The 230,686-nt window shown below is 61.4% G+C and carries 195 protein-coding genes and 9 pseudogenes (2 of these 204 only partly in view); 90 read left to right on the plus strand and 114 right to left on the minus strand.

Translation table 11 applies throughout. The features are described 5' to 3' along the window. Together QMO82_RS05595 and QMO82_RS05600 are read right to left on the minus strand one after the other, a co-directional pair. Positions 1-245 carry the 5' portion of an acyl CoA:acetate/3-ketoacid CoA transferase gene (locus QMO82_RS05595; RefSeq protein WP_183609177.1) on the minus strand. Its footprint begins 1,306 nt before the window's first position, so 245 of the gene's 1,551 nt are visible here — the first part of the coding sequence; the start codon lies at positions 243-245; the stop codon falls past the left edge of the window. A 99-nt stretch (positions 246-344) separates the two neighbouring features. After that, positions 345-1,370: a YeiH family protein gene (locus QMO82_RS05600; RefSeq protein WP_183609178.1), complete on the minus strand. Its 1,026-nt coding sequence runs from the start codon at positions 1,368-1,370 to the stop codon at positions 345-347. Positions 1,371-1,470: 100 nt separating this feature from the next. Between QMO82_RS05600 and QMO82_RS05605 the strand changes: the two genes are divergently transcribed. The 3 genes from QMO82_RS05605 (at position 1,471) to QMO82_RS05615 (ending at position 3,360) form a co-directional block, all read left to right on the plus strand. Continuing rightward, positions 1,471-2,394: a LysR family transcriptional regulator gene (locus tag QMO82_RS05605; protein ID WP_183609179.1), complete on the plus strand. Its 924-nt coding sequence runs from the start codon at positions 1,471-1,473 to the stop codon at positions 2,392-2,394. 110 nt (positions 2,395-2,504) lie between these two features. Then, entirely contained in the window at positions 2,505-3,047 is a 543-nt protein-coding gene (locus QMO82_RS05610) for a hypothetical protein (RefSeq protein ID WP_246718363.1), read from the plus strand. Between the two features lie 109 nt (positions 3,048-3,156). Beyond that, complete coding sequence (locus QMO82_RS05615; RefSeq protein ID WP_097618628.1) at positions 3,157-3,360, plus strand: cold-shock protein; 204 nt, start codon at positions 3,157-3,159, stop codon at positions 3,358-3,360. Positions 3,361-3,678: 318 nt separating this feature from the next. On the opposite strand, the gene QMO82_RS05620 is transcribed toward QMO82_RS05615, so the two are convergent. From QMO82_RS05620 to QMO82_RS05635, 4 genes are all read right to left on the minus strand, one after another. Continuing rightward, positions 3,679-3,921, minus strand: a complete 243-nt coding sequence (locus tag QMO82_RS05620) for a DUF982 domain-containing protein (RefSeq protein ID WP_183609180.1) — start codon at positions 3,919-3,921, stop codon at positions 3,679-3,681. 188 nt (positions 3,922-4,109) lie between these two features. Further along, complete coding sequence (locus QMO82_RS05625; protein ID WP_183609181.1) at positions 4,110-5,456, minus strand: SLC13 family permease; 1,347 nt, start codon at positions 5,454-5,456, stop codon at positions 4,110-4,112. Positions 5,457-5,652: 196 nt separating this feature from the next. Beyond that, a complete protein-coding gene (locus QMO82_RS05630) occupies positions 5,653-7,167 on the minus strand; it encodes a malonyl-CoA synthase (protein ID WP_183609182.1) in 1,515 nt (504 codons plus the stop codon). Continuing rightward, positions 7,164-8,588: a malonyl-CoA decarboxylase gene (locus QMO82_RS05635; protein WP_183609183.1), complete on the minus strand. Its 1,425-nt coding sequence runs from the start codon at positions 8,586-8,588 to the stop codon at positions 7,164-7,166. Before QMO82_RS05635 ends, QMO82_RS05630 begins: the two co-directional genes overlap by 4 nt. Positions 8,589-8,765: 177 nt before the next feature. Here QMO82_RS05635 and QMO82_RS05640 point away from each other — a divergent pair, with 177 nt between their 5' ends. Next, a complete protein-coding gene (locus tag QMO82_RS05640; protein WP_183609184.1) occupies positions 8,766-9,416 on the plus strand; it encodes a GntR family transcriptional regulator in 651 nt (216 codons plus the stop codon). A gap of 164 nt (positions 9,417-9,580) precedes the next feature. Continuing rightward, entirely contained in the window at positions 9,581-10,498 is a 918-nt protein-coding gene (locus QMO82_RS05645) for a DMT family transporter (protein WP_183609185.1), read from the plus strand. A 74-nt stretch (positions 10,499-10,572) separates the two neighbouring features. On the opposite strand, the gene QMO82_RS05650 is transcribed toward QMO82_RS05645, so the two are convergent. Beyond that, entirely contained in the window at positions 10,573-11,823 is a 1,251-nt protein-coding gene (locus tag QMO82_RS05650) for a DUF763 domain-containing protein (RefSeq protein WP_183609186.1), read from the minus strand. Positions 11,824-11,940: 117 nt separating this feature from the next. Between QMO82_RS05650 and QMO82_RS05655 the strand changes: the two genes are divergently transcribed. Further along, positions 11,941-13,467 (plus strand): phospholipase D-like domain-containing protein, encoded by a 1,527-nt coding sequence (locus QMO82_RS05655; protein ID WP_183609187.1) that lies wholly within the window; start codon positions 11,941-11,943, stop codon positions 13,465-13,467. Here the strand turns inward: QMO82_RS05655 and QMO82_RS05660 are convergent. Continuing rightward, positions 13,414-14,376, minus strand: a complete 963-nt coding sequence (locus tag QMO82_RS05660) for a lysylphosphatidylglycerol synthase domain-containing protein (RefSeq protein ID WP_183609188.1) — start codon at positions 14,374-14,376, stop codon at positions 13,414-13,416. The genes QMO82_RS05655 and QMO82_RS05660 overlap by 54 nt on opposite strands. Before the next feature lie 140 nt (positions 14,377-14,516). Between QMO82_RS05660 and QMO82_RS05665 the strand changes: the two genes are divergently transcribed. Next, the gene (locus tag QMO82_RS05665; protein WP_183609189.1) at positions 14,517-15,245 is read left to right on the plus strand and encodes an endonuclease/exonuclease/phosphatase family protein; all 729 of its coding nucleotides are present in this window, start codon (positions 14,517-14,519) and stop codon (positions 15,243-15,245) included. A 218-nt stretch (positions 15,246-15,463) separates the two neighbouring features. Then, positions 15,464-17,965 carry a methyl-accepting chemotaxis protein gene (locus QMO82_RS05670; RefSeq protein ID WP_183609190.1) on the plus strand — a complete coding sequence of 834 codons (2,502 nt, stop codon included), beginning with the start codon at positions 15,464-15,466 and terminating at the stop codon, positions 17,963-17,965. 53 nt (positions 17,966-18,018) lie between these two features. On the opposite strand, the gene QMO82_RS05675 is transcribed toward QMO82_RS05670, so the two are convergent. The 13 genes from QMO82_RS05675 to araD form a co-directional block, all read right to left on the minus strand. Further along, a complete protein-coding gene (locus QMO82_RS05675) occupies positions 18,019-18,270 on the minus strand; it encodes a hypothetical protein (RefSeq protein ID WP_183609191.1) in 252 nt (83 codons plus the stop codon). Positions 18,271-18,425: 155 nt separating this feature from the next. Continuing rightward, positions 18,426-18,935 (minus strand): hypothetical protein, encoded by a 510-nt coding sequence (locus QMO82_RS05680; protein ID WP_183609192.1) that lies wholly within the window; start codon positions 18,933-18,935, stop codon positions 18,426-18,428. Between the two features lie 95 nt (positions 18,936-19,030). Next, on the minus strand, positions 19,031-19,294 hold the full coding sequence (locus tag QMO82_RS05685; RefSeq protein ID WP_183609193.1) for a hypothetical protein: 264 nt from the start codon (positions 19,292-19,294) through the stop codon (positions 19,031-19,033). Between the two features lie 134 nt (positions 19,295-19,428). Further along, entirely contained in the window at positions 19,429-19,659 is a 231-nt protein-coding gene (locus QMO82_RS05690; protein ID WP_183609194.1) for a hypothetical protein, read from the minus strand. Positions 19,660-20,059: 400 nt separating this feature from the next. Beyond that, positions 20,060-20,308 (minus strand): hypothetical protein, encoded by a 249-nt coding sequence (locus QMO82_RS05695; protein ID WP_183609195.1) that lies wholly within the window; start codon positions 20,306-20,308, stop codon positions 20,060-20,062. Between the two features lie 67 nt (positions 20,309-20,375). Beyond that, the gene (locus QMO82_RS05700; protein ID WP_183609196.1) at positions 20,376-20,780 is read right to left on the minus strand and encodes a hypothetical protein; all 405 of its coding nucleotides are present in this window, start codon (positions 20,778-20,780) and stop codon (positions 20,376-20,378) included. A gap of 89 nt (positions 20,781-20,869) precedes the next feature. Then, on the minus strand, positions 20,870-21,160 hold the full coding sequence (locus QMO82_RS05705) for a hypothetical protein (RefSeq protein WP_183609197.1): 291 nt from the start codon (positions 21,158-21,160) through the stop codon (positions 20,870-20,872). A gap of 181 nt (positions 21,161-21,341) precedes the next feature. Beyond that, positions 21,342-22,403, minus strand: coding sequence for an Ldh family oxidoreductase (locus tag QMO82_RS05710; protein ID WP_183609198.1), 1,062 nt, complete (start codon positions 22,401-22,403; stop codon positions 21,342-21,344). A gap of 67 nt (positions 22,404-22,470) precedes the next feature. Beyond that, the gene (locus QMO82_RS05715) at positions 22,471-23,991 is read right to left on the minus strand and encodes an ABC transporter substrate-binding protein (protein WP_183609199.1); all 1,521 of its coding nucleotides are present in this window, start codon (positions 23,989-23,991) and stop codon (positions 22,471-22,473) included. Positions 23,992-24,119: 128 nt separating this feature from the next. Further along, complete coding sequence (locus QMO82_RS05720) at positions 24,120-25,637, minus strand: aldehyde dehydrogenase (NADP(+)) (protein WP_183609200.1); 1,518 nt, start codon at positions 25,635-25,637, stop codon at positions 24,120-24,122. A 66-nt stretch (positions 25,638-25,703) separates the two neighbouring features. After that, positions 25,704-26,414 carry a ribonuclease activity regulator RraA gene (locus tag QMO82_RS05725; RefSeq protein ID WP_183609201.1) on the minus strand — a complete coding sequence of 237 codons (711 nt, stop codon included), beginning with the start codon at positions 26,412-26,414 and terminating at the stop codon, positions 25,704-25,706. Between the two features lie 22 nt (positions 26,415-26,436). Further along, entirely contained in the window at positions 26,437-27,627 is a 1,191-nt protein-coding gene (locus QMO82_RS05730) for a mandelate racemase/muconate lactonizing enzyme family protein (RefSeq protein ID WP_183609202.1), read from the minus strand. Positions 27,628-27,636: 9 nt separating this feature from the next. After that, complete coding sequence (gene araD / locus QMO82_RS05735; protein ID WP_183609203.1) at positions 27,637-29,373, minus strand: L-arabinonate dehydratase; 1,737 nt, start codon at positions 29,371-29,373, stop codon at positions 27,637-27,639. A gap of 141 nt (positions 29,374-29,514) precedes the next feature. Between araD and QMO82_RS05740 the strand changes: the two genes are divergently transcribed. Further along, on the plus strand, positions 29,515-30,234 hold the full coding sequence (locus QMO82_RS05740) for a GntR family transcriptional regulator (protein WP_183609204.1): 720 nt from the start codon (positions 29,515-29,517) through the stop codon (positions 30,232-30,234). Between the two features lie 26 nt (positions 30,235-30,260). Here the strand turns inward: QMO82_RS05740 and QMO82_RS05745 are convergent, their stop codons facing one another. From QMO82_RS05745 to QMO82_RS05765, 5 genes are all read right to left on the minus strand, one after another. Continuing rightward, positions 30,261-31,208: a 2-hydroxyacid dehydrogenase gene (locus QMO82_RS05745; protein ID WP_183609205.1), complete on the minus strand. Its 948-nt coding sequence runs from the start codon at positions 31,206-31,208 to the stop codon at positions 30,261-30,263. Continuing rightward, complete coding sequence (locus tag QMO82_RS05750; RefSeq protein ID WP_183609206.1) at positions 31,205-32,839, minus strand: ABC transporter ATP-binding protein; 1,635 nt, start codon at positions 32,837-32,839, stop codon at positions 31,205-31,207. The genes QMO82_RS05745 and QMO82_RS05750 overlap by 4 nt, the downstream gene beginning before the upstream one ends. Continuing rightward, positions 32,832-33,758, minus strand: coding sequence for an ABC transporter permease (locus tag QMO82_RS05755; RefSeq protein ID WP_183609207.1), 927 nt, complete (start codon positions 33,756-33,758; stop codon positions 32,832-32,834). The genes QMO82_RS05750 and QMO82_RS05755 overlap by 8 nt, the downstream gene beginning before the upstream one ends. 3 nt (positions 33,759-33,761) lie before the next feature. After that, a complete protein-coding gene (locus tag QMO82_RS05760) occupies positions 33,762-34,676 on the minus strand; it encodes an ABC transporter permease (RefSeq protein WP_183609208.1) in 915 nt (304 codons plus the stop codon). Positions 34,677-34,819: 143 nt separating this feature from the next. Beyond that, positions 34,820-35,695 carry a DMT family transporter gene (locus QMO82_RS05765; protein WP_183609209.1) on the minus strand — a complete coding sequence of 292 codons (876 nt, stop codon included), beginning with the start codon at positions 35,693-35,695 and terminating at the stop codon, positions 34,820-34,822. Between the two features lie 485 nt (positions 35,696-36,180). Between QMO82_RS05765 and QMO82_RS05770 the strand changes: the two genes are divergently transcribed. Beyond that, the gene (locus QMO82_RS05770) at positions 36,181-37,368 is read left to right on the plus strand and encodes a hypothetical protein (RefSeq protein ID WP_183609210.1); all 1,188 of its coding nucleotides are present in this window, start codon (positions 36,181-36,183) and stop codon (positions 37,366-37,368) included. 132 nt (positions 37,369-37,500) lie between these two features. Here QMO82_RS05770 and QMO82_RS05775 read toward each other — a convergent pair whose 3' ends face one another. From QMO82_RS05775 to treZ, 3 genes are all read right to left on the minus strand, one after another. Then, a complete protein-coding gene (locus QMO82_RS05775) occupies positions 37,501-37,662 on the minus strand; it encodes a hypothetical protein (RefSeq protein WP_183609211.1) in 162 nt (53 codons plus the stop codon). Between the two features lie 187 nt (positions 37,663-37,849). Continuing rightward, positions 37,850-39,718 (minus strand): 4-alpha-glucanotransferase, encoded by a 1,869-nt coding sequence (gene malQ / locus QMO82_RS05780; RefSeq protein ID WP_183609383.1) that lies wholly within the window; start codon positions 39,716-39,718, stop codon positions 37,850-37,852. Positions 39,719-39,725: 7 nt separating this feature from the next. Then, the gene (gene treZ / locus QMO82_RS05785) at positions 39,726-41,495 is read right to left on the minus strand and encodes a malto-oligosyltrehalose trehalohydrolase (RefSeq protein ID WP_246718364.1); all 1,770 of its coding nucleotides are present in this window, start codon (positions 41,493-41,495) and stop codon (positions 39,726-39,728) included. Positions 41,496-41,667: 172 nt separating this feature from the next. On the opposite strand from treZ, the gene QMO82_RS05790 reads away from it, so the two are divergent. Both QMO82_RS05790 and QMO82_RS05795 read left to right on the plus strand, forming a co-directional pair. Beyond that, positions 41,668-41,949, plus strand: coding sequence for a type II toxin-antitoxin system ParD family antitoxin (locus tag QMO82_RS05790; RefSeq protein ID WP_183609212.1), 282 nt, complete (start codon positions 41,668-41,670; stop codon positions 41,947-41,949). Further along, positions 41,949-42,266 carry a type II toxin-antitoxin system RelE/ParE family toxin gene (locus QMO82_RS05795; RefSeq protein ID WP_183609213.1) on the plus strand — a complete coding sequence of 106 codons (318 nt, stop codon included), beginning with the start codon at positions 41,949-41,951 and terminating at the stop codon, positions 42,264-42,266. Before QMO82_RS05790 ends, QMO82_RS05795 begins: the two co-directional genes overlap by 1 nt. Before the next feature lie 34 nt (positions 42,267-42,300). Here the strand turns inward: QMO82_RS05795 and QMO82_RS05800 are convergent, their stop codons facing one another. Both QMO82_RS05800 and QMO82_RS05805 read right to left on the minus strand, forming a co-directional pair. Then, complete coding sequence (locus QMO82_RS05800; RefSeq protein ID WP_183609214.1) at positions 42,301-43,974, minus strand: response regulator; 1,674 nt, start codon at positions 43,972-43,974, stop codon at positions 42,301-42,303. A 10-nt stretch (positions 43,975-43,984) separates the two neighbouring features. After that, positions 43,985-50,284: a HAMP domain-containing protein gene (locus tag QMO82_RS05805; protein ID WP_183609215.1), complete on the minus strand. Its 6,300-nt coding sequence runs from the start codon at positions 50,282-50,284 to the stop codon at positions 43,985-43,987. 168 nt (positions 50,285-50,452) lie between these two features. On the opposite strand from QMO82_RS05805, the gene QMO82_RS05810 reads away from it, so the two are divergent. The 6 genes from QMO82_RS05810 to QMO82_RS05835 all read left to right on the plus strand — a co-directional run bounded on the left by QMO82_RS05810 (position 50,453) and on the right by QMO82_RS05835 (position 55,050). Then, positions 50,453-50,905: a hypothetical protein gene (locus QMO82_RS05810; RefSeq protein WP_183609216.1), complete on the plus strand. Its 453-nt coding sequence runs from the start codon at positions 50,453-50,455 to the stop codon at positions 50,903-50,905. Between the two features lie 25 nt (positions 50,906-50,930). After that, positions 50,931-51,212 carry a hypothetical protein gene (locus QMO82_RS05815; protein WP_183609217.1) on the plus strand — a complete coding sequence of 94 codons (282 nt, stop codon included), beginning with the start codon at positions 50,931-50,933 and terminating at the stop codon, positions 51,210-51,212. 2 nt (positions 51,213-51,214) lie between these two features. After that, positions 51,215-52,078, plus strand: coding sequence for an alpha/beta fold hydrolase (locus QMO82_RS05820; RefSeq protein ID WP_183609218.1), 864 nt, complete (start codon positions 51,215-51,217; stop codon positions 52,076-52,078). A gap of 154 nt (positions 52,079-52,232) precedes the next feature. Then, positions 52,233-53,258: an ABC transporter substrate-binding protein gene (locus QMO82_RS05825; RefSeq protein ID WP_183609219.1), complete on the plus strand. Its 1,026-nt coding sequence runs from the start codon at positions 52,233-52,235 to the stop codon at positions 53,256-53,258. After that, the gene (locus QMO82_RS05830; protein WP_183609220.1) at positions 53,255-54,295 is read left to right on the plus strand and encodes an iron ABC transporter permease; all 1,041 of its coding nucleotides are present in this window, start codon (positions 53,255-53,257) and stop codon (positions 54,293-54,295) included. The genes QMO82_RS05825 and QMO82_RS05830 overlap by 4 nt, the downstream gene beginning before the upstream one ends. Then, positions 54,292-55,050, plus strand: coding sequence for an ABC transporter ATP-binding protein (locus QMO82_RS05835; protein ID WP_183609221.1), 759 nt, complete (start codon positions 54,292-54,294; stop codon positions 55,048-55,050). The genes QMO82_RS05830 and QMO82_RS05835 overlap by 4 nt, the downstream gene beginning before the upstream one ends. Before the next feature lie 15 nt (positions 55,051-55,065). Here QMO82_RS05835 and QMO82_RS05840 read toward each other — a convergent pair whose 3' ends face one another. Next, positions 55,066-55,533: an Lrp/AsnC family transcriptional regulator gene (locus QMO82_RS05840; RefSeq protein WP_183609222.1), complete on the minus strand. Its 468-nt coding sequence runs from the start codon at positions 55,531-55,533 to the stop codon at positions 55,066-55,068. A 149-nt stretch (positions 55,534-55,682) separates the two neighbouring features. Here QMO82_RS05840 and QMO82_RS05845 point away from each other — a divergent pair, with 149 nt between their 5' ends. Continuing rightward, entirely contained in the window at positions 55,683-56,861 is a 1,179-nt protein-coding gene (locus QMO82_RS05845; protein WP_183609223.1) for an amino acid aminotransferase, read from the plus strand. A gap of 39 nt (positions 56,862-56,900) precedes the next feature. Continuing rightward, positions 56,901-58,529 (plus strand): thiamine pyrophosphate-dependent enzyme, encoded by a 1,629-nt coding sequence (locus QMO82_RS05850; protein ID WP_183609224.1) that lies wholly within the window; start codon positions 56,901-56,903, stop codon positions 58,527-58,529. Positions 58,530-58,550: 21 nt separating this feature from the next. On the opposite strand, the gene glgB is transcribed toward QMO82_RS05850, so the two are convergent. The 3 genes from glgB to QMO82_RS05865 are packed head-to-tail and all read right to left on the minus strand — an operon-like array spanning position 58,551 to position 67,264. Further along, entirely contained in the window at positions 58,551-60,761 is a 2,211-nt protein-coding gene (gene glgB, locus QMO82_RS05855; RefSeq protein ID WP_183609225.1) for a 1,4-alpha-glucan branching protein GlgB, read from the minus strand. Then, the gene (gene treS, locus QMO82_RS05860; RefSeq protein WP_183609226.1) at positions 60,758-64,039 is read right to left on the minus strand and encodes a maltose alpha-D-glucosyltransferase; all 3,282 of its coding nucleotides are present in this window, start codon (positions 64,037-64,039) and stop codon (positions 60,758-60,760) included. The genes glgB and treS overlap by 4 nt, the downstream gene beginning before the upstream one ends. Beyond that, positions 64,040-67,264 carry an alpha-1,4-glucan--maltose-1-phosphate maltosyltransferase gene (locus QMO82_RS05865; protein WP_183609227.1) on the minus strand — a complete coding sequence of 1,075 codons (3,225 nt, stop codon included), beginning with the start codon at positions 67,262-67,264 and terminating at the stop codon, positions 64,040-64,042. A 229-nt stretch (positions 67,265-67,493) separates the two neighbouring features. On the opposite strand from QMO82_RS05865, the gene QMO82_RS05870 reads away from it, so the two are divergent. The 3 genes from QMO82_RS05870 to QMO82_RS05880 all read left to right on the plus strand — a co-directional run bounded on the left by QMO82_RS05870 (position 67,494) and on the right by QMO82_RS05880 (position 69,627). Next, complete coding sequence (locus tag QMO82_RS05870) at positions 67,494-67,874, plus strand: hypothetical protein (RefSeq protein ID WP_183609385.1); 381 nt, start codon at positions 67,494-67,496, stop codon at positions 67,872-67,874. 68 nt (positions 67,875-67,942) lie between these two features. Further along, positions 67,943-68,827, plus strand: coding sequence for an MBL fold metallo-hydrolase (locus QMO82_RS05875; RefSeq protein WP_183609228.1), 885 nt, complete (start codon positions 67,943-67,945; stop codon positions 68,825-68,827). Positions 68,828-68,853: 26 nt separating this feature from the next. Then, positions 68,854-69,627: a phosphotransferase enzyme family protein gene (locus QMO82_RS05880; RefSeq protein ID WP_183609229.1), complete on the plus strand. Its 774-nt coding sequence runs from the start codon at positions 68,854-68,856 to the stop codon at positions 69,625-69,627. Here QMO82_RS05880 and QMO82_RS05885 read toward each other — a convergent pair whose 3' ends face one another. Further along, on the minus strand, positions 69,628-70,671 hold the full coding sequence (locus tag QMO82_RS05885; RefSeq protein ID WP_183609230.1) for a magnesium and cobalt transport protein CorA: 1,044 nt from the start codon (positions 70,669-70,671) through the stop codon (positions 69,628-69,630). A 159-nt stretch (positions 70,672-70,830) separates the two neighbouring features. Further along, a pseudogene (locus QMO82_RS05890) lies at positions 70,831-71,542 on the minus strand (DUF4272 domain-containing protein). A 200-nt stretch (positions 71,543-71,742) separates the two neighbouring features. Here QMO82_RS05890 and QMO82_RS05895 point away from each other — a divergent pair. Then, positions 71,743-73,626: a HAMP domain-containing methyl-accepting chemotaxis protein gene (locus tag QMO82_RS05895; protein WP_183609231.1), complete on the plus strand. Its 1,884-nt coding sequence runs from the start codon at positions 71,743-71,745 to the stop codon at positions 73,624-73,626. Positions 73,627-73,693: 67 nt separating this feature from the next. Here the strand turns inward: QMO82_RS05895 and QMO82_RS05900 are convergent, their stop codons facing one another. The 5 genes from QMO82_RS05900 to QMO82_RS05920 form a co-directional block, all read right to left on the minus strand. Next, positions 73,694-75,145 (minus strand): NCS1 family nucleobase:cation symporter-1, encoded by a 1,452-nt coding sequence (locus QMO82_RS05900; RefSeq protein WP_097618678.1) that lies wholly within the window; start codon positions 75,143-75,145, stop codon positions 73,694-73,696. A 138-nt stretch (positions 75,146-75,283) separates the two neighbouring features. Continuing rightward, positions 75,284-76,369 carry an alpha/beta hydrolase gene (locus QMO82_RS05905; RefSeq protein WP_246718379.1) on the minus strand — a complete coding sequence of 362 codons (1,086 nt, stop codon included), beginning with the start codon at positions 76,367-76,369 and terminating at the stop codon, positions 75,284-75,286. Positions 76,370-76,642: 273 nt separating this feature from the next. Further along, the gene (locus tag QMO82_RS05910) at positions 76,643-79,714 is read right to left on the minus strand and encodes an efflux RND transporter permease subunit (RefSeq protein ID WP_183609233.1); all 3,072 of its coding nucleotides are present in this window, start codon (positions 79,712-79,714) and stop codon (positions 76,643-76,645) included. Continuing rightward, complete coding sequence (locus QMO82_RS05915) at positions 79,711-80,796, minus strand: efflux RND transporter periplasmic adaptor subunit (RefSeq protein ID WP_183609234.1); 1,086 nt, start codon at positions 80,794-80,796, stop codon at positions 79,711-79,713. Before QMO82_RS05915 ends, QMO82_RS05910 begins: the two co-directional genes overlap by 4 nt. Then, a complete protein-coding gene (locus QMO82_RS05920) occupies positions 80,793-81,866 on the minus strand; it encodes an efflux RND transporter periplasmic adaptor subunit (protein WP_183609235.1) in 1,074 nt (357 codons plus the stop codon). The genes QMO82_RS05915 and QMO82_RS05920 overlap by 4 nt, the downstream gene beginning before the upstream one ends. Positions 81,867-81,976: 110 nt before the next feature. Here QMO82_RS05920 and QMO82_RS05925 point away from each other — a divergent pair, with 110 nt between their 5' ends. Both QMO82_RS05925 and QMO82_RS05930 read left to right on the plus strand, forming a co-directional pair. Then, positions 81,977-82,606: a TetR/AcrR family transcriptional regulator gene (locus QMO82_RS05925; protein ID WP_183609236.1), complete on the plus strand. Its 630-nt coding sequence runs from the start codon at positions 81,977-81,979 to the stop codon at positions 82,604-82,606. 74 nt (positions 82,607-82,680) lie between these two features. Then, a complete protein-coding gene (locus QMO82_RS05930; RefSeq protein WP_183609237.1) occupies positions 82,681-83,760 on the plus strand; it encodes a LacI family DNA-binding transcriptional regulator in 1,080 nt (359 codons plus the stop codon). A 15-nt stretch (positions 83,761-83,775) separates the two neighbouring features. Here the strand turns inward: QMO82_RS05930 and QMO82_RS05935 are convergent, their stop codons facing one another. After that, on the minus strand, positions 83,776-84,807 hold the full coding sequence (locus tag QMO82_RS05935) for an AraC family transcriptional regulator (RefSeq protein ID WP_183609238.1): 1,032 nt from the start codon (positions 84,805-84,807) through the stop codon (positions 83,776-83,778). 209 nt (positions 84,808-85,016) lie between these two features. Here QMO82_RS05935 and QMO82_RS05940 point away from each other — a divergent pair, with 209 nt between their 5' ends. Beyond that, on the plus strand, positions 85,017-86,168 hold the full coding sequence (locus QMO82_RS05940; RefSeq protein WP_183609239.1) for an ROK family transcriptional regulator: 1,152 nt from the start codon (positions 85,017-85,019) through the stop codon (positions 86,166-86,168). A gap of 159 nt (positions 86,169-86,327) precedes the next feature. Here QMO82_RS05940 and QMO82_RS05945 read toward each other — a convergent pair whose 3' ends face one another. The 6 genes from QMO82_RS05945 to QMO82_RS05970 are packed head-to-tail and all read right to left on the minus strand — an operon-like array spanning position 86,328 to position 94,465. Beyond that, a complete protein-coding gene (locus QMO82_RS05945) occupies positions 86,328-87,374 on the minus strand; it encodes a carbohydrate ABC transporter permease (protein WP_183609386.1) in 1,047 nt (348 codons plus the stop codon). Positions 87,375-87,387: 13 nt separating this feature from the next. Beyond that, positions 87,388-88,374 carry a carbohydrate ABC transporter permease gene (locus QMO82_RS05950; RefSeq protein WP_183609240.1) on the minus strand — a complete coding sequence of 329 codons (987 nt, stop codon included), beginning with the start codon at positions 88,372-88,374 and terminating at the stop codon, positions 87,388-87,390. Between the two features lie 2 nt (positions 88,375-88,376). Continuing rightward, entirely contained in the window at positions 88,377-89,483 is a 1,107-nt protein-coding gene (locus QMO82_RS05955; protein ID WP_183609241.1) for an ABC transporter ATP-binding protein, read from the minus strand. Continuing rightward, positions 89,471-90,835 (minus strand): glycoside hydrolase family 28 protein, encoded by a 1,365-nt coding sequence (locus QMO82_RS05960; protein WP_183609242.1) that lies wholly within the window; start codon positions 90,833-90,835, stop codon positions 89,471-89,473. The genes QMO82_RS05955 and QMO82_RS05960 overlap by 13 nt, the downstream gene beginning before the upstream one ends. Further along, positions 90,832-91,926 (minus strand): glycoside hydrolase family 105 protein, encoded by a 1,095-nt coding sequence (locus QMO82_RS05965; RefSeq protein ID WP_183609243.1) that lies wholly within the window; start codon positions 91,924-91,926, stop codon positions 90,832-90,834. The genes QMO82_RS05960 and QMO82_RS05965 overlap by 4 nt, the downstream gene beginning before the upstream one ends. 16 nt (positions 91,927-91,942) lie before the next feature. Continuing rightward, positions 91,943-94,465 (minus strand): hypothetical protein, encoded by a 2,523-nt coding sequence (locus QMO82_RS05970; RefSeq protein ID WP_183609244.1) that lies wholly within the window; start codon positions 94,463-94,465, stop codon positions 91,943-91,945. Between the two features lie 190 nt (positions 94,466-94,655). On the opposite strand from QMO82_RS05970, the gene QMO82_RS05975 reads away from it, so the two are divergent. Both QMO82_RS05975 and QMO82_RS05980 read left to right on the plus strand, forming a co-directional pair. Beyond that, entirely contained in the window at positions 94,656-95,942 is a 1,287-nt protein-coding gene (locus QMO82_RS05975) for an ABC transporter substrate-binding protein (RefSeq protein WP_183609245.1), read from the plus strand. A gap of 455 nt (positions 95,943-96,397) precedes the next feature. Further along, a complete protein-coding gene (locus tag QMO82_RS05980) occupies positions 96,398-97,660 on the plus strand; it encodes a DUF3422 domain-containing protein (protein WP_183609246.1) in 1,263 nt (420 codons plus the stop codon). 47 nt (positions 97,661-97,707) lie between these two features. On the opposite strand, the gene QMO82_RS05985 is transcribed toward QMO82_RS05980, so the two are convergent. The 6 genes from QMO82_RS05985 to QMO82_RS06010 form a co-directional block, all read right to left on the minus strand. Further along, the gene (locus tag QMO82_RS05985; protein ID WP_183609247.1) at positions 97,708-99,852 is read right to left on the minus strand and encodes a methyl-accepting chemotaxis protein; all 2,145 of its coding nucleotides are present in this window, start codon (positions 99,850-99,852) and stop codon (positions 97,708-97,710) included. Between the two features lie 16 nt (positions 99,853-99,868). Then, positions 99,869-100,798 (minus strand): substrate-binding domain-containing protein, encoded by a 930-nt coding sequence (locus QMO82_RS05990; protein ID WP_183609248.1) that lies wholly within the window; start codon positions 100,796-100,798, stop codon positions 99,869-99,871. Between the two features lie 201 nt (positions 100,799-100,999). After that, positions 101,000-101,884 carry a carbohydrate ABC transporter permease gene (locus tag QMO82_RS05995; RefSeq protein WP_183609249.1) on the minus strand — a complete coding sequence of 295 codons (885 nt, stop codon included), beginning with the start codon at positions 101,882-101,884 and terminating at the stop codon, positions 101,000-101,002. After that, entirely contained in the window at positions 101,874-102,800 is a 927-nt protein-coding gene (locus tag QMO82_RS06000) for a carbohydrate ABC transporter permease (RefSeq protein WP_183609250.1), read from the minus strand. The genes QMO82_RS05995 and QMO82_RS06000 overlap by 11 nt, the downstream gene beginning before the upstream one ends. A gap of 88 nt (positions 102,801-102,888) precedes the next feature. Continuing rightward, positions 102,889-104,112 carry a sugar ABC transporter substrate-binding protein gene (locus tag QMO82_RS06005; protein ID WP_183609251.1) on the minus strand — a complete coding sequence of 408 codons (1,224 nt, stop codon included), beginning with the start codon at positions 104,110-104,112 and terminating at the stop codon, positions 102,889-102,891. A 50-nt stretch (positions 104,113-104,162) separates the two neighbouring features. Then, the gene (locus tag QMO82_RS06010) at positions 104,163-105,485 is read right to left on the minus strand and encodes an alpha-L-fucosidase (protein ID WP_183609252.1); all 1,323 of its coding nucleotides are present in this window, start codon (positions 105,483-105,485) and stop codon (positions 104,163-104,165) included. Positions 105,486-105,691: 206 nt separating this feature from the next. Here QMO82_RS06010 and QMO82_RS06015 point away from each other — a divergent pair, with 206 nt between their 5' ends. After that, the gene (locus QMO82_RS06015) at positions 105,692-106,699 is read left to right on the plus strand and encodes a LacI family DNA-binding transcriptional regulator (RefSeq protein ID WP_183609253.1); all 1,008 of its coding nucleotides are present in this window, start codon (positions 105,692-105,694) and stop codon (positions 106,697-106,699) included. Positions 106,700-106,721: 22 nt separating this feature from the next. Here the strand turns inward: QMO82_RS06015 and QMO82_RS06020 are convergent. Next, positions 106,722-106,841 (minus strand): annotated as a pseudogene (locus tag QMO82_RS06020) (CopG family transcriptional regulator); the annotation flags it as partial. A gap of 189 nt (positions 106,842-107,030) precedes the next feature. Here QMO82_RS06020 and QMO82_RS06025 point away from each other — a divergent pair. The 6 genes from QMO82_RS06025 to QMO82_RS06050 all read left to right on the plus strand — a co-directional run bounded on the left by QMO82_RS06025 (position 107,031) and on the right by QMO82_RS06050 (position 112,398). Next, a complete protein-coding gene (locus QMO82_RS06025; protein WP_183609254.1) occupies positions 107,031-107,780 on the plus strand; it encodes a FadR/GntR family transcriptional regulator in 750 nt (249 codons plus the stop codon). Between the two features lie 123 nt (positions 107,781-107,903). Further along, positions 107,904-108,482 (plus strand): isochorismatase family protein, encoded by a 579-nt coding sequence (locus tag QMO82_RS06030; protein WP_183609255.1) that lies wholly within the window; start codon positions 107,904-107,906, stop codon positions 108,480-108,482. After that, positions 108,479-109,468: a GlxA family transcriptional regulator gene (locus QMO82_RS06035; RefSeq protein ID WP_183609256.1), complete on the plus strand. Its 990-nt coding sequence runs from the start codon at positions 108,479-108,481 to the stop codon at positions 109,466-109,468. The genes QMO82_RS06030 and QMO82_RS06035 overlap by 4 nt, the downstream gene beginning before the upstream one ends. A gap of 109 nt (positions 109,469-109,577) precedes the next feature. After that, complete coding sequence (locus QMO82_RS06040) at positions 109,578-110,591, plus strand: ABC transporter substrate-binding protein (protein WP_183609257.1); 1,014 nt, start codon at positions 109,578-109,580, stop codon at positions 110,589-110,591. A gap of 95 nt (positions 110,592-110,686) precedes the next feature. Continuing rightward, entirely contained in the window at positions 110,687-111,505 is an 819-nt protein-coding gene (locus QMO82_RS06045) for an ABC transporter ATP-binding protein (RefSeq protein ID WP_183609258.1), read from the plus strand. A gap of 11 nt (positions 111,506-111,516) precedes the next feature. Next, complete coding sequence (locus QMO82_RS06050; protein ID WP_183609259.1) at positions 111,517-112,398, plus strand: ABC transporter permease; 882 nt, start codon at positions 111,517-111,519, stop codon at positions 112,396-112,398. Between the two features lie 272 nt (positions 112,399-112,670). Here QMO82_RS06050 and QMO82_RS06055 read toward each other — a convergent pair whose 3' ends face one another. From QMO82_RS06055 to QMO82_RS06065, 3 genes are all read right to left on the minus strand, one after another. Then, on the minus strand, positions 112,671-114,128 hold the full coding sequence (locus QMO82_RS06055) for a methyl-accepting chemotaxis protein (RefSeq protein WP_183609260.1): 1,458 nt from the start codon (positions 114,126-114,128) through the stop codon (positions 112,671-112,673). 650 nt (positions 114,129-114,778) lie between these two features. Further along, a complete protein-coding gene (locus tag QMO82_RS06060) occupies positions 114,779-115,807 on the minus strand; it encodes a PHB depolymerase family esterase (protein ID WP_183609261.1) in 1,029 nt (342 codons plus the stop codon). Beyond that, on the minus strand, positions 115,804-116,259 hold the full coding sequence (locus QMO82_RS06065) for an NUDIX hydrolase (protein ID WP_183609262.1): 456 nt from the start codon (positions 116,257-116,259) through the stop codon (positions 115,804-115,806). Before QMO82_RS06065 ends, QMO82_RS06060 begins: the two co-directional genes overlap by 4 nt. Before the next feature lie 97 nt (positions 116,260-116,356). Between QMO82_RS06065 and QMO82_RS06070 the strand changes: the two genes are divergently transcribed. Continuing rightward, entirely contained in the window at positions 116,357-116,626 is a 270-nt protein-coding gene (locus QMO82_RS06070; protein ID WP_246718366.1) for a CHAD domain-containing protein, read from the plus strand. Between the two features lie 50 nt (positions 116,627-116,676). On the opposite strand, the gene QMO82_RS06075 is transcribed toward QMO82_RS06070, so the two are convergent. The 4 genes from QMO82_RS06075 to QMO82_RS06090 are packed head-to-tail and all read right to left on the minus strand — an operon-like array spanning position 116,677 to position 121,448. Further along, positions 116,677-118,077, minus strand: coding sequence for a sensor histidine kinase (locus tag QMO82_RS06075; RefSeq protein ID WP_183609263.1), 1,401 nt, complete (start codon positions 118,075-118,077; stop codon positions 116,677-116,679). Continuing rightward, entirely contained in the window at positions 118,067-118,735 is a 669-nt protein-coding gene (locus tag QMO82_RS06080; RefSeq protein WP_183609264.1) for a response regulator, read from the minus strand. Before QMO82_RS06080 ends, QMO82_RS06075 begins: the two co-directional genes overlap by 11 nt. A gap of 50 nt (positions 118,736-118,785) precedes the next feature. Next, positions 118,786-119,646, minus strand: coding sequence for a carbohydrate-binding protein (locus tag QMO82_RS06085; protein ID WP_183609265.1), 861 nt, complete (start codon positions 119,644-119,646; stop codon positions 118,786-118,788). 11 nt (positions 119,647-119,657) lie between these two features. Further along, entirely contained in the window at positions 119,658-121,448 is a 1,791-nt protein-coding gene (locus QMO82_RS06090) for a heparinase II/III family protein (RefSeq protein ID WP_183609266.1), read from the minus strand. 222 nt (positions 121,449-121,670) lie between these two features. Here QMO82_RS06090 and QMO82_RS06095 point away from each other — a divergent pair, with 222 nt between their 5' ends. From QMO82_RS06095 to QMO82_RS06135, 9 genes are all read left to right on the plus strand, one after another. Beyond that, entirely contained in the window at positions 121,671-122,651 is a 981-nt protein-coding gene (locus QMO82_RS06095; protein WP_183609267.1) for a carbohydrate ABC transporter permease, read from the plus strand. Further along, on the plus strand, positions 122,648-123,484 hold the full coding sequence (locus tag QMO82_RS06100; RefSeq protein ID WP_097618714.1) for a carbohydrate ABC transporter permease: 837 nt from the start codon (positions 122,648-122,650) through the stop codon (positions 123,482-123,484). Before QMO82_RS06095 ends, QMO82_RS06100 begins: the two co-directional genes overlap by 4 nt. A 5-nt stretch (positions 123,485-123,489) precedes the next feature. Next, the gene (locus QMO82_RS06105; RefSeq protein WP_183609268.1) at positions 123,490-124,662 is read left to right on the plus strand and encodes a glycoside hydrolase family 88 protein; all 1,173 of its coding nucleotides are present in this window, start codon (positions 123,490-123,492) and stop codon (positions 124,660-124,662) included. A 15-nt stretch (positions 124,663-124,677) separates the two neighbouring features. Continuing rightward, positions 124,678-125,787 carry an ABC transporter ATP-binding protein gene (locus tag QMO82_RS06110; protein WP_183609269.1) on the plus strand — a complete coding sequence of 370 codons (1,110 nt, stop codon included), beginning with the start codon at positions 124,678-124,680 and terminating at the stop codon, positions 125,785-125,787. An 18-nt stretch (positions 125,788-125,805) separates the two neighbouring features. Continuing rightward, the gene (locus tag QMO82_RS06115) at positions 125,806-126,519 is read left to right on the plus strand and encodes a YesL family protein (RefSeq protein ID WP_183609270.1); all 714 of its coding nucleotides are present in this window, start codon (positions 125,806-125,808) and stop codon (positions 126,517-126,519) included. 35 nt (positions 126,520-126,554) lie between these two features. Then, on the plus strand, positions 126,555-127,829 hold the full coding sequence (locus QMO82_RS06120; protein ID WP_183609271.1) for a sugar ABC transporter substrate-binding protein: 1,275 nt from the start codon (positions 126,555-126,557) through the stop codon (positions 127,827-127,829). A 77-nt stretch (positions 127,830-127,906) separates the two neighbouring features. Beyond that, on the plus strand, positions 127,907-129,775 hold the full coding sequence (locus QMO82_RS06125) for a DUF2264 domain-containing protein (RefSeq protein ID WP_183609272.1): 1,869 nt from the start codon (positions 127,907-127,909) through the stop codon (positions 129,773-129,775). 320 nt (positions 129,776-130,095) lie between these two features. Further along, a complete protein-coding gene (locus QMO82_RS06130; RefSeq protein WP_183609273.1) occupies positions 130,096-130,359 on the plus strand; it encodes a hypothetical protein in 264 nt (87 codons plus the stop codon). A gap of 34 nt (positions 130,360-130,393) precedes the next feature. Next, the gene (locus QMO82_RS06135; RefSeq protein ID WP_183609274.1) at positions 130,394-130,663 is read left to right on the plus strand and encodes a cyclase; all 270 of its coding nucleotides are present in this window, start codon (positions 130,394-130,396) and stop codon (positions 130,661-130,663) included. A 134-nt stretch (positions 130,664-130,797) separates the two neighbouring features. Here the strand turns inward: QMO82_RS06135 and QMO82_RS06140 are convergent, their stop codons facing one another. The 7 genes from QMO82_RS06140 to QMO82_RS06170 all read right to left on the minus strand — a co-directional run bounded on the left by QMO82_RS06140 (position 130,798) and on the right by QMO82_RS06170 (position 135,036). Then, on the minus strand, positions 130,798-131,217 hold the full coding sequence (locus QMO82_RS06140) for a metal-dependent phosphohydrolase (RefSeq protein WP_183609275.1): 420 nt from the start codon (positions 131,215-131,217) through the stop codon (positions 130,798-130,800). Between the two features lie 5 nt (positions 131,218-131,222). Continuing rightward, positions 131,223-131,549 (minus strand): DUF2934 domain-containing protein, encoded by a 327-nt coding sequence (locus tag QMO82_RS06145; protein ID WP_183609276.1) that lies wholly within the window; start codon positions 131,547-131,549, stop codon positions 131,223-131,225. A 28-nt stretch (positions 131,550-131,577) separates the two neighbouring features. Next, on the minus strand, positions 131,578-131,934 hold the full coding sequence (locus tag QMO82_RS06150) for a hypothetical protein (RefSeq protein WP_183609277.1): 357 nt from the start codon (positions 131,932-131,934) through the stop codon (positions 131,578-131,580). A gap of 106 nt (positions 131,935-132,040) precedes the next feature. After that, complete coding sequence (locus QMO82_RS06155; RefSeq protein WP_183609278.1) at positions 132,041-132,331, minus strand: hypothetical protein; 291 nt, start codon at positions 132,329-132,331, stop codon at positions 132,041-132,043. Between the two features lie 293 nt (positions 132,332-132,624). Then, positions 132,625-132,903 carry a DUF6522 family protein gene (locus QMO82_RS06160; protein WP_183609279.1) on the minus strand — a complete coding sequence of 93 codons (279 nt, stop codon included), beginning with the start codon at positions 132,901-132,903 and terminating at the stop codon, positions 132,625-132,627. A gap of 41 nt (positions 132,904-132,944) precedes the next feature. Then, the gene (locus tag QMO82_RS06165) at positions 132,945-134,075 is read right to left on the minus strand and encodes an HPP family protein (RefSeq protein WP_183609280.1); all 1,131 of its coding nucleotides are present in this window, start codon (positions 134,073-134,075) and stop codon (positions 132,945-132,947) included. A gap of 55 nt (positions 134,076-134,130) precedes the next feature. Continuing rightward, complete coding sequence (locus tag QMO82_RS06170; RefSeq protein WP_183609281.1) at positions 134,131-135,036, minus strand: LysR family transcriptional regulator; 906 nt, start codon at positions 135,034-135,036, stop codon at positions 134,131-134,133. Positions 135,037-135,320: 284 nt separating this feature from the next. Here QMO82_RS06170 and QMO82_RS06175 point away from each other — a divergent pair, with 284 nt between their 5' ends. Together QMO82_RS06175 and QMO82_RS06180 are read left to right on the plus strand one after the other, a co-directional pair. Next, positions 135,321-135,632, plus strand: a complete 312-nt coding sequence (locus QMO82_RS06175) for a hypothetical protein (protein ID WP_183609282.1) — start codon at positions 135,321-135,323, stop codon at positions 135,630-135,632. A gap of 400 nt (positions 135,633-136,032) precedes the next feature. Further along, entirely contained in the window at positions 136,033-137,076 is a 1,044-nt protein-coding gene (locus tag QMO82_RS06180; protein ID WP_183609283.1) for a tartrate dehydrogenase, read from the plus strand. Between the two features lie 63 nt (positions 137,077-137,139). On the opposite strand, the gene QMO82_RS06185 is transcribed toward QMO82_RS06180, so the two are convergent. Continuing rightward, complete coding sequence (locus QMO82_RS06185; RefSeq protein ID WP_183609284.1) at positions 137,140-137,808, minus strand: aldolase; 669 nt, start codon at positions 137,806-137,808, stop codon at positions 137,140-137,142. A 16-nt stretch (positions 137,809-137,824) separates the two neighbouring features. Continuing rightward, positions 137,825-138,823: a LacI family DNA-binding transcriptional regulator gene (locus tag QMO82_RS06190; RefSeq protein WP_183609285.1), complete on the minus strand. Its 999-nt coding sequence runs from the start codon at positions 138,821-138,823 to the stop codon at positions 137,825-137,827. A gap of 383 nt (positions 138,824-139,206) precedes the next feature. Here QMO82_RS06190 and ltnD point away from each other — a divergent pair, with 383 nt between their 5' ends. The 13 genes from ltnD to QMO82_RS06255 all read left to right on the plus strand — a co-directional run bounded on the left by ltnD (position 139,207) and on the right by QMO82_RS06255 (position 153,754). Next, complete coding sequence (gene ltnD / locus QMO82_RS06195; protein ID WP_183609286.1) at positions 139,207-140,151, plus strand: L-threonate dehydrogenase; 945 nt, start codon at positions 139,207-139,209, stop codon at positions 140,149-140,151. A gap of 14 nt (positions 140,152-140,165) precedes the next feature. Continuing rightward, on the plus strand, positions 140,166-140,942 hold the full coding sequence (gene otnI, locus QMO82_RS06200; RefSeq protein WP_183609287.1) for a 2-oxo-tetronate isomerase: 777 nt from the start codon (positions 140,166-140,168) through the stop codon (positions 140,940-140,942). 3 nt (positions 140,943-140,945) lie between these two features. Next, positions 140,946-142,226, plus strand: a complete 1,281-nt coding sequence (gene otnK, locus QMO82_RS06205; protein WP_183609288.1) for a 3-oxo-tetronate kinase — start codon at positions 140,946-140,948, stop codon at positions 142,224-142,226. A gap of 653 nt (positions 142,227-142,879) precedes the next feature. After that, positions 142,880-143,593 carry an HAD-IA family hydrolase gene (locus QMO82_RS06210; RefSeq protein ID WP_183609289.1) on the plus strand — a complete coding sequence of 238 codons (714 nt, stop codon included), beginning with the start codon at positions 142,880-142,882 and terminating at the stop codon, positions 143,591-143,593. Between the two features lie 63 nt (positions 143,594-143,656). After that, the gene (locus QMO82_RS06215; RefSeq protein WP_183609290.1) at positions 143,657-145,267 is read left to right on the plus strand and encodes an ABC transporter substrate-binding protein; all 1,611 of its coding nucleotides are present in this window, start codon (positions 143,657-143,659) and stop codon (positions 145,265-145,267) included. A gap of 80 nt (positions 145,268-145,347) precedes the next feature. Continuing rightward, positions 145,348-146,298, plus strand: a complete 951-nt coding sequence (locus tag QMO82_RS06220) for an ABC transporter permease (RefSeq protein WP_183609291.1) — start codon at positions 145,348-145,350, stop codon at positions 146,296-146,298. Then, positions 146,295-147,161: an ABC transporter permease gene (locus tag QMO82_RS06225; RefSeq protein ID WP_183609292.1), complete on the plus strand. Its 867-nt coding sequence runs from the start codon at positions 146,295-146,297 to the stop codon at positions 147,159-147,161. Before QMO82_RS06220 ends, QMO82_RS06225 begins: the two co-directional genes overlap by 4 nt. After that, positions 147,158-148,813, plus strand: coding sequence for an ABC transporter ATP-binding protein (locus tag QMO82_RS06230; RefSeq protein ID WP_183609293.1), 1,656 nt, complete (start codon positions 147,158-147,160; stop codon positions 148,811-148,813). Before QMO82_RS06225 ends, QMO82_RS06230 begins: the two co-directional genes overlap by 4 nt. A gap of 234 nt (positions 148,814-149,047) precedes the next feature. Next, on the plus strand, positions 149,048-150,373 hold the full coding sequence (locus QMO82_RS06235; protein WP_183609294.1) for an FAD-binding oxidoreductase: 1,326 nt from the start codon (positions 149,048-149,050) through the stop codon (positions 150,371-150,373). A 142-nt stretch (positions 150,374-150,515) separates the two neighbouring features. After that, entirely contained in the window at positions 150,516-150,803 is a 288-nt protein-coding gene (locus QMO82_RS06240; RefSeq protein WP_183609295.1) for a DUF971 domain-containing protein, read from the plus strand. Between the two features lie 10 nt (positions 150,804-150,813). Beyond that, on the plus strand, positions 150,814-152,550 hold the full coding sequence (locus QMO82_RS06245; protein ID WP_183609296.1) for a fumarate reductase/succinate dehydrogenase flavoprotein subunit: 1,737 nt from the start codon (positions 150,814-150,816) through the stop codon (positions 152,548-152,550). 12 nt (positions 152,551-152,562) lie between these two features. Beyond that, the gene (locus QMO82_RS06250) at positions 152,563-152,796 is read left to right on the plus strand and encodes a ferredoxin family protein (protein ID WP_097618744.1); all 234 of its coding nucleotides are present in this window, start codon (positions 152,563-152,565) and stop codon (positions 152,794-152,796) included. Between the two features lies 1 nt (position 152,797). Continuing rightward, positions 152,798-153,754, plus strand: a complete 957-nt coding sequence (locus QMO82_RS06255; protein WP_183609297.1) for a HEAT repeat domain-containing protein — start codon at positions 152,798-152,800, stop codon at positions 153,752-153,754. Between the two features lie 76 nt (positions 153,755-153,830). On the opposite strand, the gene QMO82_RS06260 is transcribed toward QMO82_RS06255, so the two are convergent. Beyond that, entirely contained in the window at positions 153,831-154,637 is an 807-nt protein-coding gene (locus QMO82_RS06260; RefSeq protein ID WP_183609298.1) for a Crp/Fnr family transcriptional regulator, read from the minus strand. A 370-nt stretch (positions 154,638-155,007) separates the two neighbouring features. On the opposite strand from QMO82_RS06260, the gene QMO82_RS06265 reads away from it, so the two are divergent. The 3 genes from QMO82_RS06265 to QMO82_RS06275 are packed head-to-tail and all read left to right on the plus strand — an operon-like array spanning position 155,008 to position 158,062. Then, entirely contained in the window at positions 155,008-156,420 is a 1,413-nt protein-coding gene (locus QMO82_RS06265; protein WP_183609299.1) for an ABC transporter substrate-binding protein, read from the plus strand. 8 nt (positions 156,421-156,428) lie between these two features. Next, on the plus strand, positions 156,429-157,223 hold the full coding sequence (locus QMO82_RS06270) for an ABC transporter permease (RefSeq protein ID WP_183609300.1): 795 nt from the start codon (positions 156,429-156,431) through the stop codon (positions 157,221-157,223). Continuing rightward, positions 157,220-158,062: an ABC transporter ATP-binding protein gene (locus tag QMO82_RS06275; protein WP_183609301.1), complete on the plus strand. Its 843-nt coding sequence runs from the start codon at positions 157,220-157,222 to the stop codon at positions 158,060-158,062. Before QMO82_RS06270 ends, QMO82_RS06275 begins: the two co-directional genes overlap by 4 nt. A 133-nt stretch (positions 158,063-158,195) precedes the next feature. Here QMO82_RS06275 and QMO82_RS06280 read toward each other — a convergent pair. The 3 genes and pseudogenes from QMO82_RS06280 to QMO82_RS06290 all read right to left on the minus strand — a co-directional run. Continuing rightward, positions 158,196-158,733 (minus strand): annotated as a pseudogene (locus QMO82_RS06280) (HAMP domain-containing protein); the annotation flags it as partial. A gap of 19 nt (positions 158,734-158,752) precedes the next feature. Continuing rightward, on the minus strand, positions 158,753-162,460 hold the full coding sequence (putA, locus tag QMO82_RS06285) for a trifunctional transcriptional regulator/proline dehydrogenase/L-glutamate gamma-semialdehyde dehydrogenase (protein ID WP_183609302.1): 3,708 nt from the start codon (positions 162,458-162,460) through the stop codon (positions 158,753-158,755). 26 nt (positions 162,461-162,486) lie between these two features. Further along, a complete protein-coding gene (locus tag QMO82_RS06290; RefSeq protein ID WP_183609303.1) occupies positions 162,487-162,687 on the minus strand; it encodes a hypothetical protein in 201 nt (66 codons plus the stop codon). Between the two features lie 172 nt (positions 162,688-162,859). On the opposite strand from QMO82_RS06290, the gene QMO82_RS06295 reads away from it, so the two are divergent. After that, complete coding sequence (locus QMO82_RS06295) at positions 162,860-163,354, plus strand: Lrp/AsnC family transcriptional regulator (protein ID WP_183609304.1); 495 nt, start codon at positions 162,860-162,862, stop codon at positions 163,352-163,354. A gap of 30 nt (positions 163,355-163,384) precedes the next feature. On the opposite strand, the pseudogene QMO82_RS06300 reads toward QMO82_RS06295, so the two are convergent. Further along, positions 163,385-163,760 (minus strand): annotated as a pseudogene (locus QMO82_RS06300) (winged helix-turn-helix transcriptional regulator). Positions 163,761-163,975: 215 nt separating this feature from the next. Beyond that, positions 163,976-164,872 (minus strand): LysR family transcriptional regulator, encoded by an 897-nt coding sequence (locus QMO82_RS06305; RefSeq protein ID WP_183609305.1) that lies wholly within the window; start codon positions 164,870-164,872, stop codon positions 163,976-163,978. Between the two features lie 129 nt (positions 164,873-165,001). On the opposite strand from QMO82_RS06305, the gene QMO82_RS06310 reads away from it, so the two are divergent. Beyond that, positions 165,002-165,859 carry an NmrA family NAD(P)-binding protein gene (locus tag QMO82_RS06310; protein ID WP_183609306.1) on the plus strand — a complete coding sequence of 286 codons (858 nt, stop codon included), beginning with the start codon at positions 165,002-165,004 and terminating at the stop codon, positions 165,857-165,859. 421 nt (positions 165,860-166,280) lie between these two features. Here QMO82_RS06310 and QMO82_RS06315 read toward each other — a convergent pair whose 3' ends face one another. Further along, positions 166,281-167,318: a class I SAM-dependent methyltransferase gene (locus QMO82_RS06315; RefSeq protein ID WP_183609307.1), complete on the minus strand. Its 1,038-nt coding sequence runs from the start codon at positions 167,316-167,318 to the stop codon at positions 166,281-166,283. A gap of 180 nt (positions 167,319-167,498) precedes the next feature. On the opposite strand from QMO82_RS06315, the gene QMO82_RS06320 reads away from it, so the two are divergent. Genes QMO82_RS06320 through QMO82_RS06330 form a run of 3 tightly spaced genes read left to right on the plus strand, consistent with a single transcriptional unit; the run spans position 167,499 to position 171,327 of the window. Then, the gene (locus QMO82_RS06320) at positions 167,499-169,493 is read left to right on the plus strand and encodes a bifunctional diguanylate cyclase/phosphodiesterase (RefSeq protein WP_183609308.1); all 1,995 of its coding nucleotides are present in this window, start codon (positions 167,499-167,501) and stop codon (positions 169,491-169,493) included. A gap of 20 nt (positions 169,494-169,513) precedes the next feature. Then, entirely contained in the window at positions 169,514-169,666 is a 153-nt protein-coding gene (locus tag QMO82_RS06325) for a hypothetical protein (protein WP_183609309.1), read from the plus strand. Positions 169,667-169,674: 8 nt separating this feature from the next. After that, positions 169,675-171,327: a DapH/DapD/GlmU-related protein gene (locus QMO82_RS06330; protein ID WP_183609310.1), complete on the plus strand. Its 1,653-nt coding sequence runs from the start codon at positions 169,675-169,677 to the stop codon at positions 171,325-171,327. A gap of 22 nt (positions 171,328-171,349) precedes the next feature. Here the strand turns inward: QMO82_RS06330 and QMO82_RS06335 are convergent, their stop codons facing one another. Further along, positions 171,350-172,237 carry a LysR substrate-binding domain-containing protein gene (locus tag QMO82_RS06335; protein ID WP_183609311.1) on the minus strand — a complete coding sequence of 296 codons (888 nt, stop codon included), beginning with the start codon at positions 172,235-172,237 and terminating at the stop codon, positions 171,350-171,352. Positions 172,238-172,347: 110 nt separating this feature from the next. Here QMO82_RS06335 and QMO82_RS06340 point away from each other — a divergent pair, with 110 nt between their 5' ends. The 3 genes and pseudogenes from QMO82_RS06340 to QMO82_RS06350 all read left to right on the plus strand — a co-directional run. After that, complete coding sequence (locus QMO82_RS06340) at positions 172,348-173,601, plus strand: SRPBCC family protein (protein WP_183609312.1); 1,254 nt, start codon at positions 172,348-172,350, stop codon at positions 173,599-173,601. Further along, entirely contained in the window at positions 173,591-174,682 is a 1,092-nt protein-coding gene (locus tag QMO82_RS06345; protein ID WP_183609313.1) for a hybrid-cluster NAD(P)-dependent oxidoreductase, read from the plus strand. The genes QMO82_RS06340 and QMO82_RS06345 overlap by 11 nt, the downstream gene beginning before the upstream one ends. Positions 174,683-174,722: 40 nt before the next feature. Beyond that, a pseudogene (locus QMO82_RS06350) lies at positions 174,723-175,030 on the plus strand (aminopeptidase P family protein); the annotation flags it as partial. Between the two features lie 169 nt (positions 175,031-175,199). On the opposite strand, the gene QMO82_RS06355 reads toward QMO82_RS06350, so the two are convergent. The 18 genes from QMO82_RS06355 to QMO82_RS06440 form a co-directional block, all read right to left on the minus strand. Beyond that, the gene (locus tag QMO82_RS06355; protein WP_183609314.1) at positions 175,200-176,207 is read right to left on the minus strand and encodes a GlxA family transcriptional regulator; all 1,008 of its coding nucleotides are present in this window, start codon (positions 176,205-176,207) and stop codon (positions 175,200-175,202) included. A gap of 40 nt (positions 176,208-176,247) precedes the next feature. Further along, positions 176,248-177,246, minus strand: a complete 999-nt coding sequence (locus QMO82_RS06360) for a 4-hydroxyproline epimerase (RefSeq protein WP_183609315.1) — start codon at positions 177,244-177,246, stop codon at positions 176,248-176,250. Between the two features lie 16 nt (positions 177,247-177,262). Further along, positions 177,263-178,114, minus strand: coding sequence for a proline/glycine betaine ABC transporter permease (locus tag QMO82_RS06365; protein WP_183609316.1), 852 nt, complete (start codon positions 178,112-178,114; stop codon positions 177,263-177,265). Beyond that, positions 178,111-178,959: a proline/glycine betaine ABC transporter permease gene (locus QMO82_RS06370; RefSeq protein WP_183609317.1), complete on the minus strand. Its 849-nt coding sequence runs from the start codon at positions 178,957-178,959 to the stop codon at positions 178,111-178,113. Before QMO82_RS06370 ends, QMO82_RS06365 begins: the two co-directional genes overlap by 4 nt. A 21-nt stretch (positions 178,960-178,980) precedes the next feature. Further along, the gene (locus QMO82_RS06375; protein WP_183609318.1) at positions 178,981-180,072 is read right to left on the minus strand and encodes a glycine betaine/L-proline ABC transporter ATP-binding protein; all 1,092 of its coding nucleotides are present in this window, start codon (positions 180,070-180,072) and stop codon (positions 178,981-178,983) included. Positions 180,073-180,193: 121 nt separating this feature from the next. Further along, complete coding sequence (locus QMO82_RS06380; RefSeq protein ID WP_183609319.1) at positions 180,194-181,045, minus strand: glycine betaine ABC transporter substrate-binding protein; 852 nt, start codon at positions 181,043-181,045, stop codon at positions 180,194-180,196. A gap of 77 nt (positions 181,046-181,122) precedes the next feature. Beyond that, the gene (locus QMO82_RS06385) at positions 181,123-182,469 is read right to left on the minus strand and encodes an FAD-binding oxidoreductase (protein WP_183609320.1); all 1,347 of its coding nucleotides are present in this window, start codon (positions 182,467-182,469) and stop codon (positions 181,123-181,125) included. Further along, positions 182,466-183,983 (minus strand): aldehyde dehydrogenase, encoded by a 1,518-nt coding sequence (locus QMO82_RS06390; protein ID WP_183609321.1) that lies wholly within the window; start codon positions 183,981-183,983, stop codon positions 182,466-182,468. Before QMO82_RS06390 ends, QMO82_RS06385 begins: the two co-directional genes overlap by 4 nt. Continuing rightward, positions 183,976-184,887, minus strand: coding sequence for a dihydrodipicolinate synthase family protein (locus QMO82_RS06395; RefSeq protein ID WP_097618776.1), 912 nt, complete (start codon positions 184,885-184,887; stop codon positions 183,976-183,978). Before QMO82_RS06395 ends, QMO82_RS06390 begins: the two co-directional genes overlap by 8 nt. Then, on the minus strand, positions 184,884-185,600 hold the full coding sequence (locus QMO82_RS06400) for a GntR family transcriptional regulator (protein WP_183609322.1): 717 nt from the start codon (positions 185,598-185,600) through the stop codon (positions 184,884-184,886). The genes QMO82_RS06395 and QMO82_RS06400 overlap by 4 nt, the downstream gene beginning before the upstream one ends. Positions 185,601-185,944: 344 nt before the next feature. Next, positions 185,945-186,517 (minus strand): S-(hydroxymethyl)glutathione synthase, encoded by a 573-nt coding sequence (gene gfa, locus QMO82_RS06405; RefSeq protein WP_097618778.1) that lies wholly within the window; start codon positions 186,515-186,517, stop codon positions 185,945-185,947. A gap of 55 nt (positions 186,518-186,572) precedes the next feature. Then, the gene (gene fghA, locus QMO82_RS06410; protein ID WP_183609323.1) at positions 186,573-187,415 is read right to left on the minus strand and encodes an S-formylglutathione hydrolase; all 843 of its coding nucleotides are present in this window, start codon (positions 187,413-187,415) and stop codon (positions 186,573-186,575) included. 3 nt (positions 187,416-187,418) lie between these two features. After that, positions 187,419-188,546: an S-(hydroxymethyl)glutathione dehydrogenase/class III alcohol dehydrogenase gene (locus QMO82_RS06415; RefSeq protein WP_183609324.1), complete on the minus strand. Its 1,128-nt coding sequence runs from the start codon at positions 188,544-188,546 to the stop codon at positions 187,419-187,421. Positions 188,547-188,681: 135 nt separating this feature from the next. Next, entirely contained in the window at positions 188,682-189,377 is a 696-nt protein-coding gene (locus QMO82_RS06420; RefSeq protein WP_183609325.1) for a dimethylsulfonioproprionate lyase family protein, read from the minus strand. A 15-nt stretch (positions 189,378-189,392) separates the two neighbouring features. Continuing rightward, a complete protein-coding gene (locus QMO82_RS06425; protein WP_183609326.1) occupies positions 189,393-190,322 on the minus strand; it encodes an electron transfer flavoprotein subunit alpha/FixB family protein in 930 nt (309 codons plus the stop codon). A 26-nt stretch (positions 190,323-190,348) separates the two neighbouring features. Then, the gene (locus tag QMO82_RS06430) at positions 190,349-191,098 is read right to left on the minus strand and encodes an electron transfer flavoprotein subunit beta/FixA family protein (RefSeq protein WP_183609327.1); all 750 of its coding nucleotides are present in this window, start codon (positions 191,096-191,098) and stop codon (positions 190,349-190,351) included. Positions 191,099-191,132: 34 nt separating this feature from the next. Continuing rightward, positions 191,133-191,735, minus strand: a complete 603-nt coding sequence (locus tag QMO82_RS06435; protein ID WP_183609387.1) for a dimethylsulfoniopropionate lyase — start codon at positions 191,733-191,735, stop codon at positions 191,133-191,135. 62 nt (positions 191,736-191,797) lie between these two features. Beyond that, positions 191,798-193,834, minus strand: coding sequence for an NADH:flavin oxidoreductase (locus QMO82_RS06440; protein WP_183609328.1), 2,037 nt, complete (start codon positions 193,832-193,834; stop codon positions 191,798-191,800). Between the two features lie 147 nt (positions 193,835-193,981). Here QMO82_RS06440 and QMO82_RS06445 point away from each other — a divergent pair, with 147 nt between their 5' ends. From QMO82_RS06445 to QMO82_RS06480, 8 genes and pseudogenes are all read left to right on the plus strand, one after another. Further along, entirely contained in the window at positions 193,982-194,611 is a 630-nt protein-coding gene (locus QMO82_RS06445; RefSeq protein WP_183609329.1) for a TetR/AcrR family transcriptional regulator, read from the plus strand. Positions 194,612-194,622: 11 nt separating this feature from the next. After that, a complete protein-coding gene (locus QMO82_RS06450) occupies positions 194,623-195,417 on the plus strand; it encodes a pyrroline-5-carboxylate reductase (protein WP_183609330.1) in 795 nt (264 codons plus the stop codon). 67 nt (positions 195,418-195,484) lie between these two features. Next, complete coding sequence (locus QMO82_RS06455) at positions 195,485-196,486, plus strand: ABC transporter substrate-binding protein (protein ID WP_183609331.1); 1,002 nt, start codon at positions 195,485-195,487, stop codon at positions 196,484-196,486. A 94-nt stretch (positions 196,487-196,580) separates the two neighbouring features. Then, the gene (locus QMO82_RS06460) at positions 196,581-197,468 is read left to right on the plus strand and encodes a proline/glycine betaine ABC transporter permease (protein ID WP_183609332.1); all 888 of its coding nucleotides are present in this window, start codon (positions 196,581-196,583) and stop codon (positions 197,466-197,468) included. After that, positions 197,461-198,540, plus strand: a complete 1,080-nt coding sequence (locus QMO82_RS06465; protein WP_183609333.1) for a glycine betaine/L-proline ABC transporter ATP-binding protein — start codon at positions 197,461-197,463, stop codon at positions 198,538-198,540. Before QMO82_RS06460 ends, QMO82_RS06465 begins: the two co-directional genes overlap by 8 nt. A 103-nt stretch (positions 198,541-198,643) precedes the next feature. Then, positions 198,644-198,889 carry a hypothetical protein gene (locus QMO82_RS06470; protein WP_183609393.1) on the plus strand — a complete coding sequence of 82 codons (246 nt, stop codon included), beginning with the start codon at positions 198,644-198,646 and terminating at the stop codon, positions 198,887-198,889. Then, positions 198,802-199,170: pseudogene (locus tag QMO82_RS06475) on the plus strand (oxidoreductase); the annotation flags it as partial. The gene QMO82_RS06470 and the pseudogene QMO82_RS06475, both read left to right, overlap by 88 nt. Before the next feature lie 891 nt (positions 199,171-200,061). Further along, entirely contained in the window at positions 200,062-201,060 is a 999-nt protein-coding gene (locus QMO82_RS06480) for an AraC family transcriptional regulator (RefSeq protein WP_183609334.1), read from the plus strand. A 36-nt stretch (positions 201,061-201,096) separates the two neighbouring features. Here the strand turns inward: QMO82_RS06480 and QMO82_RS06485 are convergent, their stop codons facing one another. The 9 genes from QMO82_RS06485 to QMO82_RS06525 form a co-directional block, all read right to left on the minus strand. Then, positions 201,097-201,381 (minus strand): hypothetical protein, encoded by a 285-nt coding sequence (locus QMO82_RS06485; RefSeq protein ID WP_183609335.1) that lies wholly within the window; start codon positions 201,379-201,381, stop codon positions 201,097-201,099. After that, positions 201,378-203,675: an FdhF/YdeP family oxidoreductase gene (locus tag QMO82_RS06490; RefSeq protein WP_183609336.1), complete on the minus strand. Its 2,298-nt coding sequence runs from the start codon at positions 203,673-203,675 to the stop codon at positions 201,378-201,380. Before QMO82_RS06490 ends, QMO82_RS06485 begins: the two co-directional genes overlap by 4 nt. Positions 203,676-203,782: 107 nt before the next feature. Beyond that, positions 203,783-205,714: a diguanylate cyclase gene (locus QMO82_RS06495; protein WP_183609337.1), complete on the minus strand. Its 1,932-nt coding sequence runs from the start codon at positions 205,712-205,714 to the stop codon at positions 203,783-203,785. 322 nt (positions 205,715-206,036) lie between these two features. Further along, entirely contained in the window at positions 206,037-206,960 is a 924-nt protein-coding gene (gene rbsK / locus QMO82_RS06500; protein ID WP_183609338.1) for a ribokinase, read from the minus strand. Continuing rightward, the gene (locus QMO82_RS06505; protein ID WP_097621117.1) at positions 206,957-207,418 is read right to left on the minus strand and encodes an RbsD/FucU family protein; all 462 of its coding nucleotides are present in this window, start codon (positions 207,416-207,418) and stop codon (positions 206,957-206,959) included. The genes rbsK and QMO82_RS06505 overlap by 4 nt, the downstream gene beginning before the upstream one ends. A 45-nt stretch (positions 207,419-207,463) precedes the next feature. Then, entirely contained in the window at positions 207,464-208,489 is a 1,026-nt protein-coding gene (locus tag QMO82_RS06510) for a LacI family DNA-binding transcriptional regulator (RefSeq protein ID WP_183609339.1), read from the minus strand. A gap of 17 nt (positions 208,490-208,506) precedes the next feature. Continuing rightward, on the minus strand, positions 208,507-209,418 hold the full coding sequence (locus tag QMO82_RS06515; RefSeq protein WP_183609340.1) for a carbohydrate ABC transporter permease: 912 nt from the start codon (positions 209,416-209,418) through the stop codon (positions 208,507-208,509). Next, positions 209,418-210,536, minus strand: a complete 1,119-nt coding sequence (locus QMO82_RS06520; RefSeq protein ID WP_183609341.1) for a carbohydrate ABC transporter permease — start codon at positions 210,534-210,536, stop codon at positions 209,418-209,420. The genes QMO82_RS06515 and QMO82_RS06520 overlap by 1 nt, the downstream gene beginning before the upstream one ends. A 71-nt stretch (positions 210,537-210,607) precedes the next feature. Continuing rightward, positions 210,608-212,248, minus strand: a complete 1,641-nt coding sequence (locus QMO82_RS06525; RefSeq protein WP_183609342.1) for an extracellular solute-binding protein — start codon at positions 212,246-212,248, stop codon at positions 210,608-210,610. A 337-nt stretch (positions 212,249-212,585) separates the two neighbouring features. On the opposite strand from QMO82_RS06525, the gene QMO82_RS06530 reads away from it, so the two are divergent. Further along, positions 212,586-213,653: an ABC transporter ATP-binding protein gene (locus tag QMO82_RS06530; RefSeq protein WP_183609343.1), complete on the plus strand. Its 1,068-nt coding sequence runs from the start codon at positions 212,586-212,588 to the stop codon at positions 213,651-213,653. 55 nt (positions 213,654-213,708) lie between these two features. Here QMO82_RS06530 and QMO82_RS06535 read toward each other — a convergent pair whose 3' ends face one another. From QMO82_RS06535 to QMO82_RS06550, 4 genes are read right to left on the minus strand one after another with little or no spacing between them, the layout of a single operon-like run. Next, positions 213,709-215,148 (minus strand): coniferyl aldehyde dehydrogenase, encoded by a 1,440-nt coding sequence (locus QMO82_RS06535; RefSeq protein WP_183609344.1) that lies wholly within the window; start codon positions 215,146-215,148, stop codon positions 213,709-213,711. 21 nt (positions 215,149-215,169) lie between these two features. Continuing rightward, positions 215,170-216,276: an NAD(P)-dependent alcohol dehydrogenase gene (locus tag QMO82_RS06540; RefSeq protein WP_183609345.1), complete on the minus strand. Its 1,107-nt coding sequence runs from the start codon at positions 216,274-216,276 to the stop codon at positions 215,170-215,172. A gap of 37 nt (positions 216,277-216,313) precedes the next feature. Then, entirely contained in the window at positions 216,314-217,138 is an 825-nt protein-coding gene (locus tag QMO82_RS06545; RefSeq protein ID WP_183609346.1) for a p-hydroxycinnamoyl CoA hydratase/lyase, read from the minus strand. Between the two features lie 42 nt (positions 217,139-217,180). After that, complete coding sequence (locus tag QMO82_RS06550) at positions 217,181-218,767, minus strand: AMP-binding protein (protein ID WP_183609347.1); 1,587 nt, start codon at positions 218,765-218,767, stop codon at positions 217,181-217,183. A 198-nt stretch (positions 218,768-218,965) separates the two neighbouring features. On the opposite strand from QMO82_RS06550, the gene QMO82_RS06555 reads away from it, so the two are divergent. From QMO82_RS06555 to QMO82_RS06585, 8 genes and pseudogenes are all read left to right on the plus strand, one after another. After that, positions 218,966-219,451: a MarR family winged helix-turn-helix transcriptional regulator gene (locus QMO82_RS06555; protein WP_183609348.1), complete on the plus strand. Its 486-nt coding sequence runs from the start codon at positions 218,966-218,968 to the stop codon at positions 219,449-219,451. Positions 219,452-219,855: 404 nt separating this feature from the next. Then, positions 219,856-220,656, plus strand: a complete 801-nt coding sequence (locus QMO82_RS06560; protein ID WP_183609349.1) for an SMP-30/gluconolactonase/LRE family protein — start codon at positions 219,856-219,858, stop codon at positions 220,654-220,656. A gap of 20 nt (positions 220,657-220,676) precedes the next feature. Then, positions 220,677-220,745, plus strand: a pseudogene (locus QMO82_RS33775) (ArsR family transcriptional regulator); the annotation flags it as partial. A gap of 18 nt (positions 220,746-220,763) precedes the next feature. Beyond that, positions 220,764-221,267 carry an SRPBCC family protein gene (locus QMO82_RS06565; RefSeq protein ID WP_183609350.1) on the plus strand — a complete coding sequence of 168 codons (504 nt, stop codon included), beginning with the start codon at positions 220,764-220,766 and terminating at the stop codon, positions 221,265-221,267. Positions 221,268-221,601: 334 nt separating this feature from the next. Next, a pseudogene (locus QMO82_RS06570) lies at positions 221,602-222,273 on the plus strand (DUF938 domain-containing protein). A 210-nt stretch (positions 222,274-222,483) separates the two neighbouring features. Then, on the plus strand, positions 222,484-223,593 hold the full coding sequence (locus QMO82_RS06575; RefSeq protein ID WP_210305835.1) for a sulfite oxidase: 1,110 nt from the start codon (positions 222,484-222,486) through the stop codon (positions 223,591-223,593). 288 nt (positions 223,594-223,881) lie between these two features. Then, positions 223,882-224,508, plus strand: coding sequence for a bifunctional 2-polyprenyl-6-hydroxyphenol methylase/3-demethylubiquinol 3-O-methyltransferase UbiG (locus tag QMO82_RS06580; protein ID WP_183609352.1), 627 nt, complete (start codon positions 223,882-223,884; stop codon positions 224,506-224,508). 350 nt (positions 224,509-224,858) lie between these two features. Then, complete coding sequence (locus tag QMO82_RS06585) at positions 224,859-226,265, plus strand: adenylate/guanylate cyclase domain-containing protein (protein ID WP_183609353.1); 1,407 nt, start codon at positions 224,859-224,861, stop codon at positions 226,263-226,265. A gap of 192 nt (positions 226,266-226,457) precedes the next feature. Here QMO82_RS06585 and QMO82_RS06590 read toward each other — a convergent pair whose 3' ends face one another. Then, a complete protein-coding gene (locus QMO82_RS06590) occupies positions 226,458-228,575 on the minus strand; it encodes a carboxy terminal-processing peptidase (RefSeq protein ID WP_183609354.1) in 2,118 nt (705 codons plus the stop codon). 113 nt (positions 228,576-228,688) lie between these two features. Here QMO82_RS06590 and QMO82_RS06595 point away from each other — a divergent pair. Continuing rightward, positions 228,689-228,990 (plus strand): annotated as a pseudogene (locus QMO82_RS06595) (adenylate/guanylate cyclase domain-containing protein); the annotation flags it as partial. Positions 228,991-229,249: 259 nt separating this feature from the next. Here the strand turns inward: QMO82_RS06595 and QMO82_RS06600 are convergent. Next, on the minus strand, positions 229,250-229,960 hold the full coding sequence (locus tag QMO82_RS06600; protein ID WP_183609388.1) for a molybdopterin-dependent oxidoreductase: 711 nt from the start codon (positions 229,958-229,960) through the stop codon (positions 229,250-229,252). 88 nt (positions 229,961-230,048) lie between these two features. After that, positions 230,049-230,686, minus strand: partial view of a cytochrome b/b6 domain-containing protein gene (locus QMO82_RS06605; protein WP_183609355.1) — the 3' portion only. Its footprint extends 13 nt past the window's final position; 638 of the gene's 651 nt are visible here — the last part of the coding sequence; its start codon lies beyond the right edge, outside the window; it ends in the stop codon at positions 230,049-230,051.

Genomic DNA, 230,686 nt, shown 5'->3' on the forward strand with positions numbered 1-230,686 from the left:
CCCCCGGCGATCACGCAGGCGACAAGACCTTCATAACCAAAATGTCCCATGCCGCGTGTCTGACGATCGCCGGTGCTGGCGGCAAACAGAAGAGTCAGGTTGCGAGGTTTTCCGGAGGCGAGGAAGCGCTTCTCGACGGCCGCCGTGATGGCCTCGGGATGGCAGCATCCTCCAAAACCCGAAGCGGCGACCGTCATCCCGTCTTCGAGGAGATCCGCAGCTTGTTGTGAAGAGATGACCTGCATGACAATCTGTGCTTCCGGCTGACCTGTATATACAGCTATCCGCCGATCCTTTGGAAGGCAACCGGAATCTTTGCAAGTATTTTGGGCAGATTACCTTGATCAGGCAATATTCAGCAGCCCGATCAGGCAAAGCCCAAGGGCCGCCAGCGCCAGCAGCGACAGCGCCGCCGCGGCGAGGACCCGGCCACCTGTATGGCTGACGGACCCGATATCGACGGAGAGGCCCAAAGCGGCCATCGCGGTGACGGTGAAGGTGGCGGAGACGGCCGACATTGCCGGCAGCAGCGGCGCCGGGATCGCGCCGAGCGACCGAAGCGCTGCCATGGCCGCAAAACCGAGAATGAACCACGGCAGAACATGGCGGAGATGGATTGCGGAGCCACCACCACGGCGGCCATGCAGCGTGCCAAGCATCAGGATGACCGGTCCGAGCATCATCACCCGGATCAGCTTGACGAGTGTGCCCACCTGGGTGCTGACGGCGCCGGCAGAAGCCGTGGCCGCCAACACCTGCGGGACGGCATAGGCTGTCACTCCTGCAAAAACGCCATATTGAACGGCGCTGAGACCAAAGAACAGGTGAAGAAGCGGCAGCGTCAGCACTGCACCGATGCCGAGCAGCGCGGTAAAAGCGATCGAGGCGGCGACCTCGTCCGGCTTGGCGCCGATCACCGGCGCCGCAGCGGCAATCGCAGAATTGCCGCAGATCGAGTTGCCGCAAGCAACCAACATCGCAAGGCTGGTCGACAGCCCCAAGAGCCGCCCGATCAGAAAGCTGCCGGCCAAAGACAGAGCAACCAGAACGGCAATTCCACCGACGAGCGGCAGTCCGGCCTGCCTGACGGCAGCCGTGCTGAGCGAAGCGCCGAGCAACACGACGGCAATTTCGAGAAGCGTCTTGGCGGCGAACTGGATGCCGGGAATGAAAGTCCGCGGCAGCCGGATCGAAGAGCGCACGACGATGCCGATCAGAATAGCAAGCACGAGGCTCTCGATCCAATGCGAGCCGAAAATCATGATCTGCAGCCGCTCAACCAGGTGTGCAATGAGCGTGACTGCCGCACAAAGGACAAGGCCCGGCAGGACAGAAGGAAGCGACAGGGGACGTGAGGCAGAGATGAGCATCGGCAAGACCTTGCGGAATGCTGCACTGTCCCACACTCAATTGTCGACTTCTATTGAATAGTTTGATAGAGTTTATTCGGTAAAATCGAACGATTGAATCATGACCTTCGAACAGCTCTCTATTTTCGTCGCGGTGGCCGAGCGCGAGCACCTGACCAACGCCGCCTCCGCCATCGGGTTGACGCCATCGGCCGTCAGCTCGGCTATCCGCAATCTCGAGACCTCCTATGGCGTCGAGCTTTTCCATCGCGTCGGACGCCGCATAGAGTTGACATCTGAAGGACGGGTGTTTCTGGGGGAGGCAAGAGCGACGCTCGCACGCGCAAAAGCCGCAGCGCTCGTCTTGTCCGATCTCGGCGGCCTGCAAAAGGGTGAACTGGTCGTTTTTGCGAGCCAGACGATCGCAAGCTATTGGCTGCCGGCGATGTTGATGCGTTTCAAGATCCGCTACCCGGGCATCGATCTGAAGCTGATGATCGGCAACACGACCACGGCGGCAAAAGCGGTACTCGATGGATTGGCCGAAGCCGGCTTCGTCGAAGGCAGCGTCGATGAGCCGGCGCTGAATGTGCAGCCCCTTGCCGAGGATGAACTCCTTGTCGTCGTCGGCCCGCGCCATCCCTGGGCGCGCGGCAAATCAATTGCACCGGCGGACCTTGTTTCGGGCACAAAATGGGTCATGCGCGAAAAGGGCTCCGGAACCCGGTCGGCTTTCGAGGCGGCGATTTCCAATCTCGGCATCGGCCCCGAAGATCTGGCCGTCGCGCTTGAACTGCCATCGAACGAGGCGGTCATATCGGCAGCAAGAGAGGGCCTCTGCGCGACGGTCGTGTCGGGGGCCGTGGCCGCGCCGCTCTTGACGCAAGGCCTGCTGGTAAAGGCGCGTTTCCCTCTGCCGTCCCGCCAATTTGCAATCCTGCGGCATAAACAAAGGCACCCTAGTCGCGCCTCGTTGGCGCTGGAAACGATTTGCCGCGAGGATAAAGCCACCGAAATTAAAAATTGGGATGATTGGGCGCTCTAAGGAATCGATCTACTGCACGGACGACGTATGCGCCAAACGATGCTTCCCATATGGAACGAAATCAACGTGCGGCGGTTATATGATCGCTTCCTCCTCAACAGCCGAGAGTGATGGTCCTGATGTTGCGCGGTCCGAATATTGATCAGATGTTCAAGGTCCTTGCTTGCGCTGTTGCGACGGCATCAATGGCCATGGCCGGCGTCGCCAATGCCGACGAATCGGCTTTTTTAAAAACACTTGCGGGAAGTTGGAACGGCAAGGGGACGGTGAAAGTGCGGACAAACGCACCCGTCATGAAAGTCACTTGCCAGTTTAAGTCGGATACGAATGCGAGGTCCCTTTCGCTCAACGGGCGCTGCACCAGCCTCATGGTTTTTTCCCGAGTCATCAGCGCCAACCTCAAGGCCAGCGGCGACAGATACACGGGCTCCTATGTCGGCGCAGGGAGCGGCACCGCGGGACTTGGCGGGAGGCGTAACGGTGATGCCATAAACCTCGCAATAAAATGGGCGAAAGAGGTAAATGGCGATCGACGAGCGCAGATGACGATCGAAAAGGTTGGGGCGTCCGGCATGCGCCTCACGACAGTCGACACCGACCCAGCGACGGGTCGATCGGTCGTTACGAGCCGCATTGAGCTTCGTCGAAGCTGATGCGTCTCTACGTTTAAATTTGCGCTGGCTAATGCAGGTTGATAGACGAGCGGCGGTGCTATAGTTTCGCCTTCGCAAATCGACGCACGATACAAGGAATGGTTATCTTATGCCGACAGGTACGGTTAAATTCTTCAATGACGACAAGGGCTTCGGCTTTATTACCCCGGAAGACGGCGGACAGGACGTGTTCGTGCACGTGTCTGCGTTGCAACGCGGCGGTTCGCTCCGCGAAGGTGACAAGGTCAGCTTCGAGGTCGGACAGGATCGCAAGACCGGAAAATCGAAGGCTGAGAACGTCTCGACCATCTGATCGAAAATCGAAGATCGCCCAGCCCGCCTTGAGCGGGTTGGGCTCCTCGTCACGATTCACAGGCGCGAATGCCTGGTTGCCATAAGCCGTCACGACGGCGATCGAGGTTATGCCTGTCGTTTGGGGTACCCAGGACGGCAAGAACGTTTCATGCATTCACCTCTGACAAATGCGAGGCGCTATTTACGCCTCTGATAGAATGCTCTCGGCCGCCTTCTCGGCAATCATGATCACCGGCGAGTTGATGTGCTCGAGACGGTCGTCGACATGATCGCGGCATCGACTATCCGCAGCTTCGCCAGCCCGTGACAACATTCGTTAACGGAGGACGCCGGCTTCTTCCGCCGCGACTTTGAATGCCAATGCGGCCGCAGATGAATCGGCTCGCCCGTCGACGGCATCCGTGCAGATCCTCTTCGCGACGGCAAAGGATGCTGCTTTCTTGCCCGGCCAACAGGTCATGAGATAGGCGAGCGCGTCCCTGCTGTTGCGGATACTCTTAAGGTGGTCGCCATCCCCAATGATGACCTCAACGGGCTCGTCCCAAAAATCATGGCGCATCGACAGCTCCTCAGCTCTTTCGGCTATCGGCTGAACGTCATCTGCGCCGGCTCGTTCCGGCATAGGGCTTTGGTCTTATATGGCCCGGGGTCACAGCGGCACGAGTGGAGCGATCTCTCATCGCATTCGCAGCGACCGTGCGCCGAACGGGGCTCGGCACACGATTGCCAGGGGGCAGCAGCCCGCCGTCAGACCAGACCCGGCACAACGAACACCAGCCAGGCGACGATCGGGCCGATGATCGCGATCAGCGCGCTGTAGATCAGCAACTGTCGCAGCACCTGCTCTCGCCTGTCATCCGGCGCATTGGCGACGACAAGCGCGCCGTTGGTGGAAAATGGGCTGGTATCGACGATCGTCGTCGAGATGGCGATTGCCGCAACCACCCCGATGGCGCTGACGTGCCCCTGCAGGAGGAATGGAACGGCGAGCGGGATGATCGCGCCGAGCAGCGCGGTCGAGGAGGCAAAGGCCGAGACGATGGCGCCTGTAAAGCAAAGGAGGAGCGCCACCAGCAGCGGCATGCCGAGACTCGATATGCCGTTCGCCACGTAATCGACCGTCCCGGCCTTCTCCATGACGCCGACATAGGTGATGATGCCGGCAATCAGCAGCACCGTCGACCAGCTGACCTTGTCGATTGCCGCCTTCTGGGTCTTCGGTGACAAGAGCGCGAGGGCGACAGCCACCGTCATCGCCACGAGGCCGACGTTGAACTTGAAAACCAGGGCGCCGATGCCGAGCGCCGTCAGGCCGATCAAGGTGGTAATTCTCTCATTGTTGAGACGCAACGTCGACGCGGTATCGGCCGCCGTTCCATAGGCATGTTCCCTGATCGGTTTTGCCGGCGTGCCGCCGTGACCTCTGATCGACGCCGATACGCCCTCGGGATGGAGTTCGGGCAAGGGGCCAAGCGATGCCGGATCTTGCTTCATCACCTTTGCGCCGCCGAAAATGAAGAAAACCAGCACGGCGATCGCCAGATTGAAAAAGAAGCTGGAGAGAAACAGTGAGGTCGGCGCAAAAGGCAGGCCGGCCTTCGCAACGATCTGGTTGGTGATACCGCCATAGATGCTGATCGGCGAGAAGCCGCCCGCCTGCGCGCCGTGGATCACCATCAGGCCCATCATGACCGGGTGAATGCGGTACTGCACGGCAAAGCTCAAGGCGACGGGTGCGAGAATGGCGACCGCGGCGGGACCGAGAGCACCGAACCCGGTAATGACGGCGGCGACCAGGAACATCACCCAGGGAATCAAACCGATACGCCCGCGCACCAGGCGGACGGCACATTCGACGAGCCAGTCGATCGTGCCGTTGATCTGCGCTATGGCGAAGAGGTAGGTGACGGCGACGAGCGTCAGGAACAGATCACTCGGAAAGCCGGCAAATATATCGTTGGTTTTCATGCCGATGATCAGAGAGCCGAGCACGAAGGCGCCGGCAAAGGCGAGCGCACCCATGTTGATCGGCTGGATCGTCGCAATGACGAACATAGCGACCAGCAGGCCTATGGCCAGTAATTCAATACCCATGATTCCCCTCCCTCCGACGCCTCCAGCGCCGTAGCTGTTGTGTTCAAGATCGATGCGGGACGTCGCTACACCCTCCTCCCAGAGGGCGTGGCCGCCTCAGAGGGGTTCAGTTTTTCATGGAAACGCAGAACCGCTCTAAGTTTTTGTTATTACACAATTCCCGGCAAAAGCGCTTCGCGCTTTGCCTGGAATTGCTCTAGGTCCTTGTGTAAAGATCGGCGTATTGCTGCCGCAGGATGTTTTTCTGAACCTTGCCCATCGTGTTGCGCGGCAAGTCCTCGGCGAAGATGATGCGTTTAGGTTGTTTATAGCGCGCGAGACGGCCCTGGAGGGCGTTGACGATGGTCTTTTCATCGAGGACGGAGCCGGGCTTGCAGACGACGACGGCCGTTACGCCTTCTCCGAAATCGGGATGTGGCACGCCGATGACGGCGCTCTCGACCACACCCTGGATCTGGTCGATCTCGCCCTCGACCTCCTTCGGATAGATGTTGTATCCACCCGAAATCACCAGATCCTTGCCGCGACCGACGATGTGGATATAGCCGTCCCGGTCGATCTTGCCGAGATCGCCGCTGATGAAGAAACCGTCGGCGGTGAATTCGGCCGCGGTCTTTTCCGGCATGCGCCAATAACCTTTGAAGACGTTCGGCCCCTTGATCTCGATCATGCCCGTTTCCTCAGGCGGCAGCTCGAGCCCGGTGGCGGGATCGGTGACGCGCACCGTCACATCAGGCAGCGGGAAGCCGACCGTTCCGGCAATGCGTTTCCCCTCATAAGGGTTTGACGTGTTCATATTGGTTTCCGTCATGCCGTAACGCTCGAGAATGGCGTGACCGGTGCGGGCCTGGAACTCGGTATGGGTTTCGGCAAGCAGGGGCGCCGAACCGGAAATGAACAGGCGGATGTTGGCAACGACCTCTCTGTCGAGGTGCGGGCTTTGCAGGAGGCGCACGTAGAAGGTCGGCACGCCCATCAGCATCGTTGCCTCAGGCATCAGCGCAACGACCTCGTCGGCGTCGAATTTCGACAGCAGGAACATCGAGGCGCCGGCGAGCAGCGTGACATTCGTGGCGACGAACAGCCCATGCGTGTGGAAGATGGGCAAGGCATGGATCAGCCGATCACCGGCGGTAACGCGCCAATAGTCTCGCAAGGTCAGGGCGTTCGAGAGCAGGTTCCCATGGGTGAGCATCGCCCCCTTGGAACGTCCCGTCGTTCCCGAGGTGTAGAGGATCGCAGCCAGATCATCGGCAGCGCGCGAGGCGTCGACAAAGTCGGCCGGCTCATCACGGGCGAGATCCAGCAACGAGCCGCTGCCATCGGCATCGAGCGTTTCGACGATCGCGCCGTGAGGCTTGGCGATCGTCTCCACGCCTTCCCGAGCAGCCGACGCGACAACCACCAAACGCGGCTCCGCATCGCCGATGAAGTAATCGAGTTCAGCCAGCGTATAGGCGGTGTTGAGCGGCAGGTAGACCGCGCCGGTCCGAAGACAGGCGAGATAGAGGATCAATGCCTCGGCACTTTTCTCGACTTGCACCGCCACCCGATCGCCGGGGCGAATGCCGAGCGTATCCATCGCGCCGGCAAGGCGGCCGGAAAGAGCGAAGGCGTCGTCATAGGTCCATGTGCGGGTGCTATTGATGCGGATGAACGGTGCGTCACCGGGCGCAGCCGCCCGCATGGCGTCAAAAAGATGGTTGCTCACTTTCGCCCTCCTCCAAGCGTTGAGTTCACTATCTGTGCGAATGGCCGGGAGCCTTGCTGGCCATTGCCGCTGCGGCGGCTTTCGTCATTCTGGTTGAGCAGGCTTTTGACCGCAGGCGAGGCAATCACTTCACCGCGCTGCGCGAGAGCCTCGTGGTTGGCCACGATATCGTCGAGCTTGTAGAGGTAGTTGACCATCAGGCCGTGGGCCTGCTGCATCGCCTTGGCCGAGCGGTCGCCGAGAAAATTCAGTCTTTCCAGTCGAGCGCCGTTGCCGAGATGGAAGCGGGCGACGGGGTCGACGGGGCGGCCCTCCGGCGTCCGCTCGGTCAGGAAATAGCGCGCCGCCAGCGGCAGCAATACGCGCTCCACTTCGGCCGCGCTGCTCTCATTGTTTGGCCAGTTCGGATCGTCCAGCAAGATCAGCGTCTGGCGGGCCGCTTCGGGCAAGAAGCTTTCGGCGGTCGAGGCGCGCGCCTTGGCAAGCCAACGGGCAAAGCCCGGCACCGGCGACAGCGTCACGAAATTCTTCAGGCCGGGCAGGTCCCTGCGCAGGTCGTCGACGACCTGCTTGATTAGGAAGTTGCCGAACGAGATTCCGCGCAGGCCATCCTGGCAGTTGGAGATCGAATAGAAAACGGCCGTCGTCGCCTCGTCGGCATTGATCTGCTCCCTCCCCTCGACGAGCACGTCTCCGATCGCGCTCGGCACCGATCGTGTCAGCGCCACCTCGACGAACACCAGCGGCTCGTCGGCCAGCCGGGGATGGAAGAAGGCAAAGCATCGGCGGTCGGCCGGCGCCAAACGACGGCGCAACTCCTCCCAGCCGGCGATCTCGTGCACGGCCTCGTATTTGATGATCTTTTCAAGGATATAAGCCGGCGTCGACCAGTCGATCGGGCGCAGCGTCAGGAAGCCCCGATTGAACCAGGAGCCGAACAGATGGGTAAAGTCGGCATCAAGCGCGTGATAACCTTCGGATTGGTCTTTGGAAGCAAGCAGTTGCTGGCGCATCCGGACGAGTTTGGCGGTGCCGTTCGGCGCGTGGTTCAATCGGCGCAGGAGTTCCTGTCGCCGCGGCTCGGCTGCCTGGTGAAGGGCAATGACCGCGGCAGAGCTTTTATCGGTGCGGTAGTTATCGATCGCCTGGTCGAGCCTGGCCGTGTCGGGTCCGAACTTTTCATGCAGCATATCGAGGAATGTTTGCGCGCCTTCGCTTTCGAGCGCCTCCCAGCGATCGAGGATTTCGGCCGCAAGCGCCATGCCCGAGGCTTCGCCCCGGCTCGACAGCAGCATTTCACAGAGTGTCTGGAGATCGGCCTTGGCTGCTACCTGGGTGGCGCGCGCGCCGGAAAACAGCAGCTGGCGTCCGCGATCGGTGATGCTCTGCAGCATGTCGGTGAAGAAGGAAGCCTCAGACATGCCATTCTCCTCTCTTCTGCCGGTCTCTTCGGTTGGGCCGGCTCGGTGCGGACCGTTTTTGACGGCGGCTTCCCATCGTCGGGTTTCACCGGTAGTATGTAGAATGCCACTCTTCGTACACGGGGTCAACCATCGTGTATACAAGAGTTGTGTTTATGTATGAAGGAAGAGAGACGAATGTCCGAAAATGCAGGCCGATGGCTTCGGGATGAGATTGAAAATTCAATCCTTTCCAACGAGTTCTCCCCCGGTGAGCGGCTCGACGAAATGGTGCTTGCGACGCGTTTCGGGGTCTCCCGCACACCGGTGCGCGAGGCACTGATGCAGCTCGATGCGATCGGCCTTATCGAAATTCGGCCGCGCAGAGGCGCTGTCGTTATCGATCCGGGGCCGCACCGCGTCTATGAGATGTTCGAGGTGATGGCCGAGCTGGAGGGCCTGGCCGGATCGCTCGCCGCACGACGGCTGGACAAGACCTCCCGGGAAGCGATCACGGCCACCCACAGCCGCTGCGAGCAATCGGCCGCTGCCGGCGACAGCGACGCCTATTATTACGACAATGAGGAGTTCCATAAGGCCATCTACGCAGCCGGCCGCAGCGAATTCCTCGAGGAGCAATGTGTGCAATTGCACCGGCGCCTACGGCCTTACCGCCGCCTCCAGCTGCGCGTGCGCAACCGCCTGTCGACCTCCTTCTCGGAACATTGCGCCATCGTCGACGCGATCTTTGCCGGAGACGGCGATGAAGCCCGTCGCCTGCTGCGGACGCATGTCGGCATTCAGGGAGAGAGGTTCAGCGATCTGGTCGCCAGCATGGCAACCAGATGAATTTCGGTAGGCGACAATACCGCGCATTCGACAGCTGGTGCTGACGATCGGTCTCCGCGCGATTTGAGGGCAAGCGCTTCCAACTGACCATTGACATTGGAAGCGTTAAGGCCGAAGCCGCACTCGGCCGCGCATGCGCGGCCGCTTCGCGAGGATACTCAGAGATGAAGACCAAGGCGGCGATAGCCAATGCCGGAAACCTGATCATAACAGGTGTCGTGCTGATGCTGCTCGGCGATCTGCTCTTTGCGCTGAACGATGCGATGGGCAAGTGGCTGGTCGCAAGCTTTGCCGTCGGCCAGGTGCTGGTGATCCGCTCGGTCGGCGCTTTCATTGTGCTAGGCCCCATGATCGTGCGGCAAGGGCCGATGGCCTTGTTCCACGTCGAGCAGAAAGGCCTGCAGTTCATACGTGTTTTCATGGCGACTGGCGATGTCGCGCTGTTTTACGCCGCCGTCGCCTATCTGCCGCTCGCAGACGTCATGACCTTCTATATGGCCGGGCCGATCTACATTGCGGCGCTCTCACATTTCTTTCTCGGAGAAAAAATCGGCTGGCGGCGTTGGCTGGCTGTTCTGATCGGCTTCGCAGGCGTCGTCATCGCGCTGCGTCCGTCTACCGCAATGCTGTCGCTTCCATCGCTCTTCGGCCTTGCGGGCAGCCTTTCCTTTGGGCTGTCGCTGGTCATGAGCCGCTATCTGCGCTCGACCAGCGATACGACGCTCGTGACATGGCAGACGGTTGCCGCCCTCCTCACCGGCATCGTCTTGAGCGTCGGCCACTGGCAGCCGGCAAAGCTCGTCGACTGGTCCGGCATGCTGCTGCTCGGCATCATCGCCACCTGCGCACATCTGCTCATCACGCGCTCGCTGAAGCTCGCACCGGCATCGCTGCTCGCGCCGCTGCAATATACGCTGCTGCTCTGGGCAATCATCCTCGGCTATATCTTCTTCAATGATGTTCCCGATGCGCAGATCATTGTCGGTGCGGCAATTATCGTCGTCGCCGGGCTCTTCATCTTCCACCGGAAGAACCTGAAAGAGACGGTCCCGGCTGAGGCCGTCCCGCCCGACGGCCATTGAAGCCACGGCGCTGGCACGCGGCTGGCGGGCATTTCGGCGGCAGATTACGTCAATGATCGCTCAAGCGTTGAATCCTAGCCCTCATTACCCGGCGGCGGCTCCCAGCCGAAGACGCTGCGCCCGCCGAAATCGGCGGATTGGCGGAATTCGCCGGCGACGATTTCCTTGAGGTCGGGGCCGGTCACGTAGCGTTCCATCTGCCTGGATTGGTCGTCCAGGCGCCGCAGCGCCTGCAACTCCTCTTCCCGTCCGAGCTTGCCCTTCTGCACCGCCGATTTCATCACGGCGATGGTCTCGTCATAGACCTTGAGCGGCACCGGAAAGGGATGGCGGTCCTTGCCGCCATGGGCGATCGAGAAGCGTGCCGGATCGGAAAAGCGGCAAGGTGCGCCGTGGACGACTTCCGCCACCATCGCCAGCGCCTTCACCGTGCGGGCGCCGACGCCTGGAACGAGCAGCAGCTCTTGGAAATCCGCCGGTCCGCGATCGGCTGCCGCGGCCAGATTTCCATGTAGGCGGCGCATATTGACGTCGCTCTCACGGACGTCGTGATGGGCCGGCATGATCAGGTGCGGCAGCATCGGCTGCTCGGCGGGTTCCGGCGCCGGCTCTTCCGCACGCAGCAGTGCGGCGGCCTCGCGGATGATCCGGTCGGGACCGAGCGTCGCCAGCAGATCGAGTTGGCCGCGCCGCGAGCGCTCGGCCCGCTTGTCGGCAAGGTTGACGATCTCGCCCTGGCTCCTGCCCTCGATTGCCGCATGCGGTGAATCGACGAAACTCTCCAGCCCTTCCGACAGCCAGTGATAGCGCCGGGCCTGCCGCTTGTCGCCGTTCATACCCTGCTGCACCACCACCCAATGGCCGTCGTCGGCGACGATGAAGCCGTGGAGATAAAGGTCGAATCCGTCCTGGAGTGCGGCGCTGTCGACTTTGGCGATAAGACGGCTCGTCGTCGCCAGCCCATCCCCGTCGAGACCGACACGCTCGCCGATCGACAGCAGTTCCTGCGGGGTCTTACGTGAATGCGCGCCGCGGCCGCCGCAGACATGCAGGCCGAGTTCGCCGGCGCGCGGCTTCAGCCCGCGCTTCAGGGCACCGAGAACGCTGGTCGTGATGCCGGAGGAATGCCAGTCCATGCCCATGACCGCACCAAAGGACTGGAACCAGAAGGGATGCGCGAGCCTGCGCAGGAATTCGTCGCGGCCATAGTGATGGACGATCGCCTCGGTGATCAACGTGCCGAGCCGCGTCATCCGGTCGCCGAGCCAATGCGGCACACGTCCCCCGTGAAGGGGAAGATCGGCGCTGCCTGCTCGTTGTGACATCTCGCTCCTTGCACTTTGTATCGCCCATCGTTGCTAGCATGCTCGCCTTGTCCGGCGCGACAGGGAACCCAAAAATATTCCAGACGTTTGCTCTCCCAGTGAGAGGCCGAGGCAATCATGACGACATTCGAAACCATCTTCAATGACCCGAACTTACCCCAGACAAAATCACAACGACCAGGCGATCGCCAAAAACCGGAGAGCGGCGCGTTGCGCCTGAAAGGGAGCGCTGCCAAGGCAGCCTTCCTAATCAACGGCAACAGCTATTTCGCCGAACTGGCGCGCACGCTGCGGCAGGCGCGGCGCACCGTCTGGATCGTCGGGTGGGATTTCAATCCCGACATCCGGATGGAGCCGGAAAAATCCGACGAAACATTGGCCGACATCCTGCACGCCTTGGCAGCGGCAAATCCCGAGCTCGAAATACGCATCCTCATCTGGACGCTCGGGCCGATCTATTCGGAAAAGTCCCTGCAGGTGCTGCGAAAAAAGACCTTTCCCAGGAATGCGCGGATCGATCTGCGCTTCGAGCTTCAACCGACCTTACGCGGCTGCCACCATCAGAAACTCGTCTGCATCGACGATGCCGTCGCCTTTATCGGCGGCATTGACCTGACGTCGCGGCGATGGGATACAAGACGCCATCGCGCCGTGGAGAAACTGCGGCGCGATCCCGAGGGCGTTTCCTACGATCCGCTGCATGACGTCCAGGCAATGGTCACCGGCGACGCCGCCAGGCTGATCGGCGATATCGCAAGGCAGCGCTGGGAAAACGCCACCGGCGAAAGCCACCTGCCGCTTGCAGACAAGATCGCCTTTGCCTGGCCCGACGATCTCGCCATTTCCATGAGGGAGATCCCGGTCAGCTTCGCGCTGACGGAGCCCTCGACCGCTTTTCGCCCCGGCATCAGCGACGGCATCGCCATGACATTGGACGTCATCGCCCGGGCGCGGCGGCTGCTTTACATCGAGGCGCAATATCTCGCCTCCTTCCGCGTCGCGAACGCCATTGCCGCGCGGCTGCAGGAGGAAGACGGTCCCGAGGTCGTCATCATCTGTACGCGCAGCTCTCACGGATTGATCGAAAAGCTGGTCATGGGCGGCAATCGCGACCGCGTCATCCGCCGTCTCAAGCGAGCGGATCGCGCCGACCGTCTGCGCGTCTATTATGCCGTCGTGCCTAGGCCAACCGTGCCCGGGCCAGTCGCGCCTGGAGAGGGCGCCGAGGTGGAAGTGCTCGTCCATTCCAAACTGTTGATCGCCGATGACGAACTGGTGCGCATCGGCTCCTCCAACCTCAACAATCGCTCGGAAGGGCTGGATTGCGAATGCGACATGCTGTTCGAAGCCGGCAACGACGAACACCGCAGGGCGATCGCTGATCTGCGCAATCGCCTGCTGTCGGAATATCTCGGAACCACCTCCGAACGCTTTGCCGCAGCCTTTGCGCAAAGCGCCTCGGTCATCGAAGCGGTCGGCGCGCTTAATGACGGGCCTCGGGGCTTGCGGGAATTCGCCGTCGAACTGTCGGGCAGCATCTCGCCGATTTCAGGCACCGCGCTCTTCGACCCGGTTCGACCCTTCGCGCCCTTAGACCGACTGGGCCTCGGCGCGCTCGTCCGCCTCCTCATCCGCCCCGCGTGATCTCCGCCGAAAGATCACCTCGCTGATGACGAGAAGCGTAGAGCCGAGCGCCAGCGGAATGAAGAAATAAGCGCACCGGAACGCAATCAGCGCGCCGATCGACGCTTCCTTCGGCACGGCATAGGAGACGGTCGCCTCGAGCACGCCGAGACCGCCCGGCACGTGGGTTGCGAGGATTGCCGAATTGGCGAGCACGTAAGCCGTCACCGACCGGAAGAAGGCGACGTCGCCGAAGGCCGAAAGCATCTGGTGCAGGCAGGCGGACACAAGCGTGAAGTTGACTGTCCCCACCCCGATCTGCCCGACCGCGATCGAAAATCGCGGCAGCTGAAACGACCAGCGCCACAGCCGCAACGTGCCGCGGATGAAAAACGCCAGGCCCGCATAGACAACCGGCACGATCAGCGCTACCGCGCCGAAGATGCGCACACTTCCCGGATCGATGCGCAGCAGGCGGCCGGCATCGCCGGGATTGACGATCATGGCGAGACCGCCAAGCGTCATCAGCCCCAACCCTACCGTGACGCCGCAAAACAGGATGATCTTCGCCACGTCCTCCGCCGCCAGCCCCCAGCGCGAATAGAAACGATAGCGGAAGGCGCCGCTGCTCAGGCCGGCAAAGCCGATATTGTGGCCGAGCGAAAGACTGATGAACGAAGCCAGCGCGATCTTTCGATAAGGCAAGGACTTGCCGAGTGAACGGATCGCCAGGAGATCGAAGCAGCCGAGGCAGAGATAGGATGCCGCGGCAAAGAGAAGCGCCATGCAGAAAGTCGAAAAAGGGATGCTCCGAACCGACTGGACGATCTGCTCCAGGCTGTACTGTTGAAATATGCGATAGAGAAGAAAGATCGCAAGACAAAGGGCGGCTACCAGCAGTCCATTCCAGATTATGCTTTTCAAGTTCATCGATCATCCATTCCGAGGTGCGAGCGCCATGCGCGATTATCCGGAACGATCAAACGAGTTCTGTGTTCCCCCGGGGAGGAACAGTTCGCTGCCCCCGGAAACGCGTTCTAAGTTGGAGCGAACGAGCTTTCAGCAGGTCTATGCCGGATAAATCGATCAAACTCCTGACCTATAACGTGCACAGCTGCATCGGCAGCGACCGGAAGCTCGATCCCGGCCGCATCGCTTCCGTCATTGCCGAAGCTGGGGCCGATATCGTGGCACTTCAGGAGGTCGATGTCTCGAGGCGCAGGACCGGCGGCGTCGATCAGGCGCATGCGATCGCATCGCTTTTGAGGATGCAGGCGCATTTCCATCCGGCCTTGTCGATCGCCGAAGAGCAGTATGGCGATGCGATCATCACCGCACTGCCGACAGGCGCGGTGAAGGCCGGCCCACTGCCGTCGATCGGGGAACAGCGCGGCGCCCTTTCCGTCGAAATCATGCTCGGCGACAGGAAGTTGCTTGTCGTCAACACCCATCTCGGTCTTCGCGGGCGTGAGCGCATCCGGCAGATGACGACGCTGTTGAATACGGGCTGGCTGCGCGGGACGACGGACGAGCCGCTTCCAAGCATTCTCTGCGGCGATTTCAACGCCATTCCGTCATCGGCGACCTACCGGCTTGCCGCGCGGTCTTTGAAGGACGCCCAGCTCACAGGCACCACCGCGCCGAGAGCGACCTTTCCCGCCCGTTATCCCCTGATGCGCCTCGACCACATCTTCGTCACCGACGATCTCATCGTCAAAAGAGCGGACGTCCTGGAAAACCGACTGACGAGGGTCGCCTCGGACCACCTCCCTCTGCTTGCGGAAATCGACTTCGCCTGATCACCGATGTCGTGCTCGCTCTGACATCCGCTTGAAAAACGGCATTCGCCAGCCCCCGCACGACATCGAAACGAATATTTCACGAATAATGTGATATGGAATGTTCATTCCGCAGATGCATCATGTGTCCGAGCGGGGGATGGATGTGTAGTCGGTTCGAGCGGATCAGGACTTTCACTCGAAATCGAGCGTTCTCCCTGTGGGGAGAGGAGGGGTTGATGTTGGGTAGGCTGTTGTCACGTGTGCGCATCCAGACGCAGGTGATGGTATTCATCGTTCCATTCATCTTGAGCATCATGGCCGTCGGTGCGACGGGCCTTTATGCATCGAGCCTGCTTCAAGGGCGGATGGATATCTCCAACTCCGTCCTGCAGTCCCTGAGCGGCTTTCGCAACCTGTCTGCCGCGATGGCCGAATTCCTTGCCAATGCCACGCAGGAAAACCGGGACCTTGTCACCGCAAAGCTTGCCGATCAGCGCAGCCTTTTGAGGTCCAGCCTCGACCGGCTTGCGGCGGATCGCAGCGGCCAGCAGGAGCTGGAACAGACGCTGTCTTCCATCGACGGAATTTCCGCGCGCATGGACTCGCTGTGGCAGCTTCAGGAGAGCCGGGCCGCACTCCTCGCCGATCTCCAGAAGGCGCAGAGCGCCGTTGTCTCCTCCCAGACCGATATCGTCGAAGGCGCCAAGGTTCTCCAGCGTGCTGCCGACATGAAGGAAGATGAGGCCCGCAATACGCTTGGCGATGCACAGCGCATATCGGACTTCGCGTCCTTCGCCCAATCGTTGAACGACAAGGCGCAAGCCGCAGGCCCGATCGGCAGCCCCGACATGGAGGAGCTTGTCCGGCAGCAGCGCATCGTCGGAATGGCGCTTGGCGGCGAGGCACCGGAGGCCAAAAAGACGATCGACGACGCCATTGCTTCCCTGAAGCCGCTTGTCGAAGCCGGCCAGACCGAGGAGCGCGCCGCCGGCCTCAAGGATGCGACGAGCCGCATCATCGGCAGGCTGCCCGAATTGCAGGCGGTCGCCGCACGGCGGCTGAAGGCGGTAACGGACAAGGCGGCCGAGACCGCCAAAACGGTCGAGCGCGCCAAGACCAGCCAGAGAGACGGCCAGAAACTGACAACCTCGGCATATGTGATTCAGATCGTGATGGCGAAGCTGACGCTGGCGCCGACCGATGCCAATCTCCAGCGGCTTTCGCAGGAAATCACCGCGGTCAGGAAGGGGCTGGACACCTTGATCTCCAATGCCGGCGGCGTTGCGCAATTCGACAACCTCAAGCCGAAGCTGCTGCCGGCAATAGATAAGATGCAGAAAGCGGCCACCGACCTCGTCCACGTCAGCGGGCAGCGCCAGGACGAATTCCGTGCCGCCGCCGCCGATGTCGACCGGATGTGGTCTCAGCTGACGGCTTTCGCCGAGATGCAGCGGCAGAATGCGGCCGCGGAACGCACCGACGCCAATTCCATGTCGCTCGGCACGACGATCCTCGGCGTGATGATCGCAATCCTCGCCGGGATCGGGCTGACCGTCACGCTCAAGGGCCCGATCAACCAGATCACCTCGGCCATGCGGCGGCTCGCCGACGGCAAGCTCGAAACGTCGATCGTCGGTGATAACAGGGCCGACGAAATCGGCGACATGGCGCGTGCGCTCGGGGTCTTCAAGAACAATGCCATCGCCAAAGTCGAAATCGAGGAGCGCAGCGAGATCGAGCGGACAAAGGCCGAGGAGGAACGGCATCGCAATGACGCGGAAAAACGCGCGGTCGAACACCAGATAGACTTTGCCGTAACGGCGCTGGCCGAGGGCCTCGGGCGCCTGGCGCGAGGCGATATTTCGCAGACGATCGCAACGCCCTTCTTCGGCCGGCTTGAGCAGCTTCGCAACGATTTCAATTCGTCGCTGCTTCGCCTGCAGGAAACAATCGACCAGATCCGTACCAATACCCGCATGATCGAAGGAAATGCCGGTCAGATGGATCTATCCGCAAGCAACCTTGCAAAACGCACCGAACAGCAGGCCGTCGCACTGGAAGAGATCGCCGCGGCCATCGAGGAGATCACCACCACGGTTCGTTCGTCAGCGCTCTGTGCCGACGATGCCCGCCAGATCATCACCGATACCAAACAGACGGCCGATTCCTCATCCGAGGTCGTTGCCAGCGCTATCGACGCGATGGGCAAGATCGAAGCGGCTTCCGACGAGATCGTGCAGATCATCGATGTCATCGATGAGATCGCCTTCCAGACGAACCTGCTCGCGCTCAACGCCGGCATCGAAGCGGCCCGCGCCGGCGAGGCCGGAAAGGGCTTTGCGGTCGTGGCCCAGGAGGTTCGCGACCTCGCCCAGCGCTCCGCCGTGGCCGGCCAGCGGATCAAACAGCTCATCGGTCGCTCGCGGGCCGAGATTACCAATGGGGCGCGTGTCGTGCGCGAAACGAGCGAAGTCCTTGAAAGCATTTCCGCAAAAGTGGTCACCGCATCCGAGCAGATGGACGTCATCGCCCGCTCGAGCAGGGAGCAGTACAACGCGCTGCACGAAGTCAATTCCTCGGTGAACCGGATGGACCAGATGACGCAGCAGAACGCGGCCATGGTCGAGGAAACGAGCGCGGCGACGAAGGAACTTGCCGACGAGACGAGGACGCTCCTGCAACTCATCGACCAATTCCAGCTGGATGGAACGGACGCGCAACGCGTCGCCGCTGCTTAAAAGCGTCGGCCGCTCCGTATCGCAGCGCCCGGGCTGACGATGCGCGGCGCGCGTCAGTGGCGGCTGTAGAGCGGCGGCATCACCTCTTCGTCCGCAAGCTCCGGGTAGAGATGCCTGCGCACCCGGTCGAGTGCCTCCGCCTCCCTGCGGTTCCGTTCCAGGAGAACGGCGGTGACGTCCTTATAGGGCGCACCGTCCGACAAGGCGACGCGGACGGTTCCACCCTGCGAGAGGAAGTCGCAGAACGACCGTACCGAGCGAAGACGCGTCGTAATCTCGACGTAGCGGTCGTCATGTCCAGCCATGTTCGTCTCCCTTCCGGATGTAAGATGTCACTAATATTTCGGCGAGAAGATGGCGCCCGCTTCATGGCGATTCCGGACCGCATCGGTCGAATAGGGATGCGGATGCAATCAACAATTAAAGCATCTCGTCCGAGAATCCCCCAGGTCGTCCGGCATCATCCTCTGGCCAATTTCCGATTCATCACAGCAACGACCAAGGGCATTGCGGTCGTCGCTACGGTCCCCAGAGGTAGCCGCCGGACACCCCTCGTGACGAGGAATGTTGCCGCCATTGCGCCTGCCAGCTTGAGCCAGGGCTGGGCGCCAAGCTGCGCATGAGCGCTTGCATCGGCCCACCGGACATTCTCCGCAACAACGGTCGCCGCCTGACGTTGGATCACGTGAAGGCGAGCACGGAGGTTTTCGAGCTCTTCTCTCAGATCTCGCAGACGGCTTTCCAGCGCATGATCGTTGGAGACCAGGCGGGCGGCATCGACGAGACCTTCAACTGGGACATGCCCCCCGAGCGTCGCAATATATGCCCGATATTCGGCCTCGCTCGCGAAACCCTCACGCCTGATCAGATCGGGATTGGCGTTCGCTTCTTCGAAAACAGCCTGTGCCGTGCCGGCATTTTCGCGCATATCCTTGTTCGTGTCGATGTTCCCGAGTTCATCCTTGAACATGATGCATCTCCAGTTGTTCCTGGCGATAGAACGTTCGACGGCTCAGAAGGATGCATCCGGGAACGAAACCGCGTCGTCCGTTTCCTGGAATTGCTCTAATCATAGAGCTCGCCGTGACCAATCTGCTCCTGCCTGGCAGACACGTCGCTGATGACAGGATCGTCGGCCGGATCGGGATCTTTGTTGTTGGCATCACTCAGAAACTGCGCAGCCTTCAGCAGCGCCGCGGCTATCTCTCCGGTTGCCCATCCGGCTTCATTGGCGGCTGCAATCAGCCTTTCCAAAGCGTCGCGCGCGGCATCGGTCGCCTCTTCAAAGCGCTGCGCGGGAGCTTCGGTTGTCGGCGGTGGAAAGGTCATCGGCGTTCCTCCATGGCTCTGGCTATTGGAGATGAACGCAGCCCGCGGGAAATGGATGCACACTCACGCCGATTTAACGAACGGATGCCTTGTCCGCGCGACACAGACAGGGGTTCGTCGACGACCTTCCCGGGTCAGATGACCGTCTGCAACAGAAACGGGGAGCGCTCCAGAGGACGCTGCGCGAGAATCCTCAGCATCGCGGGGCCTTGTATGCCGCTCGTCGTTGTTGAGCGGCCGTCGTGATAGACCACCGTCATGACCCGGCTGAGGCTATCGTACCTGATCTGTGCGATCGTGCGTGTGTGAACCGGAAAGATGAATTCGTGGGGCTGAGATTTTGGCCCGGAGGTCTTCGAGGTCATCGTGATGCCCCGGCGAAACAATAGCAGGATTGACCGGGCCGTCCCCAACTCCGGACAAGCATGATAGTCAGCAGCACATCCCTCATCGCGTGTCTCCAATACGCTTGAAAATCGATCAAACAATAGGGCGGCCAGTTCCGGCAATCGCACCGGCGGCCCAGAGACCTCGGCCTCACCCCAACGACGCCGATCAAGCACATATTGTTTCCATGGTCGCGTGACATCGGCGTGACACGCAGATCGCGGCTCGAAACCCCGACCGACGGACGGTCTTCGTGCAGTGTCAGCTCCCTGGAACGGGATGATTTAGGCAGGTTCGGCCTAAAATCTGTTTCCTGTTTCAACCGAAGAGTCTGAACAGGATGTCGCTCTAAAACTGCTTAGAGGCGACGGCAGTCCATCAATGCAATGTTCCTCGCATCTCGTAGGCCCGGGCGGCCTCCGGCCAGCAATCAACGGCGCGTGCGAGCGACCGAATGGCTTCGTCCACGACGAAAACCGCATCGCCGAGCCGTTCGATCTCGTGGTCGAGCTCGTATACCTCGATCTCGTCAAGGCCTTCACTGTCCTGCAGCCGCCTGCTTGCCTCGAGCAGGCGCTCCGTGCGCCCAACAATATCAAGAGCGTTTCGTATGATGGTGTCGAGCATGCAGTTGCCCTCCCTTTGATGATCAAGTGTCGGGCATAAACGGGATGCTGACAATCCTGAAATCTTGTCAGATGCGCGCGCGGATCTTGTCGTAGAGATCCGTCAACCCCCGCAGCACTGATTGATGGCGATGGCGCGACGAGGCGCGGCGTGCAGCGAAGGCGAGCGCACCCGCAGCAGCCGCAACGAGGAGGATCGTCGAGGCCGCATAGAGCTTCACCGCCGCTTCTGTCTGCCGCATTGCCTCCCCGGCACCTCCCTTTACCGATCGGGCGGCAGTGAGGACTTGCTTCTGGAGTGCGTCGATTTGCTGTCGCAGCGTGTTCAACTCCTCATGCAAACCGTGATGAGGCTGCCGGGGAATGCCGACGGAGGCCGTGACGATATCGATGACGGCTTTCGGCACCGGCTCGCCAATCTTGGCGCCTTTGGTGTCGAGTGTCGTCGTCCCAGTGCTCTTGCGTCGCGGCATGATCAATTCTCCTTCCCAGGGCATGTCCGTTTTTCTCGGAGTTTTACGCAATTCGGCGCGCAAAACCGCTCCCGCACTTTTTGCTGGCTCTAGTCGTCGTCGAGCGAGAAGATCGGCCGGTAATGGCGCTCGGCGATCAGCAAGCTCCGGTCGGGCCGAATGATGTAAATCTCCTCGACCTCGCGTCCCCATTGATCTGTGAAAGTGTGCGGGAAGGACGAGCCCACGGGCGATTTCGTCAGCTTCGTGCGAGGCTGACCATTATACGTGATGCTGCCGGGAATCGGGGCCAGTCCCGCCGATGAGTAATTGCCTGCGCCGGTCGTGCAGGCCGTCAGCGCAACGGCGAAAACCAGCCCAAATCCCATGCTCCGCCTCATCGAACCCTCCAGCTGCTCCGTCCTTCACGCGTCACTGATTTTATCGCCAGATTAACAGAGGACGACAGACATTGTTCCAGAATTCGGCTGGAGGCCGGCACAGAACGCCCGGAAGGCCATCGCGTAGTTCAACCGGCAAAGGAGAGGCCATCACTCTGTCAGGCCAGCCGCAGCGCGTGTCTCACGCGACGACATCTGGAATAGGCAAGCCCAGGATCTCGGCATGGTGACGGAGCTTCGCCCAAGCCATGTCACCGACCGGAACTCCCTCTTCCAACGCCGCGCGGCGCCTTCGTGCCGCGCTGTCACCCGGCATGCGGACCGGGCCATTGTTCCAGGGCGCGGGAGGGTTGCTGCGGCATGCAGTGGCGAGAAAATCGGACTGCGCCGTAAAGGCATCCAGCCCGGCGAAAAAGCCAGGGTCGATAACCTGGATAAAGGCGCTTTGCGAAAAGACGCCAGGCGGCGCGTTCGCCCGTCCCTTGCCGGAAAGCCCCTGCCCCAGCAATTCGACGATCAGCCCGAGCCCAAAGCCCTTGTGTCCCTTCAGCCGGCCACCGAGAGGCATCATCGTGCCGGCACGTTCGGTCACCTCGCGCGGATCATCAGTCGGCTCGCCCGCGGCAGTGAAAGCCCAGGCCTCCGGAAATCTCTTGCCGGCTTTCGCCAGGTTTTGCGTCATCGTCGTCGTGGTGATCGAGGCCGAGACGTCGATCAGGATCGGATCCTTAGACGTCGGGAAGCCGGCCGCCATCGGGTTCGGCGTCAGGAGCGGCTTCGTGCCGCCATAGGGCGCGACACGGCTTGCAGCGGGATGCGAGACCGATAGCTGCACGATCAGGCCCCGTTCGGTCACCTGCCGCATGAAGGCCGAAAGAGCGCAGGTATGGTGGCAGTTGCGGATCGCGCCGGTGACGACGCCATGATCGCCTACGCGTTCGCAGGCCTGCTCGATCGCCTTGGTCAGCAGCCATGCGCCGGGTAAGGATTTGCCGTCCCACACAAAGGCTGCGCCGCGATCATTGACGACCTCATAGCTACCCGACTTCGCCAGAGAACCGTCTTCCAACGCCTCGACATACCAGTTCAAGAGGCCGACGCCATGGGTGTCATGGCCGATCATGTCGCCCTCCACCAGCACGGCGGCAGTGGTTTCCGCCTTGTCGGGCTCCATGCCGGCGCGGGTCAATATCTGCTTGGCGAATTGGGTCAGGGCAACGCGGTCAATCAGGGGCATAGGCATCCATCCGTCCTGTCGTGGAAAGCGCGGGCCATCGACGGGCGGTCCGCGCTTAAATCCGCAAACCAGCTTACTTGAAGCGGATCTGCGACAGCTGCAGTTCGGAATTCGTCGCGATCGTCGGCTTGAAGTCGAGACGCGGGGAAACGCGGGTGAAACCGACCATGTGAAACATCGGAATATCAGCGATGATCTCAGTGTTCACCTTGGCGAAAAGCTCCTTCCAGAGTTTTGTGCGCTCGTCGCCGGTGGCAGACGTCGCCTTGGCGATCAGGGCGTCGACAGCGGGATCCCGGACCATGGAGTGGGAGCCTTCGGTCGCATATTTCACGAATGCGGTGAAGACGGGATCGCCGGTCGCATTATCGTGCTGCGACTGGGTCAGCGTCGGACCGGAATCGGTGACGAAAGGTGCAACGAAATAGCCGTTCCACACGGAAACATCATACATGTCGAGTTTCACGTTCAAGCCGGCTTCCTGAAGCATTGCCATCATCGCTTCCATCGCTTCGGTGGCGTTGGGATATTGCCCGTTGCGGCCGATGATGCGGATCTCCTGATCGACCGCGACACCGTCAGCTTTCGCCGCCTTGACCAATTCCTTCGCTTTTTCGGGATCATAGGGCCAGGCGGGGATATCGGCATTGTAGCCGATCGTTGTGGGCACGACGAGCTGTGTCGCGATCTTTGCCTGTTCTGGGAACAGCGTTCCAAGCATTGCCTGACGATCGATGGCGAGGTTCATCGCTTCGCGGATGCGCCGGTCGTTAAGCGGTGCTGCCCGCGTATCGATGCGCAGCGATGTCGTCTCCGAATTCGGATAGGCGAAATCGGTTTGCTTGCTGGTGGCATCCTGTACGGATACGGCCGGAACGATATCGGCTTCTCCGGCATGGACCATGGCGGCAGCGACCGCGCTGTCGGAGCGGAACAGATAGGTCGCCTGTTCCACCTGCGGCTTCTCGCCCCAATAATCCGGATTGCGCTTCAGCACGATCGACTGGCCGATCTCCCATTTGTCGAACGTATAGGGGCCGGTGCCAATCGGCTTGCGGGTGAATTCGTCGGCCGGTGTCGCCTCGGCCGATTCCACAGCCATCACCGTCATCAGAAGCGGAAGAATCGGCTGCGCCGGTTTTGTCGTAATCCGGATCGTGTTGGCATCCGGCGTTTCGAAGCTGAACTCCGTGCCACCGAAATATTTACCGCCGGTCTCACAGCTGAGCTTCTTGTTCTTGTTACGCTCGATCGTGAACTGGACATCCCTCGCGGTGAACGGCTTGCCATCGTGCCATTTAACATTCGGGCGCAGCTTGAACTCCCAGGTGTCGTCATCGATTTTCGACCATTCCGTCGCCAGGCGGGGTTTGAGGCCGCCATTGACGTAGTCGAATTCCACCAGCATCTCGTTGACGTTTTCAGAAATAACCCGGCCGACGTCCTGGCGTGCCGCCATGCAGGGCTCGACGACATCGACGGTTTCGGCAAGCACGACGGTGACGTTGCTCTTGGCATCCTCAGCGTGAACCGAGCCGGCGCTCAGCGCGAGGACCGTGGTTGAAAAGCAGGCAGCTAGCAAATGCAGTTTCATTTCGTTCTCCTCCCATGCGCCGTTGGCGCTCCTCAAGCAAGTCTTCCTCTTATTTCAGCTGGTCCGGCACTCGCCTCCTCTTTGCGAGGGCCGATCCGTCGGGGCAATCAATTTGGCACTCCTCGGTTTCAGTTGCGCAGGTCTTCGGGCAACAGGCCGGCGGGGAAATTCTGGTAGGCAACCGGGCGCAGAAACCTGCGGATCGACATGGTCCCGACGCTGGTCGCGCCGAAATTGGTCGAGGCCGGATGGGGTCCGCCATGCACCATGGAATCGACAACCTCGACGCCGGTCGGGAAGCCGTTGACCAGCAATCTGCCCGCCTTCCTTTCGAGGATCGGCAGCAGATCGTGGGCAAGGCCAAGATCGGCGTCGTCCATATGGATCGTCGCCGTCAGCTGTCCTTGGAAGCTCTCGGCAAGCGCAACCATCTCTTCAGGCGAGCCAACGCGCACGACGAGGCCAAGAGGGCCGAACACCTCTTCGCTGAGCGAGTGATCGGCAAGCCAGGCCGAGCCATTGGTTTCGAACAGGTTGGGGGCTGCGTCGCGACCTGCGCTCTCTACAGCAAGAACCGGCGCAACTGCATTGCTTGCCCGCATCCGGTCGACACCCTCGTGATAGGCGGCGGCAATGCCTTTGGTCAGCATCGTCTGTGGCGCCACCTTTTCCAGCGCCGATTTGGCGGCACTGGTGAACCTGTCCGCCTCCGGCCCATCGACGACGACGGCAATACCGGGTTTGGTGCAAAACTGGCCGGCGCCAAGCGTCAGTGAGCCGGCCCAGCCTGAACCGATCGTCTCCGCCCGAGCAGCGGCCGCGGCCGGCAGCAGAAACATCGGATTGACGCTGCCGAGTTCACCGAAAAAGGGAATCGGCTCCGGGCGCTGGGCGCAAAGGTCGAAGAGCGCACGGCCGCCGACAAGCGATCCGGTAAAGCCGACGGCCTTGATGGCGGGATGCGTCACCAGAGCCGTTCCGACGTCGCGGCGCCCACCCTGGATCAGGCTGAAGACGCCGGCCGGCATTCCAGCGCGTTCGATCGCAGCTGCAATCGCTTCGGCAATGATCTCACCTGTGCCGGGATGGGCGGAATGTCCCTTCACCACGACCGGGCAGCCCGCCGCAAGCGCGGCCGCCGTATCGCCGCCGGCCGTCGAGAATGCGAGCGGAAAATTCGAGGCTCCGAAGACTGCGACAGGGCCGATCGGCCGTTGCACCAGACGGATCTCGGGCCGCGGCGCCGGTTGCCGATCGGGTTGGGCCGCATCGATGCGGGCGTCAAGATGCGCGCCCTTGCGGATATGATCGGCAAACAGCCTGAGCTGGCCGGTGGTGCGCCCGCGTTCACCGTTGAGACGGCCTTCCGGAAGCCCGGTTTCCTCAGTTCCGATAAGAGTGACGGCCTCGCCGCGCTTGTCGATCTCCTCGGCGATTACCTCAAGGAAAATGGCGCGCTCCTCGCGTGTCGTTGCCGAAAATGCTGCAAAAGCAGCTTCGGCAGCGCGGCAGGCGCGGTCGACCAGTTCCGTTGTGCCGACAGCAAAGTCATGTGCCGGCCCACGCGCCGGCTCGGACTGAAAGGTCGTCGTCCCCGCAATCCACTCGCCGGCGATGAAATGCTTGCCTGAAGGGGTCCAGCTCATTGTTATTCTCCTCGGCGGAGCCTCGCTCCGTCCTGATGCGTGAAGTGTTGTTCGAGATGCACCGCCTTAGCGGCCATTCACCTTCCGCCATTCGGCAAAGAGCGTCAGATTGCTTTCGTCGGTGGCCGGGTAGAGGCCAATGATCGTGTGACCTTGCTTGACGCGCTCGGTGACGAAATCCTCGTAGGCGGTCATCTCGACCGCTTCGTCAGCGATCTCGTCGGCGATCTCAGCCGGGATGACGATCACGCTGTCGTCGTCGCCAACCATGATGTCGCCCGGGAAGACTGCCACATCCCCGCAACCGATTGGCACGTTGATGTCGATTGCCTCGTGGAGCGTGAGATTGGTCGGGCTGGAGGGACGATTATGATAGGCGGGAATCTCCAGACCGCCGATCGTCATGGCGTCCCGGAAGCCGCCATCGGTGACGACGCCGGCCCCGCCGCGCATCATCAGACGGGTAATCAGGATGTCGCCGGCGGAGGCGGCGCGCGGATCCTTGCGGCTGTCCATCACCAGAACATGGCCTTCGGGGCACGTCTCGATGGCAAGCCGTTGCGGATGTTTCGGGTTGCGAAAGACATTCATCGCATTGCGGTCCTCGCGCGCCGGCATGTAACGCAGCGTGAAGGCCGGCCCGACCATATTGCGGCCCTTCGGCTGCACCGGCCGGACATCCTGGACCGTCTGGTTTCTAAGACCGCGCTTGAACAGTGCCGAACAGAGCGTCGCGACAGAGACACCCATCAGCTTTTCTCGGGTTGCGGGGTTCATATTTCCTTCTCCTCGTTCAAATTCAGGCGCCGAAGCTGCGCGTTTCCACGGTCCAGTCACGGGCTTTACCCGTCAGGCTGCAGCCAAGCCCCGGACGCGCCGGCACGATCATCCGGCCGTCCTTGATGTCGAGTTGCTCGTTGAACAGCGGCGCCAGCCAATCGAAATGCTCCACCCACGGCTCATGCGCATAGGCGGCCGCCAGATGCAGATGGATTTCCATGGCGAAATGCGGCGCCAGGCGCATGCGTTTCGCCTCGGCGTGTGTGCAGATGCGCAGAAAGGGGGTGATGCCGCCGACCCTCGGCGCATCCGGCTGAATGAAGTCGACCGCATCGGCCCGGATCAGCGCCATGTGCTCGTCGGCGCTTGCCAGCATTTCGCCGGTGGCGATCGGCGTGGCGAGTTCGCGTGCCAGTGCCGCATGGCCCTCGGCATCATAGGCATCGAGCGGCTCTTCGATCCATTCGAGATTGAGCGGCTCGACCAGCCGGCCGAAGCGCAACGCCGTCGTGCGGTCCCATTGCTGGTTTGCATCGACCATCAGCGGGACACGGCCATCGATATGGCTGGTCACGGCATCAAGCCGGCGAAGGTCGATCATCGGGTCCGGCTGTCCGACCTTGATCTTGATACCGCCGATACCCGCGGCGATCGAGTGATCGATGGCAGCGCGGATTTCCTCGACGCTCGATGACAGGAAGCCACCGGAGGTATTGTAGCAGGCGACACTGTCGCGATGGGCGCCCAGCAGTTTGGCAAGCGGCAGGCCGGCGCGTTTCGCCTTCAGATCCCAGAGACAGATGTCGATGGCGGCGATTGCCTGCGTCGCAATGCCGGAGCGGCCGACCGAGGCCCCGGCCCAGCAGAGCTTGTCCCAGATGCGTGCGGTATCGTTGGGATCTTCGCCGATCAGGTTGTCGGCAAGCTCGCAGGCATGTGCATAAAGCGCAGGTCCACCTGCCCGCTTCGAGTAACTGAAGCCGAGACCGCTGTGGCCAGCCTCGGAGACGATCTCGCAAAATAGAAAGGCCACCTGCGTCAGCGGCTTTTGCCGGCCTGTCAACACCTTGGCATCGCTGATCGGCCGCGCCAAAGGCAGGTAGACGAGCGACAGGGTGACCGATCGGATGGCGTCCAGCTTGGACGGACCGGCAACGAAGCCAGCCTTGGGAGGCTGTGCGGGAATCGTACGTCGATCGGGATCAAACATCGTCGTGCCTCAGTTGATGGCCGGTTCCGGCGTCTTGCCACCGAATTCCGTCGTCAGGAAATCAAAGTCGCAGCCCTTGTCGGCCTGCTCGATATGGCGGGAGAACATGAAACCATAACCGCGCTCGTAATGCCGCGTGGGCGCCACCCAGGCGGCCCGCCGCGCCGCGATCTCCTCTTCGGAAACCTGCATGTTGAGGCTGCGTGCCGGAATATCGAGCTCTACCATGTCCCCCGTTCGCAGCAGAGCCAGGGGGCCGCCGACATAAGATTCCGGTGCGACATGCAGCACGCAGGCGCCGAAACTGGTTCCGGACATGCGGGCGTCCGAGATGCGCACCATGTCGCGCAGGCCGAGCTTCAACAGCGCCTTCGGCATCGGGATCATGCCCCATTCCGGCATGCCGGGGCCGCCCTGGGGGCCGGCATTGCGCAGCACGAGCACAGTGTCCGGCGTCAGCGGATAATCGGGATCATCGATGATCTTCTTCATCTCCGCATAGCTGTCGGCGACCAATGCCGGACCACGATGGCGATGGAATTTCGGATCGCAGGCCGCTGGTTTGATCACCGCGCCATCGGGACACAGGTTCCCCTTGAGCACGGCCAGCGAACCTTCGTGATAGACCGGGTTCGACAATGGCCGGATAACGTCGTCATTGTAGATCTTCACGTGGTCGAGACCGTCCACCAGGGGTTTTCCGGTGACGGTCATCGCGGTGGGATCCAGTCTGTCGCCGAGCTGCTTCATCAGTGCACGCAAGCCGCCCGCGTAAAAGAAGTCCTCCATCAGGTAGATCGAACCGGAGGGCCGGATGTTGGCAAGAACCGGCGTTGTGCGACCAATGCGATCGAGATCATCAAGCTCCAACGGGACGCCGGCGCGGCGCGCCATGGCGATCAGGTGAATGATCGCATTGGTGGAACAGCCGGTCGCCATGGCGACCGTGACGGCATTGTCGACGGCGGCCGGTGTGATGATCCGGTCCGGCGTCAGGTCCTCCCACACCATGTCGACGATGCGGCGGCCACAGGCCGCCGACATGCGCTGGTGATTGGCGTCGGCTGCCGGAATCGAGGATGCGCCGGGCAGCGTCAATCCCATAGCCTCTGCGATCGCCGTCATCGTCGAGGCCGTGCCCATGGTCATGCAATGGCCGTAGCTGCGGGCAATCCCGCCTTCGATGCCCTGCCACTCCTCCTTGGTGATCGTGCCGGCACGCCGCTCGTCCCAGTATTTGAAACCGTCGGTCCCCGACCCCAAAGTCTTGCCGGCATAATTGCCGCGAAGCATCGGGCCGGCGGGAAGATAGATGAAGGGAATGCCCATGCTGACGGCCCCCATGACGAGGCCCGGCGTGGTCTTGTCGCAACCGCCCATCAGAACGGCGCCATCGACAGGATGGCTCCGCAACAGTTCCTCGGTCTCCATCGCCAGCATATTACGATAGAGCATAGTGGTCGGCTTGACGAAGTTTTCGGAAAGGGAAAGCGCCGGCAGCTCCATAGGGAAGCCGCCCGATTGAAGAATTCCCCGCTTCACCCATTCGGCGCGTTCGCGGAAATGCATGTGGCACGGCTGGGCATCGGACCAGGTGTTGATCACGGCAATGATCGGCTTTCCCTGCCAATCCTCCGGCGCATAGCCCATCTGCATGGTCCGCGACCGGTGACCGAACGAGCGCTGATCATCCGGCAGCATCCATCGGGCCGACCGCAGTTGCTCGTAGGTTTTCTCAGCGGCCACGGCTCTCTCCTAGTTTTTTACCTGTTCACCTGCTTATTGCCGTAACTGATATTTTAGTTTCTCATATATATCAACGGCAAGTTTGCATTCTTGTGCATTAGGTCACGCAAGGCTATGAATGGAGCAAAAGGATTGCCCCATATGAATTCCCAGTTCGCCTCCACATTCGGCCTGACGGCACCCGGTTTTCCGGTCGCGGCCGGCAGCACGGTCCAGCGGGTCTATGATGATCTCCGAAAGCGCATCATCACCATTCAGCTGCCCCCCGACACCACGCTGTCGCGCACCGAGCTGACGGAGACCTATGAAGTCAGCCAGACTCCCATTCGCGACGCGCTTCAGCTTCTCAAACAGGAGGGCCTGGTTCGCATCTACCCGCAGTCCCGCACTGTCGTGACCAGGATAGATGTGCTGCAAATTTACGAGGCGCATTTCCTTCGCGTCGCGCTGGAATCGGAAGTCTGCCGCCGCCTCGCGACCGATCCGGATCCGGATCCAAGCGTCATCACCCGCGCCCGCTCGATCATCAAAATGCAGTCGGCAGTCGCCGACGACGTCGATCAGATTGCCATCTTCCAGGAGCTCGACGAACTCTTTCACCAGACATTGTTCGCAGGCGCCAAGCGCAGCAGCCTGCATCAGCTGGTTCGCGAGCGGTCCGGCCATCTCGAGCGCATTCGTCGTCTGCATCTGCCCGAAAAGGGCAAGATCATGAGCATCCTCGATGGTCACCACGCCATCATCGACGCAATTGCCGCCCGCGACGAACAGGGTGCCGTCGACGCGATCCGTGAGCATCTCAGCCAGACCGTCGCCAAAGTCGAAGAACTCAGGAAGGAGTTCCCGAATTACTTCGTCTGAACCGGCCGCGCGGGTCTCAGCCGGGGTCAATTGACCGGCGTCAGCAGCGGCCTGCCTGCGAAGAAGGCGGCAAGGTTGTCGACCGTCAATTGCGCCATCCTGTCGCGCGTTTCCTCGGTCCCGCTGGCGTGATGAGGATAGAGCACGACGTTGTCGAGTGCTGCGAAGCGCGGATCGGGATTGGGTTCGTTAAGGTAGACATCGATGCCGGCCGAAGCGATCCGCCCTTCCTGCAGGGCCGCGATCAAGGCCGGCTCATCGACTACGGTGCCGCGGGCAATGTTGATGAAGCTGCCCGAGGGCCCGAGCGCATTCAGTACGTCCGCCGAAATCAGCCCTTCGGTCGAGGGCCCGCCCGGCGTCGCCACTATCAGGATATCGGCCCAGCCGGCCAGTTTTACCGGGTCGGCGAAATAGGCAAAATCATTGTCGGCTTTTTTCGTCCGCCCATAGTAGCCGACCGTCAGCCCGACAGCCTCGCATCGCCTGGCAATCGCCATACCGATGCGGCCGAGGCCTGCGATGCCGGCCCTCTTGCCCGAGGTCGACGTCGTCAGCGGCATCATGCCCTTCTGCCCCCAATCGCCGGAGCGCACGTAGCGATCGCCTTCCGGCAGGCGCCGGCGCGCCGCCAGCATCAGAAGCAGCGCCATGTCGGCAACGTCGTCGCACAGCACCTCGGATGTGTTGGTGAGCTTGATGCCGCGCCGTGTCATCGCCTCGACATCCATCTGGTCGTAGCCAGCCGAGGAACAGGCGGCGAGTTTTAATGCCGGCAATTTCGCAAGCAGGGCTTCGTCGATCGTCACATGGCCGTTGCATACCAGCGCGGAAGAGATCGGGCCGGCTTCCCGCAAGAGAGCATCCCGCTCTTCGCCTTTGACAAGATCCAGCCGGTGCAGCGTATAGGCCGCCTCCAGCATTGCCATCTGACGGGGCCGGAGCGGATAGGCAACGATGACATCGGGCTTCATGCGGAAACGAGTCCTTCCTGTTTATGACGTGCGGCGCGGCGCGTGGCCTGAACCTCGGGATCGGGATCGAGGCTGGCGGCAAGAAGCGCCTGCGTGTAGGGGTGGGAGGGCGCGTTGAAGATCTGTTCCACCGGACCCTCCTCGACAATCTCGCCGGCCTTCATGACGATGACACGATCGGCGAAATCGCGAACCACCGGCAGGTCGTGCGCAATGAAGAGATAGGACAGGCCGAATTCGCGACGCAGGCCCTCAAGCAAGGCAATCACCTGTGCCTGGATCGACACGTCTAGTGCCGAAACCGCCTCGTCGCAGATGATCAGTTTCGGCTCCATTGCCAGCGCACGGGCAATCGCGATGCGCTGGCGCTGGCCGCCGGAAAACTGATGTGGATACCGGTCGGCCATCTCAGGCTTCAGGCCAACCTTGACCAGCAGCTCGGCCACCCTCTCCCTCCAGCTCGCTTTCGGCAGGATATCGGGGTGAATGACCCAGGCCTCGGAGATCAACCGGAACACGCTCATGCGCGGGTTCAGTGACTGCGTCGGGTCCTGAAAGACCATCTGCAGATCGCGACGCAGCCCGAATATTTCCCGCGGCGTCATCGCCAGCAGATCGTTGCCGCGGTAGAGGACCTGACCCGCCTGCGGATCATCGAGCCGAACGATCAGCCGGGCCAGGGTCGATTTGCCGGAACCGCTCTCGCCGACGACGGCAACCGTCTCGCCGGGCATGATGACGAGGTCGACGCCCTTCAGCGCCTGGAATGCGCCAAAACTCTTCTTCAGGCCGATGGCGCGCAGCAGCGGTTCGCCCTGCCGGTCACGCTCTTGCGCCATCGCACCCTTCCCCGGTGCGGCGGCAATCAGCTTCTTCGTATAGGCGTTCTGCGGGTTGCGATAGACTTCAGCCGCATTGCCGGTTTCGACGACGCAGCCGGAATTCATCACCACGACCCGGTCGGCGATCTCGGCAACGACGCCCAAATCGTGGGTGATCAGCAGCAGGCCCATGCCGGTTTCCTGCTGCAACTCCTGCAGAAGCTCGAGCACTTGCGCCTGCACCGTCACATCAAGCGCGGTGGTGGGTTCATCCGCGATCAGGATATCGGGCTTGCAGGCGATTGCCATGGCGATCATCAGGCGCTGCCGTTGTCCGCCAGAGAACTGGAATGGATATTTTCGCATCGCCGCCTGCGGATCGCTTATGCCGACGCGCCCGATCAATTCGAGCGCCCTCGCGCCAGCGCGTTCCGCCGACTGACCATGCGTCGTCATCATTTCGGTGATTTGCCAGCCGACCGTGTAGACCGGGTTGAGGTGTGCCAGCGGGTCTTGAAAGATCATGGCGATCTTGGCGCCGTTGATCGAACGCCGCTCCTCGGGCGTCATTTTCAGCATGTCGCGCCCGTTGAGGAGAATGGTGCCGCTGGTGATCCTGCCGGGTGGCATGTCGATCAGGTTCATGATCGCCGAGCCCGACACGGACTTGCCCGAACCGCTTTCCCCGAGGATCGCCAGCGTCTCGCCACGATCGAGATGCCAGCTGACATCCTGCACCGCCTTGACGGTACCGCTGACGGTGTGGAACTCGACCGAGAGGTCACGTACTTCCAGAAGATGTTCAGCCATTTTTCCTGCCCCTCATTTCAAGGCGCCAGCGTTGCGTCGGATCGAGCGCGATGCGCAGCCAGTTCGACAGAAGGTTGAGCGACAGCGTCGTCAGGATGATCGCAAGACCCGGCCAGAAGGAAAGCCACCAGGCATTGGTGAGATAGGGTCGTCCTTGAGCAACCATAAGACCCCAGGTGATCTCCGGCGCCTGAATGCCGATCCCAAGGAACGACAGCGAGGATTCCGCCAGCATGACGAAGGCGAAATCAAGCGTGGCGATGGTTACCAGCGTGGGGAAGATCACCGGCAGGATGTGGTGGAAGACAATGCGCCGGGACGATGCGCCCATGACCTTCGCTGCCTGTACGAACATCCGCTCGCGCACTTCCAGCACTTCGGCGCGCGTGGTGCGCAGATAGATGGGAATGCGGGTGATCGCCAGGACGAGGACGATATTGGTGACCGAGGGCTCGAGCATGTAGAGCACGATCACCGCCAGAAGCAGCGACGGAAAGGACATGATCACGTCGCCGAGGCGCAGGATCCATTGAGCCGCGGAAGAGCGGCTGTAACCCGCCACCAGTCCGAGCCCCGTGCCGACGATCGAGGATGCAAACACCGCCGCCGCGGCAACCAGCATGGTGTTTTGCGCCGCCACGATGACGCGGGCAAGAAGCGGCCTGCCCAGCGCATCGGCGCCGAGGATACAAAGCAATCCGCGGGTGATATCGAACGGCGGTGCGTTCCGGCCCCGCAGGTTCTGCTTGGTGGCGATGGCCTCCAGCAGCAACGGGCCGAACAGCGCACAGAGCAGAACGATCAAGAGGAACAGAGCCGCGAAGAAAGCGAGCTTGTCAGCCCACAGCATCGTCAGCCAACGCCCGATCGGGCCGCTCGGTTTCTTCTCGATGAGGATCTGCGTGTCGGTCATCGTCATCGCTCAATACCGGATACGCGGATCGAGCAGCGTGTAAGCGATGTCGATCAGCAGGTTCATGATGAAGATCGCCAAAGCCGAGACCATGATGACGGCCAGCACGACGGCGAAATCGCGGAGAAGGATGGAATCGATCATCAGCTTGCCGATGCCGGGAAAACCAAACACTGTCTCGACGACAACGGCACCGTTCAAGATGGCGGCCGCCTGGTCGCCGATGACGGTGATCACCGGCAGCATGGCGTTGCGCAGTCCGTGAATGAAGATGATCGAGTTCGAACGGACGCCCTTGGCGCGAGCCGTCTTCACGTAGGCGGAAGACAGAACGCTGATCATCGAGCCGCGCACCACCTGCAGGATCAGGCCGAAGGGCCGGATGAACAGCACGCTGACCGGCAGGACCCAGTGCCAGAAAGTTCCCGTTCCCGATGTCGGCAGGACATGCAGTTTGACGGCGAAAATGACGATGGCCACGATGGCCAGCCAGAAATCCGGCGCCGCAGCGCCGATCAGCGAGAAGAAAGTGGTAAGACGGTCGAAGACGCCGCCGACGCGAAACGCCGCGAGCGAACCGATGACGATCGCGGCGACCGTGACCAGCGCCATGGTGATGACAGCCAGCCAGAAGGTCCAGACGAAGGCCTCGAGCACGACATCCATGGCCGGACGGGCCTGCCGCAGCGACTCGCCGAACTTGCCCTGTGCGAGATCTGAGACATAACGGCCGAACTGGATGATCAACGGGTCGTTGAACCCGTTCATCTCACGGAATTGCTGGCGCATATCCGTGGTCGCGTCGATCGGCAGATAGAGGTCGGTCGGATCGCCTGTCAGCCGGGATAGGAAGAATACGATCACGACAAGCACCACGAGCGATACGCCACTGGCGATCGCGCGTTTGCCGATGAAGCTTTTCATGCACTCCTCCCGAGTGAAACCCATGCGGACCGTCAGGCCTGGTCTTCGCGTGTCCGAAGGCCGCCCGCCGCGCCCCTCCGGCGACAGATGAACTGAAATATTAGTTGATCTAGAATTTTTGTGAACCCCCTTTCTGAAAATCGTCAGCTCTTATCAACCGGCGGCTTTCGTCGCCACGCCATACCGCCGGTTGCAACAATGGTCGCGCCGATGATGACCGCCGCACCGATCCACGTCTGCGCCGCCGGAACTTCGGAGAAAAACAAGAAGGCCATGAGTGCCACGACCGGCAGCCGGAGAAAGTCGAGCGGCGCCAGAACGCTCGCAGCCGCCATACCGAAGGCGCGCGTGATCAGCGTCATGTTGAGGGCGCCGAGTGCCCCTTGCATGGCAAGCAGCCCGAGTTGGCTCCAGGTCGGCATCGACCATACCGGCAGCATGATGATGAGGCCGAGCGGCACGGTCGTCATCAGATTCCATGCAACCAACCGGTCCGCACTATCCCTCAACGCCATCCGCCGCAGCATCAACTGGCTCGCCGCCGTCAGGACCGCTCCTGCCAGGGCAAAAAGCAGCCATTGGTCGAAACCGGATGCTCCCGGACGAATGATGATCATGACGCCGATAAAGCCTGCGGCAATGCCGGCGACGCTGAAGACGCCGACATCTTCCCTAAGCACAAGCCACGCACCGAGAACGAGAAACATCGGCATAGTGAAATTGATCGCCGTGGCATCGGCCAGTGGCGCGTGCGCAAAGGCGATGAACAAAGCAACCAGTGAGACAAGCTTCAGACCCGCACGGACCACATGCAGTACACGATAGGGAGAGGCTTTCAGATCGACCCGCGACACCATCCACGGCGTGACGACAAGACATCCGAAAAACGATCGGAAAAAGCCGATCATCAACGGATGCACGTCGCCGGCCAACAAACGCACGATGATCGCATCGAGACTGTTCAAAAAGGCGGCGGCCACCATCATGCAGACGGCAAGGCCTGTGCGATCGGGCTGCATCACGCTCTCCTGATTGAACGAATGCAGGCCACGCCCTATCGGTCGTTCGATCCGTTATCTGCCTGTAGCGCGAGCGACTTATCCCGAACGATCAATCATCGTCCACACTAAAATACAAATATATTAGTTGAGAATCAGGCGGCGAACCGCTCCGCCGCTTAGGGCATCGAAAAAAGGCGCAAAAACCCGACGGATGATTTCGCTTGGCAATCGGAATTTGAGGCTTGCAAGAATCGAGAGAATACACTTCATGTGTGAGAATGAACCGAAAAACTACCTCTGCTAGAGAAAATGCTGCCGTCCGTCCCGCCGGAAGGTCGGCCATGTTTCTTCAGCCCGACGGCTCCGACGGAGGCTGACCTCCTCACCCCCCAATTAGCCGACCAGACGAACCGCGACACTCCAGCCGTTCTCACGCCTGAGAGCGGGCGGGATATGTCCGGATTCTCAAATCCCGTCTCTACTTTCGACATAAGGATATCTCGATGAAGCATATGCGCAATCTCCACCTGATGATGGCAAGCACCGCCTTCCTGACGCTCGCCGGCCCGACGCTTGCTCTTGACGGCACTGACATGATGAAGAAGCTCAATGCCGCAACCAGTGCCGGCGGCACGGTCATCACCTTCGAGAAGGCGGATGTCGATGGCGACACGGTAACGGCTACGGGCGTCCAAGTGGGATATGCAAACCTACCCGGCGATACTTTGAAGATCGGCGAGCTCACCTTCGAGGGCGTCGAGGAAACCGAAGGCGGCGGTTACCACGCCAAGACCGTCTCTTTCCCGGATATCGACATGAGCCAGGAGGAAGGTCGTTTTTCCGCCAAGGACATCGAGATCTCCGGTCTGACGATTCCCGCCGATGCAGCGGGCGACACTTTGAACGATATCCTCCTGTATAAGACGTTCAGCACCGGCCCGATCGCCGTCAATGTCAAGGGCAAGGACGTGCTGGCGATCGAAGGCATCGAGTCGAACCTGGAACGCCAGGACGGCGGCTTTGCCTATGACGCCAATGTCGCCGGCCTGAAGGCCGACCTCTCTGAGGTCGAGGAGGCAAGTGCGAAGGAGGCCATCGAGAAGCTGGGCCTGATGACGCTCGACGGTACGGTGACGATGAAGGGCAGCTGGGAAATCGAAAGCGGTAAGGTCGCCGTCGACGAATACGCCTTCGACTTCAAGAATATCGGCCGGCTGAACCTCGCCGTCGACTTTTCGGGTTACACGCTGGGATTCATCAAATCGCTGCAGGAAGCGGTGAAGACCGCCGAGGCCAATCCGAACAAGGAAGAGGCCAACCAGGCCGTCGGCCTGGCGATGTTGGGGCTGATGCAGCAGTTGACGTTCAACAGCGCCTCGATCCGCTTCGACGATGCGTCGATCACTAAGAAGGCACTCGACTATGCCGGCTCGCAGCAGGGCGTCACCGGCGACCAGCTGGCGCAATCGCTGAAAGGTCTGGTACCGATAATGATGGCGCAGCTCAACCTGCCGGAGTTGCAAAATCAGGTATCGGCTGCCGTCAACACCTATCTTGACGGGCCGAAAAGCCTGACGATCAGCGCAGCGCCGGGAAAGCCGGTTCCCTTCCCGATGATCATGGGTGCTGCCATGGGCGCACCGAACACCATTCCTTCGGTGCTCGGCGTCAAGGTCACGGCGAACGACTAAGCTGCTCAAAGAGCAGCTTGCAGCCAGAGGCGGGTTTTCCAACTGCCTCTGGGGTCCATTCCCACAGGACGGCCAAGCAACATCGAAGGCCGATGAAAGGCCGACCACTTTGGTGCGGGGGGAGGAATTTCTCTAAAACTCGTCGCTGCGACGCCTGACGGCGTGCTTCACGGCGATCAGATGTCTTCGCCGCTCCAGCACATAATCGGCATAACCGACGCAGATGAACAGCAAGGTCGGGCCGGCGTAGACGATGATCAGAGCCAATGCGATTAGGATGATTGCGGTCGTCATGATCTTGTCCCATCATATTGGTCGTGCCGCATTTAAAAGCGGCGAAAGCGGATAGGCCCTCAACATTCCCTGTCCTTATTCGTTTAAATTCCCTGGCTTCCTATTCGTTCCTCCGCGATCGGTTTCCCTTGGCGCGGCAGGTCCGATCGAACGACGATCACGAAGCTGACGGCTCGCTCGACCTCAATCACTCCCGCGGCCTTTCCTCCCGCATGGCCCCCGTTACGCTCTTAAGCAGCGGGCTCGACATCAGATCCTCCAGCAAAACCGATAGCTTCGGCTTCCAGTTCGGATAGCTGTCGCTGGTGCCCGGAATATTGGTCGGCCTTTTCTCGTCGGTGAGATCGGCAAGCCGCACGGCGGTCAGAAGCGATGGAGTCCGAGCAATGAAACGGTAGGCGCTGACGGTCAGATCTTTCAGAGTCTCTTCGCTTGCCCGCGCCGTGAGCCGCGGCGGCAAGTTGAGGCCGGCGGCCCTGAATGCCGCTTTCAGGTATCTCCGTTCGCGCTTGCGGTGTTCAAGATGCTCTTCGGTGAGATCGGGCGGTACGATGCCATGTTCGCAACGGTCCTGAATGTCGGCGCCGCGCCACCAGCCGGCAAGGGTCTGATGGTCATGCGTCGAAATGCAGGCGAGTGCGAGGACGGGATAGGCATCGGCCCGCTTGAAGCCCTTCTTGTCCTGCTCATAGGAAAGGATCCGATAGGAAAGGATGCCGGCGGCGGCCAGATCCTCCTGCAATCCCTCCGGAATCATTCCCAGAGATTCCCCGATGACGAGACATCGATGTTCGGCGGACGCCTCCGCGAGGATCTCCAGCAGCCGACCCTCGGGATAGCGGACATAGGCGCCGCTGTCCGGCCTGTCGCCCAGTGGAACCAGGAAAAGGCGGCGGACGGCCGGGGCGTGGTCGATACGAATGGCACCCGCATAGCGCATGGCGGCGCTCACCATGCGCCGGTAAGGCGACATCCCGCCTCCGGCAATTTCGGACGGCAGGTATCCGGCAAGATGCCAGTCCTGCCCGTCTACGGCGAATGGATCGGGAGGGCTGCCGATCGTGGCCTTGGAGACATAGATATCGGGCTCGCTCCACGTCGCCGAGCCGTCGACCGCTTCCCCGACGGCAAGATCGAGATAGAGCCCGAGCCGCAGGCCGGCCTTGCGCGCCTGATCTGCCGCCTGCATCAGTTGCCGATGGGCGAGCCATTGCAGCCACATGTGGAAGCGAACACCACCCGCATGCTCGCACTCGAAATCAGCGACAGCGACACTGTCGAAGCGCTGGAACTCGGCCGGCCACCGCTGCCAACCGGCGCCCGCTCCGCGCGCGTTCATGGAAAACGAGAGGCATTCGAACAGCGCATGCCGCCGCAGGCTGTCGCCGCCTTGCGCGACAAAGGCATCGAAATCATCCGGATCGTCATAGACGGTCTTGTCACCGGTGCGTCGCTGTTGCCACATCGACCAGAGATCATGAAGGGCTCCAAGTTTGGTTCGCGCGACGCCGATGTAATCAACGAGATCGGATTGGCGAAGGCGCTCCAATTCCCGTTCGAGTTCGGGATTGCCGGCAAAACCCGGCACCTCATCGACTGCGATATAGAGCGGGTTGAGATGCTGGCGGCTCGAGGGCTCATAGGGACTGCAGCGGTCGGGATCGGCGAGGAACGGCGCGTGAAGCGGGTTGAGGCCGATAAAATCGGCTCCCAGCGATCCTGCCAGATCGGCCAGATCAGACAAATCCTTGAAGTCTCCTATGCCCCAGTTGCGTGCCGAACGGAGTTCATAAAGCTGCAGGCTCATGCCCCAGATCCGGGTGCCGGAAAGGAAATCCGGCAGAAATGACACCGGGATTGTCCTGCCGTCCGGCTTGACTTGCCGCTGCGGCGCGCCGGTCTCCGTATCCGCCGTCCCCGTCAACGCGATATTGAGCGCCGAGAGTATCTTACGCTTGGTCGCGGCGGAAATCGGCACTTCCCGGTTGTCGGGGCTGGGCCTGGTCGGGCTGATGCCGTGGAGCCGGGCGAGCTTGTCGAGCGCAGCGGATTTCATCATTCGATCATTTCCTCCCACCGATGCTCCAGATCACCGTCCAGGGCGCGAGACCGCCGCCGTCGCTGCCGCCAAGACGGAAGATCGTCTCGGCGTCGTCCTGCTGCGCGGCGAGCGGCGCCGCCGCGTTGCCCAGATTGGCGCGCAGATGAAGGCGCCGGCTTTGCGCAAGGGTCCAATCCACTGCGATCGCGTTTCCCGCCGAGCGGTAGACCGCGCTTCCGGCGGCACCTTTCAGCAGAGGCACAATCTTCCGATGCCGGAGGTCGAGAAGTGTCCGGTAATATTCAAGCACGTCGGAGGAGGCGAGTTTCGACCAGTCCAGCTTGGCCGCAGCGAAGGTCGAAGCCGCCGTCGGGTCGAGAAGGTCGTCGGCGTCGAAGCCCGGCAGACGCGAAAGCTCCTCGCGGCGGCCTCTCCTGACCTTCTCGTTCAGGTCCTCATCGAAATCGCAGAAAAAGGGAAAAGGCTCTGTGGCGCCCCATTCCTCTCCCATAAACAGCATCGGTATCTCAGGCGCCAGCAGATAGATTGATATGACGGCCTTGACGGCATCGACCGGGCTCGACGCCAGAACCCGGTCGCCCAGCGCCCTGTTGCCGATCTGGTCATGGTTCTGGATGAAGGACACGAAGGCGGTGGGCGGCAGGTGGCCGCTCGGCCTACCCCGGCTTTCGCCACGATACGGCATATGTTCGCCCTGGAACACGAAACCTTCCGCCAGCGCCCTGCCGAGCTTGTCGGCGTCGCCGGCGTAATCGGCATAGTAGCCGAAGGTCTCACCAGTCGCTGCGACGTGCAGCACATGATGCACATCGTCGTTCCACTGGGCGGTGAACAGCCTCGCCTCCCCCTTTTCGTCACGCTTCAACAACTCACTGTCGTTTTCCTCGTTTTCGACGATCAGGTGCACATGCCGGTTGCCGGCCGCCGCCCTGACGCGGCGGGCGAGTTCGTGAAGCAGATGCTCGGCGCTGTCGTCCTTGATAGCGTGAACGGCATCGAAGCGGAAACCGTCGAGCCTGAACTCGGTGATCCAGTAGAGGGCGTTCTCAATGATGAACTCGCGGATCATCTCCGATCCGTCGCCGTCGTAGTTGACGCCGTGGCCCCACGGCGTCTTGTGATACTCGGTAAAGAGCGGCGCATAGGACGGAATATAGTTCCCGTCCGGTCCGAAGTGGTTGTAGACGACATCCAGGAAAACGGAGATGCCGCGCTGGTGTGCTGCGTCCACCAACGCCATGAAATCCTCCGGCCGGCCGTAGCTGCTGTCGGGAGCATAGGGAAGCACGCCGTCATAACCCCAGCTGTAACGGCCCGGAAATTCACTGAGCGGCATGATCTGCAACGCCGTGACACCCAACGCTTGCAGATGATCGAGCCGCTCGATGGCGGCCCTGAAGCTGCCCTCCGGCGTAAAACCGCCGATATGCATCTCGTAGATGACCATCTCCTCCCAGGGTCGGCCGGCCCAGTCGCCCGTCTCCCAGCGATAAGAGGAAAGGTCGATCACTTCGCTCGGGCCGTGTACATCCTGCGGCTGGAACCGCGAGGCGGGATCGGGAATTTCGAGGCCGTCGGGCAAGACGAAGCGATAGCGCGTCCCGGGACGAGCATCCGCAGCGGTGCAGCGGTGCCAACCGTCTTCGGCGGCCTGCATCGGCCGCGGGACAGCGCCTTCCAGCTTCAGCGATACGCTTTCATGCAACGGAGCCCAAAGGCGAAACAGAATGCCCTCTTCGGTGAGTGCGGGGCCGAACGTCATTTCGGTCAAGGGAAAGCCTTTGGTGAATGGATGGGATTTGGGTAACTTTTATCAGGACAAAAAGTTTCGCCGGCGCGAGCGCAAAGCCGTTGCCGTCACGGATTGCCTATTCGGCAGACGCCAGAGAGTAGGATTTTATCCTATCGCGTGATATAAGGGATGCAGATTAGGAGTACGGTCGATGCGTTCAACACAGCAGATGAGCATTACGTTGCCCGTGGAAATGGCGAAACTCGTCAAGCAACGGGTCTCCAACGGTGATTACGCCTCGGAGAGCGAAGTCATACGCGAGGGACTGCGGGCTTTGGCAGAACGTGAAAATGCCGTCGAGCATTGGCTGCGAACGGAAGTTGCGGCCACCTATGATACCTACAAGGCCGATCGTAGCAAAGCCAAGCCCCTCGATGAGGTCTGGAAGCGCCTCGAAGTGCGCATGGACGAAATCGACCGCGACGAGGATTGATGAAGCGCTATCATATCCGCCTCACCGATGAGGCGGAGTTGGATTTGGCGCGTATCTATCGTTTCGTCCGCAAGAAATCTGCATCTTCTGCCGCCGCCCGCGACTATGTGGCCCGCATCAAGACCTTTGTGGATGGGTTCGATACATATCCGGAGCGCGGCAGCATCCATGATCAGATCCGGCCGGGATTGCGTATTGTCGGCTTTGAGCGCCGGGTCAGCGTGGCATTCGTGGTCGAGCCCACCGAGGTTGTTATCCTCCGTATCCTCTATGCCGGGCGGCAGTTTAAGAGTGACGAGAGTGAGAGCTGGCCCTAAACGCAATATAAGCAGCGTATCCTCGCCTCGATCATCAGGCCGCCGCGACCTTGCCCGATAGCGCCTGATCCATAGCCGCCCGAAGCTGTTCTTGCGTGAACGGCTTCTTCATCCGCAGCATCCGGCCGAGGCCATGGTCTTCGGAAAACTCGGCATAGCCGGAAGCAAGGATAATAGGCAGGCCCGGGAAAACCGAACGAAGGTGACGCGCAAGTTCCGCGCCCGTCATGCCGGGCATGGCATGATCGGTGATGACGAGGTCGCAGTTCGGTCCGTCGGCAAGGAATTCCAAAGCCTGGGAAGCCGAAGACGCTTCCCGCGGCAGGTGCCCGAGATCCTCCAGCATCGCCACGGTTCCCGTCCTGACAAGTGCATCGTCGTCGACGACGAGAATGGCAAGCGGCCTCGACACCGGTGTCAAAGGCTCCGGTGCCGGAGGCTCGACGACCGGCTGCGCCTTGACGAAGGTCTCGGCCACGGGCAGCCACAGGGATACGGTCGTGCCCTTCCCCCTCGTGCTCGATATCTGGATCGAGCCGCCGGATTGGGCCGCAAGGCCATGAACCATCGACAGGCCGAGGCCCGTGCCCTTGCCGACCCCCTTGGTGGTGAAAAAAGGTTCGGCGGCACGCGAGACCGTCGTCTCGTCCATTCCTTCGCCGTCATCCGACACCGATATCCTGATGTAATTCCCGCCCGCGAGACCGGTCGGCCGGCTCTCTTCGGCCGCCGCGGCAACCGTCACGGCGCCGCCGCTTTCGAGTGCGTCCCGGGCATTGACGAACAGGTTGAGCAGCGCCAGTTCCAACTGGTTGCTGTCGACCAGAAGAGGCGCGAGATCACCCGGGATGCTTTTGCGGATTTCGATGCGCGGCCCCACCGCCTTGGCGAGGAGATCCTCGACGTTTTCAAACAGCCTGAGAAAATCGACCGCCTGCGGCTTGAGCTCCTGGCGGCGCGCGAAGGCAAGTAGGCGCTGGGTCAGCGCCGTGCCTCGCTCGGCCGCCTGGATCGCATTGGTCACCAGGCGTTCGCTACGTTCATCGGCCGGAAGCCGTTTCTTCAGAAGATTGAGACTGCCGAGAACCGCCATCAGGAGGTTGTTGAAGTCGTGGGCGACGCCACCCGTCAGGTGGCCGATCGTGTCGAGCTTCTGTGCCTCGAACAGTTGGGCGAGCGCCTCCTCGCGCTCTCGCGTCCGTTGATCGATCCGGTGCTCGAGCTCTTCGTTGAGTTCACGCAACTGCGCTGCCGAGGCCTGGAGCTCGGCGGTGCGCTGGTGAACGCGGGCCTCCAGCTCGGCGTTCAGGCGTTCGAGTTCCCTCGTCTTCCTGTAGAGATCGGCAAAGACCCGCACCTTGGCCCTCAGCACCTCGGGGACGATTGGGACGGAGACGTAGTCGACCGCACCCACCGCATAGCCGCGCAGGCGGTCCGGTTCCGCCAGCATGACGGCGGAAACGAAGATGATCGGCGTATTCTGATAGCGCGGATGCTGCCGGATCATGCTGACGAGCTCGAAGCCATCCTGTTCCGGCATACAGACATCGACGAGAATGACCGCGATTTCGGTGCGCAACAGATGCTCGAAGGCTTCACGGGCGGATTGCGCCTTGATGAGGTTCTCCTCGAGCTCTTCGAGAATGACCTCGTAACTCAGGAGCTTTGCCGGCTGGTCGTCGACGAGGAGGATGTTGACAGGGTTCATGGCCATGTCCTCAGCGATGCAGCCACATGCGAAGAGCCGACAGAAGCTGCTCGGTATTGACGGGCTTTGCCAGATAGTCCGACGCGCCCGCTTCCAGGCATTTCTCGCGGTCGCCCTTCATCGCCTTGGCCGTCAGCGCCAGGATCGGGAGCCGCCGGAACCGAGGCTCCGACCGGATGACCTGCATCGTCTCGTAGCCGTCCATTCCAGGCATCATGATATCCATCAGCACGATCGCGACCGTGGGCTCGTTGTTGATGACGTCGATGGCTTCGCTACCGGTCGTCGCGGTCAGGACCCTCATTCCCCTGCGCTCCAGCACGCTGCTCAGCGCGAAGATATTGCGGGCATCGTCGTCGACGAGCAGCACGGTCTCGCCGACCAGATCCTCGTCCGAACTGTGCAGTTCCTGCAGCGTCGCCTGTTTTGCCGCCGGCAGGTCGGCAACGACGCGGTGGAGGAACAGCGCCGTTTCGTCGAGCAGACGCTCGGGCGACTCCACGCCCTTCACCACGACGCTGCGGGCCATGCTATGCAGCGTCGCATCTTCCTCGGGCGAGAGCTCCCGGCCGGTGAAGACGACCACCGGCACCTCACCGATCTCGGCGTCGTCGCGTATTCTCTCCAGGACTTCGAAGCCGGACATGTCGGGCAGCGTGAGATCGAGCACGACGCAGTCCGGCGGATCCTGCTTCAGAGCGTCGAGCGCTTCCGATCCGGACCCGACGCTGGTGATGTCGATATCGTCATGTCCAAGAAGGGCGGTGACGCTCAGCCGCTCCGCCTCGTTGTCTTCCACCAGCAACAGATGTTTGCGGCGCTGTTGCGCATAGGCCTTCAAGCGCGACAGCGCCTTGCCGAGGCCCTCCGGCGTCGTCGGCTTGCTCATGAAAGCGAAGGCGCCTCGGGTCAGCCCATGCTGGCGGTCCTCGTCGAGGCTGATGATCTGGACGGGAATATGCCGCGTCTGCGAGTTCTGTTTGAGCTGGCTCAGCACAGTCCAGCCGAGCATGTCGGGAAGGAAGATATCGAGCGAGATCGCCGACGGCTTGTACTCCTGCGCGAGAACAAGCGCATCGCTGCCACGCATAGCGACCAGCACCTTGAAGCCATTGTCGCGGGCCAGATCGACCAGGACGCGGGCGTAATGCGCATCGTCTTCGACGACGAGCAATACCGAGTCGCCGACCGCTATCCGATGACGATCGTCTGCGACATGTTCGGTGGGTTTCTCGGCGCGGCGGGCAGCCGCTTCAGCAAATTCCACGACGTTCGCCGGCGCGGGGGCGGGCTTGGGAGCAATCGCAGCGGCACCGACATATGTCAGCGGCAGGTAGAGAACGAAGGTGCTGCCGACGCCCGGCGTGCTGCGCAATTGGATCTCGCCACCGAGCAGGTTCGCCAATTCGCGGCTGATCGCCAGGCCGAGACCGGTGCCGCCATATTTGCGGCTTGTGGAAGCATCCGCCTGCTGGAAGGCCTCGAAAATGATGCGCTGCTTTTCCGGCGGTATGCCGATGCCGGTATCGACGACTTCGAAGGCGATCACCGAAGGCGCATGCCGCAGCGACGGATGATCGGGCGACCAGCCGCCCGTTGCCAACGCGACGCGAAGCGTCACGCCGCCCTGCGCGGTGAATTTGAAGGCGTTCGACAGCAGGTTCTTGAGGATCTGCTGCAGCCGCTTGGAATCGGTAATGATGCTCTTCGTGACATCGCCGTCGACCTCGACCGCAAACGACAGGTTCCGGTTTTCGGCCTCGTGCCGGAACGGCCGCGCCATCATCTCGAGCAGATTGCTGACGAAAATCTCCTCGGCGTCGACCGAGACAGTTCCGGACTCGATCTTCGACAGGTCGAGAATATCGCTGATGAGGTTCAGCAGATCGGTGCCCGCGCCGTGGATCGTCTTGGCGAACTCGACCTGTTTTCCAGATAGGTTGCCGTCCGGGTTTTCTCCCAGCTGCTGGCCGAGGATGAGGATCGAATTCAAAGGCGTGCGCAGCTCATGCGACATGTTGGCGAGGAATTCGGATTTGTATTTCGATGTCAGCGCGAGCTCGGTTGCCTTTTCCTCGAGCGCACGCCGGGCCTGCTCGATCTCCTGGTTCTTCGCCTCGACTTCAACGTTGCGTTCTTCCAGCTGCTGCGCCTTCTGCCCGAGCTGTTCGTTGGTCTGCTGCAGCTCGCGCTGCTGCGTCTGCAGCTCGGCGGCGAGCTGCTGGGATTGCTTGAGCAGGCCTTCGGTCTGCATGGTCGCTTCGATCGAGTTGAGAACGATGCCGATCGATGTCGTCAGTTGGTCGAGGAAGGAGAGCTGCAGCTCGGTAAATTCGCCGGCGGAGGCAAGCTCGATGACCGCTTTCACCTGCCCTTCGAAATGCACCGGCAACACGATGGCGCTTCTCGGCAGAGTGGTGAACACGCCGGAGCTGATCGGCACGACGTTATCGGGGAGGTCGGTGACCAGGATCCGGCGGGCATCGCTGGCGCACTGACCGACAAGTCCCTGGCCGAATTCAAGCCGCGCCGGATGTGCCGCCTCCACCCCTTGGGCATAGACGGAGAGCAGCGACAAGACCGGTTGCCGCTCTTCGGCATCCACCTGGTAGATGACCCCCTGATGGGCGCCGACCAGAGGCGCGAGCTCCGACAGCAGCATCTTGCCGACCAGCGTCAGATCGCGCTGGCCCTGCAGCATGTTGGTGAAGCGCGCCAGATTGGTCTTCAGCCAGTCCTGCTCGGTGTTGCGCTCAGTGGTGAGGCGCAAATTGTCGATCATCGTGTTGATGTTGTCCTTGAGTTCGGCCACTTCGCCGCGCGCGTCGACCTTGATCGACCGCGTCAGGTCGCCCTTGGTGACGGCGGTCGCCACCTCGGCGATGGCGCGCACCTGCGTCGTCAGATTGGCGGCAAGCAGGTTGACGTTGCCGGTCAGGTCCTTCCAGGTGCCGGCGGTGCCGGGCACGTTCGCCTGGCCGCCGAGGCGCCCCTCGACGCCGACCTCGCGCGCCACCGTGGTCACCTGATCGGCGAAGGTCGCGAGCGTGTTGGTCATGTTGTTGATCGTTTCGGCAAGGGCGGCCACCTCGCCCTTGGATGCGACGGTGAGATTCTGCTTGAGGTCGCCGTTCGCCACCGCCGTCACCACCTTGACGATGCCGCGCACCTGCTCGGTCAGGTTGGCCGCCATGACGTTGACGGTGTCGGTCAGGTCCTTCCAGGTACCGGCGACACCCGGCACCTGCGCCTGGCCGCCGAGCTTGCCTTCGGTGCCGACTTCGCGGGCGACGCGCGTCACTTCGCCGGCGAAAGCATTGAGCTGGTCCACCATGGTGTTGATGGTGTTCTTCAGTTCGAGAATTTCCCCCTTCACGTCGACGGTGATCTTGCGTGACAGGTCGCCGCGCGCCACGGCCGTCGTCACTTCGGCGATGTTTCTGACCTGGGTCGTCAGATTGGCGGCGAGCAGGTTGACGTTGTCGGTCAGATCCTTCCAGGTACCGGCGACGCCTGGAACGACGGCTTGGCCGCCGAGCCTGCCGTCGGTGCCGACTTCGCGGGCGACGCGCGTTACTTCGCCGGCGAAGGAGCGAAGCTGATCGACCATGGTATTCAGGGTATCCTTCAGAAGCAGGATTTCGCCGCGCACGTCGACGGTGATCTTACGCGACAGGTCGCCATTGGCGATCGCGGTCGCAACCTCGGCGATGTTGCGCACCTGCGCCGTCAGGTTGCCCGCCATGGAGTTGACGCTGTCGGTCAGGTCCTTCCAGGTACCGGCCACACCCGAGACCTGCGCCTGGCCGCCGAGCTTGCCTTCGGTGCCGACTTCACGGGCGACACGCGTTACTTCACCGGCAAAGGCGTTGAGCTGATCCACCATCGTGTTGATGGTGTTTTTCAGTTCGAGGATTTCGCCCTTCACGTCGACGGTGATCTTGCGCGAGAGGTCGCCGCGCGCCACGGCGGTCGTGACTTCAGCGATGTTGCGCACCTGGCCGGTGAGGTTAGAGGCCATGGAATTGACGTTTTCGGTCAGGTCCTTCCAGGTGCCGGCGACACCCGGCACCTGCGCCTGGCCGCCGAGCTTGCCTTCGGTGCCGACCTCGCGGGCGACGCGCGTCACTTCCGAGGCGAACCGGTTCAGCTGGTCGACCATGGTGTTCAGCGTTTCCTTGAGCTCGAGGATTTCGCCCGAGACGGACACCGTGATCTTCTTCGACAGGTCGCCATTGGCGATCGCTGTGGAGACTTCGGCGATGTTGCGCACCTGCGCCGTCAGGTTGCCCGCCATGGAGTTGACGCTGTCGGTCAGATCCTTCCAGGTGCCGGCAACACCGAGCACATTCGCCTGGCCGCCGAGCCGGCCTTCCGTGCCGACTTCGCGGGCGACGCGCGTGACTTCACCGGCAAAGCCGTTGAGCTGATCGACCATCGTGTTGATGGTTTCCTTCAGTTCGAGGATTTCCCCCGACACGGTGACGGTGATCTTCTTGGAGAGGTCGCCCTGGGCAACCGCGGTCGCGACTTCGGCGATATTGCGCACTTGGCCCGTCAGGTTGGAGGCCATGGAATTGACGCTGTCGGTCAAGTCTTTCCAGGTGCCGGCGACGCCGCGCACGTTTGCCTGACCGCCGAGCCGGCCCTCGGTGCCCACTTCGCGAGCAACACGGGTCACTTCCGAGGCGAAGGCGTTCAACTGATCGACCATCGTATTGATGGTTTCCTTCAATTCGAGGATCTCGCCCTTCACGTCGACAGTGATCTTCTTCGACAGGTCGCCATTGGCGATCGCGGTCGAGACTTCGGCGATATTGCGCACCTGCGCCGTCAGGTTGCCGCCCATCGAGTTGACATTTTCGGTCAGATCCTTCCAGGTGCCGGCGACGCCGCGCACATTGGCCTGGCCGCCGAGCCGGCCTTCGGTACCCACTTCACGGGCCACACGCGTTACTTCCGAGGCGAAGGCGTTCAGCTGATCGACCATCGTGTTGATCGTCTCTTTCAGCTCGAGGATTTCCCCCGACACCGTGACGGTGATCTTCTTCGACAGGTCGCCATTGGCGATCGCGGTCGAGACCTCGGCGATGTTGCGTACCTGCGCCGTCAGGTTCGACGCCATGGAATTGACATTGTCGGTCAGATCCTTCCAGGTGCCGGCGACACCGGGCACCTGCGCCTGGCCGCCAAGCCTGCCTTCGGTGCCGACTTCGCGCGCGACGCGCGTCACTTCGCCGGCAAAACCGTTCAGCTGGTCGACCATCGTGTTGATGGTTTCCTTGAGTTCCAGAATTTCGCCCGAGACGTCGACGGTGATCTTGCGCGACAGGTCGCCGCGCGCCACGGCCGTCGTCACCTGGGCGATATTGCGGACCTGGGCCGTCAGGTTGCCGCACATGGCGTTGACGCTATCGGTCAGGTCCTTCCAGGTGCCGGCCACACCCGGCACCAGCGCCTGGCCGCCGAGCTTGCCTTCGGTGCCGACCTCGCGGGCGACGCGCGTCACTTCCGAGGCGAAGGATCTGAGCTGGTCGACCATGGTGTTGATCGCTTCTTTCAGCTGCAGGATTTCGCCGCGCACGTCGACGGTGATCTTCTTCGAAAGGTCGCCGTTGGCCACCGCGATCGTCACCTCCGCGATGTTGCGCACCTGCGCCGTCAGGTTCGACGCCATCGAGTTTACACTTTCGGTCAGATCCTTCCAGACGCCGGTCACCTCCGGCACCTGCGCCTGCCCGCCGAGCTTGCCGTCGGTGCCGACTTCGCGGGCGACGCGCGTCACTTCAGAGGTGAAGACGCTCAGCTGCTTGATCATCGTGTTGACGATATCGGCCGAGCGCAGGAATTCGCCTTTCAACGCCCGCCCGTCGACGTCGAGCGGCACGGTCTGCAGCAGGTCACCCTTGGCAACCGCGGTGATCGTGCGCGTGACCGCCGTCGTCGGCCACAGCAGGTCGTCGATCAGGCCGTTGATCGAGCCTTCCATTTCCGACCAGGAACCATCCGACAGGCCGAAACGCACCCGCGTGCTCGTTCGCCCGTCCCGGCCGACGACCTGGCCCACATGTTCGAGCTGCTGGGCCATGCGCTGATTGGCGGCGATGATGTCGTTCAGCGCATCGGCGACCTTGCCGGTGACGCCGGTGAGGTCGGTGCGCATCCGCACGGAAAAGTCACCGCGCCTGACGGCGACAAGGACCTCGAGAAGGGCGCTGGCATCGTTAAACGCCATGGTTTTGTGGTCGTGTCCGTTGAGGCTTTCTGCCACGGCGTCATCGCGCGAAAATTCACTGGTTTGCTTGCTCACGGAATCCCCCCTTTTCGAAACCAAGTAATTAGTGCTCGACTGGAAAAAGGGTATGGGGGCCCCGCAGGGTTGCAGAGTCAAGTTAACCCGACGTCAAAACGCCAAACTTTACCGGTGCGGGAACAGTTTACCGCGCGTCCTCGTTTCCGTCCCGATAAGGAGAACGACATGTCGAACGTCTCAAGGACAGGCAAGGAAGAGATCAACAACGCGACCAGCCCGACCACCTTCGGCAGGTCGGTCGAGAGCCAGGCGCAGATGCGGGATGCGGCCGCAGAGGCATCGCCCGAAACCGGCGGCGAGATGCTCAACATCTACCGGCTGGAACCGATCGCCAGACCCGACGATCCCAGATGGGACAATGCCCCCGGACATGGCGTCGTCGTCGTCGCCGCCAGAACGGCGGGCGATGCCAGGATCGTCGCCGCGGCGCGCGAACTCGATTTCATGGAAGTGGACGCAGCTCCCGCCGAGGATGTGACGACCGCAAATGCCAGCGCCTTCCGCGACGACAAGCTCTACACCGTGATCGAGATCGATCGGAACAGACGTGATATCCAGCGCGGCATTCTTGACGGCACGATTTCGGTCGATACCATCCGCCCGGTCGAGCCGGATTAAGTCGCATCTTTTCATTGGAGCTCTCATGAATACCGCCAATCTGCAGCTCAAGGGCCTCATCATGGCGATGGCCTCGCTATGCGATGCCATCGTCGAGAAGGAATTGCTCACCCGCGGAGAAATCGATGCCGCGCTCTCGAAAGCCCAAAGGGCGATCGAAGAGGATGACGACCATGAGCTCTCCGGCTCCAACCGCGCTGCGATCCTGTTCCCCATCCGTGTGCTGCAGCTCGCCGGCGAGGCCGCCGGCGGAGACGAACGGCTGACATTTTCGGATTATGCCAAGCGCGTCGGAAAACTCAGCTGACCGTGTTCGAAGGCTTTGCCCTCGAAACAGTCGATGTCGACCGAGGTTCGCTTCGCGTCCGCCACGGCGGATCGGGACCGGCCATTCTCCTTCTCCACGGCCATCCCAGAACGCATATGACCTGGGGCAAGGTGGCGGATCACCTGTCGCCTGATTTTACAGTCGTCTGTCCCGATCTTCCCGGCTTCGGCCGTTCCTACCAGCCGGTCGATGCTCCCGACAGCAGCAACTCCTCCAAGCGCGCCAAGGCTGAGGCCCTCGTTGAGCTGATGCGACGGTTGGGCCATGAGAAATTCGCAGTGGTCGGCCACGACCGCGGAAGCCTCACGGCCTTCCGCATGGCGATGGATCATCCCGACCGCGTGCTGAGGCTCGTCGTCGCCGACGGCATCCCCGTCGTCGAACATCTCGAACGCGCCGACTGGAAATTTGCCAGAGACTGGTATCACTGGTTCTTCTTCGCTCAGCCGGAAAAGCCGGAACGGGCGATTTCGACCGATCCGCTGGCGTGGTACGACGAACTCTCCCCGACGCTGATGGGAAGGCAAGCCTATGACGACCTGCTCGAAATTATCAACGATCCGGCCGTGATCCACGGGATGATCGAGGACTATCGCGCCGGCCTCAGCATCGATCATCTTCACGACCGGGAGGACCGCGACGCCGGGCGGAAAGTGATCTGCCCCATGCTCTGCCTCTGGTCGCTGCGCGACGACATGGAACAGATCTACGGCGACCCCGTTGCCATCTGGCGGGCCTGGGCGGATGACGTACGCGGCTTTGGCATAGACAGCGGCCATCACGTGGCCGAAGAGAACCCGGAAGCGCTGTCGCAGGCCATCCAAGAGTTTCTCGAAACTGGGTAGCGGCTCGGCTCGAGCCGCGCTTTGTTAGCACACAGCCGGCCTGCGACGCTCGTGCTGCCAACTTTTGCAATAACATGAGAATTTTTCTCTTGTTTTCCGATCACTCCTGTGGCTATACCCCGGCCCGCATACTTTCACGCACCGGGATTTCTACGTGACCAGCCTCAAATCACTTCTGGCCGCCTGCGGCCTCTCCGCCCTGATCGGTCTTGCCGCCAACCCGTCATTCGCCGGTTCGACGACCTACCCGCTGACCCTGGAAAACTGCGGAACTGAGGTAACCTTCAAGAAGGCGCCCGAGCGGGCGATCGGCCTCGGCCAGAACAGCGCGGAAATCCTGCTGCTGCTCGGCCTTGAGGACAAGATGGTCGGCACCGCCTTCTGGCCGAGCAAGGTCCTGCCGCAGCTCGCCGAGGCCAATGTCAAGGTTAAGCTTCTCACGGTCGAGATGCCGACCTTCGAGTCGATCCTCGCCGAAAATCCCGATTTCGTGGCCGTCGCCCTGCCGAGTCTCGTCGGGCCGAACAGCAAGATCGCCAAGCGCGACGATTTCGACAAGGTCGGCGTCGCCACCTATCTTTCGCCCAGCACCTGCCTCAGCACCAAGGACGTTAAAGACCAGTACGGCGGCCGCGGTGAGCTGTGGAACATGGATCTCCTCTACAAGGAGATCGGTGATCTCTCTGAGATTTTCGACGTCGCCGACCGGGGTCAGGCGCTGATTGCCGACTTCAAGGCACGTGAGGCCAAGCTTCGCTCCGGCGTTTCCAAGGACGGCAAGAATCTGTCCTATGTCTTCTGGTTCTCCAGCCCCAGCCCGTCGGCCGATGCCTATGTCGGCGGTAAAAACAGCGCTTCCGGCTTCATCGCCGACCTGCTCGGCGGGCATAATGCAATCGACGCGGCAGCGGAATGGCCGACCATCGGTTGGGAAGGTATCATCGCCGCCAATCCCGACGTCATCGTCGTCGCCAGCCTCGATCGCAACCGCTGGGAACTCGACAAGCCCGAGGCCAAGATCAACTTCCTGAACACCGATCCGGCCGTCAGCCAGATCCCGGCCGTCAAGAACAAGGCGATCGTCGTCATGGACGGCCAGGCCATGAACCCGACCATTCGCACGATCTACGGCGCCGAGCAGGTGGCGGAGCAGCTGAAGGCTCTCGGTCTGCTGAAGTGACGGAAGCGGGCAGTCTCTTCCGGCAGCTGGGGGCAGTCACAGCACTTCTCCTGGCCTCCCTCTGCCTCATCGCTGTCGCCGTCGGTGTCAGCGTCGGGATCGGCGACCTGCCGATCCCGCTGACGACCACTTTTTCGGCCGTCACCAACCGGCTCGGATGGACCGCGGTTGAGCTGAACCGCATCCACGAGACTGTCATCTGGGATTATCGCTTGAGCCGGGCGCTCGTTGCCGCCTTCTGCGGTTCGGGCCTGGCGTTGTCGGGCGCGATCATGCAGTCGCTGTTGCGCAACCCGCTTGCCGAACCCTATGTGCTCGGCATCTCCGCCGGCGCCTCGACCGGCGCCGTCGCGATAGTCATCTTAGGCGTCGGCTCCGGCGCGGTATCGCTATCATCAGGCGCCTTCGCCGGGGCTTTCGCAGCCTTCTTCTTCGTCGCACTGCTGTCGAACGGCACGCGCGGCGGCGCGGACCGCACCATTCTCGCCGGTGTGGCCGCATCGCAGCTCTTCAACGCCTCGACCTCCTATATCGTCACCACGTCGGCCAATGCGCAGCAGGCCCGCGACGTCATGTTCTGGCTGCTCGGCAGTTTCGGCGGCGTGCGCTGGCCGGAATTCGCGCTGGTTTCGGTCGTCGTCGGTCTCGGCCTCGTCGGCTGTCTGTTCTACGCCCGCGTGCTCGACGCCTTCGCTTTCGGCGACGAGGCGGCATCCTCGCTCGGCGTCAATGTCGGCCGCGCCCGCATGGTGCTCTTCGCGCTGACCGCCATGATGACGGCGACGATCGTCAGCATGGTCGGTTCCATCGGCTTCGTCGGTCTCGTCGTGCCGCATGTCGCCCGCTTTGTCGTCGGGCCGCTTCATATCCGGCTTCTGCCGGCCTGCGCCATCGGGGGAGCGATCTTCATGGTGGTCGCCGATATCGCCGCGCGCGCCCTCATTCCCAACCAGATCCTGCCGATCGGCGTCGTCACGGCGCTGGTGGGCGTTCCCTTCTTCTCGATCATCCTCTACCGGTTCCAGCGCGCGTCATGAGCATCAAAGCCGACAACCTCACCTGGAAAATTGGCAAGAAGACCATTCTGGACGGCGTGTCCCTGGAGGCGCAGCCCGGCCGGATGCTCGGCCTGCTCGGGCCGAACGGCTCGGGCAAGACCTCGCTGCTGCGGCTTCTCGCCGGGCTGAAGCGGCCGCATTCCGGCCGCGTCACGCTCGACCAGGCTGACCTCGGCACGATCGGCCGCCGCTCGATTGCCCGGCGGATCGCCTTTGTCGAGCAGCATGCGACGACGAATGCCAATCTGAAGGTGGTCGACGTCGTCAAGCTCGGAAGGTTTCCGCACCGGTCGATGTTCTCGGGCTGGACCAGGGCCGACGAAGAGGCGGTCGAAGGAGCGCTTGCGCGCGCAGGCATGGCGGAGAAGCGCGACGATCGCTGGCAGAATCTCTCGGGCGGCGAAAAGCAGCGCACCCATATCGCAAGGGCGCTCGCCCAGTCGCCGCAGGAGCTAATCCTCGACGAGCCCACGAACCATCTCGACATCCAGCACCAGATCGGCCTGATGCGGCTCGTCTCCGGCCTGCCGATCACCAGCATCGTCGCTTTGCACGATCTCAACCATGCCGCCATGTTCTGCAATGAGCTTGTTATCATGCAGCAAGGCAGGATCGTCGCCTCCGGCGCACCACAGGACGTGTTGAGCGAAGACCTTCTGCGCGACGTCTTTTCCGTCGAAGCCCGCATCGAAGCCTCGCCCTACCATTCGCGTCCGCACATCCACTATCTCTAGTGAGAGCGGCCGCTCTCACGTCACGATCTGCAGCGGCAAAGCGGTCGTTTTCTTCAGCGTCTTGAGGACGATGCTCGATTTGACCAACGCCAGATTGTCGGTAACCCGGATCATCCTTTCAAGAAACTGGCTGAGATGTTCGAGGTCGCGCGTCATCACCTTCATCAGAAAGTCGGCGTCGCCGGTCTGCGAATAACACTCCAGAATCTCCGGCGCGGTCTCGATAAAGCGGTGAAGCTGCTCGTTTCCGCCTTCGGTATGTGCTCTCAAGCTGACAAGCGTATGAGCAACGACCGTGAAACCTAGTTTTGCGGGATTGAGGATGGCCACGACGCTCTGGATATATTGCTCGTTGCGCAGCCTTTCCAAACGACGTGCGCATTGGGTCGCGGAGAGATTGACCTTCTGAGACAGTTCGCTCTGCGTCAGCTCGCTGTTTTGCTGGAGTGCGGCAAGCAGTTTGATATCGAACTGGTCAAGCATGGCCCCTCCGAGATGGTGAATTTCTGCGCATCATAGCCGGATTGCGCCGATTGTCTGCACGCTTCCATCGACGCAGGGGGAAAATCGCAGAAATTCGGCATGACACTTCAGTTAATCTCCGACCCAGGATAGAGGAAACGAGGTGACTTGTGTTTAACGAACTGAACAACCGGCCGGCCGACAGCCTGCTTGCACTCATCAAGGCATTTCAGGCTGACGAGCGCTCGGGAAAGATCGACCTCGGCGTCGGGGTCTATCGCGACGCCATGGGACGCACACCGGTGATGCGCGCCGTCAAGGCAGCCGAGCTGTTCCTCCTCGAGAACCAGGACAGCAAGAAATATCTCGGCCCGGAAGGCGATCTGGAGTTCGTGCGCCTGCTTGAGCCGATCATTTTCGGTGCATCGCCGGCATTCGGTCACCGCCTCGTCGGCATCCAGACGCCGGGTGGAAGCGGCGCGCTGCGTCTCGGCGCCGAGCTCATCCAAACGGCCAATCCGGCAGCAACGGTTCTGCTCGGGACGCCGAGCTGGCCAAATCACGCGCCGATCTTCGGCTCGGCGCGCCTGCCCGTCAAAGAATACGCCTTCGTCGATCTGGCCTCACAGCAGGTGAAGTTCGAAAGCGTCATCGCCGCCTTGTCTTCCGCAAGAGAAGGCGACGTGGTGCTGCTTCATGGTTGCTGCCACAACCCCACCGGCATCGATTTCACCATGGGGCAGTGGCGAGAGATTACCGATCTCCTCGTTGCACACAGGCTGGTGCCCTTCATCGATCTTGCCTATCAGGGGCTTGGTGATGGCCTCGAACAGGATGCCGCACCGACCCGCATGATCCTCGAGGCGGTCGACGAGGCCTTGATCGCCTATTCCTGCGACAAGAACTTCGGTCTCTATCGCGAGCGCGTCGGCGCGCTCTATGTCGTGGCCCGCAATGGGGATGACCTCCGGAAAGCCGAAAGCAACATGGCGGCCCTCGCCCGCGTCAACTGGTCCATGCCGCCCGATCACGGGGCCGCGATCGTCAGGACGATTCTCGAGAGCGACGAAATGTCGGCGATGTGGCGAGCCGAGCTCGAAGAAATGTGCCAGCGCGTCAATGGCAACCGGGCAGCGCTCGCCGCCGCCGCTCCCGAGCTGGCCTTCATTAGCCGGCAACGCGGCCTGTTTTCCAATCTCTCCATGTCGAGGGAAACGGCAGTCGCGCTCAGAGCGAGCCACGGCATCTACATGGCGGATTCCGGGCGCATGAACCTTGCCGGGATGCAGCCGACGGATGCCGACGCCATTGTTGCAGCGCTTCGAGCCGAAGGCTGCCTGACATTATAGACGGCCCCGTCGCCGACCTCGAGCCATCGGAGCCTCCAAATGAGCAGGAAAGAAACGACCGGCCAGGCGATGACCCGTTCGCTTGTCGCCCATGGGATCGATACGATCTTCGGCATTCCTGGCGCCCACATGTATGATTTCAACGACGCCCTTTACGGCGCCGGCGATAAAATCCGGTTCATTCAGACGAGGCACGAACAGGGCGCTGGATACATGGCCTACGGCTATGCCAAATCCACCGGTCGGATCGGCGCCTATACCGTCGTGCCAGGCCCCGGCGTCCTCAATTCCGGCGCGGCTCTCTGCACCGCTTACGGCGCCAACGCGCCGGTGCTTTGCGTTACCGGCAACATCATGTCCCACCTGATCGGTCAGGGCAGAGGGCAGTTGCACGAATTGCCGGATCAACTCGCCACCTTGCGCGGCATCACGAAGACGGCCGAACGCATCGATCACCAGTCCGAAGCTGGTCCCGTCATGTCCGAGGTTATCGGCAAGATGCTTTCCGGCCGCCAGGGTCCGGGAGCGGTCGAAGCGCCATGGGACGTGTTTGGACAATCCGGCCCTGAAATCGATCTTCCCGTCGGTTCGAGGGCGCTTTCTCCGGCCGTGAACCCCGATACGATCGCTGCCGCAGCGGCACTGATTGCAGGTGCCAAGAATCCGATGATCATGGTCGGCGGCGGCGCGGCGGAGGCCGGGAGCGAGGTCGCCGCCCTGGCGGAACTGCTGCAGGCGCCGGTTACCTCCCATCGCTCCGGTAAGGGCATCGTCGCCGACGACCACCCGAACTATCTGAATTTCGTCGCCGCCTATGAATATTGGAAGAAGGTAGACGTCCTGATCGGGATCGGCAGCCGGCTCGAATTGCAGTTCATGCGCTGGAAGTGGCTTCCCAAGGGTCTCAGGATCATTCGCATCGATATCGATCCGACGGAGATGGTCCGCCTCAAGCCCGATGTCGGCGTCGTCGCGGATGCGAAAGATGGAACGCAGGCCTTGATCGATGCGCTGACAGGATCCGGCCGCGAGGACCGCACGCGCGAATTCGCCGAGTTCAACCACGAGGCCAGGTCTCGCTTCTCGGCAGTGCAGCCGCAGCTCGCCTATCTCGATGCCATCCGCGAAGCTCTCCCAAGGGACGGCTTCTTCGTCGAGGAAATCTGCCAGATGGGCTTTACCGCCCGATTTGCTTTCCCGGTCTACGGCCCTCGCCAGTACGTCACATGCGGCTATCAGGACAATCTGGGTTTCGGCTTCAACACGGCCTTGGGCGTCAAAGTCGCCCATCCCGATAAATCAGTTATTTCTATTTCCGGCGATGGCGGCTTCCTGTTCGGCGTTCAGGAACTTGCCACTGCCGTCCAGCACCAGATCAATGTCGTCGCCATAGTCTTCAACAATTCAGCCTACGGCAATGTGCTGCGCGACCAGAAGCAGACGTATCAGGGTCGTTACCTCGGTTCGGTTCTCACCAATCCTGATTTCCTCGCCCTTGGCGAGAGCTTCGGCATTCGATCGTTCAGGGTGACGAGCCCAGGCGAACTGAGAAGCGTTCTTGAGGAAGCGCTCTCCCTCGATAAGCCTGTTCTTATCGAGGTCCCGATCGAAAAGGGATCCGAGGCAAGTCCCTGGCCTTTCATTCATCCGGGTCCGCACTCCGAATGACCGCCGGGGGTCAGCGGTCTTTCACGGCGACGGCCCCTTCAGAAAGATCGTCGACAGCGGCGGCAGGGTCAACGACAGGGAGACGGGCCTGCCGTGGGCGGCCACGGGTTCAGTCGACACCGCGCCATTGACCAGACCCGAGCCGCCGTATTCCCGTGCATCGGTCGTTATCCGTTCGATCCACACACCGTCGCTCGGCACGCCGATCCTGTAGCCGTAACGCGGCACCGGCGTGAAATTCGAGACGACCAGGACCGACGAAGCGCGGGCGGGCGCGTAACGAAGCATCCCGAGAACAGAATTGACGGCGTCATCGGCTGCCGCCCATTCGAAGCCCTCGGGGTGAAAGTCGCCGAACTGCAATGCCGGCTCTTGCCCGTAAAGGCTGTTCAGGCCGCGCACCAGCCGTTGGATCCCGACATGCTGGGGCCGGTCCAGCACATCCCAGGTCACCGAACCGTCGTGGTTCCACTCGTCCGGCTGAGCGATTTCGCTGCCCATGAACAGGAGCTTCTTGCCGGGATGGCCCCACATGAAGGCGAGGTAGCTGCGCAGATTGGCGAATTTCTGCCAGTCGTCGCCCGGCATCTTCGTCAGCAGCGAGCCCTTCCCGTATACGACCTCGTCATGGGAGATCGGCAGCATGAAGCGCTCGGAATAGGCATAGATCATCCCGAAGGTCATCGTCCCGTGGTGATAGCTCCGGTAGATCGGATCTTTCTCGATGTAGCTGAGGCTGTCATGCATCCAGCCCATGTTCCATTTGATGTCGAACCCGAGCCCGCCCTCTTCCGGCGGCTTCGTCACCCCAGGCCAGGCCGTCGATTCCTCGGCGATGACAATCGCGTGCGGGCAGCGCTCGTGAATGATGCTGTTCAGGTGCTTGAAGAATTCCACCGCTTCCAGGTTCTCGCGACCACCATATTGGTTGGGAATCCACTCGCCCTCGTTGCGGCTGTAGTCGCGGTAAAGCATCGAGGCAACGGCATCGACCCGCAAACCGTCGATATGGTAACGCTCAAGCCACTCCAGGGCGCTGGCAATCAGGAAGCCTTTCACCTCGTTGCGGCCGAGATTGTAGATCAGCGTGTTCCAGTCACGGTGAAAGCCTTCGCGCGGATCTTCGTGCTCGTAAAGCGCGCTGCCGTCGAAACGGGCAAGTCCCCAGACGTCTGTGGGAAAATGGGCCGGCACCCAGTCGAGGATGACGCCGAGCCCGGCGTCATGGCACCGGTCGACGAAATAGGCAAGATCCGCAGGCGTTCCGTATCGGCCGGTGGGCGCGAACAGGCCAAGCGGCTGATAACCCCAGGAGCCGCCGAACGGATGCTCCATGATCGGCAGCAACTCGATGTGGGTAAAACCCATGTCGCGGACATAGGGAACGAGCCGCTGACTGAGTTCGACCCAGTCGAGTGACCTGTTGCCGTCCTTTTGGTCGCGTAGCCAGGAGCCGGCGTGCACTTCGTAGACGGAGAATGCGCCCTCCAGCCTCTCTTGCCGGGACCGGCCCCTCATCCAGCCGTCATCGCTCCACCGAAACGGCGTCGACGATGCGACGATGGATGCGGTCGACGGGGCGGCCTCGCTCGCCCGCGCCACCGGATCGGCCTTCTGCGGCAGGCAGGTCCCCTGCGCATCGACGATCTCGAACTTGTATCTTTCGCCGGGGGCGAGGCGCGGAACAAACAGCTCCCAGACGCCCGCCGACGGTCTCAGCCGCATCGGGTTTCGCCGCCCGTCCCAAGCGTTGAAGTCGCCGACGACCGAGACGCGGCGCGCATTCGGGGCCCAAACGGCAAAGCGGACCCCTGATATGCCGTCGATCGACATCGCCGCAGCGCCGAGCGTCCGGCTCAGGCTGTAGTGGGTGCCCTCCGATATCAAATGGAGGTCAAGCTCTCCGAGCAGCAGGCCGAAACTGTAGGGATCCTCGGTGATCTGAACAGCATCCGGCCATGTAATCCGCAGCCGGTATCCAGTCCTCGAAGCGGCCACCGCTGCAAACAGGCCGGACGGATGGGCGATGCTGAAAGGCGTCACCACCCGACCGCTCGCCGCCTCGATGAGATCCACAGCTTCGGCGCCGGGCAGGTAGACCCGCACGATCGTCATGCCGCCGCTTTCGTGGGGACCGAGGATCGAAAACGGATCGCCATGGCGTCCCTCGATCAGGGCCCACAGCGCATCCTGGCCGATCCCCGCCAGAAGTTCCGAGCGCTCGACATTCATGCCTTCACCCCCGTCAGACGCGATACGATTTCGGTAAAGCCGGATAGCGGAATCGGAAGCCATTTCGGTCTGTTGCGGGCTTCATAAGCGATCTCATAGGCGGCCTTTTCGAGAAGAAAGGCATCGAGAACCCTCCGTCTTTGATTGATTGGCATGTCAAGCTCCTTCGATACGGAAACCGCCTGCGAATAGGCATCGAGAAAGGCCTCCTCGGCATTGCGCCCGAAGCGGGCGATCGCCTCGCGCCGGACTTCGTTCTCGTGTTCGATGACCGCGTCGTTATCGAGCTGGGCGGTTGCCACGAGATAGCTCAGCGATCTCAGAAGCCCGGCGACATCACGCAGCGGGTTGGTCTTGGCGCGGCGCTCGGACAGGTTTTTCGCGGGTTCCCCCTCGAAGTCGATGATGACGGCATCGCCCTCGCTGACGAGGATCTGGCCAAGATGGAAATCGCCATGCGTGCGCGTCATCAGCGTATGGCGGGTGCTCTCCGTCAGCGTCGCGGCGAGCTCGGCGAGTTCGGAACGGCGCGCGAGAAGCGGTGCCGCGAGCAGGTCGATTGCGGGATCGGCATTCTCCTCGCGTTCTGCTAGTTTCGACATGGCATAGGCGACCTCGCCGGCAACGGCCTTCTTCATCGCCTCGACCTCGCTGTCGCCTGCGACCACCGGGCTGAAGGCCTCGTCCCCGCTCTCCCGAGCCAGCACGACATGCAATTCACCGAGCCTGAGGCCCACCATCGCAACGAAGCTGATCAGCGACCGGAAGACGTCGTCGCCGGGCTGGACCGCCGGGTCGTTCAGCACGAGTTCGTCTGCCCCACGGCGCAAATTGTTCAACATCCAGTTCCAGGCATCGCCCTGATTGCGGATCGCGCCCTGGACGATGATCAAGGTCGAACGGCGTCCGCTGGAATCGGTATGCGCGACCTCACCGAGCAGGGGCGCCGTGTGGTCATAACCGGCGCGGGTGAGAAAGCGCGTCATCTCGACCTCCGGATGGATACCGGGAAAGATGTGTCTGATCAGCTTGATCATCGCGAGGTCGCCGATGATCAGCGAACTGTTGGACTGTTCGGCCGAGAGCCAACGGACCGGAAGGTCGTCGGTGACTTCGAGGCGGTCGAGCCGCTCGGTGCCGAGAAATTCAAGCGTGCCGGTGCGGCCGGTGGTGCGCGAGCGGTCTCCAAGTCCGCGCAGGATGCCGCGCGCCATCGCCTCCACGGCAAATCCGTCGGTGAGGAAGCCGACGCGCCTGCCTTGGCGTACCCGTCCGAGCGCGAGTTGCTGGGTCAGCACGGAGGGTTGGGTATCGTCCCAGGCGACTGCCAGCGGCAACTGGTAGGATTCGCTATGGTTCGGCAGCACGGCTTCCAATTCGCCGAGAACGATACCGTCGGCGAACGGGATTGGCGTTGCGGAAATCAGACGCGCCGCCTGCAGAGCCTGGTCCTTCGCCCCGAACCACCGTCGTTTTGCGAGATAGGCAGGCAGAATTTCAGTGCTGAGGGTGCGCGCAAGCTTGGGTTCGTCGACAAGATCAAGCAGGCCGCGGCGGATGACCATCGTCACCAGATCGGGAAGCTGCTCCGGCGGCGCGGTGCGCCATGCCGGCGGGTCGGCATCGGCCTCCAATTGAAACCAGAAGAAGCCGTAGGGTGGCAATGTCAGCAGATAGGTCAGCTGGCCGATCGGCGGAAAGGGCGACATGCCGGTCAATTCGATCGGCACGCGGCCCTCGAAGCTCGACAGGTCGAGTTCGACGGCCTGGGGCAGCCGCGAGAGGTTTGCGACACAAAGCAGGGTCTCGCCGTCATATTCCCGGAGATAGGCAAGGATCTTGCGGTTCTCCGGTGCGAGGAACCGCAACGTTCCACGCCCGAAGGCCGGATGCCTGCCGCGCAGCGCCAGCATCTTGCGTGTCCAATTGAGCAGCGAATGCGCGTCCGTGCTCTGCGCCTCGACGTTGACGGCCTCGAAACCGTAGAGCGGATCGGCGACCGGCGGCAGGACGAGACGCGCCGGGTCTACCCTGGAGAAGCCGCCATTGCGGTCCGGCGACCATTGCATCGGCGTCCTCACCCCATCCCGATCCCCGAGATAGATATTGTCGCCCATGCCGATCTCGTCGCCGTAATAGATCACCGGTGTTCCCGGCATCGACAGAAGCAGCGCGTTCATCAGCTCGATCCGCCGGCGGTCGCGCTCCATCAGCGGCGCCAGGCGCCGTCTGATGCCGAGATTGATGCGGGCGCGCTTGTCGGATGCATAGGTCTCCCAAAGATAGTCCCGCTCGGCGTCGGTCACCATTTCAAGCGTCAGCTCGTCGTGATTGCGAAGGAAGATCGCCCACTGGCAGTTGTCGGGAATCTCGGGCGTCTGGCGCAGGATATCGGTGATCGGAAACCGGTCCTCCTTGGCGATCGCCATATACATGCGCGGCATCAGCGGGAAGTGGAAGGCCATGTGGCATTCGTCGCCGTCTCCGAAATATTCGCGTGTGTCCTCCGGCCACTGGTTGGCCTCGGCAAGCAGCATCACGCCGGGATGAGTGGCGTCGAGCGCGGCGCGGATGCGTCTGAGGATTGCATGGGTTTCCGGCAGGTTTTCGTTGATCGTCCCCTCGCGCTCGACAAGGTAGGGGATCGCGTCGAGACGAAACCCGTCTATGCCGGTTTCCAGCCAGAACCGCATCACCTTCAGCAGTTCCTCCATGACGAGCGGGCTGTCGAAATTCAGGTCGGGTTGGTGGGAATAGAAGCGATGCCAGTAATAGGCGCCGGCAACGGCGTCCCATGTCCAGTTGGATTTTTCCGTGTCGATGAAAATGATCCGGGTTTCCGGAAATTTCTGATCGCTATCCGACCAAACGTAGAAGTCGCGCTCCGGCGATCCCGCCGGCGCCTGGCGGGCGCGCTGGAACCAGGGATGCTGATCGGAGGTGTGGTTGATGACGAGCTCGATGATGACGCGGATATTGCGCTGGTGGGCGGCGTCGACGAAGGCGCGGAAGTCCTCCACCGTCCCGTAATCGGGGCTGACATTGCCGTAGTCGGCGATGTCGTAGCCGTCGTCGCGACGCGGAGAGGGAAAGAAAGGCAGCAGCCAGATGGCATTGACGCCGAGGGCTGCGATGTGATCGAGCTTCTGGTGCAGACCGGCAAAATCACCGACCCCGTCGCCATTGGCGTCGTAGAACGACTTGATGTGCAGCTGGTAGATGATCGCATCCTTGTACCACAGCGGCTGGTGCGAGCCATCGGTATTCATCGCGTCCATTCATGCCTCCCTTGGGCGAATACGCCAGATCGCATAGGGCAGGATCTCGGGATTGAATCCGATGCTCTGCCATTTGCCGGTCCACTTAAAACGATGCCCGGCGATCAGATCTTCGGCATCCAGCGTGCCGCCGTCCCCGAGCGACCAGTGCCAGAGCGGTAGTTCGACGTCGCTTTGCTGGAAATTGTGGGGGTCGAGGCTAATGGCGATCAACAGGACGTTGTCGCGGGCACGGCTTGCCTTCTCGAAAAAAAGGATATTGTCGTTTCGCGCATTCAGCAGCGTCAGCCCGAGATGCGAATGCAGCGCGGTGTTTTCGTTCCGGATGCGGTTGAGCATCTTGATTTCGCCGATGATATTGCCCGGCCGATCGTAGTCCCAAGCGCGGATCTCATACTTCTCGCTGTCGGCATATTCCTTGCGCTTGGCGTCAGGACGCCCCTCGCAAAGTTCGAAGCCGTTATAGACGCCCCACAATCCCGAAAGGGTGGCGGCAAGGGCTGCGCGGATCAGGAAGGCAGGGCGCGGCGCGTTCTGCAGGAAATCCGGATTGATATCATGGGTGTTGACGAAGAAATGCGGGCGGAAGAATTCCTTCGCCGCCGTCTCCGTCAGCTCCCGCATATATTGCTCGAGCTCCCACTTGGCATTGCGCCAGGTGAAATAGGTATAGGACTGGGAGAAGCCGATCTTCGCCAGCCTGTACATGACCTTCGGCTTGGTGAAGGCTTCCGACAGGAAGACGACATCGGGATGACGCGCTCTGATATCGCCGATCAGCCATTCCCAGAACGGAAAGGGCTTGGTGTGCGGATTGTCGACGCGAAAGAGCTTGACGCCCTGGTCCACCCAAAGCTGGACGACATCCCTCAGCTCCACCCATAACGAAGGCAACGCGTCTTTCGTGTAGAAATCGACATTAACGATGTCCTCGTATTTCTTCGGTGGGTTTTCGGCATATTTGATCGTGCCGTCGGGGCGCCAGTCGAACCAGCCGGGATGCTCCTTCAGCCAGGGGTGATCCGGCGACGCCTGGATTGCAAGGTCGAGAGCGATCTCCAGGCCATGCCGGCTTGCCGCCTCGAGCAGCCGGCGGAAATCCTCGAACTCGCCGAGCTCGGGATGGATGGCATCGTGGCCGCCCTCCTCGGAGCCGATGGCATAGGGGCTTCCGGGATCATCAGGCGCGGCTTTCAAGCTGTTGTTTCGGCCCTTCCGGTTGGTCGAACCGATCGGATGAATCGGCGGGAAATAGAGCACATCGAAGCCCATGTCGCGGATGGCGGGCAATCTCGGGATGACGTCGTCGAACGTTCCGTGCCGGTCCGGGTTGCCGCTCTGCGAGCGCGGGAAGATCTGGTACCAGCTGGCAAAGGCAGCCGCCTTGCGTTCGGCATCGACGGCGCTTGCCCCTGAGCGAAGCCGAAACGGCCGCCTGTCGGCCCTGTTCATCAATTCGGATGTCCCGGCATCGAGCAGGATCGCCGTGCGCTCGGCATCGGACGCCCTTTCGAGACTGTCGGCGAGGGCCTGCAATTCGGTGCGGAGCCCAGCACCTGCATGCGTCTCAGCTGAGCGGACCAGGTTCAGCCCCTCCTGAAGTTCGAGCTTCAGGTCAAGCCTGGCATCGTTCTTCTTGGTCAGTTCGTAGCGGAAAATCGCAAACGGGTTCTTCCAGGCCTCGACGGCAAATTCATAGCGTCCGACGCGTTCCAGCAGGAATTCGGCGCGCCAGCGGTCATTCTCGACCAATTGCATCTCCGTCTCGTTCCAGTCCGCCGCATCGAGCGGCCGCCAGAGCAGGACCGCGGCGATCGGGTCGTGGCCGTCGGCGAATATATCCGCGTCGACGGTGACGATGTCGCCCACCACCCGCTTGACGGGAAAGCGCCCGTCATCGACCCGCGGCGTGATGTTTTCGATGGCGAGCCGCGGCGATTCTATCGCCTGGGCAACGTCAAGGATCGGCCGCGATGTGATCGGCGCCGGCGCCTTGCCTTCGACCACCAGGGTCTCCCCTGCCCGCAGCCGCAAAGCCGTGCCGTCGGCTGCAGCGGGAAGAAAACCGGAGGCCGCTTCGCGCAGTGCGGTCACTGGAGCGGGCGCACTTTTCCGAAGGTCCCTGTTCAGCAGGATGAACCGCACATTCTCGGCGCTGCGAAGGTCTTCCGCCGCCGATTGCAGCAGCGCTGAGACAGGTCCATTGGCGTTGCGGATGAGCCGAAGCGATGAGGCAAGCGCAGGGGGAGCCTTGGCGACCTCGGTATTCGCAAGGCGAATTTCGGAGGAGATATCGAAAGCGAGGTCATGACGCAGCCCCCGCAAGCCGGCTCCATTCCCATGGGTCGGATCGAGTGGCGGGACTGCGCCATATTCGAAACCCATCGGAACCATCAGGCCGCCGCCGAGCGTGGCGGCAAGGTGCAGCGCCCTGATGGCGCGCCGTTCAAGGATTTCGCGGCTCTCGGTTCCGTGCGCGATCCGCCTGGCGAAAGGCGGCTCCGGAAAAGCGATCTGCCAGCCAAGCTGCTTCTGGATGCGGTGTTCTTCGATGAACCATCTCTCGTCAAAATCCCACCAGGCCATCGATGAAAAACATCCATCAAAGCCTGTATTCTTGACCGCGACCCTCGCCCCAAAATCAGTGCCGGGGGTCCAGGCGAAGAATTGCGCGTCCGCCTTCTCGCGCACCGCCGCAATCAGCGATTTGAAAACCGCCGGCGCAATGCGATCGATCCCGAGCGTCCGGTAGCCGGAGAGGCCGAGACCGGCCAGTTCTCGCAGCCGCCCTGTCCACTCTTCCAACAACCGGGATCGAAACTCCGCTTCCATTGCGATCATCGGCTCTGCCGGATCCAATGGCGAACGTCTCGGGTCGACGGGGCGAAAGCCCGCCTCGGAATTCCGGGCCTTGCCGTCGAGCATCAGGTCCATCATCAAGGCGACACCGCTCTTGCGGGCAGCCTCCGCCAGGCGTCCCACCCCATCCTCGATAGCGCTTCCGAGCGACAGTTGAGGATCAAGGCGATTCAGATCCTGGGAGGCAAAGATGCTGCGCTCCCCGCCCCGTTCGAAGAGAGGTGCCGTCAGCACACGGTCGAAACCGGTGTCCGCCGCATGGTCGAATACCTCGCGCCACGCATCGATACCCTGAAGAAGGAGTGGATTGACGTAATATATCCGGGGTGGGGTGCTCAACACACCCTGGTTCGCAGAGAATGACATCGTCCGCCGCCTCGATTTGGTTTAGAGGCAAACTTTTCTTGGCGGCGGTTGTTCCACCAAAACTGGCAATTCGCGATGCGCGAGATACCGTCGGCCGCATTGGCGCGGCATCGATGAGACATGTTCGCAAGCGCTCGCGCCGCAGAGAGGCCTTGAAGGTTCGTGCCGTATTTGGGTAGTCTTGCGCCTCCCCGGGAGGGTGACCCATTTGGCCGCTGACGGCGCACGATTGCTTCGATCGATACTCTTGAGCGCCGCCCTGCCGGCTTGCGCGTTGTGCTTGGCTTCCTGGAGCATCGAGACCGATCGCTCCACGGAAGACACGCATGGCCTGTTCGAAATCCGCGAGGAGGCCAGACGCTTCATTTCGCAAGAAAATGCCAAGGGACATCAGCAATGGGAGGTGCTGGAACCCAACCTGAAGACGCTGGTTCCCCGATGCGCGGCCCCGCTGGAAACACAATGGACGCCGAAGAGCCTCGGCCTTTCAAAGCCCAGCGTGACGGTGATCTGTGCGGCTGCCGTGCCGAACTTCGTGATGAAGCGGTGGGATGTGCACGTTCCGGTAAAGCGCAAGCTTGACCGAAAGGACGCCGGCGAGCGTCTTTAGGTAAGCGTCCGAGCAGAATTTGATGTATCTGAGTGACGTCACTAGCGATTGCACGGAGGCGGCGAGACGTGAACGCACCGGTAAAATTGTGCTCATATCCCGAACTCGATAAGCGGATCGTGATCGCCAGGGCGGGAGACGAGGTGGATGCCGTATTTGTGCGGGCCGAACGATTCAACGTGCTGATCGACACGCTCGGCACGCCCGAGCAGTGCCGTATGGCGCTGGATCTGCTTGACGAAAAGGAGGCGAAGACGCGTCCGCTGATGGTCGTCAACTCGCACATGGATTGGGATCACTTCTGGGGGAATGCAGCCATCGCTGGGCGCGCTCCGATCATCGCCCATGCCGCAACGCTCGACCGCCTGCGTGATCCCTCCACGCAGCAGGTCCTGAAGGACAAGACGAGCAAGGACTCGCGGTTCGGCAATGTCGAGATCATCGGTCCCGACATCACCTTCTCCAGCTCGATGACGCTCAACGGCGGCGATCTGACGCTGGAGCTCATTCATACGCCGGGGCACACGCCCGATCATATCGCCATCTGGATTCCCGAGCTGCGCATCTGCCTGGCCGTCGACGCGGTGGAATATCCCATCCCCGAAGTCTGGAGCAGAAGTGCGTCTGATCTTCACCTGATCCGTTCCTCGCTCCAGAAGATCCGCGACCTCGACGCGAGGCTGGTCATTCCGGCACATGGCAGGACATGGTCGCCTTCGACAGTGGATGCCAATCTCGCCTATTTCGAAGCCCTGGCTGATCGCGTCGGCACTTTGAGCGAAGACCAGCTGGCGGATGGGCAGCTCGGGAGCGCAAGCGGGTTCCGGTTTGAAGACTTCGTCGCCATTCCCGATGGGATGCCTTCGGAAACCGTGACATTCTACCGGAACTGCCATGAGACCAACCTCGGCGCCACCGTTCACGCCCATCTCGAAACAGTGAAATCCGCGTAGAGGCATCGCATACGGGAGGCGATAACGTGAAACCGTTGGAGGGCGGACGAACCGGGCAGATCTGGCGCGACGGCGAGACCGTCATCAGGCCTTCCGGCACATGGACGCCGACAGTGCATCGGTTCTTGCGCCATCTCAGGAGTAGAGGCTTTGTGGGAGCGCCCGAGCCGATCGACATCACTGACGGAAACCGAGAGGTCGTCAGCTACGTCGCCGGGCGCGTCTGCGAAGACCTTAGCGATCCATTCGTCGGCTCCGAGCACATGCTGGTTTCGGCGGCCAGGCTTTTGCGCGATTTTCATTCGGCGTCGCAAGGCTTTCTGGAAAGAGACGATGAAGTCCAGGCATGGATGCTGGCGCCGCAGGAACCGCGCGAGATCGTATGCCACGGAGATTTTGCGCCTTACAACGTCGCCGCGGCGGATGGTGAGGCGGTCGGAATCATCGATTTCGACACTGCCCATCCAGCGCCGCGCCTCTGGGATCTCGCTTACGCGGTCTATCGCTGGGCGCCCTTGTCCGATCCCGTCAATCCAGCCGGGTCATTCGGGCTCGAGGATCAGTTGCGCCGGACGCAAATCTTCTGCACAGCTTACGGGGCAACAATCGAAGAACGGCTCCGGCTCCCCGAAACGATCTGCACGCGGCTCCAGGCGCTCGTCGATTTCATGCTGACGAGTGCCGCAGATGGAGACGAAACCTTTGCGGAGGACGTCGATGCTGGAGACGCCCGGCTGTATCTGAGCGACATCGACTATATCGGCAGACATCGAGACCGGCTGCTGAAAGCGCTGTCGTGACTAAAGCCACCTCCTCCGGCGAAAGAAGCCGAAAAGTCCGAGGCAAAGGACGGCGATGACGCCGAGCACGACGAAATAGCCATACTGGAATTTCAGCTCAGGCATGTCGCTGAAGTTCATGCCGTAAATGCCGGCGATTGCGGTGGGAACAGCGAGGATCGCCGCCCAGGCGGCAAGCTTGCGGGCGATCGCCGTCTGCTCCGTCTGGCCGATCATCACGCTGGCCTCGAAGGCGAAGGCAAGGACCTCGCGCAGCGCATCGATATCTTCCTGAACCCGGCGCACGTGATCGGTCACATCGCGAAACAGCGACTGGAGCGTCGGATCCATGCCGGGAAGATCGATGTGCTCGTAGCGCCGGCAGACATCGACGAGCGGCACGACGGCGTTGCGCAGCCGCAGCAGCTTGCGCCGCAAGAGGTAAAGCCGCTCGATGTCGGATTTTTCCAGCTGCTCGCGCAGCACCAGATCCTCGAGCTTCTCGACTTCCTCCTGCACCACCTCGATCACCGGCATGTAATTGTCGACGATGAAATCGAGGATCGAATAGAGAATGTAGTTCTCGCCATGGGCAAGGGCGGCCGGCGTCGCCTCACACCGCTGCCTGACCGCCAGATAGGAGGAGGATTCTCCGTGGCGAACGGAGACGACGTAACCGCGGCCGACGAAGAGATGCGTTTCGCCGAAGACGATTTCGTCGTCTTTCATGTGGGCGGTCCGGGCGACGATGAACATCGCCTCCCCGTAAATCTCCAGCTTCGGGCGCTGATGGGGCTGCGCCGCGTCCTCGATCGCCAGCGGATGCAGATTGAACTCGGCCTGGATCTGGTGCAGCAGCACTTCATCCGGCTCGTGCAGGCCGATCCAGACAACCGCATTCTCCCGGCCGCGCCATTCACCGGCCTCTTCTATCCGGATGTCGCGAATGCGTTGCCCATGCTGGTAAACGGCGGCAGCGACGACGCCGGGCCGTTCATAGGGCGGCGATGTCGAACCGCTGCCTTCGCGCTTGGGAATAGTGTTCCGATCCTTCAGCTGTTCCAATCCTGCCGTCCTCCCATCCCCGCGCGGATCACATACCAGGCCAACTCGTCTGCCGGTCAGGCGCTCAGCCGATCATAATGCTATTTCGCAAAATATGCATCCGGCTCGATACAAGAGGCTGACCCCGGTGCCGTCATCGTGGCAAGGCGACGGACCGCATCACGTATCCGTGGAAATATCGTCCCAGTCCTGATCCATATAACCGATCAGCCAATTGAGGGCGTAGTGCCATTCGTAAACCACGCCCTTGTCCAATCCGGCAGGTGGCTCCTCGCCCTTCAGTCGCGCGTTAACGGCGGCCCAATCGTAACGGTAGATCAGGTCGGCAGCGTCGAGCAGCTCTTTCTGCGGGCGTAGCTTGGCACGGCGCATCAGCCCGTCCGTTCCCAGTTCGCGAAGCGTGTTCGCGATGAACGGCACATCGCAAATATGGTCGGGACGTTCGAGCTCCGGCGAAATCCCCAGCGCCCACAGCATGACGTGCACGCCTTCGTATCGCCAGGCGAAATTCGTCCGATCCCGATCCGAGGGATCGGGATCATCCATGAACGCCCTTTCCCTCGGGGTGAAAAAACCTGCAGCGTCGAACTGCCGGATAAGAGCCTGCCCCATGGCGTGGTCGCCGGTTTCGCCTTTTACGGCAACGATCGCCAGTGCGACGGTGCGCTGGACGACGAGCTTCGTATTTCGGCGGGTGCTTTCGCTCTCGGGCTCGATGACCGGCAGATGATCGATGGTCGGCACGCCCTCCGATTGAAGCTGGGCGATGGAAGCGGGCTTTGCGTGCTTGCCCCTCTTCGGTGGATTGCGACACCGCTGCCTGCACCGGAATGATCAGGGCAAGAAAGGCAGAAAATATGCGCTTCATCATATCTGGCTCCTCCCACCTCTGGCGACGCATCGATAAACATTTCCAGCGTTGCCGGGATATGGTTTGCGCAAAAGTGACGTCGGTTTTCCGGAAAAGTGGTAAACGGCATTTTACATATGGAGCAAATCGTTAAATTTTTTTTGTTAGAAAACGCCTCATCCAGTCCGGTCTGAAGCCGGAAGTTCGATCGAGGACTTTCAATGCGTCGCCCAAACATCAAATCCAGTTTGCTGTTGATTTTCAGTGGCATAGCCCTTCTTTTCGGCCTCGTCGCCTATCTCGCGGTCGACGGCCTTCGAAATACGAACGGCTCGACCGAAGAAATCGCGACCCACTGGCTGCCGAGCGTGCAGGCCTCGCAGGCGATCAATCTTGCCATGACGAATTTGCGCCTCGCCTACCGTGATCACATCATCGCGCAGTCGGAGGCGGAAAAGAAAACGCGCGAAGAGGCCATCAAAGTCGCCGAGGATACAATTGGCAAATCGGTGGACGCCTATCTTCCGCTGGCGTCATCAGACCACGAGCGTGAACTGATCAAGACCATCAAGGAGAGCGTTGGAGGCTACATCGCCAGCAGCTCGCAGCTGCTCGCCCTTTCCCGCGCCAACAAGACCGAAGAAGCCGGCCTGTATCTGGGCGGCGAGATGCGCTCCTATTCAGATAAGCTCAAGGAAGCCACGACGACGCTGGTCGAATTGGACCTCAGCGGCAGCAACAAGGCTGCCGCCCTCAGCAAGGAAACCTTCGACTCCATAGAATTCTATCTGCTCGTCGCAATCAGCGTTGCGGGGTTGCTCGTTCTCGGCGCCGTCGCCTTCGTGTTGACGGGCATCGCCAATCCGATTACCGGCATCACCGCTTCGATGCGTCGGCTGGCCGACGGAGACACCAGTTCGGAGATTCCGTTTGCCGACCGCGCTGACGAAATCGGATCGATGGCGGGCGCAGTCGAGATCTTCCGCGAAGCCGCGATCACCAACAAGCGGATGGCCATGGAAGCTGAGGAAAACCGCAACAAGGCGGAAGCCGACCGCGTTGCCGCCCAGAAACAGGCGGAAGCCGACGCATCGGAGCGGTTGCGAATCGCCACCTCGGGTCTTGCCTCCGGTTTGAAACGGCTTGCCGCAGGCGACCTCGCCTTCCAGCTCAACGAGGCCTTTGCCCCCGATTTCGAGGCGCTGCGCCATGACTTCAATCAGTCCGTCACCCAGCTCGGTGCAACGCTGAGAGCAATTTCCGAAAGCATCGGCACGATCGAGGAAGGCACGCGGGAGATCTCCTCCGGGGCGAGCGATCTTTCAAAGCGTACGGAGCAGCAGGCTGCCTCGCTGGAAGAAACGGCCGCCGCACTGGAAGAGATCACGGCCAACGTGTCGAACTCCAGCAAGCGAACCGAGGAGACGCGCACGGTGGCCACCGAGGCAAATCGCAGCGCCGGGGTCTCCGCGGAAGTCGTTTCCCACGCCGAAGAGGCGATGGAGCGCATCGAGACCTCGTCGCAGCAGATTTCCAACATCATCAGCGTCATCGACGAAATCGCATTCCAGACCAACCTTCTCGCGCTAAATGCCGGCGTGGAAGCGGCGAGAGCCGGCGAGGCCGGCAAGGGCTTCGCGGTGGTCGCCCAGGAAGTGCGCGAACTTGCCCAGCGCTCGGCAAGTGCCGCCAAGGAAATCAAGGGCTTGATCCAGAACTCCTCCAAGGAGGTGGAAAGCGGCGTCAAGCTGGTGCGCGACACCGGCCAGGCCCTGAAGACCATCGGCGGCTTCATCACCCAGATCAATCACCATATGGATTCAATCGCCACCTCTGCGAAAGAGCAGTCCATAGGCCTCAGCGAAGTCAATGTCGCGGTCAACCGGATGGACCAGACCACGCAACAGAACGCGACCATGGTGCAACAATCGACCGCTGCATCCGATTCACTCGCTCAGCAAGCCCAGAAGCTTCGCGAACTCATCGCCCAATTCAGACTTGACGACGCGGCTTCCAGCCAGTCGTCAGCCCTTCGCTCGACGGCGAGAACGATGGCGCAACCCGCGGCCGGTGCAGCGATGCATGCGGTCGCCGCTCGCCGCTGAACCAAGCGTCAGCGGGAAACCCGACATGAAAATGCGCCCGACAATTGCCGGGCGCATTTCCATTTGGTCATGACGCGAAGGCCGGATTGCGCCGCGCGCCCATTCTCAACACGAAATAGATCGCCCCGCCGATGGCGACGCCGAAGAACCAGCCATAGGTGCCCCACCAATCCGGCAGGATGCTGGTGAAGGTCGGCAGGATCGAGGAGAACAGCGCGCCGACCGCAAATGCGATGAAGGCATTGCCGTGCCATCCGTTCTGGAAGCGGAACTCGCCATTCTCGTGGTAGAGCGCCTCGACATTCAGCTGGCTCTTCCGGATGAGATAGTAGTCCACCATCATGATGCCAAAGATCGGCCCCATCGTCGACCCGATGAAGTTGACGAAATGGGCCGCACCCGTCTCCCAGGGCGCAAATGGATAAAGCACCAGGGCTATCAATGCGGCGATATATCCGCCGCGTTTGAAGTTGATCTGGCGCGGGAAGACATTGGCGAAGTCGAAGGCCGGCGAGACGAAGTTCGCCACGACGTTGATGCCGAGCGTTGCGATCGCGAATGTTAGTGCCGCAAGCAGCGCCAGGAACCAGCTTTCGAATTTCGCCGATATCATTTCCGGATGCAGCAGCACCTCGCCGTATACGGTGAAGGCGGCCGTAGTAGTGACCCCTGCGACGAGGCAGAAGGCCAGAAGGTTGATCGGCAGGCCCCAGAGATTGCCTTTCCGGAGCGCCTTTTCGCTCGTGGCGTAACGCGAGAAGTCGCAAAAGTTCAGGTAGAGCGCTGCGAAATAGGTGATCCAGGTGGCGGCCACGGCGGCAAGTGCTGCGATCGAGCCGGGTTCGCCCGGCACGCCGGCATCCTTGGTCTTCTCGATCAGCACGTCACGCGGGATTTCAGAACCGAAGGAGAAGGTGCCCGATTTGACGACCAGATAGACCGCCAGGATCAGCATCATGATCCAGACGGCCGGACCGGCCCAATCCTGGAACCGGCGAACCGTTTCCATCCCCCGCTGAATGATCAGCAGCTGCAGCGCCCAGACGATGACGTAGCAGATAAGTTCGAGGGTCGAGTGGCCGAGCATGTGGCTGTTCTGGTGGAAGGCGAGCAGGCTCTCGTTCCTGATTAGCAAGGCGACGATGGCGCCGGATGCGGCGGCGGTCTGCGCGCCGTACCAGAAGCAGGCGACCACCGCCCGGACCAGTGCCGGCACGTTGGCGCCGAACGTGCCGAAAGAGGCGCGCGCCAGAACCGGAAAGGGTACGCCGGTGCGCACGCCGGCATTGCCGACCAGGCTCATCAGAAGGAAGATGACCAGAGAGCCGATGCCGATGGCGATGACGAAGTTCACGAAGCTGCCGCACAGCAGGAACAGGCTCGCCGCCAGATAATAGCCCCACAGGCTGTGAACATCAGATGTCCAGACGTTAAAGATACTGAATGCACCCCATTTGCGCTCCTCGGCGGGTGCAAGATCCTCGTTGTATAACGAGGGAGACGGATTTCGAATGCTCATGAATGCCCTCCCATATCCCCTGAGGTCGACTCGACCACGGACGGAAGTCTGCGCTTCATTTAGGCATCTGACAATTTAATAGTCACATTGTACACAATGCTGCCGGCCGCGTGTACAGATGCTCCTGGGGACTTCGGGTCACTGCGCGCCGACCACACGCCCGGCCAGCCGAAACGGACTAGCGACCGCGGCGCCGGCGGCATCGAAGACGTAGGCACCGACATCGCCTGCGGTCGAACGTCTGCCGCTTTCGAAGGAGGCAAGCTGCGCGCCGAACTTGGCGAGCGATGCGTAGCGGTCATGCCCCAGCCCATCGGAGGCCTGGATCGCGGTGATGTCGATGACCCGAAGCCTTTGCTTCAAGGCAGCCTCCTCGATGACGGGATCGTCGATGTCGAGGCGCCCGACGCGCGGCCGCTCGCCCGCGATGAAGCTCGAAGCCACCAGCGCCCTGTCGTCCTTCGAGACGAGAAGGGAGATCGGGATCGGCATTCTGCCGATATCCTTCAACTGAGAGCGGAAGACATCGATGTCGATGTCGGGAGCGGCCAGAATGACCGCCAGTTTGGCGATGACGTCGTCGCGATGTTGCAGCTTGAGCTGGCGCACCGTTTCCATGACCAGGAACCCGCCCATGCTGTGACCGAAAAGAATGATGCGTTTGACCTTGCCGGACGCCGAAAGCGATGTGACGAGGGAATCGAGGTCGCTGCGCGAAGAGAGTGCTGCATCGCGATCGCCGACATAGCCGGCGACGGCTGCGGCCGAAGGCCAGGAAAACAGGATCGGCGTGCCCGGTATTTTCGCGTCCGCGGCGATCTGCGCGGTCCGATAGAGCGCCTCCTGGTAACTGTAGTTGTAACCATGCACGAAGATGCCGATGGTGCCGTCGGGCTGCATGGAGGCGAGTGCCTCCTGGACGAAAGCGTCTTTTGGCAACGGCTTGCGTCCGATGACGGCAAACTGCCGTTCCGGATCCGGCTTCGCGCTGGGGTAGGTGATCGCGGTGTCCTTCCTGCCGGGAGGAGCCGAAAACTCGTACTGCGCGTAGGTTGGGTTCTCGGCCCATGCACTGCCGAACCCGCCCCGCACGCTGTCGAGGGTTCTGTTGGTCGCAGCCAGCACGTTCACCCTGTCCGGAGCCGTCTCCGAATGAACCGGCCCCCTCAGATGAACGGGCTTCAAGACATCCGGCGATGGTCTCGTGGCGCATCCGGCAAGCATCGCGAGGCTGACCGCAACGATGACCGCCGGAACTGTCTTCAGGAGCCCCTGAAGCCCTGCCGTTGGCAGTCCCGGAGAATATCGTTCCGTCATCGATCCGTTCCCCGGAAACCAAGAACTCTCGGGCCGCATGGCTCTGCCCCTCTCCTCAACCGACATGTCGTTCCCACTCCCGCGTGGGATGGCATCGCCTTCGCCATCCCACCGTTATCTCACGGCCGTGTTGCAGCGGCCGCTGCGGCGGCCGTAGGCGATAGCCGTCGAAGCCTGCCCTCATGCCTCCGCCGCGGCATCGGCCTGGACGCCTTCATCCCGCGGGATCCGGAACCATGCGACATAAAGGGCGGGCAGGAACAGCAGGGTGAGCGCGGTGCCGACGACGATGCCGCCCATCATGGCGTAGGCCATCGGCCCCCAGAAGATCTCGCGCGAGATCGGGATCAGCGCGAGGGTGGCGGCCGCCGCCGTCAGCATGATCGGCCGCATACGGTGTTCGGTGGCCTCGATGACCGCCTGCCACGCCGCGACCCCTTCGGCGCGCAGATGCTCGATCTGCACGACCAGGATGACGGAGTTGCGGATCAGAATGCCGATGAGCGCCAGCACGCCGAGGATCGCGACGAAGCCCATGGGCGCATTGCTGAGCAACAGTGCTGCGACCACGCCGATCAGCGCCGTCGGCGCCACCGCGAAGACCAAGAAGAGGCGGCTGAAGCTCTGCAGCTGGATCATCAGGATCGTCGCCATCGTAAACAGCATCAGCGGCGCCACAGCGGCAATCGGCCCCTGGGCATCCGCACTGGATTCGACCGCGCCGCCCACTTCCACCTTGTATCCGACAGGAAGGTTCTTCTGGAACTCTTCGACCTTCGGCTTCAGCTGATCGACGATCGTGGCCGGCTGCGTCGAACCGATGACGGCTGCCTTGAGCGTGATGGTGGGCTGCCGGTCGCGACGCCAGATCGTCGGCTGTTCGAGCTCGTAGCGGAAATTCGCCACGGCCGAGAGAGGCACAACCTTGCCGTTGGAGGTGGAGAGCTGCAAATTCTGCAGCGTCTGGACGGAGTCGCGCTCGGATGCGCTGGCCCGGCCGATGACGTTGACCAGGTAGATGTCGTCGCGGATCTGCGTCGCCGTCGAGCCTTCGACGATGCCGTTGAGGGCGGTTGCGATGTCCTCGGAGGAGACGCCGAGCTGGCGCGCCTTGTCCTGCAGGACATCGACCTTCACCACGCGGGAGGGCTCGTTCCAGTCCAGGACCATGTTCGACAGCAGCGGATGCGAACCGACGACACCCGCAAATTGCTGCGAGATATCACGAACCTTCTGAATATCGGGGCCGCTGATCCGGTACTGGACCGGTTTTCCCACCGGCGGGCCGATATCGAGAAGCTTTACGAAGGCCTCGGTGCCGGGGAAGGTTTTCGTCAGGTAATCCTGCAGCTCCGCCCGCACCTTGTCGCGCACGTCGAGCCCTTTGGTGACGATGACCGTCTGTCCGAAGGTGACATCGGGCACCTGCACGTCGAAGGTCAGGATGAAGCGCGGCGCGCCCTGACCGACATAGGTCGTCCAGTGATCGATATCCTTGTTCTCGGCCAGCATCTCCTTTTCGAACCTGGCCATCTGTCGATTGGTTTCGGCGATCGAACTGTTGTGGGGTAGATTCCAGTCGATGACGAGTTCGGTTCTGTCCGAGTTGGGGAAGAACTGCTGCTGCACCAGCCCCATGCCGCCGACCGAAAGGGCGAAGACGCCGACCGTCAGCACGATGGTGACCCAGCGCCAGCGCATCGCCAGCCCCAAAAGCCAGGAGAAGACGGCGGCGAAACGGCCCTTCTTCTCGTGGTGCGACTTCATGGTCTTCGGCAGAATGGTGACGCCGAGAAGCGGCGTGAAGAGCACGGCGACGATCCAGGAAACGACCAGCGAGACCGCGATGACCACGAAAAGCGTGAAGGTGAATTCGCCGGCGGCGCTGCTGTTGAGACCGACCGGAATGAAGCCCGCAACGGTGACGAGCGTTCCCGTCAGCATCGGAAAGGCGGTCGACGTATAGACGTGGGTGGCGGCTTTTCTCAGATCGTCGCCCGCCTCCAGGCGGGCCACCATCATCTCGACGGCGATCATGGCGTCGTCGACGAGCAGCCCGAGCGCGATGATGAGCGCGCCAAGCGAGATGCGCTGAAGCGAAATGCCGGAATATTCCATCACCACGAAGGTGATCGCCAGCACGAGAGGAATGGAGATCGCCACCACCATGCCAGCGCGAAGGCCGAGGCTGATGAAGCTGATGACGAGCACGATGACGATCGCTTCGAAGAGCGCGCGGGTGAAGCCCGAAACCGCTTCGTCGACGACGGCAGGCTGATCGGACACGCGGTGGACGTCCACGCCGACCGGAAGATCGGCAACGACCTGTTTCATCCGGGCGTCGAGCGCCTCGCCGAACTCCAGGAGGTTGGCGCCTTGTTTCATGCCGATCGCAAGCCCGATCGCGGGCTGGCCGTCGTACCGGAACAGCGACGACGGCGGATCCACGTAGCCGCGCTTGATCGTGGCGACGTCGCTCAGCGGGAAGAAGCGATCGTTGATGCGAAGGTTGATCGACCTGAGGCTCTCCTCGGAGGTGAACTGTCCGCTCACCCGCAACGCGATGCGTTCCGGCCCGGCATCGACGAAACCGGATTGCGTGACGGCATTCTGCGCCTGCAGGGTCTGGATGACCGACTGCTGGTCGATGCCGAGCGCTGCGATCTGGCGCGTGGAGAATTCGAGATAGATCGCCTCGTCCTGAGCACCGATCACGTCGACCTTGCCGACATTGGGCACGGTCAGAACCTCGGAGCGGGCGTTTTCGACGAGATCGCGAAGCTGCCGCTGGGTCAGCCCGTCGCTGGTGAAGGCGTAGATATTGCCGAACACGTCGCCGAAGCGGTCGTTGAAGAAGGGACCGACGACCCCGCTCGGGAAATCACCCTTGATGTCGGCGATCATGTTGCGGATACGCAGCCAGGTCGGCGCCACGTCTTTCGCCTTGGTCGTCGGCAGCAGCTCGACGAAGACGGTCGTCTGGCCGGCAACGGTCTGGCTCCTGGTGTAGTCGAGCGATTCCAGTTCCTGGAGCTTCTTCTCGATCCGATCGGTCACCTGCCGCGTCACCTCTTCGGCGGAAGCGCCTGGCCACTGGGCGGTGATTACCATCGTCTTGATGGTGAAGTTCGGGTCTTCCTCGCGGCCGAGGTTCAGGTAGGAGAAGGTGCCGGCGAGAATGAAGACGATCATGAAGTACCAGACGAGCGAACGGTGTTCGAGCGCCCAGTCGGAGAGATTAAAGGACTTCACTGGCTGATCTCCTGGTCGATCCGGATGGCCTGGCCATCTTCAAGTTTATGCACGCCTGCCACGACCACCCGTTCTCCAGGGGCGATCCCTTCGGTGACGCGGACGGTGCCGCCGTCTTCGACGTCGCCGTCGATCTTGACGAGGCGCAGCGATACCTTTTTGGCCGGCGCATCGACGATCCAGACGCTGGGGCCGTCGGCGCCGGCAAGGATCGCCGAGGACGGCAGGACGATCTCGGGATCGGCGGCAATGGTTGCAGAGGCGGTGATGACCGAACCGAGCCTGAAGGCTTCAGGCGGATCGGTCAGTGCGATCTTGGTCCTGCTCGTGCGGGTGGAGGTCTCCGCCTGCGGAGCGATCTCGCGCACGACCCCCGAGGTGCGGATCGTTGGATCAAGCTGCAACGTCACGTCGAAGGGGGCGCCGATCTTCAGTTTCTGGGCGGCGGCCTGGGGCACGTCGACCACGGCGTCGCGCTTGTCCGGCCGGGCGATGGTCACCACCGTCTGACCGGCCGACACAACCTGGCCGACCTCGGCCGAGGTCGCCGTCACGACGCCATCGAATTCCGCCTGAAGCTGCGCGTAGCCGAGTTGCTCTTTAGCCTTATCGAGGTTGGCCTGCGCCTTGGCAACGGCGGCCGCGGCCGTCCGTCTCGCCTGCTCGGCCTCTTCGAGCGAAGCTTCCGTGCCCGAGCGCGATTCCACCAGCGCGCGCTGGCGCTGCTCCGTGGTCACCGCGTTTCTGAGCTGAGCGTCGCTGTTTTCCACATCCGACTGCGCGTTGCGCACCGCCAGCTCCAGCGCCAGCGGATCGATGGCGGCGACGACGTCACCCCGCTTGACGATATCTCCGACGTTGACGTTGCGGGCGATCATCCGCCCGAGAATCCGGAAGCCGAGATCGGTCTCGATCATCGGTTCGATCGTGCCGGTGAGGCTGAGGCTCGTAGCGGGTGTCTGTTTGACTGTCATCGACAGCACCGGACGAGGCGCTTCCTCCTTGCTTTCTTCCTGCTTGCTGCAGGAAGAGATCAGGGCCGTACCCATCATCAGTGCAACTATCTTGGGACGAATACTCACTTGGAAGCTTCCTTGACATAAGACACGATTTCACCCGGCCTGAGGAACTTGGTTCCGTCAGTCACCACAACCTCTCCTTCCGACACGCCCGATTTGACGATAAAGCTGCCGGTCTCGTAGCCGGCGACATCCACCGCCCTTGCCGAAACGGCAGAGGATGCGGGGTCGACGATCCAGACGGCCGGCTTGCCGTCCTTGGACGTCATGGCAGACCAGGGAAGCTGGATGACGTTCTGCGAGACGTAATTGAATCTTCCGACGACGGGAGCGCCGAGGGGGATCGGAGCGTCGCTCGATATCGCGACCTTGACCTTGATGGTTCCGGTGGAAGAATCGATCGTCGGCGAAATCTCGCGCACCTTCGCCGTTATCTTCTGCGAGGGATCCGACAGCAGGGTCACCGTGCCGTCGCCATCGATCGGGCGCAGGAATGCGCTTTCGACCACTTCGAAGACGGCATCCCGGTCGCCGTCATGGGCAAGGGTGAAAACGAGCTGGGCGGCCTGCGCCACCTGCCCGACCTCGGCATTGCGGGCAGTGATCACCCCGTCGGCATCCGCCTTCAGCTCCGTGTAGGACAGGGTGTCCTGAGCGGTTTCCAGCAAAGCCTGCGCCGACTTGGTCGATGCCTGCGCGGTCAGAAGCGCCTCCTGCGCCTGGTCGAGTGCCGCACGCGTCGTCACCTGCGTTCGAAACAGGCTCTGCTGGCGGTCATATGCGAGCTGCGCCTGGGTCTGCTGCGCTTCAGCCGACTGGAGATTGGCGGCCGCCACATCCAGTTCGGCCTTCTGTTCTTCCGGATCGATCCGCGCCAGCAGCTGCCCCGCCTTCACGGACTGTCCAACTTCCACCAGCCGTTCGATGATCTTGCCGCTGACGCGGAAGGACAGATCGGTCTGGACACGGGCGCGGACTTCGCCGGTGATCGCGCCGCCCTGAACCAGCGGCTCAGGTTTGGCGACGACGACGCCGACCTGCCGTGGGGTTGGCTCAGTCGGCCCGCGCTCATCGCTGCATGATCCGAGACCGATGGCGCATATGATCGCTGTGGCGACCAGAATGGTTCTCATAGTTGACCTCTTGCTCTCAACGGCAGCTCCTATATAATTGACTAACGCATTAGTCAATGAAACTTTGTGCCGCAGGAACGAGGGCGTGCGCAACAAGGGAGGCGAGGCAAATGGCAGCTCAGAAGAAGATCACGCGCGCGGAACAGAAAGCGCTGCGGCCCATCCAGATCCTGGATGCCGCCTTCGAGGAATTCGTGAGAAGCGGTTTCACCGGCACACGCGTCGAAGACATCGCCGAAAGGGTCGGTGTCACCAAGGGTACGGTGTACGTCTACTTCGAGACGAAGGAGAAGCTTTTCGAAGCCATGATCAACCACTTCTCCGTGCCGTTTCAGGAATTGCTGGGGATCACCGAGGGCCTCAGCGGCAGCGCCACCGACCGGCTGCTTTCCATTCTCGGCCTGCTCTACGAACAAATCGCCGAGGATCGCACGACTCGCGAGCTGACGCGGCTCGTCATTGCCGAAGGACACCGGTTCCCCGACCTGATCGACCGCCACCACGATGAGTTCATTGAGCCGATCATCGCCAAGGTCGACGCTCTCATTCTGGAGGGTGTGGCGTCGGGGGAGTTTCGCGAAATTCCGGTGGAATTCTCCGAAATCGTGGTCGCGCCCATCCTGACGACGACAGTTCTGCGGCTGATATTCAACGACCGCCGCGTGCCCACGCCCAACAAGGAGGCCTTCTTGCAGGCCTATTTCGACCTGCTGCTCAACGGCCTGCTTGCCAAGAACTGACCGCCGAATGACGAAAATACCGCGCCCGGCACGTAGCTTTTCTCAAGTTTTTATGTAAAAACATCGAGTTAGCCATGCCTTCGAAGGTACAGCCTCAATTCGTGACGGAAAAAGTGGAACGCAAAGTCAATCTCAAGGATGTCGCGCGCGATGCTGACGTATCGCTGAGCACGGCCTCGCACGCCCTGAACGGAACCGCGCCGCTGACGATCGAGGTGCGCGAGCGGGTTCTGGATTCGGCCAAACGCCTGGGTTACCTCGACCGCCGGAGGAAGAAGGCGACGATCGCGACCTTACGCGTCCTGCTTCTCGCCATCCCCGACGATGCCGCGCCGGAGAGTGACCTCAACCTGGTGAGCTGGACGATCCTCAACGGCCTTCGCAGGGAGTGCGAACGCCGCGGCATCCGAATCGTGCCCTTTGTCAGCACCGGCCGCCGCATCGACGGCGCCCAGGTCAGGCAGATCGCGCTTGCGGAGCGCGCCGACGGCATCGTGGTCCTGAACGACGATCAGCCGGAACTCATCCGCAGCCTCGCCTCCCCTGATATGCCCGTCGTCATCGTCAATGGCGAGGATCCGGCCATGCTGGTCGATACGGTCACACCTGAAAACCGCTTCGGAGCACGGCTCGGCATCGAACACCTGCTGGCGCTCGGGCATCGCCGCATCCTGCATCTGACCTGGAAGGGCCGCACCACGATCCAGCGCCGATATGACGGCTTTTCCGATGCCTATCTCGCCGCCCAGCTTCCGATGCCCCATGACATGATTCTGGAGGCCGAGGGATATGAGCCAAGACACGGCGAGGCGGCCATCAACGCACTGCTCGACCGCGATCCTACGGTGAAAGGCGCGACCGCCGTCTTTTGCGCCGCCGACAATCTGGCGCTCGGCTGCCTGAAGGCATTGGCCGATCGCGACATCCGCGTGCCCGAAGCGATTTCTGTCTTGGGCTTCGACGACATCGTCCCCGGCGAATTCAGCCGTCCGCCGCTTTCGACGGTCAGCGTTCCCACCGACAGGCTCGGCGCCGCCGCGCTCGCGCTTATCGAACAACGCCTGATCGCCAACGATCCGCAACGGCCAGCCCATCGTCTGGAACTCGGATGCCATCTCGTCTTGAGGGGCAGCGTCGCGCCGCCGCGCATCTGAAAGATCGCGCCACGCTCAGCGCGGCGAGTTCTCCGCCCGCAGGCGCGTGTCGCGCGGGCTTTCTCCGAAAGCACTGCGGTAGATCGCAGAAAACCTGCCCGGATGAAAGAAGCCCCACGTGGTGCAGATGTCGCGAAGGGTTTGCTGGTTGAGGGGATCCCGCAATTGGTCGTGAACGGCTTTCAGCCTGATTGTCCGCAGATAGGCGCCAGGCGACGTTCCCCGGAAGGCCTTGAAGCCCGTCTGCAGCGCGCGGAGTGAAATCCCGACCTGATCCGCAACCATCGACATGGTGAAAGGCTCGGCGATATTGGCGTGCATATAGTCGATGGCGCGCCGGACATGCCACGGTGCAACAGCCGATACTTTCTTCTTTTCGAAATGGCCGGAAAGACGATGATGGCCAAATCGAATCACGAGATCGGCGAGCGTTTCGCTCATCGTCGATACGGCAAGCGGCGAGGATAGAAGCGGCCCGCCATTGCGCATGCCCTGCACGATGGTTTGCGCGAGGTTGCCGATAAGCCGGCCTGACGCTGTAGCGAGGTCCACGACGGGTTCTAGATCGATCGAATCGGGAGTCGGTGTTTCCATGAGAGAAAAGAGCGTTCGCCTTACGACTTTCCAATCCAGCAAAAGAGCATCTGAACAGTGCTGATCGCCTTGAACCGTGCGATCGCCGGCTTGGTGGTTGTTGGCCATGAGAATACGGCCCGCCCCCCCTTCGACCGTCCGGTTCCCGACCGTCAGGCGAACAGATCCTGAGTGCGGAATATAGAAGGCCAGATGTTGTGGGGTTTCATCGAGCGTTCGAACTTCGAAGGCGCTCTGAAAAACCGAATGAACCGCCGTCAGCGTGCCACTTGCTCTCAAATCGGTGGCCCAGGCGAAGTTTCGATCGCTGTGCAGCGGCTTCGCGCCAAAGACCCCATAGCCCGTCGTAAAGGCTTGCACCATCGACTCGAAGTCACCACCCTCATGAGTTGGCGTGAAGCCGTAGTCACGTTCGCGCGGATACGCCGGCTTCTGGGATCTCAACCATACCATGCAGCTCGGTTCTTCTCCTTTTTCACGGCCCGCCGATCCAAGCGCTCTCCATCCCCCGTCTCCACGAAATACCGTCTTCTCGGCTGGCTTGGCCGGCCTTGATGCGGTAAGCAGGCCTACAAATTGGGGACCGATCCTCGGTTTGGTAGAAGCAAAGCCTTTCCCTCGGCAGGTTTCACACCTGCAGTGTAAATCAAAACGATCCGAAGATGAAGTACGTCCCTCTGAATCATGTTGCGACGCAATTTTTGCGGGATACGCAACCTTCGCGTGTAGCCTCCCGCAATGAACGGGATCTTTTGCGGCTGATCTGGAAGTCCCCGGGTATCGAACGCTCCGACCTGACCGAGCCGCTCGATCTCACCCAGCAATCGTTGCACAGGATCGTCGGGCGGCTTCACGATCGGGGAATGATCGTCTTTTCCCCATCGGAAACCCGGCGTCCCGGACCGCCCAGTCCCGAGCTTAGCCTTTGCAGAAATTGGTGTTTGACGCTCGGGATCTCCGTCAATGTCGGCTCGATCGGTCTCTGCCTGATGGGTTTCGGAGAACCGTTGGAAAACATGGAAATTCCGCAGACCGGATCATCGCTCGCCGCGGAGATGGCGCGGATCGAAGCGGCGGTCGAAGAGCTTCTTGCCCGCCGGAATGCCAAGCGGCGCGATATCCTCGGCGTGGGTCTCGCCGTGGCGGGCCACCGCATGCTCGATACGGCCTTCAACTGTCCTCTGCCGCTTGCGCATTGGTCATTGATCGACCTGGCGCCCGTGCTTGGAGAGCAACTCGGCCTGCCGGTCTGGGTAGACAATGTGGCCCGAACGGCCGCTTTGGCGGAAGCGATTTTCGGCGTCGGCCGCGATGTTGCGGATTTCGCCTATATAGCCCATCTTCACGGCTATGGCGGCGGCCTCGTTTCCGGCGGCATGCCGTTTCGCGGCAGTTTCGGCAATGCCGGCGAATATTCCGTTCTTTTCGATCGTCGGGAATACGACGATCGCCCGGCACTCAGCCTCCTGCTTCAACATCTTCATGCCAGGGGCCGCTCCGACCTGACGCTGAAGGACTTGAAAAACGAGGCTTTGGCAGATTGGGACGGCGTTGCGGAATGGGTCGACCGCGTCGCGCCGGCACACAATCGAGCCATCAATGCGATCTGCGCAGTCTTCGACCCGGCCTTGATCGTGCTTGGCGGCGGGTTTCCGCATTCGCTGGCAAGAATGCTTATGGAACGGACCGAATTCAACAATCTGCCTCGGCACGGCGTCCTGCGTGACGTCCCCAGCCTGGCGGTGGCCGAGGTCGTCGATGCCCCCGGCGCCATCGGCGCGGCCATGATCCCGCTCTTCGAAACCGTTTTGTGACACAACGAATTCCCAGGCCGAAAACCTCTGCGCCGTGTCATGAACGATGCCGATCGCCTGGCCGACAGCCAAAGGACCGGTCAGGCGATCGGGCCTGAGCTGCTCCAGGAGGAGATCTCCAACGTCTCGCCCCCGATTGTGGGTTTGCGCCGGCCTCATTTACTTCATGCCGGTTCCGGCAATGCCTGTCGTGATGTACTTCTGCAGGAACAGGAAGACGCCGGTGACAGGCAGCAGGCTGAGGAAGGTCATCGCCAGGATATAGTGCCACTGCACCGAGAACTCTCCCTGGAAGGCGTTGAGGCCGACCTGCAGCGTGAAATTCTCGCGGCTGTTGAGAACGATGAGCGGCCAGAGGAAGTCGTTCCAGCGCCAGAGCACCGAAAAGATCGCCAGCACCGCAAGCGCCGGCGCGGTCAGCGGCAGGATGATGCGCCAGAAGATGCAGAATTCGCTCGCCGCATCGACGCGCGCCGCCTCGATCAGCTCATCGGGGATGGTCAGCATATACTGCCGCAGCAGGAAGACGGCGGTCGGAGAGGCGATCGTCGGCAGGATGACACCCCAGAGATTGTCGGCAAGCCCGACCCCGACGATGACGAGATAGGCCGGGACCATGACGACGGCGAGCGGGATCATCAGGGTCGAGATGATGATGACGAAAACCGTCGTGTCGCCGCGAAATTTGTATTTCGACAGTGCAAAGGCCGCCATGGCGTTGACGATGAGCGTCAAAAGCGTCGCAACCACCGTGACGAACACCGAATTCTTCAGGAAGGTCAAGAAGTTGAAGCGCGTCAGCGGATCGGTGTAATTCTCGGTGGCGACGGTCAGGTGCTGCACCGGCGTGATCCCCTTGACGTCGACGCTGACCGGCTGTCCCGGATTTGCAGGATCGACCATCTGGGCCTTGAGGCCGATGCGGCGCACCATGGCCATTTCGCGCGAGCGGCCGTCGATGGTGACCTGCCAGAGGCTGAGCGGTTTGTCGAAGCCGGGCACGGTCTGCTCCACGGCGGCGCGCGGCAGCAGGGTCGGCGGAAAACGGGTGATTTCGGCCGCCGGCTTCAGCGAGGAGAGGCCTGCCCAGACGACCGGAACGAGCACCGCCAGTGTTCCGCCGATCAGCCAGACCCATGACAAAATATCGGTGATGTCGATGCGTCCGGCCCGGCGCGTGCGCGTCATGAAGCGGATCGGGTTCATAGAGCTGTTCATCTCAGGACTCCATTCGCTTGCCCAGGCGCAGCTGTATGAGGGTGAGAACCAGAAGCACCAGACCCATCAGAACCGATGCGGCAGAGGCAAGGCCGAAGAGACGCAGATCGCTGCTAAATGCCATCTGGTAGATATACTGGACGATGAAGCTGTTGGCCGTGCCGGGGCCGCCGCCATTGGTCAGAACCCAGGCCTCGTCGAAGATCTGCACGGACTTGATCATCAGAAGGATGAAGACGACGAGCAGGTTCGGCGCAAGGAGCGGCAGCGTGATCCTGAAAAGGGTGCGGCGCGGCGAAGCGGCGTCGATGGAGGCCGCCTCGTAGAGCTCCTTCGGGATCGCCTGGAGACCGGCCAGCAGGATGAGCGTGTAAAAGCCCATGTGGAACCAGACCGAGACCACGACGACGAAGAAGCGCGACCAGCCGACATCCAGCAGGAAAATCTCCGGCGGCACGCCGATCATCTGAAAGAAGGCGTTCAGCAGCCCGTTGCGATCGAGGAACCATTTCCAGATCAGGCCGATGACGACGGGCGACAGCAGGACGGGATAGAAGAACATCGCCCGGAAGAAGCCGCGCGCAAAAATCGCCCGATTGAGGATCAGCGCCGTGATCAAAGCCACCAGCAATGTGGCGGTGACGTTCAACGCCACGAACCAGAGCGTGTTCCACACCGCCGTCCAGAACAGCGATTCCTGGCAGGTTCCCGGCTGCAGATAATTGCCGCAGGAAAGCAGGGCGCGGAAATTGTCGAAGCCGACGAAGGGCCGCTCCGAGACGAAAAGATTGGTGCCGCCGGTGAAGGCGTAACCGACCGCGATCGCGATCGGAAGGAAGGTGAAGATGGCGAACAGAACGAGGTTCGGCGCCAGGAACAGCCAGGGCATTCGTTTGCGGCCGAAGATGCGCTCGACCGCATTCATCGGAGCCTCGACCACCCTCATCGCCGTTTCGCCTGCCTGGGAGAGCAATGCACCAGCCGCCATGATCAGCGCCTCCCCTGTCCTGGTCGACGGGCAAAAGCAAGTTCGCTTTTGGGATCGAACAGATGAATACGTGCCGGATCGGCATCGATCACGAGCCGGTCGCCCTGAACAGGTGCGAAATGACCTGCCTCGTGGATGATGATCTGCTCGTCCTGTCCTTCGAGATTGCCGTAGACATAGGTCTCTGTGCCCAGGCCTTCGTGATACTGCACGACGAACGGCAGGCCCTGTCCACTGGACCGCGAAAAATGGGCAGGTCTTATGCCGGCGAGAACCTCCTGCCCCACGGCAATGCCGGCGGGGTCGACATCGCTGACGATCCTGCCGCCGTTGGCGACATCGATTGCGATGCCGCTTTCCGTGACGGCCGCGACCTTGCCCTTGATGATGTTCATGCGCGGCGAGCCGAGGAAGCCGGCGACGAAGAGATTGCGCGGGTGGTCGAAGAGTTCGAGCGGCGCGCCGACCTGCTCGACCCGCCCGGCGCGCAGCACGACGATCTTGTCGGCCATCGTCATCGCCTCGACCTGGTCGTGCGTGACGTAGATCATCGTCGTCTTGATCTCGCGGTGGAGCTTGGTGATCTCGGCCCGGGTCTGGACGCGCAACGCCGCATCGAGATTGGAAAGCGGCTCGTCGAAAAGGAAAATATCCGGTTCGCGCACGATGGCCCGGCCGATCGCCACGCGCTGGCGCTGGCCGCCGGAAAGCTGCTTCGGGCGCCGGTCGAGATAGGGTTCGATCGCCAGCATCCTGGCGGCCTCGGCAATCCGCGCCTCGATCTCGGCGCGCTTGAATTTCAGGTTTTCAAGGCCGAAAGCGAGGTTCTTGCGAACGCTCATATGCGGATAAAGCGCGTAGGATTGGAAGACCATGGCGATCTTGCGCTCGGCCGGCGAAAGGGCACTGACGTCGCGGCTCCCGATCGCGATTCCGCCCGACGTCACCTCTTCAAGGCCGGCGATGACGCGCAAAAGGGTCGACTTGCCGCATCCCGACGGGCCGACGAAGACGACGAACTCGCCGTCCTTGATATCGAGTTCGACGTCATGCAGGACTTTGACGGAGCCATATGACTTGTTGACGGTGGAAAGTTTCAGTTCTGCCATGTCCCGCTCCCATCAGGTGCCGCCGTTTCGAAGACGACGTCGATTGTGTTCCAGCCTTGCGGCAGAGGTGTCGGCCTATTGATCCGCACCTCGTTCATCAGGATCCCGGCGACATCAGCCACATAGACGGCCGGCATTCCGCCGGGATAGTGTTCCAGACCGATCACCCGCCCGTCCGAGCCGCGGGTCCAGGCATTGGCCCGGCCGCCGCCGTCTGCCTTCGGCGCCAGGTCCGCGTTCGTCGGACGCAGGTCGTAAGACTGAGCGGTGCCGAGCTGCCCCGGCTGCTGGTCTATGCCGATGCGCGCCAGCGATACGTTGCGGATGCCGGCCGATGAGGTCGAAATGAGGGTGATCGCCCCTTCCATGCATCCGGTAATATCCTCGACAACGAGGTTTTCGATGGCACCCGCCGTGCGTTCGGCGACGCGGTCGACAACGTTGACGGTCAGAGCTTCCCCGGAGCCCCAAAAACCATCGAGCGTTTCGCGGCACTCTACCGCAATCCGGGAAAACCTCACGTTTGAGATCCGGCCGCCGTCGCGCGAAAATATGCCGAGTGCCCGGTTGGAGGAGGAGACGCTGCAATCCTCGAAGACGACATTGGTGACGTTGCCATGCGTTTCCGTGCCGATCTTCAGTGCACAGCTAAGGCTCTGAACGGAGCAGCGGCGGACAAGAATGTTCTCGCATCGCCCGATGGGGAGAGCCTGTGGACCGATGCTCGTCTTCAGGCATATGCCGTCATCGGCCGTCGATATCGTGCAGTCCTCGATGACGGCGCCGCGGCAGGCATCGAGCACGATGCCGTCCGTATTGGGCAGGCGCCGGTCGTTTTCGATGGTGACGTTGCGGACCGCGACATCGGTGCAATCGACGAAGTGCAGCGTCCACATCGGCGAGCGGCTGATCGTGATAGAGCTGATCTCGACCTCGTTGCAGCCTTCGAAGACGACGACGCGGGGACGGAATTCGGCCGGGATGAAGGTTCCCACCGACTCGTCATCGCCAATGATGAAGCTCTCGCAGCCGGCTTCGATGCGCCCTTCCCCCGTCAGGCTGATCCGCTGCGCATCTCGCGCCACGATTATGCCTCGGTCCGACTTCTCGGCGATCACGGAAACGCTCGTGTGCGCGTAAGCCGCATAATCGGGAACGGGACGCAGGGTCGCGCCGGCTGCGAGATGCAGATCGACACCGGAGCGCAGCCGGAGTCCCTGGCAGATGTGGATGCCTGCCATGAGTTCCAGGCGTCCGCCGCCGGAAGCCGAAAGGCCGTCGATCGCCGCCTGCAGACGGTCGGTATTGTCGCTGTCGAGCGCCTCAATCGCGACAAGGGAGGTAGCACTCATTGGCGATGGCCGTTCTCGATGACGACTTCTGTCAGCAGCAGCATGGTCAGCGCCTGGCCATAAGGGGTCGGCAAGTTCGGGATGCGGCGGTAGAAATCGAGGTCATGGCCCATCGGCGTGCCGTCCGAGACGCCGTGGACGACGCCTTCTTCGTCGATCTGCGCCAGCACCGCCGCAAGCGCGCGCTCCGCATAAGCCTTGTCGCTTTCGGCCAGAATGCCGGCGTCGACGGCGCGCAGGATGCCATAGGCAATGCCTGCTGTGGCCGAGGTTTCCACCGGCGAGGACGGATCGTCCAGAAGCGTCGTGAACATGCCGTCCGGCCGCTGATATGCCTTCAGCGAACGCACCTGGCTGACGAGGACGTTCGACAGGAAACGCCGATCCTTCTCGCCGAGCGTCGGCACGAGGTCGAAGAGTTCAGGGATCGCCACGGTGATCCAGGCATTGCCGCGCGCCCAGAAGGCATTGGCGAAATTGTGCCGGCCGTTGAAAGTCCAGCCGTGATACCAGAGACCGCTCACCGGATCGGAGAGGTAACGGGTGTGGATCACGAACTGATAGACGGCCTCATCGATCCAGTCGTTGCGCCCGCAGAGCACGCCGGCCTGGGCAAGAAACAGGCAGGCCATGAACAGCGTGTCGTCCCACAATTCGCCGTCGTTGAGGCGCTCCTTGACGACGTGCTGAAAGCCGCCGTCTTCGGTCTTCGGTAATTCCTTGACGAGCCATTCGGCCCAGTCCTCGACGAGCGCGCGAAAATCGGGGCGGTCGACATGCTGGACGAGGATTGCGAGCGGCAGCATCGGCGCCGTGCTGTTGATCTGGCGCGGCGGAATACCGCGTTCGATCTGGGCGCTGTACCAGGCGACGAGCTCCTGCAGCGCTTTCTGGTCATTGGTGGCAACCGCACGCCTGAGGAACCCGTAGAGGCCGACACCGACTTCCCAGTCCCATTCGTCGAACTGGATTCCGGACGCAGCGCTTCCCGTCACGAGACCTTCCTTGATGCCTCTGAGCCGGCTGAAAGCCGTCGCCACGCGATCGATCGTCGTCAGGAGAGCGGCGTTATCGACAGATGCTGTGTTCATGCTGGAGACCTATATTTCAGGAGTAGAACGGTCCGTCAGTGCCGGCTTGGGACGCGGCGCTGTCGTGGGTGAGGATCGGGTGCGGCTGGTCGTGCGTGAATGGCCGGGGCTTGCCGGCGATCGAAAGACCGTCAGCATAGGAAAGAGAGAGCGCCGGGCCGCCCGGCGGCGTCAGCGCAAGACGCCGAAGCGCCGGATCGAAGGAAACCGTCGTCTGGCACAGGCGTTCGATAAAAGCCTTGAAGGCGTCGCCATCGCCACAGCCAATGATGGCCGCCCAGCCGCAAAGCGACCCAAAGGAGCGTGCCTCGCGGCCGGCGGTCGGCCCGTCGGTGATCACTTCCAGGCCGTTCGAGGCCCAGAGGGCGGCAAATCCTCGGCCCGATCGCGCGATCAGCCACTTGTCTTCGACGATGAGATCGTCCAGGCCGTCGCGGCCGATATAGGCATGGGTCCACGCATGCCGTGCGTCACTTGTGTCCTCGATCAGGAGGGCGACGTCGCGATGCTGGGCGACGCGCGGCAGGATGCCGTTGCCGGCCCAATAGGACGGCCTTTGATTGCCCCAGGGATCGTCCTCGCCGGGATGGTTGACCCACAACCTCGCCATCGGATGGCCGGCCAGCCTGACATCGAGGACGTGCTGCTGGTGGCCTTTCTGCCCGGTCTTGTGATCAACGACAGTCGAAAGCTGCGCCGCCTCGTTCTTGAACAGCACGAGTTTTCCGCTCTCCAGCCCCTGGCTGTAACGCGCCTCGACGTTTCTGCCCCTGGGAAGGACGGCAAGCTCGGTCAGGTCGGCTGGCGGCTCGTAGCCGCTGGCACAGAACATCGTCAATGCCGCCACGCCGTTGTTGAGCCATCCGGTGCCGAAAGCGACCTGGGCGAAGGGCGCAAGCTCGGTCAGCGGGCCGGCGCGCAGTTCCTTGTCGTAGGCTCGCCCCTGCGACCCTGCCGGAACGCCGGCGAGCGTATGGAGGGCGATCATGCGGAAGATGAGATCGATCTGGCCGCGGGCGCGATCGGCGATCTCACTCTCGGCCCAGCGCTCCAGCGCAAGCAGGCCGATGAAATCGATCGGGTAATAGGCGGCCGAGTTCCACTCCGCCAGGCCATGGGCCTCGACGCTGTCGAACCAGCGCCCGAGGCGCTCGACGGCAAGTTCCGCCTGCTGTCGTCCCGTCCGCCCGGAGGCCGAGAACAGCTCGTCGGGCAGAAGAAGCCCGGCCAGCAGCTGGCTGGTATGAAAGCAGAGCACATGGTTCTCGCTCCAGAACCACATCGCATCATTGCCCGGCTCGTCGACCCAGTAGCGATAAGAGAGAACGGAGCGGCGGATGCGATCGACCGTGGCCTTGGGCATCCGGTCGCCATAGGCGCCGAGCAGCCACAGGAGCGGCACCATGATGAAATCCGAGCAATCCTCCCGCGCGTCGATCGAGGCGAGCGTCATGTCGACGATGCGGTCGAAGCTTTCCTGGTCGTCATGACCGGTTTCCATCATCGCGATCAGCCGCCCGGCGCGATTGGCGCCGAAGCGGGCGCTGTATTCCAGCGCCTGCCGCTTGCGGGCGGATAGCGATGCCTCGGCCGGCAATGGCGAAAGGCTGCTCATGAAGGCGGCATCGATGACGCGGGTGACCGAACCCGGCCCGGAACCGATCGTCATGTGCACGCCGTGATAACCGTCCGCAATGCCGCGGACGTCCTCGGCGATCAGACGGCCCTGATGGGCATGCAGGGTCAGTTTCGAATGGGCGAGAACGGGCCGCTCATGGCCATGGCCAACGACCTTGAGCTCCACCGGCAGGTCGCGCTCGGGCGCCGTGTCGAAGATGATTTCCAGCGGCTGGTTGACGAAGACGTCGCGGGCCGGACGCACACCGCGCGAAAGGGCTTCCAGCTCGCTCACCTCGTCCTGATCAAGCGCTACCGGCAGCAGCACCGAGAGCGGTTCGCTGTCCAGCATTTCGAGCTCGAAGAACCAGGTCGTGTCGCGCTCGGCAAGATCTTCGGTATGGACGAGAATCTCGTTGTCGCCGGCATCGAGCGGCAGCGTTATGTCAGTCGCGCTTTCGACGTTGCGCTTGAAAGGCTCGAAGCGCACCGCCTCCTGCCCGTTGACCCAGATGCGAACGCCGCCGCAGGTCTTGAGCGCGAGATTGAGCGTGCGCGGCGCGTCAGCCCTGAAGGTGCCCTTCAGCCATCGCCTGACATGTGTGGGCACATGCCAGAAGCTGGTGAACTCGACGCGGCGGTTCGAGCCGGGAAGATAGAGGCTTTCGATCGGCCAGGACGTGTCGGGCGCCAGCGCCCGTCCCACCATGGTCGACCAGAAGGCCTTGCGGCAAGGCAGGTCGCCGACATCGACGAAACCGTTGATGAAACGATAGTTGACGCGATCTTCGGCCGGAGCCGGCTCGCCGGGAAAATAGCTGGCGATGAGGCCGGAAACGGCCCATGCCGTCACCGTCCGCCCCTCGGTCACGCTGTATGCTGGCGCCATATCGCCCGGCTGCTTGATGCTTTCCGTTTTCACAGATCGCCTCCTCCGCAATCCTATGAAAATATTTTCATTAGGTCGTTTGGGTGCACGCTTTTGAAAATTGCTCAAAAACATCACTATTCGCGTAGAAAATAGCTTGACGGGAGGAATGTCAAGTATATGAAATTCGCTTATCGATGGCTTAGGCCGCGATTGATGAAAATGTTTTCATGGGAGGATGAAAATGAAAACGTATCTTTCAGGGGCTTTCGCACTGACGCTGGCCACCGTTTCTTTCGCATGGTCCAGCGTGGCCATGGCGGAAACCCAGACGATCACCTTTCTCTTCACCGACGACGACCAGGCTTATGTCGAGCGGATGGAAGCGCTGAGCAAGGAATTCGAGACGGCGCATCCCGACATCAAGGTGAATTTCGTCTCATCGGGCTATGATGCCGTCGCCAAGCAACTGCCGGTGCAGCTCGCCATCGGCGAAGGTCCCGACGTTGCCAAGATCACCGACTGGCAGCTGGCACCCTATTACCTCGACATGCGCCCGCTGATGAAGGATCCGGACGGCTTCGCCAAGCTGCACGGCGATAGCCTGAACACGCTTCGCTTCCCCGGCGTCAACGATCCGAACTCGATCAACGGCTATGTCGCCTCGCAGACCTTCAACCTGCCGTTCGTCAACAAGACGCTGTTCGAACAGGCGAAAGAACCGCTTCCGAAGCCGACCGCCACTCTGAAGGAGATCGTCGAAGCCTCGGCACGCGTCGCCAAGGCGACCGGCGCCCAGATCCCCTTCACCATGGACCGCTCGGGCCATCGCTTCTCCGGCGCGGCCTTCTCCTACGGCTCGAACTACGTCAAGGACGGCAAGTTCTCGTTCCCCGACGATGCCGCCAAGCACTACATCACTGATCTCTATAACTGGACGAAGGACGGCTCTTTCCCCAAGGAAATGTGGGGTGCTGCCGGCGGAACCCAGTACAAAAACATGGGCGACGAATTCGTCAACGGCAATGTCGTGACCTATATCGCCGGCAATTGGATGGTCAATCCGTTCCAGCAGAAGATCGGCGACGGCTTCGACTGGACGGCGATCAGCGCGCCCTGCGGCGATGCCGGCTGCTATGCGATGCCGGGCGGCACGGCTATCGTCGGCTTCAAGCGTACCAAATATCCGCAGGCCGTCGCCTCGTTCATCGAGTTCCTCGGCTCTGAAAAGGTCCAGCGGGAAATCGCCGAAAACTACGTCATCCTGACCGGCGCCGACATCAAGGATCCGCAGTACAAGCTGACCAGCAAGAACGCCAAGGACGCCATGGCCGTCTTCCTCGCAAGCCGCAACAGCGCGCCGCAGGCCGCCCGCGACCTGGAACGCCTCAAGGGATCTTCGGCCATCTATCAGTTGATCGTCCAGCGGATGAGCCAGCTGATCGTCGGCGAGCTTTCCCTCGAGGACACTTTCAAGGCGATGAGCGCCGACGTCGACAAGGTCAACGTGGCCCTCGCCGCCAACAAGTAACCGGCCGCGCCTGTCTCCCACAGATTGCGCGCTGCATCAGCCACGGCCTCGCAACGGGCCGTGGCTGATCGTTTTTTTGCCCTTGCCCACACCGCCGTCCCCGACAGTTCGATCGCTTTCGAATTGTCGACGGAGTGAACCACGCTACGTTTTCCGCAAGGAAGGTGCTCGGAACGATCTTCTCGGGCGAAGGCGAAGCAGCCTTTCTGGCTGCGATGTCGGCGGCGGCGCCGCTCAACTGTTCGGCAGCGTTCTTGTCCGGCGCTCGCTCTGACAGCCAGCCAAGTCGGCGCGGCACATCATCAGTGCGAATAGACAAGATGGACGGTCAGGCGGTCGTGACACAGGGTCCAGGAGAGGCTATAGGCGTTGTCGGCCTGCGCGGCGCGCCGGCTCAGGCTCAATTTACTGACGTCGGCAATCGGCGGCAGTCTAGCCCATTGAGGTGCATTTTCATGCCACTCGGCTCCGAGCATCCGCTGCGAAGGGAACTTCACAACGAGCTCCACGCGCGCCCGTCACTTTATTTCGATGGCGACACCGATGTCTGGCACGTCGCCATCGTCGGCGAGCATGGCTCTCCTTCGCTGCCCAAGTCCCTGCCGGGATTGGAAGATGTCACCATGACCGGCGAGGGCAACCACGGCATCGGCCGCGTCGGCGACGGCCGGCTGAAATGGGAAGCCCATACCGAGTTCCTGACGTTGACCTTCGTCGTGCCGGCATCGGCCGACCCCGGCAGCAATCCGCCGGAAGCCTTTCAGGCCTGTTGCCGCCAGATCGACGGAAAGGTCATCGCCGCAGTCCGGGTGCTGGTGCGCGACGAAACGGGCGGAAATCGTCCCGAAAAACCGAAGCTGGACTATGTCGCATCCCAGGTTGGCGGCGGCGATGCGGAAGTGCATTCGAACTTCCGCCTGAGCGACAGCGGTTTCGTCGAGTTCCTGTTCTTCAACCGCAACCTCAACGCCTACAGGACCGGGCGCATGGTCCGGCGTTTCCTCGAGATCGAGACCTATCGGATGATGGCGCTTCTTGCGCTGCCGATGGCGCGCGAGACAGTATCGAAGCTTTCAACCTTCGACCGGCGCCTCGATCTCTTGATCGCGCATATGCAGAGCGCCGTCAAAGTCGACAAGGCGCTGCTGTCCGAGGTGACGAGGCTCTCCTCCGACGTGCTCAACTTCTCAGCGCTTGCCCGCCACCGCTTCGGCGCGACGAAAGCCTATGCCGAGATCGTGGCCAGCAGGCTGTCGGAGCTTCGCGAGGAACGCGTCGAGCAAAGGCAAAGGCTAGGTACGTTCATCGACAGGCGCTTCCAACCGGCTGTCCGCTCGGTCTATGCGGCAGAACGGCGGCTCGACGAACTGGCCGAGCGCGTCAGCCTCGCCGGCGACCTGCTCAGAACCACCGTGCAGGTTCAGCTCGAAGATCAGAACGCCTCGCTGCTGACCTCGATGGAGGAGCGGGCGCGCATCCAGGTGCATATCCAGCAGGCGGTCGAAGGCTTCTCGGTCATCGCCATCACCTACTACACGGTCGGCCTGGCTAAGATCTGCCTCGAAAGCATTGCCGAACTCGGCGTCGATCCGCATATGGCCAAACTCGCCGTGCTGGCCGCGATCCCACTGGTGCTCTTCGCCGTCTGGACCGCTGTCCGCCATGTCCGCAGGAGCATCGCCGGCGTCCCGCACGCTCCGGTATCCGGAAGCCACTGACGCCGCCGCCCTTTCGGGCAGCGGCGTTCGTTAGGATAGGTTGGATATCAGGATGCCATCGCGTAATGGCGATGTTCCGATGCCCGGCCGCTACCCGTCTTGAACCGCCGCAGCAGCTCGGCAAGGCTTTCGGTTTCCTGTGTCAGGCTCTGGGCAGCCGCCGTGGTTTCTTCGACCATTGCGGCGTTCTGCTGCGTCACCTTGTCCATCTGGTCGCCGGCAGCCGAGACCTCGCGCAGGCTCGTCGCCTGCTCGCGGGCGGCCACGGCGATCTCGGCCACGGTCGCATTCATCGCCGTGACCTGCTCGACGATCTGTTCGAGCGAGAGGCCGGATTCGCCCACCAGCTGGACGCCTGTCTTGACCTGGGTCGAGGAGGTGGAGATCAGTTCCTTGATCTCCCTCGCCGCATTGGCCGAGCGCTGAGCGAGCTCGCGAACTTCCTGGGCGACGACGGCAAAGCCCTTGCCGGCTTCGCCTGCGCGCGCCGCTTCGACGCCGGCATTCAGCGCGAGCAGGTTGGTCTGGAAGGCGATCTCGTCGATGACGCTGATGATGTTGCCGATCTTCGACGAGGAATTTTGAATTTCCGTCATGGCGGCGATGGCGCGGGCAACGATCTCGCCACCCTTTTCGGCATTGGTGCGGGCCGTCGCCACGACACCCTGGGCGCGGCTTGCGCCCTCGGCCGTTCCATTGACGCCGCGGGTCACGTCTCCGAGCGCCGCTACGGTTTCCTCAAGCGAAGCGGCCTGCTGCTCGGTGCGGCGCGCCAGATCGTTCGACGCCGTCGAGATTTCCGAAAGGCCGGACCGGATCGTGGCGACCGCGCGAATGACGGAGGCGACGGCCTCTTCAAGGCTCGCGACCGAATTGTTGAAGTGATCGCGAATCCTGACGTAGCGATGGTCGACGTCGCCGACGCGCACGGTCAGATCGCCCTTCGAGAGTGCGTCCAGCCCGACGGAAATCTGGCGGAAGGCATGCTCCATCACCTGCGCGTCGGAGAGCCGCTCGGCCTCCTGGCGCAGCCGCTCTTCTTCGGCGGCGAGGCGAGCCCGTTCGGCATTGGCTTCGGCGATCAGCTTGGCGCGTCCCGTTTCCTGGAACACCTTCAGCGAGCGGGCCATGGCCCCGAGTTCGTGGCGATGCTCGACACCCGTGATCACGATCCCTTCATCGCCGCGGGCAAGCTGCTCCATCGATTGGGCCATCTTGCGCACCGCCGAGGAAATCAGCCGGCCGACGAAATAGGAAAGCACAAGGCCGATGACGATCAAGAGACCGCTGATGGCGAGCGTCGCGCTGGTCGCGGAGGCGACCGTTGCGTCCACCGAACCATCCAGGTTCTTCTGCGCACCGGTCACGGCCGCCTGTAGATCCTTGAATTCGCCTGATATCTTCGGCGCCAGCACGTTCAGCTGTGTCTGGCGGATATTGCCGGAAGCCTGCAGCACCTCCTTCATGTCGCCGAGACGGGCGGTGTAGTTCTGCATGAGCTGGCCGGCGCCCATCAGACGCTTCTTCTGCAGCTCGTTCTTGGCGGCCTTGGCGGCGGCATCGTTCAGTGCCACCGCTTCGGCGAGTGCTGCTTGCGCCGTGTCATAAGCGGCAAAATCGTTGGAATGCACGAAGCGTTCGGAGAAATAGAGGCTGCGGTTCAAGGCCTCGAGCGTTGCTGCCGTCATATGCAGCAGGGCCACGTCGTTCTGGCGCCAGGCGCTACGCACGACGTCGTTGAGCGCGATGCTGGTCCACGGCCCGAATTCGGTGACCTTGGAGATCAGCGCATCGCGCCTGGCCTGCAGGGAGACGATCTGTTCGAAAGCCTTGCCATAGGCGGCAATATCCTGGCGGATCATCGAAAGACCGGACTGCAGGTCCTTGTTGCCGGCAAACCGAGGATCGTCCGCGTCGAAGGCTTTCACGCCGGCGCGAAAGCTGTCGACGACAGCCGGTGTCGGCGTCGAGCGGAAGGCTTCCGCGGACACCTGAATCTCGTGCAGCTGGTCGCTGTAGTCCGAAATGGCGAGGCTCTGGCCGGCCGTGGCGCGATAGGACGCGAAGATCGAGGCGAGCCCGTTCATGCCCGAAATCGCGCTGATCGTGAGCAGGCTCATCAACAGGATCAGCGGCACGAAGCCGGAGGTGATCTGCGCGCGAATGCCGAATTTATTCCAGAAATGCAACATGATAGTCCTCTTATGCTTACTGGCTCTTCGGCAGATAGGTGGCAATGTTTTCAGGCGTGACGAGTTCGAAGGGAACGTTGTTTTCGCGCGGCACCTTCTCCTTGCGGATAAGTTTCGCGGCAGCTTCGACCGCCGTAGCGCCCTGCCCGACGGCGCTCTGGAGAATGGTGACGTCGAGATCGCCGGCCACCATCGCGGCGAGCGCGTCGTCGGTCGCGTCGACGCCGGCGACGACGACGTCTTTCATCGGGATGTTGTTCTTCTTCATGGCACGGATCGCGCCGAGCGCCATCTCGTCGTTATTGGCGATAACGGCATCGAACTTGACGCCGGCCGCCAGCCATTCCTGCATCTGCTGATCCGCATAATCGCGCGACCAATAGGCGGCCTGCCGCTCGACGATCTCCAGCCCTTTGCATTCCGGCGTGGCGATGACGTCCGATATATCCTGGGTGCGGGCACGGGCGGCGGCGTGGAAGGGTTCGCCCATCAGCACGACGACGCGGCCTTTGCCCTTGAGGAGCGTGCAGACCTGCTTGGTCTCCAGCGTTCCAGATTCCTTCTCATTGGAGGCAACCACAACCTGATTGTCCGGCAGGTCGAGCAGGTTGGAGGGGATGTTGTTGATGTAAACAAGCGGGATGCCCGCATCTGCCGCCATCTTGGTCATTTGCGGCCCGAGGTCGCCATCGGAGACGGCAAGGATGATGGCGTCGACCTTGTCGGCAATGAGCTTCTGGACCTGCTGCTTCTGCAGCTCGTTGTCGCCCTTGGCATTCTCGGTGACGAGTTTGAGGCCGGATATCGTCTGCCCATGCGAGACGACGCCGTTCAGAAGCGCGGTCCTGAATTTGTCGAGATCGGACATCGAAACCCCGATCGTCTGCGCATTGGCAGCAGAGACCGATATCGCCAAGGCGATGGATGCAAGTGTGGCCGTTTTCATGAATTCCCCTGCGCAATTCGGATAGTGTATGCGTTATTTCAAACTTCGGTTAAATTTTACTTTTCGACGCGAAGCAAAAATTAAGCGCAGGGATATGATCTTGCAGGCGGCAGGGGCGCATTTCCGGCGGCAATCGGCAGGACTTGAAGGACATCGCATCGGACTTGATGCAATGCGCTTAAATCCTTGTACTGATGAACATCAGCGCCCGCCGAAGCCGGAGCCAACGCTGATGCCTTTGTAGATCACCCTCTGCAGCACGATGGCGAGCACGACGCCCGGCAGCATGGAGATCGTCGCACCCGCCATGATGTAGTTCCAGGCGGTGCCCTGCTGTGTCTGAAACAGGGTGAGGCCGAGCGGCAGCGTGGCCTTTTCGAGGCCGCTGGTGGCGATCAGCGGCCAAAGGAAGCTCTTCCACTGCGCGATGAAAGTGAAGAGCGCCAAGAGGCCGATGGCCGGCATGGCAAGCGGAACGATGATCTTGACCAGGATGCGCAGGCGCGAGGCGCCGTCCATCATCGCCGCCTCGTCGAGATCCTTGGGAATGCCGAGGATGAACTGCCGCAGCAGGAAGGTGCCGAAGGACGAGAAGGCGACCGGCAGGATCATGCCGTGATAGGTGTTGATCCAGCCGAGCTTGCTGACGAGAAGGAAGAGCGGGATGACCAGCATCACCTGGGGGATCATCAGCGTGCTGAGAAAGGTGAGGAGCAGTCCTTCGCGGCCGGGAAACCGCAGCCGGGCAAAAGCGTAGGCGGAAAGGCAGGATACCGCGATCACGATCGCCGTGACGCCGCAGGCGACGATGAAGGAATTCAGCAGGAAGGTTCCGAACGGCAGTGAAACGAAGGCGTCGACGAATGTTCCCCATTGATATTCCTCGGGGAAGATGCGGACCGGAACGGCCATCACTTCGGCGTTGGAGCGTACCGCGTTCGATACCATCCAGAAAAAGGGAAAGAGGAAGAGCAACGCGATCAGCGAAAGTCCCGCATAACTGATGAATGTGCCGATGCGCCGCAAGAGGCGGCGCCGATCCGCAGAGACGGAATGCGGATGCCGAGAGGTCGGGTCAATCGTCATAATGCACCCATTTGCGCTGCATGTGGAACTGCAGGATGGTGAGCGCCATGATCATGACGAACATCACCCAGGCGAGAGCCGAGGCATAACCCATCTGGAAATTGGTGAAGCCTTTCTGGTAGATGGCGAAGCCGAGCGTCGCCGTCGCCGAGCCCGGGCCACCACGCGTCATCGCAAAGATCTCGTCGAAGACCTGCAGCGAAGTGATCGCCGTCATTACGGTGGCGAAGAAAATGGTCGGCGAGATCAGCGGCAGGCGGATACGCCAGAAGCGCTGCCAGACATTGGCGCCGTCGATCGTTGCCGCCTCGAGATAGTGCTTCGGCACCAGATCGAGCGCGGCGTTGAACATCACCACGTTATAGCCGACATTTGCCCAGAGGGTGACAAGCACGACCGCCTGCATGGCCCAGGTCGAGCTCAGCAGGAAATTCGGCAGGCCGAGACCGAGCGAACGAATGACGCTGTCGGCCAGCCCGTCCGGCGTAAAGATCAGCAGCCACACCACCGAGGCGGCGATCGTCGGCGTGAAGGTCGGCAGGAAGAAGATCACCCGGAAAATCGCCTTGCCGCGCTTCAGGCTCGATATCCACACGGCAAGCGTCAGCGAGACGATGATATTCACAGCCAGATACTCGACGGCGAAGAACAGCGTGTTGCCCAAAATGGTGTAGAACGCCGGATCGACGGTAAAGAGCTTGATATAATTCTGCAGGCCAACGAAGGACGGCGTCGAGATCAGCTGCCAATTGGTGAAGCTCAGCGCCAGCGACGCCACGATCGGCAGGGCCATGAAAATCATGAAGCCGAGAAAGCTCGGCAGCAGGAACAGCATGGCCGTCTGCGTCTCAGGCTTGAAAAAGCGCCGTGGCTGACTGGGCTGCAACGGAATTTCGGCGACGGCGCTTTGCGACATGTCTTCCTCCATGCGCGGCAGTTCCTGCCGCGACGAGAACCGGCCCACACCCCGAAAACGAAATCGATTTCGGGGGTGTGGCGGCGCTCTATTGTTGCGCGAGGCTCTGGATCGACTCCATTGTCTGCTTGGCGTCGGCGCTGCCGGCGAAGGCCGGTGGGAAATACTGGTTGAAGAGGTTTTCCACCGCCGCCCAGTTGCCGGTGATCACATAGGGTACGGAATGCGCGAGCGAGTAGTCGATGGCCTCGCCGCCATTGGTGATGTCCTTGGCCGCCACCTGATACCAGGAGGATTGCGCCGCCGTGCGCGCCGGCAAGGCGCGCCCTCCCTCGGCAAGATAAGCCAGCGCTTCGGGGCTTGTCAGCACCTGAATGGCCTTCCAGGCCGCATCCTTGTTCTTGCTTGACGTGGAAATACCGAAACCGGAACCTGCGGTGACGGCCGAGAGCTCGCCTTCGGCGCGCGGCAGGGTGGTGAGGCCGATCTTGAACTTGGCCTCACCCTTCATGCCGATGATCGACCAGGGACCGTCGATATACATGGCGATGTTGCCCGAATTGAACCGGCCCTGGACGACATCGCCGGGATCCGCGCCTCCCGAGGGAACCAGCGGCGCGATCTTATCCTTGGCGGCAAAGCCGATCAGCCTGTCGGCGGCGGCAACTGCGCTCGCACTGGTCAAGTCAAGCTCGCCGGCGTCGTTGACGTATTTATCGCCCCAGGCCGCAGCCAGGACCGAATAGTTGGTCGGCGTGATGCCGAAGCCATACTTTCCTTCCTTGGTCAGCTTCTTGGCGGCATCGGTGAACTCGGCAAGCGTCCATCCCGGCTTCGGCAACGGAATGCCGGCGGCTTCGAGGGCGTCCTGGTTATAATAGATGACCCACGGACCGACGTCGTAGGGCAGGCCATAAAGCCGCTTGTCGACGGACATGCCGCCGATGATCGATGGCGTAAAGGCGCCGACGTCGAACTTGTCGGCCGCGATCCGGTCATTCAGAGGCTCGAGCAGCGAATAGAAATTCGGCATGCGCAGCGACTGCATGGACACGATGTCGGCGAGCTGCCCCGATGCCGCCAGCACCGGCAGCCTCGTCCAGTAGTCGACCCAGCCCGTCGTCGTCAGCGTCACCTTGATGTCGGGGTACTTGGCGGTCACCATGTCGGCCAGATGCTGCCAGCTCTTGGTGTCGGCTTCGGAGCCGGTCCACATCTGCCAGGTCAAGTTGACCTGCTCGGCCGATGCGGCTGTGGTAACGAGATTGCCGCCGATTGCGGCTAGAAAAAGCGCCTTCTTCAGAACCTTCATGGGTTTCTCCTCCCTCCATGAATGCAAAGGACACGCGAGTGCGATCGAGCTCACGCCTTGAGCACGATCTCGATCACCGGCACGGTAACGTCCGGGCGCCGGACCGGCAGTTCGAGCGTGATCATGCCTTCCGGCACCATCACGCCGATATTGGAATCCACATCCCTGGTGTGGCTGAGCCAACGCACCTCGCTGGCGTCGTGCAGGAACTGCGCATAGGCAATCCTGTCGGCAAGGCCCTCGATGTGGATGTGGCGATAAGGCCAGTTATAGACATGCAGATAGAGGCGGTTGCCGCGCTGGGTGTAGCGGCAGCCGGCCGGCACCGGAAAATCGGACGGGCCGGCGCCGTAGATGGAGCGCGCGTTGACCTCGATCCAGTTCCGGTAGACCTCCAGCGCGTCGATGGCGCGCGCATCGAACGTGCCGCGGCCGGTCGGGCCGACATTCATCAGCAGGTTGCCGCCGAGCGCGACGGAATCGATGAGCAGCTGGATGATCTGCTCCGGGCTCTTCCAACTATCCTCGTCGCGGTGGTAACCCCAGGAGCCGCTGAAGGTGTGGCAGGCCTCCCAGAGCACGCCCTGACTGGCGATGGCAGGCGCCACGCGCGGCGTATATTGCTCCGGCGTCGTCACGTCGGGCAGCTTGCCCGGCGGCAGATCGAGACGATTGTTGACGATGATTTCGGGCTGCAACTGGCGCACCAGCTCAAGCAGCCGCTCGCTCTCCCAATCGGCGCGCCCTTTGCCGGGCAGGCCGCGATACTCGCGCTGGGGATAGCTGAAATCGAACCAGATGATGTCGATCCGGCCGAAGCCGGTCAAAAGCTCGCGCACCTGTTCGCGCATATAGGCGGCGTAATTGGCGATGTTGCGGCCGGCATTCAGCGCCTCGGCACCCGGATGGTTGCGCAGCGGATGGTGAAGGTCGATCGGAAAATCCGGATGGTGCCAGTCGAGCAGCGAATAGTAGAAGCCGATCTTCAATCCCTCGGCGCGAAACGCCTCGACCAGCGGCGTCAGCAGATCCTTGCCGCAGGGCGTATTCGGCGCCTTGTAATCGGTGACCTTGCTGTCCCAGAGGCAGAAACCCTCGTGATGCTTGGTCGTCACCACGACATATTTCATGCCGGCGAGACGCGCCCGGCGGGCCCATTCCCTGGGATCGTAGAGATCGGGATCGAAATTTTCGAAATAGCGCTGGTAGTGGTCCTCGGTTAGCTCTTCGCGGTTCTTCAACCACTCATGCCGGGCTCCGAGAGCATAGAGACCCCAATGGATGAACATTCCCAGGCGGTCATGGCTGAACCAGGCGTGCTTGTGCGCCCCTCCCGATACCGGATTTTCCGGCTGGCGTTCCGAACTCGTCACAGGTTTCTCCTCCCTGTTTTCCGGCTCGACGTCATATCGAACCGGTTCGGTGACTAATCATCTTGATTGATCCAGCACCTGTCAAGCCAAATTCGTGATCGAAAATTCAAAAACACAAGCCTGGTAAGGCAACCACTTTGAGGCATGGATGTTGCGCCGGCCGATAAAATCGGACATAACAAGACATTAGAACCGGTTCGATAGACATGGCCACCATACGAGACGTAGCGCGCCTTGCGGGAGTTTCCATCTCGACCGTCTCGCTGGCACTCAACAGCCCGAAGCGGGTCGGCGCAGAGACGCTCGAGCGCATTCAGCAGGCGATAAAATCAACAAGCTACCGCGTCGACCCGGTGGCCCAGACCCTGGCGCGCGGACGCAGCTCGCTGATCGGTTTCGTGTCCGCCAATCTCGGCAACATGTTCTTCGGCGACATCCGCCGCGAGATCGAGCACCAGGCGCTCGACCACGGATATTTCGTGCTGATCGCCGACTCATCCGGCAGGGCCGATCTCGAACGGGCACTGCTGGAGCGGCTGCAGGCGCAGAAGATCGCCGGTATTGCGCTGGCGGCCAACGGGCGCGGCGCGGAATACGCAGCCTTCCTGCGCGACTTCAAGACCCCGATCGTGATGTTCGACCAGAAGGTGGAAGGTGCCGAGCGCGATTTTGTCGGCTCCGACAACCCGCTGACCACCACCATCCTGACGGAACATCTGCTGCAGCTCGGCCACCGGCGCATCGGCTTCATTTCCGGCCCCGCCGGCCTGCACACCGCCGACGAGCGCCTGAAGGGCTATATGTACACGATGGCCGGCGCCGGCATGGAGGTCGATCCTTCACTGGTGGTTGAAGGCGGCTACACCAGGACCGGCGGCCACGCACAGGCGATGCGGCTGCTGACCCGCCGCGACCGGCCGACCGCCATCATCGGCGCCAACAACATGATGGGGCTGGCAACCCTGCAGGTGATGCAGGAAATGGGCTTCCGCTGCCCCGACGATGTGTCGCTGGCGATGGTCGATGACGTGCCCTGGAGCAACGTCATCACGCCGCGCATCACCATGGTGGTGCAGGATGCGCAGAAGCTCGGCGAACTGGCCGCGCAGCGTCTTCTGGCGAGAATAGCAAGCCCGGAGAGCGCAGCCCAGCCGCCTGAGGATTTCATCCTGACGCCGAGATTCGTGCGCGGGGAATCGACCAGGCGGCTCTGAGCCGCCTCTCCAACACTCCTCATCAAGGCAAGGGAAGAGGTGTGCCATCGTCGAGGCTGTCGGCCCAAGCTTGGATCGACCGGTGATCGACAACTCTGCCCTGGTCCACATCGGCTAGCGCCTCCAGTGTCCGGCGCCGACGCCTGCGCAGGCAGCGGAACATGCGCGGTCGGCACCTTGATTTCCATCGAAACTCCCGATCATCCCAAGCTGCAGGCAAACAGGGACCATCGCCGCGTGTCCATTGAAAAAGGACGCAATTTGTCATACATGTGTGATGAATCGTGAATTTCGCAATGCCGCGCATTTGGACGGCGTTCGGATCAAGCCGATGCGGGGGTTAGGTGTGGCTATGCAGATGAAGGATCGCAGCAAAGGTTCCGGGTCGTTGGTTTCACAGGTTGGCGAAAGTCTCCGGCAAGCGATCATGAGCGGCCAATATTCTGCCGGCGACAAGCTTCCCAGTGAACATGAGCTGACAGAGACGCACAGCGTCAGCCGAACCGTCGTGCGCGAAGCCGTGGCCGCACTTCGTTCTGACGGTCTTGTCGAGGTGCGCCAGGGAGCAGGGATTTTCGTGATTGGCGCTGATCCCGCGCTTTCCGGGCGGAAGGCCGACAAGGCCCGCGTCGTTTCCGATCTGGAAGTGCTCGAGATCAGAACGCCTGTCGAAATCGAGGCCGCCGGTCTTGCGGCCTTGCGCCGCTCGCCTGCGCAGGAGGAGGCGATTTTCGAATGCCACCGGAAAATCCTCCATTGCATCGAGAGCGATCAATCCATTCGCGAGGCGGATCTCGAACTGCACGCCGCGATCGCCGAAGCCACGAACAACCCGCTGTTCAGGCAGTTCCTGGAATCCCAGGGCTCGGCGATCATCCCGCAGTCCAGGCTGGTCCCGGAAACAAGGACCGCCGAACAGACCGCCTACCGAAAGCTGATCCACAGGGAGCACGAAGCGATCGTCGTCGCCATCTCCGACAGGGACGATCAGGCCGCCCGAAATGCGATGCGCGAGCATCTGGTCGGCAGCCAGGCAAGGTATCGCAACCTGCTGAAGGATCTGCGAAGCTTTACGAGTTGATCGTCGATCCCGGAACCGCCTGGAAGCGTCCGCGACTATTGGCGCGAATTGTCCGCTATTTGTCCGGCGCGCGCATTTTCCCGTGTCATCAAATCGCCGAATATGGCTTCATGATCAACCTGCATGGAGCAAAAAATGTCCGGCCATGATACTGTCCTTCTCGTTATCGACGCCCAAGAGTCATTCAGACAACGCGATTACTGGGATGAAACCCTGGCATCCCCCTACATCGATCGTCAGCAGGCTCTGATCGACGGCGCGGAAGCCGGCGGAATACCCGTCGTCCAGATATTCCATGTCGACGAAAACCCGCCGTTTTCGGAGGCATCCGGGTTCGTCAGGACACTCGCGCCGCTCAGGATCGCGCCGAATGCGACATTCAGGAAAAACCGCCATAGCGCCCTGGTCGGTTCGGGTCTCGACGTGTGGCTGACCGAGAACGGCGTCCGTCGGATCCTCGTCTCCGGCATCCGCACCGAACAGTGCTGCGAGACCACGACCCGCCACGCCTCCGATCTCGGCTATCAAGTCGACTATGTCGGCGAAGCGACCCTGACCTTCCCGATGGCCGACGCCACTGGGCGCACCTGGAGTGCGCGGGAAATCCGCGACCGGACCGAACTGGTCCTGTCAGGCCGTTTCGCTCGGATCACGACCGTCGAACAGGCACTGGCGGGGCGTGGAAAGCCGCTCGCCGCATGACGGACGCCGCGCAGCCCTTCGATATCCCGGTCTTCGTCGTCGTGCCGCCGCGCGTGCTGCTGCTCGACGTGGCCGGCCCGATCGAAGTGCTGCGCAAGGCGAACCTCGAACAGCGCACAGTGCGCTTTACCGTCAGCTATATCGGCCCATCGGCGACGGTCGGCAGTTCGATCGGCCTTGCCGTCACCGGGGTCGCCGCATTGCCGGAACGCCTGCCCGATAGCGCGCTTGTCGTCATTGCCGGCAGCACCGACGCGCCGATGGAAAGCAGCCATCCGCGGGACGAACAGGAGCGCGCCGACCAGGCTGCCATCGTCGCATGGCTGAAGCGCGCCATTCGCCCGGGAATTCGACTGGTCTCGATCTGCTCGGGCGCATTGCTCGCCGCCGAGGCCGGAATGCTCGACGGCCGCGAGTGCACCACCCACCACGGCTGCATGGAGGATCTGATCAGGCTCGCGCCCACAGCGCGCGTCCAAGACAACCGGCTCTATGTCGAGGATGGAGACCGCCTTACCAGTGCCGGCATCACCGCCGGCATAGACCTCATGCTGCATATCGTCGCCGAGGCGGCGGGACATGCCTGCGCGCTTGCGGTGGCGCGATATCTTGTCGTTTATCTCAGGCGTGGCGGCTCGGATCCGCAGCTTTCGCCCTGGCTCGAAGGCCGCAACCATATCCACCCGGTCATTCACCGTGCGCAGGACGCAGTGGTCGCCGACCCCTCTCGGGACTGGTCGGTGGCGTTACTCGCCCGCCTCAGCGGCGCCAGCCCGCGCAACCTCTCACGGCTGTTCAACGAACAGACCGGCATGAGCGTTACGGATTTCGTCAACCGTATGCGTGTCGCTCTTGCCCGCGAGATGCTCGCCGGTTCGCGGTTGGACATGGAGGCCGTCGCGATGCGCGCCGGCTTCGGCTCGGCGCGGCAGCTGCGCCGCGCCTGGAACCGTTTGAATGACGGCCCGCCGAGCGCGGCGCGCTGAAAGCTAGTTGAAAGCTTCGACGTCATAGGAAGTTGGGCAGCATCGTGGAGGAGACACGGGTTAAGGGTGGCGAGACGACGATGCGGCACACCACAAGGAGGAGATTTCCATGCGTTCTTCGCGCAGCCTTTTTCACACCGTCGCTTTTTCCGCGCTTCTCACTGCAGCGTCATTGATGGCGAGCGCAGCCAGCGCAGCCGACAAGATCACCATCATGGTCGGCGGTTATGAGAAGCAGATCTATCTGCCCGCCAAGCTTGCCGAATCCCTCGGCTACTTCAAGGACGAGGGACTTGATGTCGAGCTCCTGAACGAAGCTGCCGGCGTCGACGCCGAAAACCAGCTGCTGGCCGGCGCCGTCCAGGGCGTGGTCGGCTTCTACGACCACTGTGTCGACCTGCAGGCCAAGGGCAAGTTCGTCGAATCCATCGTCCAGTTCAGCCAGGCGCCGGGCGAGGTCGAAATGGTCTCGAGCAAACATCCTGACATCAAGTCGCCGGCCGATTTCAAAGGCAAGACCCTCGGTGTTACCGGTCTCGGCTCGTCCACCAACTTCCTGACCCTCTTCATGGCCTCGAAGGCCGGCCTGAAGCCCGGCGACGTCGTCACCGTCCCGGTCGGCGCCGGCGGCACTTTCATCGCCGCCATGCAGCAGGATCAGATCCAGGCCGGCATGACGACCGAGCCGACGATCTCGCGCCTGATCAAGACAGGCGAAGCCGGCGTGCTCGTCGATATGCGCACGGTCGAATCGACCCGAAAGGCGCTCGGCGGCACCTATCCGGCGGCTTCGCTTTACATGGAAGCCTCCTGGGTCGACGCCCACAAGGAAGAGGCGCAGAAGCTCGCCAACGCCTTCGTCAAGACGCTGAAATACATCAACACGCATTCTGCCGCCGAGATCGCGGACAAGATGCCGAAGGACTTCTACGTCGGCGACAAGGACGGCTACATCAAGGCTCTCGACGAGGGCAAGGGCATGTTCACGCCCGATGGCGTCATGCCGGAAGATGGCCCGAAGACCGTGCTTGCGGTGCTCTCGGAGTTCTCCAAGAACGTCAAGGGCAAGCAGATCGACCTTTCCAAGACCTACACGACGGAATTCGTCAAAAACGTCCAGTAAGGCGTCGCGCCGCTTCCGGCCCAACCGGAAGCGGCCTCCCGATCGATCCATGGGCATTGCGTGCACGCGCCCAAAGGCACGCCTCAGGTATCATCATGCAACATGACAACAATCAGATCCCGGCGATCGAGCTGGTCAACGTCAGCCGCCGCTTCGTCTCGCCGACCGGCAAGTCCCTTACCGCCTTGCGCGATTTCAACATGACCGTCGCACGTGGCGAGTTCGTCGCCGTCGTCGGCCCGACCGGCTGCGGCAAGTCGACGACACTCAACCTTGTGACGGGCCTCGCACGCCCGAGTGCCGGCGAAGTCCGGCTGATGGGCGGCCCGATCACCGGCATCGACCCGCGTGTCGGCTTCGCATTCCAGACCGACGCACTCTTTCCCTGGAAGAACGTCATCGACAACGTCATGGCCGGGCCGCTGTTCCGTGGCAAGTCACGCACCGAAGCGGAAAAGAGCGCCCGCGACTGGCTTGCCCGTGTCGGCCTTTCGAAGTTTGTCCACCACTATCCCCACCAGCTTTCCGGCGGCATGCGCAAGCGCGTCTCGTTGGCGCAAACCTTCATCAACGAGCCGGAAATCCTGCTGATGGACGAGCCCTTTTCGGCGCTCGACGTGCAGACCCGCACCGTCATGCACGAGGAGCTGTTGAAGCTGTGGGCGGAGCGTAAGGCCTCGGTGGTGTTCGTGACTCACGACCTCGAGGAGGCTGTCGCACTCGCCGACAAGGTCTATGTTTTGACGGCCGGCCCAGCGACGGTCAAGTCGGTCTACACGATCGATCTCCCCCGCCCCCGCGTCGTCTCGGAGATCCGCTACGAGCAGAGCTTCATCGACTACTGCAAAACGATCTGGGAGGACCTCCGCCAGGAGGTCGAGACCAGCTACCGCCGCGCCAGCGAAGCGGCCTGAGGGAGGATATCATGGCACACACCACGTTCGAGGCCGGTTCGGCCACGCTGTTTCGCCCGGGCACCTCAGACGCCGAGATCGAAGCCTCCGCACTGAAGGCGATACGGCGGCGCAACACGCTCGTGCGCTTCTGGCAGATCGCCATGCTGGTCTTCGTCATCGGCATGTGGGAGCTCTCCTCCAACATGCAGTGGATCGACCCGTTCTTCTACTCAAGCCCGAGCGGTGTTCTTCAGCGCCTCTACGAATGGGCGACCGAGGGCACGACGGAAGGGTCGCTCTGGTATAATCTGTGGGTGACGATGGAGGAGGCGCTGATCGGCTTCTTCGCGGGCTCGATCACCGGCGTCTTCGTCGGCATCGGCCTTGGCCGCAACCGCTTCCTGTCTGATATTTTCTCCGTCTACATCAAAGCGATCAACTCGATCCCGCGCGTCGTTCTTGCCCCAATCTTCATCATGATCATGGGTCTCGGCCTGCCGTCCAAGGTCGCGCTCGCCTTCATCATGGTGTTCTTCGTCGTCTTCGCCAATGCCTTCCAGGGCGTGCGCGAGGCCGACCGCAACATGATCGCCAATGCCCGCATCCTCGGCGCCTCGGACTGGCAGGTGACCCGCACAGTGGTGATCCCCTCGGCGATGAGCTGGATCTTCGCCAGCCTGCACGTCTCCTTCGGCTTTGCAATCATCGGCGCGATCGTCGGCGAATTCGTCGGCGCCCGCTTCGGCATCGGCCAGCTCATCTCGATCGCCAAGGGCACCTTCGATGCCGCCGGCATGTTCGCGGCCATCCTTCTCGTCATGGTCGTCACGCTTGTTGCGGAATACATCATGACATTGATCGAGAACCGCCTTGCCAAGTGGCGTCCGCAGCAGCACCTCGATACGCAGTAATCAAATCCGCCTCCTCCCAAGGCAGATCGAAGAGAAGGCCGGGCTCTATGCCCGGCCTTCTCTCATTTAATGCACTTAGACCGGCGCCCGCCGTTCAGAAACCCGGGGCGCCCTCACACCGCTGTAAGAGCGCGCCTGACTACCGCTATCACATCGTCCGGATGGCCGGCCTGAAAAGGTGTTCGCCGTTTCCGAACGCGGGCTCTTCGTCAATTAGCGGGGTTCGCCCGCCCGTCGGCATTGCCTTATTTCATTCGATCCACACGCGGTCATCAAGCAGCAATGCCGTTACGAATAGCGACGCGCGAGTGATCTGAGCTATCGACAATTTTAAACAGACTCACCAAATCGGTAAGTTGCTTTGTCCTTGCGCGAAGATCGGATGCGGCGCCTGTCGTCTCTTCGACCATTGCTGCGTTCTTCTGAGTAACCGTATCCATCTGGACAATCGCTGAGTTCACGTCAGCTAAACCGGTAGCTTGCTCCTGCGCGGCCGTCGCGATTGCTCCTATTAGGCTATCGATTTCGTTGACCTTGCTTACAATAACACCCAAAGTCTGGCTTGTGTTTTCGACAAGTTTGACCCCGTGCTGTACCTGTTCTGAACTCGCTGCAATGAGGCCACGGATTTCCTTGGCGGCTTCGCCCGAACGTTGCGCGAGCGCGCGTACTTCCGAAGCGACAACGGCGAATCCTTTCCCCGCGTCCCCCGCACGCGCAGCTTCGACACCGGCATTGAGCGCGAGCAAGTTTGTCTGAAAGGCGATTTCATCGATAACCGCGGTAATCTGACTGATTTCTTGGGAGCTTTTCGCAATCTTGCTCATGGCGTCTTCCGCATGGCTCATGATCTCCCCGGAACGGGCAACATCGGCTTTCGTCGCTGATGCTACCTCATTTGCCTGCCTTGCATCCTCCGATGTACGCCGGACTGTCGTGGTGATTTCCTGGATAGCGGCCGCGGTCCTTTCGATAGAATTCGCCTGCTGCTCCGTACGACGAGAAAGATCTCCTGATGCCGTTGCGATTTCCTCGGTCCCGGTGCGGATTTCTTCGGCTGCGGCGCTTATGCGATACATGGCGTCCAACAGCTCTTCCGTCGCACCATTAAAGTTCTGCTTGGCATTCTCACTCTTCGCAGGAAACTCCGCCCGGATGCGGTACGTCAGATCTCTATTGGCAAGAGCGGTAAGCGCGTCACTGAGAGTTGCCATGGAGATCCTGTCCGCTTCAGCTTCAGACTCCTTGTGTCGACGATCAAATTCTAGGCGCTCCTTCTCCGCAGCGGCGGAAATTTCAGAAAAAAAGTGATACATCGCGACCGACACATCAGCGAAGATCGACTTCAGCAGGCTTCGAATGAGTTCGCGGCGTTTGTTTGCAGTTTTCCATTTCGTGGCGTCGATCAATGTGATCGTGAGTTCCGCCGCATAGCTTGCGTAGCCCGGCGACAGATAGGCGGGATACTCGACCATCTGAGCGATGTTTCGAGCAATCGTTGCCTGTTCGGTAAAATATGCCTCTGAAAAATCTCCGGTGGCGATACGCTGGAACTTGCGCAACTCTTGCTGAAAGAGTTCCTCGGGAAGTTCTTTGAAATTCGGATCGACGGAGCGGTATGCGCAACTAAGTACATGGCGCAAATTACTCTGAATAAGGTCTCTGACCTCAGTTCCAACTCGCTTTTGCGCGTCGGTCCATCGCTGAATTTGATCTTCAATCTTTTTCATCTTGCACCATATCGTTTTAAGTATACCAGCTCTCGTATCTGCACCCCACCCGTCCCGTAGCTGTCCGAGACACAAACTTCGGGTTAGGGCAAGTAAGAATATGTCAAGGTAAACAAATCCCTACCTTTTTTCTGGCGGGTGCACTTGCTTGCAAGATGCGGATAGGCCTGCGGAAAATGGATAGACATTTTCGCATAGCGAAAGCGCTCATTCTTCTCCTACAATAAGTTCATCGCGAAGATGAGCAGCTAAAAGCCGACAGCAGACTGTTGAGACCTTCATGTCGCGGCCAATCCGAGGCTGTCGCTGCTCAATTGTGAGAATATTTTCAAGGCCCGAAGGTGCAGCTCAACGTCACCGGCCCTTCCTGGCATTTCTGCGGCTCGGCACAAGCAAGGGCGATTGCCGATCAAAGTTCAGCTCGTCAGGAGCTGGCTGGCGGAATCGACGATCCCGCGTGTGATTTCTCTGACCGAAGGCGGAAGCCCGGTTCGCGGACTTCATCCATAACTGTAGGGCGCGCTCCCCTCCCCAAGCCGGGGAAACGACCGTTGAAGCCGCGTCATAAAAATCGAGATCTGCAAAATGGCGCAGGTTACGATATGGATGATCTGAGTCGGCACGCTTCGGATGAACCTGCTGAGCGGCGGCTATGTTCGAAGTCTCGGCAAGCCCCACAATCGCATCAGTTCTGCTGGAGCTGAGATTTCTGCTTGAACCACGAAAGGGTCTCCGGATAGTCGCGACGTAGAGGTACTGCGCTTCTTAATTGGCAGCCCGTGGCCCATGTTGCTGATTGAATAAAGCGCCACCTTCATCTTGCCCGCCACCTTCCACGACTTCAAACTGCCCCAAGGCTTTTCCTCGACACGTCCGCTGGTTTCGTTAATGCGTCGGACTTCAAGCCACTGAGCAACACAGGCCAGCGCATTTACGGGATTGACAATCCTGTCGTCCCTTCCCTGCCACACGGTTATCGCGGGCCACGACTTGGCATCTGTGGGAAGCTCGGTGACAGGTAGTCCCCATCCGCCGGCTGGCGGCGTTGCACCCGCCTTCATCGCGCGCAGAGCGGACAGCGCATCACGGGCAGATCCGAAGGGCATGCCAGCGATGATCGCGGCGCCAGCGAAAAGTTCAGGATAATTCGCAACGAGCGCGCCCGTCATCGCCCCGCCGGCGGACAGCCCCGCGACGAAGATCATCGAACGATCTATCCGATGTCGTCCGCATGCGTGCTCGATCATCTGCTTGACTGAAAGCACCTCGCCGCGGTCTCGGGCGACGGCGCTCGGCCGGAACCAGTTGAAGCATCCTTGCGGATTGTTGGCCCTCCGCTGCTCTGGATAAAGGAGAACAAAACCTCGCTCTTTGGCGAGCGCGGAGAAGCCGGCTGCGACATCTAAGCTTTCGGGAGACTGACGGCAGCCATGAAGCAACACGACAAGTGCAGGGTTCTTCGGTAGCCGGGTCGCAGGTACGAAAGATTTCATGATCAGGCGGCCAGGATTGCTTCCGAACCCGGCCGTTTCGACCAAAACGGTTTTTGGAGGACGGGGTGTTGATCTCGTACGGTTCGGTTTGCGTTGCGGCGCTTTGAAAGCTTTCTCAATCAGCCTGCTGATTTTTTTCTGGGCTTTGAAAGCCCTTGAGAGCGATTTGCCGAAACTGAACTTCATACGCCTACGGTCTCAAGCCGCGACAAGAGTGTCCGGAGACCCGGCTGCGCGGCATCGCGGACAGCGTCCTTCAGCAGGAACCACTGCGTCTTGCGGATGCCTTTCTCCGGAAACGTGCTGGCGACCTTCGACACCTTCAGAAGATGAACCGCGACAGTGTAACGGTTCGTGCTGGCGTCCTTCTGATACGTGAAGCTGCCGAAGGGCGTGCTGTCGACGACGCCGATGATGCCCGCCTCCTCGAACGCCTCCCTCAAGGCAGCCGCGCTACTCAGCTCGCGGCCCTCGATATGCCCTTTCGGGACACCCCATCGGCCGTTGCGACGGCTGCCTATGAGGAGGACCTCAAACCGTCCCTTCCGATCTCGCCGGTAGCAGATGGCGCCTGCCTGCGCGACGTCGAGACTGACGACATCGTTAGAAACTTCGTTCTGGGCAGCGTCTTGAAGCATGGGCGTCCTCCCATTTCGAGCCTCGCAAAATAGAGTGGCGACACCGGCGAGTCCAGTCGACCGCTCTGGGTGCGACACGCATGATCCGGCAACTGCGTTGATATCGCCCAATCAAACCTGGAGTACATCTTCCCAAATTCAACTCAAGCCCGAGCTGCCTGGTAAAGCCCGCGTCGCGCTGCGTCGGTTGCGTTCGGCGTTCTCACTCTTCAAGCCTTTGCTTCCGGGCGCTGAGCCGCCACTGCTGAAGGATGAATTGCGCTGGCTCTCGGGCGTGCTGGATGTGCTGTTATCGCCCGCTGGCGCAAATCCATCGAATAAGATCGACCCATCGAACAAACCTCCGCAGCTGTCCAATTCAATCTGATTTGCGCCAAAACTGAATCCCGATTCAAGGAATTAGCAACACAGTCTAGTCTAAGCGAGCGGAAGCCGCACCGTCACGACGAGCCCACCGCCTTCCGCATCGTCGAGCGACACCGAACCTCCGGCCCCTTCGACGACTTCCCGAACGATCGCAAGCCCCAGGCCGCTCCCTTCGGCTTCGGTCCCCATGATCCGGTAGAAGCGTTCGAAAACCTGCTCGCGCTCGCCGCTCGGAATACCCGGGCCATTGTCCTCGACGGTGACGACGGCACTGCCGTTCGCCTGCCCGACCGCGACAGTCACCCGTCCATCGGCGCCGATATAGCGGATGGCGTTGTCTATAAGGTTGACCAGCATCTCACGTAGCATCGTGCCATCGCCCTCGACGATGACGGGGCGATCCGCTTCCAAGCCAAGATCGATGTTGCGCCTGAGCGCCTCTTCGGCATGCGCTTCCAGGATCTCGCGGGCAGCCTTGCTGAGGTCGGTCGTATCGCTGCGCGGACGGCGGCTTCCGGGCTCGGCCCGCGACAAGGTCAGGAGCTGGCTGGCGAGGCGCGAAATCTGCTTCGTGCTGGTGCGCAGGGCGAAAAGCGCTTCGTCGCGGCGTGCCGCATCGCCTTCGCGGGCCGCCACGCTCGCCTGCGTCGAGATCAGCGCCAGCGGCGTTCTGAGTTGATGGGCAGCATTCGATACGAACCGCCGCTGTGCTGCCATCTGGTTCTGGACGCGCTCCATATAGTCGTTCAGCGCCTGGACGAGCGGCCGTAATTCGCTCTGCACCATCTCGGGCGGCAGCGGATCAAGACGATTGCGCCCGCGCTGGCGCACGGCGTCCCGCAATCGCAGAGCCGGCGCCAAGCCGCGCTGAAGCCCGAGGATGGTCACCAGGCTGGCGACGAAGACCAGCACGAACTGCTTCGAAAAATCAGAAAGCCACAGCTGCCGTCGCATCGCATACTGGCTGTTATGCGTCACGGCGACAGTCACCGAGATCGTGCCGTCATCGGGAAGGCCGACGACGGGATGGTCGAGCATTAGAACGCGCACACCGGCGCCATGGAAGGTGCGATCCTCACCCGCCCGCTGGACAGCCGGCAATGGCAAATCGGGAAGACCGCTCACCAGGCTGCCCCAGGCGGTGATCACCTGGTAAGATACCCGGTCGCCGAAACCCGTATCGAACATTTCGAGCGCGGCCGGCGGCACATCCACCTGAACATTGCCGCCCTCGTCGACGCGGACGGCCTCGGCGATGACGCGAGCCGAGGCCAGAAGGGTTCGATCCGTCACCAGCTTTGCTGTCGCATCCGCCGTCCAGAAGCTGTCGTAAAGATTGAAGCCGATCGCCCCGAACAGGGTCAGCAGCACCCAGCAGAGCAACTGTACCCTCAGGCTCTGGCTGAGCCGCGCGATCGTGGCGCCCAGCTTTGTGACGAGGCTACTGGACATGTCTGAGGAGATAACCGAGCCCGCGCAACGTCGCTATCTGAACCGAACTGCTCTCGAGCTTCTTTCGGAGCCTGTGCACGTAGATTTCGATGGCGCTCGGATCCGCCTCGTCGTCGAAACCGAACACGCTTTCGGAAAGAGCGGCTTTCGAGATCGTGTTGCCGAGTTTCATGACAAGCTGTTCAAGAACGGCATATTCGCGCGGCGTCAGTTGCAGCGGTTCGCCTGCGACGAAAAACTGCCGCGTCCCACCGGAGAAACGCAGGTTGCCGACTGTGATCTCGGACGATGCCCGATCCTGGCCGCGGCGAACCACAGCACGAATCCTCGCTTCGAGCTCGGCGATTTCGAAAGGTTTGGCGAGATAGTCGTCGGCGCCGCTGTCCAGCCCCGCCACACGGCCGTCCAGGCTCGCATTCGCGGTCAGGATGATGACCGGCAGCTTGTTTCCCGACTGCCTCAATCGCTTCAAAAGCGTCAATCCGTCAAGCTTGGGCAGCGCGAGATCGAGGATCATCGCGGCATATTCCGCCACCTTGAGCATATGTTCCGCGTCTTCGCCATCATGGGCAATGTCGATAGCGTATTGAGCCTGCCGCAGGGCCTTGCCCAGCCAAGCCGCCAGATCCTTGTTGTCCTCCACCACAAGCAGTCGCATCCGACCTCCTTAGCATGTGCAGAGGGCTGGGCGGAAGCACGTCCGCAGGGTCATAAATTGAGAGGAAGAGCGGCCAGCCCGGACTTGTCTTCGGCCGCAACTGCGACATCGAGGTCTCCGCCGCCCGGCACTTCCGTTCCCCAGATCTCGATCTGGGTCAGCGCCGGAAAGGGCGAGGCATCCTCGGCCTTGATCAGGCCATGCAATTCCACCCATTCGACGATGCAGGGTTCTATGGAAAAGCTCTGGGCAGCACCTGATTTCACCAGCGGAAAGCGGGAGGTCCTGCCGCTCGAGAAAGTGACGCTGGCCTCATTCCACCAGGAATCATGCGGGAAATCGGCCCGCAGGTAGAAGACGATCTCGTCGATGCTGACCGGTCGGCCGAATTCCAGCTTCAGCGCCGCCTGCGGATCGCGATTGATGCCCCAGCTGGTATAGGGCCAGAAGCCGTGATCGTCGTTGGCCTTCTCGCCATCGATCGCATTGCGCGCGGCAAAGGCCGCTTCGCCCCGGGTCTCAACATTGGCGCGCGCATGCGGAAACAGCGCTCGGTTGGCATGGTCGTCCCAGGGGTTGAAAGCGAGATTGCGTCGACGGGCAATCTCGTCGGGCCGCGCGCTTCGCGCCGAAAGCCGGTGGATATCGCCCCTGAAAGCATTCGGCGAATAGGGCTTGCGCTTGTCGCCGAAGGGCACGGCGAGCTCATAGGCGCATTCCTTCATATAGACCAGGCCGGGTTGGATCGCGCCGTCGAGAGCGAGGAAGATATGTCCGGGCTCGGAGGCCTCCACCACCACGCGATCGCCTTCGCGATAGCTCTGTCGATAAACCAGGAAGGTCTCGTCCCGCCCTGTGGAGCTTGCCAGCACCAACCCATCGGCATCCACGATCTTCAGCGCCAATTCCATGCTCGCCCTCCTCAGACGATCTGCAATCTCAAAAGCTTGGCGATAAGCGGCACGCGCAGACGGAAGAGTTTTTCCGGCCAGGCCGATCTCAGCCTGATGTCATTCACCTCGATCTGGTCGATTTCGATCGAGCCGGCGCCCTCGACGAAGATGCTGCCGAGATCGGCGAGATCGATCCTCTCCGATGTGATGGTCGGCGCGAGGCACGTCATCAGCGACAAGACCGCCGGTTTATCCCCGTCATGAGCGTCTGTGATTTCGACATGGCGGCCGCGCAGCAGGGAAACGGCACGGCGATAGCTGCGGACTTCCGCTTCCGGGGGATAGGCGCCTGAAATCTCGAGCGATATGCGCGCGCTGTCCTCGCCGAATTCGACCTCGACATCGCGCGCGCCGAAGGTTCCGCCGGCCGATTGCATTACGCCTTCGAAGGTCGGCAGGTTGTGATAAGCCGACTGCATCGTCCATATTTCGTAGCGCCGCGGCGAGAAGGTCTTGGCCGTATAGGTCTCGACGCCGACATCAATCAGCAAGGGTCGTCCGTCTTTGTAGAGTGTCACGCTGCCGACATCGTTGTGATTGTGACCCTCGCCATTGTTGCCGCCCTTGACCGCCAGGGAAAACTGACCGTCGCGGGCGACGAACAGGCCGATGCCGGGATAGAAGATGCCGCGCGGGGGTTCCGGACGCGTCTTCGCCACGGCAAGCGTTCCGACCAGCAATTCCTGGACGCGATACCAGAGGTTCCATTCCCCGGGCAGGTGCGGACTATCCGCTGTCGCCCTGTCGGCTGCCGCAAACTCCGCCAGCCTCTCGGAGCCGACCGCCTTTCCTAACAGATATTCGCGTGCGCTGCAGGGCTCGACCACGGCCGAGGAATCCGCGAAGTTGAAATAATAGTGGCCGGCCACGTGCATGTCGGCAATATATTCGGCCATGTTGCGGATCTTCGGCTGCCGCCAGATTTTGTCGAACAGGCCGGGCGCCGCATGATCCAAAACGGTCAGCGCGCCGTGAAGGCAGAGCGCGGCATGGCGGTAATAGACGACACCCTCCTCGCAGGCCCCGTCCTCGGCATAGTCCTTGAGGAATGCATCGAGGCTGCCGAGCGCTTTTTCGACGACGGCGCGACGCGTCGGCTGATCGGTCTGCAGCGAGAAGGTCGTCAACAGGACGTTCTGGCTTATCCAGGCCGTCCAGTTATTCATCCTCTCCTCGCCGCGGCCCATCCACCAGGAATGCCGGCCGAGATAGGGTGTAAGGATGCGAGCCTCGATCTCGCGCTTCACGCGCGCCGAAATCTCAGAACTGATGCCGTCAAGCTCGTCGCCGAGCAGGGCAACGACGGTGGCAAGCAGGGCAGCGGTTTCGGCGGCGAAAAGATCGACAACCGGCTGCGAACTGTCGGGCAGCGGCAGCCGCGCACCGCTGCGCTCATAGGCATTGTGCGCCGGAAGCTGCCAGCCGCTCTCCTCCGCGATCAGGAAGATACCGTCGACAATCCCAGGCAGGAACCGTCCACCCGCTTCGACAAGTTCGCCCAGCACCAGATCGTTGAGCATTCGGCGCCGCGAGAAATAAAGCGCCTCGAAACGCGAGCGGTTGCCGGTCTCGGTATACTCCCGGTAATCGGCGGCTGCGATGAGGGGCCAGGCCCGCGCAAGGGTGGCTTCGGCCGCGCGCACGACCACATCCCGCGTCGCCTGCGGCACGGAATTCCATCTGGCGCGATCGGAGCAGACGGCTCCCGGCGTGAAATCACCCAGGATGTCCGGCAATTCCCCTGAAATCTCGCTGAACATGTCCCTCCCCGCACCGGAAAGCCTCGACAGGCGCTTGGCTTAGATTTCCCACCTATCATATGTTTTCGGCGTACGCCATAAAATTTGTATGATCTATTCAGAACTTGTTTGACCAATACCGGAGATGTGCTATGTCGTGAGCAGGAGGAAGTTGGCGGTATTCGGCCGCCCGGATGTTCCGGATTGAGGATCTGGGAATCTCCGCGAGCCGTCAGCTGCAGAATGTTCGCCCAGGAGGAAGCACCGGTGTCCATATCGAATTCGGTCATCGCCAGGGATGGCGCTCCGGCAATTTCCAGCCGGAAAGTCACCGCCCTGTCCAAGCGCCAGCGCAAGCTGCGCAATGCGCTCGTCGCCTATTCCTTCATCGCGCCGAATTTCATTGGTTTCGCCGTCTTCACGCTCGGCCCGATCCTCTTCGCCTTCGCGCTTGCCTTCATGCATTGGGACGGCTCGAATGCGATCACATTCGCCGGGCTGGATAATTTCTGGCGCCTCTTAGAGGACAAGGCGTTCATCGCCGCGTTCTGGAACACGGTCATCTATACGGTCGCCTCGGTGCCGGCGACGCTGCTGTGCGCGCTCGGCCTCGCCGTTCTCCTCAACCAGAAGATCGTGGGACGGAATTTCTTCCGCACCGCGATGTTCTTCCCCTATGTCGCCTCACTGGTGGCCGTCGCCGTCGTCTGGAACATGATCTTCAATCCCGAGATGGGGCCGGTGAACATGATCCTCTACACGCTCGGCCTCGATCCCAAGAACATGCCGGGATGGGCCGCCGATCGCCATTGGGCGATGGTAACGGTGATCCTCTTCGGCATCTGGAAGAACATGGGTTACTACATGGTCATCTATCTGGCCGGCCTGCAGGGCATCAATGCGGAGCTCTACGAGGCGGCCGATCTCGATGGCGCCAATTCCTGGCAGAAATTCATCCATGTCACCGTGCCGCAGCTCGGACCGACCACTTTCTTCGTCACCGTCATGCTGACGATCCAGTCCTTCAAAGTGTTCGACCAGATCTACATGATCACCCAGGGCGGCCCCGGCACCTCGACGCTCGTTCTCGTCTACCACATCTATAACGAGGCCTTTATTTCCTGGGATCTCGGTTATTCCAGCATGGTTTCGCTGGTGCTTTTCTTCCTCGTGCTCGCCGTCACGGTCTTCCAGTTCCGGCGCCAGAGGGAGGACGAGGCATGAGGATCGCCGGACGCAAGGTCACTCTCAAAACGGTCCTTCTCTATGCCATCGTCATCACGGTGACGCTGGTCATGCTGATGCCCTTCGCCTGGATGCTTTCGGCGTCGCTGAAGCTCAGCCGCGACGTCTTCGCCTTTCCGATCGAGTGGATACCGTCCGAGCCGCAATGGCAAAACTATGTGGATATCTGGACGAAGATCCCGCTCGCCCTTTTCATCTACAACACCTCGAAGCTGACGATCATCGTTACGCTGCTGCAGCTGCTCACCTCCAGCTTCGCCGCCTACGCCTTTGCCAAGCTGAATTTTCCTTACAAAAACACGCTGTTTCTCGGCTATATCGCCACCATCGCCATGCCCTGGCAGGTCTACATGGTGCCGCAATTCCTGCTGATGCGCGAGTTCGGCCTCAACAACACGCATCTGGCGCTGATCTGCCTGCAGGCTTTCACCGCTTTCGGCGTCTTCCTGATGCGGCAGTTCTACATGTCGATCCCGACCGAGCTTTGCGAAGCGGCCCGCATCGACGGCATGAACGAGTACCAGATCTGGGCGCGCATCATGCTGCCGCTCTCCAAGCCCGCGCTCTCGACGCTGACGATCTTCACCTTCGTCACCACCTGGAACGATTTCCTCGGGCCGATGATCTATCTCACCAAGACCGAGCTGAAGACCGTCCAGATCGGCCTGCGCATGTTCATCTCGCAATATTCGGCCGAATACGGGCTGATCATGGCGGCCTCCGTCGTCGCCCTCATCCCGGTTCTCGTCGTCTTCCTCTCTCTCCAGCGCTTCTTCGTCGAGGGCATCGCCTCGACGGGACTGAAGGGTTAAATCCCATGAACGCCGTTTCCTCAGTCGCCCCGCAACCGATCACCGATGAGGAAGTGAAAGCCGCGCTCGATCTTGCCGTCGAGCAGGTCAGGCGCAACCTCCCCGAATTTACCCATGCGTCGCAGAACCATTCGAGCGTCGGTAATTTTTATCCCGCCGTGGTAAACGACCAATGGACCGCGGGCTTCTGGCCCGGAGAGCTGTGGCTTGCTTTCGAGCATAGCGGCGATCCGGTCTTCCGGCAGGCCGCGCAGGTCCAGGTCCAGTCGTTCCTGCATCGGATCGTCAATCGCATCGAGACCGACCATCACGATATGGGCTTTCTCTATTCGCCCTCGTGCATTGCCGCCTGGAAGCTCGTAGGAGACGAGGACGGCCGCAGGGCCGCGATCCTCGCTGCCGATCAACTGATCGAACGCTTCCAGCCGATCGGCCAGTTCATCCAGGCCTGGGGCCACAAGGGCAAGGCGGAGGAATACCGCTATATCATCGACTGCCTTTTGAACCTGCCACTGCTCTACTGGGCAAGCCGCGAGACCGGCGATCCGAAATACCGTGAGATCGCGCTCACCCACGCCCGCACCACGCTCGCCAATTCGGTGCGGCCTGACGATTCCACCTACCACACCTTCTACATGGACCTAGTGACCGGCGCGCCGGTGCGCGGCGCCACCAAACAGGGCTACCGGGACGACAGCGCCTGGGCGCGCGGCCAGGCCTGGGGGATATCAGGCATGGCGGTCTCCTATCGCTATGAGCGGATCGAGGAATATCGCCAGACTTTCGACCGGCTGCTCACCTTCTATCTCAACCGGCTGCCGGCCGACATGGTGCCCTATTGGGATCTGGTTTTTTCGGACGGCGACGGCGAGCCGCGCGACAGCTCGTCGGCGTCGATCACCGCCTGCGGCCTGCTCGAAATGGCCGAGCTCGTCGAAGCCGAAGCCGCCGAGCGTTACCGCACCCTGGCGCGGCGCATGATGAAGAGCCTTGCCGATCACTATGCGGTTAGGGATTCCGCGATCTCGAACGGCCTGGTGCTGCACGCCACCTACTCGAAGAAATCGCCGTTCAACACCTGCCGCGGCGAAGGCGTCGATGAATGCGTCTCCTGGGGAGACTATTATTACATGGAAGCTTTGACGCGGCTGTCGCGGCGCTGGTCTTCCTATTGGTGACGTCAGGAGGACCCGATGGCCAGCATTTCGCTTAAAGAGCTGAACAAATCCTACGGCGCGCTCACCGTCGTCCACGATATCGATCTGGAGATCGCCGACAAGGAATTCATCATCCTGGTCGGTCCCTCCGGCTGCGGAAAATCGACGACGCTCAGGATGATCGCCGGCCTTGAGGAGATCTCCGGCGGCGAACTCAAGATCGGCGGCGACGTCATGAACGACGTCCCCTCCAAGGACCGGGATATCGCCATGGTCTTCCAGAACTATGCGCTCTATCCGCATATGACCGTCTACAAGAACATGGCCTTCGGCCTGCAGCTGAGGAAAGTCTCGCGCGATTTCATCGATAAGCAGGTCCAGGATGCTGCCAAGATCCTCGACATCACCCATCTCCTCAACCGCAAGCCGAAGGCGCTTTCGGGCGGCCAGCGCCAGCGCGTGGCGCTCGGCCGCGCCATGGTGCGCAATCCCGCCGTCTTCCTCCTCGACGAGCCGCTGTCCAACCTCGACGCCAAGCTGCGCGGCACGATGCGCTCTGAGATCACCAAGCTGCACAAGCGCCTCAACGCCACCTTCATCTATGTCACCCACGACCAGGTGGAAGCGATGACCATGGCCGACCGGATCGTCGTCATGAAGGACGGGCACATCCAGCAGGTCGATACGCCGCAGAATCTCTACGACCGTCCCATCAACATGTTCGTCGCCGGCTTCATCGGCGCGCCGCAGATGAACATGCTGCCCTCGACCATCCTGCGCCGAGGCGACGGCTATGTCGCGGTCTTCGATGGAAGGGAACTGCCGCTGCCCGATCATTTCGACAAGAGCAGGATCGCGCCTTACGAGGGTCGCGAACTGGTGCTCGGCATCCGCCCGGAGAATTTCCACGAACTGCCGCCGGCCGACATTCCGGCCGAAAACCTGGCGCCGCTGAAGGCGGTGGTCGAACTTGCCGAACCGATGGGCTCGGAAGTGCATCTGAACATGATAGCCGGCGGGCGCAATCTCATTGCCCGTGTGTCGCCGCGCTTCCGGCCTGATATCGGCGAGGAGGCGACGCTGGTCGCCGACATGAGCGTTGCGCAGCTGTTCGACAAGGAAACGGAACGCTCGATTCTTTACTGAGCGCCGAGGGAGACGGCCATGCAGTGGTTGCGGGATATGTGGACGAAGGAGGGGCCGGGCATTGCCAAGGATGCGCCGAAGAGGACCGGTCTTGCCTTGTTCGCCGAAATCCTCGTCCGCGAATGGTGGGAGATGGTCAAGCTCAACATCCTGTTCATCGTCGCCAGCCTGCTCGTGGTGACGCTGCCGGCAGCTCTCGTCGCCATGGCCCGGGTCTCGGTGGCTTTGGTGGAAGATCGCAACACCTATCTCCTCAGGGACTTCACGGACGCTTTTCTGCGCTACTTCTGGCGCGCCACCGCCTGGGGCCTGGCGTTGGGTGGCGCCCTCGCAATCGGCATCCATGCTGTCGTCACCTATGCCGCCGGCGCGCGCGACAACCTGTTGCTAAGCGCGCCGCTGGCGATTGCCCTCGTCGCCACCGCCTTCGTCGCGGTTCTTGCCTGCCATCTCATCGTTCTGATGGTGATGCGCGATCTGCCGGCGTTGCGGCTCCTGCGCCTCGCCGCGCTCGCATCCGTCATCCGTCCGCTCCCGGCGCTTGCAGCACTCGCCGTCGTCGCCAGCCTCTGGCTGGCGCATATCCTCTTCTATCCGGTGTCCGTGTTCATGCCGGCAACCTTCAATTTTTCACTCGGAATGTTCGCCGTCGCATTCGGCGTCCATCGGGCGACGGTGCTGGTTCTGGACCTGCCAGAGGCAATGCAGCCGCACCGGCGCTTCATAAAATAACGAATCCACAGACGATCCAGGGAAGGAGAACGGGAATGTATTTGGATAAATTCGGGAGGACGATGAAACTTGCCTTGGCAGGTTTCACCTTGGCCGCGACAACGGCCGGCGCAGCACTTGCCGAGGACGCCGTGACGCTCAAATGGGCTTTGTGGGACTGGGACAAGACCGCCTACTACAAACCGTTGATCGAGGCCTATCAGGCCAAACATCCGAACGTGAAGTTCGAGCCGATGGACCTCGGTTCGCAGGACTATCAGCAGATGATTTCGACGCAGCTGACCGGCGGCTCGAAAGACATCGACATCGTCACCATCAAGGATGTGCCGGGCTACACCAACCTGGTGCGCGCCGGCAATATCGCCGATCTCAGCAGCTTCGTGACCGAGCAGAAGATCGATCCGGCGCCCTATGGCGGCCTGATCGAGGAACTGACCATCGACGGCAAGATCTATTCGCTGCCGTTCCGCTCCGACTTCTGGATCGTCTACTACAACAAGGACATATTCGATAAATCAGGCGTCCCCTACCCCACGAATGACATGACCTGGGCTCAGTTCGACGCGACCGCCGAGAAGCTTACGGGCGGCATGGGCACCAACAAGACCTATGGCGCGCTGCTGCATACCTGGCGTTCGACCGTCCAGCTGCCCGGCATCCTCGACGGGAAACACACGCTCGTCGATGGCGACTACGCCTTCCTCAAGCCCTGGTACGAGCGGGCGCTCACTCTGCAGAAGGATGGCGCCATCCCCTCCTATGCCTTCCTGAAGACATCGAACACGCATTATTCGGCGCTGTTCTTCAACGGCACCATCGGCATGCTGCCGATGGGAACCTGGTTCGTCGGCACGCAGATCGCCAAGGTGAAATCGGGTGAATCGAAGAGCAAGAACTGGGGCATTGTGAAGTTCCCGCATCCGGACGGCGTGGCAGCCGGCACAACGGCTGCGCAGATCTCGGGGCTGGCGGTCAACGCCAATTCCGAGCACAAGGCTGCAGCTCTGGATTTCATCAAGTTCGTCACCGGTCCCGAGGGCGCGGCAGTCATCGCGTCAACGGGCACCTTCCCGGCGCTCAAGACCGCTGACGTCAGCGCAAAGATCACGGCAACGCCCGGTTTCCCGCAGGACGCGGCCAGCAAGGAAGCGCTGATACCGTCGAAGGCCTATCTGGAGATGGCGGTCAATCCGAACGCCGCCAAGATCGAGGTCGTGCTCAATCGCGTGCATGACGCTGTCATGACCGACAATACCTCGATCGACGACGGATTGAAGGAAATGACCGAAGGCGTGAAGGCCATCAAGTAGACCTTACGAGGCGCTGACGGCCGCGGCCTGTTACCTGGTCCGCGGCCGTCCTGTTCCCATGAATTTCGAGCCTGATAATGATATATGATCCCGCCCGGGCCAATCCGCTTTTCGGCAATCCGCTGAAGACACGCGACGACCTCGCCAAGGCCGTCATCGACCTGTTCGAGCCACTCCTGCCGTATTTTTCCGAAGGCGGCGCCCGTGTGCGCCTGGGTGCTGCCGGCGCGATCTTCGACCGGGCAGCGGCCGACCTGGAGGGGTTTGCCCGGCCGCTCTGGGGCATCGTTCCCCTTGCTGCCGGCGGCGGCCATTTTCCGCATTGGGATCTCTATCGGCGTGGGCTGGCAAATGGAACCAACCCCGCCCATCCGGAATATTGGGGCGATCTGGCCGACCGCAACCAGCGGCTGGTCGAGCTCGCCGCCGTCGGTTTCGCGCTGGCGCTCGTCCCTGAGCACATCTGGGAGCCGCTCGACGATGGCCAGAAAGAGACGGTCGCCGCTTATCTGCTGGCCGCGCGCGAACTGGAATTCATTGACAATAATTGGAAATTCTTCCGTGTCCTGATCGACCTCGGGCTGGAGCGCGTTGGTGTTGCCTTCGACAAGGCGAAAACCGTCGTCTATCTCGACGAGTTGGAAGCTTTCGACCTCGGGGAAGGCTGGTATCGCGACGGGCCGGTGCGGCGGGTCGACCATTACATCCCCTTCGCCATGCATTTCTATGGCCTGATCTATGCGGTGCTGGCGCGCGGCGACGAGGCGCGCAAGGACCGTTTTCGGAATCGTGCCCACACCTTTGCCGGGGATATCCGCCACTGGTTCGGCCCCGACGGCGCGGCACTTGCCTTCGGCCGCAGCCAGACCTACCGCTTCGCGGCCGGCGGCTTCTGGGGCGCGCTGGCTTTTGCCGGCGTCGAAGCGCTGCCCTGGGCTGAGATCAAAGGCTATTACATGCGCCATATCCGCTGGTGGTCGGCGATGCCGATTGCCGACCGCGACGGCGTGCTCTCCGTCGGCTACGGCTATCCGAACCTTTTCATGAGCGAGAGCTACAACTCGCCCGGTTCGCCCTATTGGGCGCTGAAATTCTTCCTGCCGCTCGCCCTTTCCCAGGACCATCCCTTCTGGACCGCCGCGGAGGCGCCGCAGCCGGATTTCCCGGAGCCGGTGGCGTTGAAGCCGGCGGGAATGATCGCCATGCACACGCCGGGAAACGTCGTCGTGCTCTCGTCGGGGCAGCAGCACGACAAGATGCTCGGCGCAAACGAGAAATATTCGAAATTCGTCTATTCCACCCGCTATGCCTTCAACATCGAAGTCGACGACCGGAATTTTTCGGCCGCGAGCTTCGACGGCATGCTCGGCCTCTCCGACGACGGCGTCCATTTTCGTATGCGGGAAAGCCTCGAAGACGCGCTGATAACAGGCGACCGGCTCTATTCGCGTTGGCGCCCCTGGGACGATGTCGCCATCGAGACCTGGCTGCTTCCGGCAAACCCCTGGCACATCCGCATCCACCGCATCGCCACGCCGCGCGCCCTCAGCACCATCGAGGGCGGCTTTGCGATCGAGCGCGCTGATTTCAATGCCGACTGCTCCGATGTAAGACAAGGCCGCGCGGTCTGGTACGGACAGACCGATGTCAGCGCGATCGTGGATCTATCGCCCGATCCGAGGGCCGGCCATGCGATGAGCCCGATCCCGAATACCAACCTCATCCACGCCAAGACCCTGCTGCCGCAGCTGCGCGGTGACATCGCCCCCGGAACCACCGTGCTCGTGACCGCGGCGATGGCCCTGCCCAACCGCGAGAACTGGGCGGAGGCGCTCGACAACCCGCCCGCCTGCCCTCGCCTCGACCAGGTGGAGCGGCTCTTTCGCGATGACGGCAGTCGGGTGCCGGCATTCGCCCTCCGGCAGCGACTTGGGATCGGGTCTTGAGCATGAGCACGAGACCCGCTGAAATAGGCCGGCCCTCCCTGCCTCAGGTTTTTGCGCGTCCATCAAATGCCTGCGGAAGAATGCCACAGCGTCAGCATTGAATTCCCTGTCGAACGCGGTGCGGTCGAAGTCTGGTCCAATGTCAGCAACGCGCATTCAATTTAGCTATGGATAATATTTTCGAATTACTCGATAGTTATATTTATATCTTCAACTAATGAATAAGAAAAATCCACTCTTCGCAACATTGCTGTAATGAATCCGGCAAAGCGCAGGAGCTACTCAGCTTTCATTTTACGAGATCTTGAGAGGAGGATGCAATGCCTACCATAATGGTCTGTCACGACGTCAAAGACACGAAACACTGGCTCGCTTCACCCGTTCGCAAACAGGTATTGGAACCTATCGGCGTCACGAACATTCGCACGTTTACAGACCCTCAAACGTCCAACCACGTTGGTTTGGTCATGGACGTTGCAGACATGGAAAAGCTGATGGCCTTCATGCAGACCCAGGCCGCGGCGGATGCCATGGCAAGTGACGGTGTCTTGCCCGAGACCATGATATTCCTAGTTCAATCGTAACGCACATCGCCACGAGGGTTGGCGGGAGGATAATATGACGACGTTATTCGTGAGGCACGAAGTCTCTGACTATGCCGCCTGGCGCAAGGTATATGATGCATTTAATCATGTGCAGAAGGCCAATGGGGTGACGGCGCAAGCCGTTTATCGCGCCATCGACAATCCGAACGATATTACCGTCACCCACGAGTTTGCCACGCTGGAAGCGGCTCAGGCGTTCAGCAAGCTGGACGAGTTGAAGACGGCAATGCGCACGGGAGGCGTGCTCGGCGCCCCGACGGTATGGTTTACCAACAAAACGTAAAATCGGCCAAAACGACCTCCGCGCTGCGCAGCCGAGACCGGGTCGACACATTGCATGAAAGGGGCGCAGTGCGACCCGGCCGATTGTCGACCTTGGTGACTGTTGCCAGCGAATTGCCAAACTTGTCCGCGCTCCTATTGCCCATTCCTGATGTCGCGCAGGAGGTTGAGGCGGTGCTGGTATTTTTCCGTTTTCTTACCGGCTTGTTCGGCCTGCCGGAGATTGTCTTCGAGATCGGCCTGTTTGACCGGCAGGGCCAGCGGGTTTGATGCCGCACGTCTGACGAAGTCGTCGTTCGGCTCGTCCGGCCGCCGCGTCAAAGCATCCACAGCGGAGATAATCGCCGGCGGAAAACCTTCCTCCCTCAGCCTGTCGAGCGTCCACCTGCTTCCCTTCTCGACGACGTCATGAAGGTAGGCGACCGTTCGCCTCTCCTCGCCGGAAACGAGAAGTGCCACCCGCTGACAGTGTTCGAAGAACGGCCGCTCGGTTTTGTCCGCCTGCCCTTCATCCGCTTCGAGAGCGATTTGGATGGCGTGGTCGAGATGCTGCATGGGATTTACGGCCCTTCAGTCTTCCTGATCTTCCGCTGAGACGGCTTTTCGCCTGTCGTCATCTCTATATCAGGCACGCGAAACCCGGCCGCCCGGCCGAGCTTTGCCGGTCGCCGATCGAGATCGCCGCTCTCGCCGGCACCTTGAAGCAGCGCCGCATCATCCCTGTCGTCTTCATCGAGCAGGTTCTGGAGCGTCTCATGCTCGTCCTCGCCGGCCAGTTCGTCGCAGGCTTGCAGCCAATGACGCTGGTCCGCGCCATCCGGGCGGCCCTCAGCCTCCCAGATTTCGTAGGCACGACGACGTATCTGCTCGTGCTTATCTGTAGCCATGATCTCCTCCACGCATTTGATGAGCCGGTCAGGGCGTATTGATGGTTGGAAGAAAATCCTCCACCTGTTTACGCTCATCCTTTGAAAGCGTCTCTACCCGTTCCCTCCAGAACCTTTCGGCCTCCGGCGGATCTTCATCCCATTGGCGGACATCGGTGATGTTGTCGTCAATTTTGGACCGGCGGCGGCCACCGAGGCTGAGATATTCCCTCGCAAGCTGCAGGCTTGGGGTTTCGGTGTCGCTTCCGCGGCCGAGCACCGAACCGGCGTTGCGCCGAGCCGCCGTCAATATCCGGTTGCGTTCGGTCTCAGCACGTTCCGTGTCAGCGGAGCGAGCGTCGTCGGTGCCGCTCTCCGGCGGTACATCGGATTTGAAAGTCGCCATGGATCACCTTTCGCGGTTGTGATCCGATAACCCCCGCGGGCGGCGAGAGTTCCGCGTGGGAGCGTGTGATTTGAAAGAGCCATCGACCGGGACGGCCGGTCTGCCATCAATGAACGGCCATGCTCACCATGCGAAAGGGGTGGACAGCCTCGAACTGCGAGATTATCGCCGTTGCCTGCTGCAAGACGAGCTCGGCATTCTCGGGATCATCGCGGGCAAGTTCATCGGCGTTGATACGGATCGCTTCGGCCATGTCGTTGGAAATTGCTGCAAAATGCGTATTGCCCTCGACCAGCGACTCACGCGCCGTACCCTCCAGCATGCGCGCGATATCGATGAAGATTTCCTCACGCTCCTCAACACTGAGGTTTCTGATGAGATTGGTGATTTCTTCCATTTCCGTCACTCACTCCAAAATATGGGGGACCGCGACCGAGTTCATTGAGCTTCGATCACCAACGAGCTGAGAACCCCAAAATCCGGTTCAAGTCTCGGTGCGGCTTGAACCTTTCAACTCGAGGGTGACAACCATCCATTATTGCGAACGCGGGAGTCGATCTTCTGTTCCCTGGAGGGGTCTGACTGGCGGTGAGGCGGCGCGCGGATTCTCCGGAACGAGTGAGCGGTAACTCAATCCCCTACGGGCAGAACTGCAGAGTGGCCCCAAGCCGCCATAGATAAAGGATGGTGTCAGCGAGGGTGCGGTCCGGTGGTTTTCCCTCGGAAAACGGTCATCTGTTCCTGCTGCACTTCATTTTCATCATTCAGAACGGCGCGCCAAAGTCTGTTACCAAGCCGAAGCGACACCCGCTTGGTACCCTCGTGTTCAGCGGTGCCGATTTCCACGGTGCTGACGACGGAGCCATGTCGCATGTGGCGGCGCAGATCGGCCAGCGACAGTCCGAACCGTTCCGCGAGTTCGGATGAGTCGAGGATAAAATCCCCATTCGGATCGCGCTCGATCAACACCGGCTCATTCTCCCTTCTGCTTGGCAATCTACGGCCATCGCTCAGGCCACGGCCGAGATCGGGGCGCTGTCGTTCGGCAGCAGCCGCGCCACCGCGCTCAGGAGGTCGGTCTGCGAGATCAGGCCGAGGATCCGGTAATCGTCATCGACAATGATGACGGCATGCGTGCGCCCGTCCGTCAGAACGGGCAGCAGTGACAAGGCCGGATCCGAAGGCCTTGCCACCGCCGGTCTGGAAATTGCACCGGCGATCGTATCGCTGCTGGTCGACAATTCCCGCAAGCCGACGCTGCCGATCAGGCGGCCCTCCGGATCCTTCACCGGTAGCGTACGGATATTGTGCTTCAAAAGCAGGTGCCGTGCAGCATCCGGTTCTGCAGCTTCGCCGACGGCAATCACGTCCCGCGACATGATGTCGGCACAGGTGATCTTGCCGTTTGAGCGGATCGCCGCTTGCAGTTCGACCTGCTGCAGCAGCCGGCCGAGATCGGCGCGATCGATATCGAAGGTTTCGTCAAGCGCCGCAAGGGCGGCATCGACATCCTCTTCGCGAAAACCGACCCGCACCGCGGACGGCAGGTCGACCGTGCGATGGGTGTTTTCCGCGGGTTTTGGAACGACATGCGGATAGTTTCGCCTGGAAAGCTTGTGGAACAGCAGACCAAGACCGACGAGGATGCAGGAGTTCAAGGCGACCGGCACGAAGGGAAAGAGAAAACCCCACCCGGCGACGACGGGGCCGCCGAGGACGGCAGTAAGGGCTGCGGCTCCTCCCGGCGGATGAAGGCACCGGGTGAAAGACATCGCACCGATGGCAAGCGATACCCCGACGCCGGTCGCAATGATCGGGTCGCTGATGAAATAGGCGGCGATGATTCCCATCAGGGCGGAAATTGTGTTGCCGCCGATGATCGACCACGGCTGCGCAAGCGGGCTTGCCGGTACTGCGAAAAGAAGCACCGCAGACGCCCCCATCGGCGCGACGATCAGGGGAAGATGCGGCCCCTGCCCGAAAAGATAACCGCTGATGACGCCGGTGAGGCCAATGGCCACCAAAGCGCCGAGACATGCGATCAACCGCTCCCGCAAGGTCGCGCCAGCCAAGATCGGTGAAAACAGACGGAAGCGACGGAAGCGGCTCGGTCCCACCTTCGGGGAAACGGGATACTGCATGACAAGACCAATTTTGAGCGAGGATTATCTGGTGAATTGAGGAAAGACGTGCGGGCTAGTTTGTCGCCAGCCTGATATCTCTGCCTTTCCCAGCGCTGAGGACTTCGTGGAATGCGTTGAATGCGCTTGGGCGATCGTTCTTACGGTAGACGAGCAGAGTCTCGACAGGCCCGAGTTGGTAGGCCTGGACAGGGGGCGGCCAGTGCATGAGGTCGAGCACGGATTTCGGCATGACACCGGCGGTGTTGCCGGTCGCAACGCTCGCCAGGATCGCATGGTAGGAGCCGAGTTCGCTGGTCGGCAGGGCGTTCGACTTGCGCGCCCAGTTTTCGGCAATCCTGCGATAGGTGCAGCCGGGTTCCAAAGCGGCAATCGCGCCGACGCGGAGGTCGGCAGCGGACTTGATCGGCGGATGCCCGGGCGGCAGCACGATCAACAGGTCTTCGACAAAGAGCGGCTCCCTCTCCAGCCCCCTTATTTGGGCATCGAAAGCCTCGTCTTCGCCGCGCATCGTCTTCGGGGGGCGGGCAATCAGCGCACAATCCAGCGCATCGGCCGCGACGGCGCGGGCGAGATCGCGGGATGCGCCCATCGTCAAATGAAGCGACACATCCGGCCACATCCGCCTGAATTGCGTCAGCGCCGCCGGCAGCCTGCTCGCCGCCGTGCTTTCCATGGTGCCGACACGCAACGTTCCCGACGGGGCGAGAGGCCGCACGGCCTGGCGCGCTTCAAGCGCAAGCGCCATTAGCCGGTTTGCGTAGGCAAGGAAGGTCTCGCCCTCCCGTGTCAACGTCATCTTCTTTCCGTCACGGCTGAAGAGGGAAACGCCAAGGTCCTCTTCCAACTGCTGGACGCGCGTCGTCACATTCGACGGCACCCGCCCGACGGCCTTGGCCGCCCTGGTAACGCTGCGATCGCTGGCAACGGCGAGGAAGATTTCGATCGACGAAAGGTCCAATGAAAGGATCTCATTTCCGGAATTAAGGAGAAAGATAATTCTCTATATAAAAATCATCTCCATAGCTCAAGCCGGTTTCGGCAAGCGCTCAATCGTGCTTTACGTCCGTATCGCGGTGCGAGCCGCTTGCTCGAGCGAAGCTGTTGCCGAAAAAAGGATCGCGACGGCGAGGAAATAGCCAGGCAGGCCGCAACATTGCCTCTGCCGCATGCCGCTTCAAGCGTTTGAGGCTGGCACGGGGTTTGCATCTGCAATTCTATCTGCAGATCGATCGGCGCCGCCCCATGTTGCATCTTGTCTTGACCTGTCTTCTTCTCAGCATTGCTTCCGGCTTGAGCATGCGACGCTTCCTTCTGCCATATTTCCCTGGCGGCGATCTCGGCGAAAAGTCTGCGCCCGTAACGATCGTCGCAAGCGCCGTCTTTCTGGCGACACTGGCCTTCACCGTCTCCGATCAGGACCTTTGGGCAAAATCCGTCATCCTGTTGATTGGCCTGTTGCTGGCGGCCATGTTCGATGATGGGCGACCCAAGCTGACGATCGCGCTTTCCGCCCTCAGCCTAGCGATCTATCTGGGCTTGCGTTCGATCAACTGAGTCATCTTTTCCGGTCGACGGCACCACGGACGCGGCCCAGTGCAGATCGAACGATACAGCCTATGTCTGGGTCTCGAAACTCCTGTTGAGGCGCTGCATCCAAAGACGAAAATCGTTGGTGAGCATGGCCACATCATGCAGCACTCCGCGATGAGGGATGGGCACCCGGAAACGTTTCAATCCAGACTAGTCCGGATCGTTCGATAGGATTCACTGGCGATGCCTGCGCAAAAACAACGATCCACCAAATCCTGGCCGCTTTCGGCAAATAAAGCCTGAGCCTCCCTCTACAGTGATTGCTGCGGCGCCACGCCCACCTTGCGTCGACAGGGCTCGGCCGCAATGCCTATCTCCCGAACCCATTCGCAAGAGCTTGCTCATCAGCCTGTGAGGACCTGCCATGAAGACCTACAAGATCGCCCTTCTGCCGGGAGACGGCATCGGCCGTGACGTGACGGAAGCTGCCAAGGCAGTGCTCGAGAAGGCGGCGGCACGAAACGGATTTTTGTTCGCCACATCAAGCTATCCCTGGTCCTGCGACTACTATCTGGAGCACGGCAGCATGATGCCCGGCAATGGCATCAAAACGCTGAGTTCCTTCGATGCCATTCTGCTCGGCGCCGTCGGATGGCCTCGCAAAGTGCCTGATTCCGTGTCACTGCACGGACTTCTGCTGCCGATCCGCAAGGCTTTCGTGCAATATGCCAATATCCGTCCGCACCGGCTGCTGCCGGGTGTGCAGGGACCGTTGCGGTCGGACAAATTCGACATCCTCTGTATTCGTGAAAATACCGAAGGCGAATATTCCGGCGCCGGTGGCCGCGTCCACCAGGGGACCGACAGCGAGGTGGCTGTGGAGACCTCGATCTTCACCCGCAAGGGGGTCGAGCGCATCCTGCGTTTCGGCTTCGAGCAAGCGCGTGCGCGACGCGGCAAGCTTGCCTCGGTGACAAAATCCAACGCCCAGAGATACTCGATGGTTTTCTGGGACGAAATCACCCAGAGGCTTTCGGCGGAATATCCCGATGTCGAGGTGACAAGCTACCATATCGACGCCATGGCCGCCCGCATGGTCATGGCGCCGGATAGTCTCGATGTCGTCGTCGCTTCAAACCTGTTCGGCGACATCCTGACCGACCTTGGCGCCGCCATCCAGGGCGGACTGGGCTTTGCAGCCTCCGCCAACATCAATCCAGATCGCTCGGCGCCGTCGATGTTCGAGCCCGTCCACGGCTCGGCACCGGATATCGCCCATCTCGGCATTGCCAATCCGATCGCCGCCATCTGGTCGGGCGCAATGATGCTGGAGCACCTGGGAGAAACGACTGCCGCCGCAAAGGTGATGGCCGCAATCGAGGCGACGACGGCACGCGGCATCGGCTCGGTTCCCGGCAAGGACAGGACGGATGCGATCACGTCGGCGGTGCTTTCGGCGCTCGACTAGAGCACCGCGGCAATAGCGCGCAGCGGATTCTGCGATCGTGCGCTTGAAAGCCAAGCGATAGCTTCAATCATCGTCGTGATGGTGATGCGATGGCAGGTCGAGGCCGAAGGTGTTGACTAGATCGGCCACCTGCCCCGGGCTGAGGAAGCGCGGATTGAGGTTGCGCAACAGCAGATAGAGCTTCGCCGTTTCCTCCAGTTCCTCGGTGGCGAAGACCGCCGCTTCCAGGCTGTCGCCGGCAACGACCGGTCCGTGATTGGCCAGAAGCACCGACGAATATTTGCCCGCCAGCCCGCGAATGGCGTCGGCCACATCAGGGTCGCCAGGACGGTAATACGGCACCAGCGCGGTTTCGCCGGCGCGCATGAGATAATATGGCGTCATCGGCGGCAGGACGGCGCGCGGGTCGATCTCCGGCAGCATGGTCAGCGCCACCGCGTGGGTGGAGTGAAGATGGACGATGGCGCGGGCGCTGCCGCGCGTATCGTAAAGCGCCGTGTGCAGCGGAATTTCCTTGGTCGGCTTGTCGCCGGACAGGAGTCGGCCTTCCGCGTCGAGCCTGGAAATCCGTGCCGGATCGAGAAAGCCGAGCGAGGCGTTGGTCGGCGTGACCAGCCAGCCGCCATCCTCCAGCCGCAACGATATGTTGCCCGACGAACCGGGCGTCAGCCCGCGCTCGAACAGCGAGCGGCCGTATCGGCAGATTTCCTCACGCAGACGCGCGTCGGGCATGACAGTTCCTCCAATATTACGCAGTTGCCCCTTCGATCAGTTCAAAGCCGAGATCGACGGCCTGCGGCGGTGCGTTGGTGACGACCATCTGCGCCGCGATCTGTCCCGTCGCCACGCGCGGCGTGCGGATGGTCGACAAGGGCTGCGGTGTTGCCCGGCCGATATCGAGGCCGTTATAGCCGAAAATGGCGAGCTTCGAGGGGATCGCGATCCCTTGAGCCAGACAGTGAAAATAGCCGCCCAGCGCCATGTCGTCGTTGGAGAAGTAAACCGCATCGAGTTCGCTTGCCCGCGCAAGCAGCCGCTCCAATCCCAGCCTGCCGTTTTCCACGGACGACGCGCCCGCGAGAATTTCACGGGCGACGAGCGGGGTGCCGTGTGCATCGAGCGTTTCGCAAAAGCTGGAAAACCGCTTGCCGGCACGGGTATCGCGCATCAGATCGTGACCGACATAGCCGATCCGGCGATAGCCCCGCTTGAGCAGGTAGCTGGCACTTTCCCGCCCGGCCGCACGGTTCGAGAAGCCGACGGCGATATCGAGAGCATCGCCGTCCAGATCGAGCAGTTCCACCACCCGGCAGCCGCTGGCGCGCAGCATCTTCACCGTACCCTCGGTATGCTCGCATCCCGCCAGCATGACCGCCGCCGGCCGCCAGGCGAGCATCGCGGCGGCGAGCGCTTCCTCCTTGCTCGGATCATAGTCGGTGACGGAGAATACCGCCTGGTACCGGTTTTCCTCCAGAACGGCGCTGGCGCCGCGCAGCACATCGGGAAAGACGATGTTGGAGAGCGACGGGATGACGAAGGCGACAAGGCGCGAACCAGTGGAGGCCAGCGTCCCCGCAATCCGGTTCGGCACATAGCCCAGCCGCTCGACGGCAGCCATCACCCGTTCCCGGGTCCTGCCGGAAAACGAACCATGGTTGCGCAGCACGCGCGACACCGTGCTTTCGCCGACACCGGCCGCTTCCGCGACCTCGGCAAGCGTGACCGTCGCCTGATGTTTGAATTCCATCGTTACGTTTGAACCCAGCTTTCGAGGTGATCGCTCAGCCTGTCCGCCTATGACCCGAGCTGACCCCATTTTTCACCGCTCCCGCCAAGAAGCAAGGTTTTTCTGGCAGCGCTACCAATTCGCTGTTGGCAGCGCTGCCAAATTGGATTAATGAAAATGGTAGCGCTGCCAACGTGCCGGGCATGCCCGGTGCGCGGGCCGTTTCTGCTAGGTTATCTGAAGGACTTCACCGGGAGCAGCAGCGCCGGCATGTATCTGCTGGCGGCTGCACTGCATCGGCTCGCTGTGACGGTTCCGGCGAAAAGCGTCGCTGAACCACAGCCCCTCCGGGATGCCACCCGGAGGGGCGCAAAGCTTTCCTCTTAAGACTGGAGAACCTCCTCATGTCACTGCTTGCTGAAAACCCGGGCTCGACCGTTGTCGCGGCCGTTATCGGTCTTGGTTCGATGGGGCTGGGAATGGCCCGGTCGATGAAGCGCGCAGGTCTCGACGTCATCGGATATGACATCACGCCGGCGGCGGTGGACCGCTTCATCACCGAAGGCGGGCGCGGCGTGGCAACCCCCGCCGATGCGGCAAAGGATGCCGACATTGTCGTCTCCGTGGTCGTCAACGGCGCGCAAACCGAGGCCGTGTTGTTCGGGCCTGAAGGCGTTGCGCATGTGATGAAGCCCGGCACCGTCTTCATCTCGTCGGCTACCATGGATCCCGCCGTCGCGCGCGATCTGGCGCAACGGGTGGAGGCTCTCGGCCTGCATTATCTCGACGCGCCGATTTCGGGCGGCGCCGCCAAAGCGGCGCAGGGCGCACTGACGATCATGGCGTCCGGCTCCAGACAAGCCTTCGACACTGCGCGCCCGGGTCTAGACGCCATGGCCGCCAAAGTCTACGAACTCGGCGACACCGCCGGCAAAGGTGCCGCCTTCAAGATGATCAACCAGCTTCTCGCCGGCGTGCACATCGCCGCCGCCTGCGAGGCGATAAGTTTTGCCGCCAAGCAGGGCCTCGACCTCGACAAGGTCTATGAGGTGATCACGGCTTCGGCTGGCAATTCGTGGATGTTCGAAAACCGCGTACCGCATGTGCTGGCCGGGGACTATACGCCACTCAGCAGCATCGAGATTTTCGTCAAGGATCTCGGTATCGTCCAGGACATGGCCCGGTCCGAGCGCTACCCGGTACCGCTCGCGTCAGCCGCTCTGCAGATGTATCTGGCTGCGGCAGGCGCCGGCATGGGCCGTGACGACGATTCCTCGCTCGCCCGGCTCTATGCCCAGCTTTCCGGCGCCGAATTGCCCGGCTCCGCCAAAGAGCCGCAAAGCTTGTAAAAGGAACTCTAGACATGCCGCTTTTCGCCGCCAACCTGACGATGATGTTCAACGAATGGGCGTTCCTCGACCGCTTCGACGCCGCAGCCGATGCCGGCTTTGCCGCCGTCGAATACCTCTTCCCCTATGAGGCCACGCCGGAGGCAATCGCCGAACGGCTTGCCCGCAACAATCTGCAGCAGGCCCTTTTCAACCTGCCGCCGGGCGACTGGGCAGCCGGCGAGCGTGGCATCGCCGCCCTTCCCGGACGGTTCGATGCGGTCAAAGCCGATGTCGAGCGGGCACTGGATTACGCTGCAGCGACGGGTGTGAAACGGTTACATTTGATGGCCGGCATCGCCGATCGCCACGACGAGGATGCCTCCTCCTGTTATCGGCGTTCCGTCACCTACACGGCCGAACGGCTCGCGGAAAAAGGCATTGATCTCCTGCTCGAGCCGATCAACGGGCGCAACATGCCGGGATATTTCCTCAACGATTTCGGTGCGGCCGAGCAGCTGATTGCCGAATGCGGCTTGACGAACCTGAAGCTCCAGTTCGACATCTATCACCGTCAGATCATCCATGGCGACGTCGTCATGGCGCTGCGGCGCCTGCTGTCGATCACCGGGCATATCCAGATCGCCAGCGTGCCGTCCCGCAACGAGCCGGACGGGGAAGAACTGAACTATCCCTATCTGTTCGGCGAAATCGACCGCCTTGGATATGATGGTTTCATCGGCTGCGAATATATCCCGCGCGGCCGCACACTGGACGGTCTTGGCTGGTTCAAACCTTTTGCACGGAGCTAGACGATGGCTATTTTGCTCGGATCGATCGCCGACGACTATACCGGCGCCTCCGACCTCGCCAACACACTGACGAAGAACGGCCTGCGCACGGTGCAGACAGTCGGCATCCCCGACCCGTCGCTGGCGCTACCGGATGTCGACTCCGTGGTGGTTTCCCTGAAAATCCGCTCGGTCCCCGCCTCGGACGCCGTGGCGGCCGCGACCAGCGCCGAGCGGTGGCTGCGCCAGCGGGGTGCCGGCCATGTGCTTTACAAGATCTGCTCGACCTTCGATTCCACCGATGCTGGCAATATCGGCCCGGTCACCGAGGCATTGAGCGAGGCGGCCGGCGGCGGCTCCGTGCTGGTGACACCCGCCTTCCCGGAAACGGGACGCACCGTCTATCTCGGCCATCTCTTCGTCGGCGGACAGCCGTTGAACGAAAGCCCGCTCAAGGACCATCCCCTCAATCCGATGCATGACGCCAATCTCGTGCGGGTTCTCACCCGACAATCGCGCAATGCCGTCGGAGTGGTCGATCTCACAGCCGTCGCGGCCGGACCCGGCGCTGTCAGGGCAAGGCTCGACGACCTGCGCGCGGCAGGCGTCACCATTGTTATCGCCGATGCGATTTTCGAACGGGATCTCGAAACGCTCGGCGAGATTGCATTGGAAACACCGGTATCGACAGGTGCGTCCGGTCTCGGCCTCGGCCTTGCCCGCGCCCTCGTCCGCTCCGGTCGGATATCCTCCGCCGGTGCAACGACGGCGGAGGCCATTCGCCCCGTGGGCGGGCTTTCCGCGATCGTTGCCGGCAGTTGCTCCAAGGCGACGCTCCGCCAGCTCGACATCGCCGAACGGTCGATGCCCGTGCTGCGGCTCGATCCGGAGCGCCTGCTTGCCGGCCCGGATGAGATCGCCGCAGCGATTTCCTGGGCCGGAGACCGCATCGCCGCCGGCCCCGTGGTAATCGCCGCAAGTGCCGCGCCGGAAACCGTGTCCCGGCTGCAGGCGCTCCACGGACGAGAGGCCTCCGGCCACGCGATCGAGACCGCAACATCGATCATAACAGCCGAACTGGTGGAGAGAGGCGTGCGCCGCCTCGTGGTCGCAGGCGGCGAAACCTCGGGCGCTGCCGTCGACAGGCTCGCCATTCCAGCATTTCTGATCGGACCGGAGATTGCACCCGGCGTGCCGGTGCTGCGCACGGTCGGCAATGCCCAGGGCGACATGCTTCTGGCGTTGAAGTCAGGAAACTTCGGAGGCGAGAATTTCTTTGCGGCAGCACTGGCGATGATGCACTGACCTGTCCGGCGCATGCAGCATCGCCAAGTGCCGGCTTAAAGCATGTCGCGCAAAAGTGTGCAGCGGTTTTGCGGCAACGACATGCGTAAAACAAAGAGCTAAAGCGTAAGGAGCGAATCTGAAAGATCGCGACGCGCTTTAGGCGCCGATGGTCGGGAAGGCCTCCGATCATTCTGGAATAGCCAGGGATAGCCTGGCAACAAAAGCCCCTGCGCCGCAATTCGCCCCAAAACCCCGAAGCTTTGCGAAAACGGCGTCAGGGCCCGGTGCGCGGCATCTCCGATTGGGCTTGGAAATAACCTCGTTATCCCCGGCGCTCATCGGCGCGCAGCCGCCGCCCGCATCGACGCAGCAGGCCTCGTCCGGCGCAAGCACCTGACGCTGGACGAGGCGCTGACAGCCCAGGACGCGTGTGGCCGACACAAGCCTGAGAATATCGCGAAACCGTCAGATTCGGTATTTTGTGCCGCCATATGCCGCCTTTCAGGAGAATCCGGCGCAGTGCAGGTGACAAACTACAATCAGTGAAGGGCGCGGATCCCGACAGATGCGGGCCTTCCATACAAGAGCGGGACAAAGATCTCGCCTATGGGAACAGAATTTTCTTCTTCGAGAACCGCGCTCCCGCCAGAGCCGAACACTGGGGAATTCACGTGAGCAAGAGCCTTCCGGAATTCAAATACATGACATTCGATGTCGTCGGTACGCTCATCGACTTCGAGAGCGGCCTCAAGGCCTGCTTGGCCGAGATCGCGTCCGAGGCAGGGGGCACGGTCAGCGGCGAGCAGGCACTCAGCCTCTACCGCGCAGCCCGCTACTCCGAGGATGCCGACCTTTTTCCCGACGACCTCGTGCGCGTCTACCTGGCGATCGCTCCGAAGCTCGGCCTGCCTGTCGACCAAAAATATGGCGAACGGTTGCGGGACTCGGCGAAGAGCTGGAAGGGTTTTGCAGACAGCGCTGCAGCGCTCGCCAGTCTTGCGAAGGATTACCGCCTCGTTGCGATGACCAATGCCCGCCGCTGGGCATTCGACTTCTTCGAAAAGGAACTCGGCGATCCCTTTTATGCCACCTTCACCGCGGACGATACCGGCACCGAAAAGCCCGATCCGGCGTTCTTCGAAAAGGTGTTCGATTACGTCGGCTCGGAGGGGCATTCAAAGGAAGACATCCTGCATGTCGCCCAGAGCCAGTACCACGATATCGGGATTTCCAGGAAACTCGGGCTGACCAATTGCTGGGTCGAGCGGCGCCATGCCGAAAAGGGCTACGGCGGCACGATCGAGCCGGCTGAATTCACCAAACCCGATTACCATTTCACGTCCATGGCAGGCCTTGCCGATGCCGTGGCTGCCGCGCGCGCCTGACTTTAAAACCGGATCGGGCCTGCCCGAAACGGGCAGCCCGCCACAGAAGAAAAGGGGAATGAGATGAACGACAAGATCACCAATTGGACCGCATCTGACGACGCCATGATCGAAACCGCCATCCGCCGTGGCGCGACCCGTCGAGAACTGCTGCATATGATGCTCGCGGGCGGCGTCGCCATGTCGGCCGGCGGGCTCGTGCTTGGCCGCGCCGGCAAGGCGCTTGCCGCGACACCCGTTTCCGGCGGCGCGCTCAAGGCGGCCGGCTGGTCGTCCTCCACGGCCGATACGCTTGACCCCGCCAAGGCGTCGCTCTCCACCGACTATGTCCGGTGCTGCTCCTTCTATAACCGCCTCACCTTCCTCGACAAATCAGGCACGCCGCAGATGGAGCTCGCCGAAGCGATCGAATCCAAGGATGCGAAGGTCTGGACGGTCAAGCTGAAGAAGGGCGTCACCTTCCACGACGGCAAGCCGCTGACCGCCGACGACGTGGTTTTCTCGCTGAAGCGCCATCTCGACCCCTCCGTCGGCTCGAAAGTCGCCAAGATCGCCGCCCAGATGACCGGCTTCAAGGCAGTCGACAAACAGACCGTCGAGATCACCCTCGCCGATCCGAATGCCGACCTGCCGACCATCCTGTCGATGCATCACTTCATGATCGTCGCCGACGGCACGACCGATTTCACCAAGGCCAACGGCACCGGCGCTTTCGTCAAGGAAGTGTTCGAGCCGGGCGTTCGCTCGGTCGGTATCAAGAACAAGAACTATTGGAAATCCGGCCCGAACGTCGATTCTTTCGAATATTTCGCCATCAGCGACGACAATGCCCGCGTCAATGCACTGCTGTCGGGCGACATCCACCTTGCAGCCTCGATCAATCCGCGCTCCATGCGCCTCGTCGAGGCCCAGGGGGACGGCTTCTTCCTGTCGAAGACCACCTCGGGCAACTACACCAACCTCAACATGCGGCTGGACATGGATCCCGGCAGCAAGCGCGACTTCGTCGAGGGCATGAAGTCCCTCGTCAACCGCGAGCAGATCGTCAAGTCGGTCCTGCGCGGCCTCGGTGAAGTCGGCAACGACCAGCCGGTTTCCCCGGTGAATTTCTACCGCAATGCGGATTTGAAGCCGCGGGCCTTCGATCCCGACAAGGCGAAGTTCCATTTCGACAAGGCCGGCGTCCTCGGCCAGTCCATTCCGGTGATCGCCTCCGAGGCGGCGAACTCCTCGATCGACATGGCGATGATCATTCAGGCTTCCGGCGCCGAAATCGGACTGAAGCTCGATGTCCAGCGCGTTCCCTCCGACGGCTACTGGGACAATTACTGGCTCAAGGCGCCGATCCACTTCGGCAATATCAATCCCCGTCCGACGCCGGATATTCTGTTCTCGCTGCTCTACTCCTCGCAGGCTCCCTGGAACGAGAGCCAGTACAAGTCGGAAAAGTTCGACAAGATGCTGATCGAAGCGCGAGGCTCGCTCGACCAGGAGAAGCGCAGGGCGATCTACGACGAGATGCAGGTGATGATTGCCAACGAAGCCGGCACCATCATCCCGGCCTATCTCTCGAATGTCGATGCCACCACCGCCAAGCTCAAGGGTCTGGAGCCCAGCCCGCTTGGCGGCCAGATGGGATACGCCTTCGCGGAATACGTCTGGCTCGAAGCCTGATAAAATGAAGGGAACCGGGGCTGCAGCAGCCAGGCCCCGGTTCTTCCGAACTGAACTCGAACGCAGAAAGGGAGGCGCCCGTGAACCATCAGGTCTTGTCCCTGGTGCTGAGCCGATTGCTCATCGCCCTAATCACCCTGGTGATCGTCTCCTTCGCCGTCTTCTTCGCGACAACGCTGTTGCCCGGAGATACGGCGACTATCCTGCTCGGTCAGGCCGCCACGCCGGAAGCCGTCGAAGGCCTCCGCAAGGCAATGCATCTCGACGAGCCGGCCCTCTTCCGCTTCCTGCGCTGGGTCGTCGGGCTGCTGCAAGGCGACCTCGGCACGTCCTACGCCAACGAAATGCCGGTTACCGCGCTCATTGCCGGCCGCTTCGTCAATACGCTGAAACTTGCCGGCGTCACCGCACTCTTTTCCGTGCCGATCGCGCTCACGCTTGGGATTACCTCGGCGATGCTGCGCGGTACATTCTACGACCGGATCGTCACGGTGATCACCATCGGCGTCATCTCTGTGCCGGAGTTCATGGTCGCGACCTCCGCCGCGCTGATCTTCGCCGTCTATCTGAAATGGCTGCCGGCGCTGTCCCTGGCCAATGAGGTCCATAGTCTGAGCGACATCTTGCGCGTCTATGCCATGCCGGTGATCACGCTGACCTTCGTCGTCTCGGCCCAGATGATCCGCATGACGCGGGCGGCTGTCATCGAGACGCTCAACACGCCCTATGTCGAGATGGCGTTGCTCAAGGGCGCTTCGCGGCCGCGCATCGTCTTTCGCCATGCACTGCCGAATGCGCTGGGCCCGATCGTCAACGCCGTCGCACTTTCGCTGTCCTATCTGCTTGGAGGCGTCATCATCGTCGAGACCATTTTCAACTATCCCGGCATCGCCAAGCTGATGCTGGATGGCGTAGCCACCCGCGACCTGCCGCTGATCCAGAGCTGCGCGATGATCTTCTGCCTTGGCTATCTGCTGCTGATCACCATCGCCGATATCATCGCCATCCTATCCAACCCGAGGCTCCGATGACAATGACCAGTTCCGAGACCACGTCCGACCGGCTGTCCGGAACCCGGCTTGGCTACCGCTTCAACGTGGTCGGCGCGATCGGCCTGACCGTGATCCTTTCCTGGGCGCTCGTCGCGATCTTCGCGCCGTGGATCATCCCCTACCCGGTCGGCGAGATCGTCGATCTCGATTATTTCGGCCCGATGAGCCGGGAACTCTGGCTCGGCTCCGATTATCTCGGCCGCGACATGCTCTCGCGCATCCTGATGGGCGCGCGTTATACGGTCGGCATCTCGCTGGCGGCGGTTACGATCGCCTGTTTCAGCGGCGTGGTGCTCGGCATGATCGCAGCGGTCGCCGGCGGCTGGCTGGACACGATCCTCAGCCGCTTCCTCGACGCCATGAATTCCATTCCGAGCAAGCTGTTCGGCCTGGTGGTCGTCGCTGCCGTCGGCTCCTCGGTGCCGGTTCTGATCCTGACGCTGTCGGTGATCTACATCCCCGGCGCCTACCGCTTCGCTCGGGCGCTCGCCGTCAATATCAATGCGATGGATTTCATCACAGTCGCGCGCATCCGCGGCGAAAGCACCCTCTATCTCATTCGCTCGGAAATCCTGCCCAATATCGTCGGGCCGGTGCTTGCCGATCTCGGCATCCGCTTCGTCTTCATCGTTCTGCTGCTCTCCGGCCTTTCCTTCCTCGGCCTCGGCGTCCAGCCGCCCTATGCCGATTGGGGCGCGCTTGTGCGCGAAAACATCGGCGGCCTGCCGTTCGGTGCGCCGGCAGTGATGTTTCCCTCGCTTGCCATCGCCAGCCTGACGATCAGCATCAACCTGCTGATCGACAACCTGCCGCAGAAGATCCGCGACCGGAGTGCCTCATGAGCAAATTCATCGAAATCCGTGACCTGAAGGTCGAGGCCACCACCGATTCCGGCCGGCGCGTCGAGATCATCAAGGGTGTCAGCCTCGACGTTGCCGAGGGCGAGATCGTCGCGTTGATCGGCGAGAGCGGCTCGGGCAAGACAACCCTCGCCCTGACCCTGATGGGCCATACCCGCGCGGGCTGTCGCATCTCCGGCGGCAGCGTTTCGGTCGGCGGCAAGGATATGGTCAGGCTCAGCGAAAAGCAGCGCGCCAAGGTGCGCGGCACCGAAGTCGCCTATGTCCCGCAATCGGCGGCGGCCGCCTTCAACCCGGCCACATCGATCATGGACCAGGTGATCGAAGTCACCCGTATTCATCAACTGATGTCGCCGGACGAGGCGCGTGCCCGGGCCGTCGAGCTGTTCCGGGCGCTGTCGCTGCCGGAACCCGAGACGATCGGCAGCCGTTATCCGCACCAGGTTTCCGGCGGCCAGCTGCAGCGTCTGGCCGCCGCCATGGCGCTGATCGGCGACCCCACCCTCGTCATTTTCGACGAGCCGACAACGGCGCTCGACGTGACCACCCAGATCGAAGTGCTGCGCGCTTTCAAATCGGTCATGAAGAAGGGCGGCATATCGGGCGTCTACGTCTCGCACGACCTTGCCGTCGTCGCCCAGATCGCCGACCGCATCGTCGTCTTGAAAGGCGGGGAGACCCAGGAAACCGGCACCACCGAAGAAATTCTCAACCATGCGAAGCACCCCTATACCCGGGAGCTGCTCGCAGCCTTCGAGCCGAAACTGCGCGCTGCAGCAGCCCCCATCGCGCGCGCGACGGCGCCGCTTCTGAAGATCGAAGATCTCGTCGCGGGTTACGGACAGCGACAGGCCGACGGCCTTCCGCTCGTTCGCGCGGTCGAGCACGTAAGCCTGAAGGTGGAGAAAGGCCGCAATCTCGGCATCATCGGAGAATCCGGTTGCGGCAAGTCGACGCTCGCCCGCACCATCGCCGGCATTCTGCCGGCCGCGGTCGGCAAGATCGTCTTCGATGGCACGGAACTGCGCCGCAGCGCCCGCGAGCGCTCGCGCGACCAATTGCGCGAGATGCAGATTGTCTTCCAATATGCCGATACCGCGCTCAACCCGGCAAAATCGGTGGAGGACATCCTCGCCAGGCCTCTGGTCTTTTACCACCGCATGGATCGACAAGCGCGAAATGCCCGGATCGATCAACTGCTCGACATGGTGCGCCTGCCCCGCAACCTGCGCCATCGCCGGCCGGGAGAGCTCTCGGGCGGGCAGAAGCAGCGCGTCAATTTCGCCCGGGCGTTGGCCGCCGATCCGAAGCTGATCCTCTGCGACGAGATCACCTCGGCGCTCGACACGGTGGTCGCCGCCGCGGTCATCGACCTGCTGAAGGAGCTGCAGCGGGAACTCGGCCTCTCCTACATCTTCATCAGCCACGATCTCTCGGTGGTGGAGGCGATCTGCGACGAGATCGTCGTGATGTATGGAGGCCGAAAGGTCGAGGAAATCACGCCTTCGACGGTGAAGGCGCCGACGCATCCCTATTCGCAACTGCTCTTCTCGTCGGTGCCGACGCTCGATCCGGCCTGGCTCGACGGGCTTCAGCAGGATCCTGAGCTGGTGCGGGCCTATTGCCGGCAATGAGGGCCGGCGTGGCGATCACTTTCCGGCAAGCTTGCGCGGTCGTAACCCGGCCATTTTTCTGCAAGTCGCCTTCTGCCGCCGACTGATCTGCGGCAAAGGCGGGGCGCCAGATCCGCTAGACTAATGTATGTCGCCTGGAACCGTGCAGCGGTTCCGGGATAACGACAGGCATCAAAACAAGAGTTAAAGCGCGTCATATGCGACGCGCTTAAAGCCTGAAACGGAGACCCTGCCATGCCCGCACCGCTCGATCGCGTCGACACCACGCCGGAGCTGCCGACTGCCGCCGATGCGGTGGTGATCGGCGGCGGCATCGTCGGCGTTTTCGCGGCCTATTATCTCACCCGGCGCGGATTGAAGGTCGCACTCCTCGAGAAAGGCTTGATCGGCGCAGAGCAGTCGAGCCGCAACTGGGGCTGGTGCCGCCAGCAGAACCGCGACGCCCGTGAACTGCCGATGTCGACGAGGAGCCTCGATCTGTGGGAGCGTTTCGCCGCAGAAACCGGGGAGGACACGGGCTTTCGTCGCTGCGGCCTGTTTTATCTCAGCAACAGCGACGAGGAACTGTCCGGCTGGGCACGCTGGCGCGATTTCGCCCGCTCGGTCGGCGTCACGACGCATATGCTGAGTGGCGCAGAGGCAACCGAACGCGGGCGCGTCACCGGCACCTCGTGGAAAGGCGGGGTGTTTTCGCCGACCGACGGCACCGCCGATCCGGCACGTGCCGCGCCGGCCGTCGCGCGAGCGATCCTGAAGCTCGGGGGTACGGTGCATCAGTCCTGTGCGGCCCGCGGCCTCGACGTCGAAGGCGGCAGGCTCTCGGGCGTCGTCACGGAGCAAGGCACGATCCGTACAAAAATCGCGATCCTGGCCGGCGGCGCCTGGGCCTCCTCCTTCTGCCGCCAGCTCGGCATTCGATTTCCACAGGCGTCGATCCGTTCGTCGATCCTTTGCGTATCCCCGGGTGCGAACGGCCTGCCGGACGCACTCCACACATCCGCAGTCTCCGCGACGCGTCGCAGCGATGGCGGCTACACGCTGGCGATCAGCGGCCGCGGCCGGGTCGATCCCACCGCGCAGCAGGTCCGCTTCGCCCCACAATTCCTGCCGATGTTCGCCCGGCGATGGCGCAGTCTCGCACCCGGCGGGTTGGAGGGGTTCCGTTCCGGCCACGAGTCTCTGGCGCGCTGGCGGCTCGACAGGCCGACGCCGATGGAGCGCATGCGCATCCTCGACCCGGCGGTCGATGAGGCCACCATTGCGCTGACGCATGCGCGGGCGCTCGAGCTTCTGCCCGCCTTGAAGGAAACCAAGATCGCCGCGGCCTGGGCGGGCTATATCGACAGCACGCCCGATGGCGTGCCGGGGATCGGTGAGATCGCCACGCTCCCCGGTTTCATCCTCGCCGCCGGTTTCAGCGGTCACGGCTTCGGCATCGGGCCGGGCGCCGGCCACCTGATCGCCGATATCGTCACCGCCGACGAGCCGATCGTCGATCCCAGGCCCTACCATCCCGACCGCTTCGGAACATCCGCCTGGGGCAAAGTGGCCGATTTTTAAAGACGGCCCGGCGAAAGGACGCGTCACCGCAGTGCCGAAGGGCACTTGCTGCGCGCAACCCGCTTCAGACTGCCCATGGCAATTTATTGCGTGTCTCTGTCCGGCGCTCTCTTAGAGTGGCGATCGATTGACAGGGAAAGCCATGACACCGTTGCAACTGAAGCTGAAGCCAGAACGCCGCACGCTTGCCATAACCTGGGAAGGCGGCGACATCTCTCTCCTTCCCGCCTCCGAGCTCCGCCGGCGCAGCCGCGCCGCCCAGGCGGTGCGCGCCTCCCTCGATGGGCGCGAGACGCGCTTCGATGATGTCATGGTGACCGGCATCGAGCCGATCGGCTCCTATGCCGTCAGACTGGTTTTCTCGGACGGACATGATCGAGGGATCTATCCCTGGCAATACCTGCGCGAAATCGCGGATTCATTGGCTTGAGGAATGATGCATGGATAATTTTGTAGAAGGCCTGTCCGAGGTCGAGTGCGACGTGCTGGTGATCGGCGGCGGCACGGCAGGGCCGATGGCGGCGCTGAAGGCTAAGCAGCGCAATCCCAACCTGAACGTCATCCTGCTCGAGAAGGCCAACGTCAAGCGCTCCGGCGCGATCTCCATGGGCATGGACGGGCTGAACAATGCCGTGGTTCCCGGCTATGCCACCCCGGAGCAGTACACCAAGGAAATCACCATCGCCAATGACGGCATCGTCGATCAGGCGCCGGTCTATAAATATGCGTCGCGATGCTACGAGATCATCGAGGAACTGGATCGTTTCGGCATCCGCTTCCAGAAGAACGCCAATGGCGATTTCGACCTCAAGAAAGTGCATCACCTCGGCACCTATGTGCTGCCGATGCCGAATGGAGACACCGTTAAGAAGGCGCTTTATCGGCAGCTGCGCCGCGAGCGCATCCTGATCTCCAACCGCTATATGGCGACGCGATTGCTGACGGCTGGGGATGGCCGGATCGCCGGCGCGATCGCCGTCAACACGCGCTCGGCGGAATTTCTCGTCCTGCGCGCCAAGACCGTCATCCTCTGCATGGGCGCAGCGGGCCGGCTTGGATTGCCCCATTCGGGATATCTCTTCGGCACCTATGAAAACCCGACCAACTCAGGCGACGGCTATGCCATGGCCTATCACGCAGGGGCAGCGCTTGCGAACCTCGAATGCTACCAGATCAACCCGCTGATCAAGGATTATAACGGCCCGGCCTGCGCCTACGTCGCCGGTCCGTTCGGCGCCTATACCGCCAACAGCGAAGGAAAGCGTTTTATCGAAAGCGACTATTGGTCGGGCCAGATGATGCAGGAATTCTACAACGAACTTCAGTCCGGCAAGGGACCGGTCTTCCTGAAACTCAATCATCTGCATCACGATACGGTCGGCGAGATCGAGCAGATCCTGCATAAGGTCGAGCGCCCCTCGCGCGGGCGCTTCCACGAGGCACGCGGCACCGATTACCGCGAGACGATGATCGAGATGCACATCTCCGAAATCGGTTTCTGTTCCGGCCACAGCGCCTCAGGCGTCTTCGTCGACGAATTCGCGCGCACCACGGTCGAGGGCCTCTATGCGGCGGGCGACATGGCGAATGTCCCGCACAACTACATGCTCGGCGCCTTTACCAACGGGGCGGTTGCCGGGGAGCATGCGGCCGAGGTCGCGGCGGAAACAGAGCTTCCCGATTATGACCGCGAGTTTGTCGCACGTGAGCGTGAACGTGTGCTGGCGCCGACGCGGCGCGACGACGGCATTCCGCCCAACCAGCTCGAATACAAGGCGCGCCGCCTGGTCAACGACTATCTGCAGCCGCCGAAAGTGACGGCCAAGATGCAGATCGGCCAGGCGCGGCTCAGCGAAGTCCGCGACGATCTCGAAACCGCGCTTGTCGCCCGCGACGCCCATGAACTGATGCGGGCGCTCGAAGTGTCCTCCATCCTCGACTGCGCCGAAATGGCCGCCCACGCCTCGCTTTTCCGCACCGAAAGCCGCTGGGGCCTCTACCACAATCGCGTCGATTACCCGGAGAAGGACGACGACAACTGGTTCTGTCACACGCTTCTCAGGAAGATCGACGGCCGCATGGTCTCGGAGAAGCGCAAGGTGGAGCCCTATGTCGTTCCGATCGAGACCGAAGAACGGACGGCCTACGACCGTCTGCGTGTTCAAAAGCAAGCCTGACAGGAAGCACCCATGCCTCTCGCCCTCTCCCCGAGCACAGTCCCCGTGATTGTCGATGACGCCAAATGCATCGCCGACAAGGGCTGCACGGTCTGTGTCGACGTCTGCCCGCTCGATGTCCTGCGCATCAGCGATCTCACCGGCAAGGCCTACATGAAATTCGACGAATGCTGGTACTGCATGCCCTGCGAAACCGACTGCCCGACCGGCGCCGTCACCGTCAACATTCCTTACCTGTTGCGCTGATATGAGCATCTTTGAACCTTTCGAAGCCTTTGGCGACATAGAGGCCATCGCCGAACGCCTGCTCGATCCGGATGCCGCCATCCGCCGCCTTGCGGTGATCGAGCTTGCGGAAACCGCAAGTCCCGAGGCCCTGCCGCACCTGATTGGGGCGGCCGGCGATGCCAGCGGAGATGTCCGCCTCCAGGCGGCGATCGCGCTTGCCGAATTCGACGGCGCCGGTGCGGCGGGTGGCCTGGCGCGGCTGGTCGTCGACGACGATCCATCGGTCGCGCAGGCTGCGGCCGACGGCCTGGCGGAGCTGAAAAACCAGGAGGCGGGCGGCAACTTGCTGCCGCTGCTGGACCATGCGAGCGCCTTCGTGCGGGCAGCGGCATTTCGCGGATTGAAGGGGCTGCGGCTGCAGGATGCACTCGGCCCCGCCCTCATTGCGCTCCGCGACGCGGACGCGTCTGTGCGAGTGCAGGCGCTCGGCACGATCGCCTATCTCAAGCTCGACTCGACGCTCCCCTCTCTCATCGCGGCCACGCGCGACGAGAACATCGAAGTGCGCGCCGCAGCGGTCAATGCGTTGACGTTCACGACGCAATCGGCCGCGGCGGAAGCCGTGGCTGCGGCTCTTGGCGATGCGAACTGGCAAGTCCGGGCGGCGGCGGCGGAATCGCTCGGCCGCATCGGCCACGCCTCGGCGGTCGAAGCGCTCGGCAAGGCGCTTTCCGATGAATATTGGCAGGTGCAGCAGAAATCGCTCAATGCCCTCGGCAAGCTGAAGGCGGACGCCGCCCTGCTCCGGATCACCCTTCTGCTCGAAAGCGACATGCCCACCTTGCGCAAGGAAGCGGCAGCCGCCCTTGGCGAGATCGGCAATCCCCAGGCCAGGGAAGCGCTGGCCGCGCATATTGACGATCCCGATCCCGATGTGCGCAAGACCGTCCGCTGGGCGCTGACCCGCCTGGGTTAGGAAACCGCATTAGAGCAATTCCAGGGATAGAGCGGCTCGGCGTCTCCGTTAAAAGCTGAACCGCCTTAAGCGGCGCTTACGCGCCGCCCTTCGATACCATCGCCATCAGCAGATGCGGCCGCTCGATGCGGATGTGCCGCGGCGTGACGGTCAGCAATCCTTCCTTCTGAAAACGCTTCATCATCATCGTCACCCACTGCCGGGTGGAGCCGACCATCGCCGCAATCTGATCGTGGGTCACCTTCGCATTGATGATGACGGCGTGGCCGTCCTTGACGCCGTGCAGCTTGCCGAGATTCGTCAGAAACTGCGCCAGCCGCTCGATGACCGAACGGGTGCCGAGCATCTGAGCCATGGCCGAATAGCTTTTGCCCTTCGACGCCAGGCCCTGGATAAGACAGAGCGCGAAATTGGGCAGCTCGACGATCAGCTTACGCAAGATATGGCCGGGCAGAAACAGGATCTCGCAATCATCCATGGCCTCGCCCGACCAGATATGCGTGCCGCCGCCGGTCATCTCCGGCCCGCCGATGAAATTGCCCGGCGTCCAGTAGGCCAGGGTGATCTCGCGGCCGGAAGGGGCCGAATAGAAAACGCGCACCGAGCCACGTTCGATGATGAAGACGCCGTCATGCCGGTCACCCTGCGTGAAGATCGTTTCGCCGGTGGAGAAGCTGAGCTGGCGTCCATGACTGCGCAAGACAGCCCATTCATCCGGCTTGAGCGGATCGAGGAAATGCGCGCCCTCGTCCAGCCCATCGACGGTCTCGCTCAGAAACAACGACTGGTCGCCGGGCAGGATCGCCTGCGGGGGCAGCTCGGGGTCTGTTTCGCGCAATCCGCGTTTCGGCTCCGGCTTTGCGATTTCCAAATCCAAGCTCATCGATAACCCTCTCTGGTGTCGAATGAGTGGTTCACTAAATATAAAATCTATGGACTATAAAGAAATATATTTGCGTATTCGCTGCCGAAAATGGTCGTTTATCGCCGGAAATCCCAGCGGACCGACCAGACCCAGGACAAATAAACCACTGTAATCGTTCATCTAAATATTCCGATATTTGTCCGGACCGAACCCCTCCGGACGCCCCGGCGCCGACCTGCCGCGTGTCAATGCAAATTAATTGCTTCCGCCATCATGGGCCTCGCCACATAAATTTGCGCGACGTCGGCAGGGGAAACAGCTGCTGCCGGTCGGCAAAAATTTCGGAGATTTCCCGCCACCAGGCGACGGGATCACATGGGGTGACACAATGCATTTTCGCTTAACATTGGCAGCTGCAGCTTTGGCTGCGACCAGTTTCATCGGCTCGGCGCATGCGGAAACCATTCGCGTCGCCATCGGAACGCAAGACACCACGATCAACACCGCCACCGGCGGCCTGTTGATCCGGGAACTGAATCTGCTCGAAAAATATCTGCCGCATGACGGCAAATACAAGGATGCCACCTACGACATCCAATGGAAGAATTTCACCAGCGGCGCGCCGATCACCAACGAGCAGATCGCCGGCAAGCTCGATTTCGGCGTGATGGCGGACTTCCCGGGCTCCTTTAACGGCCTTGCGCATTTGAAGGCGGGACGCAAGAGCCTGTTCATCACGGTCCTTTCGGGCAGCGTCAAGGGAAGCGGCAACGGCATTGTCGTGCCGACGGATTCTCCCATCCAGTCCATCTCGGAGCTCAAAGGCAAGACGATTTCCGTTCCCTTCGCCTCCACATCGCACGGCCTGTTGCTGCGCGCCATCAAGGCTCAGGGCTGGAATCCGGAAACGGATGTCAACATCATCGCCCAGGCGCCTGAAGTCGCCGGCGCTGCGCTCAAGTCCAACCAGATCGAGGCGCATGCCGATTTCGTGCCCTTTGCCGAGCTCTATCCCTGGCGCGGTTTTGCGCGGAAGATCTATGACGGCTCGCAGGCGAACGGCCCGACCTTCCACGGCGCATTGGTCGATGCCGACTATGCCGAGAAATATCCCGAAGTCGTCACCGCCTATCTGCGTGCGGCACTCGAAGCCGACCAGCTGATCGCCAAGGAGCCGGAGAAATACAGCGAACTGATCGCCAAGGTCACCGGCGTCGAAGCGGAGGTCGACTATCTCTTCCACGGCCCGCTGGGTCTCCAGACCCGTGACCTGACCTGGAAGCCGGAATACCGGCGGGCCGTCGGCACCGCGATCGAAACGCTGCAGTTCCTGAAGAAGGCCGATAGCGGGCTCGACGTCGACACATTCGTCGACGACCGGTTCATCAAGGCCGCCTTCAAGGCGTCCGGCCTCGACTATGAGGCGAGCCTGAAGAATTACGGCCAGCTTCCGCTCGACGCAAAGGACGCTGTAACCGGTGAGCCGATCAAGGATCCGAAGCGCGTCGCTCAGATCTGGGTCAAGGACGAACCGCTCGTCCGCCATTACGCCACGGCGGAAAATGCCTTCAAGGCTTTGAAGACGCTGGAAGGCGAAGGCAAGGCCATCCGGGTCTTCTATGCCCAGGATCGTGAGAGCGGCATCAAGCTGCTCGGCAACCAGGCCTGGTTCGTTCGCAGTGACAAGGGCGAAATTAGCGCCTTCCTGCTCCGGGAGAGTGCCGAGAGCTGGGCCAAGGCGCATGGCGGCAACGTGCTCGACTTCGCCGACGCCAAATCCTCCGTCGTGGCAAGCAACTGAGGCAGACGATGACGACGTGGACGCACCCTGACTATGGATCTTGGCTGCGCCGCTCGGGATCAATCGCCATCTGTCTTCTTCTCTGGCAGATGGCGTCCACCCTGCGGCTCGATCTTGGCCTGGTCACCTTCCGGAATGTCCCTTCGCCGGTCGATGTGCTCACCGCGGCCCTTGGTTTTGCCCGATCGCCGAAACTGTTCGCGCATGTTTCCAGCAGCCTCGAAAGGGTGTTTGCCGGATATGCGATCGCATCCATCGCCGGGATCACCTTCGGCCTGATCATCGGCCGGTCGCGCAACGCTGCCGATTTCCTGCTCGCACCCCTCGAACTGCTCAGGCCGATCCCGGCCGTTGCCTGGATCCCCCTAGCGGTGCTGATGTTTCCGTCGTCCGAACTGTCGATGATCTTCATCACCTTCACCGGCGCCCTGTTTCCGATCCTGCTCAATACGATCCACGGCGTCGAGGGCGTCGATCCCCGCCTGATCGCGGCGGCACGCAGCCTCGGCAGCACGCGACGGGCGATGCTGTTCGAAGTCATCCTTCCCGGCGCCGCACCGAGCATCGTCACCGGTCTCGCCATCGGCATGGGCACGTCGTGGTTCTGCCTGGTGACGGCCGAGATGATCTCCGGGCAGTTCGGCATCGGCTATTACACCTGGGAAGCCTACACCTTGCAAAACTATCCGGAGATCATCGTCGGAATGGTAGTGATCGGCTTGCTCGGCATGGGCAGCAGCAGCTTGCTGCGTGCGGCGGGCAGCGCACTCATCCCCTGGCAGAAGAAGGAAACGGCACGATGAACCGCCATCAGCGCCTGGGGCGGTCGGAGACCGGGAGAATCCTGGCCGAACAGATCTCCATCCGCCTCGGCAAGGGCAAGGCCGCTTTCGAAGCGGTGTCGGACGTCAGTTTCTCCGTCGCACCCGGCGAATTCGTCTGCCTGCTCGGTCCGTCCGGCTGCGGGAAATCGACGCTTCTCGGCGCGCTCGCCGGCCATATCGACATCGCAGGCGGCCGGCTGGACGTCGATGGCGCACCGGTCCACGGACCAAACCCCGAACGCGGCATCGTCTTCCAGCACCACACGCTGTTTCCCTGGAAGAGCGCGCGCGACAATGTTGCCTTCGGGCCGAAGATGCGCGGCGTCGGAAAGGAACAGCGGCGGCGCGAAGCGCAGGGGATGCTCGATCTCGTCGGCCTGAACGGTTTTGCCGACCGGTATCCGGCCCAGCTTTCCGGCGGCATGCAGCAGCGGGTGGAAATCGCGCGCGTACTCGTCAACCGGCCGCGCCTGCTGCTGATGGACGAGCCCTTCGGCGCGCTCGACGCCTTGACGCGGCTGAAGATGCAGGAACTGCTGTTGGCAATATGGGAGCAGTTCCGCAAGACCATCCTGTTTGTGACGCACGATATCGACGAGGCGCTGCTGCTCGCCGACCGGATCATCGTGATGAAGGCGCAACCCGGCCGCATTCACGAGGAGATCACTGTCCCCTTCGCGCGACCGCGTGCGACCGATATCGTCGCATCGCCCGAATTCTCGCGGCTCAAGCGTCACTGCCTCGAACTGCTCCATGAAGACAGAGGCACCGACACCCTTCCCCGGCTGACGCCGCTTGGATTGGGAAGGGCGGTCTGATTGTCGACGCGGGACGCATCCCTGAGGAGGCCAGGGACATCAATGGGCTGGCTGCCCTTCCGCCATCGGCGGCAACAGTCTGGAAGTGGGAAATTCTCTCGTTCAATAGTTCCACTGCTGCCGGAGCCGGTGAGCGCTTGCCGTCGCCGATCGGTACATTCAGATCGCCGTCGGCCAGCCTCATCATCGTCTGAGTGATCCGCTTCAGCGGTCCGCGCAGCGTTTCGATCAGCATGAGACCGCCGATAATCGCAAGCACCGTGCCCGCCATCATGGCCGCAAGCGACATTGTCGCCGAACGCTGGCTGATTTCCCTGCCGCTCTCCTGCGCCGTGCTGACGAACTGCTCGAGCGTGTGGCTCGCGTCGGCGACCAATGCGGTCGCCGCCTCCTTGTTCGCGCGCCACCGGTCGGCGATCGATATCAGAAGCGAACTATCCTTTTCGATCGAGGCAAGGGATGGCTCGATCTCTTGGCAAGATCCTGCAAGGCGGTGTTTTTCCCGCTCAAGGGGATAGCTGTGCAGCGCTTTCGCGCAGCGCCTTGAGATCGGCGAGGACGGCATCCCGCGCCTCGGCATCGACCCGCGTGTTCAGTTCGCTTAAGTGCAGGCGCAGATCGTCAATCGATTTGAACGCTGTATTGACGATCGCCACCATCGAGCGAAGGGTGCGCCCCCGGCCTCTCCACTCAGCCGATCGCCATCAGGCTCGCATTGCCGCCAGCTGCCGCGGTGTTGATCGATGTCGACACCTCCTCCAGCAACCAATTCAGGCAATAGGCCTCGGGATCGTTCTCCAGTTCCTCGGTCGTCGCCGCCTGGACCAGCAGAAGCGGACCGGGCAAGTGAGCAATCCTCTGATTGACGGCCAGAACCTTTTCACGATCCCCCTCGACCAGCGCGCCCGAGAACGGCCCATCCTTTTCCCAATCCGAGGTCCAGGAGGTCCGACCGGCGACAGCCGCCGGAAGATCCGCCAGGATTGATTTCGGTAGGGAGCCGGCGTCGACGACGATGTGGTTGCCGGTCGAAAGAACTGCGGCGATCTGGCGATGAAGCCCACCTTCCGTCTGCGGCACGACGAGAATACGGCCGCGGGGATGGAGCGCGTAGAGATTGAGCTCGCCGACCGGACCGGTGAGTTCGCGTTCAAGCCCGAGTGCCGAGCGGCTCGCATATCCGCGCGCCGCTTCCCCCTCGCCCGACAGGCCCTTCTTGTCGAGCCAGACAATGTAGTCACGAAGGGCGAGGTCCGTATGAACGGAATCCTGCTGTGGCGGCACGGGCGCACGCTGCACCAACCGGCCGATATAGAGCGGACCGCCGGCCTTCGGACCCGTTCCTGACAAGCCGCGGCCGCCGAAAGGCTGCACGCCGACGACCGCGCCGATGATGTTGCGGTTGACGTAGAGGTTACCGGCCTTGATGCGGCTCGTCACGTGCGCGATCGTCTCATCGAGCCGGGTATGGAGCCCGAATGTCAGGCCGTAACCCGATGCGTTGATGTCGTCGATCAGGCGGTCGAGGCCGTTTCGCTTGAAGCGGACGACATGCAGGACCGGTCCGAAGATCTCCCTCGTCAGGTCCGACAGGGCCTTGATCTCGATGATCGTCGGCGGAACGAAGGTCCCCGCCGCGGCACTTTCGGGCAGCGGCAGCTGATCGACCTTACGGCCGGAGCCGCGCATCTGCTCGATATGCTGGTCGATCTCGGCCTTTGCACCATCGTTGATCACAGGGCCGACATCGATGCTCAGCCGATCGGTACGGCCGATCGTCAGCTCGCGGAACGCGCCTTTCAGCATGTTGAGGGTCCGGTCGGCGACATCGTCCTGAAGGCAGAGAACGCGCAGCGCCGAGCACCGCTGGCCGGCGCTGTCGAAAGCAGAGGCAATGACATCGGCCACCACCTGCTCGGCCAAGGCCGAGGAGTCGACGATCATGCCGTTCTGGCCGCCGGTTTCGGCAATCAGCGGGATCGGCTTGCCGGTCGGAGACAGCCGTTCCGCTAGCTGCGCCTGGATCATCCGGGCAACCTCGGTCGAACCGGTAAACATGACGCCCGCTGTTTCCTCTGCGCCGACCATGCCGGCGCCGAGGCGGCCGCTGCCGGGCACGAATTGCAAGGCGCCCACAGGTACACCCGCCTCATGGAGGATCTTGACGCTCTCCGACGCGATGATCGGCGTGACGCCGGCAGGTTTGGCGAGTACGGGATTGCCGGCCACCAGCGCCGCGGCAACCTGCCCGGTGAAAATCGCCAGCGGGAAATTCCACGGGCTGATGCAGACGACCGGGCCGAGCGGCGCATGCGAGGGCCCGAGGGTCTTGCGGGCCTGTTCGGCGTAATAACGCAGGAAGTCGATGGCCTCACGCACCTCGCCGACGGCATTGGCCGCGGATTTGCCGGCCTCGCGCATGACGATGCCCATCAATGTCTTGATGCGGGCCTGCATGATGTCGGCCGCCCGCTCCAGGCAGGCGGCACGCTCGGCCGGCGGCACGGCGGCCCATTGCGGCGCGTGCTCGGCAGCCATCGCAACGATGCGGGCGGCGTCTTCGACCTTCAGTTCGGTGACCGTGCCGACGACGTCGCGGTGATCGGCAGGATTGAGCACGTCACGCGTCACCCCATCCGTCGAGCCATCGGCAAGGATCGGAAGCGCATGCCACGGCTTCGCAGCCGAGGCGGCGAGCACCTCAGCCAAATCGGAAAGGGTGGCCTCGTTCGACAGATCGAGACCATCGGAATTGGGGCGGGCACTGCCGTAAAGCGCCTTCGGCGCGGCGATCTGCGCGTGGGGCGCGCCGATAATGGGCATGGCGGCTACGGTTTCGGCGGGATCGGCGATCAGCGCCTCGACCGAGACGTTCGGATCGGAGATGCGGTGCACGAAGGAAGAATTAGCGCCGTTTTCCAAAAGGCGCCGCACCAGATAGGCGAGCAGCGTCTCATGTGTTCCGACAGGCGCATAAATGCGGCAGGGCCGGTCGAGCTTTTCCTTGCCGACGACTTCATCATAGAGCGGTTCGCCCATGCCGTGCAGGCACTGGAATTCGTATTTGCCGACCGCGAAATCGGGACCGGCGAGATGATAGATCGTGGCCAGCGTCTGCGCATTGTGGCTGGCAAACTGCGGGAATATGGCGTCGGGTGCGTTGAGCAGCTTGCGCGCGCAGGCGATGTAGGCGACGTCGGTGTAGATCTTGCGGGTATAGACCGGATAGTCGTCGAGACCGTCGAGCTGGGCGCGCTTGATCTCCGCATCCCAATAGGCGCCTTTGACCAGACGCACCATGAGCCGGCGCCCGGAGCGGCGCGCGAGATCGATGATATAGTCGAGCACGAAGGGGCAGCGCTTCCCATAGGCCTGCACGACGAAGCCCAGGCCGTTCCAGCCGGCGAGTTCCGGGGCAAAGCAGAGCTCCTCGAGCAGATCGAGCGAAAGCTCCAGCCGGTCGGCCTCCTCGGCATCGATGTTGAGGCCGATATCATAGTTCTTGGCGAGAACGGCCAGCGCCTTGACCTTCGGCAGCAGCTCGCCCATCACCCGGCCGGCCTGCGCCCTCACGTAGCGCGGATGCAGGGCCGAAAGCTTGATCGAAATACCAGGGCCGTCATAAATACCGCGCCCGTCCGACGCCTTGCCGATGGCGTGGATCGCCTTTTCGTAATCCTTGAAATAACGCTCGGCGTCGGCCGCGGTCGTGGCGGCCTCGCCCAGCATGTCGTAGGAATAGCGGAAGCCGCGCGCTTCGAGCGGCCGGGCGCGTTTCAGCGCCTCGGCGATCGTTTCGCCGGTGACGAACTGCTCGCCCATCATGCGCATCGCCATATCGACGCCGCGACGGATGACCGGCTCGCCGGCGCGCGCGATCAGCCGCGTCAGCGCCGCCGACAGGCTGCGGTCGTTGACGGTCGATGTCAGTTTGCCGGTGACGACGAGGCCCCAGGTGGCGGCGTTGACGAACATGGATTTGCCGCCGCCGATATGCGAGGTCCAGTTGCCCTCGGCGATCTTGTCGCGGATCAGCGCGTCGCGGGTATCGGTATCGGGAATGCGCAGCAGCGCTTCGGCAAGGCACATCAGCGCCACGCCTTCCTGGCTGGAAAGCGAATATTCCTGCACCAGCCCTTCGACACCGGTGCCCTTGTGCTTGGCGCGCAAGGCCTCGATCAGGGTGCGGGCCGTGCTGCGAATGTCATAGCGTTTCGCCTCCGAGACACGCGCGGCGGCCACGAGCGGCGGCAGGCATTCGGTTTCCGGCCGGCGATAGGCCGCCGTAATCGCCTGGCGAAGCTCGGATTGCGGGCGGATCGGCGGCGCGAAGGCGGCGAAAGGCGCTCCCTCGGCGGGATCATTGGAGGATGCGGGGTCGATCGCTGCGTTCAACATGGGAGTCCCTATCAATCTATGTGTGTCTAACGGATAAATGGAACACCGGGCTCGTCATCCCAGGGCGCATCATCCGCCGGGCCGGAATATTCCGCCTCACGGAGCGGGCGCGCATCCGGCCTGTCGCGCTTGAGGGTGAATGCCGCCGCAACCGCTCTTATCGCCACCGGCCGGTAGTGAACGAGCAGGTCGGGTTTGCGATCGTCATCCGCATTTTTCTCGTGCATCCGTGATCCCCCTTTTGTGCGGCGCAGATACCGATCCAGGGCACACGCCAGCCGGCTGCGCCCTTCCTCCCGGTGCCGATGGATAATCTACCACAGACATAAATCGCGATCTCACTTGATTTCCGTGGTTTTCAAGCTGTATGAACTTATAAAGCGATCATCGAGAGTTCAAATGGCCACAGAAAACGATGGTTTTAGTGAATTAGACCAGTTCGACAGAAAGATCCTCGCGGCTCTTGCCGAGGATGGCAGGCTGTCGATCACCGATCTCGCCGCACGCGTCGGTCTTTCGAAGACGCCCTGCCAACTCCGCTTCAAGCGCTTGATCAATGACGGCTATATCGAAGGCTTCAAGGCCGTCCTCAACCCTGCGAAAATGCAGCTCGACCACATCGCCTTCGTCGAGGTGAAGCTCTCCGACACCCGCGAGGAAGCGCTCAAAAGCTTCAACGAGGCCATCAAGAAGATCAGGGAAGTCGAAGAGTGCCACATGATCGCCGGCAGGTTCGATTATCTCCTGAAAATCCGCACCCGCGACATCGGCCGCTACCGCCGCGTCCTCGGCGAGCGCATCTCGACGCTGCCCCACGTTGCCAACACCTCGACCAACGTCGCGATGGAAACGATCAAGGAAGGCTGGGACAAGTTCGGTTCGAGTCTTTCGTGAACCTGTTGCCGGCGACCGGCCGGAAGCAGTTCATCCACCTCTCGCTTTACGCCCGCGTGCAGTCGGTTTTCACCGGCACGCTTTTGCCGTACTCGTTCCACCACGCCGTCAACGCCTCCATCGTGGGGCCGAGGCCCCGCGCTTTTTTGCGTGATCTCATATTCGACGCGCGGGGGAACCTCGGCAAAGATGGTGCGGAATATCAGGCCGTCTGCTTCGAGCTCGCGCAGTTGCGCCGTCAGCATGTGCTGGGTGATGCCGGGAATCTCACCTCGCCAAAACGGTAGACGCGCTGATTGAGCAGCCACATGATCTCAAGCTTCCATTTGCCGGAAAGCAGCGCAAATGCGCGCCGCATCTCCTCATGCATATTGATCTCGCCGTCGGCCATGGTCTGCTTTTCCATACTAGCTGTAAGTAATTCATCCTACTTGCAAATATAAATCTTAGACGGTCCGCATAGAACGCATCTGACAAGGGTTCCATGTGCCGAAAATCTGAAATTGCTTCCTCCCAAGTATGAAAGAACCCAATAGAACCAATTTCCGCAATGGCCTATATCAGAACCAGAAAGCCGCGGCCGGCTTAAGCCAGCAGAGGCGCTCGACGAGGCGCCTCCGGCTATTCGATGATCTCGACGCAGAAATCTATAAAGGCCCTGACCTTAGTGGGAACATGCTGACGCGAGAGATAGAAGGCGTAGAGCGGGAATGTCTCGTCCGACCAGTCGGGAAAGAGGTTCACGAGCTGGCCATTGTTCAGATAATCCGCCATCCCGAGTGAGAAGACCTGCGCGATGCCTATCCCCGCAAGGCAGGTTGCCAAGGTCGTGCCGGCATCGTTGACTAAAATGCGGCTGCGGGTCTCGATCGAGACGACCTCGTCACCGCACCGAAGCTCACATTCGAAAGGCCTTGCGGTCAGTGGGTCCTGGAACTGGATACAGGTATGCTCGCTCAAATCCTGTGGACGGCTCGGCCGACCATGTCGCTCGATGTAAGCGGGAGCCGCAATCGTGATCACGTGCGTCTGCATCAATAGGCGCGAAATAAGCGACCTCTGTGCAGGCTCGCCAAAGCGCACCGCGACGTCCATGCCATCAGCGACAAGATCACCGATCTCGTTTCGGGTGATGATCTCGATCTGGATATCCGGGTAACGATCGAGGAAGGCGCCGAGCCGCGGGCCGAGCACAAGGCGTGAGAAATATGGGTCGACATTGACTCGCAGCCGGCCACGCACCGCCTGTCTGGCGCCAACAGCTGTCTGCGCAGCCTCTTCGATGCCACTCAAGAGTGGGGCCACTTGTTCGTAGAACCGCGCACCATCATCGGTCAGCCGCATCGTGCGTGTTGTCCGGTCGAGGAGCCGCAGACCGATCCGCCCCTCCAGTCGGGAAATGGCGCGGCTGACACCCGACGCCGACAGTCCCATTAGCTCCGCCGCCCGCGCGAAGCTCCCGCTCACGATAACGGCGGCCAGTACGCTCACGCCAGTCAATAGTCGTCCGTCAAACATCGCATATCCGTGATTTTTAGTCACCAATCATGTGACAGAAGCGCGCTTCAGTCAAAGGCTGCCAAAGGACATGATCAGCATAACAAGCCGCCAACATGCTGGCGGCGGAGGCAGCAAAGGAGTCTAGCCATGTTTGTGATCACCGGCGTAACAGGCCAAGTCGGAGGCATTGTCGCCGCGCGTCTGCTGGAGGCGGGGGTGCCGATACGCGCCGTCGCGCGCAATGCGGAGAAAGCAGCGGAATGGAAGGACAAAGGCGCGGAACTGGCCTTGGCCGAGATGACCGACGCCGATGCGCTTACCAAGGCTTTCGCCGGCGCCGACGGTATCTTTCTGTTAATCCCGCCGACCTTCGATCCGACTCCCGGCTTTGCGGAAGTGCGTGCTGTCATTGCGGCCCTGAAGACCGCGCTTCTTTCGTCCCGTCCTGCCAAGATCGTTTGCCTCTCCACCATCGGCGCGCAGGCCAGAGAACCCAACCTCTTGAGCCAGCTCGGTCTCGTTGAACAGAAGTTATCTGCTTTGCCAATGCCGATCGCCTTTCTGCGTGCCGGCTGGTTCATGGAGAACACGGCCTGGGATATCGCGCCGGCGCGCGAGACCTGCGTCCTCTCGAGTTTCCTGCAGCCGCTCGATCAGCCCTATCCGATGGTTTCTGTCTTCGACGTCGGAGCCAAGGCGGCAGAACTGCTGCAGCACGAGTGGGTGGGCAAGCAGGTCATCGAGTTGATGGGGCCAGAGGGCGTCACGCCCAACGATATCGCCGCTGTCCTCTCGTCCATCCTCGGCAAACCCGTCCGCGCGGTGCCGGTGGCCCGCGACACCTGGGAGCAGATTTTCACCGACCAAAGCATGCAAAACCCCCTCCCGCGGATGCGCATGATCGATGGCTTCAACGAAGGCTGGATCCGGTTCGAGGGTGAGCCGGTGAAGGGCACGACCACACTGGACACAGCAATGGGCCGCCTGATTAGCACCGGCCGATAAACAGCTGAAGGGCCGTGGCGGAGAGCAGCCACGGCCTCCAATGCAACCTATAATAGAATAAACCTTTGTTGAACTAAGGGGCTACCGAAAATACCGGATTGGACGGCAGCCTATTTCAAACTCTTAGGAGATAGCTTCCCACGCCCTTGGACGGTGGAGACGACACTTCGAGCCTCTGCCCGATAAGCGTCTGTTCCGGCTCAGGAGAATTCGTGGGAAATGCTTCCGGCACCGAGGCCGAGAGTCGCTTGTGTCATCTCGGCGGCGGCGCAATCATCGAGTGCGCCCGGTAACACCCTTCGGTAACCGTCGATGAGCAAGGGGCGCAGCATGTTGCGCCCCGTTCCAGCGGACCCTGGCGCAGCGAGACCTTGGTGACCGAGTAGACACTGACGGCAAGCCCTTCGAGCCAACATGCGGCCTATTGCAGTTTTTGAATTTCACAGTAGACAATGCTGCGGTTCGAGCCGGACCAAACAGACACCTTCACATCCGCCCCGGTCACGCTTTCACCGGCGATCAAGCCCATCTCTCGTTCTGACCGCAACAGCAGCGCCCAGTTCATAAATGTCTCCATATAGCCATCGACGTCCGTCTCCGGAGAGAAGTTGGCGAATAGGAATGTGCCGCCAGGCTTAAGCATGCTGACGCACTTCTTGGTCAGCTTTACCGCTACGGCGTTCGGCAAATAGTCATAGAGACCCGCGGCATAAACGAAATCGAACATTCCCAGCGCATGTCTTCCACCGATCAGAGACTTGACCGAACCGTTCACCGCCTGGACGGACGTGCCGGCGAAATCGCGGGCGACGGTTCCAACGCTCATCGGGTCTTGATCCAAAGCTACCCAGCGTCCGATCGCGCCTGCGCCGAGCGCGCGCGACAAAGGCCCCTCACGAAGATGCCCGGCGGCGATGGCGAGGATTTCGGTGGAACCAGGCCGGACCGAAGCGATTTCGTCAACGCGGCGAGCCAGAATGTCTCGACGCTCCCTTACCGCGACGGATGACGAAGCATTTCGAGTATAGGCGTAGATCGAACGTCCTAAGTTGCTCGATGATGCGACTGCGTTCTCGATTTCAGGTCGGCCGTAGATGAAGTCGAGAAGACGTGCGTCGCCAGAATAGCCGCGCGGCTTTTCGAAAGACCAGCGGGTCAATGGATCTTGATGAAGATAGTGAGCAACCGGATGAGATTGCGCGATCGGAACGATGACGTCCCACACCTCCGGATGAAAGCGCCGCCGTATCTGATGCAAGGCGCCGGTAAGACGCTCGATGATCGCATGAGGCTCGACGCCGGATTTGAACTGACGGATCGACACGTCAAGGCTGAGAGCAAGCTCGGCTCTGGCAACCATAAGGTGTCCTTGATCTGGGGCCGCAACCCTCCTTGCCGCCCGACGAATTTCACCTGGCGCAACAAGACTTTCACCGTCCAAGACCAGGCTTTGTTCCATTTCGAGACCCCTTTGACATGGCGTTAAGCATAATCAACCTCGAAATAGGATGCGACTAGAATCTACACGGGATAAGGGTATTTCTACTATTGCGGGTCAGATGCCACCCCTCTAACAAAGCTAAGCAATAAGACAAACCGGTTGCAGGTTGCCGAACGTGATTTTGGAGGGCGCCGAAGTATGGCTTACTTTTCAACTTACTTGAGATCGTTGTCAGACCGGTGTCGTTGCATGATCGCGGCTTACGCTAATGTCCAGCGCGACGAACCCACCGCCAGCTTTTCATTTGCCGAGGCCCTTAAGTCTCTGAAAACTGAAAATGATGCTATCCGAAGGCGGAGCTCACGGCATGGTCTTTGGATGGCAGTCGCCGTTTATGTAGCCTTCGCACTTCCCGACCGATGGCTGATCCCCGATGTTGCCCCTGTGACGATCGCCGTGCGATTCGTCGTTGCAACGATCGCTCTGCTGGCGTTCGAAATCTTGCGCCTGGCAAAAGCGAAAACCGTCTGGCTTGACATCACATGCGCCGCCGCACTGCTTGTGGGCTACGTTGGCTGGCTTTACCCGGCGATTGCCACTGGCGACGTCACCGCCATGTCATACTACATGATATTCGGCGCCATCTTCATGATGGGCGCCAACCTCTTTTTCAGTTTCCCGTTTCGGCTTTCGGTGATCACCTCGGGCCTCGTTCTCTGCGCATTTTTTATTACGATCGAGGCATCATTTCCTTCGAGCCAAACCTACAAGCTTGCCTTCGGGCTGTTCTACATTTCGTGCTTTGTCTTCACGTCCTTCGTCAATTGGCGATTGAACGTGGAGCGTCGAAACGTGTTGTTGAACGCCGCGGAGGCTCGCCACCAGCACTGGGAAGCGTCCGAGCGCGGAAGGTCGCTGCTCGAGCTTTCACATACCGATTACCTGACAGGCATCAGCAACAGACGCGCGCTGGATCGGCGGCTCGACGAATGCTGGGCCGCCTGGAAAGACGAACGCCGCGACTTCTCGGTGTTCCTCATCGACGTCGACTTTTTCAAACGCTTCAATGATCGCTACGGGCATCTGGAAGGAGACCGATGCCTGACTGTCATCGCCAATGCACTGAAGGCGGTTGTAGAGTCGTCCGATGGCATGATCGGCAGGTATGGTGGCGAGGAGTTTATCGTGGTCATGCCGGCTGCCCTCCCCAAGGCCGCGATCTCTCTCGCCGAGAAGATCAGAATGGAAGTCGAGTCTCTTGCGATTGCTCACGACGAGCGACCAGATGATGTGTCGATTGTAACCGTCAGCATCGGCGTCGCCTTCACCCGCGAGAAAGTTGGAGAGAAAGTTGAACGAATAGTACGTGAAGCCGACCTCGCTCTCTACAATGCCAAAGCAAGTGGCCGAAACTGCATTCGTAGTTTTGATCCGTTATTGCCTCGCCCTGATGACTATGCTGGTAAACTCGTCCCGCTGCTGGCGGCCGCCATCGATCGCAAACTGGTCTCGCTCGTATACCAACCGATCTTCGACGTGAACGGGCAAGCAAGAGCCGTCGAGGCTTTGATGCGCCTGAGGATGCCGGACGGCACCGCGGTTTCGCCGAAGACATTCATTCCGGTCGCAGAACGAAGTGGCGCTATCCTCGAACTGGGCAGGTGGGCGATCGAGACGGCATGCCGTGATATACTGATGACCGATCGCATGGCTACCGTCAGCGTCAACGTGTCGCCAATACAACTGCGTTCTCCCGGCTTTGCTGCCAGTGTCGCTGATATCCTTGCTCGGTGCGGGGTCTGCGGGTCGCGTCTAGCCCTGGAGGTCACTGAGGGCCTGGACATGGATATGCAGTCGGAGGTGCTTAAATGCATTGCCGATCTCAGGGCACTCGGCGTCGAGATCTGGCTTGACGACTTCGGCTGCGGCTTCGCGGGCCTCTCTTGGCTGAGGGCAATCGAATTCCAGACGGTCAAGGTCGATAGAACCTTCCTGCACGACTGCTCGAACCCACGCGGATTGACGATGCTTCAGGACATGATTGCTCTCATCCGCAATCGTGGGAATACGATCTTGGTGGAAGGCGTCGAAACAGCAGCACAATTTTCCCTTCTCAAGGATCTTCGCATCGACCGCGTCCAGGGCTTTCATATGGGAATGCCGGTTAGCGCTGAACTTCTGAGCGCGGCATAACTCGGCCTCAAGATTTCCAGATGGCTCAGCGCGAAAGCAATTGGAGCCATTTCGACAAGGGCTGCGCCACCATTTTCGGAACTCTTGCTTTTAAACGGATCACGCCGTCTGATGCAGCGAGGCAACGGATCGCTGAAGGCATACAATATTCGGCGGTTGAACCTGAGGAATGAGGAGCAGGATGGATCACGCCAATAGCCCGCGAACATCGGCGCGCGAAGAGAGCGAGGCGCGCAGGCTTCAATATCTGACCTGGGAACACATCGTGGCGGACCTCCGTCACCCAGCTCATCTGGCCCGCAAGGCAGAACTCAGGCAATCATGCGATGCACGCTTGGCTGAGTCTTCCTACATTGCCGAGGATGCGGCAATTTTCACGGAAAGCCTGACGATGGGCGAACGGTCCTGGATTGCCGGGCATGCCCTCGTCCGCGGCCACGTGATCCTCGGTGACGATTGCACCATCAATCCCTATGCCTGTGTGTCCGGCACGGTGACGTGCGGCAATGGCGTGCGGATCGCGTCGCATGCATCGATCGTCGGCTTCAATCATGGTTTTGATGATCCTGATATTCCCATACACCGCCAAGGCGTCATCAGCCTCGGCATCACGATCGGCGACGATGTCTGGATCGGCGCCAATTGCGTGATCCTCGATGGCGCCACGATTGGCACTGGTGCGGTGATCGCCGCCGGAGCGGTCGTCACGGGAGACATTCCCGCCCTGTCGATTGCCGGCGGCGTACCGGCGAGGGTGCTGCGGAGTCGCGGCACAGCGGGCGGGAAATCCGGCACTGGCGACATCGAAGATCAATTGGTCAGGCTCGGTCAGAAGGCGAAAGAGCAATGGCCTGATATCCTTGCACGCTGGAAAACGCAGGGAGCCTATGAATCGTTGGAAGCAGACGGCATCAGCCGACCGGCGATCCGGCATCTCTGCGATGCAATCGAGATTGCTGCCGGCTTCGGCCATCTGCCGCCCGACCTCGATGCGCCGCAGACCGTCGAGCGTCTCCAAGGTCTGCAGGACCAAGAGACCGGCCTTTTCCCGGAAGAGCATGCGCGAGAGCACGGGAGGGCCTTGAGAGATGATCCAAAGGCGCTCTATAACGTCCTTGCGGTTGGGTATGCGCTTGAACTGCTTGGTTCCGCTCCACGGCAACCTGTCCATGCGGTCGCGCTCGACGCCGGAGAGCTGGATGAATGGCTGAGCGCCCTGCCCTGGTCGACCCGGGCGTGGCACGCCGGAAGCGTGGTCGATGCGATCGGAACCGCCATCTACTTCAATGCGCGGTATTTCGGCATCAGGGGGCCGCGGCAAGCGCTGTTCGAGTGGCTGAGCCGCAATGCCAACAGCGTCTCGGGCCTCTGGGGCGAGCCCGCAGCGCTGGAAGGATGGCTCCAGCCGGTGAATGGTTTTTATCGTTTGACGCGCGGCACCTACGCCCAGTTCGGCGTGGCACTTCCGCACCCGCACGCCTCACTCGAAACGGTTCACCTGAATTATCGCAACCACAAGGGCTTCGTTGCCGAGAAATACAATGCGTGCAACCTGCTCGATACGATCCATCCTCTGCTGCTGATTGCCCGGCAGACTGATTACAGGCGGGCCGACGGAGAAGCGATCGCTCGCAATCTCATCTCAAGGGCTCGGGACAGATGGCGGGATGGCGAGGGATTCCCGTTCGCCGACGGTGGTGAGCCGAGCCTGCAGGGGACGGAAATGTGGCTTTCCGTCATTCATCTAGCGGCCGATTTCCTGGGCTTGTCGGATCGGTTTGATTTCCTCCCGAAAGGCGTTCACCGGACGGCAACGCCCGGGCTGGGTTTATGATTATGACTGTGCGAGCAGCGGCTTAACCGTGCAGGGATGCCGTCAGCCAGGCGGCGGCAAGGTCGCGGGCGTTGCTTCGCTTGGCTTTGACGGGCACGATGACGTTGTAACGATCTTCCGCGGCAAGCTCGCTTTCCTCGGCGCGCACCAATGTTCCGTCCTCGAGAAAGGTGCCGATGAGCATGCGCCATCCCAAGGCAATCCCCTGCCCGGCGCGCGCGGCAGCGATGGTCTCGGTATAATGGCTGAGCCGAAGCGATGGCTTGACCTCGATATTGGCGCCGGTCAGGGCAACCCATTGCGACCAGCTATACCAGGAACGATCGACAACATCCGTTTCGATGAATTCGTCAGCCGAGCCGAGCGGACCATCTCCCCGACGCCGGAGATAGTCTGGAGAGCAGACCGGGGAAATGACGTCGCCGCGCGAGGCGATGACCGTCCCGTCGCTGAAGGGAGGCAGGCCGTAGCGGATCGCCACATCGACCTCTCCGCCGTCCAGGGCAATCGGGCTGTCCTGGGATATCACCCGAACCAGAATGCCGGGATTGGCCCGGCGGAATTCGGCCAGCCGCGGCAGCAGCCAGAAGGAAGAGAATGCAACGGTCGCCCCGATCGTCACCACGTCCTGGCTGCGCGACCGGATCGCCTCCACGCTTTCGGCGATATCGGCAAGGCTCTTCGCCAGCGTTGCGCCGAGGCTGATGCATGCCGCCGTCGGCTCGATCGCCCGGTGCTTGCGCACGAATAGGGGCTGGCCGAGCTCCTCCTCCAGCGAGGCAATCTGCCTGCTGACCGCCGCTTGGGTGACGCCGAGCTCCGTCGCCGCCAGGGTGAAGCTTTTCCTGCGCAGCACGGCCTCCAGTGTCACCAGCGCGGTCAGCGACGGAAGCCGTCTTCGAAATTGCATCTCAGAACCCTTTTCACATGAGAAAAGATTATGCGAACGTGATTTTTTATGCCGTTGAAAGCCCCACGCTGCAAGCGCAATCTAGGGAAACTCTCACATAAGAGGTTCTCATGTTAAACAGGCTCCCATCTTCCATTTCAGCGCTGCTCGACTCCCGCTCTGAAGGCCATTCGCTGCCGGCCGGCCTTTACGTCAGAGACGACGTGTTCGAAGCAGACATCGATGTCTTCTTCCACAAGCACTGGATCTGTGTCGGCCTCGACTGTGATGTTCCCGAACCCGGCGACGCCACGGTCATCGATATCGGCAAGACGAGCCTGATCCTGCTGCGCGACGACGACGGCGAAATCCGCGTCCTGCACAATGTCTGCCGCCATCGCGGCTCCCGCCTCCTCGATCCGGGCAAGGCGATCGTTTCGAAGCTCGTCTGTCCCTATCACACCTGGACCTACGAGCTGACGGGCGAGCTCAGCTACGCTCCCCATATGGGCAAGGATTTCGACATGGACTGTCGCGGTCTGAAGCCGGTTACCTTCAAATCGATCGGCGGCCTGATTTACGTCTGCCTGTCCGACAATCCGCCCGAAGACATTGCCGGCCTCGAACAGGCGATGGTCGAGCGCCTCGCCCCCTATGACATCCGCAATGCTAAGATCGCTCACCAGACCGACGTCATCGAGAACGGCAACTGGAAGCTGACGATGGAGAACAATCGCGAGTGCTATCACTGCTCCGCCAACCACCCGGAACTCTGCGTCTCCTTCGTCGATCTCGACTTCGGCTTCGACCCCGAAACGCTGAGCCCGGAAGACCGTGAGCAGGCAGAGGAGCATTTTCGGCTTTACGAGGAACGCACGCAGGCATGGGAGGCCGACGGTTTCCCCTCGGCTGCCGTCGAGCAGCTCACCGACTGCGCCACGAACTTCCGCACGCAGCGACTGATCATATCAGGCGCCGGCGAATCCCAGACCCACGACGCCACCGCCGCATCGTCCAAACTTCTCGGACAGATGACCCGCAAGGATCTTGGCGACACCCATCTCTGGGGTCATAACAGCTGGAACCACTTCATGGGCGACCATGCGGTCGTGGCAACCGTCATCCCGCTCTCGGCCGGCAGGACGCTGGTCAGGACCAAGTGGCTGGTGCACAAGGACGCCGTCGAAGGGGTCGATTACGACCTCGACAAGCTGACGGATGTCTGGGTGGCAACGACAGACCAGGACGCAGACCTCGTCGCCCGCTCCCATGCCGGCGCTCTCGATCCCGCCTATCAGCCGGGGCCCTATTCCCGTTTCTCCGAGACGAACCTCGACAAGTTCGCCACCTGGTACATCGACCGGATGCGCGCTCATGGATACTAGGATCCCGCAAGCGCCGCTCGCAAACGCCGCCCGTCACGACTTCTGGAACTCCGAGAAAGACGACACGCTCGTCTGCCTCGACGTCCAGCAGGAGACCCATGACGTCAAGACGTTCACCTTCGCCTCCCGTGACGGCAAGCGCTTCGCCTTCAAGGCCGGCCAGTATTTTCTGTTCGACCTGGAACACAATGGAGAGCCTGAAAGCCGGTGCTACAGCATCTCCTCTTCGCCGCATCGCACGAACGCCTTCTCCGTGACGGTGAAGCGCGTTCCGGGCGGCAAGATCTCCAACTGGCTTCACGACACCCTGGTTGCGGGGGCAACAGTCAAGGCGAATGGTCCGCTTGGCCATTTCGTCAGGTCTGAGGCGTCGGGACATAAGCTTTTTCTGCTCTCCGGCGGTTCCGGCATCACCCCGGTCATGTCCATTCTGCGTGAACTCGCCGACAGCTGCGAACCCGCCGACGTCGTCTTCATGCACGCTGCGCGCACGCCGCAGGATCTGATCTTCCGCGACGAGCTTGCCTGCATCGCCCGCAGGCTGAAGGGCCTTCGGCTCCACTTCCTGCCGGAGACCGTCGCGGGTGAGGCGTCCTGGCCGGGTCTCACCGGCCGTATTTCGGCGGATTATGTCAGGCTCGCGGTTCCTGATATTGCCGAGCGGACCGTGATGTGCTGCGGCCCCGCCCCGTTCATGGCGGCAGCGCGCCGCATTTCCGCCGAGCTCGGCGTCCCCGCCTCGCACTACCTCGAGGAAAGCTTCGACGCCGCCGTCATCGACGAACCGGACATTCCTGCCGTTCAGGAGGCAGCCGCCAAGGTCTTTCAGGTGACCTTCTCGAAGCAGGCCCGCAGCATCGAGGTAACAGGCGACCAGAGCGTGCTCTCCTGCGCGAAGAAGACGGGCATCAGGATTCCATCCTCCTGTGCCAACGGCGTTTGCGGCACCTGCAAGTCGAAGCTGACATCAGGCACGGTCGACATGAACCACAATGGCGGAATCCGTCAGAGGGAAATCGACGCCGGCTTTTTCCTGCCCTGCTGCTCGAAGCCGCTCAGCGATCTCGTCATCGAACGCTGAGCGACACCGCTTTGCTCACCGACAACAGGGGATCACTCGGATGTTGCGAGACGAAAACGATTTCGTCGAGCTGACCGGCCCGGCAGTCTTCAAGGACGAACGGAAGCCGGCTTACCTCAACCCCGATGGAGCGGACCGGCCTCTCATCAGTCCTGTGCCGGCCGCGACGCTCGACCAGGCGCGCCGCTACCGGCTGGAGCGGCTGCGCAAGAAGATGCGCGAATGGATTGCGGCGCGCTGCTGCTCTACGATCCCGTCAACATCCGCTATGCCTTCGACTCGTCGAACATGAGCATCTGGACGATGCATAATCCGTCACGCTACGCATTGATCCTGGCAGATGGCCCTCAATCAAACTGGAAACCCAGGCGCTGATCACGGCCAAGGGCGCGGAGCGGCTGGACAGTTTCCCGTGGGAAGAGATCTGAACCAGACCATGATGCCGAAAATTGTGAGCAGCTAATCTAGAGTAGGATGATTTTAGGCCGCCCCGGCCTGAAATCATCCTGTTCTACGCTCAGTGCGCTCTCGAAGCCGTTGCGCGATGCTGCGACGGTGTTTGCCCGAAGGTGCGCTTGAAGGTTCTCGTGAATTGCGAGGCGTTTTCAAAGCCGACATCCAGCGCGATCTCGATCAGCGGCGCCTTCGACTGGGCAAGGATCGATCTTGCCCGCTCCATGCGAACACGATTATAGGCCTTGGCAGGCGACATTCCCGTCTTGTCGATGAAGATTCTCTCCAGTTGCCGCCTTGACAGGCCAACCATGGCGGCAAGCTTCTGAATCGATATGCTGCCGTCGACGAACTGTTCCATGGTAATCATCGCCGCCTTGACGCGGGCGTCGTCATAATCATCGTACAGCGGGCGCCGCGGCTGTATATCCGCCGTCGTCCGGGCCTTCTCGATCTGCAGCACTTCAAGCGCGTTTCGTTCGGCATCTCGGCTGATATACTTCCTGACCAGCAGTGCCGCCATGTCGGCGGAACTGCTGCCGCCTGCGCACGAACCACGCTGGCGATCGAGATTGAAGAGCCGGTCGGAACGAACGCCGAGATCGGGAAACCGTTCGCGAAATTCCTTATAATGCAGCCAGCTCACGCAGGACTCGTGCCGCTTCATCAGTCCTGCCTCGGCAAGAATGAACGACCCCGTGCAGACACCGATCAGCGGCACCTTCTTGACGTCCGCCTGCTTGATAAAAGCGATGGTCTGCTGATCGACAGGGTTCGCAACCGTCAGAAGGCCGCCGACGACAACGATATAATCGAATCTCGACGGATCGACGAAATCGGATGTCGGAGCGACCTGGACGCCGCAGCTCGAGCTTATCAGATGCCGCGTGCTGCCGATCACCTGCCAGTCGGCAAGCACCCTTCCGGAACGATCCTGCTCGTCGCTGGCTAGCCGCAGCGTGTCGACGAAAAGCGCGAAGGCCGACAGCGTAAACGATCGCGCCAGAACGAACCCCACTTTGAGCCGGGCTCCGGATTTCGCCGCCGCCTGCTGATGCTGCTCCGGTCGCATGGTCATCTCCTTGCCGCCTCTCAAAACTCGGAAACCGCGCTCATCGAATCTGAAAACCGTGTGCGAGCGGATCACGGTCGTCTACAAAAATGGTGTTGTGACCGATGACGCGCGCCCAGCCTCCGATGCTGGGGAGGATGCCGCGATAGCTTCCGATCCTTGCCTCGGCTTCGACCCGGCCCTCGAAAATGGTTCCGATCAGGCTTTCATGACGGTATCTCGACCCGACGGCGAGCCGCCCCTTGCCATGGAGCTGGGCCATGCGCGCGGAGGTGCCGGTGCCGCCCGGCGACCGATCGATGGCCTTATCGCCGTAGAAGACCGCGCAGCGTCCGTCGGAGACGTCGTTCACCGGGCGATCGCACCAGATCGCGTGATGCACGCCTGATATCCTCTCGTCATCGGGATGAACGGGATGGCAGACACCGGCAAGTGCCGATCTCAGCTTCTGACTGCAGCCGACAATGTCGGAGGCGCTCATGCCGTCCAGTCCGCCCCAGTTCTCTTGCGGTTCGACGACCGCATAATAGTTGCCGCCGTAGGAAATATCGACGCGCAGACGGCCCATACCAGGCACGTCGACCTCGACATCCGCCTCGTGGAGATAGCTCGCCACATTGTGGAGACGGACGGAATCGACATATCCGCCCTTCTCCTCATAGGTGACATCGACCCTGCCGGCCGGCGTTTCGATGGCGACCCTTCCGGCTTCGCGCGGCTTGACCAGTCCCTCTTCGATCGCGGCGGTCACGGTGCCGATCGTGCCGGCGCCGCACATCGGCAGGCAGCCGCTCACCTCGATGAAAAGAACGGCGAAATCGCAATCCTCCCGATAAGGGGGATAGATGATCGAGCCGGACATGATGTCATGCCCCCTCGGCTCGAACATCAGTGCCTTGCGGACCCAGTCGTGGTCGCGGACGAAGATCTCCCGGCGCTCGCCCATCGGCAGATGCGGAAGCAGCGGGCCGCCGCCGGCGACGAGACGGACGGGGTTACCGCAAGTATGTGCATCGATGCAGAAGAAGCTGTTTCTCATTCGGTTAAGTCCTTGCTCATCTCGCCTTCGGCAACCTGTCGCGGTCCAGCAGACCGCGGGACAAACGGTCGAGCAGAAGGGCGACCGCGACGATCGCCAGGCCTGCCCTGAGGCCGAGCCCCATCTCCATGCGCGTCAGGCCGCGCGTCACTTCCGCGCCGAGCCCGCCTGCACCGACGAGGCCGGCCAGCACGACCATCGCCAGCGACAGAAGAATGCACTGGTTGAGCCCGACGAGCAGCGTCTGCTTGGCCAAGGGGATTTCGATCTTCCAGAGGATCGAGCGCGGCGGCGCCCCGATGGCGCTGCCGAGCTCGATGAACACCTTCGGCACCTGGTTGAAGGCCAGCGTCGTCAGGCGCAGCATCGGCGGAATGCCGTAGACGATGGTGGCGATAATGGCCGGCACCCGTCCGAGGCTGAAGATCATCACCGCGGGAATGAGGTAGACCCATGGCGGCACGGTCTGCATCACATCGAGAATCGGGCGAACCACCGCCTCCAGCGTCTTATGCCGCGAGCACAGGACGCCGACCGGAAAGGCTATGAGCACGGAGATCACGACGGCGACGCTGACCAGCGCAAGGGTCTGCATCGATGCCGTCCACAGCCCGACGAGCAGGCAGAAGCCGAGGCAAAGCCCCGCAAGGATCGCGGCGCGCAGGCTGACGGCAAAAAATGCCAGGATGACGACGATCGCGATCAGCGCATAGGGCGGCACGAAGAGCAGTGCCGCCTCGATTGCCGAAAGCACGGTTTCGACCAGATAACTGATCGCCGCAAACAGGGGATGAAGATTGGTGTTGAGCCAATCGACAGCAGGGGCCAGGAAGGCGCCGGGCGAAAATTGCAAGATCGAGAGATTCATGATGTCCTCCCTGTTCCCAAGCTGGCGGCACTCTGGGTTATCCGGTCAATCACCATAGTCAATACCACGATGGCGATCGCTCCATTGATTGAGGTGGCGATGTCGAGTGTCCTGATCGCGCCGTAGATCGTCTCTCCGAGCCCGCCGGAACCGACGATGCCGGCGATGACGACCATGCCGAAGGCCATCATCAGGCTCTGGTTTATGCCCGCCATGATGCTCGGCAGCGCAAAGGGAAGGCGAATCTTGAAGAACATCTTTGCCGGCGTCATCCCGAGCGCCTCTCCAAGTTCGATGAATTCCTTGGGAGTCATACGGATACCAAGCGAGGTCAGGCGGATAGCCGGCGGCACGGCGACGATCACGGTTGCGATCAACGCCGTCGCCGGCCCATAGCCGAGCAGGGCGATCGCCGGCAGCAGGTAGATATAGGGCGGAAGCGTCTGGATCAGATCGAGGCCCGGCTCCATGAAGCGATCGAGCGCAGTGAAGAAGCCGGCAGCGATGCCGATCGGAATGCCGATCATCAAAGCGATCGCCGTCGCCGTCAGCACCAGAGCCAGAGTGCTCATCGTCTCCGGCCAGAGCCCCATCGAAAAACAAAGCACCAATGCGACGCCGCTGAGCAGGGCGAACCAGATATTGACCAGCCGCCAGCCTATCAGCGCCACGATCAGGGCCACCAGGTAGAAGGGCGGAAGCTCCAGGAGCCAGAGGATCCCGTCATAGAGACCTTCCAGAGCCTGTCTGATATGGTCGAAGAGGAACTCGCCGTTGTCGCTGACCCATTCGAGCGCAGAGTCCGTCCATTCGTCGAAAACATCGGTGAAGGCTGAAGTATCCATGTCAATCAGCTCCAGTTGGGCTCACGCCGCCGTGAGATCGTGGGTGGAGGTTCCCTTGACGCCCATCAGCAGGCTGCGCGGCGTGACGACGCCGACGACCTGATCATTGTCGACGACGGCGATGGCGTCGCGCTCCGACTGCATCGTCAAAGAGATCAGCTCGTCGATATCGGCGTCCGGCGTCGTACGCATGAGCGAGGCGATGTCGAAATTCGGTGCGCCCTGCTGGAATTCCGCGACGCTGCGCATGACGGAATGCGCCTTGATCAGGTGAAGGCGGGAGATGCCCGCGACGAATTCGGCGACGTAGGCGTCCGCCGGGTTGAGGATGATTTCCTCGGCCGTGCCGGTCTGGATGATGACGCCGTCCTTCATGATCGCGATGCGGTCGCCGATGCGGATCGCCTCGTCGAGATCATGGGTGATGAAGACGGCGGACTTGCCGAGAGCTTTGGTCAGCTGCCGGAATTCGTCCTGAAGCTGGCGCCGGATCAGCGGATCGAGCGCACTGAACGGCTCGTCCATCAGGATGATCTCGGGATCGGAGGCGAGCGCGCGGGCAAGCCCGACACGTTGCTGCATGCCGCCGGAAAGCTCGTTGGGATAGCGGCTCAGCCAATCGGCGAGGCCGACCTTTTCGAGAGCGGCAGCGGCGGTCTTGTTTCGCTCCGTCTTCGCAATTCCCTGGACTTCGAGGCCGAAGGCCGCATTTTCCAGGACCGTCCGATGCGGCAGCAGCGCGACGCTCTGAAACACCATGCCGATGTTCCTGGCGCGCATCTGCCTGAGATCGACCGGCGACAGGCTGGCGAGGTCGCGTCCCTTGACGAGAACCTTGCCGGAGCTCGGCGTGATCAGCTTGTTGAGGAGGCGGATAAGAGTCGACTTTCCGCTTCCCGACAGTCCCATGATGCAGAAGATTTCGCCGCGCCGAACCTCGATGCTCGCGTCGGAGACGCCGACGACGCAGTTGAATTCCTTCAAGACCTCTTTTTTGCCGAGGCCGCGCTCCTTGATCGACTTCATTGCCGCAGCGGACTTGTCGCCGAAGACTTTCCAGAGGGACTGGCAGTCGATCAGGACATCATTGATATCGGCAGTTACGGTTTTCATAGCGATCCCCTTGAGCCAATCAAGCTGGCTTCTCTCGTTGAACCCCAGCGTCCTTTGCGCGTCTCAAAGGACGCGCGGCGCTGTAGGGTGGCCGCCCGACGGATCGGACGGCCACGACGCGTTAGTTCTTCTTGATGTTTTCCCAGCGCTTGATCAGGTCGGCATGGGTGCCGATCCAATCCTGCACGGCCTGGTCCATGGTCTTGCCTTCATTGACTGCGCCGTTGATGGCGGTGATGTCGGCGATCGGCACGTAGACGCTGGCCATGACTTCACGCGCATGCGGATATTCTTCGGAGAAGCCCTTGTGGCCGATCCAGTAGTAGCTCTGCGGCGGCGGGAAGACGCCCTTCGGATCCTTCAGGTACTTGACCTCGTACTTCTGGACCATCCATGACGGTTCCCAGATCGTTACCGCGATCCACTCCTTGCGATCGTAGGCGGATTTCAGCGCCGCCGTCATCGCGGCCGTGCTGCCCTCGACGAGCTGGAGCTTGAGGCCATAATCCTTGACCGCATTCGCCGTATCGCGCATCAGGCCGGCGCCCGGTTCGATGCCGATGATCTTGCCGCCGAACTTGTCGGCGTTTTCATTGAGCTGTTCCAGCGAGTCGATCGGAACATATTTCGGAACGGCGACGCCCTGATAGAGGCCGTGCGACACGGGCGAAATCTTTTCGAGACGGTTCTTGTTCTTGTCCCAATAGTCCGAGGCGACGTAGTCCGTCTGCGAGGTGAGAGCCTGGATATCGCCCTTGGCGAGAGCGGCATAGGCGATGCCCCATTCGGAGAACTCGGTCACCTTGACGGTGTAGCCGGCGTCTTCGAGAACCTTCTTGGTGATGCCGGTGATGGGCGTCAGGTCCTCCCACGACATCGTACCCAGATTGATCGTCTTTTCTTCCGCGCGAGCAGGAAGGATGCTGATTCCGATCACCGCAGCGGCGCAAAGCGCCTTCCACAAAGTCTTCATTGTTATTACTCCTGGTTTTCGTTCCCATTCTCATTGAAGTCTGCGGACGGCAGTCTTCATATTGCGCGGCCGAGGGATCATCCCTCGCGGCCTGCACGCAATTCCTGAAAGCGGATGACCGAATTGACGCCCAGCCACGCGATGGGCTCGGGCGGCAACCTGGTCGGTCCCGGCTGATTGCTGTATCGGTCGAGCTCGGCGCTGCGGGCGCCGGTCGCGAGATCCGCGGCCATCATCCCTGCAAGCGTGCTCTTGACGGTGCCGAGGCCATTCTCGCAGCAGGCCGAGAAAAGCCCCTCCTCGACCTCGCCGAATGCCGGCACATGATTTCTGCTGAGGCAGAGCGCGCCCGCCCAGCTATATTCCATCGGCAGGCTTTCCAGCCCGGGGAAACGGGCGTCAAACGACCGGCGCTGCTCGGCGGCGATGCCGGCGACGCGCTTTTCCGACACTTTGAGACTCGGATCGTAGGTGAACCTCGTCCTGACGACGATCCTCGAACGGCCATCGGTCGTGACCTTTCTGACCGTCGCCCCCATCGGGTCGGCCGGCAGCAGCGCCCAGCGATCCGCCCCGGTCACGTCGCCTGCGAATTCGTTCTGGGAAAAGGCCGATGTCATCGACGCGTAGGTGAAGATGTGCATCAGCCGTCCGCGGAAATGACCGAAGCTTTGAATATGACCGTTCACACCCAGAATGACCTTCGGTGCCGAAACGGAGCCGCGGCCGGTCTTCGCCTTCCAGGCCTTGCCTTCGCGCGAAAGCTCCAGCACCGGCGAGTGCTCGTGGATAGCGGCCTTCGAGGAAAGTCCACGCGCCAGGCCGCGAATATAATCGGCCGGCTGGATCATCACCGCGCCCGGCGTGTAGAGGCCGCCGCGATAATAGTGCGAGCCGGTCATCTCCCGCATCTGGTCCGCATCGAGAACCCGATGCTCCTCGCCGATCTTCTCGAGCGACTTCCTGTAATTGTCGTTGAGTCCCATCCCCCGGTCGGAGGCTGCGGCATTCACCTTGCCGGAGGGATCGAATGTTTCCTTGGACAGGCCGTATTCGGCCGCGGCACCGGCTGCGAAGGAGATCGCCAGACGGTTCTGCCGGATCTCGTCCTTGGTGGCCTTTTCATCGGCCACCGAATACTCGCCCGAGGACAGATTGTGCGGCACGTCGATCATGAAGCCGGAATTCCTTCCGGCCGGACCCTTGGCGAGTTCGCGGGCTTCCAGGACAACGATCTTGTCCTGGGGCCGCGACTGCGAGAGGCGGCGCGCCGCCGACAGGCCGGCAAATCCGCCGCCGATGATCAGCCAGTCCGCCGTAATGTCGTGTTCAAGCGCCGTTACCGGAAAGGCGCGTTCGCTCGTCGCCTCCCATCCCGAAACGCCGGTGTCAGTCGGCAGGTGCTTGATCACATGGCGGGTCATCGGATCGTCTCGTCGACCGAGCGCTCCGAGACATCGATCCAGATGGTCTTGAGCTCGCAGTAATTGTCGTGGGCGAAGACCGACTTGTCGCGACCGCCGAAACCGGACTCCTTGTAGCCGCCGAAGGGGGTCGAGGCATCGCCCTCACCGAAGCAATTGACGGTGATGAGACCGGCGCGGATGTCGCGGGAGAGCCGGATCGCGTTGCGCAGACTGCCGGTATAGATCGACGCGGTCAGGCCGTAGTTGGTGTCGTTGGCAAGTGCGGTGGCCTCGGCCAGGTTTTCGAAGGTGGTGACCGAAAGGATGGGGCCAAAAATTTCCTCCTGGAACAGCCGGCTCTTCGGCGTAACGCCATCGACCACCGTCGGCTCGATGAAGGCACCCTCATAAGTCTCGCCGCCATGGGCGAGCGAGAGTTTTTCGGTCTTCACATCATCGAGGAAGGATTTCACCTTCTCGAAATGGCTCTTGCTGACGAGTGCACCGATGCGGTTTTCCGGGTTCAGCGGATCACCCGTCTTCCATTCGCGCATATAGGCGCCGATGCGCTGCAACAGTTCGTCCTTGATGCTGGCATGAACGATCAGGCGCGACGTGGCCGAGCAGTTCTCGCCCATGTTCCAGAAGGCGCCGTTGACTACCTGCTCAGCGACGAGATCGAGGTCTTCGGCATCCGCCAGCACCACCGCCGGGTTCTTGCCGCCGCATTCGAGTACGACCTTCTTGAGGTTCGAGTCCGCGGCGTAACGCAGGAAGCGGCGGCCGGTCGGCGTCGATCCGGTGAAGGCCACCATATCAACGTCCATGTGCAAGCCGATCGGTTCGCCGACCTCCCGGCCGGAGCCGGTGACGACGTTGAACACGCTGGCCGGAATGCCTGCCTCATGGGCGAGCTCGGCGACGCGCAGCGTCGTGAGCGTGGTTTCCTGCGCCGGCTTGACGATGACCGAGCAGCCGGCCGCAAGCGCCGGGCCGATCTTCCAGGCCAGCATCAGCAGCGGGAAGTTCCACGGCAAAACACAGCCGACCACGCCGATCGGCTCGCGCACCACCATGGCCAAGGCATTGGCGCCGACATTGTTGGTGTTGTCATAGAGCTTGTCGATGAGCTCGGCGTGCCAGCGGATCGTATGAATGGTATCGGGAACGTCGACCGTCTGGCATTCGCGCACCGGCTTGCCGCTGTCGAGGCTTTCCAGGACGGCGAGTTCGTGCCGGTTCTGCTCCATCAGCTTGGCGAGCTTCAGAAGCACTTCCTTGCGCTCGCCCGGCGAGCGCAGCCGCCAGCGTCCATCGTCGAACGCGTCCTTCGCCTTCTGCACGGCGAAGTCGACGTCGCTGGAATCGCAGGCCGCGATTACAGCGAGAACCTTGCCCGTCGCAGGGTTCGTGGTGGTGAAAGTCTTGCCGGAATTTGCCGGACGAAATGCGCCGTCGATGAAGGCGTTCGTCGGAAACTGCAGGTCGGCGGCGATCGCCTTATATTCGGCGGCGGTCAAGGGTTCATGCATGGTTGGCTCCCGACGTGATCTGAGCGACCGTGCGCTTCAATGTGGCGAAGACGGTCTGAAGGGTTCGCTTTTCTTCGGAGTTGAGCGGGCGCAGCGGTGCACGGACCGATCCGACATTCAGCCCGATCAATTCGCAGCCGTGCTTGATCGACTGGACGAACTTGCCGCATTCAAGGAAATCCATGAGCGGCAGCATTGCCGTCATGATCGCCCGGCCCTTGTCGAAGTTCTTTTCGAGGACGCAGGCCTCATAGAGGGCGACATGCTCGCGCGGCAGGAAGTTTGAGCCGGCGCAGACCCAGCTCTTCGCACCCCAGGCGAAGAATTCGAGCGCCTGGTCATCCCAGCCGCAGGAGAGCGCGATGTGCGGAAATTTCCGGGCGAGCAGGTGAAGATTGCCCATGTCGCCGGAGCTTTCCTTGATGGCGACGACGTTCTTCGACTTGCCGACGCGCGAGAAATATTCCTCGCCCATCACCACACCCATGCGGGCGGGATAGTTGTAGAGCATGATCGGCAGGTTGGCGGCGCGATCGACCGTCAGTGCATGGACCGCGTTCTCGCGCTCGGTCGGCAATGCATATGGCGGCGACGACACCAGGATCGCATCCGCACCGATGTCCTTCGCCGCCTTGGCGTACTCGACCGAATCTTCGGTCCGCGTGGCGCCGGTGCCGATAATGAGCGGCAGCCGCGTCCCGATGACTTCCTTGGCATAGGCTGCGAGCTCGTAACGTTCCTGACTGCTCTGGGCGTAGTATTCGCCCGTCGAGCCGCCGACGATGATGCCGTGGACGCCCGCCTCGATCAGCGACTCGAGCACGGCGGCAAATCCGGCCCGGTCGATCTGCCCATTCTTATCGAGCGGCGTCACCGCCGGCGTGTAGATCCCCTCAAATTTCACGGTGACTTCTCCAATAATTGCGTGGCTGGACCGCCCACGAAGGCGTCAGCCTTGAGGCCTTGCGGAGCGATGAACATCTCCATGTTCTCGCGGGACAATTCCCAGTGTTCGAAAACGAGATCGACGACGGCATCCTCGTCGTGAGCGCCGAGCGCCACGATGAAGCCATCATGATGGTCGACGGCCACTTGCAGCCGCCGCCTCATATCTTCGTTTCTCGGCCGGAAAAACGTGTGACCGATGCGCGCGTGGTCGATGAGCAGCCGGCCGAGGCTCGGCTGCATGTAGACATTGCCCGACATCTCGCCGAAGATTTCGTGAAAGCGATTGTTCTCGAGAACCATCGCAAGAGCGTCCATGCTCTGGCTGGCGGCGCGGAACCGCTCCTGGGTCTGCTTCAGGTCCGACAGCTGGGCGGGCTTGAAGTTCTGCACCGCGAGGCGGCCGATCGCCGCATAGATCATCGGCGCGACAAGAAAGAAATTCCGAAGCGTGGAGTGGTTCATCGGGATGACCCGCGCACCCCTGTTCTCACGGATGTCGATGTAACCCTCGCCGGCAAGGCGGCGGAATATGTCCCGCACCGGGGTCCGCGACAGCCCGTATCTTTCGCTCAGACTGGCCTCGTCCAGATCGGCGTCCGGGTCCAGCTCCATCGTCAGAATCTGGCGTTTCAGGTCTTCGTAGAGATTGCTCTTCGGTGTCTTCGCCATCGTCGATCTCCGGCCATTCGTTGCTCTACGCCGTGAAGATGGCACGCCTTTTCGGCGGAGTCAAATAATTGTGTACTTTGCGTACACAATTATTATTCGAAGGATACACAATTTCTTGGGCACGCCTGATGGGGGAGTGGCACATATCAAGTGAGGAAAGCTCCGCGGCGGCAGCCATCGCGGAGTTTCTTCCCAAGCGGGTTCTGAGGGCAGATCGTGAGTCTTTGCAGCCAGGCATCGGAAGCCTGAGCGCCGGCAAACCGGCGGCACGCGGCCATCAAGATTATCTCGATCCGGATAGCGGCGGTGTTCGGGGAGCGCCGGGGGCGACGCTCCCCGGGATTTTACGCGGCGAGGACGCCGCTTTTCTTGGCGGTCCAGGTCGCGATATAGTCCATCAGGCCGGGCGAGAGGCAATCATAGGGCTCCAGGCCCGATGCCTTCAGCTGCGCTCTGACAGCGTCCATCTTGGCCGGATCGAAGCCGCTTTCGATGATCGACGACACGAAGGCCGCAAAGGTCGGCTTTGCCCAGCCGCTTTCCTGGAAGCGCTCGGGATGGACGAAGGACAATCCCTGGAACGGATGTTCGCGCTCGACGGGGCCGTACATATGCACGCCGCATTCCTTGCAGGCATGCCGCTGGATCAAGGCCGCGGAATCGACGACCGCAAGCTTGTCGCCGTTTTCGAGGACTTCGACGCTCTCGGTCGGCGCCACCGCTACGACCGAAAAGGCGGCACCCTCGGGCTTCCAGCACTTGGTGCAGCCGCAGGCGTGATTGTGGGCGATATCGCCCTTGATCCTGACCTTGACGGGATTGCTCGTGCATTTGCACACGAGCGTCCCGCCTGCGAAAGCAGCGTCAGTCGCCTTAAAGCCTGAATCCACTGCCGGATGAATGGCTATGCTGGTCATTGCTTCTCTCCTTCCCTCCCTGGCCGATTGCGATATGCCCGGCCGAGCTCTGCAATTATTTCCGATCTCTGAGCCTCTGCGCATGCCAGCGCAGATGGTCTTCCATGAATGTCGAAATGAAGAAGTAGGAATGGCCGTAGCCTTCCTGCATGCGAAGCTTGAGGTTGATATCAGCCGCCTCGCAGGCTTGCCTGAGTTCATCGGGACGCAGCCCATCCTCCAGGAAGCTATCCGCCGTTCCCTGGTCGACGAGCAGTTCGGGCAGGCGATGCCCGTCCTCGATCAGCGAGCAGGCGTCATAGGCCCGCCAGGTGTTTTCGTCGGCTCCGAGATATTTTCGGAATGCCGGTTTCGACCAGCCGGAGACCGAGGGATGGCTGATCGGCGCGAAAGCCGAGCAGCTCCGGAAGCGGTCCGGATTCTTGAGCGCGATCGTGATCGCGCCATGTCCGCCCATCGAGTGGCCGAAGATTGCTTGGCGGTCCATGTCGACGGGAAATTCCGCAGCAAGGAGGCGCGGCAGCTCATCGGTGATGTAGCTGTACATGCGGTAGTTGGCCGAAAATGGCGGCTCGGTGGCATCGACATAAAAGCCGGCGCCCTTGCCGAACTGCCAGTTGTCGGATTCGTCGGGAACGTGGTCACCGCGAGGGCTGGTGTCCGGGCAGACGATGATCAGTCCGAGCTGGGCGGCAAGCCGCCGATACTCGCCCTTGTCCATGACATTGGCATGCGTGCATGTCAGGCCGGACAGATACCACAGAACCGGGCAATTGCCTTCGGCGGCCTGCGGCGGCACGAACACCGCAAAGGTCATGTCGCAGTCGCATGCCTCGGAGCGACTGACGTAGACGCCCTGAGTGCCGCCGTGAGACTTGTCGATCGATATGGTTTTCATGGCTCAGTAAACCACCACGCCGCGGATGGACTTGCCCTTGTGCATCAGCTCGAAGCCCTTGTTGATGTCCTCGAGCGGCATGGTGTGCGTGATCATCGGGTCGATCTGGATCTTGCCCTGCATGTACCAGTCGACGATCTTCGGGACGTCGGTGCGGCCGCGGGCGCCGCCGAAGGCCGTGCCCATCCAGTTGCGGCCGGTGACCAGCTGGAACGGGCGGGTGGAGATCTCCTGGCCGGCGCCGGCCACGCCGATGATGATGGATTTGCCCCAGCCGCGATGGCTGGCCTCCAGCGCCTGGCGCATCACCTTGGTGTTGCCGGTGCAGTCGAAGGTGTAGTCGGCGCCGCCGATCAGGTCGCCGTTGCGCTTGGTCAGGTTGACGAGATAGGGCACGATGTCGTCGCCGACCTCCTTCGGATTGACGAAATGCGTCATGCCGAACTTTTCGCCCCAGGCCTTGCGGTCATTGTTGATGTCGACGCCGATGATCATGTCGGCACCGGCCAGCTTCAGACCCTGAAGCACGTTGAGGCCGATGCCGCCGAGACCGAAGACGATCGCCGTCGAACCGATCTCCACCTTGGCGGTGTTGATGACGGCGCCGATGCCGGTGGTGACGCCGCAGCCGATGTAGCAGATCTTGTCGAAGGGGGCGTCGGGATTGACCTTGGCAAGGGCGATCTCCGGCAGCACGGTGAAGTTCGAAAAGGTCGAGCAGCCCATATAGTGATGGATCTTATCCTTGCCGATCGAGAAGCGGCTCGTACCATCCGGCATCAGCCCCTGGCCCTGGGTCGCGCGGATCGAGGTGCAGAGATTGGTCTTGCGGGAAAGGCAGGAATAGCATTCGCGGCATTCCGGGGTGTAGAGCGGAATGACGTGGTCGCCCTTCTTGACCGAGGTGACGCCGGGACCGACATCGACAACGATGCCGGCGCCCTCATGGCCGAGAATGGCGGGAAACAGGCCTTCCGGATCGGCGCCCGACAGGGTGAAATCATCGGTGTGGCAAATGCCCGTCGCCTTGACCTCGACCAGCACTTCGCCGGCCTTCGGTCCCTCCAGCTGTACGGTCATCACCTCAAGCGGTTTGCCTGCCTGAACGGCAACGGCGGCGCGAACGTCCATTTTGATATCCTTCCTCTTAAATCGAATTCTGATGGCTACATATTCGGATAGACCGACAGGGCTGGCGCGCGCCCCACGATCCGAAATCACACTCCACGCTCTCGCCTTCAGCTTTTGCTCATGGTCAGAGCCCTGTCACGTCTCCCGCTCGACCTGGCACCAGACTGCCAGCAGCGGACGGGCCGTGCATCTTATCGCGAAAGATTGGCCGGCATCGTTTGCAAAGACCGTGCCGGTGGCGGCAGAAAACCATTGGGAATCGCCAAGGCAGATTTCAGCCGGAGAAAATAGAAGGAAGGCGCGGGGCTGCGTCTGAACATGATCGGGGAAGCGGGTGTAGCGATCCATATAGATCACGCCGACCCTGAGATCGGCGCGCTCCTCCAGGCCTCCAGGGCCGACCACGACCGCATGGGAATGCGTATTGCCGAAATTCAAACTTGCAAACGGGCCGGAGCGGCCGCGTCTCCAGAGCAACTTATCGGCGAGACTATGGAATTGGCTGGCGATCGCCTCGTATTTCCGTCCTGATTTTGCAAGATGGCCAATGACGTCATCAAGCCCTTCCGGCGCGCCGGGAAGAGGCCCGCCCTCCGGCCGCACCTTGCCTGTTTTGAGCAGCCTCTGGAGGACCTTGCCGGCGACGAAGCTGGCGACGGCAGGAGCCTCCGCCGACAACATCAGCCCGCCGACGTCATTGAGGAATTCCTGCAGCGGCCGGGGCCGCCTTTCCCTTCCGATGTCGTGCAGCCTGATATATGCCGGCTTTTCGTCATCGTTCAGAAGCAGGTCGGCACCAGGTTTGATTGGACGTCCCACCGCGCGAGCCACGTTCGGTCTCCCTCGTCAGAGCGCCTTTTGCAATTCCGGCAGGGCTTCGAAGAGATCGGCGACGAGGCCGTAGTCGGCGACCTGGAAGATCGGCGCCTCCTCGTCCTTGTTGATGGCGACGATCACCTTACTATCCTTCATGCCGGCCAGATGCTGGATGGCGCCTGATATGCCGGCGGCGATATAGAGCTGCGGCGCAACCACCTTGCCGGTCTGGCCGACCTGCCAGTCGTTCGGCGCATAACCGGCATCGACGGCGGCACGGCTGGCGCCGACGGCAGCTCCGAGCTTGTCGGCCAGCGGCAGGATCACTTCCCGGAATTTTTCCGCCGAGCCCAGCGCCCGGCCGCCGGAGAGGATGATCTTCGCAGACGTCAGTTCCGGACGGTCGGAGGCCGACAGGGCATCCTTGACGAAGGTCGACAGTCCCGGATCGGAAACCGCCGCGATCGCCTCGATGCTGGCTGAGCCACCTGTCTGTGCCGATGCGAAGGAGGCGGTGCGCACGGTAATCACCTTCTTGGCATCGCTGGCCTGCACCGTCTGGATGGCATTGCCGGCATAGATCGGCCGCTTGAAGGTGTCCGATGAGATCACCTCGATGATCTCCGAGACCTGGGCGATATCGAGCAGGGCAGCGACGCGCGGCAGCACATTCTTGCCGACCGAGGTGGCGGCCGACAGGATCGTGTCGTAGCTGCCTGCCAGCGAGACGATCAGTTCGGCCAGCGGCTCGGCCAGATTGTTGGCGAGTGTGTCGCTTTCGACCAGCAGCACCTTGGCGACGCCCGAAAGTTTGGCCGCCTGTTCGGCAGCAGGCTTGGCAGCCTTGCCGGCGACGAGAATGTGCACGTCGGAGCCGATCTGGGAAGCCGCCGTCAGCGCCTTGGCGGTCTGGTCGGAAAGGCTTTGATTGTCGTGATCGGCCAGAAGAAGAATGGTCATGATATTTTGCTCCTGTTCTCAGCTGATTACAGCACGCCGGCTTCGTTTTTGAGCTTGTCGACCAGTTCGGCCACCGACTTGACCTTGACGCCGGCCTTGCGGCCGGACGGCTCCTCGGTCTTCAAGACCTTCAGCCGCGGTGTGGTATCGACGCCGAAATCGGCAGGCGCCTTCTTGTCGAGCGGCTTCTTCTTCGCCTTCATGATGTTCGGCAGCGAGGCATAACGCGGTTCGTTCAGCCTGAGGTCGGAGGTGATCACCGCCGGCAGCTTGATCTCGATCGTCTGCAGGCCGCCATCGACCTCGCGGGTCACCTGCGCCTTGCCGTCACCGATCTCGATCTTCGAGGCGAAGGTCGCTTGGGGCATGCCGAGAAGTGCGGCCAGCATCTGGCCAGTCTGGTTCGAATCGTCGTCGATCGCCTGCTTGCCGACGATGATCAGGCCCGGCTGCTCGGCATCGGCGACACCTTTCAGGATCTTGGCGACGGCGAGCGGCTCGACCGCATCATCGGTCTCGACCAGGATCGCCCGGTCGGCGCCCATGGCAAGGGCGGTGCGCAGCGTCTCCTCGGCCTTGGCCGGGCCGATCGACACCACCACCACTTCCTCGGCCTTGCCGGCTTCCTTCAGCCGCAGCGCCTCTTCCACCGAGATCTCGTCGAACGGGTTCATCGACATCTTCACATTGGCAAGCTCGACACCCGTGCCATCCGGCTTCACCCGGATCTTCACGTTGTAGTCGACAACCCGTTTGACGGGCACGAGAATCTTCATGTGCAAACCCCTTTAATTCTCAGATTGCCGGCCGTCAGTGCGGCGGTTCGGCAAGCAACACCCAGAAAGCGAAGAGCGGCGTGTCGACCGACCTCATGGCATGTTTGATGCCGGGGACATTGTAGAACGACCCGCCGACGCCGGGCGAAAACCACACCCCGTCGCCTTGCTGGAACTCTCCCTTGGACAACACGAGATAGACCTCCTCCGGCGCATGGTCATGATCCGGATAGCGCACATCAGGCGCCATCAACGTCACCCCGAACCACAGATCGCTCCGCTCCTCCAATCCACCCGGGCCGATGATCATCGCATTGGCATGCCCATCGACGAAGTTGTCGGTGGCCGTGTGGTCATACTTGGTGCGCCGACGCCATTCAAGCATTGGTTCGATGCCTTTGAACGTCTCGATCAATCGCGTCAGCGGAGCATAGGAGGTATCCACCGCCAGCGCCAGATCGAGGTGATCACAGACGGGCAACCGGCTTCCGTTTCCCTCACGCGGAGCTCCCGGACGCTCCAGCGCCGCAAAAAACTGACGAACAGAGCGGCGGGCCTCCGGAGCTTTCGCGAACTGATCGAAAGCCAGAGACGCCGCATCCACGAAAAGCTGGAGGCTTTCCCTGCGTAAACTCATATCATCCCCCCGAGACGATCGGCCGACAAGCGGCCGTTCCTTCAATCATGTATCCTTGACAATCATATATCCTTGACGATGCGCAGGCCGTCATAGATGGCGGCATGTGTGTTGCGCGCAGCGACGGCATCGCCAATCCTAAACAGCTGGAACTTGCCATCGGGATTGCGGATGACGGACTGAGGTTCTCCGGAAAGAAGCTGATCATGCGACATTGCGCCGAGATTGCTCGAGCTGGGCTTCAGTTCGAAATAGAGCTCGTCGAGCGGAATGGTCCCATGATTGACGACGATCTGGTCGAAGCTCTGCTGCCTGGCAATCCCACCGTAATCGCTGCCGACATGGGCGACGAGCTGGTTGCCGCTCTTTTCGACGGCTTCCAGACGGTAGGTGACGGTGAAGGTCACGTCATGCTTCTGGAGAGACCGCATATAGGGCACGAGATTCATGGCCATGACCTCGGGCGCGAAGGACCGGTCCGGCGTCATGATCTCGACCTTGGCGCCTGCCTTGGCGAGAAACTCTGCCGCCTGCAGGCCGGCATGATCGCCGGCGTCGTCAAAGATCAGCACGTTGGTTCCAGGCTTCACGTCGCCGGAGATGATATCCCACGACGAGACCACCAGGTCGTTGCCGCTCGCAAGGACCTCGGTATGCGGCAGGCCGCCGGTCGCGATGATGACGACATCGGGATTCTCCGCCTCGATGGTGTCCGCTTCCGCCCAGGTGTTGAAGTGGAAGGTGACGTCGTATTTCTCGCACTGGCTCATGCGCCAGTCGATGATGCTGATCATCTCCTTGCGGCGCTCGCTTTGAGCGGTGAGCCGGATCTGACCGCCGGGATTGTTCGCCGCTTCGAAAACGACGACCTCATGGCCACGTTCTCCGGCGACGCGCGCCGCTTCCAGACCGGCCGGGCCGGCGCCGACGATGACGACCTTTTTCTTGGCGTCGGCCTTGGCCACGATATGCGGCATGGTCAGTTCGCGGCCGGTGGCGGCATTGTGGATGCAGAAGGCCGCCCCGCCCTGGTAGATGCGATCGAGACAGTAATTGGCGCCGACACAGGGACGAATATCGTCTTCCCGCCTTTCGATGATCTTGCGGACGATATGCGGGTCGGTCATGTGGGCGCGGGTCATGCCGACCATGTCGACCTTGCCGGAGGCGATCGCGTGGCGCGCGGTGGCAACGTCAGGGATTTTCGCCGCATGGAAGGTCGGGAAATTGGTTGCGGCGCGAATTTCGCCGGCGAAATCGAGATGCGGTGAATTCGCCATGCCCTGGATCGGGATCACGTCAGTGAGGCCCGCATCGGTATCGATGTGGCCGCGAATGACGTTCAGGTAATCGATGAGGCCGCTTTCCTTCAGCCGCTTGGAGATTTCCAAGCCTTCGGCCTTGCCGGTACCGCCCGGAAGACATTCGTCGGCGGTATAGCGCACACCCAGAATGAAGTCGTTCCCCACCCTGTGCCGGATCGCCTTGAAGACGTCGAAACAGAAGCGCAAACGGTTATCGAGCGAGCCGCCGTAGGGACCGTCGAGTTCGTTGGTAAGCGGCGACGTGAACTGGTCGATCAGATGGCCGTAGGCCTCCAGTTCGACACCGTCCATGCCGCCCGCCTTCATGCGTTCCGCAGCGTCGGCGAAATCCTTGATGATGCGCTCGATGTCCCAATCTTCCACCTTCTTCGGGAAGGCGCGGTGGGACGCCTCGCGCTGATGCGATGGGGCTACCACAGGCAGCCAGTCGCCCTTGTCCCAACGTGTGCGCCGGCCGAGATGGGTGAGCTGGATCATGATCGCCGCTCCCTCTTCATGCACGGCGTCGGTCATCTCCCTGATCCAGGGCACGATCTCGTCCTTGTAGGCAAGCAGGTTGTTGAACACCGGTGGGCTGTCCCTCGAAACCGCGGCCGAACCGGCCGTCATCGTCAAGGCCACGCCGCCTTTTGCCCGCTCCACCGTATAGGCGCGATACCTCTCCTTGGGCATGCCGTCTTCCGGATAAGCCGGCTCATGGGAGGTCACGATGATACGGTTGCGCAGCTTCAAATGCTTGAGCTGGTAGGGCTGAAGGAGGGGATCGTTCGACATGGGCCGTGGTTCCGGATTAAAAACGTCAGAGGAGACGCTAAGGGCAATGTACATATGTGTCAACGTTGAAAACATATGGGTCGTTGTTTTCGACACTCATGTACATTTTTCTTGTGCGCCGCTGGATAATTTGATAGGAGATAGCCTATGGATCAGGCTCTGAACGACACTGGCTGGCGCGGATCACAGGAGGGATGGCTGGAAGCGGCTTACCACTCGCTGCTGGATTCCGGCGTGGATTCAGTGAAAATTCTGCCGCTGGCGAAGAGGCTCAATCTCTCGCGCACGAGCTTCTACTGGTTCTTCAAGGATCGGGAAGAGCTGCTGGCCGCGCTCGTGGCGCGGTGGCGCGACAAAAACACCGGCAACATCGTCAAGCAGTCCGAAGCTTACGCGGAATCGCTCGCAGAGGCGATGCTCAACGTCTTCGATTGCTGGCTCAACAATGATCTGTTCGACGCCAGGTTCGAATTCGCCGTGCGCAGCTGGGCGCTGCAGTCCGACGAGATTCTCGCCGAGGTCCGGCAAGCCGATCAGCTCCGGCTTGATGCGCTCAAGCGGATGTTTATCCGCTTCGGGCTACCAGAAGCGACATCAGATGTCCGAGCGCGAACAACTTACCTCGTGCAGATCGGATACATCTCTATGCAAGCCAAGGAGGAACTCGCCGTCCGCATGAAACGGATCCCCGAATATATCGCGATCTACACCGGCGAAGTGCCGCAGCAGAGGGAGCTCGATCGCTTCTTCTCGCGGCATGGCTACAGGCCCGGTTAGGGAAGGCCGGGATGAGCGCTTCCTTGAGGATCGGTATCATTGGTGGCGGTGGCTGGCTTGGCGGAGCAATCGCCGGCTCGATCCTTGATGCCGGCCTGGTCGAACCTCGAAATCTCTTCCTCTCCTATCGTAGTGAAGAGCCGCGCCGCTTCCCGAATTCTTTCCTGACCACCGACAATCAGGCGCTTGCCGACCGCTCGGACGTGATCCTTCTCTCCGTCCGTCCTGATGACTGGCATGCTCTTGATGCCGATGCCGGCGGCAAGCTGGTCATCTCGGTGATGGCGGGCATCCGCCTGGGCGCACTGTCTGAACGTCACAACACTGGTCGCGTCGTCCGCGCTTTGCCGAATGCCGCCGCCGAAGTGGCCAAGTCCTATACGCCGTGGATTGGCGCGAGCGATGTCACCGAAGACGACCGGGCGCTCGTCCGCGCGATTTTTCAGGCATGCGGATCTGAGGACGAGGTCGCAAGGGAAAGCGACATTGATTACCTCACCGGTCTTTCCGGTTCCGGACCGGCTTTCCCGGCACTGCTCGCGGCAGCCATGATGAGCGACGCCGTCGCAAATGGCCTGCCGGCGGCGATTGCACGCCGCGCCGCCAACACGGTGATCACAGGCGCCGGCCGCCTGCTGGAGCGCCGCGACGAATGTCCTGACGACCTTGTTCAAACCTTTCTCGGCTATCGCGGTACCACGGCGGCAGCCATCGAAGGCATGCGCGCGGCCGGGTTCGACGCTTCGGTCGCCAAGGGATTATCGGCGGCATTCAAGAAATCGGTGAGTATGGGAGACGCTTCCTGACAACCGTTGGAGCGGGTCCTGCGGCGCCCCGCTCAGCAAAACCGGCCGCTAAACAGAGGGAACGAGAATGAAAAAACTACTCGCATCGACATGTCTGACGTTCGGCCTGATCGGCGGGGCATCTTTCGCCAGCGCCGCCGAATGCGGCACGGTGACCATTGCCAGCATGAACTGGCAGAGTGCGGAGGTTCTCTCTAACCTCGACAAGCTCATCCTCAACGAAGGTTATGGCTGCGACGCCGAAATCACCGTCGGCGATACCGTCCCGACGATCACCTCCATGGCCGAAAAGGGCCAGCCGGATATCGCGCCGGAAGCCTGGATCGACCTGCTGCCGGATGTCGTCAAGAAGGGGACGGATGAAGGCCGTATTGTCCAGGTCGGCTCTCCGCTGCCCGATGGCGGCGTACAGGGCTGGTGGATTCCTAAGTATCTTGCCGATGCCCATCCCGATATCAAGACCATCGGTGATGTGCTGAAGCATCCGGAACTCTTCCCCGATCCCGAAGATTCGAAGAAGGGCGCCATCTACAACGGGCCGCAGGGCTGGGGCGGCACCGTGGTGACCACGCAGCTCTACAAAGCCTTCGAAGCCGAGAAGGCGGGCTTCACCCTCGTCGATACCGGTTCGGCTGCCGGCCTCGATGGTTCGATCGCCAAGGCTTACGAACGCAAGGAGGGCTGGGCCGGCTATTACTGGGCGCCGACCGCGCTGCTCGGCAAGTATCAGATGGTCAAGCTCGAAGCCGGCGTGCCGAACGACGCTGCCGAATGGAAGCGCTGCAATACCGTCGCCGATTGCCCCGATCCGAAGCCGAATGCATGGCCGGTCGATCACGTGGTGACCCTGGTTGCCAAGCCTTTTTCGGAAAAGGTCGGGCCTGAGGTCATGGACTACCTGAAGAAGCGCTCCTGGAGCAATGACACGGTCAACAAGCTGATGGCGTGGATGACCGACAACCAGGCGACCGGCGAAGATGGCGCCAAGCACTTCCTGAAGGAAAACAAGGACCTCTGGACCAAGTGGGTCTCGCCTGAGGCAGCCGCGAAGATCGAAGCGGCTCTTTAACACTGACTATTGCGGTGCGCGAAAGCGCACCGCTTCTCGCTGCCGATAAAATCAAAAAGACTGCCACGGCTGTTTGAAGAAAAAGGGGAACCGAATGGAATGGTTTTATAAATTCCCGCATATGGACGACGACGCCCTTCGCAATCTGAAGAAGGCGATCGATGACGGTTTTCGCACATTTACCCGCAGCTATGGCGACGCGATCGAAAGCCTCTTCTCCCCGCTGCAGCATTTCCTCATCGCCGCCGACCGCTTCATGACGCAGACGCCGTGGCCGATCATTACGGCAATCATCCTCGTCATCGCATGGTTTGCGAGCCGCAACCTGAAGATCGTCTTCGGCTGTCTCGTCACACTGCTGCTGATTGGCTATTTCGACATGTGGGACGATACGATGCGGACGGTCTCGATGATCTTCGTCTGTACCGTGCTTTCCATCTCCATCGGCATCCCGATGGGGATCTTGATGGCCCGTTCCGACCGGCTGCAACGCGTTATCAATCCGATCCTCGACGTCATGCAGACCATGCCGAGCTTCGTCTATCTCATCCCTGTCGTCATGCTTCTCGGCATCGGTAAGGTGCCGGGCCTGATCGCCGTCGTCATCTACGCCATCCCGCCGATGATAAGGCTGACGGATCTCGGCATCAGGCTGGTCGACAAGGACGTGCTGGAGGCAGCCGATGCGTTCGGAACGTCGAGCTCGCAGAAGCTGTTCAAGGTTCAGCTGCCGCTGGCCCTTCCCACCATCATGGCCGGCATCAACCAGACCATCATGATGGCGCTCGCCATGGTGGTCGTCGCCTCGATGATCGGCGTCCAGGGCCTTGGCCAGCCGGTTCTGAAGGCGATCGCCAACCAGTATTTCACCCTGGGTATTTTCAACGGCCTTGCCATCGTCGGCATTGCCATCATCTTCGACCGGGTCAGCCAGGCGTATGGCAAGCGGCTCCAGAAGCATCGGGAGATCGTCCATGGCTGATCATCGGTTCGGCGGCATCAAGATCCGCCATCTCTACAAGATCTTCGGTCCGAACCCTGGCGCTCATGTGGATGCCGTCCAAAAGGGATTGTCGAAGACCGAGCTCAACGAAAAGCACGGCCACGTGCTGGGCCTGAAGGATATCAATGTCGAGATTCCCTCCGGCCGCATCCAGGTCATCATGGGTCTTTCGGGTTCGGGCAAGTCGACGCTCATCCGCCACATCAACCGTCTGATCGACCCGACATCAGGCGAGGTGCTCGTCGACGGCGTCGATGTCGTGAAGATGAACGACACGGAATTGCGGACGTTTCGCCGGCACCAGACGGCAATGGTGTTTCAGAAGTTCGCGCTCCTGCCGCACCGGAACGTTCTCGACAACACCATCTTCGGCCTTGAAGTACAGGGCATGGAGCGCCCGAAGGCCATCGATGTCGCGATGCGCTGGCTGGAACGGGTCGGCCTCAAGGGCTTCGAGCAGAAATATCCCAACCAGCTCTCCGGCGGCATGCAGCAGCGCGTCGGCCTGGCGCGCGCCCTTTCCAACGATGCGCCGGTCCTTTTGATGGACGAAGCCTATTCGGCGCTCGACCCTTTGATCCGCATGGACATGCAGACGGTCCTTCTCGACATTCAGAAGGAAATCAAGAAAACCATCGTCTTCATCACCCACGATCTCGACGAAGCGCTTCGCCTGGGTGACCAGATTGCCATCCTGCGCGATGGCGAAGTCATCCAGCAAGGCACCAGCCAGGACATCGTTCTGCGGCCGGCAGACGCCTACATCGCCAACTTCGTCAAGGAGGTCAATCGCGGCCGGGTCATCCAGGTAGAAGCCGTGATGACACCCCTGCACTCCAGCACGGTACCGGGCGGATTGACGATTGCATCAGGCACAACAGTCGAAGAGGCCGTCCGGATTCTGGCATCGTCGCCGGATGCCGATGCCAGGGTGGTTTCGCCGTCGGGAGAAGCCTTGGGGCTCGTCACCTTCCGCCAGCTTGCCGGCGCCATGGTGAACTCGCAGGAGGTGGCACCCCAACGCGACAATACGCTTTCGGTCGCACTTTGAAGCTTCGTTGAGGCCATCTTTCCCGTTCGATGGCGACACCGATTTCAGCGAGGTCGCCATATTAGGAACTGGGAAGTCGGCCGCGTGACGCTTCGGGATAATGATGTCGAAACTCTTCCCGCTTCTGTTTTCCGTCCGCCTGCGTGGACACACTTTGCGCAACAGGATCGTCTTCGGAGCGCATACGGCAAACATGGTGAGCGACGGCGTGCCGGGCGACCAGCATGTCGCCTACTATGCCGAACGTGCGATCGGTGGCGCCGGCTCGGCGGCAATTTCCTGCTCGCCGGAATGCAGCCTCGCCGAGCCCAGATCCTCGATCTCATCGGCTGGTACGAGCGCCAGTTGACGAAAGTCGGGGTCGATATCCGGCTCAATTCCTATATCGAGGCATCGGATGTCGACGCCATCGGCGCCGATGCCGTCATCCTGGCGACCGGTTCCTATTCCCCCGAAACCGGCTTCCAGAAGGCGCTGCCGTCCATCGAGACGCCGCCCGGCATGGACCAGGGAAACGTCTTCGGCATCGAGGCCGTTATGGCGAGGCAGGCAAGGCCGAGCAGACGCATTCTCCTGCTGGACGAGGGCGGCGGCTGGCGCGGCTGCGGAACCGCCTGGAAGCTCGCCGAATGAGAAATTCAAGTCTCTATCCACTTTGCGCAAGCCGTTGCGCGAACCCTCTCTGGCCAGCGCTTGCCTATACATTTTGCGCAAAGCCAGTACAGACTGCGTCGCGAAAAGCCGATTGGGGGATAATATCGTAACCCGACAATTGCTCCATGGCTGCGGAACAATAAGATGAACGCGACCGGGACCATGATGGTTTGCGGTTCCAAAGCCAAGCCCGTTCATCCATCACCCCCAAAAAGGATGGAAGGGATCATACATACGCACACCATCCCGTGCGTATGCCTGCATGCATGTCTGCCTGCCGAAGGCAATCTTAAGCGGTCCACTATAGAACCTTCGGCAGGCGACTGCACGGCTCGCGAATGCGGGCACACCTCATTAGCTTCAGGCAATGTGCATCTCGGCGACACCGCCCCATTCGTGGGGTCGGTGGCATCACAGACACATGTGATAAATTTGCCCTTCAGCGTAATCGTTTCATCATCTTGCCAATTGTCCGATGTTCTGCCAGTTCCTTCTGTCAGGCTGTGAAACCGGACGCGATGGAACTGTCGATAATCATTTAACGGGTTGGTTTTTTTGACGTTTGCGGCGCCCGAACTCGGCCTGCATCGGCTTGCGCAAGGCGCAGATTTCGATGCCGACATCAGGCGGAAATCCACTCGCGCGCGCGACTGCGCGCGGCCCTCGGATCGTCTAATAGAGAGGCTAGCCTTGCTCATCATTCCGTCAACCGGGCCCTGATGAGCACGCAGTGGAGGAGGATGATTGGGATGATTGGCCGAGGTACGTGCATCAATCCCGCATCCACGAAGCTCGCCCTTCGTCCCGGCATCCGCGGGCAATCGAAACGGGCAAGGCGAAGCAACCGAATTGAACAACGGGAGCAGCATGACAGAAAATAGCACTCCGCAATTCTCATTTCGATTTCGCGGCTCGTCCTTCGACAACATGGTCGAAACTCTCGGGGGCGCTTTTGGCGCATTCGATGCCGAGCCCGTCGGCCGGGCGCAGGAGTTCAATTGGGGATTGGATTTTTCTGCGGCTGACAGCGCGGTCTTGCTCACCGGGTATCACGAGGCGGAGTTTCAGTTCAATATCGAGCCCACCGTCGATACGGCGGAGTATTTGTCGATCGTCGTGCCGCGCAGCGGCGGTATGGGAGTGGCTTATGGATCCCGCGTCGCCGAGGCGGGGCAGGGAAAATTGCTTCTCTATAACAATTTCGAACCGGACAGCGTCATCATGCACGGGCAGTCGAACGTCATCGACGAACTGCTGATCAACTGGTCCGTGATCCTCCAGACGATCGGCCAGACGTTCGAAATACCGTTCAGCGGCTCTCTCGATCTCCTGCCCGAACTGGATCTGTCGACGCCGGTCGGCCGGACGATCGGCAATCTGACGGAAACGATCGCCATCGGCATGCGCGACGACGGCCCCTTGCTGCAGTCGCCGATTGCCATGGCGCATATGACGCAGGCGCTGGCCGATCTGGTCGTGCGCCTGGTGCCGCACCGGCTGTCGCATTTCCTCGACAAGGGGCCCGCCCTCATCGCTCCCCGGCATGTCCGCAAGGCGATCGAATTCATGCAGGCCAATATCGATCAGCCGATCACCATGCCGAAGGTCGCCGAAGCGGCCGGCGTCTCCAGCCGGGCGCTCGAAACCGGCTTTCGTGCCTTCAGGGGAACCTCCCCCGCCGCTTATCTGCTGACGCTTCGCCTGCGCGCGGCCAGGCAGGACTTGCTCGACCCAGAGAGCACGGAGACGATGAAGGCGATCTGTCTCAAGTGGGGCTTCTTTCATTTCGGCCGGTTTTCCGCAGTCTATAAATCGACCTACGGAGAATATCCTTCCGACACCAGGAAGCGCGTCTACCGTCGATAAATGGATATCATCAGGTCGCGCGCAGCGTCTTCCGGCTTACGGCGACGAAGGGGGCGGCAACCGGTAATGCACTCTCATCGTCCGCGGATCCCGCTTGACGATCTCAAGCACGCCTTCACGCTCTGCCAGGGCATTGAGTTCCCGCAGCACGAGAGAATGCGCGATCCCCAGCCTGCGCGCGAAGGAGCGGCTGTCATGCGCAATCCCGAGCTCCGCTGCAACGAGAAGACCCGCCTGTATCGTTGTCAGCCTTGCATCCCCGGCTTGCGCTGCCGCGACGAGGGCAAGAAACCGATCGACGTCGGACGTTTCTTCATTCACGCGGCGTTTCGCCGGCGGAAGGATACCATGATCGACTTCGAGGTCGGCGTATCGCTTTCCCTGCCCGCACTGCCAAGCGGTACAAGGACGTTCAGCTCGGGATAATAACCGGCTATGCTGCCCCTCGGAATATCATAGGGCACCAGACGGAAATCCTGCGCAATGCGCTCGATGCCGTCATCATATTCGCCGATCACGTCGACCCGGTCACCGGCCGCGGCGTTCATCGCCTTCAAATCGCCGGGATGAATGAAAATCACCTGTCGTTCCCCGTAGACGCCGCGATATCGGTCATCGAGACCGTAGACCGTCGTATTGTATTGGTCGTGCGACCGGAACGTCTGCAGGGCGAAACGATGTCCCTCGCCCTTTCGCGCACGCTGATGCACCGTCTCGTCGGGAAGCGCCTCGGACGAGAATGACGCCTTGCCCGCCGGTGTCTGCCACTCCCGATGCGCCGCTGCATTGCGCAGGTGGAAACCGCGCGGCTTGCGCAGGCGCGCATTGTAGTTTTCGAAGCCCGGAATGGTCGCCTCGATATGATCGCGGATAAGGTCGTAGTCGTCGGCAAGCGCCGCCCAATCGACCACGGCGGAGCCGACCGTCGCTTTCGCCATGCCGGCAATGATGGCGACTTCCGAGAGCAGGTGCGGAGAGGCCGGGCGATTGATGCCTGCAGAGCCATGCACCATGCTCATCGAATCCTCGACGCTGACAAGCTGGGAGTTGCCGGCTTCGTTGAGGTCCATCTCGGTGCGTCCGAGGCAGGGCAGGATGAAGGCGGCCTCGCCGGGCATGAGATGCGAATGATTGGGTTTGGTTGCGATGTGCACCGTCAGCTTCAGCTGCCGCAGCGCCTTTTCAACGAGGGCGCTGTCGGGCGTGGCACGCGCGAAATTGCCGCCAAGCCCGATGAAGGCCTCGGCCGAGCCGTCGAGCATCGCGCCAATCGCCGCAAGGACATTATGGCCATGTTCGCGGGGAACGGCGAAGCGGAAGTGTTTCTCCAGCGCATCGAGAAAATCGTCCGCCGGCTTTTCGTTGATGCCGACGGTGCGGTCGCCCTGCACGTTGGAATGGCCGCGCACCGGGCAAAGGCCGGCGCCCGGCTTGCCGATATTGCCGCGCAGGAACATGAAGTTGGCGATCTCGCGGATCGTCGCGACCGAATGCAGGTGCTGGGTGACCCCCATCGCCCAGGTGCAGATGACGCGTTCGGCGCTGATATAGACATCGGCGGCCCGTTCGATCTCCTCCCGGCTCAGTCCCGACTGGCCCTCGATCTCAGCCCAGCTCGTCGCCTCGACCGCGGCCCGATATGCCTGAAAATCCGTGCAGTGTTCGGTGAGAAATGCATGATCGAGTACGGAGGGCAGACCGGCGGCGACCGCTCTGTCTTCCGCGGCCAGCACGGCTTTCGCCATGCCCCGCACCGCGGCCATGTCGCCGCCGAGCTGCGGCTGCAGATATTGGCTGGCGATCTCGGTCGAACCGCCGCGCAGCATTTCGATCTTGTCCTGCGGATCGGAGAAGCGCTCCAGGCCGCGCTCGCGGATGGGATTGAAGACGACGATCTGTGCGCCGCGGATCGCCGCCCGGCGCAGGTCGCCCAGCATCCTCGGATGATTGGTGCCCGGGTTCTGGCCGATCACGAAGATCGCGTCGGCCTCTTCGAAATCCTCCAGCAGCACGGTGCCCTTGCCGACGCCGACCGCCTGGCGCATGGCGATGCCACTTGCCTCGTGGCACATGTTGGAGCAGTCGGGAAAATTGTTGGTGCCGAAGAGGCGCACGAAGAGCTGGTAGAGGAAGGCAGCTTCGTTGCTGGCACGGCCCGAGGTGTAGAATTCCGCCCGATTGGGGGTGTCGAGGCCCTTGAGGATGCCGCCGATCTCGGCAAAGGCATCTTCCCAGGAAACCGGCAGATAACGGTCGCTCGCTCCATCATAGCGCATCGGATGCGTGAGGCGACCGTTGAGTTCCAGTTCATAATCCGTCAGCCGGCGCAGCTGCGATACCGTATTGTCAGCGAAGAAGGCGGGCGTTGCCCGCTTCTCCGTCGCTTCCCAGGCGACCGCCTTGACGCCGTTCTCGCAGAACTCGAACGACGATCCGTGTTCCGGATCGCCCCAGGCGCAGCCCGGGCAATCGAAGCCATCAGGCTGGTTTGCCTTCAGCATGGTGCGCGCGCCCGAGATGGGCATACCGCTTTGCAGCAATTGCTTGCCACAACTCTTCATAGCGCCCCAGCCGCCGGCTGCCGCCGATTTCTTACCAATGAATTTTGTGTCCATGCGCCCTGTATTGTCTAAGCGGGGAAAACATCAAGGCCACGGGAACGATGGCTCGATAGAAAAAATCTATTAAAGAAGGACGAGACCCTACGTGACCGGGTTTCGATCTAACCGGTTTCCTTCATGGCGTGGCGTTCACCACTCGGCGAATGGGCCAGAATGCGGTTGCGGCCCTGGGTCTTGGCGTCGTAGAGGGCGGCATCGGCCTCGGTCAGGAGACGGTTCGGATTGGTGCGCAGAACAGCCCCGGTCAGGCAGGCTATGCCGATGCTCGCCGTCACCCGTGCGAATTCGCTGCCGGAATGCGCGATATTTTTTTGGGCCAGGCGGCGTGCGAATTGCTCGGCGACGATCATCGCGCCCTTGGCGCTGGTGTCAGGGAGGAACACCACGAATTCCTCGCCGCCATAACGGGCGACGATGTCTGCCGGCCGGCTGACCGATTGGCGCAGACACTCGCTGACAACCCGCAGGCATTGGTCTCCGGCGGGATGGCCATAAGTGTCGTTATAGGCCTTGAACCGGTCGATATCGACCATCAGCAGGCTGAACGGCGTATTCCTCCTGGCGCTGCCCGTGGTCTCACGTGCAAAAGCGTCGTCGAAGGCGCGGCGGTTGACGATGCCGGTGAGCCCGTCGGTCTCGGCAAGGCTCTTCAGCTGCTCCGCCGACAGCCTGAGCGCCATTTCAGCCTGCTTCGTCGCCGTGATGTCAGAGACGACGGCCATAGCCATGCCGTCTTCCGCAAGCCTTGTCCGGATGCTGCGCCAATCGCCGTTGTGGAGCTGGACCTCTTCGTCTTTGTTGATGTGCAGTGAGGCGGCGGCGGCTTTGATCCACCCGTCTACATCACCTTCCGGGATATCGGTCCGCTCGCCGGTTTCTGCGACGCGGCGCAGGATATCGCCGATATGGGCGCCGACCACGCGAGCATCTGCGGAGAGCGGGAACGCATCGCGATACTGATCATTGCAAAAGACAAGAAAACCCTTGCTGTCGTACATGGCGATGCCATCGGACATGCCCGCCATCGCATGCGACAGCAGGTTCTTGCTGTCGCGCAATTCCCGCTCCAGGGCGACACGCTCGGTGATATCACGTGTTACGCCGGCAAGGCCGATCACCCGCCCCTGCCTGTCGCGCAGCGGCACCTTGGAGGCGAGCAAGGATCTGCCCTCGATGTGCTCGGCGGAGTCGATCAGCGGCACTCCGCTATCGATGACCTGCTGCTCGAGATAATATAATTCTTCGGCAAGCGGCCGCGACAGCAGATTAAAATCCGACAATCCGGTCATCTCTGCGGTTGTCCTGAAACGATAGAGGCGGATCATATTTTCATTGACGGTGATGAACCGGCTGTTTCGGTCCTTCACATAGAGATAGTCGGGCGACTGCGAAAATGCGGTCACCAATATGCTTCGTTCCAGCGCCCATTGCTGGGTCTTCAGGAGAACGAAACCACACAGCGCGGTCGCCAGGCAATTCAACAGGGTCATCGGCAGACCGATGAGGGCCAGCACGCGGGCATGCACCAGAGTGGGGAGCGTCGCCATCAATAGAACAAGTGCGGCGCCGAGCGCGAGGCTCAGCAGGGCAACGTCCATGAGCCCGGGAGATCTTTTACGGATCCAGACATTGGCAACCAGGCCGATGCCGGTGGCGAAAGCAATCACTATGAGACCGTCGATCATGGCCGTGCCGCCGACATAGAAGCGGAAGGCCATCGCCAGCGACGCCGCAAAAGCCGCCGCGATCGGTCCGCCGAACATGCCCGCCAAAGCCAGCGGCGAGAAGCGCAAGTCGATATAGAGGCCGGGATTGAATTCGACGGCCAGCAATATCGATCCGATGGAGGCAGCGCCGGCTACGATTCCGAAGGCGATTTTTTCCTGCCTGGCTGAGCCGCGCTGAAATTGAATCGAAAAATGCGCCCAGAGCGAAATTGCCAGGCACACAAATGAAAGGTTGCCACCGAATTGCGTCCAGATGCCATTCACTGCGTTGGATCCACCTTCCAATACATATACCGAACCAATCATAGGGCAACACTGGTTTGAGCTTGGTTAAATCAGAGACCCATCAGGCTAAATTCATTCGCAAATATATCTCCGGGCCGACGGTAAGCGGGTGACGGCCGCGACGATGCGGTTTGGATAGCAGCTGCCGGATTGACGACATGAGCAATACGTGGGAATCGGATTGAAAGGTCATGCCCGAAGACGGCAGGAGACATCATGTCCGCAATGCGCTGCAGTTCAGCGGATAGCACCCGATGCGATAAGGCATGCTTAACAACCGCATCCTGTGCCTCGGGACAGCTATCCGATGATAGACGGCGCGCGCGTGCGAGAAGCGTCACCTTCAGGGCAGCAAGGCGTCGATCTCGGCGCGCGAAGGCATGGCGGGGGCGGTGCCCGGCCGCGTCACCGCAATTGCCGCCGTGGCGCAACCGAAGCGCACGGCCTCGACCGGAGCATATCCTTCGGAAGTCGCCGTAGCGAAGCCGCCCAGAAAGGCATCGCCGGCACCCGTGGTGTCGATGACGTTGCCGGCAGAAAATGCAGGTACGAATTCGCTGTGATTGGCCGTGTGGTAATAGGCGCCGCGTGCCCCGAGCGTGAGGATCACCGCTCTCGCTCCGCGATCCAGGAGCGTGCGCGCCGCCGCATGTGCCTGCTCATCCGTTTCGATCGCATGTCCCACCAGTTCGGCGGCCTCCACCTCGTTGGGGACGATGAAATCACACAAGCCATAGACGCTGTCCGGTATGGCGCGGGCAGGCGCGGGATTGAAAATCGTCGTGACCCCTGCCCTTTTCGCCATCGACAGGCCATGTATGGCAGCCTCGAGCGGCTGCTCGAGCTGGGTCATAAAAATAGCGGCGCTTTCGATTTCCGCTCGGTTCGCATCGACATCTTCGATGCCGATAAGACCTGCAGCCCCCGGCACGACGATGATGGCATTGTCGCCGCTCATTTCGTCGACGAAGATGAAGGCAGCACCGCTGGAAACGCCGTCCATCTTCATCACATTGGCTTTGACCCCGGCCGCTGCATAGGCCGCAAGGGCAATCTCGCCGAACGGGTCGTTGCCGACCCGGGAGATGAAGGTCACCTTTCCACCGGCCTTTGCCGCAGCGATCGCCTGGTTGGAGCCCTTGCCTCCCGGCCCAAGCGTGAAGCCAGACCCGATCAGCGTCTCGGCAATATGCGGCAGGCGCTTGGCCTTGTAGGCAGTATCGGCGGCAAAGATTCCCAGGATGACGATTCCGCTTTTCCCGCTCATCTCAGAGCCTCCTCCGCCGCAATGACGCCCTTGGTCAAAAGGAAGCATCCGTAAAAACGCAGTTCCCCCGTTGCGATCACGCAATAGGCCTTTTTGGCGATGTCGTAGAACGCCATCCGTTCGACCGGATACATGGGCGATGGCTTGCCTTCGGCGCGGTCGACAATGGCCTGGACTTCTTGTTGTATCGGCGGAATTTCGTCAGGCTTGCCGATCACTTCCATCCGACCCGCGGACGGCTGGATGGGGGTGTCCAGCGGGAAGACCGAAAGCACCGCATCGATCGCCCGCGGCGCGGAAATGTTTTCCATCGTCAGCAGCCTCCCCAGACGCGTCTGGCGAGCAATCGAATCCGACGGAAAGTTGGTGTCGGAGATGACGAGATAGTCGCCATGTCCCATGTTGCAAAGTGCTTGAAGAATATCGCCGTTGAGTTCGGCCCTGATTCCCTTGAGCATCTGATCCTTCCATCCCTTTATAGTGGCCTCAATGCAGGCCTTGCTTCAATTTTTATGCCCTGCGACTGCCTTGGGCTGCGCGCGCGGACCGCTCGAGCCACGCACGATCAGCGATCCGTCGATCATCTCATCTGCCTTGCCTGGCGGTTCCTCAAGGAGAAGCGCGACCGCCCGCCGTGCCAGCGTGTCGGCCGGCTGACGTATGGTCGTCAGTCTGGGAACGACGAGGTTGGCGAGCGAAATGTCGTCGAAGCCCGTCACCGACAGCTTGCGCGGCACGTCGATCTTGAGGTCGCGGGCAGCGCGCAAAGCGCCGATCGCCTGCTGGTCGCTGGCGGCCGCAATGGCCGTCGGCCGGTCCTGCGGCGGGCGCGAAAGCAGGTCGCGGGCAATTCTTTCACCGGACTCATAGTCGAATTTGCCATAGGCGAGTTCCAGCTCGACCGGCTCACCTTTCTTGCCGCACCGGTCGATGCGGCCGACGAAGCCCTCCTTGCGCATGCGCCCCGCCTCCGTGTCGGGCGGCCCGGCGATATAGGCGATGTGGCGGTGGCCCAGCTCATAGAGATGATCCGCCATCAGCGCGGCCGCCTGCGCATGGTTGGTCGAGACCAGCGGAAAGGCGCCGAAGCGCCGGTCCAGCGAGATCACCGGAACCGCTGTTTCCAGGTGGAGCCCAGGACCATCGCTCGAAGCCACCACGATGATACCGCGCACCGAGCGGTCGAGAAACGCCAGGACGTGGCTCTGTTCCGCCCCGCGATCGTCATGCGAACTTGCCAGCATGAGGCTATGTCCGCGTTCGAGCGCCGCACGCTCGACGCTGGCGGCAAGCTGCGCGAAGAAGGGATTGGTGATGTCGGGAACAATAAGGCCGATGACATCGGTTCTGCTGGTGCGCAGCGCTCTCGCAGTCACGTTCGGCCGGTAACCGAGCGCAGAAATAGCGTCGTTGACCTTTTCGCGCAGCATGGTCTTGACCGCCGCCTCGCCCGACAGCACACGCGAAACCGTGCCCACGGATACGCCGGCATGCTCTGCGACATCCTTGACTGTAGGCATCCTCGACATTTTTAAGCGTCCCGCAGCTACTTTACCGCTCCCGCGGTCATGCCGGCAATGATGTGCCTTTCCAACATGACGCCGACGGCAACCAGCGGAAGGATGCCGGCGGTGGAAAGTGCCGCCATCGACCACCAATTGATGCCCTGGCTGCCCGTCTGGCTGGCAATCATGACAGGCAAGGTGTTGGTGTTGGTCGAGGTCAGCAATGCCGCGAAGAAATATTCGTTCCAGCACAGGATCAGCGCCAGCAGGAAGGCGGCCACCATGCCCGGCAGAACGAGCGGCACGATGATACGGGCAAACGCGCCCCAGACCGACAGCCCGTCGACAAGAGCAGCCTCCTCGAGCTCCACAGGGACTGTGGCGAACTGGTCGCGCATGATCCAGACGACGATCGGCAGGACCATCAGCGTATAGACGGCGATCATCCCGACATAACTGTCCAGCAGCGCCAGCTCCTTATAGAGGACCAGGAACGGCAGGGCGAGAACGACGGGCGGCATGATGAGCTGCGACAAGAAGAAGAACGAAATGTCGGAGTTGCGCATATGGCCGAACTTGTAGGAAAAGCGGCTGAGGCCATAGGCTGCGAGCGATCCGAGCACGACCGCCAGAGCAGATGCCGTGACCGAGATGATGACGCTGTTCCAGAGCCTGCGCATAAACTCCTCGCGCACCGTCGAGATCTCAAAAATCGTATCCGGCGAAAGGCCGAGCGAGCGCCAGCCGAGCCAGCTGGGTGTAAAGTTGTACCAGGGGATCAGATTGCCGCGCATCACGTCAGCGGCAGTCTTGAATGAGGTCGAAACCGTCCAGAACAGCGGGAACACACAGACAAATGCCCAGGTGACGAGCAGGCCATAGACGGCGAAACGCATGGCCCACCAGCGAATGCGCTGGCCGCGGGCGTATTTTTCGAAATCGATCCGAACCATCAGAGCCTTCCTGTCATGCGCTTCACGATACGGTCGGAAATCTTCATCAGTCCGGTCATGCCAAAAACGATGATGACGAGATAGACGAGCGCGAGAAGGGTGCCGTATCCGACATTCGAACGGTCGCGGTATTCGCGGTAGATGAAACTGGTGACGGAATCAGTCGCCCCGCCGGGGCCTCCAGATGTCACGGTGATGATGATATCGGCGAGCTTGAGCTTGAAGATGATGCGGATCATCACCGCCGTGACCGACACCGGCAGCATCAGCGGAAAAATGACCTTCCAGAAGCGTTGCCATTTGGTCGCGCCATCGACTTCGGCCGCCTCCAGCACCTCCCTCGACAAAGCCTGCAACCCGGCGAGCAGCATGATCATTATGAAGGGAATGAAGGTCCAGGCATCCATGATCATGATCGAAAGCCGTGCCGTCAGCGGATCGCCGAAGAAGGAGGGATTTTCCCAGCCGAGCCAGCGGGCAAAGCGCGCGACCGGGCCGAAACGGGTCTCCAGCATCGACTTGCCGACCATCCAGCTCACCGCGACCGGCGACAGCATCAAGGGCACCAGGAAGGTGACGCGCCAGAATTTGCGGGCGACGATTTCCTGGTTGAGGAGCAGCGCCAGGCCGAACGCGATGGCGTATTCGACGGCAATCGCCAGGCAATAAAGGATCATGTTGATGAGGGCATTGGCATAGAATGGATCCGTGATCATCCGCCGCACATTGTCGAGCCCGTTGAAGCGCCGGCCGGCCGAAGAGGCGAGGTTCCAATCGGAAAAGCCGATCCACAGCGCAAAGAGCAGCGGGAACACCACCATCGACACGACGAAAAGCGCGGCCGGCAGAACAAAAAGCGCCTTCTTGCCCGCCTCGCCATGAATGACGACGCGCGTGACGCAAAGAACCGCGGCCCAGAGGAAATAGGCATAGAGCACCGGGCGCCAGTTCGAAAAGCCCCAATCGGTCCAGCCCAGTTCATGGACACCCTGTAAGACGAACGATGTTATGAACCATATGGCGCTCAGCCATAGAGCCGTACGGCCCCAGAAACGACGGCTCGCCGAAATGGAGCCGGCTTCGACCGTGTGGAGCAGGTCGCCTTCGACTGTCGACATGATATTCCTCGCCCGGACAATGGGCGCTGGCGAAGTCGCTTCCGATCCGCCAGCGCGTTTGTGTCAACCGGTCAGAGCCCGAGGCTCGCCCGATAGAGTTTCAGCTGGCTGTCGCGGCCGATCTGGTCGGTGATCTTTTCCCAGGCGGCGGCGATCGCATCCGCGGTTTCCTGTGCCGACTTGTACTGTCCGGCAAAACCCTTCGCCAGCTCGTCCTCGGCGACGGAATAATATTGGAAGATACCAGGTATGCGCGGTTCGATGGCGGCGTTCGGGTGGTTGTAGCTGTCCGCGTTCGAACCGAGATAGTCCTCGATATAGGCGCGGTCGTAGCCTGCCTTCTGCCATTCGTCGTAGTTGAAGTTGGACTGGCGGTAGGGCTGGAAGCCGGAGGGATAGGCCGACGTCCACAGCGACAGATCCTTGCCGCCGAGATGGGCGGCAGCCGACCAGGCCGCCTTCCGCTTCTTCTCGTCGCCGGAGACCTGCTTGGTGACATAGATGCCCCAGCCGAGATAGGCCATGTTAGGCGCTTCGTTATACTTGTCTTCCCATTGCCCGGTCTTGCGGTTGTAGACCCGGTTGGAGCCGCGGTTGATGCCGAAACCGACCACGTCGCCGACGACCGAAGTGTCGGAGGTGCGGGCGCTGGAGCCGACATCGCCCCACCACATCAGCATTGCGCCGGTGCCTGCCAGGAACTGCGAGAAGGCTGTGGTGCCCGGATCCGCATTGATCTGGTCGGCCGGATAGGCCTTGGCAGCGATCAGATCCAGGACATCCTGGATCGCCTGAACCCAGGCGGGATTATTGACCAGCGGCTTCATGTTATCAGGATCGAACAGCCAGGCCGGGTCGCCCGGATATTTGGCATAGGCGGTCGCGCGGTTCTCGATGAAATAAAAGCCGAAACCGCCCCAGCCCTTGAGCGGATCGAGATAGCCGTAGGCCGGCTGACTGGTCAGCGGATCGGTCTTGCCGATCAGCGCTTTGGAAGCCGCGTTGACTTCCTGCCAGGTCTTCGGCGGCTCGGTCATGCCGCTGATCGAGCCTTCGCCGAAGTAATCCTTGCGATAGGCGAAGGTGTGGCAATCACCGTCGATCGTCACGCGGTAAGTTTTGCCGCCCCAGGTGCCGACCGGCGGCTTCAGGTAGCTCACCAGATCGTCGGCCTCGATCTGCTTTCCAACCCAGTCGGGCATCTCGTCCAGAAGTCCACGGCCGGCGGTATCGCCTTCGAAGGGAGCCCCCATTTCCAGGATGTCGAAATCAACCGTACCGGTTGCGATCGATTGCTGAAGGCGGGCGTTGTAATCGGCCTGGGCAAGATCGATCCAGTTGATCTTGGCGCCCGTATAGGCCTCCCACGGCTTCAGGAAACCGCGAAACAGGAAGTTGTGCAGATTCTGGTTGTTGAGCCCCATGAAGGTCAGCTCGACGCCGGCGAACTCGCCCTGCTTGACATTGCCCTTGGTCGGACCGAGGCAGAGCTCGCCGACCTTCTGCCAGTCTGCATCCGTCGGAGAGCCCTTGCCGACGCCCGGAATCTGCAGGATCTGGGCGCGAACATCGTCAGCGCCAAACGCCATGCCGGGAATCCCCCCGATGGCGCCCGAGACGCCGAGCAAAGCCGCGGCACTGGCCGTTCCGCGCAAAACGTCACGGCGGCTTGCCTGACGGCGCATCAATGCATCGTATATTTCAACTTTCATATCTTCCTCCTCCACGTTTCCTAGCGCTTTCGCCAGCCGGTCTTGCCGGGCCGCTCCCGTCCAATTTTAAGACTGGCTCGATGCAGAACTATCTGGTAAGCAAGAAATGAAACGTTTCATATCCTGCTTGAAACCGCTCCTCCCGGTCTCGCCGGCGAGCATCAGGCGGCAGGCGGGAAAAGTCAACAAGAAATGAAACGTTTCATGGAGGAGGTTCGACGGGTGCTTTTGAGGAGGCGCACCGGCCGGTTTGCCCGGCCGCAATCTCTCGAACACACGGCAAGACATGCATGACCCTTGAGGCAGCTCGGGGGCGCCGAAAGCAAGTGGGAGGCACATGGCTGAGGTCAATATTTCAGGGGCGCGGAAGGCTTACGGCGCCGTCAATGTCCTGCATGGCGTGGATATAGAAATTCGCGACGGCGAGTTTGTGGTGCTTGTCGGCCCGTCCGGTTGCGGCAAATCCACCCTGTTGCGCATGGTGGCGGGGCTGGAAAGCATCACCGGCGGCACCATTTCGATCGGCGACAAGGTCGTCAACAATCTGCCGCCGAAGGACCGCGATATCGCCATGGTCTTCCAGAGCTATGCGCTCTATCCGCACAAGACCGTTGCCGAAAACATGGTTTTTGCGCTGCGCCTGCAGAAACAGCCGGCCGAGGTCATCAAACAGCGCCTGCAGGCGGCGGCCGAAACCCTCGACCTCGTGCCCTATCTGGACCGTTATCCGCGCCAGCTGTCGGGCGGCCAGCGGCAGCGCGTGGCAATGGGCCGAGCCATTGTCAGATCGCCGCAAGTGTTCCTGTTCGACGAGCCTTTGTCGAACCTCGACGCCAAGCTGCGCGTTCAGATGCGCAAGGAGATCAAGGAACTCCACCAGCGGCTGAGAACCACGACCATTTATGTGACGCATGACCAGGTCGAAGCCATGACCATGGCCGACAAGATTGTGGTGATGCAGGGAGGCAAGGTCGAACAGATCGGCACACCGCTGAAGCTTTACGACCGCCCCAACAACACGTTTGTGGCAACGTTCATCGGCTCGCCATCGATGAACCTCCTGAAAGGCCGGTACAAGGCCGATGGCGCTATCTTTGTCACGGAGACCGGCGACGAGATCGCACTTGGTTTCACACCTGATGCAGCCGACGGCCAGGCCGTCCTGCTCGGCGTTCGACCCGAACATCTGTCGCTGGCTGCAGGTGGCTTGGGGGCGACGGTCAGCGTCACCGAACCCACCGGCCATGAAACCATGGTGTTCCTGCGCTACGGGGCCGGCGAACTTGTCGCGGTGTTTTCGGAACGCCACGAGTTTGAACCCGGACAAGTCGTAACGGTGGCTCCTCGTACCGACAAGCTCCACCTATTTGATGCCGGGTCGGGTAAGACGCTGCGGCTCGATTGAGCCCCGGCGCCTCGGCACCGCAACTCTGCGATGCCGGCGCTTCTCTGTTGCTTGACTACTTGCAGATCGCCGCCGCCAGAAAGCCGCGCATCGCCTCGCCATAGGGCGGCCGCATCATATACTCCGCTTCGACCATCTTGCTCTGGTGATAGACGGCGCGCGGATGTGAGAAGGCGAGGAAGCCAAATTTGCCGTGATAGGCGCCCATGCCGGAATGGCCGACGCCGCCGAAGGGCAGGCCTTCGGCCGTGACGTGGCTCATGCAGTCGTTGACCGTCACCCCGCCGGAGGTCGTATTGCCGAGGACACGGCGCTCCTCTTCACCATCCCGGCTGAAGTAATAGAGGGCGAGCGGGCGCGGCCTCGCATTGATCCGATCGATGACGTCGGCGATATCGCGATAGGCAATGACCGGCAGCACCGGGCCGAAGATTTCTTCCTGCAGCACGCGCATGTCTTCGGTGGGGTCGAGGATCAGGGTCGGGGGAATGCGGTGGGCCGATTGCTGGGAGAAATTCTCCGCCGCCGGGTTGATTTCGACGATCCCAGCGCCTTTGGCCCTGGCGTCGTCGATCAGGCCCTGGACGCGGGCGTGATGGCGGCCATTGATGATCGAGGTGTAATCAGGATTTTCCTTCAGCGCCGGATACATCGCGCCGACCGCCGCCACCGCATGTCCGGCAAAGGCGTCGACACTTTCCTCGGGCACATAGACATGATCCGGCGCCAGGCAGATCTGGCCGGCATTCAGCGTCTTGACGGTCATGACACGGCGCGCCGCATCTGCGAGATCGGCCGAGCGGCCGACGATGACGGGCGACTTGCCGCCGAGTTCCAGCGTCAGCGGCGTCAGGTTTTCCGCCGCCGCGCGCATGACATGATGGGCGATCGCCGTTCCGCCGGTGAAGATCAGATGGTCGAAGGCAAGCGATGTAAAGGCCGTGCCCGTCGCCGGTCCGCCCTGAACGACTGATATTTCCGTTTCGTCGAAGGCGCCGGCGATGAGCTGCGCCATCAAGGCGGCTGAAGCCGGCGTCACCTCCGACGGCTTGATCATGGCGCGGTTGCCGGCGGCGAGAATGCCGGCGAGCGGCGCAAGCGCGAGCTGATAGGGGAAATTCCAAGGGCTGAGGATTCCGACAACCCCCTTCGGCTGATAGACCACTTTGGCGACCGCATCCGGAAACAGTGCCTCGTGCTCTTCCGGCTTCAGCCATTCGGCAAGATGGGCCTTGGCATATTTGAGCGAACCGACGCAGGTAAAGACATCGAGAAGCAGGCTTGCCTCGACGCTGCGGCTGCCGAAATCCTCCGAGAGCGCCGCGGCAATCGCGTCCTTATGGTCGACGAGAAGAGCAATGACGCGGTCGATGCGATCGAGGCGGGTCTCAATGCTTGGCGGCCCTTCCTTCAAGAAGGCTGCCCTTTGCCGGTCGAGCAGCGCCTTCATGACGTCGGGGCTGGTATCGGTGGCGATTGGGGTGACTGTGTTCATTGTTTCCTCCCTTGAACGGTGTCAGACGGCCGGCTGGCGCACGATCGGTTTCAGTACGATGCCCTTTTCCGAATCCTCCACCGCTTGGTTGATGTCGGCAAAATCATAGAAGGTGACGAGCCGGTCGAAGGGGAAGCGACCCTGCCGATGCAGGTCGATCAGCAGCGGGATCAACACGTCGGGATTGGAATCGCCCTCGACGATGCCGCGCACCCGGCGTCCGCCGGACAGAATATGGGTGAGGTCGAGCGTCAGCGTTGCCCCGTGGGGCGAGGCCCCGACGATACCGCAAGTGCCGCGCGGCGCCAGCACCCGCACGCATTGATCGATGACGGCAGGCACGCCCGAGGCATCGATCGCATAATCGACGCCGGCGCCGGTCATCGCCATGATCGCGGCGACGGCGTCGCTCGCCCTGCCGTTGACGATGTCGGTCGCCCCGAGTTCGGCGGCAAGCGCCAGCCGCGTCTCGTTGACGTCGACGGCGATGATCCTGGAAACGCCGACGACCCGCGCCGCCATCACGGCGGCAAGCCCGACGGAGCCCATGCCGAAGACCGCGAGCACTTTTCCGGGTTCGACCTTGAGCGCGTTCATGACCGCGCCGGCGCCGGTCTGGATACCGCAGGCGAGCGGCCCGAGCAGCGCCAGATCCGCATCCCTGGGCACTTTCACGATATTGCGCTCATGACACAGCGCATGGCTGGCAAAAGAGGATTGCCCGAAAATATTGCCGTGAACCCGCTCCCCCTCGCAGGAGAGCCCGCTCGATCCATCGGCGCGCGCACCGAAGAAATTGCGCGGGAAGAATTCGTGGCAATAGGTCTCCCCGTGGTCGTTGCAGCTCGGGCAATGACCGCAGGAATTGAAGGTCATGACGACGTGATCGCCGGGCACCACCTTGGCAACGCCCGGCCCGACACGCTCGACGATGCCGGCACCTTCGTGGCCGAGCACGACCGGCTGCGGCACCGGCAGGTGCTGGTCGCGCATGACGATGTCGGTGTGGCAGACCCCGGTTGCGACGACGCGAACCAGGATTTCCCCCTCGCGCGGCTCCTCCAGATCGAGCCTTTCCAGCGAAAACGGCATATGCGGCGCACGCGCCACCGCGGCATGGATTTTCATTGCGTCCTCCTCCCGATGATCGGCTCGTGAACTGTTATCAGCGGCCGCGCTTGTAGGCGCCGAGCCCCGGCTGATAGGTCTTGTCGTCGAGGAACTGCTTCAGCCCCTGATCACGCCCCTTGGTCTTGTCGAGAAACAGCATCTGCTCCAGCTTGGCGTAGATGTAATCGTCGGCGAGATCCCATGGCAGGTTGCGCACGCGCTTGTAGGTGTCCTTGGCGGCCTTCAGCGTCACCGGGTTCTTTTCGAGCAGGCTGGCGCAGATCTTGCGCACCCGGCTTTCAAGCTCTGCCAGCGGCACGGCCTCGTTGACCAGCCCCATTTCGGCGGCCTTGCGCCCGCCGAACAGTTCGCCGGTCATGATGTAATAGAGGGCGTCGCGGTGGCGCATCACCTCGGCGACCGCGCGGGTGACGTTACCACCAGGCAGAATGCCCCAGTTGATCTCGGAGAGGCCGAAATTCGCCTCCTCGGCGGCGATGGCGAGATCGCAGGAAACCAGCGGCGTGAAGGCGCCGCCGAAGCACCAGCCGTTGACCATGGCGATCGTCGGCTTTTCGAAATACATCAGCCGGCCCCACCAGTTGCCGGACTGCCGCCGGGCCTTCAGCGTGACGTCACGCGGCTTGTCGTCATTGTCGCGGAAATATTCCTTGAGATCCATGCCGGCCGACCAGGATTGCCCGGCGCCGCGCAGGACGAGGACACCGCAGCGCTCGTCGCCCTCAAGTTCGTCGAGCACCTCGAGCATCCGGGCATTCAGCGCCGGATTCATGGCATTGCGCTTTTCCGGACGGTTGAGGGTCACGAAGGCGATGCCGTTGTCGAAGTCGACAAGAACGGGGGATTCGATATCAGTCATAGGGGTACTCCATTGGTTTTTTGGTGAAAGGGCGGGGCCGCTTCACAAAGCCTGTCGTTGAAGGGTTTCATCGGAATGCAGCTGGCGCAGAACATGTTTCTGCACCTTGCCGGAGGCGGTGCGAGGAATGGTCTCGACGAAGAGGATGCGTGCCGGGCGTTTGAAGGCTGCGAGCCGTGCCGCGCAATGGCCGGCGATCTCCTCGCCCGTCGCCACAGCGCCCGGCCGCAGCACGATATAGGCGATGCCGCATTCGCCCCACCTGGTGTCGGGAATACCGACGACGGCGACATCGAGAATATCGGGATGGCTGACGAGTGCGGCTTCGACCTCGGCGGGATAAACATTCTCGCCGCCACTGATGTACATGTCCTTCAGCCGGTCGACGATGCGATAGAAGCCGTTGGCTTCGCGCCGGCCGAGATCGCCGGTGCGGTACCAGCCGTCGGTGAAGGCGGCGGCGGTTTCCCCGGGCTTGTTCCAGTAGCCTGGTGTCACCGCCGGCCCGCGCAGCCACAGTTCACCGATCTCGCCATCATCGACCTCACGACCGTCTTTGTTGACGATGCGAATGTCGAGCAACGGCGCGGGTAGACCGACGCTGCCGGGATTGTCCTGCACCGCGCGCCGGTCGATCGGCACATGCAGCACCGTTCCGGCCTCGCTCATGCCATAGCCGTTGACCAGCGCAACGCCGTCGTCGAGATAACTTTCGATCAGCGCCTGCGTCAGCGGCGCGCCGCCGACGAAGAGCGCGTGCAGGCCGGAAAGAGCCGCAGCGCTATAGGCGGCATCGCCACGCAAGGCGAGCGCGATCTGCGGCACCGCGAAATAATGGGTGATGGCGCGCTGCCGGTCGGCAAGGGCTGCGAGCGTTCGCGCCGGCGTGAAGCGGTCGGAGACGACGAGCGCGCCGCCCAGCATCAAGGTGGTGCGCGCCACCGCAATCAGCCCGATCGTATGGAAGAACGGCAGATCGCACAAAGCGACGGTTTCAGGCCCGATCTCGCCGACAAAGGAGAAATTGACGGCGGCAAAGAAGGCATTGCGGCGGGTGATGACGACGCCCTTCGGCTGTCCCGTCGTGCCCGACGTGTAGAGAAGGACGCAGGCTCCATCGGCGTCGGCGGGCACCGGTCCGGCCGGAAGGCTGGCCTCGATCCGGGCGGCGAGCCCGGCCGGACCGCCTGATGTCGACATCACTGCCATCGCGGGATCGGCGTCCGCAAGGCGCGCCACGTCAGCCGAAAACTCCTCGTCGTGGACCAGGAGCGCCGGCGCGCAATCGGCAAGGATCGGCCGAAGCTCGGCGGCGTTGAGGCGCCAGTTGAGCGGAACGTAGATGGCGCCGGCACGCTGGCAGGCAAAGGCAAGCACGATCGAATCGATCGAATTGCGCGCCAGCATGGCGACCCGCGCCCGATCCCGCCGCACTCCGAGCACACCGGTCAGGAGGCCGGTGCAGCGGGCGATCCGCGCATCGAGTTCGGCATAGGTGAGCTGTCGGCCGGTGGCAATCTCGAACAGAGCCTGACGATCCGGTGCGACGCCGGCGCGGTAGAGGATCGGATCATCCTTCATCAGTCCGCAATCTGCCGACGAAGCCACCCCGGAAAAGGAACGCGCCATTATTTCCTCCCATGCCCGTTGCTCCCACAACAGGCACCAAATTTGTATGTAACACATACTAATATCTTTTCTCGGAGATGCAAGAGCCGTTTGCGGCATTCCACTCATCCGGACGGGCACGGGAGAAATCGAGACCGGCGATATTGACTAACCCGCTGATTTTGATGGTTATGGCGCCTGAACCAGGCGAGACAAACAATGACCAAGCAAGCACCGCAGGACGATGTCGAGGGCGAAGAGGCGCCCGTAACACCGCCGCTCGACGTCGGCCGGCTCGGCGATCTCTTGGGTTTTCATCTACGCATGGCGCATGTCGCGATCTATCGCGACTTCGCCGACACCATGGAGGCGCTGGCGCTGACGCAGAAACAGTTCGCAGTGATGGAGCTGCTTGCGGTCAATACCGGGGCATCGCAGATCGACCTGGCCAATACGCTCGGCACTGATCGCGCGACCATGATGGCCCTCGTCAATCGGCTGGCAGCCCGCGACCTGATCGAGCGCCGGCCTTCCCAGGCAGACCGCCGCCGCCAGGAACTTCATCTGACCGAGGCGGGACGCGCCATGCTCGCACAGGCGCGCAAGCTGATCGACACGCACGAGCAGCGTTTCATCGACCTGTTTTCGCGCGATGAGATGGATGCGCTGCTGGCTGCGCTGAAGCGAATCTATAAGATAAACTGAAACCGGTTTTCGCTTTTCCCGGCGGGCCTGGGTTCAGACCCCACTTGCAGCAGAGAAGCATCATGAGCGCTCCCGGCTCAAACCGGTCATAGGCTTCGAAGAAACTTAAATTTTCCGCGACATCTCATGGATGAGAAGATGCCCGATTGGTTCCCGATTCACGAATTCCGCCTGTAAAGCGCGCCCCTTGTCAGACCGACATCGGCCGTTAGCTCGTCCATTGCACGTCAGCCTCACTTTCGCGGCTGATCCAGGCGTTCTCCGGATGTCAACGCCGCTGGCACGGGAGATACGGCCGTAATTGCCCTTTTTCGCCGGACAAGTGTCGGCATTGGCTTCGCTTACTCGTCTTTACAACGTGGCTCCATTCGACGGGCCAGGGTGTAGAACGACAGGAGGCCGAAATGAACAGGACAAGGGTTCGGTTGGAAGACCGGGGGCTGGTCGAATGCCCACGATGGCATGACGGCGAGCTGTGGTTCGCGGATTGGACAAGCGGCGAAATCCTCACCTTGAGCGAGCACGGAACTGTCGGGGTGGCGACAACCGCGAAAGCCCCGCCCCTGTCATTCGACTTCGGACCACAGGGCGACATGTACGTCATCGAGTCCGGGGCATCGCATTTGCTGCGGTTCAACGGCTCCGGACTTGAACAGTTCGCCGAATTGGGAGCGGTTGGCTGGAACGAGATCGTGATCGATCCGCAAGGCCGTATCTACGTCAACGGACCCGCGATCCTGCTGATACATCCCGACGGGACGGTCGAAACACAAGCGGAAGGCTTTCAGTTTCCGAACGGAATGGCTCTCTCTCCGGACGGACGTACACTGGTTTGCGCCGAAAGCTGGGCGAAACGGCTGACATCGTTTGACGTCGCCGCCGACGGGAAACTCTCCCATCGAAGGGTTTGGGCCGATCTTCCCGGGCCGCCCGATGGCATATGCTTCGACGCTGACGGCGCGATCTGGTACGCCGACGTACCCAATGCCTGCTGCCGCAGGGTTCGTGAAGGCGGCGCGCTACTCGATGAAGTGCAGCTTGATCGCGGCGCATTCGCCTGCATGCTGGGCGGACCTGATCGAACCACCCTCTACATAACTGCCGCCAAATGGTTCGGGATGGACAAGATGGACCAGATGGGCGGGACTGGCCAGCTCTTGTCCGTCGAGGTCGAGACAGCCGGGGCGGGATGGCCCCACGGCTAGTCGGCATCTAGCCGCATCGAGACACAATCGAGGCGCATCGCAGGCTCTTCGAGGCCCGCTTCGAAGCATTGGACGAAAGCATCAGCTAAATGAAACGGGAGGAAGTGATGAATCAGCAAGTTTACAGTGCAGGTGGTGCTGAGAATCGCACGTCAGCCGAGCGCAGAGGGGATCGCGAACTCGTCGTAACGCGGGCCTTCGATGCGCCGCCGAGCACGGTTTACAGGGCGTGGAGCCAGCCCGAGCTCTTCCAGCGCTGGTGGGTGCCAAAATCGGCATCCGGCGTTTCGCTCGTATCGTGTGAGATGGACGTCCGTACCGGCGGCAAATATCGGCTGGAATTCGGCGCCGGCGGTTCGGACACCATGGCCTTCTATGGCAAGTATCTCGAGGTGGTGCCGAACGAGCGCATCGTCTGGACCAACGACGAGGGCGAAGAGGGCGCGATAACGACCGTGACCTTCGAGGACCAAGGCGGGAGGACACTCGTGAAGTTCCACGAGGTCTATCCGTCCAGGGAGGCGCTTGAAGAAGCACTACAGGGCTCGGCGGCTGCATTGCCGGAGCAGTTCGAGCAGCTCGACGAATTGCTTTCCAGCAAAGGTGAGTAGCGCGGGTCGGGAAACTCGCCTCGAGCGAACCTCTGCTCTTGGGAGGTGACTCCACCGGCCTTTCCGGCCGGAGCCGGGGCGCAAAGCAGCCTTATCTCTGGACAACGAAAAAGTCCGCTTAGGGGCGGAAAGCCGTCGGTCGGCTTCCGGGCTCCGATTTTCGAAAGCAGCCCTTGAGCCCGGCGGGCGCGTGATCTGACGCGAAGTGGACGTCCGATCGCCCTCGGCCGAACGCACGCGCCGGCGCCCCCTTCGTAAGTCCGAAATCCTTGGTTTCAGTTCCATCATTTCAGCTATAAGGTGGGAGCCATCGCCCCAAGGGGATTCAAGGCCAATGCCCCCAGAGAAGAAGGACCGTTCGCCTGTTGCGCTGGAACAGCGCGACATAAGCGCCGACCAGCGCATGTTCTCACCTTCCGTTGCGCGAAATTCGGCGCCGATCGTCGCGGTCCTAAAACGTGTCCTTCCAACACGTGGCGCCGTGCTGGAGATTGGATGCGGGACCGGCGAGCACGCCGTGTGTTTTGCGGGAGCAATGCCCAACCTCACCTGGCAGCCGAGCGATCCGGATGTCGACGCCCGCACCAGCACGTCTAGCTGGATCAAATTCGCAGGGCTGAAGAATGTGCTGGCACCGCGGGATATTGATGTGTGCTCAGGACAATGGGGCGTCGAACAAACGGGGCATTTCGACGCCATCGTGTCGATCAATATGATCCATATCGCGCCATGGGCGGCAAGCTTAGGATTGTTCGCAGGAGCTGGCCGTTTGCTTCACACTGGTGGGCTTCTTCTTCTCTACGGCCCGTTCATGCGCGACGGCGCACACAACGCCCCCTCGAACGCTGCTTTCGACGCGGCTCTAAAGGAGCGGAACCCATCCTGGGGTGTGCGTGATATCGCTGATCTTGAACAAGTGGGTGAGACCGCTTGACTTAATCTCCGCGAGACGATCGAGATGCCTACCAACAATATGTTGCTGGTCTTCTCCAGCGGTGGTGCCTGAACGACAAGCGGGCGCGAAAGAGACGTGGGCCTATAGCAGCATTCGGCCCCTTTGCTGCCGTACGAGGTCGATCCGAGGAACGTGCGGTATGTGCTAGAATGCGGCCCGAAGGCGGAATGCGACCGACGCACTGCGGGGGGCGGTGTGATCGTACCGGAATTCGCGCGACCGAGAGCCGACGTTGTGCTGTTGAAAGGGGAGACGAGGACGATGCCGACACCACAGCAACCCAGTCTGATAGTGCGACAGAAATCCCCACCGAATATCGAGTTTCCGTTTGCGTCGCTCTCCGATTGGCTGATCCCAACCGAGCAGTTCTTCGTGCGAAACCATTTCCCGTCGCCGGAACTCGATGCGCGAGACTGGAGATTGCGCGTTGGAGGGGCGGTGGAGCGGCCGATCGAACTTGACCTCGACAGCATCAAGGCGATGCGAAGCACGACTTTATCAGCCGTCGTAGAGTGCGCAGGGAACGGGCGCGTCTACTATGAGCCGCCGAAGGAGGGGTTGCAGTGGCAGAACGGAGCCGTCGGCAATGCCGCCTGGACAGGTGTTCTTCTGCGCGAGATTTTGGAAATGGCGGGCGTTAAGCCAACCGCATGTGAGGTTCTGCTCGCAGGCGCCGATAGCGGCGTCGTCGACACGAACAAGAAAACGGCTTCTCCCGGCCCCATCGCTTTTGCGCGTAGTTTACCGCTTGAGAAGGCCATCGCTGACAGCACGATCCTTGCCTATTCGATGAACGAGGAGCCGTTGACGCGCGATCACGGCTACCCGCTACGCGCGGTCGTGGGCGGCTGGTTCGGCATGGCCTGGGTCAAGTGGATCACTGATATCACGGTTGTGGAGCAACCGTTCCTTGGCTACTGGCAGGCGCGCGACTATTTCCGTTGGGAGCGCAGCCTCGGGGAACCCAGGCTGGTCCCCCTTGCGGAGATGGAGGTCAAAGCGCAGATCGCGCGCCCCGTACAGGGGGCGCGTCTCATCGCCGGCCAACCGTACCGGATTTTCGGAGCCGCCTGGGGCGGAGAGGCTGCTATCCGACAGGTGCAGGTCTGCACCGGAGATGGCAGGGGCTGGCGCGAGGGAAGGCTCCTCGAAACAGAACGTCCCTTCGCATGGCGCTTGTGGGAGTACATGTGGACCCCTGAAGAAGTGGGGCGATATATACTGCGATGTCGCGCGATCGATGGGGCGGGGTGCGTGCAGCCCGACCTCCAGCGTTCCGACTGCGAGAGCTACGCGGCCAATTGGATCGTTCCGGTGGAGGTTACGGTCGTTCCCGAGCCACAGACATACGAGGAGGAATTCGTCATCTAATCGCCCCGCATGGGGTGGAATGGCGGCTTTTGGCGCAACTGCGGCCCGCGTTGTCACTGTGTCATGTCCGCTTTGCAGCAACAGCGACGGGTGGCTCTATGAGCATTGTGGGGGCGCATTGCCGCCCGGCAGCATTGGCAATCGGTCGGTGGTGTCTCTGATCGCATTTCTGCTAAAGCTGGGAAGCAAATTGTCCGCGATGTCACCCACTGCCGGAGTATGAACGGCGCTACGGGCTGATGGGCATCTCGCTCATCGAGCCTCTTGTCTTGAAGGAGGAGCGCTAGGATGGGCACCGACCGGGATACCGTGCGGTCTTATGATACGGTCGCGGCTGACTACGCTGCAGAGGCTGCGGCGATGCCCGAATGGGTCGCGACAGAGATCGATGTGTTCGTGACCGCGCTGGGTGGCTCGGGCAGAGTGCTGGAGATCGGAAGCGGCGGCGGGCGCGATGCACTTGAGCTTGAGAAGCGGGGCATTAGCGTCCGGCGCACCGACATTTCGAAGGGTTTCGTCGAACTGCTTCGCGAGGGTGGCTTCGAGGCCGACCTGTTGGACCCGCTGACCGAAGACTTGGCCGACCCGCAGCGGCCCGGCACGCCGTACGACGGGATCTGGGCCTGTGCCTGCCTGATTCACGTCGCGCGCGAGGATTTCGGCACGGTGCTTGGAAAGCTTGCCGAGGCGACCCGGACCGGTGGCCAACTGCACGCCTCGGTTAGAGAGGGCGACGGCGAGGATGTGTCCACACACGGCAGTCCTGCAGCGCCGCGGCGCTACGTCGAGACGTACTGGCGCGAGTCTACCCTGCGGTCCGCACTCACAGACGCCGGCTGGATCGTCAGCGAGGTACGTCGGTGCGTCGGAAAGCCCCATGATCGGTGGCTGAGCGTTCGGGCGAGTCGGGCGTGACGCACACAGACCTGCGGAAATGGCCGGTTGTGGCGCGACTAGGAACTTCAGGTGGTCGTCGCAATGTCTGCTTGCGGGCGAAGGCAAGATCGCCTCTATGGCCGACATGGGGGGCGCAGACCGGAAGCACTGATGGCCATCATTGGCTCGAAGCACTCACGGTTTTTTCATTGACCATGTTGCGACGAAGCGATCGGGGATCGTTGGCTGCGGCGCCCTACAAATGAACAGTCCAAGTCGCTTGGGCAGTAGGCAGCTCCGAGCCTATAGATTTCTATTGGGAAACTCCCGTGTTATGATCGCGGTCCTGGCGTCGTCCGCCGTGGGTTCTGCGCACGGAGACCTGTCTAATGAGCGAAGTGGACGTCCTTTTTGCCGCCCTGCGACAGGCCGCTGACCCGCAGACGGTTGACTGCATCGAAAACGTCGTCAGGCATGGCTCGGATCGCGATCTCAATCGCATCAATGCGCTCGCCTTCGCCGGCAAGCATCATCTCGATGAAGAGAAAACCATCGCAGCGCTTCTGCATGCCGCCCGCATCGGCGCGTTCGAGATGACCTGGAATGTGCTTTGCCCGGGATGCGGCGGCGTCCTTGACAGCGGCGCAACCCTCAAAGGGGTCTCCCAGGAGACGTACCATTGCGCGCTCTGCGCAGCCGGATACGAGCCGACGCTCGACGAGATGGTCGAGGTAACATTCACGGTCAGCCCGCGCGTGCGCAGGATTGCCGCCCACGACCCCGATCTCCTGCCTCCGCTCGAGTACTACCGCCAAATCTTCTTCAGCTCCGGTGTCGATTTGCCGGAGGACCTGGAAGCGAGGTTTTCACGCATCCAGCTGGAGATGATCGAGTTGGCTCCGGGCGAGAAGGCTTTCGTCTCCCTGCAACTGCCGGCGCAATTCGTCATCATCTTCGATGCGGTCACCCACTCGGCGCAGTTCATCGACGTGAAGGGCGAGCCCACCGACGAACGTCAAACCCTCTCGATGGTCATCAGCCGAACGCATGCGCTGAACGAAACGCTGACCCTTCGGCCCGGTCTGCTGCGGCTCACCCTCGAAAACCACACCGATCGCAGGGTGGTACCGAACGTCTGTATCGCAGGAGATGACCTGCACGACCTGTTGGGCCGCAGGCGGCCTTTTCTGACAGCCAAGCGCCTGCTGACCAATCAGAGCTTCCGCGACATCTACCGGACCGATACGCTCGACGTCGACCAGCGCCTCAAGATCACCAGCCTGACTTTCCTCTTCACCGACTTGAGGGGCTCGACCGCGCTCTACGAGCGCGTCGGAGATCTTGCCGCTTTCGATCTGGTGCGGGCGCATTTCAGGGTTCTGCACGAGATCGTCGCCACGGAGGCCGGAGCGGTGGTCAAGACCATCGGCGATGCCGTGATGGCGACCTTTCCGAGCCCGGACCGCGCGGTGGCGGCTGCACTCAGGATGCGCGAGGCGATGCTTCGGTTGAATGCCGAACACGGTAGCGACGATCTTCTGCTGAAGATCGGCATCCATGAAGGCCCTTGCCTTGCCGTCAACCTGAACGACCGGCAGGACTATTTCGGCCAGACCGTCAACATTGCCTCCCGCGTCCAGGGCCTTGCCGATCCCAATGTGATCATGACGACCGAGGCGATCGTCGGCGATGCCCAGGTTTCGGAGATCCTGCGCGACAGCGGCATCACATCGGCCTCGCGGATGGCGGAACTTCAGGGCATCGGCAGAGAGGTCAGAATTTTCGCCCTGTCCTGAGCTTCCACTGTTCTTCGCGCGCATTGCAGCCCGGCATGAACATCGGTGCAGGCCGCGCCTGCCGGCGAAGGCCGACAGGAAGCCCACATGCCGAAGGAGTGACCGGGCCACGTGGCCGCGGCATTCCCTCGGCAATCCTACGGCTGCGAAAACATGATCAAAGCTGCGCTCGCCGTTGCGCCGGCCAGATGGCTATTTTCCGTTTTTAGTTCCCGCTTGTTGTGGAGCGGCCTGTGGCACGCCTGTCTGCAAATCCGCCTCATCGGCAAGAATGGCGGCGGCTTCATCAAGCAAGGCGTCTTTTGCATTTTTGCGGGCATTTTCCATGGCAATATCGGCGCTCAGGCTGCGCTCGTCTGCCTGCAAGCCATCATCTCCACCGAGATCTTCGCCATCACCTGCCTGCGCGCGAGACTTGAACCGACTTTCCCGCGCCGCCGCTTCCTTGCGACGTTCGGCTTCGTTGAGGGAAACAACCCCTTTCTCGCGCTGTGCCTTCAGGTCGGCAATGTCTTTGATCAGGCGCTGGAAGTCCGGATCGCTCTTGACCCGCGCATCATGGCGGCTTTGCAATGACGGCAGCAGTGTTTGGATCGTCTCGTCGGGGGTATAGCGCGCCGGCTTGATCTCAGCCCACGGCAGGGCATTGTCATAACTGGTCTCGCCGAAAGCAGTCGGATCGGACAGTCCCGGCAGGCTGAGATCGGGCGTCACGCCGCGCAGCTGCGTCGTACCGCCGTTGACCCGGAAAAACTGGGAAATCGTCACTTTCAGCTCCCCGAATTCGGGTTTGCTGTTGTGAACCACCTGGTCGAGATCGACGACTGTCTGAACGGTGCCCTTGCCGAAACTGGGTTCGCCGATGATCACACCGCGACCGTAATCCTGGATTGCCGCGGCAAAGATCTCTGAAGCCGAGGCCGAACCGCGATTGATCAGGACGCCCATCGGGCCCGTCCAGACAGGTGCTGCAAAATCAGCGCTTCTGACCGCGATCTTGCCATCGCTGCCGCGCTGCTGAACGACCGGGCCATTGCCGATGAAGAGACCTGTGAGATCGATCGCCTCATCCAACGAACCGCCGCCATTGTTGCGCAGGTCGATGAGAACGCTGTCGACCTTTTCCTCGTTCAGTTCGCCGAGAAGCTTGGCGACATCGCGGCTTGCACTCTTGTAGTCCTTGTCGCCTTTGCTCTTGGCTTCAAAATCCTCATAGAAGACCGGCAGCGTAATGATGCCGATTTTACGCGTGGCATCACCCGCCTTCACGGACAGCACGGTTTTCCTGGCAGCCTGCTTGTCGAGACTGATCTTATCGCGCACCAGGCTGACGACGCGATGCGCGGCATCGGCGCCGGCATCGGCCGGCAGGATATCCAGGCGCACGACGGAGCCTTTCTTCCCGCGGATCATCTGCACGACTTCATCAAGGCGCGTGCCCACCACTTCCTTGATCGGCCCATCCTTGCCCTGGCCAACGCCGGTAATGCGGTCTCCGACCGCGAGCTTGCCGGACAGCTGCGCCGGCCCGCCAGGCACCAGCTCACGGATTGTCGTGTAGTCGTCGCGCTCCTGCAGCACGGCACCGATGCCGAACAGAGAAAGCTTCATCGAGACATTGAAGTCGGCTGAAGCGGCCGCGCCGAAATAGTCCGTGTGCGGATCGACAGAGGTTGCAAAGGAGTCCATGAACGACTGGAAAACGTCGTCGCTTTTAAACTGGTAAGCCCGCTCGAGTGAGTTTTCGTAACGTTTGTCGAGGGTTTCGCGAATAGCTGCGTCGGTTTTGCCGCCCAGCTTCAGCCGCAACCAGTCGCTTTTGACGCGCTTGCGCCAAAGCTCGTTGCTCTCCGCTTCCGACTGCGGCCATGGCTCCTTATCGCGCAGCACCGAAAAATCTTCCTTCGCGCCGAAATCGAAGCCCTGTTTCAGCAGGCTGCGCGCGTAGGTCATCCGGTCGACAACACGCTGCTCATAGGCGTTGAAAATCGCAAACGGGATCTTCAAGTCCTGCTTTTCTATCGCATCGTCGATCTCGCTGCGGTCAGCCATGAACCTGTCGACATCGGCCTGCAGGAAGAGCATGCGGTCCGGATCAAGCGACTTGATGAAGCGATCCATGACCTTGGCCGACAAGGCGTCGTCGAGCGCAACGGGTTTGTAGCTGTATCGCGACAGAAATTGTGCGCTCAACTGAGCGGCCTGCGCCTGCCGCTTCAGCGGCGCCAAAGCCGGCGGTGAGGCAACTTCAGCATATGCGGACGATGCGATTGCAAGAAATGCTGCAAGAAAAACGTAGGGTATGCGCATTCAGCGTTGATCCAATTCAGACTGCCTGATGTCGATGGGTGATCTAGGTGAGACAATTATGGTCTTTTGGCAAGCAGGTGGCAAATGACATGGTTGGCAAAGCCGCGAAAACTGAGGCGATGCTTCAACTAAATACCGAACACGGCAGCGACGAGCTTCTCCTGAAGATCGGCATTCATGAGGGACCATGCCTCGCAGTCAACCTGAACGACCGGCAGGACTACTTCGGCCAAACTGTCAAGATCGCCTCCCCCGCCCAGGGCCTTGCCGATCCCAATGTGATCATGACAACCGAGCGATCGTCGGGGATGCCCAGGTTTCGGAGAACCTACGTGACAGCGGCATCACATCGGCCCCGCAGATGGCGGAACTTCAGGGCATCGGGAGGGAGCCCACAATCTTCGCATCGTCGTGAGCTTGGTCTTCTTTTGTAAGCGCTGTTTTGTCCCCCACCTTACGGATTGGCGGTTGATCGTTGATGGTTATGCCTGAACAGGGCTTCGCCATATGAGGATTTGAACCGCGCCGGGTTTGCCGGAGGCTGTCTACGCCCTAAACCGGTCACGATCACGTGGGCGAAAAGTCAATAGCACGATAGGGCCTGCTTTGGATTACGGCCCATACCTCTTCTCAATCGCAATCACCAGTTATCTCTCGGATGCCGCGATCTCGCATCACAGACCACTAAACCAGTTATAACCTTGGTCCTCCCAGTAGCCGCCGGGATATTCGTTGGTTATAAAAATCGCTGCGATGTGCTTTGGGTTTTTAAAACCCAACTTCGTCGGCACCCTCAGCTTTAGAGGATAGCCGTATTTCGCAGGCAGCGGCCCCTTGTCGAAATCCAACGCAAGGATCGTTTGCGGATGTAAAGCAGTCGGCATGTCAAGGCTGGTGTAGTAGCGGTCCGCGCATTTAAATCCGACATAGCGCGCTGTCAGATCTGCTCCGATCCGCTCAAGAAAACTGCGCAGCGGAACACCGCTCCACTCGCCGATGGCGCTCCATCCCTCGATGCAGATGTGCCGGGTAATCTGTGACACCTGCGGCAATACGCGCAGATCCTCGAGGCTCCAGAACCGTTTATTGTCGACCAATCCAGACACTTCCAAACGATATTCGGACAAGTCAATATCGGGAACGCTATCTTCAGGGTAGAAGGCATTGAACGGAAAAGGCCGCGTAACATCAGTTGGCCCATAGGTGGGGGCAAGCTTGTTTTGGCCGAACAACCAGGCTTGCGCGCGATCGTTCCATCGCGACATGGCCCAGAGGATCCTGTCAATAGTGTCGCCGTCCTGGAGATTGCACCCCGATAGCATAGCGACAGCGCCGAGCGAGAGAGTTTGCCGAAGGAAAAAGCGCCGTTGAAGGTTTTCGAGCATTGGACGATGATCGCGCGAGGCGACATTTTTCCGGCTGCTGGGCAAGACGTCGCGCTCTTCGAGCCCGACCGGGAACTTGTCAAAGGCCTCAGGCTTTTTCGTCACGATCGGCACGCCTCTTGTGATTGGAAGAACTCGTTCCGGTCACCATGGACAGCAATGTCTGGGGAACCAAGATTACCATCACTAGGTGGAGGGCGGTAAAACAAAGGATCGCCGCCATGCCCAGGAAGTGGACGACGCGGGCAAAATCGAATCCACCGAATAGCGCCGTCAGCGGAGAGAACTGCACAGGTTTCCAGATGGCCAGCCCAGAAGTGACCATGAGCACTCCGAGCAGAAGAACGGCGATGTACAACGCCTTTTGAATGGTATTGTAAGACCCCGACTCGTGCCGCAGCCTGAAAGCCAGTGCCAAACGGACATCACGCAAAAGCTCGCCTAGCCGCACTGGGAACATCTGCCGGCCCAAATACCCGCTTGCGACTCCGAACAGGAGGTAAAGTAGTCCGTTACCGACCAGCAGCCACATGACGGCAAAGTGCCAGATTGTCGAACCACCAAGCCACCCCCCGAGCGTTACGGCCGGAGGGAAGCTGAAATCGAAGATCGGATGGGCGTTATATATACCCATCCCGCTCGAAACCATGCACAGCATGGCAAACGCGTTGATCCAATGAGTGATGCGGATCACCGCAGGACGGAACACCGTGCGCAAATGTGGGA

The sequence above is a fragment of the Rhizobium sp. BT04 genome, assembly GCF_030053135.1.
In the GTDB taxonomy this organism is placed as follows: Bacteria; Pseudomonadota; Alphaproteobacteria; order Rhizobiales; family Rhizobiaceae; genus Rhizobium; species Rhizobium binxianense.

Coding starts and splice junctions, on each gene's coding strand:
- QMO82_RS05620 (WP_183609180.1), bottom strand. CDS start 3,921: ATGCGCCATGATTTTTGGGACGAGCCCGTTGAGGTCATCATTGGGGAT.
- fghA (WP_183609323.1), bottom strand. CDS start 187,415: ATGAAAACCATATCGATCGACAAGTCTCACGGCGGCACTCAGGGCGTC.
- QMO82_RS05775 (WP_183609211.1), bottom strand. CDS start 37,662: ATGACGACCGCAATCATCCTAATCGCATTGGCTCTGATCATCGTCTAC.
- QMO82_RS05710 (WP_183609198.1), bottom strand. CDS start 22,403: ATGCCTATGCCCCTGATTGACCGCGTTGCCCTGACCCAATTCGCCAAG.
- QMO82_RS06245 (WP_183609296.1), top strand. CDS start 150,814: ATGGATAATTTTGTAGAAGGCCTGTCCGAGGTCGAGTGCGACGTGCTG.
- QMO82_RS05640 (WP_183609184.1), top strand. CDS start 8,766: ATGTCCGAAAATGCAGGCCGATGGCTTCGGGATGAGATTGAAAATTCA.
- QMO82_RS05655 (WP_183609187.1), top strand. CDS start 11,941: ATGACGACATTCGAAACCATCTTCAATGACCCGAACTTACCCCAGACA.
- QMO82_RS06415 (WP_183609324.1), bottom strand. CDS start 188,546: ATGGACGTTCGCGCCGCCGTTGCCGTTCAGGCAGGCAAACCGCTTGAG.
- QMO82_RS06005 (WP_183609251.1), bottom strand. CDS start 104,112: ATGAAGGTTCTGAAGAAGGCGCTTTTTCTAGCCGCAATCGGCGGCAAT.
- QMO82_RS06255 (WP_183609297.1), top strand. CDS start 152,798: ATGAGCATCTTTGAACCTTTCGAAGCCTTTGGCGACATAGAGGCCATC.
- QMO82_RS06330 (WP_183609310.1), top strand. CDS start 169,675: ATGGATCACGCCAATAGCCCGCGAACATCGGCGCGCGAAGAGAGCGAG.
- QMO82_RS06125 (WP_183609272.1), top strand. CDS start 127,907: ATGATATATGATCCCGCCCGGGCCAATCCGCTTTTCGGCAATCCGCTG.
- QMO82_RS06390 (WP_183609321.1), bottom strand. CDS start 183,983: ATGCATGAACCCTTGACCGCCGCCGAATATAAGGCGATCGCCGCCGAC.
- QMO82_RS05715 (WP_183609199.1), bottom strand. CDS start 23,991: ATGAAACTGCATTTGCTAGCTGCCTGCTTTTCAACCACGGTCCTCGCG.
- ltnD (WP_183609286.1), top strand. CDS start 139,207: ATGTCACTGCTTGCTGAAAACCCGGGCTCGACCGTTGTCGCGGCCGTT.
- QMO82_RS06140 (WP_183609275.1), bottom strand. CDS start 131,217: ATGCAGCATCTCGACCACGCCATCCAAATCGCTCTCGAAGCGGATGAA.
- QMO82_RS06150 (WP_183609277.1), bottom strand. CDS start 131,934: ATGGCGACTTTCAAATCCGATGTACCGCCGGAGAGCGGCACCGACGAC.
- QMO82_RS05955 (WP_183609241.1), bottom strand. CDS start 89,483: ATGGCAGAACTGAAACTTTCCACCGTCAACAAGTCATATGGCTCCGTC.
- QMO82_RS05945 (WP_183609386.1), bottom strand. CDS start 87,374: ATGAACCCGATCCGCTTCATGACGCGCACGCGCCGGGCCGGACGCATC.
- QMO82_RS05995 (WP_183609249.1), bottom strand. CDS start 101,884: ATGACGATTGACCCGACCTCTCGGCATCCGCATTCCGTCTCTGCGGAT.
- QMO82_RS06545 (WP_183609346.1), bottom strand. CDS start 217,138: ATGACTGATATCGAATCCCCCGTTCTTGTCGACTTCGACAACGGCATC.
- QMO82_RS05865 (WP_183609227.1), bottom strand. CDS start 67,264: ATGTCATTCTCTGCGAACCAGGGTGTGTTGAGCACCCCACCCCGGATA.
- QMO82_RS06250 (WP_097618744.1), top strand. CDS start 152,563: ATGCCTCTCGCCCTCTCCCCGAGCACAGTCCCCGTGATTGTCGATGAC.
- QMO82_RS06355 (WP_183609314.1), bottom strand. CDS start 176,207: ATGCGACCGGAGCAGCATCAGCAGGCGGCGGCGAAATCCGGAGCCCGG.
- QMO82_RS05750 (WP_183609206.1), bottom strand. CDS start 32,839: ATGGCTGAACATCTTCTGGAAGTACGTGACCTCTCGGTCGAGTTCCAC.
- QMO82_RS05900 (WP_097618678.1), bottom strand. CDS start 75,145: ATGAGCATTCGAAATCCGTCTCCCTCGTTATACAACGAGGATCTTGCA.
- QMO82_RS06515 (WP_183609340.1), bottom strand. CDS start 209,418: ATGGTTCGGATCGATTTCGAAAAATACGCCCGCGGCCAGCGCATTCGC.
- putA (WP_183609302.1), bottom strand. CDS start 162,460: ATGTTGAACGCAGCGATCGACCCCGCATCCTCCAATGATCCCGCCGAG.
- QMO82_RS06375 (WP_183609318.1), bottom strand. CDS start 180,072: ATGAAAACCGTAACTGCCGATATCAATGATGTCCTGATCGACTGCCAG.
- QMO82_RS05980 (WP_183609246.1), top strand. CDS start 96,398: ATGCCACTCGGCTCCGAGCATCCGCTGCGAAGGGAACTTCACAACGAG.
- QMO82_RS06215 (WP_183609290.1), top strand. CDS start 143,657: ATGAACGACAAGATCACCAATTGGACCGCATCTGACGACGCCATGATC.
- QMO82_RS05920 (WP_183609235.1), bottom strand. CDS start 81,866: ATGAGAACCATTCTGGTCGCCACAGCGATCATATGCGCCATCGGTCTC.
- QMO82_RS06340 (WP_183609312.1), top strand. CDS start 172,348: ATGTTAAACAGGCTCCCATCTTCCATTTCAGCGCTGCTCGACTCCCGC.
- QMO82_RS05725 (WP_183609201.1), bottom strand. CDS start 26,414: ATGAACCCCGCAACCCGAGAAAAGCTGATGGGTGTCTCTGTCGCGACG.
- QMO82_RS06335 (WP_183609311.1), bottom strand. CDS start 172,237: ATGCAATTTCGAAGACGGCTTCCGTCGCTGACCGCGCTGGTGACACTG.
- QMO82_RS05650 (WP_183609186.1), bottom strand. CDS start 11,823: ATGTCACAACGAGCAGGCAGCGCCGATCTTCCCCTTCACGGGGGACGT.
- QMO82_RS05835 (WP_183609221.1), top strand. CDS start 54,292: ATGAGCATCAAAGCCGACAACCTCACCTGGAAAATTGGCAAGAAGACC.
- QMO82_RS06575 (WP_210305835.1), top strand. CDS start 222,484: ATGCCGACACCACAGCAACCCAGTCTGATAGTGCGACAGAAATCCCCA.
- QMO82_RS05990 (WP_183609248.1), bottom strand. CDS start 100,798: ATGAAAACGGCCACACTTGCATCCATCGCCTTGGCGATATCGGTCTCT.
- QMO82_RS05975 (WP_183609245.1), top strand. CDS start 94,656: ATGAAAACGTATCTTTCAGGGGCTTTCGCACTGACGCTGGCCACCGTT.
- QMO82_RS06190 (WP_183609285.1), bottom strand. CDS start 138,823: ATGGAATTCAAACATCAGGCGACGGTCACGCTTGCCGAGGTCGCGGAA.
- QMO82_RS06165 (WP_183609280.1), bottom strand. CDS start 134,075: ATGCAGTATCCCGTTTCCCCGAAGGTGGGACCGAGCCGCTTCCGTCGC.
- QMO82_RS05720 (WP_183609200.1), bottom strand. CDS start 25,637: ATGAGCTGGACCCCTTCAGGCAAGCATTTCATCGCCGGCGAGTGGATT.
- QMO82_RS05600 (WP_183609178.1), bottom strand. CDS start 1,370: ATGCTCATCTCTGCCTCACGTCCCCTGTCGCTTCCTTCTGTCCTGCCG.
- QMO82_RS06240 (WP_183609295.1), top strand. CDS start 150,516: ATGACACCGTTGCAACTGAAGCTGAAGCCAGAACGCCGCACGCTTGCC.
- QMO82_RS06015 (WP_183609253.1), top strand. CDS start 105,692: ATGGCCACCATACGAGACGTAGCGCGCCTTGCGGGAGTTTCCATCTCG.
- QMO82_RS06075 (WP_183609263.1), bottom strand. CDS start 118,077: ATGTCCAGTAGCCTCGTCACAAAGCTGGGCGCCACGATCGCGCGGCTC.
- QMO82_RS06345 (WP_183609313.1), top strand. CDS start 173,591: ATGGATACTAGGATCCCGCAAGCGCCGCTCGCAAACGCCGCCCGTCAC.
- QMO82_RS05850 (WP_183609224.1), top strand. CDS start 56,901: ATGAGCAGGAAAGAAACGACCGGCCAGGCGATGACCCGTTCGCTTGTC.
- QMO82_RS05740 (WP_183609204.1), top strand. CDS start 29,515: ATGAATTCCCAGTTCGCCTCCACATTCGGCCTGACGGCACCCGGTTTT.
- QMO82_RS06265 (WP_183609299.1), top strand. CDS start 155,008: ATGCATTTTCGCTTAACATTGGCAGCTGCAGCTTTGGCTGCGACCAGT.
- QMO82_RS06175 (WP_183609282.1), top strand. CDS start 135,321: ATGTTGCATCTTGTCTTGACCTGTCTTCTTCTCAGCATTGCTTCCGGC.
- QMO82_RS06180 (WP_183609283.1), top strand. CDS start 136,033: ATGAAGACCTACAAGATCGCCCTTCTGCCGGGAGACGGCATCGGCCGT.
- QMO82_RS06025 (WP_183609254.1), top strand. CDS start 107,031: ATGCGGGGGTTAGGTGTGGCTATGCAGATGAAGGATCGCAGCAAAGGT.
- QMO82_RS06145 (WP_183609276.1), bottom strand. CDS start 131,549: ATGGCTACAGATAAGCACGAGCAGATACGTCGTCGTGCCTACGAAATC.
- QMO82_RS06225 (WP_183609292.1), top strand. CDS start 146,295: ATGACAATGACCAGTTCCGAGACCACGTCCGACCGGCTGTCCGGAACC.
- QMO82_RS05670 (WP_183609190.1), top strand. CDS start 15,464: ATGTTGGGTAGGCTGTTGTCACGTGTGCGCATCCAGACGCAGGTGATG.
- QMO82_RS06370 (WP_183609317.1), bottom strand. CDS start 178,959: ATGGATACTTCAGCCTTCACCGATGTTTTCGACGAATGGACGGACTCT.
- otnI (WP_183609287.1), top strand. CDS start 140,166: ATGCCGCTTTTCGCCGCCAACCTGACGATGATGTTCAACGAATGGGCG.
- QMO82_RS05985 (WP_183609247.1), bottom strand. CDS start 99,852: ATGTTGCATTTCTGGAATAAATTCGGCATTCGCGCGCAGATCACCTCC.
- QMO82_RS06295 (WP_183609304.1), top strand. CDS start 162,860: ATGGCCACAGAAAACGATGGTTTTAGTGAATTAGACCAGTTCGACAGA.
- QMO82_RS05700 (WP_183609196.1), bottom strand. CDS start 20,780: ATGCCGCGACGCAAGAGCACTGGGACGACGACACTCGACACCAAAGGC.
- QMO82_RS06110 (WP_183609269.1), top strand. CDS start 124,678: ATGGCCAGCATTTCGCTTAAAGAGCTGAACAAATCCTACGGCGCGCTC.
- QMO82_RS05605 (WP_183609179.1), top strand. CDS start 1,471: ATGACCTTCGAACAGCTCTCTATTTTCGTCGCGGTGGCCGAGCGCGAG.
- QMO82_RS06095 (WP_183609267.1), top strand. CDS start 121,671: ATGTTCGCCCAGGAGGAAGCACCGGTGTCCATATCGAATTCGGTCATC.
- QMO82_RS06360 (WP_183609315.1), bottom strand. CDS start 177,246: ATGAGAAACAGCTTCTTCTGCATCGATGCACATACTTGCGGTAACCCC.
- QMO82_RS05645 (WP_183609185.1), top strand. CDS start 9,581: ATGAAGACCAAGGCGGCGATAGCCAATGCCGGAAACCTGATCATAACA.
- QMO82_RS06480 (WP_183609334.1), top strand. CDS start 200,062: ATGACAGAAAATAGCACTCCGCAATTCTCATTTCGATTTCGCGGCTCG.
- QMO82_RS06260 (WP_183609298.1), bottom strand. CDS start 154,637: ATGAGCTTGGATTTGGAAATCGCAAAGCCGGAGCCGAAACGCGGATTG.
- QMO82_RS06430 (WP_183609327.1), bottom strand. CDS start 191,098: ATGAAGATTCTCGTGCCCGTCAAACGGGTTGTCGACTACAACGTGAAG.
- QMO82_RS05965 (WP_183609243.1), bottom strand. CDS start 91,926: ATGAACACAGCATCTGTCGATAACGCCGCTCTCCTGACGACGATCGAT.
- gfa (WP_097618778.1), bottom strand. CDS start 186,517: ATGACCAGCATAGCCATTCATCCGGCAGTGGATTCAGGCTTTAAGGCG.
- QMO82_RS06435 (WP_183609387.1), bottom strand. CDS start 191,735: ATGAGTTTACGCAGGGAAAGCCTCCAGCTTTTCGTGGATGCGGCGTCT.
- QMO82_RS05705 (WP_183609197.1), bottom strand. CDS start 21,160: ATGAGGCGGAGCATGGGATTTGGGCTGGTTTTCGCCGTTGCGCTGACG.
- QMO82_RS06030 (WP_183609255.1), top strand. CDS start 107,904: ATGGAGCAAAAAATGTCCGGCCATGATACTGTCCTTCTCGTTATCGAC.
- QMO82_RS06385 (WP_183609320.1), bottom strand. CDS start 182,469: ATGACCCGCCATGTGATCAAGCACCTGCCGACTGACACCGGCGTTTCG.
- QMO82_RS06120 (WP_183609271.1), top strand. CDS start 126,555: ATGTATTTGGATAAATTCGGGAGGACGATGAAACTTGCCTTGGCAGGT.
- QMO82_RS05940 (WP_183609239.1), top strand. CDS start 85,017: ATGAAGTACGTCCCTCTGAATCATGTTGCGACGCAATTTTTGCGGGAT.
- malQ (WP_183609383.1), bottom strand. CDS start 39,718: ATGAAATCCGCTGCGCTCGACAAGCTCGCCCGGCTCCACGGCATCAGC.
- QMO82_RS06275 (WP_183609301.1), top strand. CDS start 157,220: ATGAACCGCCATCAGCGCCTGGGGCGGTCGGAGACCGGGAGAATCCTG.
- QMO82_RS06540 (WP_183609345.1), bottom strand. CDS start 216,276: ATGAAAATCCATGCCGCGGTGGCGCGTGCGCCGCATATGCCGTTTTCG.
- QMO82_RS06320 (WP_183609308.1), top strand. CDS start 167,499: ATGGCTTACTTTTCAACTTACTTGAGATCGTTGTCAGACCGGTGTCGT.
- QMO82_RS06100 (WP_097618714.1), top strand. CDS start 122,648: ATGAGGATCGCCGGACGCAAGGTCACTCTCAAAACGGTCCTTCTCTAT.
- rbsK (WP_183609338.1), bottom strand. CDS start 206,960: ATGAGCGGGAAAAGCGGAATCGTCATCCTGGGAATCTTTGCCGCCGAT.
- QMO82_RS06105 (WP_183609268.1), top strand. CDS start 123,490: ATGAACGCCGTTTCCTCAGTCGCCCCGCAACCGATCACCGATGAGGAA.
- QMO82_RS06000 (WP_183609250.1), bottom strand. CDS start 102,800: ATGTCGCAAAGCGCCGTCGCCGAAATTCCGTTGCAGCCCAGTCAGCCA.
- QMO82_RS06035 (WP_183609256.1), top strand. CDS start 108,479: ATGACGGACGCCGCGCAGCCCTTCGATATCCCGGTCTTCGTCGTCGTG.
- QMO82_RS05760 (WP_183609208.1), bottom strand. CDS start 34,676: ATGAAAAGCTTCATCGGCAAACGCGCGATCGCCAGTGGCGTATCGCTC.
- QMO82_RS05755 (WP_183609207.1), bottom strand. CDS start 33,758: ATGACGATGACCGACACGCAGATCCTCATCGAGAAGAAACCGAGCGGC.
- QMO82_RS06425 (WP_183609326.1), bottom strand. CDS start 190,322: ATGACCATTCTTCTTCTGGCCGATCACGACAATCAAAGCCTTTCCGAC.
- QMO82_RS06325 (WP_183609309.1), top strand. CDS start 169,514: ATGGCTCAGCGCGAAAGCAATTGGAGCCATTTCGACAAGGGCTGCGCC.
- QMO82_RS06315 (WP_183609307.1), bottom strand. CDS start 167,318: ATGGAACAAAGCCTGGTCTTGGACGGTGAAAGTCTTGTTGCGCCAGGT.
- glgB (WP_183609225.1), bottom strand. CDS start 60,761: ATGAATGTCGAGCGCTCGGAACTTCTGGCGGGGATCGGCCAGGATGCG.
- QMO82_RS06155 (WP_183609278.1), bottom strand. CDS start 132,331: ATGGAAGAAATCACCAATCTCATCAGAAACCTCAGTGTTGAGGAGCGT.
- QMO82_RS05745 (WP_183609205.1), bottom strand. CDS start 31,208: ATGAAGCCCGATGTCATCGTTGCCTATCCGCTCCGGCCCCGTCAGATG.
- QMO82_RS06560 (WP_183609349.1), top strand. CDS start 219,856: ATGAACAGGACAAGGGTTCGGTTGGAAGACCGGGGGCTGGTCGAATGC.
- QMO82_RS05675 (WP_183609191.1), bottom strand. CDS start 18,270: ATGGCTGGACATGACGACCGCTACGTCGAGATTACGACGCGTCTTCGC.
- QMO82_RS06450 (WP_183609330.1), top strand. CDS start 194,623: ATGAGCGCTTCCTTGAGGATCGGTATCATTGGTGGCGGTGGCTGGCTT.
- QMO82_RS06565 (WP_183609350.1), top strand. CDS start 220,764: ATGAATCAGCAAGTTTACAGTGCAGGTGGTGCTGAGAATCGCACGTCA.
- QMO82_RS06080 (WP_183609264.1), bottom strand. CDS start 118,735: ATGCGACTGCTTGTGGTGGAGGACAACAAGGATCTGGCGGCTTGGCTG.
- QMO82_RS05905 (WP_246718379.1), bottom strand. CDS start 76,369: ATGCTTGCCGGATGCGCCACGAGACCATCGCCGGATGTCTTGAAGCCC.
- QMO82_RS05815 (WP_183609217.1), top strand. CDS start 50,931: ATGAATACCGCCAATCTGCAGCTCAAGGGCCTCATCATGGCGATGGCC.
- QMO82_RS05765 (WP_183609209.1), bottom strand. CDS start 35,695: ATGCAGCCCGATCGCACAGGCCTTGCCGTCTGCATGATGGTGGCCGCC.
- QMO82_RS05685 (WP_183609193.1), bottom strand. CDS start 19,294: ATGACCTTTCCACCGCCGACAACCGAAGCTCCCGCGCAGCGCTTTGAA.
- treS (WP_183609226.1), bottom strand. CDS start 64,039: ATGGACGCGATGAATACCGATGGCTCGCACCAGCCGCTGTGGTACAAG.
- QMO82_RS05810 (WP_183609216.1), top strand. CDS start 50,453: ATGTCGAACGTCTCAAGGACAGGCAAGGAAGAGATCAACAACGCGACC.
- QMO82_RS05695 (WP_183609195.1), bottom strand. CDS start 20,308: ATGCTCGACACCATCATACGAAACGCTCTTGATATTGTTGGGCGCACG.
- QMO82_RS06535 (WP_183609344.1), bottom strand. CDS start 215,148: ATGAACACAGTCACCCCAATCGCCACCGATACCAGCCCCGACGTCATG.
- QMO82_RS06270 (WP_183609300.1), top strand. CDS start 156,429: ATGACGACGTGGACGCACCCTGACTATGGATCTTGGCTGCGCCGCTCG.
- QMO82_RS05800 (WP_183609214.1), bottom strand. CDS start 43,974: ATGAACCCTGTCAACATCCTCCTCGTCGACGACCAGCCGGCAAAGCTC.
- QMO82_RS05690 (WP_183609194.1), bottom strand. CDS start 19,659: ATGACCTCGAAGACCTCCGGGCCAAAATCTCAGCCCCACGAATTCATC.
- QMO82_RS06065 (WP_183609262.1), bottom strand. CDS start 116,259: ATGCTTCAAGACGCTGCCCAGAACGAAGTTTCTAACGATGTCGTCAGT.
- QMO82_RS06130 (WP_183609273.1), top strand. CDS start 130,096: ATGCCTACCATAATGGTCTGTCACGACGTCAAAGACACGAAACACTGG.
- QMO82_RS06235 (WP_183609294.1), top strand. CDS start 149,048: ATGCCCGCACCGCTCGATCGCGTCGACACCACGCCGGAGCTGCCGACT.
- QMO82_RS05930 (WP_183609237.1), top strand. CDS start 82,681: ATGCCTTCGAAGGTACAGCCTCAATTCGTGACGGAAAAAGTGGAACGC.
- QMO82_RS05950 (WP_183609240.1), bottom strand. CDS start 88,374: ATGGCGGCTGGTGCATTGCTCTCCCAGGCAGGCGAAACGGCGATGAGG.
- otnK (WP_183609288.1), top strand. CDS start 140,946: ATGGCTATTTTGCTCGGATCGATCGCCGACGACTATACCGGCGCCTCC.
- QMO82_RS05840 (WP_183609222.1), bottom strand. CDS start 55,533: ATGCTTGACCAGTTCGATATCAAACTGCTTGCCGCACTCCAGCAAAAC.
- QMO82_RS06585 (WP_183609353.1), top strand. CDS start 224,859: ATGAGCGAAGTGGACGTCCTTTTTGCCGCCCTGCGACAGGCCGCTGAC.
- QMO82_RS05730 (WP_183609202.1), bottom strand. CDS start 27,627: ATGTTTGATCCCGATCGACGTACGATTCCCGCACAGCCTCCCAAGGCT.
- QMO82_RS06055 (WP_183609260.1), bottom strand. CDS start 114,128: ATGAAAAAGATTGAAGATCAAATTCAGCGATGGACCGACGCGCAAAAG.
- QMO82_RS05615 (WP_097618628.1), top strand. CDS start 3,157: ATGCCGACAGGTACGGTTAAATTCTTCAATGACGACAAGGGCTTCGGC.
- QMO82_RS05635 (WP_183609183.1), bottom strand. CDS start 8,588: ATGTCTGAGGCTTCCTTCTTCACCGACATGCTGCAGAGCATCACCGAT.
- QMO82_RS06520 (WP_183609341.1), bottom strand. CDS start 210,536: ATGTCGACAGTCGAAGGCGACCTGCTCCACACGGTCGAAGCCGGCTCC.
- QMO82_RS06580 (WP_183609352.1), top strand. CDS start 223,882: ATGGGCACCGACCGGGATACCGTGCGGTCTTATGATACGGTCGCGGCT.
- QMO82_RS05790 (WP_183609212.1), top strand. CDS start 41,668: ATGCGTTCAACACAGCAGATGAGCATTACGTTGCCCGTGGAAATGGCG.
- QMO82_RS06445 (WP_183609329.1), top strand. CDS start 193,982: ATGGATCAGGCTCTGAACGACACTGGCTGGCGCGGATCACAGGAGGGA.
- QMO82_RS06600 (WP_183609388.1), bottom strand. CDS start 229,960: ATGCTCGAAAACCTTCAACGGCGCTTTTTCCTTCGGCAAACTCTCTCG.
- QMO82_RS06050 (WP_183609259.1), top strand. CDS start 111,517: ATGGCACACACCACGTTCGAGGCCGGTTCGGCCACGCTGTTTCGCCCG.
- QMO82_RS06470 (WP_183609393.1), top strand. CDS start 198,644: ATGTCGAAACTCTTCCCGCTTCTGTTTTCCGTCCGCCTGCGTGGACAC.
- QMO82_RS05895 (WP_183609231.1), top strand. CDS start 71,743: ATGCGTCGCCCAAACATCAAATCCAGTTTGCTGTTGATTTTCAGTGGC.
- QMO82_RS06060 (WP_183609261.1), bottom strand. CDS start 115,807: ATGAAGTTCAGTTTCGGCAAATCGCTCTCAAGGGCTTTCAAAGCCCAG.
- QMO82_RS06085 (WP_183609265.1), bottom strand. CDS start 119,646: ATGGAATTGGCGCTGAAGATCGTGGATGCCGATGGGTTGGTGCTGGCA.
- QMO82_RS05680 (WP_183609192.1), bottom strand. CDS start 18,935: ATGTTCAAGGATGAACTCGGGAACATCGACACGAACAAGGATATGCGC.
- QMO82_RS06590 (WP_183609354.1), bottom strand. CDS start 228,575: ATGCGCATACCCTACGTTTTTCTTGCAGCATTTCTTGCAATCGCATCG.
- QMO82_RS06530 (WP_183609343.1), top strand. CDS start 212,586: ATGGCTGAGGTCAATATTTCAGGGGCGCGGAAGGCTTACGGCGCCGTC.
- QMO82_RS06400 (WP_183609322.1), bottom strand. CDS start 185,600: ATGGCGAAGACACCGAAGAGCAATCTCTACGAAGACCTGAAACGCCAG.
- QMO82_RS06460 (WP_183609332.1), top strand. CDS start 196,581: ATGGAATGGTTTTATAAATTCCCGCATATGGACGACGACGCCCTTCGC.
- QMO82_RS06510 (WP_183609339.1), bottom strand. CDS start 208,489: ATGTCGAGGATGCCTACAGTCAAGGATGTCGCAGAGCATGCCGGCGTA.
- QMO82_RS06185 (WP_183609284.1), bottom strand. CDS start 137,808: ATGCCCGACGCGCGTCTGCGTGAGGAAATCTGCCGATACGGCCGCTCG.
- QMO82_RS05665 (WP_183609189.1), top strand. CDS start 14,517: ATGCCGGATAAATCGATCAAACTCCTGACCTATAACGTGCACAGCTGC.
- QMO82_RS06525 (WP_183609342.1), bottom strand. CDS start 212,248: ATGAAAGTTGAAATATACGATGCATTGATGCGCCGTCAGGCAAGCCGC.
- QMO82_RS06380 (WP_183609319.1), bottom strand. CDS start 181,045: ATGAAGACTTTGTGGAAGGCGCTTTGCGCCGCTGCGGTGATCGGAATC.
- QMO82_RS06465 (WP_183609333.1), top strand. CDS start 197,461: ATGGCTGATCATCGGTTCGGCGGCATCAAGATCCGCCATCTCTACAAG.
- QMO82_RS06490 (WP_183609336.1), bottom strand. CDS start 203,675: ATGGACACAAAATTCATTGGTAAGAAATCGGCGGCAGCCGGCGGCTGG.
- QMO82_RS05660 (WP_183609188.1), bottom strand. CDS start 14,376: ATGAACTTGAAAAGCATAATCTGGAATGGACTGCTGGTAGCCGCCCTT.
- QMO82_RS05610 (WP_246718363.1), top strand. CDS start 2,505: ATGGTCCTGATGTTGCGCGGTCCGAATATTGATCAGATGTTCAAGGTC.
- QMO82_RS06455 (WP_183609331.1), top strand. CDS start 195,485: ATGAAAAAACTACTCGCATCGACATGTCTGACGTTCGGCCTGATCGGC.
- QMO82_RS05795 (WP_183609213.1), top strand. CDS start 41,949: ATGAAGCGCTATCATATCCGCCTCACCGATGAGGCGGAGTTGGATTTG.
- QMO82_RS06045 (WP_183609258.1), top strand. CDS start 110,687: ATGCAACATGACAACAATCAGATCCCGGCGATCGAGCTGGTCAACGTC.
- QMO82_RS06310 (WP_183609306.1), top strand. CDS start 165,002: ATGTTTGTGATCACCGGCGTAACAGGCCAAGTCGGAGGCATTGTCGCC.
- QMO82_RS06365 (WP_183609316.1), bottom strand. CDS start 178,114: ATGAATCTCTCGATCTTGCAATTTTCGCCCGGCGCCTTCCTGGCCCCT.
- QMO82_RS05935 (WP_183609238.1), bottom strand. CDS start 84,807: ATGGTATGGTTGAGATCCCAGAAGCCGGCGTATCCGCGCGAACGTGAC.
- QMO82_RS06505 (WP_097621117.1), bottom strand. CDS start 207,418: ATGCTCAAGGGAATCAGGGCCGAACTCAACGGCGATATTCTTCAAGCA.
- QMO82_RS05770 (WP_183609210.1), top strand. CDS start 36,181: ATGAAGCATATGCGCAATCTCCACCTGATGATGGCAAGCACCGCCTTC.
- QMO82_RS05925 (WP_183609236.1), top strand. CDS start 81,977: ATGGCAGCTCAGAAGAAGATCACGCGCGCGGAACAGAAAGCGCTGCGG.
- QMO82_RS06135 (WP_183609274.1), top strand. CDS start 130,394: ATGACGACGTTATTCGTGAGGCACGAAGTCTCTGACTATGCCGCCTGG.
- QMO82_RS06495 (WP_183609337.1), bottom strand. CDS start 205,714: ATGATTGGTTCGGTATATGTATTGGAAGGTGGATCCAACGCAGTGAAT.
- QMO82_RS05625 (WP_183609181.1), bottom strand. CDS start 5,456: ATGGGTATTGAATTACTGGCCATAGGCCTGCTGGTCGCTATGTTCGTC.
- QMO82_RS06550 (WP_183609347.1), bottom strand. CDS start 218,767: ATGGCGCGTTCCTTTTCCGGGGTGGCTTCGTCGGCAGATTGCGGACTG.
- QMO82_RS06040 (WP_183609257.1), top strand. CDS start 109,578: ATGCGTTCTTCGCGCAGCCTTTTTCACACCGTCGCTTTTTCCGCGCTT.
- QMO82_RS05960 (WP_183609242.1), bottom strand. CDS start 90,835: ATGAGTGCTACCTCCCTTGTCGCGATTGAGGCGCTCGACAGCGACAAT.
- QMO82_RS06090 (WP_183609266.1), bottom strand. CDS start 121,448: ATGTTCAGCGAGATTTCAGGGGAATTGCCGGACATCCTGGGTGATTTC.
- QMO82_RS06440 (WP_183609328.1), bottom strand. CDS start 193,834: ATGTCGAACGATCCCCTCCTTCAGCCCTACCAGCTCAAGCATTTGAAG.
- QMO82_RS06115 (WP_183609270.1), top strand. CDS start 125,806: ATGCAGTGGTTGCGGGATATGTGGACGAAGGAGGGGCCGGGCATTGCC.
- QMO82_RS06305 (WP_183609305.1), bottom strand. CDS start 164,872: ATGTTTGACGGACGACTATTGACTGGCGTGAGCGTACTGGCCGCCGTT.
- QMO82_RS06290 (WP_183609303.1), bottom strand. CDS start 162,687: ATGCACGAGAAAAATGCGGATGACGATCGCAAACCCGACCTGCTCGTT.
- QMO82_RS06555 (WP_183609348.1), top strand. CDS start 218,966: ATGACCAAGCAAGCACCGCAGGACGATGTCGAGGGCGAAGAGGCGCCC.
- QMO82_RS06230 (WP_183609293.1), top strand. CDS start 147,158: ATGAGCAAATTCATCGAAATCCGTGACCTGAAGGTCGAGGCCACCACC.